Annotated in this window: 211 protein-coding genes, 3 tRNA genes and 1 riboswitch (2 of these 215 cut by a window edge); of the genes, 128 read left to right on the top strand and 86 right to left on the bottom strand. The window is 52.3% G+C overall.

The annotated features are described in order from the left end of the window. Positions 1 to 669 carry the 3' portion of a glycosyltransferase gene (locus F7231_RS04545; RefSeq protein WP_166691053.1) on the top strand. Its footprint begins 333 nt before the window's first position, so 669 of the gene's 1002 nt are visible here — the last part of the coding sequence; the start codon falls outside the window, past its left edge; the stop codon is at positions 667 to 669. Positions 670 to 720: 51 nt separating this feature from the next. Continuing rightward, the gene (locus tag F7231_RS04540; RefSeq protein ID WP_085414490.1) at positions 721 to 1071 is read left to right on the top strand and encodes a hypothetical protein; all 351 of its coding nucleotides are present in this window, start codon (positions 721 to 723) and stop codon (positions 1069 to 1071) included. A gap of 74 nt (positions 1072 to 1145) precedes the next feature. Here F7231_RS04540 and F7231_RS04535 read toward each other — a convergent pair whose 3' ends face one another. From F7231_RS04535 to F7231_RS04520, 4 genes are all read right to left on the bottom strand, one after another. Then, positions 1146 to 1301 carry a hypothetical protein gene (locus F7231_RS04535; RefSeq protein ID WP_166691052.1) on the bottom strand — a complete coding sequence of 52 codons (156 nt, stop codon included), beginning with the start codon at positions 1299 to 1301 and terminating at the stop codon, positions 1146 to 1148. Between the two features lie 105 nt (positions 1302 to 1406). After that, complete coding sequence (locus F7231_RS27570; RefSeq protein WP_166691189.1) at positions 1407 to 1706, bottom strand: zinc ribbon domain-containing protein YjdM; 300 nt, start codon at positions 1704 to 1706, stop codon at positions 1407 to 1409. Beyond that, complete coding sequence (locus F7231_RS27690) at positions 1672 to 2745, bottom strand: hypothetical protein (protein WP_166691051.1); 1074 nt, start codon at positions 2743 to 2745, stop codon at positions 1672 to 1674. Before F7231_RS27690 ends, F7231_RS27570 begins: the two co-directional genes overlap by 35 nt. Next, positions 2745 to 4187: an MBOAT family O-acyltransferase gene (locus F7231_RS04520; RefSeq protein ID WP_166691050.1), complete on the bottom strand. Its 1443-nt coding sequence runs from the start codon at positions 4185 to 4187 to the stop codon at positions 2745 to 2747. The genes F7231_RS27690 and F7231_RS04520 overlap by 1 nt, the downstream gene beginning before the upstream one ends. Before the next feature lie 181 nt (positions 4188 to 4368). On the opposite strand from F7231_RS04520, the gene hisS reads away from it, so the two are divergent. Then, entirely contained in the window at positions 4369 to 5733 is a 1365-nt protein-coding gene (gene hisS, locus F7231_RS04515; RefSeq protein WP_166691049.1) for a histidine--tRNA ligase, read from the top strand. Positions 5734 to 5774: 41 nt separating this feature from the next. Here the strand turns inward: hisS and F7231_RS04510 are convergent, their stop codons facing one another. Continuing rightward, positions 5775 to 7607 carry a sensor histidine kinase gene (locus F7231_RS04510; protein WP_166691048.1) on the bottom strand — a complete coding sequence of 611 codons (1833 nt, stop codon included), beginning with the start codon at positions 7605 to 7607 and terminating at the stop codon, positions 5775 to 5777. Positions 7608 to 7924: 317 nt separating this feature from the next. Here F7231_RS04510 and dnaE point away from each other — a divergent pair, with 317 nt between their 5' ends. The 6 genes from dnaE to F7231_RS04480 all read left to right on the top strand — a co-directional run bounded on the left by dnaE (position 7925) and on the right by F7231_RS04480 (position 17808). Continuing rightward, complete coding sequence (gene dnaE / locus F7231_RS04505; protein ID WP_166691047.1) at positions 7925 to 11545, top strand: DNA polymerase III subunit alpha; 3621 nt, start codon at positions 7925 to 7927, stop codon at positions 11543 to 11545. Positions 11546 to 11931: 386 nt separating this feature from the next. Next, positions 11932 to 13176, top strand: coding sequence for a porin (locus F7231_RS04500; RefSeq protein ID WP_085414497.1), 1245 nt, complete (start codon positions 11932 to 11934; stop codon positions 13174 to 13176). A gap of 35 nt (positions 13177 to 13211) precedes the next feature. Beyond that, positions 13212 to 14540 carry an ammonium transporter gene (locus F7231_RS04495; protein WP_085414498.1) on the top strand — a complete coding sequence of 443 codons (1329 nt, stop codon included), beginning with the start codon at positions 13212 to 13214 and terminating at the stop codon, positions 14538 to 14540. A 260-nt stretch (positions 14541 to 14800) separates the two neighbouring features. Next, positions 14801 to 15838, top strand: a complete 1038-nt coding sequence (locus F7231_RS04490) for a radical SAM protein (protein WP_085414499.1) — start codon at positions 14801 to 14803, stop codon at positions 15836 to 15838. Positions 15839 to 16026: 188 nt separating this feature from the next. After that, positions 16027 to 16812, top strand: coding sequence for a ParA family protein (locus F7231_RS04485; RefSeq protein ID WP_085414500.1), 786 nt, complete (start codon positions 16027 to 16029; stop codon positions 16810 to 16812). A 72-nt stretch (positions 16813 to 16884) separates the two neighbouring features. Next, positions 16885 to 17808, top strand: coding sequence for a ParB/RepB/Spo0J family partition protein (locus F7231_RS04480; protein ID WP_085414501.1), 924 nt, complete (start codon positions 16885 to 16887; stop codon positions 17806 to 17808). A gap of 81 nt (positions 17809 to 17889) precedes the next feature. Here the strand turns inward: F7231_RS04480 and F7231_RS04475 are convergent, their stop codons facing one another. The 9 genes from F7231_RS04475 to F7231_RS04435 form a co-directional block, all read right to left on the bottom strand. Next, complete coding sequence (locus F7231_RS04475) at positions 17890 to 18258, bottom strand: hypothetical protein (RefSeq protein ID WP_166691046.1); 369 nt, start codon at positions 18256 to 18258, stop codon at positions 17890 to 17892. A gap of 364 nt (positions 18259 to 18622) precedes the next feature. Further along, on the bottom strand, positions 18623 to 20206 hold the full coding sequence (locus F7231_RS04470; protein WP_166691045.1) for a DNA cytosine methyltransferase: 1584 nt from the start codon (positions 20204 to 20206) through the stop codon (positions 18623 to 18625). Between the two features lie 12 nt (positions 20207 to 20218). Next, a complete protein-coding gene (locus F7231_RS04465; RefSeq protein ID WP_166691044.1) occupies positions 20219 to 20884 on the bottom strand; it encodes a PD-(D/E)XK nuclease-like domain-containing protein in 666 nt (221 codons plus the stop codon). A gap of 5 nt (positions 20885 to 20889) precedes the next feature. After that, complete coding sequence (locus tag F7231_RS04460) at positions 20890 to 21951, bottom strand: hypothetical protein (protein ID WP_166691043.1); 1062 nt, start codon at positions 21949 to 21951, stop codon at positions 20890 to 20892. Continuing rightward, positions 21948 to 22397: a hypothetical protein gene (locus tag F7231_RS04455; RefSeq protein WP_166691042.1), complete on the bottom strand. Its 450-nt coding sequence runs from the start codon at positions 22395 to 22397 to the stop codon at positions 21948 to 21950. The genes F7231_RS04460 and F7231_RS04455 overlap by 4 nt, the downstream gene beginning before the upstream one ends. 3 nt (positions 22398 to 22400) lie before the next feature. Then, entirely contained in the window at positions 22401 to 23810 is a 1410-nt protein-coding gene (locus tag F7231_RS04450) for a hypothetical protein (protein WP_166691041.1), read from the bottom strand. Positions 23811 to 23843: 33 nt separating this feature from the next. Then, on the bottom strand, positions 23844 to 24203 hold the full coding sequence (locus F7231_RS04445; RefSeq protein WP_166691040.1) for a hypothetical protein: 360 nt from the start codon (positions 24201 to 24203) through the stop codon (positions 23844 to 23846). Positions 24204 to 24388: 185 nt separating this feature from the next. Continuing rightward, a complete protein-coding gene (locus F7231_RS04440) occupies positions 24389 to 24985 on the bottom strand; it encodes a hypothetical protein (RefSeq protein WP_229369635.1) in 597 nt (198 codons plus the stop codon). A gap of 130 nt (positions 24986 to 25115) precedes the next feature. Then, positions 25116 to 25394 (bottom strand): SH3 beta-barrel fold-containing protein, encoded by a 279-nt coding sequence (locus F7231_RS04435; RefSeq protein WP_166691038.1) that lies wholly within the window; start codon positions 25392 to 25394, stop codon positions 25116 to 25118. 166 nt (positions 25395 to 25560) lie between these two features. Between F7231_RS04435 and F7231_RS04430 the strand changes: the two genes are divergently transcribed. The 11 genes from F7231_RS04430 (at position 25561) to F7231_RS04380 (ending at position 32732) form a co-directional block, all read left to right on the top strand. Continuing rightward, positions 25561 to 26064: a terminase gene (locus tag F7231_RS04430; protein ID WP_166691037.1), complete on the top strand. Its 504-nt coding sequence runs from the start codon at positions 25561 to 25563 to the stop codon at positions 26062 to 26064. Next, the gene (locus F7231_RS04425) at positions 26048 to 27400 is read left to right on the top strand and encodes a phage terminase large subunit (protein WP_166691036.1); all 1353 of its coding nucleotides are present in this window, start codon (positions 26048 to 26050) and stop codon (positions 27398 to 27400) included. The genes F7231_RS04430 and F7231_RS04425 overlap by 17 nt, the downstream gene beginning before the upstream one ends. A 62-nt stretch (positions 27401 to 27462) precedes the next feature. Next, positions 27463 to 28380 (top strand): hypothetical protein, encoded by a 918-nt coding sequence (locus tag F7231_RS04420; RefSeq protein WP_166691035.1) that lies wholly within the window; start codon positions 27463 to 27465, stop codon positions 28378 to 28380. 3 nt (positions 28381 to 28383) lie between these two features. Then, positions 28384 to 29370: a hypothetical protein gene (locus F7231_RS04415; RefSeq protein WP_166691034.1), complete on the top strand. Its 987-nt coding sequence runs from the start codon at positions 28384 to 28386 to the stop codon at positions 29368 to 29370. A gap of 11 nt (positions 29371 to 29381) precedes the next feature. Continuing rightward, positions 29382 to 29807, top strand: a complete 426-nt coding sequence (locus F7231_RS04410) for a hypothetical protein (RefSeq protein WP_166691033.1) — start codon at positions 29382 to 29384, stop codon at positions 29805 to 29807. A 79-nt stretch (positions 29808 to 29886) separates the two neighbouring features. Beyond that, positions 29887 to 30111: an Acb2/Tad1 domain-containing protein gene (locus tag F7231_RS04405; RefSeq protein WP_166691032.1), complete on the top strand. Its 225-nt coding sequence runs from the start codon at positions 29887 to 29889 to the stop codon at positions 30109 to 30111. Positions 30112 to 30120: 9 nt separating this feature from the next. Further along, the gene (locus tag F7231_RS04400) at positions 30121 to 30591 is read left to right on the top strand and encodes a hypothetical protein (protein ID WP_166691031.1); all 471 of its coding nucleotides are present in this window, start codon (positions 30121 to 30123) and stop codon (positions 30589 to 30591) included. 5 nt (positions 30592 to 30596) lie between these two features. Further along, positions 30597 to 30851 (top strand): hypothetical protein, encoded by a 255-nt coding sequence (locus F7231_RS04395; protein WP_166691030.1) that lies wholly within the window; start codon positions 30597 to 30599, stop codon positions 30849 to 30851. After that, entirely contained in the window at positions 30848 to 31402 is a 555-nt protein-coding gene (locus F7231_RS04390) for a hypothetical protein (RefSeq protein WP_166691029.1), read from the top strand. Before F7231_RS04395 ends, F7231_RS04390 begins: the two co-directional genes overlap by 4 nt. Beyond that, on the top strand, positions 31386 to 32075 hold the full coding sequence (locus F7231_RS04385) for a hypothetical protein (RefSeq protein ID WP_166691028.1): 690 nt from the start codon (positions 31386 to 31388) through the stop codon (positions 32073 to 32075). Before F7231_RS04390 ends, F7231_RS04385 begins: the two co-directional genes overlap by 17 nt. Before the next feature lie 189 nt (positions 32076 to 32264). Next, positions 32265 to 32732, top strand: a complete 468-nt coding sequence (locus F7231_RS04380; protein WP_166691027.1) for a hypothetical protein — start codon at positions 32265 to 32267, stop codon at positions 32730 to 32732. Here F7231_RS04380 and F7231_RS04375 read toward each other — a convergent pair. The 11 genes from F7231_RS04375 to F7231_RS04330 form a co-directional block, all read right to left on the bottom strand. Next, on the bottom strand, positions 32729 to 33763 hold the full coding sequence (locus tag F7231_RS04375; protein ID WP_166691026.1) for a hypothetical protein: 1035 nt from the start codon (positions 33761 to 33763) through the stop codon (positions 32729 to 32731). The genes F7231_RS04380 and F7231_RS04375 overlap by 4 nt on opposite strands. A gap of 346 nt (positions 33764 to 34109) precedes the next feature. After that, entirely contained in the window at positions 34110 to 35147 is a 1038-nt protein-coding gene (locus tag F7231_RS04370) for a hypothetical protein (protein ID WP_166691025.1), read from the bottom strand. A 363-nt stretch (positions 35148 to 35510) separates the two neighbouring features. Continuing rightward, the gene (locus F7231_RS04365; RefSeq protein ID WP_166691024.1) at positions 35511 to 35693 is read right to left on the bottom strand and encodes a DUF2158 domain-containing protein; all 183 of its coding nucleotides are present in this window, start codon (positions 35691 to 35693) and stop codon (positions 35511 to 35513) included. 62 nt (positions 35694 to 35755) lie between these two features. Then, positions 35756 to 36685 (bottom strand): AbiTii domain-containing protein, encoded by a 930-nt coding sequence (locus F7231_RS04360; protein ID WP_166691023.1) that lies wholly within the window; start codon positions 36683 to 36685, stop codon positions 35756 to 35758. A gap of 138 nt (positions 36686 to 36823) precedes the next feature. After that, positions 36824 to 37153 (bottom strand): hypothetical protein, encoded by a 330-nt coding sequence (locus tag F7231_RS04355; protein WP_166691022.1) that lies wholly within the window; start codon positions 37151 to 37153, stop codon positions 36824 to 36826. A gap of 584 nt (positions 37154 to 37737) precedes the next feature. Next, a complete protein-coding gene (locus F7231_RS27220; RefSeq protein WP_208295521.1) occupies positions 37738 to 38262 on the bottom strand; it encodes an HNH endonuclease in 525 nt (174 codons plus the stop codon). Further along, positions 38255 to 39160, bottom strand: coding sequence for an HNH endonuclease (locus F7231_RS04345; protein ID WP_166691021.1), 906 nt, complete (start codon positions 39158 to 39160; stop codon positions 38255 to 38257). The genes F7231_RS27220 and F7231_RS04345 overlap by 8 nt, the downstream gene beginning before the upstream one ends. A gap of 56 nt (positions 39161 to 39216) precedes the next feature. Further along, a complete protein-coding gene (locus F7231_RS27815) occupies positions 39217 to 39573 on the bottom strand; it encodes a S24 family peptidase (RefSeq protein ID WP_374757364.1) in 357 nt (118 codons plus the stop codon). 60 nt (positions 39574 to 39633) lie between these two features. After that, positions 39634 to 40404: a hypothetical protein gene (locus tag F7231_RS04340; RefSeq protein WP_166691020.1), complete on the bottom strand. Its 771-nt coding sequence runs from the start codon at positions 40402 to 40404 to the stop codon at positions 39634 to 39636. Then, on the bottom strand, positions 40404 to 40871 hold the full coding sequence (locus F7231_RS04335; RefSeq protein ID WP_166691019.1) for a hypothetical protein: 468 nt from the start codon (positions 40869 to 40871) through the stop codon (positions 40404 to 40406). The genes F7231_RS04340 and F7231_RS04335 overlap by 1 nt, the downstream gene beginning before the upstream one ends. A 233-nt stretch (positions 40872 to 41104) precedes the next feature. Further along, positions 41105 to 41326: a helix-turn-helix domain-containing protein gene (locus F7231_RS04330; RefSeq protein WP_166691018.1), complete on the bottom strand. Its 222-nt coding sequence runs from the start codon at positions 41324 to 41326 to the stop codon at positions 41105 to 41107. A 74-nt stretch (positions 41327 to 41400) separates the two neighbouring features. On the opposite strand from F7231_RS04330, the gene F7231_RS04325 reads away from it, so the two are divergent. The 29 genes from F7231_RS04325 (at position 41401) to F7231_RS04185 (ending at position 70116) form a co-directional block, all read left to right on the top strand. Then, entirely contained in the window at positions 41401 to 42069 is a 669-nt protein-coding gene (locus tag F7231_RS04325) for a DUF4468 domain-containing protein (RefSeq protein ID WP_166691017.1), read from the top strand. 593 nt (positions 42070 to 42662) lie between these two features. Continuing rightward, on the top strand, positions 42663 to 43109 hold the full coding sequence (locus F7231_RS04320; protein WP_166691016.1) for a hypothetical protein: 447 nt from the start codon (positions 42663 to 42665) through the stop codon (positions 43107 to 43109). 38 nt (positions 43110 to 43147) lie between these two features. Beyond that, positions 43148 to 43567, top strand: coding sequence for a hypothetical protein (locus tag F7231_RS04315; protein ID WP_166691015.1), 420 nt, complete (start codon positions 43148 to 43150; stop codon positions 43565 to 43567). Between the two features lie 244 nt (positions 43568 to 43811). Next, a complete protein-coding gene (locus F7231_RS04310) occupies positions 43812 to 48491 on the top strand; it encodes a tape measure protein (RefSeq protein WP_166691014.1) in 4680 nt (1559 codons plus the stop codon). Between the two features lie 2 nt (positions 48492 to 48493). Then, positions 48494 to 48772: a hypothetical protein gene (locus tag F7231_RS04305; protein WP_166691013.1), complete on the top strand. Its 279-nt coding sequence runs from the start codon at positions 48494 to 48496 to the stop codon at positions 48770 to 48772. Then, positions 48759 to 50348: a hypothetical protein gene (locus F7231_RS04300; RefSeq protein ID WP_166691012.1), complete on the top strand. Its 1590-nt coding sequence runs from the start codon at positions 48759 to 48761 to the stop codon at positions 50346 to 50348. The genes F7231_RS04305 and F7231_RS04300 overlap by 14 nt, the downstream gene beginning before the upstream one ends. Then, positions 50345 to 52603, top strand: a complete 2259-nt coding sequence (locus tag F7231_RS04295) for a hypothetical protein (protein ID WP_166691011.1) — start codon at positions 50345 to 50347, stop codon at positions 52601 to 52603. The genes F7231_RS04300 and F7231_RS04295 overlap by 4 nt, the downstream gene beginning before the upstream one ends. Beyond that, positions 52603 to 53721, top strand: a complete 1119-nt coding sequence (locus tag F7231_RS04290; RefSeq protein WP_166691010.1) for a hypothetical protein — start codon at positions 52603 to 52605, stop codon at positions 53719 to 53721. The genes F7231_RS04295 and F7231_RS04290 overlap by 1 nt, the downstream gene beginning before the upstream one ends. A gap of 25 nt (positions 53722 to 53746) precedes the next feature. Continuing rightward, on the top strand, positions 53747 to 54202 hold the full coding sequence (locus F7231_RS04285; protein WP_166691009.1) for a hypothetical protein: 456 nt from the start codon (positions 53747 to 53749) through the stop codon (positions 54200 to 54202). Continuing rightward, entirely contained in the window at positions 54202 to 54654 is a 453-nt protein-coding gene (locus F7231_RS04280) for a DUF1353 domain-containing protein (RefSeq protein WP_166691008.1), read from the top strand. The genes F7231_RS04285 and F7231_RS04280 overlap by 1 nt, the downstream gene beginning before the upstream one ends. Continuing rightward, on the top strand, positions 54651 to 54974 hold the full coding sequence (locus F7231_RS04275) for a hypothetical protein (RefSeq protein ID WP_166691007.1): 324 nt from the start codon (positions 54651 to 54653) through the stop codon (positions 54972 to 54974). The genes F7231_RS04280 and F7231_RS04275 overlap by 4 nt, the downstream gene beginning before the upstream one ends. Beyond that, the gene (locus F7231_RS04270) at positions 54971 to 55831 is read left to right on the top strand and encodes a hypothetical protein (protein ID WP_166691006.1); all 861 of its coding nucleotides are present in this window, start codon (positions 54971 to 54973) and stop codon (positions 55829 to 55831) included. Before F7231_RS04275 ends, F7231_RS04270 begins: the two co-directional genes overlap by 4 nt. Beyond that, positions 55828 to 56781 carry a hypothetical protein gene (locus tag F7231_RS04265; RefSeq protein ID WP_166691005.1) on the top strand — a complete coding sequence of 318 codons (954 nt, stop codon included), beginning with the start codon at positions 55828 to 55830 and terminating at the stop codon, positions 56779 to 56781. The genes F7231_RS04270 and F7231_RS04265 overlap by 4 nt, the downstream gene beginning before the upstream one ends. 12 nt (positions 56782 to 56793) lie before the next feature. Then, positions 56794 to 57168, top strand: a complete 375-nt coding sequence (locus F7231_RS04260) for a hypothetical protein (RefSeq protein ID WP_166691004.1) — start codon at positions 56794 to 56796, stop codon at positions 57166 to 57168. A 161-nt stretch (positions 57169 to 57329) separates the two neighbouring features. Then, positions 57330 to 58262 carry a hypothetical protein gene (locus F7231_RS04255; protein WP_166691003.1) on the top strand — a complete coding sequence of 311 codons (933 nt, stop codon included), beginning with the start codon at positions 57330 to 57332 and terminating at the stop codon, positions 58260 to 58262. Continuing rightward, complete coding sequence (locus F7231_RS04250; protein WP_166691002.1) at positions 58262 to 58498, top strand: hypothetical protein; 237 nt, start codon at positions 58262 to 58264, stop codon at positions 58496 to 58498. The genes F7231_RS04255 and F7231_RS04250 overlap by 1 nt, the downstream gene beginning before the upstream one ends. A gap of 59 nt (positions 58499 to 58557) precedes the next feature. Then, positions 58558 to 59502, top strand: a complete 945-nt coding sequence (locus tag F7231_RS04245; protein ID WP_166691001.1) for a hypothetical protein — start codon at positions 58558 to 58560, stop codon at positions 59500 to 59502. Positions 59503 to 59518: 16 nt separating this feature from the next. After that, positions 59519 to 61480: a hypothetical protein gene (locus F7231_RS04240; protein ID WP_166691000.1), complete on the top strand. Its 1962-nt coding sequence runs from the start codon at positions 59519 to 59521 to the stop codon at positions 61478 to 61480. Further along, a complete protein-coding gene (locus F7231_RS04235) occupies positions 61477 to 62313 on the top strand; it encodes a hypothetical protein (protein WP_166690999.1) in 837 nt (278 codons plus the stop codon). The genes F7231_RS04240 and F7231_RS04235 overlap by 4 nt, the downstream gene beginning before the upstream one ends. Beyond that, positions 62306 to 62629 (top strand): hypothetical protein, encoded by a 324-nt coding sequence (locus F7231_RS04230; RefSeq protein WP_166690998.1) that lies wholly within the window; start codon positions 62306 to 62308, stop codon positions 62627 to 62629. Before F7231_RS04235 ends, F7231_RS04230 begins: the two co-directional genes overlap by 8 nt. A gap of 75 nt (positions 62630 to 62704) precedes the next feature. Further along, positions 62705 to 63538 (top strand): hypothetical protein, encoded by an 834-nt coding sequence (locus tag F7231_RS04225; RefSeq protein ID WP_166690997.1) that lies wholly within the window; start codon positions 62705 to 62707, stop codon positions 63536 to 63538. A 36-nt stretch (positions 63539 to 63574) separates the two neighbouring features. Next, on the top strand, positions 63575 to 64750 hold the full coding sequence (locus tag F7231_RS04220) for a hypothetical protein (protein ID WP_166690996.1): 1176 nt from the start codon (positions 63575 to 63577) through the stop codon (positions 64748 to 64750). An 85-nt stretch (positions 64751 to 64835) separates the two neighbouring features. After that, positions 64836 to 66440, top strand: a complete 1605-nt coding sequence (locus F7231_RS04215) for an alpha-amylase family protein (RefSeq protein ID WP_166690995.1) — start codon at positions 64836 to 64838, stop codon at positions 66438 to 66440. Positions 66441 to 66502: 62 nt separating this feature from the next. Beyond that, positions 66503 to 66928: a hypothetical protein gene (locus tag F7231_RS04210; protein WP_166690994.1), complete on the top strand. Its 426-nt coding sequence runs from the start codon at positions 66503 to 66505 to the stop codon at positions 66926 to 66928. After that, positions 66925 to 67419 (top strand): hypothetical protein, encoded by a 495-nt coding sequence (locus tag F7231_RS04205; RefSeq protein ID WP_166690993.1) that lies wholly within the window; start codon positions 66925 to 66927, stop codon positions 67417 to 67419. The genes F7231_RS04210 and F7231_RS04205 overlap by 4 nt, the downstream gene beginning before the upstream one ends. After that, positions 67420 to 67890 (top strand): hypothetical protein, encoded by a 471-nt coding sequence (locus tag F7231_RS04200; RefSeq protein ID WP_166690992.1) that lies wholly within the window; start codon positions 67420 to 67422, stop codon positions 67888 to 67890. After that, positions 67887 to 68333 carry a D-Ala-D-Ala carboxypeptidase family metallohydrolase gene (locus F7231_RS04195; RefSeq protein WP_166690991.1) on the top strand — a complete coding sequence of 149 codons (447 nt, stop codon included), beginning with the start codon at positions 67887 to 67889 and terminating at the stop codon, positions 68331 to 68333. The genes F7231_RS04200 and F7231_RS04195 overlap by 4 nt, the downstream gene beginning before the upstream one ends. A gap of 38 nt (positions 68334 to 68371) precedes the next feature. Beyond that, on the top strand, positions 68372 to 69292 hold the full coding sequence (locus F7231_RS04190) for an NUMOD1 domain-containing DNA-binding protein (protein ID WP_166690990.1): 921 nt from the start codon (positions 68372 to 68374) through the stop codon (positions 69290 to 69292). A 149-nt stretch (positions 69293 to 69441) separates the two neighbouring features. Beyond that, entirely contained in the window at positions 69442 to 70116 is a 675-nt protein-coding gene (locus F7231_RS04185) for a hypothetical protein (RefSeq protein WP_166690989.1), read from the top strand. 225 nt (positions 70117 to 70341) lie between these two features. Here F7231_RS04185 and F7231_RS04180 read toward each other — a convergent pair whose 3' ends face one another. Together F7231_RS04180 and F7231_RS04175 are read right to left on the bottom strand one after the other, a co-directional pair. Further along, positions 70342 to 71049, bottom strand: coding sequence for a hypothetical protein (locus F7231_RS04180; RefSeq protein ID WP_166690988.1), 708 nt, complete (start codon positions 71047 to 71049; stop codon positions 70342 to 70344). A 31-nt stretch (positions 71050 to 71080) separates the two neighbouring features. Then, entirely contained in the window at positions 71081 to 71266 is a 186-nt protein-coding gene (locus F7231_RS04175) for a hypothetical protein (RefSeq protein ID WP_166690987.1), read from the bottom strand. A gap of 21 nt (positions 71267 to 71287) precedes the next feature. Here F7231_RS04175 and F7231_RS04170 point away from each other — a divergent pair, with 21 nt between their 5' ends. After that, the gene (locus F7231_RS04170; protein WP_166690986.1) at positions 71288 to 71488 is read left to right on the top strand and encodes a DUF6965 family protein; all 201 of its coding nucleotides are present in this window, start codon (positions 71288 to 71290) and stop codon (positions 71486 to 71488) included. 1 nt (position 71489) lies between these two features. Here the strand turns inward: F7231_RS04170 and F7231_RS04165 are convergent, their stop codons facing one another. The 14 genes from F7231_RS04165 to F7231_RS04105 all read right to left on the bottom strand — a co-directional run bounded on the left by F7231_RS04165 (position 71490) and on the right by F7231_RS04105 (position 78186). Further along, positions 71490 to 71735 (bottom strand): hypothetical protein, encoded by a 246-nt coding sequence (locus tag F7231_RS04165; protein ID WP_166690985.1) that lies wholly within the window; start codon positions 71733 to 71735, stop codon positions 71490 to 71492. Next, positions 71732 to 71998 carry a hypothetical protein gene (locus F7231_RS04160; RefSeq protein ID WP_166690984.1) on the bottom strand — a complete coding sequence of 89 codons (267 nt, stop codon included), beginning with the start codon at positions 71996 to 71998 and terminating at the stop codon, positions 71732 to 71734. Before F7231_RS04160 ends, F7231_RS04165 begins: the two co-directional genes overlap by 4 nt. Positions 71999 to 72001: 3 nt before the next feature. Then, complete coding sequence (locus tag F7231_RS04155) at positions 72002 to 72430, bottom strand: hypothetical protein (protein WP_166690983.1); 429 nt, start codon at positions 72428 to 72430, stop codon at positions 72002 to 72004. 1 nt (position 72431) lies between these two features. Next, positions 72432 to 72752: a Rossmann-fold NAD(P)-binding domain-containing protein gene (locus F7231_RS04150; RefSeq protein ID WP_166690982.1), complete on the bottom strand. Its 321-nt coding sequence runs from the start codon at positions 72750 to 72752 to the stop codon at positions 72432 to 72434. Then, positions 72749 to 73621: a DUF5131 family protein gene (locus F7231_RS04145; RefSeq protein WP_166690981.1), complete on the bottom strand. Its 873-nt coding sequence runs from the start codon at positions 73619 to 73621 to the stop codon at positions 72749 to 72751. Before F7231_RS04145 ends, F7231_RS04150 begins: the two co-directional genes overlap by 4 nt. A gap of 58 nt (positions 73622 to 73679) precedes the next feature. After that, positions 73680 to 74333 carry a DUF4494 domain-containing protein gene (locus tag F7231_RS04140; RefSeq protein WP_166690980.1) on the bottom strand — a complete coding sequence of 218 codons (654 nt, stop codon included), beginning with the start codon at positions 74331 to 74333 and terminating at the stop codon, positions 73680 to 73682. Between the two features lie 34 nt (positions 74334 to 74367). Then, positions 74368 to 74979 carry a P-loop NTPase family protein gene (locus F7231_RS04135; protein WP_166690979.1) on the bottom strand — a complete coding sequence of 204 codons (612 nt, stop codon included), beginning with the start codon at positions 74977 to 74979 and terminating at the stop codon, positions 74368 to 74370. A 30-nt stretch (positions 74980 to 75009) separates the two neighbouring features. After that, a complete protein-coding gene (locus F7231_RS04130; RefSeq protein ID WP_166690978.1) occupies positions 75010 to 75771 on the bottom strand; it encodes an ATP-binding protein in 762 nt (253 codons plus the stop codon). Between the two features lies 1 nt (position 75772). Next, the gene (locus F7231_RS04125) at positions 75773 to 76783 is read right to left on the bottom strand and encodes a DUF4373 domain-containing protein (protein ID WP_166690977.1); all 1011 of its coding nucleotides are present in this window, start codon (positions 76781 to 76783) and stop codon (positions 75773 to 75775) included. 8 nt (positions 76784 to 76791) lie between these two features. Further along, complete coding sequence (locus F7231_RS04120) at positions 76792 to 77091, bottom strand: hypothetical protein (protein ID WP_166690976.1); 300 nt, start codon at positions 77089 to 77091, stop codon at positions 76792 to 76794. Beyond that, a complete protein-coding gene (locus F7231_RS27565; RefSeq protein WP_262889633.1) occupies positions 77078 to 77206 on the bottom strand; it encodes a hypothetical protein in 129 nt (42 codons plus the stop codon). The genes F7231_RS04120 and F7231_RS27565 overlap by 14 nt, the downstream gene beginning before the upstream one ends. A 12-nt stretch (positions 77207 to 77218) precedes the next feature. Then, positions 77219 to 77524 carry a helix-turn-helix domain-containing protein gene (locus F7231_RS04115; RefSeq protein ID WP_166690975.1) on the bottom strand — a complete coding sequence of 102 codons (306 nt, stop codon included), beginning with the start codon at positions 77522 to 77524 and terminating at the stop codon, positions 77219 to 77221. Beyond that, entirely contained in the window at positions 77521 to 77775 is a 255-nt protein-coding gene (locus F7231_RS04110) for a hypothetical protein (protein ID WP_166690974.1), read from the bottom strand. Before F7231_RS04110 ends, F7231_RS04115 begins: the two co-directional genes overlap by 4 nt. A gap of 135 nt (positions 77776 to 77910) precedes the next feature. Continuing rightward, positions 77911 to 78186 carry a helix-turn-helix domain-containing protein gene (locus F7231_RS04105; protein ID WP_166690973.1) on the bottom strand — a complete coding sequence of 92 codons (276 nt, stop codon included), beginning with the start codon at positions 78184 to 78186 and terminating at the stop codon, positions 77911 to 77913. Positions 78187 to 78294: 108 nt separating this feature from the next. Here F7231_RS04105 and F7231_RS27685 point away from each other — a divergent pair, with 108 nt between their 5' ends. The 6 genes from F7231_RS27685 to lepB all read left to right on the top strand — a co-directional run bounded on the left by F7231_RS27685 (position 78295) and on the right by lepB (position 84011). Beyond that, positions 78295 to 79359: a S24 family peptidase gene (locus F7231_RS27685; RefSeq protein WP_166690972.1), complete on the top strand. Its 1065-nt coding sequence runs from the start codon at positions 78295 to 78297 to the stop codon at positions 79357 to 79359. Further along, a complete protein-coding gene (locus F7231_RS04095) occupies positions 79356 to 79616 on the top strand; it encodes a hypothetical protein (RefSeq protein WP_166690971.1) in 261 nt (86 codons plus the stop codon). Before F7231_RS27685 ends, F7231_RS04095 begins: the two co-directional genes overlap by 4 nt. Beyond that, complete coding sequence (locus tag F7231_RS04090) at positions 79613 to 80974, top strand: tyrosine-type recombinase/integrase (protein WP_166690970.1); 1362 nt, start codon at positions 79613 to 79615, stop codon at positions 80972 to 80974. The genes F7231_RS04095 and F7231_RS04090 overlap by 4 nt, the downstream gene beginning before the upstream one ends. 91 nt (positions 80975 to 81065) lie before the next feature. Beyond that, positions 81066 to 81950 carry a DUF5683 domain-containing protein gene (locus F7231_RS04085; protein WP_166690969.1) on the top strand — a complete coding sequence of 295 codons (885 nt, stop codon included), beginning with the start codon at positions 81066 to 81068 and terminating at the stop codon, positions 81948 to 81950. Positions 81951 to 81971: 21 nt separating this feature from the next. Further along, positions 81972 to 82706, top strand: coding sequence for a 4-hydroxy-tetrahydrodipicolinate reductase (gene dapB / locus F7231_RS04080; protein ID WP_166690968.1), 735 nt, complete (start codon positions 81972 to 81974; stop codon positions 82704 to 82706). Between the two features lie 144 nt (positions 82707 to 82850). Beyond that, positions 82851 to 84011, top strand: a complete 1161-nt coding sequence (gene lepB / locus F7231_RS04075) for a signal peptidase I (protein WP_166690967.1) — start codon at positions 82851 to 82853, stop codon at positions 84009 to 84011. 118 nt (positions 84012 to 84129) lie between these two features. Here the strand turns inward: lepB and F7231_RS04070 are convergent, their stop codons facing one another. From F7231_RS04070 to F7231_RS04060, 3 genes are all read right to left on the bottom strand, one after another. Continuing rightward, positions 84130 to 84480 carry a 4Fe-4S dicluster domain-containing protein gene (locus F7231_RS04070; RefSeq protein WP_085414569.1) on the bottom strand — a complete coding sequence of 117 codons (351 nt, stop codon included), beginning with the start codon at positions 84478 to 84480 and terminating at the stop codon, positions 84130 to 84132. 156 nt (positions 84481 to 84636) lie between these two features. Next, complete coding sequence (locus tag F7231_RS04065) at positions 84637 to 86850, bottom strand: transglycosylase domain-containing protein (protein WP_166690966.1); 2214 nt, start codon at positions 86848 to 86850, stop codon at positions 84637 to 84639. A gap of 150 nt (positions 86851 to 87000) precedes the next feature. Next, on the bottom strand, positions 87001 to 87975 hold the full coding sequence (locus F7231_RS04060; RefSeq protein ID WP_085414571.1) for a porin family protein: 975 nt from the start codon (positions 87973 to 87975) through the stop codon (positions 87001 to 87003). A 177-nt stretch (positions 87976 to 88152) separates the two neighbouring features. On the opposite strand from F7231_RS04060, the gene F7231_RS04055 reads away from it, so the two are divergent. The 6 genes from F7231_RS04055 (at position 88153) to F7231_RS04030 (ending at position 93249) form a co-directional block, all read left to right on the top strand. Beyond that, positions 88153 to 88872, top strand: coding sequence for an SDR family oxidoreductase (locus tag F7231_RS04055; protein WP_085414572.1), 720 nt, complete (start codon positions 88153 to 88155; stop codon positions 88870 to 88872). Between the two features lie 32 nt (positions 88873 to 88904). Further along, positions 88905 to 89624: a sulfite exporter TauE/SafE family protein gene (locus F7231_RS04050; protein ID WP_085414573.1), complete on the top strand. Its 720-nt coding sequence runs from the start codon at positions 88905 to 88907 to the stop codon at positions 89622 to 89624. Between the two features lie 98 nt (positions 89625 to 89722). Further along, positions 89723 to 90055: a thioredoxin gene (gene trxA, locus F7231_RS04045; RefSeq protein ID WP_085414574.1), complete on the top strand. Its 333-nt coding sequence runs from the start codon at positions 89723 to 89725 to the stop codon at positions 90053 to 90055. 166 nt (positions 90056 to 90221) lie between these two features. Continuing rightward, the gene (locus F7231_RS04040) at positions 90222 to 90929 is read left to right on the top strand and encodes a hypothetical protein (protein ID WP_166690965.1); all 708 of its coding nucleotides are present in this window, start codon (positions 90222 to 90224) and stop codon (positions 90927 to 90929) included. Between the two features lie 97 nt (positions 90930 to 91026). Then, complete coding sequence (locus F7231_RS04035; RefSeq protein WP_085414576.1) at positions 91027 to 92058, top strand: hypothetical protein; 1032 nt, start codon at positions 91027 to 91029, stop codon at positions 92056 to 92058. A 120-nt stretch (positions 92059 to 92178) separates the two neighbouring features. Continuing rightward, positions 92179 to 93249: an acetate and sugar kinases/Hsc70/actin family protein gene (locus F7231_RS04030; protein ID WP_085414577.1), complete on the top strand. Its 1071-nt coding sequence runs from the start codon at positions 92179 to 92181 to the stop codon at positions 93247 to 93249. A gap of 71 nt (positions 93250 to 93320) precedes the next feature. Here the strand turns inward: F7231_RS04030 and F7231_RS04025 are convergent, their stop codons facing one another. Beyond that, positions 93321 to 94586 carry a low temperature requirement protein A gene (locus F7231_RS04025; protein WP_229364972.1) on the bottom strand — a complete coding sequence of 422 codons (1266 nt, stop codon included), beginning with the start codon at positions 94584 to 94586 and terminating at the stop codon, positions 93321 to 93323. A 374-nt stretch (positions 94587 to 94960) separates the two neighbouring features. Between F7231_RS04025 and F7231_RS04020 the strand changes: the two genes are divergently transcribed. The 4 genes from F7231_RS04020 to F7231_RS04005 all read left to right on the top strand — a co-directional run bounded on the left by F7231_RS04020 (position 94961) and on the right by F7231_RS04005 (position 100135). Then, on the top strand, positions 94961 to 96010 hold the full coding sequence (locus F7231_RS04020) for a ScyD/ScyE family protein (RefSeq protein ID WP_166690964.1): 1050 nt from the start codon (positions 94961 to 94963) through the stop codon (positions 96008 to 96010). Positions 96011 to 96223: 213 nt separating this feature from the next. Next, positions 96224 to 96718, top strand: coding sequence for an FKBP-type peptidyl-prolyl cis-trans isomerase (locus F7231_RS04015; protein ID WP_085414580.1), 495 nt, complete (start codon positions 96224 to 96226; stop codon positions 96716 to 96718). A gap of 76 nt (positions 96719 to 96794) precedes the next feature. Further along, complete coding sequence (locus tag F7231_RS04010; protein WP_166690963.1) at positions 96795 to 98654, top strand: outer membrane protein assembly factor BamB family protein; 1860 nt, start codon at positions 96795 to 96797, stop codon at positions 98652 to 98654. A 158-nt stretch (positions 98655 to 98812) separates the two neighbouring features. Continuing rightward, complete coding sequence (locus F7231_RS04005; RefSeq protein ID WP_166690962.1) at positions 98813 to 100135, top strand: Gfo/Idh/MocA family protein; 1323 nt, start codon at positions 98813 to 98815, stop codon at positions 100133 to 100135. Positions 100136 to 100291: 156 nt separating this feature from the next. On the opposite strand, the gene F7231_RS04000 is transcribed toward F7231_RS04005, so the two are convergent. Next, complete coding sequence (locus F7231_RS04000; protein WP_166690961.1) at positions 100292 to 102631, bottom strand: S9 family peptidase; 2340 nt, start codon at positions 102629 to 102631, stop codon at positions 100292 to 100294. A gap of 892 nt (positions 102632 to 103523) precedes the next feature. On the opposite strand from F7231_RS04000, the gene F7231_RS03995 reads away from it, so the two are divergent. From F7231_RS03995 to F7231_RS03980, 4 genes are read left to right on the top strand one after another with little or no spacing between them, the layout of a single operon-like run. Continuing rightward, on the top strand, positions 103524 to 106832 hold the full coding sequence (locus tag F7231_RS03995; protein ID WP_166690960.1) for a SusC/RagA family TonB-linked outer membrane protein: 3309 nt from the start codon (positions 103524 to 103526) through the stop codon (positions 106830 to 106832). Between the two features lie 13 nt (positions 106833 to 106845). Continuing rightward, positions 106846 to 108552, top strand: a complete 1707-nt coding sequence (locus F7231_RS03990; protein WP_166690959.1) for a RagB/SusD family nutrient uptake outer membrane protein — start codon at positions 106846 to 106848, stop codon at positions 108550 to 108552. Between the two features lie 23 nt (positions 108553 to 108575). After that, complete coding sequence (locus tag F7231_RS03985; protein WP_166690958.1) at positions 108576 to 111587, top strand: SusC/RagA family TonB-linked outer membrane protein; 3012 nt, start codon at positions 108576 to 108578, stop codon at positions 111585 to 111587. Positions 111588 to 111597: 10 nt separating this feature from the next. Next, complete coding sequence (locus tag F7231_RS03980; protein ID WP_166690957.1) at positions 111598 to 113238, top strand: RagB/SusD family nutrient uptake outer membrane protein; 1641 nt, start codon at positions 111598 to 111600, stop codon at positions 113236 to 113238. Positions 113239 to 113287: 49 nt separating this feature from the next. On the opposite strand, the gene F7231_RS03975 is transcribed toward F7231_RS03980, so the two are convergent. Both F7231_RS03975 and F7231_RS03970 read right to left on the bottom strand, forming a co-directional pair. Continuing rightward, the gene (locus F7231_RS03975) at positions 113288 to 114913 is read right to left on the bottom strand and encodes an amidase (RefSeq protein WP_166690956.1); all 1626 of its coding nucleotides are present in this window, start codon (positions 114911 to 114913) and stop codon (positions 113288 to 113290) included. Positions 114914 to 114954: 41 nt separating this feature from the next. Further along, positions 114955 to 115941: an aldo/keto reductase gene (locus tag F7231_RS03970; RefSeq protein ID WP_166690955.1), complete on the bottom strand. Its 987-nt coding sequence runs from the start codon at positions 115939 to 115941 to the stop codon at positions 114955 to 114957. Positions 115942 to 116101: 160 nt separating this feature from the next. On the opposite strand from F7231_RS03970, the gene F7231_RS03965 reads away from it, so the two are divergent. Further along, complete coding sequence (locus tag F7231_RS03965) at positions 116102 to 118714, top strand: M1 family aminopeptidase (RefSeq protein ID WP_374757363.1); 2613 nt, start codon at positions 116102 to 116104, stop codon at positions 118712 to 118714. Between the two features lie 133 nt (positions 118715 to 118847). Here the strand turns inward: F7231_RS03965 and F7231_RS03960 are convergent. After that, a tRNA-Glu gene (locus F7231_RS03960) sits at positions 118848 to 118919 on the bottom strand. 197 nt (positions 118920 to 119116) lie between these two features. Here F7231_RS03960 and F7231_RS03955 point away from each other — a divergent pair. From F7231_RS03955 to F7231_RS03915, 9 genes are all read left to right on the top strand, one after another. Next, complete coding sequence (locus F7231_RS03955; protein WP_166690954.1) at positions 119117 to 121738, top strand: M14 family metallopeptidase; 2622 nt, start codon at positions 119117 to 119119, stop codon at positions 121736 to 121738. Between the two features lie 235 nt (positions 121739 to 121973). Next, positions 121974 to 123725: a GMC oxidoreductase gene (locus F7231_RS03950; RefSeq protein ID WP_085414590.1), complete on the top strand. Its 1752-nt coding sequence runs from the start codon at positions 121974 to 121976 to the stop codon at positions 123723 to 123725. 94 nt (positions 123726 to 123819) lie between these two features. After that, positions 123820 to 124242 carry a four helix bundle protein gene (locus tag F7231_RS03945; RefSeq protein ID WP_166690953.1) on the top strand — a complete coding sequence of 141 codons (423 nt, stop codon included), beginning with the start codon at positions 123820 to 123822 and terminating at the stop codon, positions 124240 to 124242. A gap of 35 nt (positions 124243 to 124277) precedes the next feature. Then, positions 124278 to 124889: a gluconate 2-dehydrogenase subunit 3 family protein gene (locus tag F7231_RS03940; RefSeq protein WP_085414591.1), complete on the top strand. Its 612-nt coding sequence runs from the start codon at positions 124278 to 124280 to the stop codon at positions 124887 to 124889. 172 nt (positions 124890 to 125061) lie between these two features. Beyond that, on the top strand, positions 125062 to 127620 hold the full coding sequence (locus F7231_RS03935) for a putative glycosyltransferase family protein (protein ID WP_166690952.1): 2559 nt from the start codon (positions 125062 to 125064) through the stop codon (positions 127618 to 127620). Between the two features lie 207 nt (positions 127621 to 127827). Beyond that, entirely contained in the window at positions 127828 to 128565 is a 738-nt protein-coding gene (locus tag F7231_RS03930) for a class I SAM-dependent methyltransferase (RefSeq protein ID WP_166690951.1), read from the top strand. A 90-nt stretch (positions 128566 to 128655) separates the two neighbouring features. After that, a complete protein-coding gene (locus F7231_RS03925) occupies positions 128656 to 129243 on the top strand; it encodes a hypothetical protein (protein WP_166690950.1) in 588 nt (195 codons plus the stop codon). Between the two features lie 7 nt (positions 129244 to 129250). Then, entirely contained in the window at positions 129251 to 129586 is a 336-nt protein-coding gene (locus F7231_RS03920; protein ID WP_085414595.1) for an avidin-fold protein, read from the top strand. Positions 129587 to 129705: 119 nt separating this feature from the next. Next, on the top strand, positions 129706 to 133131 hold the full coding sequence (locus F7231_RS03915; protein ID WP_166690949.1) for an ATP-binding response regulator: 3426 nt from the start codon (positions 129706 to 129708) through the stop codon (positions 133129 to 133131). Positions 133132 to 133163: 32 nt separating this feature from the next. Here F7231_RS03915 and F7231_RS03910 read toward each other — a convergent pair whose 3' ends face one another. Together F7231_RS03910 and F7231_RS03905 are read right to left on the bottom strand one after the other, a co-directional pair. After that, positions 133164 to 134072: a S66 peptidase family protein gene (locus F7231_RS03910; RefSeq protein ID WP_166690948.1), complete on the bottom strand. Its 909-nt coding sequence runs from the start codon at positions 134070 to 134072 to the stop codon at positions 133164 to 133166. A gap of 73 nt (positions 134073 to 134145) precedes the next feature. Further along, entirely contained in the window at positions 134146 to 135207 is a 1062-nt protein-coding gene (locus F7231_RS03905; RefSeq protein WP_166690947.1) for an ion channel, read from the bottom strand. Positions 135208 to 135435: 228 nt separating this feature from the next. On the opposite strand from F7231_RS03905, the gene F7231_RS03900 reads away from it, so the two are divergent. After that, a complete protein-coding gene (locus F7231_RS03900) occupies positions 135436 to 138102 on the top strand; it encodes a DUF5686 and carboxypeptidase regulatory-like domain-containing protein (protein WP_166690946.1) in 2667 nt (888 codons plus the stop codon). A 59-nt stretch (positions 138103 to 138161) separates the two neighbouring features. Here the strand turns inward: F7231_RS03900 and F7231_RS03895 are convergent. Together F7231_RS03895 and folP are read right to left on the bottom strand one after the other, a co-directional pair. Next, positions 138162 to 138234, bottom strand: a tRNA-Lys gene (locus F7231_RS03895). Positions 138235 to 138317: 83 nt separating this feature from the next. Further along, positions 138318 to 139199: a dihydropteroate synthase gene (gene folP / locus F7231_RS03890; protein ID WP_166691186.1), complete on the bottom strand. Its 882-nt coding sequence runs from the start codon at positions 139197 to 139199 to the stop codon at positions 138318 to 138320. 97 nt (positions 139200 to 139296) lie between these two features. Between folP and F7231_RS03885 the strand changes: the two genes are divergently transcribed. From F7231_RS03885 to F7231_RS03860, 6 genes are read left to right on the top strand one after another with little or no spacing between them, the layout of a single operon-like run. After that, entirely contained in the window at positions 139297 to 139842 is a 546-nt protein-coding gene (locus tag F7231_RS03885) for a DUF1599 domain-containing protein (RefSeq protein ID WP_085414600.1), read from the top strand. Between the two features lie 31 nt (positions 139843 to 139873). Next, positions 139874 to 141016, top strand: a complete 1143-nt coding sequence (locus F7231_RS03880; RefSeq protein WP_166690945.1) for a BT_3928 family protein — start codon at positions 139874 to 139876, stop codon at positions 141014 to 141016. Continuing rightward, positions 141016 to 141540 (top strand): shikimate kinase, encoded by a 525-nt coding sequence (locus tag F7231_RS03875; protein WP_085414602.1) that lies wholly within the window; start codon positions 141016 to 141018, stop codon positions 141538 to 141540. The genes F7231_RS03880 and F7231_RS03875 overlap by 1 nt, the downstream gene beginning before the upstream one ends. A gap of 58 nt (positions 141541 to 141598) precedes the next feature. Continuing rightward, the gene (locus tag F7231_RS03870) at positions 141599 to 142597 is read left to right on the top strand and encodes a glycosyltransferase family 2 protein (RefSeq protein WP_085414603.1); all 999 of its coding nucleotides are present in this window, start codon (positions 141599 to 141601) and stop codon (positions 142595 to 142597) included. After that, on the top strand, positions 142552 to 143337 hold the full coding sequence (locus F7231_RS03865; RefSeq protein ID WP_166690944.1) for a polysaccharide deacetylase family protein: 786 nt from the start codon (positions 142552 to 142554) through the stop codon (positions 143335 to 143337). Before F7231_RS03870 ends, F7231_RS03865 begins: the two co-directional genes overlap by 46 nt. Before the next feature lie 28 nt (positions 143338 to 143365). Beyond that, a complete protein-coding gene (locus tag F7231_RS03860; RefSeq protein WP_166690943.1) occupies positions 143366 to 144562 on the top strand; it encodes a glycosyltransferase family 87 protein in 1197 nt (398 codons plus the stop codon). Here the strand turns inward: F7231_RS03860 and F7231_RS03855 are convergent. Then, complete coding sequence (locus F7231_RS03855; protein WP_085414606.1) at positions 144505 to 144825, bottom strand: DciA family protein; 321 nt, start codon at positions 144823 to 144825, stop codon at positions 144505 to 144507. The genes F7231_RS03860 and F7231_RS03855 overlap by 58 nt on opposite strands. A gap of 43 nt (positions 144826 to 144868) precedes the next feature. Beyond that, complete coding sequence (locus tag F7231_RS03850) at positions 144869 to 145726, bottom strand: hypothetical protein (protein ID WP_166690942.1); 858 nt, start codon at positions 145724 to 145726, stop codon at positions 144869 to 144871. A gap of 186 nt (positions 145727 to 145912) precedes the next feature. Between F7231_RS03850 and F7231_RS03845 the strand changes: the two genes are divergently transcribed. From F7231_RS03845 to F7231_RS03795, 11 genes are all read left to right on the top strand, one after another. After that, on the top strand, positions 145913 to 148495 hold the full coding sequence (locus F7231_RS03845; protein WP_166690941.1) for a TonB-dependent receptor: 2583 nt from the start codon (positions 145913 to 145915) through the stop codon (positions 148493 to 148495). A gap of 51 nt (positions 148496 to 148546) precedes the next feature. Continuing rightward, on the top strand, positions 148547 to 149260 hold the full coding sequence (locus tag F7231_RS03840; RefSeq protein ID WP_166690940.1) for an outer membrane lipoprotein-sorting protein: 714 nt from the start codon (positions 148547 to 148549) through the stop codon (positions 149258 to 149260). 145 nt (positions 149261 to 149405) lie between these two features. After that, positions 149406 to 150368 (top strand): NAD(P)/FAD-dependent oxidoreductase, encoded by a 963-nt coding sequence (locus tag F7231_RS03835; protein ID WP_166690939.1) that lies wholly within the window; start codon positions 149406 to 149408, stop codon positions 150366 to 150368. Positions 150369 to 150460: 92 nt separating this feature from the next. Then, a complete protein-coding gene (locus tag F7231_RS03830) occupies positions 150461 to 151294 on the top strand; it encodes a CvfB family protein (RefSeq protein ID WP_166690938.1) in 834 nt (277 codons plus the stop codon). Next, the gene (locus tag F7231_RS03825; RefSeq protein ID WP_166690937.1) at positions 151291 to 152265 is read left to right on the top strand and encodes an L-threonylcarbamoyladenylate synthase; all 975 of its coding nucleotides are present in this window, start codon (positions 151291 to 151293) and stop codon (positions 152263 to 152265) included. Before F7231_RS03830 ends, F7231_RS03825 begins: the two co-directional genes overlap by 4 nt. 74 nt (positions 152266 to 152339) lie before the next feature. Beyond that, entirely contained in the window at positions 152340 to 153614 is a 1275-nt protein-coding gene (locus F7231_RS03820; protein WP_166690936.1) for a serine hydrolase domain-containing protein, read from the top strand. A gap of 168 nt (positions 153615 to 153782) precedes the next feature. Further along, positions 153783 to 154664, top strand: coding sequence for a cell division protein FtsX (locus F7231_RS03815; protein WP_085414612.1), 882 nt, complete (start codon positions 153783 to 153785; stop codon positions 154662 to 154664). A gap of 19 nt (positions 154665 to 154683) precedes the next feature. Continuing rightward, positions 154684 to 154980, top strand: coding sequence for a DUF3098 domain-containing protein (locus F7231_RS03810; RefSeq protein ID WP_085414613.1), 297 nt, complete (start codon positions 154684 to 154686; stop codon positions 154978 to 154980). 136 nt (positions 154981 to 155116) lie between these two features. Next, the gene (locus F7231_RS03805; protein ID WP_085414614.1) at positions 155117 to 155980 is read left to right on the top strand and encodes an undecaprenyl-diphosphate phosphatase; all 864 of its coding nucleotides are present in this window, start codon (positions 155117 to 155119) and stop codon (positions 155978 to 155980) included. 8 nt (positions 155981 to 155988) lie between these two features. Continuing rightward, positions 155989 to 156702, top strand: coding sequence for a tRNA pseudouridine(55) synthase TruB (gene truB / locus F7231_RS03800; protein ID WP_166690935.1), 714 nt, complete (start codon positions 155989 to 155991; stop codon positions 156700 to 156702). A 93-nt stretch (positions 156703 to 156795) separates the two neighbouring features. Next, positions 156796 to 157725, top strand: coding sequence for a bifunctional riboflavin kinase/FAD synthetase (locus tag F7231_RS03795; protein WP_166690934.1), 930 nt, complete (start codon positions 156796 to 156798; stop codon positions 157723 to 157725). An 89-nt stretch (positions 157726 to 157814) separates the two neighbouring features. On the opposite strand, the gene glgP is transcribed toward F7231_RS03795, so the two are convergent. The 7 genes from glgP to F7231_RS03760 all read right to left on the bottom strand — a co-directional run bounded on the left by glgP (position 157815) and on the right by F7231_RS03760 (position 166093). Beyond that, the gene (gene glgP / locus F7231_RS03790) at positions 157815 to 159476 is read right to left on the bottom strand and encodes an alpha-glucan family phosphorylase (RefSeq protein WP_166690933.1); all 1662 of its coding nucleotides are present in this window, start codon (positions 159474 to 159476) and stop codon (positions 157815 to 157817) included. 138 nt (positions 159477 to 159614) lie between these two features. Then, positions 159615 to 160631, bottom strand: coding sequence for an SDR family NAD(P)-dependent oxidoreductase (locus F7231_RS03785; RefSeq protein ID WP_166690932.1), 1017 nt, complete (start codon positions 160629 to 160631; stop codon positions 159615 to 159617). Between the two features lie 32 nt (positions 160632 to 160663). After that, complete coding sequence (locus F7231_RS03780; protein WP_085414619.1) at positions 160664 to 161359, bottom strand: hypothetical protein; 696 nt, start codon at positions 161357 to 161359, stop codon at positions 160664 to 160666. Between the two features lie 177 nt (positions 161360 to 161536). Continuing rightward, positions 161537 to 162619 carry an aminotransferase class V-fold PLP-dependent enzyme gene (locus F7231_RS03775; protein ID WP_166690931.1) on the bottom strand — a complete coding sequence of 361 codons (1083 nt, stop codon included), beginning with the start codon at positions 162617 to 162619 and terminating at the stop codon, positions 161537 to 161539. 3 nt (positions 162620 to 162622) lie between these two features. Beyond that, positions 162623 to 163063, bottom strand: a complete 441-nt coding sequence (locus F7231_RS03770) for a DUF3592 domain-containing protein (RefSeq protein WP_166690930.1) — start codon at positions 163061 to 163063, stop codon at positions 162623 to 162625. A gap of 17 nt (positions 163064 to 163080) precedes the next feature. Continuing rightward, entirely contained in the window at positions 163081 to 165012 is a 1932-nt protein-coding gene (gene serA / locus F7231_RS03765; RefSeq protein WP_085414622.1) for a phosphoglycerate dehydrogenase, read from the bottom strand. 94 nt (positions 165013 to 165106) lie between these two features. Further along, positions 165107 to 166093: a YheT family hydrolase gene (locus F7231_RS03760; protein WP_166690929.1), complete on the bottom strand. Its 987-nt coding sequence runs from the start codon at positions 166091 to 166093 to the stop codon at positions 165107 to 165109. A 427-nt stretch (positions 166094 to 166520) separates the two neighbouring features. On the opposite strand from F7231_RS03760, the gene F7231_RS03755 reads away from it, so the two are divergent. The 5 genes from F7231_RS03755 to F7231_RS03735 all read left to right on the top strand — a co-directional run bounded on the left by F7231_RS03755 (position 166521) and on the right by F7231_RS03735 (position 173621). After that, a complete protein-coding gene (locus F7231_RS03755) occupies positions 166521 to 168113 on the top strand; it encodes a response regulator (RefSeq protein WP_166690928.1) in 1593 nt (530 codons plus the stop codon). Positions 168114 to 168130: 17 nt separating this feature from the next. Next, positions 168131 to 171736, top strand: a complete 3606-nt coding sequence (locus tag F7231_RS03750; RefSeq protein WP_166690927.1) for a response regulator — start codon at positions 168131 to 168133, stop codon at positions 171734 to 171736. A 96-nt stretch (positions 171737 to 171832) separates the two neighbouring features. Further along, positions 171833 to 172198, top strand: coding sequence for a response regulator (locus F7231_RS03745; RefSeq protein ID WP_085414625.1), 366 nt, complete (start codon positions 171833 to 171835; stop codon positions 172196 to 172198). Positions 172199 to 172206: 8 nt separating this feature from the next. Continuing rightward, positions 172207 to 173016 (top strand): CheR family methyltransferase, encoded by an 810-nt coding sequence (locus F7231_RS03740; RefSeq protein WP_085414626.1) that lies wholly within the window; start codon positions 172207 to 172209, stop codon positions 173014 to 173016. Then, a complete protein-coding gene (locus tag F7231_RS03735) occupies positions 172998 to 173621 on the top strand; it encodes a chemotaxis protein CheB (RefSeq protein ID WP_166690926.1) in 624 nt (207 codons plus the stop codon). Before F7231_RS03740 ends, F7231_RS03735 begins: the two co-directional genes overlap by 19 nt. A 62-nt stretch (positions 173622 to 173683) precedes the next feature. Here the strand turns inward: F7231_RS03735 and F7231_RS03730 are convergent, their stop codons facing one another. From F7231_RS03730 to F7231_RS03720, 3 genes are all read right to left on the bottom strand, one after another. After that, positions 173684 to 175102 (bottom strand): glycoside hydrolase family 30 protein, encoded by a 1419-nt coding sequence (locus F7231_RS03730; protein WP_166690925.1) that lies wholly within the window; start codon positions 175100 to 175102, stop codon positions 173684 to 173686. Positions 175103 to 175328: 226 nt separating this feature from the next. Further along, a complete protein-coding gene (locus tag F7231_RS03725; RefSeq protein ID WP_085414629.1) occupies positions 175329 to 175901 on the bottom strand; it encodes a C40 family peptidase in 573 nt (190 codons plus the stop codon). Positions 175902 to 176234: 333 nt separating this feature from the next. Then, positions 176235 to 177062: a rhomboid family intramembrane serine protease gene (locus F7231_RS03720; RefSeq protein ID WP_166690924.1), complete on the bottom strand. Its 828-nt coding sequence runs from the start codon at positions 177060 to 177062 to the stop codon at positions 176235 to 176237. Between the two features lie 192 nt (positions 177063 to 177254). Beyond that, positions 177255 to 177364: riboswitch (SAM riboswitch) on the top strand. 169 nt (positions 177365 to 177533) lie between these two features. On the opposite strand from F7231_RS03720, the gene F7231_RS03715 reads away from it, so the two are divergent. Together F7231_RS03715 and F7231_RS03710 are read left to right on the top strand one after the other, a co-directional pair. Continuing rightward, entirely contained in the window at positions 177534 to 178850 is a 1317-nt protein-coding gene (locus F7231_RS03715) for an O-acetylhomoserine aminocarboxypropyltransferase/cysteine synthase family protein (protein WP_085414631.1), read from the top strand. Positions 178851 to 178959: 109 nt separating this feature from the next. Then, positions 178960 to 179967: a homoserine O-acetyltransferase family protein gene (locus tag F7231_RS03710; RefSeq protein ID WP_085414632.1), complete on the top strand. Its 1008-nt coding sequence runs from the start codon at positions 178960 to 178962 to the stop codon at positions 179965 to 179967. A 118-nt stretch (positions 179968 to 180085) separates the two neighbouring features. Here the strand turns inward: F7231_RS03710 and F7231_RS03705 are convergent, their stop codons facing one another. After that, on the bottom strand, positions 180086 to 180790 hold the full coding sequence (locus F7231_RS03705) for a ClpP family protease (protein ID WP_085414633.1): 705 nt from the start codon (positions 180788 to 180790) through the stop codon (positions 180086 to 180088). 236 nt (positions 180791 to 181026) lie between these two features. On the opposite strand from F7231_RS03705, the gene F7231_RS03700 reads away from it, so the two are divergent. Further along, the gene (locus F7231_RS03700) at positions 181027 to 181440 is read left to right on the top strand and encodes a helix-turn-helix domain-containing protein (protein ID WP_085414634.1); all 414 of its coding nucleotides are present in this window, start codon (positions 181027 to 181029) and stop codon (positions 181438 to 181440) included. Between the two features lie 85 nt (positions 181441 to 181525). Here the strand turns inward: F7231_RS03700 and tig are convergent, their stop codons facing one another. The 3 genes from tig to F7231_RS03685 form a co-directional block, all read right to left on the bottom strand. Then, on the bottom strand, positions 181526 to 182893 hold the full coding sequence (gene tig, locus F7231_RS03695) for a trigger factor (protein ID WP_166690923.1): 1368 nt from the start codon (positions 182891 to 182893) through the stop codon (positions 181526 to 181528). Positions 182894 to 183003: 110 nt separating this feature from the next. Further along, positions 183004 to 183085 (bottom strand) — tRNA-Leu (locus F7231_RS03690). Between the two features lie 114 nt (positions 183086 to 183199). Then, positions 183200 to 184309: a glycoside hydrolase family 76 protein gene (locus tag F7231_RS03685; RefSeq protein WP_166690922.1), complete on the bottom strand. Its 1110-nt coding sequence runs from the start codon at positions 184307 to 184309 to the stop codon at positions 183200 to 183202. Between the two features lie 234 nt (positions 184310 to 184543). Here F7231_RS03685 and F7231_RS03680 point away from each other — a divergent pair, with 234 nt between their 5' ends. The 3 genes from F7231_RS03680 (at position 184544) to F7231_RS03670 (ending at position 188787) form a co-directional block, all read left to right on the top strand. Continuing rightward, positions 184544 to 186793: a RelA/SpoT family protein gene (locus tag F7231_RS03680; protein ID WP_085415269.1), complete on the top strand. Its 2250-nt coding sequence runs from the start codon at positions 184544 to 184546 to the stop codon at positions 186791 to 186793. 122 nt (positions 186794 to 186915) lie between these two features. Next, positions 186916 to 187434, top strand: a complete 519-nt coding sequence (locus tag F7231_RS03675; protein ID WP_085414637.1) for a Fur family transcriptional regulator — start codon at positions 186916 to 186918, stop codon at positions 187432 to 187434. 69 nt (positions 187435 to 187503) lie between these two features. Then, on the top strand, positions 187504 to 188787 hold the full coding sequence (locus tag F7231_RS03670; protein ID WP_166690921.1) for an adenylosuccinate synthase: 1284 nt from the start codon (positions 187504 to 187506) through the stop codon (positions 188785 to 188787). A gap of 96 nt (positions 188788 to 188883) precedes the next feature. Here F7231_RS03670 and F7231_RS03665 read toward each other — a convergent pair whose 3' ends face one another. Both F7231_RS03665 and F7231_RS03660 read right to left on the bottom strand, forming a co-directional pair. Beyond that, positions 188884 to 189738 (bottom strand): YciE/YciF ferroxidase family protein, encoded by an 855-nt coding sequence (locus F7231_RS03665; protein WP_166690920.1) that lies wholly within the window; start codon positions 189736 to 189738, stop codon positions 188884 to 188886. Positions 189739 to 190066: 328 nt separating this feature from the next. Then, positions 190067 to 191017, bottom strand: coding sequence for a glycosyltransferase family 2 protein (locus F7231_RS03660; protein ID WP_166690919.1), 951 nt, complete (start codon positions 191015 to 191017; stop codon positions 190067 to 190069). A gap of 208 nt (positions 191018 to 191225) precedes the next feature. Here F7231_RS03660 and F7231_RS03655 point away from each other — a divergent pair, with 208 nt between their 5' ends. After that, positions 191226 to 192149 carry a polysaccharide deacetylase family protein gene (locus F7231_RS03655; RefSeq protein ID WP_085414641.1) on the top strand — a complete coding sequence of 308 codons (924 nt, stop codon included), beginning with the start codon at positions 191226 to 191228 and terminating at the stop codon, positions 192147 to 192149. 98 nt (positions 192150 to 192247) lie between these two features. Here the strand turns inward: F7231_RS03655 and F7231_RS03650 are convergent, their stop codons facing one another. Then, positions 192248 to 193015, bottom strand: coding sequence for a class I SAM-dependent methyltransferase (locus F7231_RS03650; RefSeq protein WP_085414642.1), 768 nt, complete (start codon positions 193013 to 193015; stop codon positions 192248 to 192250). 161 nt (positions 193016 to 193176) lie between these two features. On the opposite strand from F7231_RS03650, the gene F7231_RS03645 reads away from it, so the two are divergent. The 3 genes from F7231_RS03645 (at position 193177) to rlmB (ending at position 197890) form a co-directional block, all read left to right on the top strand. After that, complete coding sequence (locus tag F7231_RS03645) at positions 193177 to 195084, top strand: YgiQ family radical SAM protein (RefSeq protein ID WP_208295518.1); 1908 nt, start codon at positions 193177 to 193179, stop codon at positions 195082 to 195084. A gap of 269 nt (positions 195085 to 195353) precedes the next feature. After that, positions 195354 to 196730, top strand: coding sequence for a GWxTD domain-containing protein (locus tag F7231_RS03640; RefSeq protein ID WP_085414643.1), 1377 nt, complete (start codon positions 195354 to 195356; stop codon positions 196728 to 196730). Then, complete coding sequence (gene rlmB, locus F7231_RS27300; RefSeq protein WP_229369568.1) at positions 196703 to 197890, top strand: 23S rRNA (guanosine(2251)-2'-O)-methyltransferase RlmB; 1188 nt, start codon at positions 196703 to 196705, stop codon at positions 197888 to 197890. Before F7231_RS03640 ends, rlmB begins: the two co-directional genes overlap by 28 nt. Positions 197891 to 198133: 243 nt before the next feature. Here rlmB and F7231_RS03630 read toward each other — a convergent pair whose 3' ends face one another. The 3 genes from F7231_RS03630 to F7231_RS03620 all read right to left on the bottom strand — a co-directional run bounded on the left by F7231_RS03630 (position 198134) and on the right by F7231_RS03620 (position 202419). Beyond that, on the bottom strand, positions 198134 to 198643 hold the full coding sequence (locus F7231_RS03630; protein WP_166690918.1) for a hypothetical protein: 510 nt from the start codon (positions 198641 to 198643) through the stop codon (positions 198134 to 198136). Between the two features lie 235 nt (positions 198644 to 198878). Beyond that, positions 198879 to 201530: an ATP-dependent chaperone ClpB gene (gene clpB / locus F7231_RS03625; RefSeq protein WP_166690917.1), complete on the bottom strand. Its 2652-nt coding sequence runs from the start codon at positions 201528 to 201530 to the stop codon at positions 198879 to 198881. A 262-nt stretch (positions 201531 to 201792) separates the two neighbouring features. Continuing rightward, positions 201793 to 202419 carry an LEA/WHy family protein gene (locus F7231_RS03620; protein ID WP_085414646.1) on the bottom strand — a complete coding sequence of 209 codons (627 nt, stop codon included), beginning with the start codon at positions 202417 to 202419 and terminating at the stop codon, positions 201793 to 201795. 265 nt (positions 202420 to 202684) lie between these two features. Between F7231_RS03620 and F7231_RS03615 the strand changes: the two genes are divergently transcribed. Next, on the top strand, positions 202685 to 203455 hold the full coding sequence (locus F7231_RS03615) for a YjiK family protein (RefSeq protein WP_229369566.1): 771 nt from the start codon (positions 202685 to 202687) through the stop codon (positions 203453 to 203455). Further along, a complete protein-coding gene (gene crtD / locus F7231_RS03610; RefSeq protein WP_085414648.1) occupies positions 203455 to 204939 on the top strand; it encodes a 1-hydroxycarotenoid 3,4-desaturase CrtD in 1485 nt (494 codons plus the stop codon). The genes F7231_RS03615 and crtD overlap by 1 nt, the downstream gene beginning before the upstream one ends. 7 nt (positions 204940 to 204946) lie before the next feature. Here the strand turns inward: crtD and F7231_RS03605 are convergent, their stop codons facing one another. Continuing rightward, on the bottom strand, positions 204947 to 205582 hold the full coding sequence (locus F7231_RS03605) for a response regulator transcription factor (RefSeq protein ID WP_085414649.1): 636 nt from the start codon (positions 205580 to 205582) through the stop codon (positions 204947 to 204949). Positions 205583 to 205952: 370 nt separating this feature from the next. Between F7231_RS03605 and F7231_RS03600 the strand changes: the two genes are divergently transcribed. Then, positions 205953 to 206915, top strand: a complete 963-nt coding sequence (locus F7231_RS03600) for a hypothetical protein (protein ID WP_166690915.1) — start codon at positions 205953 to 205955, stop codon at positions 206913 to 206915. 15 nt (positions 206916 to 206930) lie between these two features. Further along, the gene (locus F7231_RS03595; RefSeq protein WP_166690914.1) at positions 206931 to 207257 is read left to right on the top strand and encodes a hypothetical protein; all 327 of its coding nucleotides are present in this window, start codon (positions 206931 to 206933) and stop codon (positions 207255 to 207257) included. Positions 207258 to 207370: 113 nt separating this feature from the next. Here the strand turns inward: F7231_RS03595 and metH are convergent, their stop codons facing one another. Beyond that, the gene (metH, locus tag F7231_RS03590; protein ID WP_374757369.1) at positions 207371 to 211099 is read right to left on the bottom strand and encodes a methionine synthase; all 3729 of its coding nucleotides are present in this window, start codon (positions 211097 to 211099) and stop codon (positions 207371 to 207373) included. A gap of 279 nt (positions 211100 to 211378) precedes the next feature. On the opposite strand from metH, the gene F7231_RS03585 reads away from it, so the two are divergent. Further along, the gene (locus F7231_RS03585) at positions 211379 to 212251 is read left to right on the top strand and encodes a Ppx/GppA phosphatase family protein (RefSeq protein ID WP_085414653.1); all 873 of its coding nucleotides are present in this window, start codon (positions 211379 to 211381) and stop codon (positions 212249 to 212251) included. A gap of 16 nt (positions 212252 to 212267) precedes the next feature. Here the strand turns inward: F7231_RS03585 and F7231_RS03580 are convergent, their stop codons facing one another. After that, positions 212268 to 214661: an SdrD B-like domain-containing protein gene (locus F7231_RS03580; protein ID WP_166690912.1), complete on the bottom strand. Its 2394-nt coding sequence runs from the start codon at positions 214659 to 214661 to the stop codon at positions 212268 to 212270. A 219-nt stretch (positions 214662 to 214880) separates the two neighbouring features. Here F7231_RS03580 and F7231_RS03575 point away from each other — a divergent pair, with 219 nt between their 5' ends. Further along, the gene (locus tag F7231_RS03575; protein WP_166690911.1) at positions 214881 to 215834 is read left to right on the top strand and encodes a GNAT family N-acetyltransferase; all 954 of its coding nucleotides are present in this window, start codon (positions 214881 to 214883) and stop codon (positions 215832 to 215834) included. 7 nt (positions 215835 to 215841) lie between these two features. Here F7231_RS03575 and F7231_RS03570 read toward each other — a convergent pair whose 3' ends face one another. Both F7231_RS03570 and prmC read right to left on the bottom strand, forming a co-directional pair. Then, positions 215842 to 216798 carry an AAA family ATPase gene (locus tag F7231_RS03570; RefSeq protein ID WP_229364976.1) on the bottom strand — a complete coding sequence of 319 codons (957 nt, stop codon included), beginning with the start codon at positions 216796 to 216798 and terminating at the stop codon, positions 215842 to 215844. Between the two features lie 73 nt (positions 216799 to 216871). Next, positions 216872 to 217729, bottom strand: a complete 858-nt coding sequence (gene prmC / locus F7231_RS03565) for a peptide chain release factor N(5)-glutamine methyltransferase (protein WP_085414657.1) — start codon at positions 217727 to 217729, stop codon at positions 216872 to 216874. A 135-nt stretch (positions 217730 to 217864) separates the two neighbouring features. Here prmC and F7231_RS03560 point away from each other — a divergent pair, with 135 nt between their 5' ends. After that, positions 217865 to 218251, top strand: coding sequence for a RidA family protein (locus F7231_RS03560; RefSeq protein WP_085414658.1), 387 nt, complete (start codon positions 217865 to 217867; stop codon positions 218249 to 218251). 90 nt (positions 218252 to 218341) lie between these two features. Here F7231_RS03560 and F7231_RS03555 read toward each other — a convergent pair whose 3' ends face one another. After that, positions 218342 to 219031 carry an NUDIX hydrolase gene (locus F7231_RS03555; protein WP_085414659.1) on the bottom strand — a complete coding sequence of 230 codons (690 nt, stop codon included), beginning with the start codon at positions 219029 to 219031 and terminating at the stop codon, positions 218342 to 218344. Positions 219032 to 219145: 114 nt separating this feature from the next. Here F7231_RS03555 and F7231_RS03550 point away from each other — a divergent pair, with 114 nt between their 5' ends. Continuing rightward, positions 219146 to 220435 carry a hemolysin family protein gene (locus F7231_RS03550; RefSeq protein ID WP_166690910.1) on the top strand — a complete coding sequence of 430 codons (1290 nt, stop codon included), beginning with the start codon at positions 219146 to 219148 and terminating at the stop codon, positions 220433 to 220435. Positions 220436 to 220482: 47 nt separating this feature from the next. Here F7231_RS03550 and mobA read toward each other — a convergent pair whose 3' ends face one another. Both mobA and moaC read right to left on the bottom strand, forming a co-directional pair. After that, positions 220483 to 221079, bottom strand: coding sequence for a molybdenum cofactor guanylyltransferase (mobA, locus tag F7231_RS03545; RefSeq protein ID WP_229369564.1), 597 nt, complete (start codon positions 221077 to 221079; stop codon positions 220483 to 220485). Further along, a complete protein-coding gene (moaC, locus tag F7231_RS03540; protein ID WP_085414662.1) occupies positions 221069 to 221539 on the bottom strand; it encodes a cyclic pyranopterin monophosphate synthase MoaC in 471 nt (156 codons plus the stop codon). Before moaC ends, mobA begins: the two co-directional genes overlap by 11 nt. A 109-nt stretch (positions 221540 to 221648) precedes the next feature. Here moaC and F7231_RS03535 point away from each other — a divergent pair, with 109 nt between their 5' ends. Both F7231_RS03535 and F7231_RS03530 read left to right on the top strand, forming a co-directional pair. Then, a complete protein-coding gene (locus tag F7231_RS03535; RefSeq protein WP_166690909.1) occupies positions 221649 to 222371 on the top strand; it encodes a glucosamine-6-phosphate deaminase in 723 nt (240 codons plus the stop codon). A gap of 218 nt (positions 222372 to 222589) precedes the next feature. After that, complete coding sequence (locus F7231_RS03530) at positions 222590 to 223756, top strand: acyltransferase family protein (RefSeq protein ID WP_166690908.1); 1167 nt, start codon at positions 222590 to 222592, stop codon at positions 223754 to 223756. Between the two features lie 14 nt (positions 223757 to 223770). Here the strand turns inward: F7231_RS03530 and F7231_RS03525 are convergent, their stop codons facing one another. After that, positions 223771 to 224982, bottom strand: coding sequence for an acyl-CoA dehydrogenase family protein (locus F7231_RS03525; RefSeq protein ID WP_085414665.1), 1212 nt, complete (start codon positions 224980 to 224982; stop codon positions 223771 to 223773). Positions 224983 to 225073: 91 nt separating this feature from the next. On the opposite strand from F7231_RS03525, the gene yiaA reads away from it, so the two are divergent. From yiaA to F7231_RS03505, 4 genes are all read left to right on the top strand, one after another. Continuing rightward, the gene (gene yiaA, locus F7231_RS03520) at positions 225074 to 225466 is read left to right on the top strand and encodes an inner membrane protein YiaA (protein ID WP_085414666.1); all 393 of its coding nucleotides are present in this window, start codon (positions 225074 to 225076) and stop codon (positions 225464 to 225466) included. A 100-nt stretch (positions 225467 to 225566) separates the two neighbouring features. After that, the gene (locus tag F7231_RS03515; protein ID WP_166690907.1) at positions 225567 to 227189 is read left to right on the top strand and encodes an NAD(P)/FAD-dependent oxidoreductase; all 1623 of its coding nucleotides are present in this window, start codon (positions 225567 to 225569) and stop codon (positions 227187 to 227189) included. 26 nt (positions 227190 to 227215) lie between these two features. Beyond that, positions 227216 to 228091, top strand: coding sequence for an alpha/beta fold hydrolase (locus F7231_RS03510; protein ID WP_166690906.1), 876 nt, complete (start codon positions 227216 to 227218; stop codon positions 228089 to 228091). Positions 228092 to 228205: 114 nt separating this feature from the next. After that, the gene (locus tag F7231_RS03505; protein ID WP_166690905.1) at positions 228206 to 228874 is read left to right on the top strand and encodes a hypothetical protein; all 669 of its coding nucleotides are present in this window, start codon (positions 228206 to 228208) and stop codon (positions 228872 to 228874) included. A gap of 50 nt (positions 228875 to 228924) precedes the next feature. Here the strand turns inward: F7231_RS03505 and F7231_RS03500 are convergent, their stop codons facing one another. Together F7231_RS03500 and F7231_RS03495 are read right to left on the bottom strand one after the other, a co-directional pair. After that, complete coding sequence (locus F7231_RS03500) at positions 228925 to 229680, bottom strand: thiol-disulfide oxidoreductase DCC family protein (RefSeq protein ID WP_166690904.1); 756 nt, start codon at positions 229678 to 229680, stop codon at positions 228925 to 228927. A gap of 100 nt (positions 229681 to 229780) precedes the next feature. Continuing rightward, complete coding sequence (locus F7231_RS03495; RefSeq protein ID WP_085414671.1) at positions 229781 to 230284, bottom strand: GbsR/MarR family transcriptional regulator; 504 nt, start codon at positions 230282 to 230284, stop codon at positions 229781 to 229783. Positions 230285 to 230483: 199 nt separating this feature from the next. Here F7231_RS03495 and F7231_RS03490 point away from each other — a divergent pair, with 199 nt between their 5' ends. Continuing rightward, positions 230484 to 230686 carry the 5' end (the start) of a hypothetical protein gene (locus F7231_RS03490; protein ID WP_166690903.1) on the top strand. The gene runs 403 nt beyond the window's last position, so 203 of the gene's 606 nt are visible here — the first part of the coding sequence; the start codon lies at positions 230484 to 230486; its stop codon lies off the right edge, out of view.

Genomic DNA, 230686 nt, shown 5'->3' with positions numbered 1-230686 from the left:
TTTGGCGGCCCCGACGGGGCTAGTCCCGACTTTTCGGCCACTCAGAAAGCGATCAGTTATGCCATGACGTCGGTGTTTACAACGGGTGGCATTCGGGGAAAGAAGCAGAATGTGGGGGGGATATTTCTGCCCAGATCATTCAATATGGGTCTCTCCCGGCGGGTGTTTGCAGAAACTGGCGGCTTTGCCAAACGTGACATGGGTGAAGACATGGAACTGAGCACACGGCTTATCCGGCTTGGCTACCGGGTGGGTCTTATTCCCGAAGCGGTTGTATATCACAAACGGCGGGGTACGTTGGCTGCCTTCTTCCGGCAGATCATCAACTTCGGCCGAACACGGGTACAGCTCCAGCGGTCGTTTGGCATACCGGTAAAGCTCGTTCACACCTTTCCCGTCGTCTTCACGCTGGGCTTGCTCACTCTGCCGCTAATCGGGCTGCTATGGCCCGCACTGGGGGGAGCAGTAGCCGGGCTTTACCTGCTATTTGGGTTACTTGTCTTCGTAGACGCGAGCCGACAAGAGAAAAGCCTGTCTATTGGCTGGTTAAGTTTGCAGGCGGCCGTAACTCAGCTTTCTGCTTATGGGTTGGGCTTTTTGGGGGAATTGTTTCACCTATTTCAGCAAAAAAACACAACGGAGCCCCTTCAGACATCAACGGGTAAATGAAACGCTGTATTTTGCAGCTCTTTACGCCACAGTATCCCCCAACGACGTAGCATGGCCAATCCTCCAAAGCCGCCCGGACAGCGGTTGGTTAAACGCATGAGTGCCCGCACAAAGTGGCTGATCATGGCCCCGGCGGGGCTGTTGCTGATTGGCTTTGGTTTGTGTGTGTTTACCGGTGCCGGCTATGAAATGCAAACAGGGGCCCCGTTTATCCGCTGGTTTATGAAAGGGACCTATAGCCTGATCCTGATCAACGGCGGGTTATCTATTTTCGGCTCCGCGATCCGGTTTCGGGTGATGATCGATACCCGACAGATTATCCGGCAAGAAATTAAGCGGCGTCAGAAGGAATTCAATAAAAAACGAAAAGCTCCGTCACCTAAACGGGACGGAGCCTCTTGACCGGTAGTTTCATATGTCAAGCGGCATTGCTGTTTACCGATCTGGTGAATAGCAACGCCGCTGAAACTAATTAATTAAGCTGCCTTATTTTCAGCGAAAGAGGCTTTGATAGCTTCTACGTCAACGTTCTTGATCGTTGGCTTAAGCGTCAGTTGCTTGATAGCTTTAACTGCATTATTGGCGGTAGCACGGTTTTTACGGCCTTTCCGAAGTAGTTTGGTAACTCCCATTGTGATATATCGTTAATTGTCGGTTCAATTTTTGGAACGCAAAAGTAGGCATTTTCAGGCAAAAAAGTGGCATTGCTCCTGAATTTTGCCCGGTAATACCTACACCTACACCTTCTTCAGAAATTCGGTCCGTAAGACCATCGCTGTTCCTCCAATTCGGCAGTCTACCTCAGCAGGGTCTTCCGTCAGGCGAATTTTTTTGACCGTTGTACCCCGCTTAAGAACGGTCGATGATCCTTTGACCTTCAGGTCTTTAATCAGCGTGACCGAATCGCCATCGGTGAGCAGGGCTCCGTTACTATCTTTTACGTCCATTATGAATTTTTGTGAGGTGAAACGGTGAGTTTCCGTATAACTGCAATCAGTACAGTCACTTTTTCGATGACCAGGAAGCGGCCACCTGATTGACCTGCCTAAGCCAGAATTTTTTCCCCTTTTTATTCCAGTGACCGTCCCCCAGATGATACCAATCCGGATGTTGCCGTAGGGTATCAATCGTTGTAATAATAGGGGCTTCGAACCGGGGATTTGCTTCTATACGCTCGATTTGATGATTATACGTTCCGCGGGTTGGCTCAAGAATTGTTACTTTATTGGGCACCAGGCAAACATACACTTCATTAAATCCCATCTTCAGGTAATGCCGACGCAGGTTATTGAAATTGGTAACCACCGTATCCAGACGAGCATCTGAAATTTTGAAAAACGAGCTATAACTCGTTGTTGAATCGACCTCTACCTGATAAAACAGATGCTTCCTATCGGTCGAAACAGCTGTTCCGGTAGTTCGGCCGAAAAGATTTAGCATCAACTCGGCCTTGGCTTCTTTGAAGCGAACGAAGAGAGGACTGTTGAATATGAGGAACTCGATCCGCTGATTGATCTGCTCGCCAAAACGGGCCAATAGCCACGGGGTTGGCGTTTCGGGGCTATCATCGACTGCTACGGGCTTATTTGGCTGTCTGTTGGCCGACTTCGGAACAAACCCACCGTTAATAAACATTGCCTCATACTCCGGCGAGTACATGCGTTCCTGAAGCACCCGTTCAATGACCTGAACAACCAGGACATTCTTTTTCGTCGTATCGAGCGTTACCTCCAGCGGAATCTTGTTGCCCACCCAGCGGTGAAAATTGCGGTTTCCGGCGTAGAAGCTGGTATCAATATTCGTAAAACTATCTCCGAGTGTGTACAGATCAACATCGGGGTAATGAACAGCTGGCTTATCTGCTTCGGTGAGGTCGCCATTGGCTGCAATGTCGGTCTCTTTAAAAGCAGGTAAATTGGCCATGTTGTACAAATCACCATAGCTGTACTGATTGGGAATGAAGCCATGTGCATCCAGCCATCGCTGCATTGGCGGCGAGAGTGCAACTACCAGCAATGCCCCCGACGCAGCCATGAACCCTAGACGTACCAAACTGACAATCATTGATTTATTCATCAGAACTGGAAATAAATAAATTGGTTAGCTGTGAATACACCAAAGAAATAGCAGAGCAGCGCCAGCAGGATAATGAGCACCCAGAACTGGCTGGTCGTAACCCGTTTCGTGAACGCAATCCAGCGAGGTTCAAGCAACAGACTACCAATCAAAAAGGCACAAAAAGCCAGTTCAACCACCGACACAGTTGTTTGCACAGGCTCCGAAAAATCAACGGTAAACAGTTTGCCCAGCACAACCAGGGCATCGCTGGTGCTGGCGGCCCGGAAAAACACCCACGTCAACGTTACCAGCGCGAAGGTGAGCAGCTGATTTACGCGATGTACTGCCAGCCCTTTAATCTGCGATTTTACCGGCACTACTTCCAGCGTATCGGCTCGCCGACGTCTTGTCCATACCTGGCCAATAATCAGGTAGATACCGTGCAGAAGACCCCAGATGATGAACTTCCAGTCGGCACCGTGCCATAGCCCGCTCAGCCCAAAAACGATGAGCGTGTTTAGGTACGTTCGATTGGTAGACACGCGGTTGCCCCCCAAGGGGATATATACATAGTCGCGGAACCAGCTCGACAGCGAGATATGCCACCGCCGCCAGAAATCAGAGATCGACGAAGCCAGATAAGGGGTATCGAAGTTCTTCATCATCTTGATTCCCAGCACTTGCCCCGCACCAATCGCAATGTCGGTGTAGCCCGAAAAGTCGCAGTAGATCTGGATAGAATAAAACACGACCGCCAGCAGAAGCGTCGAACCGTTTGAGGTGTCGATATGCCGGAAAGCCGGGTCAACCACCAGGGCCATTCGGTCGGCAATGACCACTTTCTTGACAAAACCACCCGCCATCATGAGCAATCCGTAGCGTACACGCGTCCAGTCGAAAGGTTGGAAGGCGTGGAATTGGTGCAGAATATTCTGTGGCCGTTCGATCGGTCCCGCCACCAACTGCGGGTAAAACAGGACGTATAGCGCATACACACCGAGGTTACGCTCGGCTTTCTGGTTACCCCGGTACACCTCGATGGTGTAGCTGATCGACTGGAACGTGTGAAACGACAAACCGATAGGCAGCACAATGCCGGGAATCAGATCGCCCAGCATAGGCACCGAATGCGACAGCCCGAACGTGGCCAGAAAGGTCGTAATCTGTACGTGGAAAAAATCGTAGTACTTGAAAAAGGCGAGTAGCCCAACGTTGGCAATCAGGCTAATGATCAGTAGCAACCGCCTTCGTGGCCCTTCGGATCGTTCGATGTATATACCAGCCACGTAGTCAATTCCGATGACCAAGCCCAGAATGAGCAGGTAAACCGGAATGAACGCCATGTAGAAATAGCAGCTGGCTACGAGCAGCAATACCCACCGTCCGCGCAAGGGCAAACTGAAGTAAGCCAGCGTCGTAAACAGAAAGAACAGTAGGAAATGAAGGGAGTTAAAAAGCATTACTTAGGATTGACTTGGCTTTTTTCGACACGAACACCTCAGGAGTAATCTCATCTTTCTGACTCGCTACCGAAGCACAATACGAATCACAAAGCTACGCGGAATCGAATGGTTCTAAAAATGCGCTTATCTCGTTTAGGTCTTTCTGCGGCCATTCCGAACGCCGCCGTACCTTTGTGGCATGAAACCATCACTTGTTAAAGGGACGCGCGATTTTGGGCCGGAGCAGATGAGCAAACGGCTGTTTATCTTCGATACCATCCGGCAAACATTCCGCCGTTTTGGGTTCCAACCCCTCGAAACACCCAGCATGGAAAACCTCTCGACGCTGACCGGTAAGTATGGCGACGAAGGTGACCAACTCTTATTTAAAATTTTGAATTCAGGCGATTTTTCGGCGGGCCTCACCGAAGCGGATCTAGCCCAGGGCAGCAAAAAACTGACCCCCCGCCTCGCCGAAAAAGGATTGCGCTATGACCTGACCGTGCCGTTTGCCAGGTACGTAGTCATGAATCGGCACGCGTTGCCCATGCCCTTCAAGCGATATCAGATGCAACCCGTTTGGCGCGCCGATCGACCTCAAAAAGGCCGTTACCGCGAATTTTACCAATGCGACGCCGACGTAGTAGGTACTGATTCGCTTCTCTGTGAAGCCGAAATTGTCCTCATGGTTCATGAGGTGTTTCGGAATCTGGGCGTAAGAAATTTCACCCTAAAGGTAAATAACCGCAAGATTCTGGCAGGCATTGCTGAAGCTATTGGTCGGCCGGGCGAAGAGAGCACACTGGCCGTTGCTATTGACAAGCTGGATAAGATTGGGCAGGAAAAAGTAATCGACGAATTGCGCGAACGGGGCTTTACCGACGAGAATATTACGGCTCTTCAGCCCCTATTTACCATTAACGGCCTACCTGCCGATGTGCTCGCCAGTCTACGTACCTGGCTGGCTCAGTCGGCTCTGGCGCAGCAGGGAATTGCCGAGCTTGACGAGACCTTACAACTAGCTGATGGGCTGGGTTTAGCCGATTCACGGGTAGAAATTGACGTAACACTGGCTCGGGGACTGTCTTATTATACGGGCGCTATTTTTGAGGTTAAAGCCAACGGCGTTTCCATTGGCAGCGTCAGCGGAGGTGGTCGCTACGATAATCTCACCGGTACGTTCGGCATGCCAGGCCTATCGGGCGTGGGTATTTCGTTTGGCGTAGACCGCATTTATGACGTGATGGACGAACTCCAGCTGTTCCCCGCTTCGGCAGGTCAGGGTACGCAGGTATTACTCGCCTGTTTCGACGCACAGGGACGAGCACTGGCCTTACCCCTACTGAGTCAGTTGCGCGCCGCCAACGTACCTGCCGAACTGTACCCGGATCTGGCCAAAGTGAAAAAGCAACTCGATTATGCTAACCAGAAGCAGATTCCGTACGTAGTACTCATTGGCTCAGACGAAGTACAGTCGGGGCTGCTGTCGGTTAAGAACATGGTAAGTGGTGAACAACAAAAACTGTCAGCACCGGCAATTATCGATTTACTGAGTCACCGCTAAAGACCTTTTTAGGGACGTGATGGCGCACCTATCCACGCGACTCAGCGCACGGTTTTGAGCTCCGGGATATGCAGTTGAAATAGGGTTCCCTGGCTTTCGTTAGCGCCCGTCTGGTGCTGTGTAGTACTCATTGCCAGCCGGGTGGGCACCGCTTTAGCCTCGATTTCCAGCGCCAGATTTGTAACCAACAGCGTGCCCCCAATTTGTTCGCTGAGCCCCTTAATCAGGCGTTTGCCAAAGGAGGTAGTGGGTTTGTTCCAAAGGTCGATATTGATGCCGGGACCGTTATCTGCTACCTCTAGCAGCAACCCTTTCTGCTTGAGCAACGAAATCGACAAACTTGGGCTGGGTACGTTGGGCACCGCATATTTGAAACAGTTGGTTAGCAGCTCATTGATAATCAGGCTTATTGGAACAGCCATATCAATATCCAGCACATCTACGTCACTATTGATGGCCAGATTAACCGACTGCGTTGAGTATCCATACGCCTGCATGATGCCCGTTGTCAACTCTTCCAGAAACTGACCCATATGAATGGCGGTTAATTCATTGGACTGGTATAAACGCTGATGAATCAGCGATATAGCCTCAATACGGCGCTGCCCTTCCTGAAACGCCTTGATTGCCTGCTCGTCTTCAAGCCGATTCAATTGTAGACTTAACAAGCCCGACACGATAGCCAGGTTATTCTTCACGCGGTGATGCAATTCGCGCATAACTGTCTGCAACTGTTCCGACTGTTCTTCAATGCGGGCTTTGTCGGCCAGGAGTTCGGCCGTGCGGTCGGCTACCTGGTCTTCCAAAGTCTGGGCATAATGAGTCAGTTCGGTGCGAGCTTCATAGAGTGAGCGGGTCATCTGATTGAAATGTTGCGTGAGCACTCCCACCTCATCCTGCGTTGTCTGCACGACCTGTACCGTTAAATCACCAGCATTAATATGCTGTACCCCATCGAGTAAACGTAGGACAGGCTGGGTCAGGGTAGCGTTGATCAGCCGGGGCAACAGCAGGAAATTGATGGCCGCCGTGCCAATTATTAGCAACGCGATTTTCAGCAGGCTATCCTGCTGAGCCAGACGTGCAGGTAAATTAAGAATGTCGACCGGCGGGCAGAACACCAGCATAACTGTCAGTAAAATCGACGCAACAATGATCTGCGCAAAGCCTATCTGTTTGACTTTCAGGGTAGTGGGTATGGCGGAGAAGACCAGATACACAATAATCTCGGCTAAGTTGCCAAACCAAAGCAACGTAGAGTAGGTCCAGTAGCCAATCTTGGAATAAAAACCAACAGAGATGACAACGAGGCACATCACAACAAAGATGACGTTGACTGCCGTCATCCACCGAATGCCTATGGCAATTTGCGGGTGGTGATTTCTTAGCGCAATGGCTTTTCGAATACACACAATGAGGGCCCACACGTTGGTGAGTGAGCCGTATAGAAACCCGGCGAAGTTGAGGTGGTTCAGGTTGCTGTCATTATAGAACTCGTTCCAGACCGTAAACAGGCATAGTAAGGTACCGAGGCCAAACGACAGGAATCGAACAATCCGTCGTTCGTTGGGGAACGTATCATTCAGGAATACGTAGTTGAATTGAATAAACGCTATTTCGACCAGCGCGAGGGCCGGGAATGTCCAACACGTGAGTAGAAGTTTATAGGGTAGACTGCCAATGTAGTCTGGGTGAACTGCGTAATGAAAGATTTCGCTGATCTGCCAAGTTAACTGACATAGATAAAACATCATCAACCAGTTACGCGTCAGTGTCTTTGTGGGCGACCGTAACACAAAGATCCACATACTACCCATCACCAACGCCAGGCTGAGTGCCATCAGCGAATTAGTATGAAGTATAAAATAAGGCATGAATTGATGAAGGGGTTGTACGTATCTGACCGTGGCTAGTAAAAGCGAAGAGGCAATATCTACATTTTACAGCAATCGACGTGTGCCAAGAACCTTACTTCAATAAAAGTCCGTTTAACCTTGACCAGAACAGCAATGCTTTACTAAAGGCGATCAGATAGGGATGTCTATAGATAAAACACGGTAACCGCATGTGCAGGCATTGAGTCTACCGTTGTTTTTCAATCTGTTACACTACTACCAGACAAATATCCACGCAACTGCTGCCTTTCTCGGTGTAGAAAGGGCTATTTTTAGACCACTATTTTGTTCATCTTATGCAGTTCTCTCACCTCCATTGCCACACTCAGTACTCGCTGCTCGACGGACAGGCTGACATTAAGAAGCTGATTAAGAAGGCTAAAGCAGATAATATGCCTGCGGTAGCCATCACCGATCACGGCAATATGTTCGGCGTCTTCGAGTTTGTGGCCGAGGCCGCCAAGCAGGGCATCAAACCCATTGTAGGTTGTGAATTCTACGTGGTTGAGGATCACCACATCAAGCAGTTTACCAAAGAGAAAAAAGACGTCCGATACCATCAGTTGTTGCTGGCAAAAAACGCTACCGGTTACAAAAACCTGGTAAAGCTCTGCTCGCTGGGCTATATGGAGGGGCTCTATGGCAAATACCCTCGCATCACGAAGGCGCTGATTGAGCAGTATAAAGAAGGCCTTATCGCATCGACCTGCTGCATTGGGGCCATGGTTCCCAAAACAATTCTAAAAAAGGGGGAAGAAGCAGGCGAAATCGAATTCAAATGGTGGCTCGATCGGTTTGGCGAAGACTATTACGTCGAACTACAGCGCCATGAGATTCCCGATCAGATCAAGGCTAACGAGGTGCTGGTCAAGTTTGCCAAAAAGTACAACGTTAAAATTATCGCCTCCAACGATTCGCACTACGTAGATCAGGACGACTGGGTGGCCCATGATATTCTGCTTTGCGTAAACACCGGCGAAAAGCAGAGCACGCCATCGATGAAGGAGTTCAGCGACGACGAGGCCATGCCCAAAAACACGCGCTTTGCTTTTTTCAGCGATCAGTTCTACTTCAAGAACACGCAGGAGATGAGCACGCTGTTTAAAGACATGCCCGAGGCTATCGACAATACCAACGAGATTGTGGGTAAGGTCGACACGCTGAAGCTCAAACGCGACATTATGCTGCCCAACTTCCCGATCCCAAAGGAATTTCAGCAGCATGCCGACGACGTGATGAATCAGTGGGAATACCTGAAACACCTGACCTACGAGGGAGCCAAAGCCAGGTACGTCGACATTTCGCAGGAGGTACAGGAACGCCTCGATTTTGAGTTGTTTACCATCCGCACAATGGGTTTTGCGGGTTACTTCCTCATCGTAGCCGACTTTATTAAAGCCGGACGTGATCTGGGCGTAATGGTAGGCCCCGGGCGTGGTTCGGCGGCGGGATCGGCGGTGGCCTATTGCATTGGAATCACCAACATCGACCCAATCAAGTACAATCTCCTGTTCGAGCGTTTCCTGAACCCCGATCGGAAGTCGATGCCCGATATCGATACTGACTTCGACGATGAAGGGCGTCAGAAGGTGATCGATTACGTGGTTGACAAGTACGGCAAGCAACAGGTAGCGGCGATTGTTACTTACGGCACCATGGCGGCAAAATCGGCCATCAAGGATGTGTCGCGGGTAATGGATTTGCCCCTCAACGATGCTAACGCACTGGCTAAACTGGTGCCCGACAAGCCAACGTACAACATGACCCTGAGGCGGATTTTCGAAGATCCGATTGATGGGCCCGGTGGCTTATCGAACATCATATCACCCGATGAAGTAGAAAACGTTCGGAAGATGCGCGCCCTTGAATCGGGTGATCAGGGAACCGGGCGGACCATGAAGCTGATTGACACCGAGAAGGTGCAAAACGTGCTGCAACAGGCCCGTCGACTCGAAGGGACGGTACGAAATACCGGTGTTCACGCGGCAGGCATCATCATTGCTCCCAGCGACCTGTCAGACATCGTTCCGGTGTCGACATCGAAAGATACCAACCTGATCATTACCCAGTATGAGGGCAAGGTAATTGAAGATGCGGGGGTTATTAAGATGGACTTTCTGGGGCTGCGAAACCTCACCATCATTAAAGAATGCCTGCGGCTAATTAAGCAGAACTACGGGCTGATTATCGACATCGACGCCATTCCGCTCGATGACCCGAAGCCGTACGAACTGTTTCAGCGGGGGGAAACAAACGCCATTTTTCAGTTTGAATCCGACGGGATGAAGAAGTACATGAAGGACTTGAAGCCTGACCGCTTCGAGGATCTCATTGCCATGAACGCCCTCTACCGCCCCGGTCCAATTCAGTACATTCCGAACTTCATTAACCGGAAGCATGGCCGCGAAGTGGTGACGTACGATATGCCGGAGATGGAGGAATTCCTGGCCGACACGTATGGTATCACGGTGTATCAGGAACAGCTAATGCTCCTGTCGCAGAAGCTCGGCAACTTCACCAAAGGTGATGCCGACGTGCTGCGAAAGGCGATGGGGAAGAAAGACCGCGCCACGCTCGACAAAATGAAGGGTAAGTTTATGGACGGCTGCGAAGCCAATAAACTGCCGCTGAAAGCCTGCGCCAAGGTATGGACCGACTGGGAAGCCTTCGCTTCCTACGCCTTCAACAAGTCGCACTCAACCTGCTACGCCTTTGTGGCTTACCAGACCGCCTGGCTAAAGGCACATTACCGCTCGGAGTACATGGCGGCGGTATTGACCTCCTGCCTGGGCAACATTGAAAAGATCACCTTCTTCCTGGAGGAATGTAAGAACATTAACATTCCGGTACTGGGCCCCGACGTGAACGAGTCGGAGAGGGTATTTGGCGTGAATACGAAAGGCGAAATCCGGTTTGGCCTCGGGGCCATCAAAGGGTCGGGCGATGCTGCAGTGGAAAATATCATTGCCGAACGTACCCAGAACGGGCCGTATAAAGATATTTTCGACTTTATCATTCGGGTGAACCTGCGCACGGTAAACAAGAAAACTATTGAATCGCTGGCCTACGCCGGTGCATTTGATACCCTCGACGAAACGGTTCACCGGGCGCAGTACTTTGAACTGGTTGCAGGCGAGAGTGCAACGTTTATCGAGAAGATCATTCGGTTTGCCAACACCCACCATGCCGAGAAAGCCGCTTCGCAAGTCTCGCTCTTCGGGGGCGGCGCCGGGAACGACGTAGCTATGCCCCGGCCCAAACCGCCGTTTGTTCCCATCTGGAACCAGATTCAAAAACTGAAATACGAGAAAGACGTAGTTGGCTTTTACATCACCGGTCACCCGCTCGACGAATTTCAGGTTGAACTGGACGGTTTCTGCAACTGTACGCTGGATAAAGTGTACGAGACCAATGCCCCCGACATAAAGATTGGCGGTATCGTGTCGGCGGTGCAGACGCGCATTGCCAAAAACGGGAACCCCTTCATGATCTTTAAGCTGGAGGATTACCAAGGCTCGATGGAGATGACCCTTTTCGGGGATGACTATGCCCGTATGGCGCAGTATGTTGAAGTAGGGCTTTTCCTGCACGTTAGCGGAAAAACACAAAACCGCTGGAACTCAGACCAACTGGAGTTCAAGCCTACGAACATCCGCTACCTGAGCGAGATTCGGGAGAAGATGTGCAAAGAATTAGCCATCACCATCAATCTGGCCCACCTGAGTGAAGAACTCATCAACACCATCAACGAGTTGGTGAAGGCTCACCCAGGCACGTGTACGCTGTCGATGAAAGTGCAAGACCCGGAAGAACCAGTAGAAGTTAACCTGCTGTCGCGAACGATTCGCGTTTTCCCGGCCAATACATTGCTGAACGCCCTGCGTACAATGGACGGTGTGCGCTGTAAAGTAGCCTAGTACTGACTGCACTACATCGCCAACCACTTACTCGCCTTAGTGGCGAATTAGGCTAAGAACAGGAAAGCCCCGGCAAGTTGTCGGGGCTTTCCTGTTCTTAGGCAACGGCACTAGGCATTGACTCAATTCCAGAAGAATTTAGCTTATTTTTATATCAGTATAATATTTTGTTATTTGACTCAAATGCAGAATATATTATAAATACCTGATCAGCCAACCAAACTTAGACATTTGGCTTTATTTTATATTATTATTTAATGAATCTTTCAGTTTCATGCCCGTTTTGCCAACAAACGGATGGTTAAACCTTGCATTGGCCAAATTGTTAGATAAAATTTGCACAGAATCTAACCGCTACCATTAACGAGTCTAACAAAACAAACAGCATGAAAAAATCACTTTTACTTACATTTTTAGCAAGTTCAGCTTTTGCGGCAAACGCTACCGACACAACCAGTGTGGCGAAGTCGTCGGCAGATCAGCCTAAAGTGGCTTTACCTGCTGCTGTAAAACCTAAAGCGGATGGTGAAGACACCGGCAAATTCACGTTTTCAGGTTACTTAGACACCTATTACTTCGGTAACTTCAATAATCCACGGAGCCAGTCTAACCTCGGCTTGAACGGAGAAAATGCAGGCACTGCCCGGGCCTTTGACCAGAAAGCCGGTCAATTTGCGCTCGGCCTCGTGCAGGCAAAAGCCGTCTATACAGCAGATAAAGTCGATGCGGTTATGGACCTGACGTTTGGTCCCAATGCCGATTTGGGCAACTATGGTAACCTGGTTGGTCCACTTGGTCAGGGATCAACGGCTCTGGCTATCAAACAAGCCTACATTACTTACAAAGCCACACCCAAATTATCATTCACAGCCGGTCAGTTCGGTACGCACATCGGCTACGAAGTGATCGACGCGCCAGTTAACTACAACTATTCGCTGTCTAACCTCTTCAACAACGGTCCATTCTACCACATCGGTGTGAAAGCGCAATACGCGTTCAGCGACAAAGCGTACCTGATGCTGGGTCTGGTCAACAACGTTGATAACCTGATTGATAACAACAAAAAGAAAGGTCTGATCGGCCAGCTGTTTGTATCACCTGCGGCAAACTGGAACGTCTACCTGAATGCCATTGTCTCAAACGAAGCATCGAAAGATATTCCGACTACTACAGGCACAGGTATCGCCGTATCAGCCGACAACGCCAGCTACTCGCTCTTCGATTTAACCACGACCTACCAGGTTACGTCTAAATTCTTCCTGGGCCTCAATGCAGCAGCTGGTTCACAAAAAGGTGATTACCAAGGCTATGGCGGACCAGAAACCTCGAAGAACTGGGGCGGCGCAGCCATTTATTCGAATTACGCCTTTACCGACACGTTCGGGTTGGGTATCCGGTACGAATCATTCGATAATAAGAGCGGTGTGCGTGGCCTGACAGATGCGTCGGGTGCCGGCGCCAGCGTAAACTCAATCACGGTTACGGGCAACATCACAGCTGCAAGTGGTCACCTGTTGCTGAAGCCTGAATTCCGGGTCGATACCTATTCTGCTAATAAATTCGAACTGAACGACGGCACGCTGAGCCCAAGCCAGGCTACTCTGGGTATGGCGGCCATCTTCAAGTTCTAAATTGACTCTTTCTACAACAAAACCAGTTCTCTGTCATGCAAAAACCCGCAATTGCTCCCCTGCTTATTCTGCTGGCTATCAGCCTCTGGGCTGTCCTCAGTCCATCGGTGCCTACCTCGATCGTAACTGAGGGCATCAACTCCGGCGATACCGCCTGGATGCTTATGGCTGCTGCCCTTGTGCTGCTGATGACGCCCGGTCTGGCGTACTTCTATGGTGGTATGGTGAGTAACAAGAACGTGATTTCTACCATGCTGCAAAGTTTTGTGGCAATGGGTGTTATCAGCATTATCTGGGTTGTCTGTGGTTTCAGCCTTGCCTTCGGTGACTCAATCGGCGGTTTTGTGGGCGACCCACGTACCTTCTTGATGTTCAAAGGTGTACTCGATGGTAAGCCGTGGTCATTGGCAGCAACCATTCCACTGGTTGTGTTTGCCTTCTTCCAGTTGAAGTTCGCAGTGATTACACCTGCTCTCATCACAGGCTCAATGGCCGAGCGGATTAACTTCCGGTCTTACGTGCTGTTTATGATCCTGTTTAGCCTGTTCGTATACGCCCCATTGGCACACTGGACATGGCACCCAGACGGTTTCCTCTTTAAACTCGGCGTGCTTGATTTCGCCGGTGGTACAGTTGTACACATGTCAGCTGGTTGGGCTGCCCTTGCCGGTGCCCTGTACCTGAAGCGTCGTAAGAACCACGTTAACGCAAACTTCCTGCCACCCGCCAACATTCCGTATGTTCTGCTCGGTACAGGTCTGCTGTGGTTCGGCTGGTTTGGTTTCAACGCCGGTTCGGCTGTAGGTGCTTCACCGTTGGCTGCCATTGCATTCGCAACGACAAATACGGCTGCCGCCTCTGCTGGCTTAGGCTGGGTATTGTTCGATGCCGCCAAAGGCAAAAAAGTATCGGCTCTGGGCTTCTCAATCGGTGCCGTTGTTGGTCTGGTTGCCATCACCCCTGCTGCCGGCTTCGTAACTATTCCACAGGCTATCTTCATTGGAACAATTGCCTCAATGGTGTCGAACTTCGTAGCTCACCTGCGCTCTAAGTCAACGCTCGACGATACGCTCGACGTGTTCCCTTGCCACGGTGTTGGCGGTATGGTTGGTATGCTGATGACAGGCATCTTCGCCAGCAAAGGCGTTAACTCGGCTGTTGTCGATGAAGGATTGGCCTATGGTTTCACTAAACTATTCACCAACCACGTAATTGCACTGGTTGTCGTATCAGCCTTCGCTTTTGGTATGTCATTGCTGCTGCTGAAAGTAACCGACCTCATCCTACCCCTGCGTGTATCGGAAGCCGACGAAAAAGAAGGCCTCGATATCAGCCAGCACGATGAGTTCCTGATCGACGCTTAGTAAACAAGCTTTTCTGGCACGCTGGCTGAACGGCGATTGACGCCCCCGGCCACAGCGATTTACTTAACACTTCAGCTCTGAACTAAAATATAACGACAAACCCACAGACTAAGGTGGTGTTCGTAGCCCCGGTTATGGCTCATCGGACTGTGGTTTTGTTGTACTCGTTGAAGGTATCTGCTCCTGGCGGATACCTTCTTTGTTTTCCCTTTAGCTCTGGTTTATGACACCGATAGAGGTCGGGTCGTATCTTTACGTATATGACTCGTTCATCTCTTTGGGGACGTACCCGCGACGGCCTGAACTTTGCCAGTAAACTTACACCCCGGCGTATAGCCAACGCCGTACGCGTGCTGACCAGTTTCTATGCGTCGCGGCAGTCGGGGTTGCCCAACCAGCGGGGCCTACCAGTATCGCTGTCTGTTGAACCAACGACCTCCTGTAACCTCCGTTGCCCGGAGTGTCCCAGCGGCCTGCGCTCATTCACACGGCCCACCGGCATGCTGGGCGTCGACCTGTTTAAACGGACGATCGATGAGCTGCACGATACCTTATTGTACCTGATTTTTTATTTCCAAGGGGAGCCCTATCTCCACCCCAATTTCCTGGAATTGGTGCGTTACGCTGCCGACCGGAAAATTTACACGGCCACGAGCACCAACGCTCACTACCTGACCGACGATAATGCACGTAAAACCATCGAGTCGGGCCTTGATCGGCTAATTATTTCGATTGATGGTACGTCGCAGGAAGTGTACGAGCAGTATCGTGTGGGTGGCAACCTGAACAAAGTGCTTGAAGGAACCCGTAACCTGATTCGGTGGAAAAAAGAACTGAAGTCCGCGACGCCGCACGTGATCTTCCAGTTTCTGGTGGTAAAACCCAACGAGCATCAGATCGCTGAAGTGCATCAGTTAGCCCGCGAGTTGGGGGTCGACGAGGTTAAACTAAAAACGGCGCAGATTTACGACTATGAACACGGGTCTGATCTGATGCCGACCATCGAGAAATACAGCCGCTACGCTCCCAGACCCGACGGTACGTTTGGCATCAAAAACGCCCTGCTCGACCACTGTTGGCGCATGTGGCACTCCTGCGTGATGACCTGGGATGGCCGTGTCGTGCCCTGCTGCTTCGATAAAGACGCCGACCACCAGCTAGGTACGTTACAGGACCACAGCTTTACCGAGGTGTGGTTTAGCGATGCCTACCGCCGCTTCCGGCAAACCCTTATTCAGAACAGGGCCGAGATCGAGATGTGCCGCAACTGCACCGAAGGAGCCAAGGTGTGGGCCTGATTTAGTTTGACGTTTTTGGTTTGAGCTTTGAGGTTGCGTTGCTTGTTTACCAGTCGATTAGCGGGTAGCGCAACCTGAAACACCAGTCCCAAAACGTCAAACCGGTTTCTTTGTGAAACATTTTCGTGAAACGTTTCTTGGAAAGCTAGCTTGGTTCCGGCATCTTTGGGACTGCAACGCACAAACCCATGGGTAAAGTAATTGCCATTGCCAACCAAAAGGGTGGCGTCGGTAAAACCACAACAACGATTAACCTGGCTGCCAGTCTGGCCGCTTTAGAATTCAGAACGCTGATTGTCGATGCTGACCCACAGGCGAACTCCACTTCCGGGCTGGGCTACAACCCCAAGGAAATCGAAAACAGCATTTACGAGTGCATGATCGAAGATGTGCAGACGCGGGACGCCATCATTCAGACCGACTTTCCGAATCTCGATCTACTCCCCTCGCACATTGATCTGGTTGGGGCCGAAATTGAGATGATCAACCTGCAAAGTCGGGAAGACAAGATGAAGGACGCGTTGAACCAGATTCGGGATGACTACGATTTCATCATCGTCGACTGTTCGCCTTCACTTGGTCTGATCACAATTAACAGCCTGACCGCTGCTGACTCTGTTATCATTCCGGTACAATGTGAATATTTTGCGCTGGAAGGTCTCGGCAAGCTGCTAAACACGATCAAAATCATTCAGTCGAGGCTGAATACGGATCTGGCCATTGAAGGCATTCTGCTGACAATGTATGATCTACGGGTGCGTCTCTCGAATCAGGTAGTGGGTGAGGTAACTTCGCACTTCCAGCAAATGGTATTTCACACCATTATTCCCCGGAACATCCGTCTGAGCGAATCGCCAAGTTTTGGCGTACCCGTGCTGGCGCAGGATGCTGATAGCAAAGGAGCCATTAGCTACTTGAATTTAGCCCGCGAGATTCTGGCCAAAAATGGCCTCATGCCACAAGAGACCGTTTAGTCGTTGTCGTTCGACGTTGCGCACTTGAAGGAGCCTCGAACGACAACCACCAAACATCAAACTCATTGCTTGATGAACACGACCAATACAAAGGCGGGTGCGCCTAAAAACAATAAAATGATGGGCCTTGGCCGGGGGCTTGGCGCGTTGCTGCAAGACAGCGACGGGCGGCAGCAAACCAAGCCATCGCCGTATGAATCGATCAGTACCATGACCGAGATTAGTCTCGATCAGATCGAAACGAACCCTTTTCAGCCACGTACCCGGTTTGATGAGGAAGCCCTTAACGAACTGGCCGATTCGATCCGCGTTCAGGGCATTATTCAGCCCATCACCGTTCGGCAGCTCGGTAAAGACCATTACCAGCTTATTTCGGGCGAACGCCGTCTGCAGGCCTCCAAGTTGATTGGCATGCTGCATATTCCGGCCTACGTACGCACAGCCAACGACCAGCAGATGCTGGAAATGGCCCTGATTGAGAACATTCAGCGTGAAAACCTGAACTCGATCGAAATTGCCCTCTCTTATCAGCGGCTAATCACCGAGTGCAGTCTGAAACAGGAGGAGTTGGGCGAGCGCGTGGGTAAGAACCGCACCACAGTAAACAATTACATTCGGCTGCTGAAGCTTCCTCCTGCTATTCAGGCTTCGTTGCGCGATACCCGCATTTCGATGGGGCACGCCCGGGCAATTATCAACATTGAAAACCCGGAAACGCAGATCAAACTCTTCAACAAGATCATTGAAGAAGATTGGTCGGTGCGCAAAGTAGAAGAAGCCGTACGGAATCTCTCGATGGCCGACGACAATGGCCCTGCCCGGAAAACAACGCTTCCCAAACAAGAGATGCGGAGCCTGCAATTCAAGCTTTCATCAATGTTTGGCAGCAAAGTGGTTATCAAGGCCGATGAGAAGCACACGGGTGAAATCAAGATACCGTTTACCTCGCAGGAAGACCTGGATCGCATTCTAAACGTCCTGAATTATTCGGCTTAAGATTCATTAATAGAATACCCCGTTTCTGGCCTAGAAACGGGGTATTTGTTTTTTAGGGGCGTACGTAGAGGCGACAGCCTGCTAAATCGGGTTGCTGTAAGCAATGTTGACCTGGTTGTCATCGAGCGGCGTCATGAAGGCAAACAGGTCGAGCGGAGCCAGAAAAACGGTCAATTCGATCGTCTTTACGCCGGGCCTGGCTTCGTGATCAATGCGGCGCAGGTGTGGCAGCATTGCTGAGATGTACGTACCTGACTGTTCCTCCCCTCTTGGAAACTCGATGGTGTGTTTGGTACCGTAGCCATAGGATGAACTGAGGGCCGTCATCTGATCGACCCAAACCGGCTCCCCGAATTCCCTGGACTGGCTCCGGTCTACCGATTCGTAAAGCCTGAATTTTAGCAGCGCTTCAGGCTTTAACATCGTTACTTCATCTTGCAATTCAGTCATTGTATCTGTGTACTGTTGAGTTATAAAAATACTCAATTGCGGGCAGTCAAAACATACTTTACAGTTATTTAATCTGGGCTTAACGGGGCACAAAAAGCCCGCTACAATTAATTGTAGCGGGCTTTTTCTTATGGTCTAAAGAACTGCTGATATCGTGAGATGAATTCAACAAAGTCCATTAGACTTAATACTAGCTCAAGCCTGTCGGGCAATTTGTACCAGAATACAGGGGTGAGTTTTGAAAGCAGATAGATGGCGGCTGCCTTCGTTGGGCTCGTGAGCCAGTCGGGTATTCGTCTCCTTTAGAGTTCGCGGGAATTGGTTATAATGTTCCCTGCATAAATATAGCGCAAAATCTGAATTACTATACCAGCGATTCCACGCAACGCCGTACCAGCAGTTCCATCGTGGGCGGTGGGTTGGCGTTACCGATCTGGATCTGCTGTTTGTCTTTCGACCCTAGAATTATATAGTCAGTAGGAAAGCCCTGAGCCGCTGCAGTTTCATGTGGTTGGAACATGCGCCAGTAACAGTCCTCAACATTGGGCTGATTGTACGACTCGACAAGCGTTACACTGTCACGGGTCGGAATGGTCGAAACCGGGTCGGTAGCCAGTGCCGCCTGATGCGACTTATGGTACGCCTGCAAAAACGGCGCGGTACCCATTAGCCAATTCTGTATAGATGTGGTCTGCGTGGGCATCGGGTCCGTTTGTCCGCCAAAGTGGCGAGTCCCTCGACTCGTTAAGATTGCCGACGGCGGTATCACTAAGCTACTATGTATGCCTCCCGCCGAAACAGTCAATAATGGGTCCGTTGCGTGAGCCGCCCAGCTATTGTTCCGATGAATGGGAATAAATGTCCGGTCGATGTCTATCAGCATTTCATGATTGCCCGTCGTGATCGTATGGGTAGCGTCGGCCATCGTTCGGGGCGTCGAACCTTCCCGGTTAGCCAGCAAAAAAGGCGAAAACAGGTAAGAGGCTTTCTGCGTGGTCTGAGTATGCAGCGGGTCGGCAGGCGTGGCAATGCGGTTGCCCGATGGGTTGCGCTGATCGAGGATGGTCGGCCGGAGTCCAAATTTCTTTAGCCCGTATTCGATTCTGGCCAGAGTGTTCGCTGATAGTTTTGACATGCCATTAGCGGCCCGGTCGCCGATCTTAATCATCGGCAAACTAAAATCAATGCAGTTCACGGCCGCATAGTAATAGGGCAATACCTCTGCGTGACAGTTCGGACAGCGGTAGAAGTAACCACCATTCTTACCGTAGTCCTTCGAGATACAGCCACGCTTCCAGGTCTGTATGGCCTCTACCTCGCCACAACGCAAACAGGGTGCCTTTGGGCGAATGTCGAGGTTAGGTTTCCGGTTGCCCTTTTTCCAGAATACGACGTAGATGCGGTTTCGGCTCTGAGGGGCGAAATGCAGCATTTCCTCCGAGTGAGCAAACATAGCATTCAGGTATACGCATTCGTGCAGGTAACCAAGATTGTGCATTGACTGAATCCAAGGGCCGTAACATTCCCAGTCCCGTATTTCGGCCACATTCTCAACGATAACGACCTCATGCCGGTGGTATTCGGCAAACGTTACCACGTCCCACATCGTAGCCCGGCTTTTGATAGCGGCCGGATCCAGTGAGCCCTTTTTAAATAAGTCGGTTTGTCCCAGATTCTTCCGCTTACGGCCGCCGGCGCGTGAGTGTTTGGTACACTCCGGAGAGGCAATGTAGATAGTCGTCCGTTCGTAGCGGCCAGGATGCGTCTCACTTAGATTAACGCAGTCGTGTTCGGTGTCAGGATGGTTGGTATTGTGACTCTCGATCGCCAACGGCCAGTGATTACGGGCGTATTTTACTTTGACGCCAGGTACGTGTTTTGCGCCCTGGGTCGACCCGCCGCAACCACAAAAGTCGTCGGTCAGAGTTATGTCTGATGGATGTAACATAGATTGGTGTGATTAGGCTTGTTGTTCAATTCGGCTCCAGCTGCTCGGGCGCCATCCGTTCGGTTTGTCTGCCTCTTCCTTGGCTAGCGCCAGCAGGTAGCGCATTTTCTTCATGCCAGTTTGAATGAAGTCACTGTCGATGTGGTAGCGGTGGTGCCATACCTGATACGGCGGCTGCTTCTGCACACCGACGATCGAGAAGTACGCTGCCCGCTGATCGCTCGACAGGTAGAATGCGCCCTGCCGGTCGTAGTTGTAATCCTGGCACGTCTTTATGAATTCGTCTTCAGATCGACATGAGGTGGTCTTCAAGTCGATTACATGTACATATCGCCCACGATCCAGCCAGCCGTCGATCTTTGCCTTGAGCGGTAGGCCAGTAATCGGGTCGTCCCAGCAACGTACCTGTTCGTGTTCTGATTTGGCCAGTAGTGGTGCAATACTTTCATCATTCATCACCTGACCCCACATACTGCATAGTTGCCACTGCTGTGGAGCGGTCAGCAAATCCCAGCCCTCAACAGGTTTGTCAGGCTCGAGAGTCATCGTGTGAAAGGCCGTGCCGAATGCCATCGTTTCAGGCTTGACGTTGAATCGTGGCTTGCCTGATAATTCGCTCAGGTCGCTGTTGGCGTAGCGTTTGAGTTCGGTCCTGTATTGGTGTTCGGTGTAGGTCATGCTGTTTAGTCGGTGCAACCTCCACTATCGCAGGAGGTCCATGATGAGTTGAAATCAATTGCTTGCTGAACGGGCATCTTTGATATTTCCCGATAGCTGTGATTTTTGCCAAATAGCTTACCAGTTCGCTCTTCCTCCCTGGCGTACCATTCCATTTTGCCCCAATTCTCAGGGTTTGTCCACTGCTTTTGTAATTGCTCAACCCGGTGGTGAAAGCAGCCAACGCAATTACTGATTTCAGGGAACGGGAACCGATCGTATCGGCCACGCCAATAGCGTACAACTTCGCTTTGCGTTATGCCGTGTTCAATGAAGGGAAACTCGGGCGTTCGGTAATCTATGCCGCAAACCACGTTGAAGGGCGTCGGCTTCTCAATCAGTATGCCCTGTCGAACCATGTCCTCAACGTCGAATATTTCCCACCAACGGACTAGGTACGTCGGCAATCGCCACCGCTTAAATGAGGTTGTCAAGTCATAGTCAGGGTTCGGCTTTCTGTGCTTAATCGGCACCTGCTTAAAATAGAGTCTAATCGTTCGCTCAATTTCATCAGCCCGAAAGCCTATCCGCATCTGTATATGTTCGCTGGGATAATTCCAGGCGCACCAATGGTAGATGTTTTCTACCTTCAGGAACTGCGTACATAGCCGCTTTCTGGCATTAGGCAGGTAGTTGCGCTGAGAAATTAAGGTATCGAAGTCATCGAATAGACTGGCTTTTTTGCCGTGTGGGTTAGTAAGGCCCGAGAAGTTACCGGCCGCTGTAATCACAAGCCCACAACTGTCGCCGCCATAGTTAATATGTGTACTGCGAGAGTGCAGCAGCTTGCTTACCTCGTGAAGGCAAATCAGCGTATTGTCATCTTCAGCCGTGCACCAAAATCCTGACCTGAATTGCCGTACCCAGGCAAATGCTTGCTGCTGGGCCTCCGATTTCCACCACCTTGATTCGGGCTTGTAGATGCTAGATTGCTGCTCAACGAGTGCGAACAAATCAACGTTGGCGGGAAATTCAAGAGACATCATGCACGAAGTTTTGCCACCCGATATGCTGTTAATGGTGGTCATATCGGTAGTGCGTCTTTTGTGGTCAGTATCTTAACAGGGTCAGGTGTATCGGCACCCCAGAAGTTGAGCAGCCAGAACCGGCAGCGTTCAACGTACTCGCAGAATTCAGAATGCGGCATGTCGTGGGTATCGCGCACGACCATGACCATGCGGCCGGATTGGGTATCATGTTCGACGGTGTTGCACTCAGCCTTGAGCATCTCGTGGATCTTGTCGCGGCTGTAGTATTCGCCCAGTTCCAGGTTGATGACCTGACGGGCAATCTTGACGACAACGCCCCAGTAGTAGCGGTTGGCGGGATTCGAGCGGTGCGGCTCGATCTTCTTGACAATCAGCTCTACTTCGCAGTCCTGCCAATTGCCAAGCGAGTCCAGAAACTGAGCCCGCTCGACAATTGACAGTTTGCCTTTTGTGACGTTGCCATAGGTAATTACCTCTCTGGCCATAGTCTACAGGGCTTCGACTTCTTCGATGAATTCCTGAGCCAGTGCCGCCAGTCGAACGATGAATTGATTTTGCAACTCCGTCGTTTCGGGTTGATTCGTGACAGCAAGGGTATAGCTGGCCAGATTGGCCGACCATTTGCTCAAGCGGTCTTTATCAGGCTTCAACCGCTTTGCCCGTTCCTTATCGGCTTTCTGCTTTGCTTTGGCATCAGCTTCGGCCTGTTTGGCGGCTTCGGCCTGATTGAGTACCCACTGACGGAAACCGGCCAGCAGGTTGTTAAAACCTTCGTCATCAATGTCGCGCAGGTCTTCCAGTGTGATGCTCCAAGCCTGACCATTGCTGCACACGTCGCCTTCTTCATCCCACTGCCAACCTTCAGCAACCAGCAACGCCGACCGCTCACGGAATCGGGTCGATAGTTGCCGTTCGCGTTCGGCGATTTCTTCCTGTTCGCGTTGGGCGGCGGCGGCTTTGCCAATCCGTTCGTTTTCCCACGCCCAGAATTGGTCAACCATCTCAGAGAAGGCAGTTGCCGACCAATTAACTATGTCGGTGTGTGGGTAAGATGCATATTCGCTATACCAAACCCGTTTTCCGTTAGTCTCCCAGCCCAGCCCTGTCAGCTTCTCGAGCCGCATATCCAGCACCTGTTGACGTAGTTCAGCCTGTTGCTTTTCCATCGCTACACGTTGCGCCTCTGCCTCTTCCCGCTGCTTCTTGGCCTGCGCATCAAGTAGCTGTTGCTGCCTTTCCTGCTCCTGACGTTGCTTTTCCAGCGCCTCGGCTTCAGCCTGTTTCTTTGCTTCGGCTTCGCGCTGAGCTACGGCAATCTTCTCAGCCTCGACAACGACTGACGTGAATAGGGTTTGCCATACCTCATCGGTCGCGGCCTGCACTTCGATGTTATCGATTACCACGTCGCCAAGCAGGTAGCTGCCTGCTTCGTAGGTAGCGCCCTGCCGAATCAGCGACGAAATGCGGCTTTGAATCTTATCGGCTTCGGCTTTGGCCTCGGCTATTTTGCGCCGTTTCTCCGATTCTTCGTAGTCTTCTTTGATCGGCCGCAGCAGGTCTTCCGCTTTCTTGGCTTCGGCTCCGATTCGCTCACCTTCGCCGATAATCTTGTCATACTCGTCCTTATGGGGAGCGGCCAGTTCCTTGGCCAGCTTTTTGGCCCCAGTCCGCACCTTAACGGCTACCATTGTGACGGCATGGATATGATCGTAACTGGCTTTGTCGGGCGCACCGATGGCGGCCAGTTCCTCGGCCTTGGCCAGCAATACAGCCAGCCCGGCATCAGTGGCGTTGACGGTCGCCAGTTCGTCGGTATCTGGCTGGATTTCGGCCAGTTTAGCGGTGGGGATAATCTCGACAACAACGGCGTCGATCGGGGCTTCTACTTCGGTAGTCATTGGGGTATGTTGGGGGTAAGTGTGGGGGTATGATTAATATTTTAAGTCAGTCCAGTGAATGAGCCGGTAGGTTTTGGAACCTCCTGCTTCGATGGCATCATTAGCAAACCAGCTTTCAAAATCGCTGAACTGGTCAAACCCATCGTCAAGAGACAGTTTCATACATTCGATATTGCTCAGTACGCGGCCGTCGACCTGGATCATGAAAATGCCCATCGGGTTAGCGTGAATCACAATCTTCTGTACCGATTTGCAGATGCCGACTCCAAACTGACAATACTGCTTTGTGCGTATGCCAGTAGCGAAGTGAACCGTCATGCCGGGCTTCCATCGCTTGTGCTGATCTTCGCGTATAGTGTGAACTTTGGGACGAGGGGTGTCAATTGGCGGCATAGGCATAGCGTGTGTGATGCCACGCGCAACTTCTGAACAGGCTAAAATCTTGTTGACAAATCCCGTTGGTCTGCCCTTGATTTGGGTCTTGAATCCTAGTAGCATATTGGGGCTTGATTACGTGGACTGAGAAGAAAGGGCCGAACCAAGTAGCTCGGCCCTTTACTGCTTATCCACACCAAATTTTACTGAGTAAGAGCTTCGCCGGTTGGCAGTTGAGCGGGCTGTTGCGGCTCATCAATCGCGTGGGCGAACGGATTGTAGTAGTTGAAAGCCGTTTTGATGTTGGCGATGTCAGTCAACGTTTCCTGACGAAAGACCTTGTAATCCTGAGCGAACAGCTTCAACTCCTTCGACTTTTCAGGTTCGGCCATCTTGTACGAAAAGTCGGCGATGTAGTAAATCCCTTTAGGCTGGATTTTATTGTTCTCCTTCTTCTCAGCCACAGCCGTAATCACGACATCGGCAAGGGTCAGATCGTCGTAGTACAGCGGCTCGATCAACCGAAAGATATTATCGACAGAAAAGCCATGAAACAGAACGGCAGAGACACAGCCTTTTTCGTCGATGAAGAAGACCTCAGCCCAGTTCTTGACACCCATGTTCAGGATATTGTCGGTGAAGATTCGCCACGCGATCGGCTGAAACGTAAGCGTCCGGCCCAGCTTTTCCAGACCGTTGATATTGAATACGCCCTCTTTGGCATCAAACCGATATTGGCGGGGGTGGCCTTCGAGGTATTTGTATTTGCTGATAACCTCACCTGTACCCTCGTGAATCATTTGGTACGGTTTTACGAATGGGGCGGCATCGGTAGGGATGGCGGCAATTGGGGTGTCTGTCTTAGACATAGTAAGGGAGAAAGTAAGAGAGTGAAAAAAGGGCCGGGCAACCTACCCGGCCGGGTAAAGACTAATCGACAATCAGGCGGTCGGCGCGGAATGAACGGTAGTCACGCGCCAGCATATCGTAGTAGCGGACTACGGCACCGGGGGCATCCGTAGCGGGGAATTCGAGCGAACCCACGGCCCAGCGCATTGTACCGTCGCCTTTCGTGTAGAAGAATGTGGTCGGCTTAACGGCCATTGAGGCGCGGAGCTTAACGGTAGCCCATGCCTTACGCAGTGACTCGGAGAGGGAAAGACCTTTGCGGCGAAGGGCGGCGGCGAGGGTGAAAACGTGTGATTTCATAGTGTGTATGTGTTGCTGTTATTCGATGAACAAATATAGCATTAATATAAATATCTGTCAAGTATAAAGATTGACAAATAATGTAAATGGTCGCTAAACGGTGTATAAACGGCTTGAATCATATTGACAGATAATTATATTTGTCAACCATTCAACTACATACGTTATGCCTGCACCTGCGGGGAATAGTTATTCGCCTGGCCGTTCGTCAGACTATCAGCCTGCCTTTGATGAGCAGGCTCGAAAGCTGTGTTTACTGGGGGCTACCGATGAAGAGTTAGCCGACTTTTTCCAGATAGCGGAGTCAACCCTGTATAAGTGGAAAAATGAGCATCCAAGTTTTTCGGACTCCATTCAACGCGGGAAGATTATAGCTGACGCCGAGATCGCTGAATCGCTGTACAACCGGGCAAAAGGCTACTCGCATCCCGACACGCATTTCAGCACCTACGAGGGGGAAGTCACGGCGACCGACACGGTCAAGCATTACCCACCTGACACGCAGGCGGCGTCGCTGTGGCTGCGCAACCGGCAACCCAAGAAGTGGCGCGACTCCAAAGAGATCGTAGTCGACGATAAAGGCGGCGCTAAACTCAAAGCCTGGACGGCTGAAGAGATCGACGCCTTCGAAGCATTCCAGAAACAGGGCGGCGATGGGTCAGGTAATTAACTTCCTGCCAGCGTCGCGTTTCATTGGTCGCCCGGTACCGGATGGCTGTTTTGTGGTGCCTGACGTCTTCATACCGCATCTCTTTGACGAGGCACCCGTTCAAATCTGGTACGGGTCGCGCTTCTCGGCTAAATCAGCTACCAAAGCCAGGGAGCTACTGGCCCGGTCTGCTGAGGCTAAATATTGCCGGGTGATTTATGCCCGTCAGAATCAGACGGACGTCAAGAACAGCCAGTACCAGCTATTCAAGGATATTATCAACGGGCAGAAGTGGCTATCTGATCAGTTCGTGTGCCGGGATTCGGATTACACGATTCTCAACACCCGCACCGGTAATATCATGCTGGCCGGTTCCTTCGACAATCCGCAGAAGATTATGTCGATTGCTGACCCGACTGACATCTGGGTTGAGGAACCGATTACCGATAAAGGCGAGATCGGCCAGAAGGACTTTTTGAGCATGTTCGGTTCGCTGCGGAATAGCCAGGGCATTCCTCCCCGGTTTCACTTCACGTTTAACCCGATTTCGATTGATAGCTGGATCTACAAAGACATCTTCGATAAGAAGACGATACCTAGTAATCGGGTGCTGGCCAATTATGGCGACAACCCCTTTTGTCCGCAGTCAGCCTACGAGTTCTTTGCCTGGCTCGAAACCGTTGACCCCGACAAGTTCGAGATTGACGCGCTCGGCAAATGGGGGGTGCCACGGCCCGAAAACCCCTACTTCCACCGGTTGCTGGTCAAAGGCGCCAACTACTTCGGTACCTGCACCTACGATCCAAAGGTGCCCATCTACCTCAGCTTTGACTTTAACGTCACCAACTCGGTCCTGGTCATGCAAAAGCAGGGCGGCGGGTTGCAGTTTATCGAAGAGCTACACATCGAGGGGCTGGACCTGGAAGGTGTTTGTAAGGAACTGGCCCAGCGCTACGGCCGCAACTTCCTGCACTTTACGGGTGATGCGTCGGGTAACAATGCATCGGCTTACACGAAGGGCAATAAGTCGGCGTGGCAACTGATTCGCGGCTACATGAGCCAGTACGGGGCCAGGTTCTGCAACTACGACCAGGTACCAACCAGTAACATCGGCACCGACTCCAGCTGCTTCGTATCGAATGCGCTGATTTCCCACTATAACAGCAAGCTGACCATCGACAGCACCAAATGCCCGGTACTGGCCTCTGACGTCAAGCGCATGCGTCGCCTGTCTGACGGTAGCCTGGATAAGAAAGACTGTGACAAGAAGAACTACGGCCACATGGGCGATACGTTCCGCTACGCACTCTGCAACTTCGAATACAGCACCTTTCAGCGCATCCAGAAAACGGGCTAACTGCTTTTTGTCCTACGATTCTTTATCAAACCCGCCATAATCCGGCACATAATCCCTGAATAATGAAAACGACTACACAGGAAGAACGCTACACCAAAGCCCTATTCGAGCTAGTAGGTACGCTGAAAGAAGCAAAACAGGTGCCGATTGACGTGGTTGCCTTCACCAATTCCTACAAAGTCAATGCTGGCTTCTTCGATGCATTGCGCGATCTGGAATGCATTGAGAAGAATCTACTGGCCGATGGTGATCAGTTTACCCGTACGGCCAAGCTGTTGACCATTACGCCAATCGAGGTGTTGCAGCAGGAAAAGCGGGCCAAGAATAAGAAGCCAGGCATTCAGTTCTTCACGCCAAAGGATGAGCAGCCAGCCACTAAGGAAGTAGCGCCCGAACCTATCAAGTCGGTACCAGAATCTAGCAAGCCAATACCGAAACCTATCAAGGTGACGGAACAGACGTTTGGCGAGGAAATGGCCGAGATGGACGCTGACGGTACGTTGGCTAAAGAGTTGGCTAAACCTATGCCAGTGGCGAGTGATCAGGCGATCGACAGCCCGAATCCCTTTGCCAATCTCTTTGCAAAACAGCCAGAAACTGCAAAGGAAGTGCAAAGCGAATGCAAAGGCGATTGCGGCCATGTGGCTTGCACCGAGTTCGGCTGTGTCGATAAAATAGCCGATGCCTGGAAAGAGCCTGCTATGCCAACATTCGCCAATGACGAAGATGCAGTTAGCTACTGCGTTGATCTGCTCACTGGCCATTATGGCGAGGATCTGATGGTAGGCATCAGTATAGCCTCTGAGGTTAAACGACAAATACAGGTACGTGCCCTTGATCTATCGGATCATGTAGCGGCCCAGGCTGCTGAGTGGGTCAAAGAGGCTGATGACTATAAAGCCAAAGCAGACGAAGCGCACAGCAAAGCGGTAGCACTGCTCAACAAAGCTCAAGAATACCAAGCAGCCGCTAAGGCCTAATCAATGACTAATCCCTTTGCTTCCTACGTCGGTCTGCGTGGCATCGCCACCGACGTCCCTGTCTGGGTCAACGACCTGCCCGGCATGAGTACCCAACTGGTCAACGCGGTGCGCAAAGACGATCAGTCAGCAGCCGAAACGTGGGAACGCATCAACCGGCTGGCCCTGACTAAGCTGCGGTCGATGCTGGAAAACGAGTTTAACAAAACCGGTGAGTTTCAGCACACCGTCGCGCAAACATCGGTCTGGAAACTCAAAGACACGATGATTGCAACCTTACTAGAGCCCTTTGATTGGTACGGTTGCCGGTTTACGGTACCGTATTCGCCCTATCGTCAGTTGGTGATTCAGTCGCTGATTGTCGAGATCGCCGAAGTGGGTGCCTTCAACCTGCCCGTCAAGATCGTTGACCTCAACCAAAAGACGGTCACTGAGAAAACCATTGCGCGCAGTGGTGGGCGCGGGCCTTACTCGTCACTGGGCAACATCAAGCTACCTGTCGATATGTACGGGCTTGACGTGTTTGTCGGCATTGACGCCTCGGCGTTATCGCTCAAGGAACTTGGTGCATCAGCGAACGCCATGACGGGCGACTCGGGTGTCACGATGACAACGGGCGCGTTGGTGCCAAATACGTTGGATGCGTCAGGGTTTGCGGCCAGAAGCGCCTTTGTCTGGATTGCGGCGACCGTCAGCCATTCGCTCGACAGCGTCATCGAAGGCTTTGCCGCTGATCTGGCTGACTGCTACAATCACATACTCGGCAGTTTGCTGATGGCTGATAAGCGGGGGTCGAATCGAATCAACCTGTACACCAACACCAATCTGGAATTCGCCAGGGAGAAGGAGGTCGAATTTATCGACGAGGCAACCGTGCTGCTCAAACCGCTGGCCCGTCGCATCGTGACCGAGATCAACGCAGCGCCTGCCTCTATCGTGGTGCCTGATCCAGACGATCAACCGGGGTACTACCCGATTTCATTAGTGTAACAATTACCCGTATGACAGAGCAACAGACAAACGAATTAATTGAACTGGCTAAGATCAACCCAGCAATGGCCAACACGGCGCAGGAGTTGGAGCGTTTAGCCAGCTTGGCCAACGATGAAGCAGCCAAAAACCTGTTGATCGGAATCATGCGCGGCTACCTGTCCTGTGCCGCTGATGACTGTCACCCGTTTCTGGAACCTATGCCGTTGGTTCAGCCGCACACCGTTTGGCGGGGCGAGGGCGATGTTGGCAATGTGGAAACCTACGACGCTAACGGTAGCCCTGTAGCGGTGTGGCGTACGACCAGCTTCATGCATCGGCTCCAATTCCTGTATGATGGCATGCTGGCAGTGGTGTACGGCAGCGCTCCTATTCAAGCCCTGCAACTACGGCTCGATCTGAAAGAGCTAAATATCCACCTGGAAGAGATCGGATAATATTCATACCTGACTATGAATAGTCAGCAAACCCCTTACAATTCAATCTAACCGCGGTTTTCGCCGCACATAATCAGACATGGAACAGACGTTCGGACAAAAGGCAGTAGGCCTCTCATTCAACCCTTCAAATTCAGATGCTGTCGGCCAGTGTAAGCAGGGCTTTGCTGACCGGATTGACGAGATGAACAATCTCCGCAACTCATCAACGAGCGGTGAGCAAAAGCGACTCTGTAGTGTGGCAATTACTGAATTGCAGACCGCGCAGATGTGGGCTGTAAAGGCGCTTACCTGGAAGGACTAAAACTGCCCCATGTACAAGATCGAAACCAACGCGGAACGTGTGCTGCAACGGCTGATGGCTACTATCTCAGGCGCTGAAAACGACTTGCAGGAGAACCTGGCTGAAGCAGCACACGACGCGTTGGCGTTGATCGCACACCGGATTCAGCAGAACGGCAAAGGACAGAACGGCCAGGCATTGCGCACCAAATCAGCCAAGCGGCTCGGTGCCTATTCGCGGGGCTACGGTAAGAAGCGCACTGAACGGGGTCGGCAGACTGATCGGGTCGACTTTACCAATAGCGGCGACATGTTCAACGAGTGGAAGGTATTGTCGTCGGAGCCACGGCAGGCAACGGGCGGCTTTGCCACGCAGGAGGCAGCCGACCGAGCCGAATACCTCGAAGCCTATTTCGGGCCTTCGTTTGGGCCGTCAAACGACGAGCGGGAGGCCGTGACGGATGGGTTTAAAGATCGATTACACGTAAAACTAAAGCAGTAAAACCAATGGAAATAGGTAATCAGGCGGGGACGCGGGAGAACGGATACTGGGCCTTTGCGCCATACATAGGCGCGTTTCGCCTCTTCTCTATCTGGAAAAGCAGGCGCGACCGGGTAAAGCCTAAGCATAAACGCCACTATGGATTTTCTCTTCTCGAATGTGGCCGATTCTATCGATCGCTGATTGCTTTTGAGGTGCGTCGTCAGACGATCATGATTGTCTTATTTGGCTTCTATAAACAGTTTAAGCTCAAATCATGATTACCGAAACCATCACCGCTATCAACGCAGCCCTCGACAACTATCCCGGTCCGCTGCACAATCTGGACGGCAGACCGTCGCGCCTGCTCGGTCTGTGTCGCCCTGTCTTCAGTCAGGAGGAAAACCGCACGACGCTGATCACCAGTGAGGGCGAAACCGTAACCGATGACGATTCGCTCGGCTGGCTGTCGTGCCACACCACGCAGGGGGCCAACGTGACCAGCTACGAGCAGTTCGGTTCCTTTCAGCGCCCCTACTACGATTACATCATGCGCATCATTCTGCTATCGCGTGATCCTAGCGTGATGGGTCGGCTCATGCTGGTACTGCCGACGGTGCGCGACGTGCGGGTCGTTGGTCGCATCGATGACAATGCATCCGACGTCATGCGCCGGTTTCTGGGCTGGCCTGCTGATAAGGCCAAGTCGCTTGATCCGGGTTTGTACGCCTATTCGATGCAGTACGCCATTGAAGGCGTGTCGCACGAAGATTTGACGGCCTTTTATCAGGAATTGAAACCACAAGATCGCCGGTATGCACCCCAACTTTGAAGAAGCGCTTGACGCTGGCCTGCTCGAAGAAGCCTTTACCCACGAAGACGTAACGTACTACTGTGCGACCAACTCAGGGGCAAACCTCGGCATCAAACGGTACGCAGCCATCGGCGATCTGATGCGGCGCCACGACGAGCTGCGGCTAACTGATGACGTGCTGACCTCATCGTTTAAGCTGATGGCCGATCTCAACCAGCAACAAATCAAGCTGATTGCAACGGGCTCGGACGATATCGCCCCGTCGCTGGAAGTCAACGCCATCATTCGCCGGTTGCAGAGTCGTCAGTCGCTGGGTATCGATGTGCAGATGGTGTATGAACTGGCGTCACTCTGGTACATGAGTGAAGATGAAGACCCACTCGACTACGACCCCGACATCAACCGAAAGAAAGTAGCCAGTTGGGTACGTGATGCCTCGCTGTATGGGCGGTTTGCGTCTGATCCGCTGGGAAAGTTCGTGCCCTTACAGCAGCTATACGAGGGCGCTACCCAGTCTGCTTTGAGGGCCATGAATCAGGAGGAAATCTGGGATTTGACGCGCATCCTCTTACTGAAGGAATCGCTTGGGCTGATGCCCGCTACGACGACCACTATCGAATCGCGCAGGGAGACCCTGTACGGTTACGATGGCTTACTGAGTGTACCGTTGAGCCCTACTTCGAATACGTAGCGGGCTACATACGCCACACCAGGGCAGAGATTGACCGGCTGGAATCCCAGCAAAGCAAGTAACCGGGCAGTAGATCAGGAACGTACCTGACGGGCCAAACCCCACTCTCACACATATGCACTAGACGTGTCCGAACCTATTCGCGTTGTTGTCCAGGCGGTCAGTGACCTGCCAACACTTAACGATCAAGTGGCTGAGCTCATCAAGCTCACTAAACAAGCCCAACAGCAGGCGGCGACTTTTGCCGATGAGCAGCAACGCGGCATGATCCGTGTCGTGGCGGCTTCTCGTCAGGTAACCGATGCCATCGATGAGCAGACCGCCTCGCTCAAAAAGTCAGCAGCCACCGCTTCGCAGACCACCCAGCAGACGGGCAACGATTTTAAGGATCTCGAAAGCAGAGTCAGCAACTTTCAAAAGCTGCTGATTGCGGCCTTCACGCTGTCAGAATTCAAGTCGTTTGCGACCGACGTACTCGACGCAAAGACCAAGCTCGACAGTCTGAAAATTTCGCTCGACGTGATGCTGGGCAGTAAGCGCCAGTCAATGGAGCTCATGGCCGACATGGTCAAGCTGGCTAAGACATTATATAGTCGAGTAGTCCTTGTCACACGAGACTGGCGCAGCAGAGTTAATCAGCTACATTGCATTAATTAATCTACACCTTTTGGCCACCTACATGAATTATACCCCTCCGAATTATAATCCAGAGGTTTTCTATGACTAAACATTTTCTCAGGAACGAAGACTATTTGAGGTTGTAAAATGAAATTAATCAAAGTACTTGATATTTTTAAATTTAGTACTTTTCTGATCTCAATATGAATCATGCCAATATCTACAATGTAATTAAGCACATCTGCAATCTCTTCTATAGCTATGCAAAACACTGGTGGATCAAAATGATTTAAATGGTTTCTCAGTTCTTTTACAAATAGTAACGAATTCTTATAACTTTCAATGCCAAGATGTTTTCCAGAGATTTGATAGATCCATTTTAACTTATCCGTTAATCTTCTCCCGTGACTCGATCCAAGTATATCTTTGTCAAATACCCAGCCATTAAGCGGATCGAACTGAGCTTTATTATAAATCAAATGCAAAAAAATTTCTAATGTTGATATTACGTCATTAATCAAGTCCTTAAACGAAAAAAGCCAATCAATTGAGAATACATCATTCGAATTCAATACAATTAATTCTCTATTTTTAGCTACTCTGTGTAATAATTGATCTAAAAAACAACTAATTATTATACCCTCTCGACCCAAATTAGGCGTAATAGGGAAGTTCTCTCCTAAATAATTAGAAGAATTCCACAATTCTATACTTGTCCGTTTATCTTTAGTGTGTAAAGCTACTCCTACTTCAGTCTTTAAGTCTAAAAAATCTTCCCTTATAGAGTATAAATCAAATTGTTTCGGATTAAAATATCCGTACTTCTTAATGTGATTTAAGATAATTACGTAATTAATTCCTTTCGAGGTTACAGTACGTTTTTCAATTTTATTTTCCCAGTTCACTACTGCTGGAACCTTATCTTCTTTCCATTGCTTAATAGTTTTGTTTTTTTTGGACAGGTATTGCTCCGCAAGTAATAAACTCGCAAAAGGTATTCTGCCTTCTAGGGGCTTATTGCTGTTTTGAAGATACTTATGTAGCTTATTTCTATCTGGAGATTCAAGCATGACGAAGCTCATAATGTCTACTTTTATTAAATTTGTGATTATTAACTAATTTACGAAAGCTACCCTAAGATACGACGTAAGAACGGCTATTAGGAGCTATAATGGTACGTTTATCACTGGATTGCACAGGGGGAAATGAGTAAAAAATGGGGTTTGGGGGTGTTTGACTTAGCGAATTGCAAGTAATTATATACATTAAGAGGGAATTTGAGAGACTGTTACGGGACGAACTGCGTGTAAATCGTTTAGGCGAAATCTCAATATCTTATAAGAATAACCTCTCGAACTCCTTCGCCTCACAAAGCTCTCTCAGACTGACAGTGAAGCCCTACGCCAACATGCAAGCTTATCCCCCTATAGGGAAATTCTTACTCGGGGAATACACATCTTTTGCCCATTTATAATCCATATTAGACTCAATCTTGTAAAGAGCCTTTTCAGCGAAAGAAAAATACTTGTCAATATCTAATTTATCAGATACCCTCCCTGAGTGAGCAATTATATTCCTTTGAGATGTTAATTTTCTCAACAAATCTAATTCTTCACTTGTCAATGGGTCTTCAATAATAGCGGGCAAATATTCTTTATGTATTTTAACAATATCAGGTGTAGACGTATGTTCAACGAGCCATGTAGCGTCTGGATTTTTATAAGTTAATAAACTTTTGGTACCTACCTCTAACGCAGTGTAAATCATTAACAAGGCACTTCTAAATCTACTCTTGTTCTTTAAGAACTCTGCTTCAACTAATATTTCCCTATGCAGTGGAATTCCATTCCCACTTCTTTTATATGATACAGTAAAGTCTGAAAAATCATCTGTTTTAAGCTCTATCTCTGGTATGTTTACAGTAAAAGTAACTTCACCTAACATATATATATTCGTAAGTGGGTTACTCCCTTCTTTTGAATCGATACTCCATTTACAAGAGTTTCCCATATTCTTCCATATGTTATCACCCTCAATCAACCCGTATCTCCATATAAGATATTGTATTAGGTGCCAGCGCAAATGGTGGAACTTGGCTACATAAGGCTGAAAATACTTCAGATAGAAATCACCATTGTGGCCAAAATTTATTTGGTCGATAGCTGCTTTATTGATTTCTTCATATTTAGTTTTGTTTTTTCTGATGAATTCTTCAAAACTAACGTTCAGTATTAAATATTTATCTGTTCGTGGGCGTCCAATTTCATCTTCAGCTGTTTGTTCTTGATATAGTATCTGTGCAGAGGTTAAGTTTTCGATACCTAAATCAGATGGGTTAAAGTCTGTATTTTCAAAATAGCTAACGATTGTCTTCTTGCTTAGGGGAATAGTCGAGCTAAAGCGAAGTTCAAAGAGTGCTTTTTCTGGTGAATTGTTATCTGGCAACTGGTTCATGACGTCTCTTGTTTAATTGAGCATATTTTTTGTTGAAAATTTGTATAGCTATTAATAGCTTACCGCAAATTATCTGTCTTTATAAAAAAAACAGAAAAATGGCTTGTGTCAGGAATTGATTTTATTTGAAACTTGCCGAAGTAGCGAGCTTGGCGTACATATCTTTGGATTGTTAAAGCCTAAATTAGCTTACCTGTATGTTCTCCTTTAGATTTTTAGATTAACAATAGGTCGGTATTATCCCCGATAATTAACTACTAAAATATTCGAGCCCAGTCACAGTGACCGGGCTCTTTTTGTAGCTTGCAGTTAGACTAAATTGCAATCATCATGAATGCAAGAACGGCCGTCTATTCCATGATCTTAATCTCGACCCACCTCAATAAGCATTACTTCTTTAAATTCGTGCCACTGAAATTCTGCCTTTGTCTCGCTGTACCATTCGCAGATTAAGCCATCGCCATTATACCTTAAGACGGTCATTTTGGGACTACCTGACATGAGTTCTACGACCATGCCAGGTGTAAATTTTTTCTTTTCATCCATTGTTGCAAAGGTTTGAAGGAAATAAAGTTAGTTGTCAATATTAAGTTCATCTAGAAAGTTGTTCACTTGCCTATTCCGTAGTAAGCCTTCACAAGTTCAGTTAACACGCCTCCTGCGGCTCCTGCTCCAATTTGCCAACTTCCGTTTAACGCCTTGCCAAGCATTCGAGTTATCCATTCATTAACCCTAGGCCCAAATAAGTTAGTATCGGGATCGGTTGTTTCTATCGCAAGGGCTGAAATCAGTTCTGCCTGGTCTGGCTCGCTAACCTTTAACTCCGTCAACTTATTAACAAGGCCCTGAATGTCACCTCGATTAATAGATATACTTGCGTTCACCTGAGCCTGATCGCCTGAGTTAATAACGTTTCCATCGCCGGTATTGGTGATTGTATTATACATGATCGTGGTAATTTGTCTATTTGCAGCACGTAATGATTCGATAGTTGTTTCGCTGCCCAGTTCCTCTTCAATCTCAAGCATAAAATCAAGAAGGCGACTCCTTATAACAGCTAAGGTTTGCACCGCTGCACTAAAGGAAGCTTCTTTTCGAATGCTTACAATATTGAAATAGGGATTATGGCCCAGCTCCTTAATATGAATCTCTACGTACCTCACCAATTCGGCAGGTATGTTAAATGCTAACCTATCATCTGCATCATTTGAGGAAAAGGTAGAAAGCGTAGCAACTGACTCCAAAAAGTAGCCTTCACTTAATAAGCGTTTGGCTGCATCTGACATCCCTGCCGTTGGAATTGGTTGACCACTCCATTTAATGTCTCCAACAACAAAACTCATCGTAGTGGTGACTCGAACGTTTCTATAATCCGGTAAATCATCCGCATTTTTATAGCCATTTAGCTCTTTGTTGACCCATTCCAGTAGCTCACTGTTACCTATTTTGTGGGCTAAGAATTTAGTTTTCAACATAGGTCCAGTCAGATCTCGACTGGAATCCATAAGTTCGTTTATGATTTGGCTCAATAACTGCATAAATAACTAGGTACTGTATTAAAGGTATGTTGGAGTAAGTCACATCAAAGTTTACCATGTGCGGTAAATTGAGCGAGTCGTAACGAAGTATAAACCGGACTTAAAAAAAGGGAGGGGGCTCACCTTTGATTCACATAGTCAATACGTCGGCTTTGCCGCAAACTGGGTCCAACGATCGACCTCAACGACACATACAAGCAGTGTTATTAATATCTTACCCTCTTTCGTTGGATGTGGCACTCTGCGAATATATGGCGGCGCAGCTACTATGTATTCTTCTTCGGTGTTGGATTGCCCTTTATCGACTAATCGGTGCCTGGTTCCATATTCATATTTACCACCAAATCCATCTTGCGAATCAATCCATTGATCGAGACCTAGCTGTATAACCTCTGTAGCGGGTGAGGAGGGATAAAGCATAAAGCGCAGCAATACATCTTGGCTAGGTGCCAGGTTTATAGTTTCCATTTTGTTACGGGAATAGTGACTTATTACGTTTAAGACGCAATGGTACGTTTATTACCGGACTGCACAGAGGAAAACTGGTTAAAAATGGGGTATAGGGGTGTTCTCGCTACGTATTGGAGGTAATCTATAATTCTATTGCATTACCTTTTAAGGTCGTTGAGTAATATGCGCTTATGTCAATTATTCTTGCGTTGCCGCACCAATCAGTTTAATTTGATTGTAAGTCAGAGAACTCGCTCTGATTACAGAAATCTAAACACCTTTAATGTAATGGCAAGATTCTTAGAATTGATGGGCCGCGGACAGACCAAATATCTGGTTAATGTTAGCCAGATTATAAACGTCAAGGCACTTACAGCAGGCTGTATCATAAGGTGCACAGGGGGTGGAGAAAATAGTCATATCACTACGGATACGCCTTACAAGGAGATCCGAAAAGCAATTCAAGATACAACTCAAGCCACAACAGAGGTATTTTCTATTATAGATGATACTCAGCCCGATGCGAGACCTACAAACGTTAGAGTTCTTTAATGCTATGGAGATTAAAACAAACAGCCCCTCTTAACGAGGGGCTGTTTGTTTTAATCAACCTCATCGGGCCTCATCCATAGCCGCTTTGCCTTAGCTCCGTGTGTATCGGTGCGCTGGTGACAGGTAACGCAAAGCGTTCGCCCGTTACTGACTCGCCAGATTAATTCGCACTCTGCCGCATCCTCAAGGCTGTAGAGTCGGTAGTTGTGAATAATGGCACTTAAGGGGTAGATATGGTCTACCTGCACTTTCTTCGTATTACCACACTCGCAACATCGGTACTTGTCGCGCCGTAACACAGCCTTACGCCAGTCGCCATAAAGGGGCGTTGTTCGTATCTTTTGTAATAGTGCTTTTTGCAAGTCGGGGTCGTAGGTAACAAGCGTTACACGAAGTACTGAACCCGGATCATGTGTAGCCCCTTTTTGTGGCTTGACAGGCTTTCTTTTGACCGCTACGGCACTACGTACCAATTCTTCTGAGATAGCCAGCCTAGCCGCTATTTCCTGCACAGATTCGCCGCTTTGATAGGAGTCGGCAACGTGCCATTTGGTGGTAGCTGGTAGCTTATTCATGCGATGAATGGCGTTTATGGTAGCGGGTAGCCTTGAATCCGTAAGTAGGTGTTTGCTTATGGCAGGGTATGCAAAGCGTGCGGCCATTGTCGGTATTCCAAAGCTGTTTACATTCCTCAGCTTGCTCAATGGTTTCAATCTTGTGTTCCTTGATTATCGCAGAAAACGGGTAGATATGGTCAGCTTGTAGTGAGCCGCTTTTTAGTTCTGACGAACTACGCCCGCACGATTGACAGGTATAATTGTCACGCGCAAAAATGGCATTGCGCCATTGTTTAGATTTTTCGGATCCCCTGATTACCTTGACCAGTGGGGTTATGCCTCCCTTCCAACTTGCATTAGCATTGCCTTTTTGGCGGGAGTTAAGGAGCCTTAATTTGGCGCGTCGATTAACATTAACATGAGACTTGTTCCACGTTAGTTTATTGACAGTGGCAGGATTTCTAGTTATACCCTTACCCCGTAAGAAGTAGTACACATTATGAGCGTTAACCCCTAGTTGGTCAGCCACTTCATTGATCGTCAATCCAGACTCGTATAATTCAACAGCCTTATCCTTGTGTTCTTGTATTTGGTTTTTAGCTCCACGTATCGGCGTGTTGGATTCCTTGAGCAATCGAAGAAGTAGCTTTTCGCTTATTCTGAACTCTTTTCTTATTACGGCCATAGACTTCCCCTCAGCATAAGCCCTGACAGCATTTGTTTTTTCCTGATCGGAGGTTATTTTTTGATACCTAATTGGGGCGTAGGCCCGTTTAACGGCGTGGCATATACACCTGTCGCTTACTGCGTATTGCTTACTTAGAACGGCAGAAGATACCCCACTACCGTAAGCCTCAACAATCAATTCCCTTTCCTGAATAGTAAGGCATCGCCTTTTGGGTTTATTGGTCTGCATTGTGGTGCTGTGAAAGTCCGGCCCAATTGCTCAGGCCGGATTGATAGACAGGTAGTTTAGGCTGCTTTGTTAATCTTCCATTCTACCGAATAGATACCCGTTACGTCAGCTATAGGTATTGTCTCAACAGGGCTACAAGTCGGGTTCATTGACCGCAAACAGATTGCATTATCAGCAAAGCCCTCAAACACTTTGACGAAATACCCTTGCCGGGAATGGTAGACGTAAGAACTCCCCCGTTTCATTTGCTGCTTACCAGTTAGAGGTATGCACAAGGCGTAAGAATTGGCCGGAAACTTAGGGGCCATTGAGCCGTTTATTAGCCGAATCATAAGGCTTGGGCCTTTGTCGAGTGGAATAGGCAAAGCAGGTTCAACCGCTACCAATTCGCTATTTGCTTCGGTGTTGTTCATTTGCTGGCTATGACTAAGGCCCGACCTAATTGCTTAGGTCGGGTAGTTGATGAATCAGAATTAAGAATTGGGAATAGCTAACTCAGCCGAAATCAAGGCAAGCACCCTATCCAGGTAGCCGTAACGCTCTACGGCATCAATTACACTTTCGCCAGGGTGTCGGGTCAACTGCCACACGTTAAGCCCGTAGACAGACTGCATACGTTGATACAGGTAGTGATATACCTCACGTTGTTGGCAGTTCCGTAGGCCGCAATACTCCGCAATTCGGCGGCTGATAACTTGCCGGGTTTGCCGGTTATCGACAAGGGGAATAGGCAATTGGCGAGGCAGTTGCTTTTTGACCCGATTGCCCGAACGGATTGAATCAATCTCGCTTCGTAGCTGGTCGATCTGGGATTGCTGGCCGGACATTAGTTGAGACTGTTGCTGTAAAATCTGGAGCAATGCCGGATCTATTGCAGGTGCTTGAATGGCGGTTGTCGCCTGATGAAAAACAGCCCGGTATACGTCAAAGACTTCGCGCACCTTACGGGCTATAAAGTATTCCAGACAACTAGTCGAAAGTCGGTAGGACTGTTCAGGTCTGCCGCCTTTTGGGTTTTCGCCATTTCGGGTTAAAACCTCAAAATCCTGCCCCTCGAAAAAGGTCTTACGCAGGGCGCGAACAGCCTTCTCTTTCTGGGAATAGACCAACGGCCAAACCTCATCTAAATCAACTGGGAATTGCTCACCTGTTGCGGCAAGTTGCTGAATCTTCTGGAAGTAATCTTTCAGGCCAGCCACTACCGGCGCGCCTTGCGCGCCGGTAGTCAGTTGTAGCCTTTCCATTACTTGTTGAGAACAATGCCTCTGATTGTCGCTTCGTACTGGTCGCGTTGCCGATTGTCGTAATCCGCCTCTGTCTCGTAATTGTCGGGATTATTGAACGCCTCATTTTCGAGGTACTTACTCAGTGCGACCGATGCCAGATTGTCGGCAATTTCGGTCAGTTGGTCGCTGATACGCTCGATTTCTGACAGTAAACCCCCTGCCATAACCAGCATATCTTCGTCACCCTCAATCATGCACTTAATCAGTTGGCGTACTTGCTTGCCCTGATACTCGGACAATGCCCGGTAGGTAATCATTGATAAGGGGTCGCTATACCCATCGTTCCCAATACCTAAGCCCAACTGATTAAATAGACTTTCTGCCGTTGATTGGTCAGAATTGACCGTTGGCGCGTTTTGTTGAGCCGATTGCTCAAGAGGGGTTGCAGACGCATCCTGTGCGCTGTAGTTTTGTGCTGTGTTCATGAGAACCGCAAGGTTTGAGTGAAACAAACGGCCCCTAATTGCTGAGTAACTTCCCGGTCTCGCAGCGTTAGGGGTTTTCTTTTTATACCAGTTGGCTAGTAGACTACTTTGCGAGGCAACCCGTAGGTACTGTGTCGCTTTTGCCGTTGGCTAATTGGTATGTACAAATATAGCTAATAGTTTATTATAATCAATATTTAGACGCAAAAAAGATTGATTAAAACTAATTATTTTTATTCAACTGGCTTTTTAAGGCTAAATGACACCTGTAGTTCATACCCTAATACCTCAGCTATCTTGTTCAGAGTTGATAGCGTCATATTAGTTCGACCTGTTTCAAAATGCGTGTAAGTGGTTGTTTTTACGCCTAATTGAAGCGCAACCTCAGCTTGCGTCATTTTTTTCAACTTTCGCAACTGCTTGATGTAGTCGCCTATTTCCTTTGGAGTATTCATGTTTTGTGATTTGCCTACGCAAGTTACCATTAACTGTTTAATATAATAAACATTACTATTTTAAAGTATAACCAATGAAAAGACTGTCTATCGCCTCAGCAACCACAAATGCCATTGCAATAAGATTGCTTGTCGCTGCTCTTCCCTTTCTTCTGCTTACGGGTGCCTGTGCGCTTGGTCAATCAGTGGGCCTACCTATCGACTCAACTACTGGGCGTGTATCATACCAGCAAGTCATACAAGTCAAAAACAACAAGGCTAGCCTTTTCAAAAACGCACAAACCTGGGTCACAAAGTCCTTCGGTGACTATAAGAGCGTTATACAATTTGAAGATAAAGAGGCTGGGCGACTTGTTATCAAAGGTTTTTCAGACATCAACGATGCTGCTAGTATCTTCTCAAAGTTGAAATATGTCATAACGATAGACTGTAAAGATGACCGCTATAGGGTTATTATGACAGATATAGAACAAGGCATGAAGGGGGCGGTCGAGACTTATTACATTATGGTAGATGACAAAACACTGTCTGCCGAAAACAGGATAATGGCTAATATCAAGAATCAAGAAGAGAAGCTGGAACAAACAACCAAGAAGTCCGAAAAGAAGGAACTTGAACAGGGTATAGCGACCAATAAGCGTATACTTGAATCAAGTCGCTCTGTTGTTGTGGCTATCAACTCAACGGCTCAGTCGCTTTTCAATTCGCTCAAGTCGGCAATGGCTATCAATAACGATTTTTAGGCTGTCTACTTAATCTAAAGCAACCCCCTCCCCCAAACCCCCATTTTTTTAAACCTGTCTTCCTCTGTGCAGCCCGGTGATAAGCCTGCTGAACTGTAGCCTTTCCGAAACTATCAGTTCTAGAATAACCGTATTTACCTCTGGCAGCATTAGAGTTAGCAGTGTTAGGATTAGTGGCACTGGAATTGGTAGTACTAGAACTAGCAGTACGAATATTAGTAGTTCTAAAATTAGTAGCACCAGAATTAGCAGTATGAACATTAGTGGTACTAATTTTGTACTATTGTACGGGAAGCGTACAGAAAGTCATGAAGTAGGTCATACAGTTATTCATTCTGTAAACCGTTCAGTAAGCCATTCTGTAGCCCACACAACAAGTCGCACAACTACGGACACAGCTATGAAAACCACTAAGCGCACAATAGCGACCTCGGCTTTGAATAGTCCTATTTATAAGCAAATACAGGTCGATAAGCAAGCGTTACGTGAACGTTGCGCTAGCCTAGTCAAGTAGAGCGACAACAAACGACAATTACCTATTCAGGTATTCGTTATCGTATTACTATTATTTAAAAAATATAGGCACCCCTATCATGCTCGCAGTTTCTGATGCTAAAATCAATGAGGTGGCCGTGTATACACAATCTACCTCTGAGGATGTTGTTACACTTGAGCGGTGGTCTGATGACCACCTCGATCGCGCTCTTGCCTTTAAGGCCGTTTTGGATATAATCATCAATGGGATCAATACCATTGTTGAGGATATTATTGATATTTCTAACGGTATCGCCCTTGGCACATCTAAGGCTGCCGTTGAAGAATTATTAGCCCTTCTGCCCAGGCTAAAAGAATTTCATAATGATTGCGATAAAAGCGTTGCTAAATTCCAGCGTACCTCATTTGCTGAGGCTATTCAAAGCGCAATCAATACCTATAAGATGGAGATTGACCATTTGAAGGAGGCAATACAGGATATTGAGACAGCCCATGTTGCCGCCAAGAGCAACGAAAAACTACGTTCAATCCTTAGCCGTTTGTAAGGTTGCGCGCCTTTTCCACCTCCAGATTTCGGGCATCTTTGAAGCGCCTTTGCAAACGCCCCAAAGATGGATATAGCTCTTGCCCTTCTGATATATGTGGTGAACTTGTGGGGAAGAACATTGAAGACTTGATTGTATCCAATAATTCTATTTTGGAAACCTTTGGAAGTAACAGTTTGGTAATCAAGGTGAGGTTTCCCTGTAAGAGTAACGGTAAGAATAAGAGTGGTGGTTTCCGGGTGATTTCGTTTATCAATAAAGAACGGCAGGAAATTACATTTTTAGATGTTTATCCGAAAGCGGGGTCGCAGCGAAGTGACAACTTAGTCGAAGGTGGTAAGGAGATGTTACTCGAAGAGTACGTAGAGGAGCATGAGAGTGGGGCGTTGATTGAGCATGATCTGGATAAGAAGCTAGCTAAAATCGACCCTTCGGAAGAGTTAGAGATTACAGTATAACATTTAGACATTAACGGAAAAGCCGCCTGAGCAATCGGGCGGCTTTTTTATGGCCTAGACATTGACAGATATTTACTATAATTATCGATTATTTAGCATTACAATAAATACTTGTCAATGTATTTTTACAGCTAATCACCATTCACTTACTGGCCGTTGCTCCCCGCACTGGCAAATCGTGTACCGGGTTAGCGTTGCCACATAGGTAACAGACCAAACCTAAAGCGTGGAACTATAGAAAAACGTGTCAGAACCTATCAGGGTAGTTGTCCAGGCGGTGAGTAACCTCAGCACTATCAGCGAGCAACTAGAAGAAATAATTCGGCTTACCAAGTTAAGTCAACAACAGGCGGCAGCAGCATCCGACGCTAACCTTCGCGGGCATCTACTCCAAGCCACGGCGATTAAAAACGTCAATTCAGCCATTGACGAACAAACGACCTCCCTCAAAAAAGCAGGGTCAGAAACAACGAAGAATACACAGCAAGCTACTAATGAATTTAAGGGGCTAGAAGATCGGGTCAATTCCTTTCAGAAAATGCTGGTTGCGGCCTTTACGCTCAACGAAATAAATTCGTTTGCATCTGACATTATTGACGCTAAAACCAAGATAGATAGCCTAAAGATCAGTCTTGATGTGATGCTGGGCAGTAAGCGGCAGTCAATGGAGTTGATGGATGATGTAATTCGCCTCGCCAAATCGACCCCATTCACCATAGACGAGGTTGCCGAAGGTGTTGTAAAGCTAAAAGCCTACAACATTGCTACTGCCGACCTAATACCGACCATGACCGCTTTGGGCAATATGGCGGCGGCGGTTGGCAAGGAAAAGTTACCTCAGCTAACATTGGCATATGGTCAGGTAGCGACCAACGGGCGGCTTATGCTCACTGAATTAAGGCAATTCAATGAGGCAGGAATTCCGCTTATATCGCTTATTGCTGATGCCTACGGCAAAACGCGTGATGAGGTTCAGAAAATGGCCGATGCACACCAAATCAGTTTCGATATGGTACGAAAGGCGTTGCTTGATTCGTCCGAGGCTGGGGGTAAATATTACCAATTAATGGCCCTACAGAGCAAAACTCTAGGCGGGCAAATATCGAACCTCTCTGATACCTTTTTTCTAGCTAAGGCGCGAATTGGCGACTATCTGGAAAATGGAATAGCAAAGGGGATCGGGCTAACGGCTGACTTTATCGAGGTTGTAGCGGGGTCCAATTCGGCAATCTCACGGACTATCTCAACCATTACCTCAGCTACCGCAGCTTGGGTAGCGGGTAGATTAGCCTTATCCCTCTACAATGCTCAAGCATTGATTGCGGCAGGTCGGGCTAATGACATGACCTTATCGCAACGCATACTTACACTGACCAATGTAGAAGCTACCGCGGCGGCGGGGGCTAGTACCGTTACACTTCGCGGGCTATGGGCAGTAATGGCGGCTAACCCGATTGGGGCTTTACTTACCGGGGTATCGCTACTGGTTGCAGCGTGGCAAGGCTATGACGCTATAACTACCCAGGTCAACGACAATATGGACGATACGGGCGAAAAGCTTCAAATCGAACAGGCCAACGTTAACCTACTGGCAAACCAAGTTCTCAATCTCAACGATGGTAACGAACGGCGTAAAGACCTTTTGTCACTATTGATTAGTAGGTACCCTGATTACTTCGCCGGACTGGATGCCGAAACAACCAACAACGCCACACTAAAAGGAATTCTGGATAAGGTCAATGTCAGCTACGAACGTCGTATTGAATTAGCACGTCTGGCGTACCAAACTGACAAGGCAAATAATCAACTTCAGGACCTTTTTGCTCAGGAAGATAAGCTGATGAGTTTGGCGCAAAGTACACTGTCGGCTGATGTGTACGCCAAAGTAAAAGGCGATTCGGCTAAACTGTTAGAACTGCTCAAGTCTAATAAAGAGGCGGCAGATCAAATGTGGGATGCAGCGCCGGGTGAGTTCTTTAAAAACCTTGTAAGCTTCAAGGGAACCGGCGGCTTTACGACTACACTGGAAGAAGTTGTAACTGGTATCAAGGAGGTAGGTACGGTAATGCAGTCAACAAATCTGGCTATGGTTGCGTCAACCAAAGACCGGAATACGACCCTTACCGAAGTTGAAGAGGCTCGCCATAAAGGGGCCGTAGAAGCCGCAAAAGGAAATAAAGCGGAGTTACTAGCGGAAGAGAAACGACACGCCGATAACGTCAAATCAATTGAGGAAAAGCAAGCCGTTGAAATACCTAAGATCGTAAAGGCTAAAGCGGAAAGCGTCAAAACAGTTACGTTGTTATCGGCGGCTGAAATTGACTTGATTCTAAAAAAGGGCTATGAGGATACGCTTAAGCAACAGATAGCAGCAATCGACGCTCAGGAAAAAGTTGATATTGAAGCAGTCAATAAGCGGGTTGTCAGTAAGAAAATTACTAGTGCGCAACTTGTTGCACTGGAAAAAGATGCGGCTGAAAAAATTCAAGCAATTGAAGTAGCGGCACAGGCTAAACGCGACCAAGCGGCATTTGACGCTTACAAGGTACGTTCGGCGGCATTGGGCGAATTTGTCAATACCGAACTAACGGCAATTTCTACAATATCGGCCCAGTCAAGTGTTGAGGTTGACCTCTGGAAGCAGAACGCCAAAGACCGGATAGATGCCGAGAAGGATGCCATACAGTCGCGTAAAGAGTCGGCTCAGGTATTTAAGCAAGCGACAGCCGATGAACACGCATCTTACAAGCAATCGCTATCAATGCTGCTGGAGATTGGCACGCAAGCGTCTGGCATAGGTGGGATGTTTGCGAGGGGCGTGAAGATGGTTTGGGAAAACATAGACCTGCTTTCCGGAAAGTCGCTCGAATCGGCACAAAACGCACTTAGTCAGGCACAGACAAACCTAAGCGTATTTGAGGCAATAGGCGACAAAACATCAGCAAAAGGTATTCGTCAGTTAGCTGACCTGCAAGCCAATGTCAGCAACGCAGGGGCCGAAGTGTCAAAGGTTAGTGCTATGTCATTCGAGTCTGTTGTAGGCTTTGCGGGAATGGCTTATCAGGTACTATCTGCTATTGCTGATGCCTATAACGCATCGGTAAAAGCCCAGTATGAAGCCATAGCAAATGGCATGGGCAGGATAAGGGAGTCGTACAAAAACTTCTTTGACTGGTATAAGCAGGCTGCTCAAGATTCCTATGAATCTGATATGTCTTCGTTTACGGGCACCATTAACGAGAAGCTGGCCAAAATCCGAGAATACTACAGAGAGCAAACCGAAATGCAAAAAATGCGTGATGGTATCGATGCTCAGTTGGGCTATTATCAGGATATGAGCGCGGCGGCGGCGGCAATGACCGACGATGTTAAGAAAGGCATTGAGGCAATTATTCAAGCCCAGGCTAACCAAGCACTTCGTCAGCAACAACAAGAGTTAGCGGCTATTGAGGTACGTAAACGGCAGTTAAAAGACGAGTTCGATGCCAAGATTGCCTCATTAGACGCTATTCTCGACAAGGCCAAACAGACACTATCTGACGAAACAGACGCGGCCAAAGATGCTTATGACGCTAAAAAATCGCTGATCGAAAAGGAACGTGATGCCCGTAGGGATGCACTCAACGCTGAGATGGATGAAATCAAAGCGTGGTTTGCTGATGAACTAAAGCTTAATCAGGAGTTATTCGACGCTGAAACAGAAGCCTCAAACGCTCGATATGAGGCACAACGTGAACAGATTCAATCAACTTATGACCTATCGGCGAAACTCAATGCACAAAGTATTGCTGATGCCATAGAAGAGGTTGCCATTCTTGATCGTGTGCGTAACGAAGCGTTAGCCCGCTATGAAGTATCGGAAACGCAACGCATCACAGCAACGCGTGACCGGATATTAGCCACGTTGACCGATGAGAAAGAACGGGCATTGGTTACGGCAGAATACGAACGGCAATTATTAGCCCTACATGAAGAGGTTGAGGCGGCTAAACTCGATAAGACCAAAGGTGTATCGCTGGCAACGAAGCAACTTCAAAAGGAAGAGAAGGACAACGCCGAGTTGCTTAAGGAGCAGGAAACCCGCCAACTTGAGAAACTGGAAGCCGACCACAAAGCCGAGTTGAGGAAATCGCAAGATGAATTTGATGCTTGGAAGGAAACGCAACGGGCTATTCAAGCGCAACGGGAACAAGAGGTAAAAGACGCATTGGTCACACTCCAAAAGATTACTGACCAAAAGCTCGAAGATGCCCAAAAGGAGCTTAACCGAAAAATCACCGATCTGCAAAACCAGTTAGCTAACACACAACGGGAAATCCTTGAGCAGAAAAAGGCGGCTGAAATCGGCTACAATGATTCTGTTCGTGAGTTAAAGCGGCGCGAATTCGATGCCGAACGACAATTGCTTATTGTGCAGATGTTGACGGAAACAGCAAAGATGAGGGCTTCGCGTGGCCTATTCAAAAACAACGATTTAGAAAACGCCATTATCGCGATTGAAGATCAGGTCAGAGCATTACAAGGCATGGCTAACCCATTCGCCACCGGTACCGAATACGTCGATGATCCCAATCGGCCGGACGGTGTCGATACGGTGCCCGCTATGCTCAGCAAAGGGGAACGTGTGTTGACCGTTGAGCAAAACCGGATGATCGGGCCAATGTCAAACAGCGAACTGGTGAGCCGTCTGATGCTGCCACGTGTATCAACACCGACGTTGATGCCAGTCCGTATGAATTTGCCTGTTGCGTCTGGCTCAGCTATGGCGGGCGGTGACGTGATCAGCGAGTTGCAGGCGCTGCGGCAGGCAATTGAAACAAAGAGCCTTCTAAGTCTCACACTAGACAGTGCAGGATTTTCAACGGCATTGATAGATCAACAGTCAAAATCAACCATTCACGCAAACCGCCTCCAGTTTTCGTAGCCATGCCCAGACCACAAAAATGCAAACTGCCCAAACAGCGCACTCAGTATTTCGTCGGCGAACCCGTCGTGGTGATGTCGCTGGCTAAGGTAGAGATGACCTATGAGCTACTCATGCGCTGGGCGCAGCGGGATAAGATGGGCAGCAATGAGCGCAATCAACTCGATGTCGATATGAAAGCCCTGATGCTCGAGCACCGGCAGGAAGTCAAACACGCCCGGCAGTATTACAAAATCAACTCGTCACGTCCTGTAAAGCCTGCGCCTGATGATTCGCTATGAACTGAATGGGGTGGGCATCGACCCGCCAGTCGGCGTTGACTCGCTCACGTTGACCAAATCCCGCCACCGGCAATATTGGGGCTTCTTTCACCGGAATCTGGGCATTGTCGCCGGACTAGGTTCGCTGCGGTTCACTGACCCGACGGCCGTGCGCATCCTGGCGGCTGGGTTCGGCCAGATCAACCCGACGACCACGTTTGCGATTCGGGGCGATGGGCTGGATTACGAAGCGGCCATCGACTACGACAGCTACAGCCGTATTGGGGAAGGCATTGCCGTCGGTCTGATTGATAACAGCGTTGCCGACCTCATTGCGGCCCGATCAGCCACTAAGTACGAGTTGCCACTTGACCAAAGCAGTTCATTGTCGGGCCGCTCGATTGGCGATCCGCTCACGCTGGAACTGACGCCTACGGTTTCGCTTCGTACGGTTGTTCAGCGCAGCACAGGCAGTGGGCTACCGTTTGCGGGCTTGGCAGACCCCTCAATGCCGGTTACTGTCTGGGCCAACGCCACGGCCGAACCGGTGACGGTGCTGATGCAGGGTCGCATTCAGGCCAGTGTTACGGTGGGCAGTGTCAGCAGCTACACCCTTGCGACCAATGGCACGACACTCCTGCAGGTGACACCCTCGGCCGGAGTAATTACCGGGCTGATCAACAAAGCGGTGACCGTTGCGGCCAATAGTTCGCTGGTCTTAACCGTCACGACGGGCGGCACACAGACGATTGCCTACGACGGAGCAACGTACCTGACACTTACCCAGCTACCGCCAACGACATCGAGCCAAGTGTATGGCATACGGCTTGATACAGCCGTTCGGGTATTACTTGACGCGATGGGTTTGACTGATCTGGCTCTTTCGTCGGACTGGCTCGATACGTATGGTTCTGGAATGCTGTCGACGGCTACCGGACTGGCGGGCAAATCAGCAACGATCTCGCTGAGCCTGGCTGACCTGCTGGGCAACCTGACCACGCTGCATTACCTGAAAACGGGACTGACGGCAGGCGGGGCATTGTCGATCGAATCACGTGCTGGCTCGGAGTTACCGCAGGTGCCATTCGCCTACGATCAGATTGCCTCGCTGGCGATTAAACGCGCCACTGACTTCGTATTCGGAGCCGTTACGGCAGGCTATGACGTACCTGGCGATACGGCGCAGCGGCTGACCGACTCTTTCCGGAAACGGACCTACCCGACAGTGGCCACGCTGTCCAAAAACGAATTGGTCTTAAAGCCCACGTGGGTAACCGATCCCGATCGGATTGAACAGGCACGAAGGGGGCAGTTATCGGCCAACGCCGACAAAACGGGGGAAGTCTTTTACCTGACCGTTGACAATGATTTTCTGGATGCCGAATGCCTGTACTATCAGTGGGCTGAATGGTGGGATTACGACACGTTGCCCGAGTTGCACACGCTTCAGATTCGTACCGACCAGCCAACGTACCTGAATCTGGGTGAAGAGATCGGCTACGACGGCCCGGACAGCCTGACGACCTACGGGCTACTGCTCGATGCGCAATACAATCTGCTTGATTCCATGCTAACCGTTTCACTACTCGTTCGATGACTGATAACGAATTTGTCTTTATTCCTTTTTGCGGTGACGCCACCGTGACCGATACGCTCCTGATCGCGCCCGGTGATCGGCTGCGCTGGCTGGTTGCTCCCTGCCCAGGCATTAAACCCGGTGACTCGCTCAAGCTGATCAGTTCGGCCGGCGTTGAAACGAGTGTCGGTACCCTGCGGCGACCACGTGGTGAATCCTACACCGATCTGGTGTTAGCGGTGGGCAGTGTGCCAACCAATTACCGACAGTTTGCCCTCGAAGTAGACGGCCAACCCATCACGACCACGTTTTATCCTGATGTCAGCGGCTACGCCGATCGGCTGGCCTACACGCGGGCCATTACCCGGCACCTGGCTAATCAGCCCTTTATTGCCGTTGATGTGTATCGCAGTGGGTACGTAATCTACCTGCGTATCTACGACGGGGAGCGCATCAACCTGACGGGGCAAACTGTAACCGTCGGGCTGGGTAAAGTCATTACGCCCAACAGCAACGTACCTGTTTTGCGGGTGACTAAGTCCACACCCATCAGCTACGCAGCATCGTGGCCTTATCGGGTCAGTATTGGCGCATCGATCGAGGCGGGCAATGTGTTTCGCCTCGATGGCGTCAGTTATACGGCGCAGGCAGGCGATACCGTTGCCAACGTGCGGACGGGACTTGGCTTGTCTCTCGACGAGTCCGTACCGATTTCCCGCTCAACGGCAACGTACCCAACGGCAACGGCTGAGGCGGGAACGGGCCGGATCGTGGGCAGCAACAACCCGACTTTGGCCCTGCAATATTCGGGTACGTCGGGTGGAAATGATACGTACCTGGTTGTTGTGGGCAGCGACATCGTAGCGGGCAACGTCTACCAGATTCAGGTACCGGGTTCAGCCGATCGCATCACAGTTGCTACCAGCAGTTCGACCGTGTCGAGCATCGCGACGGCCCTGGTATCGGGTGGGGTGCTGTCGGTAACGGCTGGCCTGACGCCGGTCGCCCTGACGGACGTGGGCTACCAGACGGCGACCAACACCAACCAGCCGAGTCTCACCCTTACGGCCCTGACACCACTGCCAGCCCGGACGCTGGACCGCTACACCGGGTTTGTAGGCAGCGACATAGTGACGGGCAACCGCTACGAGCTCAGCATTGCCGGAGTAGTCAGTAGCTACACAGCGCAGGCCGGCGACACCGCAACGATCGTGGCCAAGGCGCTGGGCCGTTCGGGTAGCAGCTTCACCGTTGAGGTGGCGACGGGCGGCGTTGTCTTTGCCCGCTCGTTTCGGGGCAATGCCTACCGGGGCCCCGACCACGTAGCACCCATTGCTCTTACCCAGAAAGAGCGGCCCCTCGGCGGGCCCTGGATTGCGGAACTGGTTATTCCAATGGGGACAACAGGCACCTACAAACTGGCCTGCGGGTCGGTGCGCTCATCGGTGCGGCTGTCGGTGGGCAATGCGTACGTGCTTCAATCAGACACTTCCCTGGTGCGCTGGTCGACATCCGAAGCCGAAGACAACCTGACGTGTCAGCTTCGACTGCCCGTTTGTCTGTCGGTCGATCGGCTGCAACAGAGTGAAACGAGCTACGTGGATCTCTCGGGCCTTCAGCGGCGCAACCGGGCAACGGGCAGGAAAAGCAGCGTACTGACCACGGCCTCGCAGTCGGCTCAGTTTCACCGGGCCATGTGGGCGCTCTTGAAATCCGACACCATCACCATCGACGGCGCCGACTGGCAACAGCAAGGCGAGTACAGCACTACGGACGGGACGCCACCCAACTACCGGGGGCAGGGGCGTTGCACGCTACTGGCTACCCGGCAGGCTGAAACGCGCGCGTTGTGGGCAGGGACTTCTATCTCAGCATCAACCAATTACGCTAGTATATCATGGCTAATCGGCGCGAATGGTCTGTCGCTGTGGGTCAAGGGGTATTCCTTTGAGGGAGAACTACGGGAAGGCTTGCAGTTTCCGGCCGGAGAGTATCAACTGCGCATCGTAACAGGTGCCGATCCGCTAACGCTGCGTATTGATCGGGCTAGTGGCGAAACGGCGCTGTATACGCTCTGGCCACAGACGACCAACCGGCTGCGCAATGTGCGGTTTGAGCCGGGGGTTAATCGCGTTGCCATTGCCACGATCGCCAGTGCGCTGCTGACGACCTCGGCAACGACAGCCTACAGCGAACCGGAAGCCGTACTACTAGACGTACCCGAGACAGTGATCATATCTGATTTTAACGACGACTTTAACAGCGATTTCCAATAATGAGAGCATTAAACGTATTCCGAACGTGGGTAGCCGCCACCTTCACCACGGCGGGTAACATTACCGGGCCGGAGATCAACGAGGCGCTGATTGATCTGGCCGATAACATCGAAGCCAGGGGGGCACTGGCACCTGACGTCAACGGCAATGTGGGAATTGGCACCACGACACCGACTGAAAAACTGGACGTGGTAGGCAACGTGCGCGTTACGGACCGGGTACGGTTTCCGGCTACGGTGCAACAGAGGCGTGTCGAGTTGTATCCCGGCACCGATGATCACCAGTGGTATGGCTTCGGCGTCAACACCAATGTGTTGCGGCATCAGGTACCCTCAACGACCGGCAGCCACGTTTTTTATGCTGGACTGAACGCGGCAACCAGTGTTGAACTGATGCGCATCCGGGGGAACGGCGACGTAGAAATACCCGGTACGGCGGTGCTGGGTGGGCGACGGGTTCAGAATACGCACCTGATCTCGGACAGTGCCCCGTACACGGCCTCGCTCTCGACGCTCAACTTCAACACCCTGACCTACCCCTGTGAACTCTGGGTCGAAGGCAACGCGGGCAGTGGGTCGCTGGCACTGGGTTCCCCCGGTGCTACCATTACCGGCTTGGCTATTTATGGCCACGTCCGGGTCACGACCTCACGCGATGGGTTTGTGTTGCAGGAATACTTCGCCACGGACGGGCAGTACGCCTACCGTCAGCAGTTCCCGGGTGTAGCTACGACGGGCCAGTTTTCAAGCTGGTTCAGCTACCGGGGCACCTTCACGGTAGGTGGCACCCCATCCGCGACTATTGGCGCTGGGCTGGGGTCCGCTGGTACCCGAACGGCGGGCTTTGTGGCAGGCAGTATCAACACGGCGGGTCGCATTCAGTTGGTAGTGGGCACCTCACCCACGGCAGGGGCAATACTGGCCACTGTTGCCTTTTCATCGGTTCAGGGAGCCGCCCCCAAGTCCATCCAGTTGCAGCCGATGAATTCGCTATCTGCCGCGCAGGTAGCCAGGGTGTTCGTAGATAACCTGACCACGACTGGTTTTGAAATCCGCTCATCAGATGTGGCCCTAACGGCTTCCTCAACGTACCTGTACGCCTATACCGTCATTTTCTAGCCACCTACTTCGCCTACCTACCTCCATGCACAACACAGACAGAATTCAGGTACCTATTTCGCCCGCTCCCTACACCGGGCACGGCCGGGCAGCCAAGCACCGGTTTTTCGGGGTAACGGCCGACCTCAACATGCTGCAACAGGTCGACGTGATTCATGTCAACCCGCAGGGCGTACCCATACATGAACTCATCGATGCCGATGCGTCGCTGACCGATGAGCAAAAAGAACTCGCCAAGGCGCAGTACCCAACGCGGGCGGTCAGTAAAACCACCGACGGCGCATTCTGTGACCCACAAACCGGGGCCATCGTAGCAGAGAAGACACCTGGTGCGGTTCCGCAGCGTGAGTTTTTCCAGAACATTACGGTAGCCCAGATGATGGCTATGACGGGTACGACGACTGCCAGCAGCTTCGCACAAGTGCTGTATACGATGCTGGCGGGTGAGATTCAAAAGATTGACGCAAGGGGGGGATTGTAATGCTGGCCATCACACGCACGGCAAGCGAGTACGCGATCGCTGTTCAAATCGAGAGCAAAGCCGAAAAGCGCGACCAGTTTCGGGTTGCTCAGACGCTGCGTGTCGAATTGTTCGACGGCCGGATCGTAGCCATACCAGCGGGGTTTGTGACGGATTGCCACTCAACGCCACCCTGGACACAATCGTTACTGCCTGCCTACGATACTCGCACGGCACTGGCGGCGATTGTACACGATTACCTGTACATGCACTGGGAGCGTTACGAGTCCGAGGCAGGAATACTTGAACTTCATCGTGACCTAATGGGCAGAGAACGTAGATACGCCGACCGCTGCTACCTCGATCTGATGGAGCGGTTTGCTCCGGGCTACTGGCGTAACCAGATCTATTACACGGCAGTCCGGTTATTCGGCGGCTGGAATTGGAGCGCGTACCGAAAACAAGCGAAATGAAGACACTACAAATAACGCCGGGGCAGATCGCCAATTATGCATTTACCTCAAAAGGGTGGAACGGCTTACTGGCGACCTACACGCTGACGGCGGCCCTGATTTCATTGGCTGATGCAACACTAGCCACCGTACAGGTTGGCTCGGGCATTCTCCGAACTGTCGACGACCAGGGAGAAGCGGGCTTTCTGGTCACCTTTACCGGTGAGCAGACACAGCACGTATCAACCGGCACCCGGCTGGTTGTCAAACTGGAAAAGGCAGGCGAAACGCCGATCGAAGTCATTGTTCAACTACAGATCCAAACCCTGCTACTGGTATGAGCAACCTACTACAATTATTCGTTGAGGGTGGGTTGGTGCTGCAACTGGTCGCTACCGACCGGGTTGTCAGTATCGATGCCAGCCAGGTACAACAGGCAGCCAGTGAGGCAATCGAGGCGACGGCGACGGCCGCAGAGTCAGCCGATGCGGCCAGCGGGGCAGCGGTGGCAGCGATGGGCTACGCCGATAGTGCGAACGCCTCGGCCGGAATAGCAGTTAATGCGGCGACCTCGGCCAGTGGATCGGCGAGCAGTGCCACAACGGCCAAAAACAACGCGGTAGACTCAGCGACCAGCGCAACCAATTCAGCGACCTCGGCCAATGCCAGCAAAAACGCTGCGGCTCAGTCAGCGACCAATGCGGCTACGTCGGAAACCAACGCAGGCAGCTCAGCCACGGCAGCAGGCACGTCGGCTACCAATGCAGCCAACTCGGCCACGGCCGCTAATGCCAGCAAGGTAGCAGCCGCTACCAGTGAAACCAACGCGACTAACAGTGCAACAGCGGCCCAAAACAGCGCCAACATAGCAGCGAACGCAGCGTTGAACCGAACCGTTGTGGCGGGCAATATCAGTACATCATACGCGATCGATTTGTCGCTGGCTGACAATACACTCCTGATCGCTACGCTGACGGCCAACACGACGCTGACCATTTCGGGCGCAGCGGCAGGCAAAACACTAACGATCATTCTGACGCAGGGCGGTGCTGGCGGGTTTACGATGACCCTGCCCACGGCCTGTAAAACGCCCGGATCCGCAGCAATCGACTGGAATACGGCAGCCGGCACAGTCAATCTGTTGAGCATGATCTGCGCTTCTGCTACCTACATCGTCACAACAAGCGTAAAAATATGATACGGGGGATACAGGGTGTGGTTGGTCAGTTTACGCCAAGTCTGAATCTGGATTTTACAAAAGGGGTTATGCCGTCCGGTATGACCTACACCCGTTCGGGCGTGGCTACGCGGGTGAACGCATCGGGCATACTGGAAACGGTTTTAGCCAACGTACCCCGATTCGATTACGACCCGGTTACGCTCCAGCTGAAGGGGCTGCTGATCGAAGAAGCCAGAACCAACGTCCTGTTGCAATCAGCTACACTGGCCAGCCAAAACGTTACTGTTACGGCGCAGGTGTATACGCTCAGCTTCTACGGAACGGGCAGCATCACCCGGTCAGGTACCAGTACAGGTACGTTGTTGGGTAGCGGCACAAACGCTAGGGTGACGGTAAGTTTCACGCCCACGGCCGGTACATTAACGCTGACGGTATCGGGCAGTGTAACCAGTGCGCAACTGGAAGCGGGCAGCTTCGCCACCTCCTACATTCCGACCACAACGGCGGCGGCAGTACGCGGGGCCGATGTGCTGACGATGCCAACCGCTGGCTGGTACAACGTCAGTGAAGGTACGTTTCTGTGCCGCTTCACCGTCGATGCCGCAGGTGTCGACATACGACCATTAACGGTCAACGACGGGACCAATAACAACCGAATGGTCATTCAGCGAAACAGCAGTAACCAGTTAGTAGCGTTTGGGGTAAGCGCGGGCGTCAATATTGCCTTCTCGTCGGTTGGGGTCAGTGGCCTGACAACCGGCGCGATGGCTGGCGCTATCGCCTACAAGGTAAACGATTATCGATTAGCCGTCAATGGTACCGTGCTATCTCCATCGGCCAATACGGCACCGCCTCCTGTCGTCACTACACTCACCCTTAATACGTCGGGTGGTCGTTTTTGGCATACACGTATCGCCTACTGGCCTACCCGTCGCCCCAACGCGTACCTGCAATCAATCACCGTTTAATTCGATCAGACAATGGCATTCACCCCAACTACAGTAGACCAGTTCAAGGCCATTTGGCCGTATCTAAGCCAGGAACAACTAGCGGGCTATCTGGCCGATGGTACCCTGCGTTCGGTAGTCCACGCGACGAACGTGCAGCAGGTACTCGGCTCAAGCTACAGCGGTCAGGCAGCCGTCAGGCGGGTGTACGTGTTTGGCCCAGATGACATTGAGGCCAATATCGTAGGCGAACACTACGGCTGGGCACATATCGAAAATATTGCCCCCGTCCACGTGTACCGGACCATCGGGCTGGGTGTGCAGATCGATTCGCGCATTCAGGCGGCACTCGTAGCTACCAATGACGGCGTATTTCCCCCGATTCTGCCACCGACAGCAGGGGCGTAGTTCTTTTAGTACTGGTGGGTATCAAAAGCCTGTCTGCACCTGCGGGCAGGCTTTTTTGTGGGTAATGCGTTTACTCTGATTGTCAGCCAATTGCCTGTATTATACAACTGGTTTCGGCGCGATGACTACCCGCCCCCCTGTTCAGTCTGCCAAATTCGGGCATGCTCAGAGCGATCATACTAGCAGGCTTCTACAACAATTCGACGTCAGTGACCGTCGATGTGGCTGGCGTTGCACCCGGTACGACGATTCTGATCTGTCGCGGTGAGTTTATCATAGGCTCGGCGGTAGTCGTGACGCTCAACGCAGCGCTGGTCATTCCGGTGCTGGCACTGGGTACGGGCGACATTATCCAGGCATCGATTGGTGTGCGGGGTTCAGGCTCAGGCATCCCGGTTCGGGTACTCAGCTCGAGTACATTACCGACAGGGTGGCTGACACCTACGACCATTCGCGTAACCAACGCGGGCGGTACCACCACGGATTACACGGCAGCGCAGTACCTGGCGGCATTCGGTCAGCTACCCGCTGATGTGTATGACCCGATCGAGGCAGGTTTAGCCCGGGTGCCTGCCAACTACGAGCAAGACCCAACGCTCGACACAGTTGATTTCGATCTGCAAATCAGCCAGCAGCCCGGTCAGACGACCATCACCGTACTACCACGCAGCAGCGACGTGCTACTGGTTGGCTGGAATGGAGCAACGCCCTCAACGGCTGCACCACTCACCATTACAACGGGTGCCACGGTATCGGTAACGGTGCGTCGGGATACCGATAACCTGACGGCATCGCGCACCCTGTCGGTGTCGGTGCTGCCGTCAGGCGTTTCGGGTTCGGGTGCCATCAAGGCACTTGCTTACCGGTGGTATGCCAATGGCCTGCTTCGCCTGTTTGTCAACTCGGCCAGTCCGGTCGAGGTCGCTATTCCCGGACTCGCAGGCGGTGCCTATCAGGCCGGTACCAGCTACGACACCAATTATTGGGAAGTAACGTGGTCCGGCACGACAGCAGCGGGTACCTACACGGCTACGGCTCGGGTGATTGGCGAAACCAACCCGGCCAATTACTACACACTCGTATTCACAATCTGATGAAAAAGCAAGCTGAAGAACAGGCTACTGAGCCCGTCTACGTAGACACGCTGATTTCAAGCAACGCTGACAGCGGTGTTGTGGTGATCAAAACCGACCGGCCCGACGGTAGCCAGGTGCGCGTTAGCCTACCCGGTCAAACGATCAAGGCCACCGTAAACGGCGGGCAAATCTGGGTAACCGGAACCAGCGGCCACACGGTACACATCGTCGGCGTCGAGGCTATTGCCGACTAACGAATCCGTATCCGGCGGGGTAACGGGCCGCTGTAACACTTTCAATTCAACCAGTAAAAATGTCTAAGATTCAAGACGTGATTGCCGATCCCCTCGGCCTGGTACCCGGCCCTAACCGGATGCCACAACCCGGCGTTAAGCGCCCAAAATCCAATTTTCTCGCTGTTGCACTGGTTGCGGCTGGTGTAATCCCTGCTTTTGGCACGTCCTGGACGCCACCCGGTGGAACAGCTGGCGCGTTAACGGCGGGCAACTTGGTATCGGGCATCAAAGCCTTATGCTACAACGGGCAAGCCACATTCCTGGGTGACGGTCAGGTCAACGGCAAGCGGGGTGCGTTCTCTGAGTTCCAAGAGGCCTATAACTACGGCTCACGGACGAAGGCACGACCAACAGGCTTTGGCGATACGACGTACTCGTTTGACAACCGCGACCAGTACCTCAACGTCGAGTTCTTCAACCAGTTGCGGAGCGCACAGACGCCGTACGACATCTTCGTTTTCACTGATTTCAGTGTCGAAGTAATTCGCTGGGCCGATCATACGCCCGTTTACGGTGAGATCAAAAACACGGTCGAAGGTGATGTTAAAAAGGATATCCCCGGCTCGTTCAGCATCATGATCACCAGCGAAGGCGAGATCCCACCTGTGTTCGGTATCAGCAAAGCCACGCTGCTCAATGACCTGAAATTCACGATGACAGCAGCCGTAACGGGTCTGGTCGCCGTAGCCGGTGCCACCAACACGTACACGCTGGCTGCTACGACGCTGGGCGTACTGACGCCAACGCTGGGACAGGCCTTGCAGGCGGGCGGGTTGAAGTACAGCATCTTCTCGAACATCTCGGACGATGTGCCAACCGCGCAGGTAACGACCGTCAACGCAGCGACTGGCGTGGTCAACATCGGTACCACGCTGCCAACAGGTACGTATCGGTACACGCTCGTTGTCGAAAACACGACAGGCGTCACCGGTTCATTCACTTTCACTGTACAGAAAGCCTAGTAAGGCCGATTGATTTATGCTTGACTATACCCGCGACATTCTGCCGTATCTGGAAGGGACTGGACCCCGACACGCCTATTATGAGGCGTCGAAGGCTCACCGTGACCGGATACGGCAGGTGTTTCGGCGTAGCTACCCGGTATACCTCGACCTGAACCGGCCGAAGGAGTCGACGGCCAGTAAGAACTACCGGAAGGTCGTTTACAAAAACCCGTTTCGTTCACTCCGGAGCCGGTACATTGACACGCTCGGCTACATTCCCCAGGCTGACGATTTTGCGGTTGTGTTTCCCGCTCAGGAAGAAACGCAGACCGACACACTTGAGAATTACTGTTCATCCGGTTTCTCGGCAGACGGAACACTCGATGAGTGGTTCTGGCGCCGGGTACGTCCCTTGTACGTGCATGATCCTAACGCAGTATTGTTGGTACTGCCGTTGCAACAGCCAGGCTCCGATATGGAGCGGGTTGCACCAACGGCGGTACTAATTCCCTGCGACGGAGTATGGCAGCACAAAAAAGGCCGCTTTGCCGTGCTTGAATTGCCACAGCGAAAAGACGAGCCAAAACGGTTGGCATTCGTTGATCACGACAGCTATGCGATTGCCACGCTGGTAGCAAAAGAAATAAACCCAGCGACCAGCCTGCCAACCTACAGTTGGGCGGTGACGGGCATTGGCATCAACGAGGAAGGTCAGCCGATCTGGCGACCAGCCCTACATGGTTGCCCGAAAATGCCTGCGATGAAATTAGGCAAGCTCCAAGAAGAGGAAGCCGAAAAGATCAACGCGAAAGGTGCTTACGAATCCGTTTCTGCCAGCAACACGGCGGGCATTGATCCGGATGAGGAATATTATGAGTCGTCGTTGTCGCCTGCCCTGGCGCATATTGAAACGGCGCAACAGATCGAGTCTGACCTGGCCGTTGAGCGCAACCTGCACGTATCGTCGCAGGAATGGCGCTATACGACTAAGGGATGCCCGGATGAGAAAAAGGGGGGCGACGATCAGTGTATCGGCGGGACCAAAGTTATTCGCGATGCCAATGGCGACCTGAAAGACGTTATTGTCTGCCCAACCTGCAAAGGCCACAGCAACAACCTGTCGATGTCGGGCACCGAGATAATCGGCGTGACACCGCCATCTGCCACCTCATTTGCCGACGAAAGCAGGCCATCAAATTTGCCGATTCCCCCAGGCGGGTTCATACCGCGCAATATTGATGCGCTGAATGCTTTCGTCAAGGAATACGAGCGGGTAAAAGCTGAAGCGTACGCGGTGATTGATATGCAGTTTCTGGAAACCACGCCAACGACGGCAAGTGGTACCAGCAAACGCTACGATCGCGAAGAGCTATATAGAAAGCTCAATACTGAAGCAGCGCACCTATGCACGATTGAGCGGTTCGCTTTTTCGTGGGTCGGTTATCAGCGGTTTGGGGCCAGTGTTACCCTGCCCGTTGTCATTGAGCCGATCCGGTTTTCGCTGGAAAACGCCGAACTAACCCGCGAAGAGCTGGTCGAAGCCGTTGATAAGTCGTTTGACTCCAACCTGCGTAAGCCACTGGAGAAAAAGCTGATCAGCTACCAGTCGGGCGAAGACTCGAACTACTACCGGCGCTATGAACTCCGTGAGCAGCTTGACCCCTACCCAGGCGTCAACAACGAAGAGAAGCTATTCATCTTATCGGCGCAGCGCATTACGCTCGAAGCGGGTTCTGAGGCGTTGCAGCTGACGACTGAAGAGGTTTGGTTGAGCATCCTGTTCGATGGCCTGCTCAACGAGCAGTTGCGTACGATGGGCGAAGCATTCTGGTCGCTGAAGCTGGACGTGCAGTACACGAAATTGCTGGAAGCAGCCCGGAAGCGGGTAGGCAAAATAGCCGGCCCGGTGCTAGACCCGGTAACGGGTAAGCCTATGGTTGGCGGCATGACACTTACGCCACTGGTTGACGTGAAAAACGCAGATCAGCTATCATGAACGAGGTAGACAAACTGCTGGCCGAAATGGACGAACTGGACACGTGGATCACCGTGACGCTGGCTGACCTATTTGACCGTACGCGGAACTGGCTGGATTTGCTGGGTGCCGATCTGCTGGGCTGGCTCGATAGTCTGGCCGCTGACATTACACCATCGGGCAAGCTACGCAGTCTGATGAACTGGCTAAGTGGGCTGGGCGACTTTGGCATCGAGGGCATTGCGCGCTGGGTGACTGATACGCTGGCCGGGGCAACCCAGAAGCTGGTGAAGTATTTCTCACTGCTGATCGGCAAACCCTATGTGGCCGGAGCCAACCTGACGCGGCTCGAACGGCAACTAGAGCTACAGGCTACAGGCGTCGTTGGGGCGCAGATTGGCTTGCACGTCCGGGAGTCGCTGACAACGCAGCTAGGTAATGCCGTACTGGCCCGGTTGGACGTAACGGGCCTACGCGGTATCGGTACCGACATTCTGGGCAGAGAAAGTACGGCGTTTCGTCAGGTGACCAATACGATCGAAGAGGTCGTACTGACCTACGTACGGGCCTGGACGGATACGGCAGCGACTGGCCTGAAGCTCACTCACTGGTACTACATGGGTACGCAGATCGCCACGACACGCGACTTCTGCCGGCAGCGGTTAGGGCGAACGTACCTAAAAACCGAAGTCGAAGCATGGGCTGACTTGACCTGGTCGGGCAAGATGATCGGCACAACGAAAGAAACCATTTTCTGGTACGCAGGCGGCTATCGGTGCAGACACCGACTGTTGCCCGTCACCAAACGGGTATACGACTTTCTATTAACTAAACAAGTACAAACCAATGGCTAACAAGAAGCTGAGTGAAATGAAACCCTCTGACGAGGTAACGGTAGAGTTGGGCGCGATTTCGAGCACCCAAAACGGCAAGGTGGTCACCAACGAAAAGGCCCGCAAAGCTTTCATGACGAAGGCGGCTTACGACGAACTCGCCAAGGAACTTGACGGAGAAGGCTATAGCCCACTTCTCAGCCGCACAGTGTCGCTATTAGGCACGGTGAAATACAGCAAAGAGAAGGATGACCTCGGTAACGCAATTCAGGTGCCTGGCCTCGGTGACGCGATTGTAGCTGACAACATCAAAGAGGAAGAAGAGCCAGCGGCCTAGTCTTTCCGACGACCACCACAGTACCACATTACCACTACATACGAATAACTGGCAGGCATTGCCTGCAAACACACAATGAAACTCAAGGACTTTCTTGAAAAACAGGCGGGTAAAGTTGGCAATGCCATCGATGCCGCAAAACTCACTGCCGAACTGGCAAAAGTCGCTGACATCGACATTGACGATGATGTGGCCAACGCCATCGACAACAATCTGATTACCGAATCGGAAGCCGAGAACCGGCCAACAATTAAGGGAACGCTAACGGCTCGGGCCTTAAACGGCATCGATTCGCTACTGAATCCCGTACTGGCTGACTTTCTGGAACCGGACGAAATCGAATCCCTGAAGGGTGACAAGATGACGACCAAGAAACTGGTCAAGCTGATTGAAAAAGTAAAAGGGCTTAAGACGCAGGGTGCTACACCAGGCGAAGCGGCCAAAACCATCAGTGATCTGAATGCGGAAATTCTTCGCATTAAGCAGGAATCGGAAACGAAGGAAACGACGCTGAAAGGCCAGTTTGCCCGCGACCGCTTTTACGACAAATTAACGGCAACCATTACCGGACGCGCCGACGTGATCGATACCGTGAAAGAAGAAGATGGCCTGCTGGCGATCAAAGCTTTTGAGCGTAAGATCGATTCAGTGGGCGGTGTTCTCGACGTAACAACAGGCAAGATCATGCGCAAGGATGATACAACGGCTGAGTTGTTTGTCGCCAACAAACCAGCATCGGTCGCCGACTTACTGGAGCAGTCGCTCAAAGAAAAAAACTACCTGAAAGTCTCCAATGCGGCACCGACTACCATAGTCGAGATACCGGGCAAAAAGGCTGAGCAGGGCGAAGAAACACCAGCCCAAAAGAACGCCCGGGAGCGGGCTGAACGGCGGGCTGAGAATCAATAACACAACCGGCAGCAATGCCTTAAACACGCAACACACGTGGCAAACGGAATTAACTTGAATTTGGCGCGCATTGCTGAAACGGCTATCGCCCGCACGATTAATAACGGTCGTCGGTTCTCGACCAATGGTTTTTTGCAGGCAGCGCGTAGCCCCCAAAATGCCGAATTGATTACGGACATGAATCCCCGTAATGCCAACAATGACGGTCGGTTGTCGGTCGATCAGACAGGGTCTACGCCAACGGCGCAGGTTCGCCTGAGCTACCGGCCAATGGTCGACATGACCGTTGACACGACCCGCGCCGTTGCTGGATCGAGTGGCACCACGCCCACGGCAGCTACCTCGCTGCTTGTGAACTATGCCCTGCACCGGGAGCAAAAGCACAAGTACGGTGTGATGGATATGCTGGGACTGGAAAAGGCGGCTGAGACGTACCTGACGAACCCGTCTGAGTTTACGCCCAAAGTGAAAGGCTTCTCACTGCTCAGCAATATGGGTGATGAAATCTGCCGCAAGATTGACCCGCTGCTTCAGTCAGTCAATACGGCTGTCGGTACGGCACTGCTGGCCGCTGCCGGTGGTAATCTCATGATTGGGGCGGCGTCGCCCGCCAACCTGGCAGTACCTAACGTGAACGGTTTCAAGGCTGACGGTTCGTTGCATACCGACTTTTACGACTGGCTGAAAAACCTGCGGGTGATTCACAACATCGCCGGCCGTCTGATCGTAGTAGGTGGCTTGAAGCCGCAAACGTGGTTCAATCGTAAGGGTATTGCTTCGGCTGCCTCGCTCGGCTACGATTACGAGAAAATGATGGAAGACCTCGACGTAGAATTCTACTACGAGCCTCGCGTCGACGTGTTGTTTGGTACCGATCAGGTCTGCGTGATCGAAGCGGGTGCATTCTGCTTTGAGTCGTGGCTGGAACACGCTCCGCTTAACGAGGGCGGCGTCATTCCAATGGAAGAACACAACAACACGTACTTCGGCAACTGTGACGTGAACATCGCGCAGAGCATGGCGCCTACGTTCGGTCTGGAAATGGATTTGCGCGTTGAGCAGCTTCTGAGCACGGCGGCATACCCAATTGTGAACATCATTCCATCGATCAAGTTCGGCGTGTTTGCCCGTCCTGCGGGCCTCATCAAGAACTATGGCGGCTGGGAAACGCACACCGGCATTTTCCGGGCGAAGCTGGTAACGGCGGCGTAGGCATCAAACTGACTGATTCACCTAAAAAGAGCCAGCCGCAGGCGCAACCGTCGGTGGCTGGCTCTTTTTTTCTCCTTACATCTACATGAACCCATTTCGCCACGTCCGATTACTGGCCCTGCTGCTGATCAGCAGCATCAGTTTTGCCCAGCAAACTGTCAGCAGCAAAGCCGACGGCAATGCCACGGTTATTACCATTACCGCACCCACGCAGACCATTACTGTACGCGTTGAAAACGCAGCTGCAGCCGTCGTTGCGCCCGTCGATGCCGTCAGCGTCGAGGCTACTAAACCCGTAACCAAACCGGTCGTTATCGTGCCGGAGCTAAACGTTCAGCCGGTAACTACGGGCTTTACTGATCACAAGGTACCAACCCGGCGCTGGCTGGGTTTGGGTCTGATGCTGTTCAACCAGCAGGCCGACGGCAGCATGACAGCTGACGATCAGGAGCTATTAACCTACTCGGCGCAAAAGGGGGCCAACTACGTGCATGCCTCGCTGGACTGGAACCGGGCCGAACCGGCAACGCTGGCCGATGGACAGTACGACTTTCGGCTCTACGATGATCTGCTGGCCAAGGCAGCCGCCAACGGGCTAAAGGTGTGGTTTAGAATCGCGATGGCACGCTCGGACAATAGCAACAAGCAGCGATCGGGCAAAGCCTTCATCGACGAGAGCGAAATGATTCGCGACCTGCAAGGGCGGGTCTGCAACGATGCCGGCGCCTACATGGGGTCATTCGATTCTGAAGGCTTTCTGTCCAAAGTTGACGGCTTCGTGACCGCAGCGGTTCGCCACGTGCAGGCCAGCCCGTACGCGAACGTCGTGCTGGGCTTCTCGCTGGTAACCAATGTTAGGCAGGAAGGCTGCTTCCCGATGGACAACCAGATCAACGGGGCAGGCTACCAGACAACGTACGATTTCTCGGATGCTTCGCTAGCCGTGTTCCGGGAGCGGTTACGGGCCAAATACAACTCTGTCGGTTCGCTCAACAAGTCATGGGGAGCCAGCTACGCCAATTTCGACCAGGTGCAGTTTCCAGCCGTATCGGGTGAGGGGCATTTGATCTCCTTCTTCAGCAACGCGCAAAAAGATTTGTATAGCCACAGAGAGCAGTCAATCGCTAATCTGGCTAACCGGTTTGATAAAACAGTCAAGGCCGTATCAGGCAAGCTCTACACGGCGACCGAGTACGGCAGCCTGTTTGATCCGCTGTCAATTGCCCGGGGCACTATGACCATTGCGCCACTCATCGATGCGGATGGCATCAAACAAAACGATCAGCCCAACTACGACCTGCGGCGGTCGGTCGCGCTGTCACTACGGGACTACAGCCCGCGCCGGTTTGCGGCTACAGAGGTTGACGGCAACTGGCACGACCTGAGCGAGCAAATCTACCAGATCGAAGAGTTCTACCGGGCCGGCGGTTCAATGGCCTGTATCCATCAGATATACCCACCCGGCAAAGGGGCCGCTGAGGCAAAGCCACGGATCACCAATATCCTGACGCCTGCGATCGTGGCATCGCTGAGTCTGCCCGTCAGTAATAGCTACCAGGCAACGTATACAGTGGATTGGGCACGACTGGTCAACGATACGTGGATGAATGGCCAGAAACAGGCCTTTCCTGAGTTCAACGCAGCCACCGAAAACGGCAGCAAGCGGGTTCGGATCGTCATTAAAAAGTAACGCGTACCGGTGTTGGTCAGCCTCCCAATGCCGGATATCTAACCATATGAGATCTTCACTTCATGCCTCCGACTCTGTCAGCCCTCGGGCAACTGTGGGCCACCATTCTAAAGTTAGAGGTGATCTACCTCTACGGATTTCTATCCCTACTGGGCGCAGCGTATGCGCTGGGTAACGACGAGGTAGGCCTGTGGCGCAAATGCCGGGCCATTGTCGGGGGGTGGGTGTTTGGCTTCCTGATCGCTTCGTCGGTCATCAAATGGCAAACGCTCGACATCTGGTCAGCCTTACTCTATGCGGTGGGCGGTTTGATTGGCCACTTGCTGGCTGACACCTTCCTCGATCTACTACGATATGCCCGGGCGAACAGGCTCACGGTCGGGTTCTGGATCTGGAGCCAATTTAGAGACATACTGATTGAACAACTCAACGTAATCCTGAAACGAATTGGAACAAAGACTACGAAACCAACCGACAACGAATCATGAATTACCTCGTGTATGCAGCGGGTGCCTTTTTATTGGCTGCCACGCTATCCGCAGGCATTGAGCTACAGGCCGTGCGCGTCCTGCTGGTCATTTTTGCCGTTACGCTTGCCCTGTTGCATCATTTCGTCAGGGGCCGCTCACGCGCCTATCGGACTACTGAGTTTCTGTTACTCATGGTCACTGTCCTAATACTGGGTACGTCCTACGCCCTGCCAAATGACTATAAAAACCTGTGGATTCTGTTTCTGCTGGCGCTAGTCATTCACGGCGTTAGTGCGCTGGTCTTCTACTGGAAAAGCCTGTCAGGCACCGTCGGCGAACGGGCGCAGGGAGAAATCAAAAAGACGCTGCCCTGGGTGCTGCTCGGCTGTGCAGCCCTGCTCATCGGCCTGCACTTTATGTTTCCCCCGAAACCAGCGCCACCCGCACAGAAATCGCAACCAACCCGGGCGGAATCAAGACTTGATTCGCTCAATAGACTCAATCCGTAAATGAGACTTCGCCTCAATCCTTTCGCCTTCGCCCGGTTTCTGCTGGGCCTGTTTGTAGTGGGCACCTTGCTGCTGGCCTTTTCCGCTAAAGCGCAGATTCCACCCTACGTACCTGACCCCATCAATCAGGTCATTCAGCTTCAGAAAGACCTCAACTTCTGCCGGTGGACACTCGAAGAAACCCGAAAGGAGAGCAAAACCGTGATTGCCGAAAAGAAGCACGAAATCGATAGCCTGACTACCGTTTCGGCCCGGCTCGATAACGACCTGACGGTAACGATGCAGGCCAACGTACTACTGGCTAACGGCGAGGTGCAGCAGCGCAACCGGGCCGATAGTTTGCAGGCACGACTCTACAAAATCGAGGGCCGTACCATCGTTGGAAAGGGGCTACGCAAAGTAGCCAAAACGGCGGCATGGGTTGGCTGGGCTGACATTATCCTGCGCACCATTCAATTCATACCGCGATGAGCAAACAATCATTCCCTGATTTCGGCCCCTGGTTGACCTACGCCGAGGCAATCCGGTCAGATACAGCCCGACGCAAAGGCATTGCCAACGTGCCCACTGCTGCTCAATACGCAAGAATGAAGGCCGTGTATGACAACATATATGCGCCCTTGTGCAAGCGATTCGGCAAACTGCCTGTTAGTTCGTTTTTCCGTTGTGCTGAACTAAACAAGGCTGTTGGCGGCTCCAAGACCTCGCAGCATATGGTAGGCGCTGCGATAGATATTGACTGCGATGGCATTAAGGTTATTGGCAACAAGGCGCTGCATGCCTACATCAAAGCCAATATGTCATTCGATCAACTTGGCTTGGAATATCCGGATGCAAACGGCAATCCGGGATGGGTGCATGTTTCTTTTGTGAGCTTAGTAGAAAACAGAAAAGCCCTGTTTACGGCAACTTAATAATAGCTTTATTCTGTATCATTGGTTATATTGGAGGTATGGAAACGACCTTTATTTATACCCTTACAGATCCCCTAAACGGACAGATTCGCTACGTAGGGAAGGCTAATAATTTAACGCACAGGCGTAACCTGCACTTGCGAAAATTTGAAGGCACACGTAAGTGCAATTGGGTACGGTCGCTTATTCAAAAGGGCGAAACTCCAATTATGGAGGTGCTCGATATTGTACCAGTCGATGAGTGGCAGTTTTGGGAATGTTACTGGATAGCCCAAATAAAGGCGTGGGGCTATCAGCTTTACAATGGTGATAATGGGGGGCTTGGTAGTGATCGCTTGTCAGTCGCAACGAAGGCGCAAATATCAAGGGTGTTGGCGGGGAGGCCTAACAAGGCACTACAAAAGCAGGTTGCACAATATGACTTACAAGGCAACTACATACAGACCTTTGCCTCATACCAAGAAGCGGCCAAATCTTTCGGAGGGAGTCATAGCAATATTTGCAGAGTTCAGGGTAAGGGGCTTTCTACTGGGGGCTTTTTGTGGTTAAAATTTAATCAAGAGAAGCCTCCTATGATAATTGAAACCCAGTACGATTCGCGAGGGATTTACATTCAGACTCCCGAACGGCGTAAATCGGTTGGCGAAAAAACGAAGCAGCGATTGCTCGGCAGCAAGGCTTCGGAGTCGGCGAAGCTAAAGATGAGTTTAGCTAGAATGGGTAAGTCTCCCGCCAATAAAGGAGTAAAGCCGACGCCTGAACAGATTGCAAAAAGCAGGGCAACTTGTACAACAAAAGTCATCATTGATCAATATACCATAACAGGCGAGTTCGTTCGCCAATGGGATAGCATAAAGGAAGCATCGGTGAATACCGGAATTGCACGAGCCTCAATTAACAAAAACATTAAAGGGAGTAGCAGACATGCAGGGGGCTTCCTATGGAAACATGCCAAGTAATCGGTCGCGCCTATTGATAATTAGTAAAAGGTTAAGGGTTTGAACAGCAAAAGCCGGGTCGTGATGAATCCGGCTTTTGTATTATAAGGTAGACTGATATTTCTCAGCGCACACGTAGATTTACCGAACAACCTTTAACACCTATCTGTATGGCCAAAATAGAAGCCTTCGTTCAACGAGTACACGATATTATTGTTTCAGCACCTTGGGATGCTCTACCATTTAATTCAATTGATGGAGACGAGGGTCGATATAATTACGCCGACTTCGCGAGATTTAAAGTGTCAGGGTTGTCTGCGATAAAATCAATTTATGGCGTAAACGATCAGTATTATATAGCTTTTACAGAGGGCTGTAAAGAAAATCGAGAGAGAGACTTGAGTACCGGATTAGGAATATTGAGAGCCATTCTCACTGAACTTCAGAGGGGTTATATCGACACTATGAAGGGGCTGGTCTCTGCTGAACTTTTTTCTGATTTTATGGAAATGGCTTCGCATTTACTAGTAGAAAATTACAAAGATCCTGCTGCAGTAATTATTGGGAGTGTCCTTGAAGAGCACCTTCGCCAGTTGTGCCTAAAAAATGGCATCGAATTAGAGCAGGCTTACCCAAATGGGAAGTCAAACCCAAAAAAAGCTGACACGCTCAACAATGAGCTAGGATCAAAAGAAGTCTATAATTTGAGTGACAAGAAACAGGTGACAGCTTGGCTTGGCATTCGAAACGATGCAGCACATGGTCACTATGATCAATACAACTTGCCTACTATAAAGAATATGCACGAAGGGGTACAGTTGTTTATGACCCGAAATCCTGTTTAAACCAGTACTGATTCTCGTTGTAAGTCAAGTAATCGGTAGATCATTCCTGACACTACAATCGCCACAACCAACCACGGCAATACCCGGTCTACCCACTTGGGCACAAACGCCAACTATAATGCCCGGTATGGATTGTAGCCATTATCGAACAGGTAATCGTCAGCTTATCAGGTCGGGTGCAGTTTCATAGGGCAACAACCAATATATGACCAATATGAATTAAGGCTATTCGTCTAATTTGGGCCTAATTCTCTTGCCTAGATAATCAGATCCAGTGTGGCGAAAAGATTTGGGGATTGATTTAACCCTCATCTCATATACTTGCTGCCATTGAGCTTGAACCCCTAAAGAGGCTTTATCCGGATACCCCCCCATTGTAGTTAGCATTTCTGGCGAGGCTATAAATATAAAACTGGGAGTAATAAACACGCCGTTAACCTTGACGAGATTGGGATTTACTAGCTCAACATAAAGTACTACGTGGCCGTATTGATCAATCACCTCAACAGAATTATCGTCGTAATTTCTCTTATAATAGTTGTTAGGATTCACGGACCATTCATTATCCTCTATTTCTGCTACTATCTTTTTGTCCAAACCAATGATAGTGGTTGAAACATAAATTTTATCATCTCTAACCCTAAGCTTCACAGGCTCTATCCCATCGGCAGATATCAGTGTAGATACGTCTACACCGTCAGTAAAAGCCTTTTTCGAGTTTGTCATAGACACGCCTCCTACAACAACAGTAACCCAATCCTCGGAAGACATTTTTTTGCCAGTAGTAAGTTGGCCGTTCGTCGCCTTTTCTCTATCATTCTGAAGGGTGACTAAATTGCCAAAATAAATATTCCCGATAGCTAGTAGGGCTGTTAGTACACCTGCGATATATTGACCATAATTGCAGATAGACTGCCACGTCTCGTTAGACATTGTTATGTGGTTATAGTGTGGAGGAACAAAGCTAAGCAGGAATCTTCCGAAATAGTCGTCCGATGACATTGGCCACGCGGCCGGAGTCAAACACGACCAGCATAGAGCCATTACGACCCCGAGTGCATTTACCTGCACCGTTGCGAATAGCGGTGCAGGTAACTCCTTTTAACTCCTGATCGGTGTATCGATCGCCGAGATAGCGGTAATGGTTCATTGGGGCGGTTAACTTTGCAGTATGAATACAGATGAACTAATCGCTTATTTCGAGGGCAGACAGTTGCCCACTGGCAAAATCCGCTTTTCGAGTTTTGAATCGACCGACGATGCGGCCAATATGGTCAGGCTCAATATTGCGCGCATCAAAGCGAAAGGACAGGGAGCCGACACGGCAGCGGCAGTACTGACCCGGCTTAGAACGTACCTGGATTCGCTGTAGGCTAAGTAGATCCCGTACAGGCTGGCCGCTCACTGACTTCGCCAGCGCCCGGCATCTGATACGTTTCGGTATAATCGGGCTGGGTACGTTTGCGCCGCTTGATGCACCCACATTTAACGCAGGTAGCTGATTCGCCCCAGCCCGGTTTGCCATCCCATTTGTGGCGTTCATTGCCAGGTACTACCCTTGGCGGCTTGGCTTCGTTGAGATGGAACGTACCCAGCTCAGGTGTGTAGTAGAAGCTCATAGCGATTGCAGGTACGTTCGTTTAACCGGTGTTCCCTTCGCTTTCAGCGTCTTTTCCATTGCTGACAGAAAGTCATTTCTGTCTTTGCTGCATGTAAAGTTGAAGAACAACCGGCGACCAACGCAGGTCACATAGTTTCCGAATGAGATTTTGGCCCACAGGCGATACTCCTTCATTTGCGCCGTATTCGTGCCAACTGGCAATTCGTAGTAGCAGCCCGTTTCGATGGGTACGGGTAGCGGCTTGGCGGGTTTGACTGGCATGATCTAGGTTTCGACAACTTTGGTTTTCAATCCAATCCATTCGCCCGAAAACTGTATCAACAGAAACAGGTCGTATATGCTGAGCTCAGCCGTCGGTCGCTTGAAGACGGCACACTCAAAGCCCGCTGTACTATTGAACACATCATAGAGTAGCAGGTATTTGCCTAGTGTCAGGCTATCGCCGCCATAGTCGTCAATGGTGAACGGCTCGGGTGCAATACCGCGCATCTGGCCGCCAACCTCAAAGAGTGGGTGAATGGGCCGACCGTCAACCGTTTCCTTTTCCCATTTGCTGACGGTGTAACGATCAAACGCAACGGTGTGCAGTGGGTAATCGCTTTCAGATGTCCAGAGCAGTGGCACACCGCCAAAGCATAGAATCTGAGACAGGTAGCTGATGGCCATGTTTGGGCCTCGTAGTGCTTTGTGCATATTAACTCTTACGATTACAGGGTAGAATCTTTCGGCTCAGGTACTGGCTTTTGCCTTTGGCGCTGGTTGGTTTTCCCATCTTTCGGGGAGCGGTGGGCGGCGGTTCGCGGAAGTAGTCAGCTACGTCGTAGCACTCTTTTTCAAGGCGGGTTAACTGAGCGAACTTGATTTCTATCTGCTCAATCTGTTCGTAGTAACGCTGGCGCTCGATCGCCGCAATCTCTTCGCTCAGCATCTCGAAAACCGTTAAGCCAGCCAGCGAACAGGCAAAGCGAATCTCACTACCGATATTGCCAGCGCCGATAACGATAACGTCGCTCATTTCGGAAACTGCTGAAAGCGGATAGTTGGCGGCCACATATTCGGGTTGGTACCGTGCCGATCCTGCCCGTCATTGATGCCGATCGCTTTAGCCAGGTACGTACCCGTTTGCTTCACCCAGCAGGCCACGTCAGCGACGTAGCACTCATCGACCAGATTCTCGATCCACTTCAATTCGCAGGGCCGGTACTTGTAGAATCCGGTTTCATTGCCTGATTCGCCACCAACGATTACCCAATCCAGATTAGGCAGGTAGGGTGCCAGTGACACCGATTCCAGTAACGGCTCAGCCGATACGAAGTATTTGGCGGCTGGCACCGACAGTAGATGCGGAATGCGCTTATCGGCCGTATGTTGATAGCCTGCCGACGTACCCAGCCACACGTTGACGGGCGGCTTGCCTTCCAGCCACAGCCCTAGCCAGTAGGCCAGATTAAGCATACCGCTGTCGTTGCTCGATAAGTTACAAGCCTGCGTGTGTGCCAACTCTAACGCCTTACGGATATTCTGCGGGCGTTTGGTCAGAATCTGGTACGTCAGATATGGGGTGCGCATAATGATCGCCAATGCCTCAAGCCGAAAGCTATCAATGTCTTTGTGCCAGAAATCCGTCAGTGACGAGGTGAATATTTTGGCCTGTACTTTAGGCAGCCGTAACGGCATCTTAAACGCGCCACCTGATTTAGTCGACGTCTGCGCGACGGTCTGCGCATCAAAGGCAAACAGGCCATCGGCGCCACGGTACATGTAGCAGAATTCACATTCCGACACTTTCTGCTTTGTGGTCGGGTGCGTGTCATAGACTTTATGGCAACCTCTGGCGATGTTCCAGGTATGGTCAGTCCACGATATATTACTGTTAAGGGCCATTGGCTTGAGAGAATTGCACCTACCGACAGTGGTGCCGGTAGGTGGGTGAGGGAGTGGGTTACGCTGAGGCAGGTGTCTGCCAACCACCCTGTGGCGCTGGCTTGCGGTGCGATACCGGCGTTTCTTTCGCCTTGCCTCTTCTGGGCTTTTCGGTAGCGTCGATGTCGCTATCGTTGGCGTCGGCTTTGCGATCAGGGAATTCAATCGACGTTTGATTGCTGGTTGCCGACTTCTTACCCTGGGCTTCCAGATCATCCATCCGGTTCAGCCAGTCGCCTTCCCAAATCTGGTTGCTGGGCATGTACACGGCCAGAATGGTCGTTACGTCGATGTTGACGATTTCGCGCTCAGTCAGTGAGCCTTTCAAGTGACCCTTAACCCGGTCTGATGCTTCGCGGTCGTTGAGCGCTGGCACGATAAAGGTTTCGTATTCAGTCTTGGCCTTACCGGTAAAGGTTTCGGTCTGGTACTTGGTCTTCACTTTCCAGAATGAGTCGCCTTCCTGAAAGGCAAAAAACAGCACGTCGGTCTGACCGATGGGTACACGCTTGAGCGCCTTTACTTCCAGTTCAGTAATCCGCTTTTTTAGGTGTTCGTACAACTGCCCTTCGGCATCAGCAAACGAGACAGCCTGATTCAGATACGATTCAGTAACAGGCTTTGGCTCGCCTTCAACGAGCATGGTGTAAGCGATTTTTGATTCAATCCACATGGCATTAGTAGGGGTTAAACTGGTTGAAAACTGATTATTTGAATGGGTACATGGTGCGGCAGGCGTCGCGCACTTCTGGATTATAGCCGTAGGTAAGGCCAGTCTTTTGCATGAATTCGTCGGCATCCCATTTGCCGGACTGTGGCTTAACGGTGTGGACCCGGTAGCCCATCGCCTGAAGCATATGCACGATGGTTTTGCCGATGCCAAAGTTTTCGCCGACCCGACTGCCCACTTTGGCGATGTAGGCAAACTGGCTTTTCTGTCCCCATTTATCGAAGCCAGGCGGGAAACCGCCAAAGTGAAAAAAGCCCTTATTGTCCCAGCCAGCCTCAACGATGAAATCAATGGAGTCGGGTACAAAGTCCTGCGTTATGCCTTGTATCAGCATGTGCAGCGTTGCCGTTGTGCATAGCCAGGCGTTTTCCTGCCGGTCGTAGATCACAAGCCCCGACTTGTCAATGTCAGGATCAATGCCTGCGATATAGCGGGCATGGCGGCTGATCGTAGGCACGACGTAGCCAGCCTCGGCCAGCAGCACGGAATCGCTTTTAGGCTGGCGAACAGGCGTGTTTCGCTTTGGCTTGGCGACGACGGCCGGCAACGTACCTGCTTCTGCCTTCTGCTTGGGGGTCTGGTAGGCCATGTCTACTTTCTTCGTGATGGGGTGATGAGATTAGATGCGCATTGATTCCATATCTTCCGGAAACTCAACCATGTTGAACATCTGGTACAGCCGATCCATTGTCCGCTCGGAATACCGTTTTTCGAGTTCATCGAGCGACAGGTTGGTCGTGATGTGCGTCTTAGGGCCACGGCAGTTGTTGTAGCGGGCTTCCAGAATGGTGATCATGATCTCTTCCTTTCCGAAGTTGCTGGCTACCTTTTCAGCGCCCAGGTCATCGAAGCAAAAGCCGCGGTGGGTCTGGTTGTAATAGTTAGCCAGGTGCGCATTGAGCACCATTTCAGAGTACTTCTCAATGGTCGCCTCGGCGTTATCCTTTTTGCCGTACTCGTTGACGATATCAGCCGTCGGTTTCCATTCGAAGCCCTGGAATGGATTGCGGGCAAACAGGCGCATGATCACCGACTTACCGGTTCCTTTGCCACCGTGCAGCAGCAGCCCTTTCCTGAGCGACAGGCCGGCGTTCATCGCTCCCCGTTCGTCACCCATGAAGTAGAAGACCAGCGCTTCGTAGATGTGGGCCGTGTGGGCCGGAATGACGAAGGGGTTTTCCCACTGTTCGCGCTGAGCCAGTTCCTGACCGCGCTGCATGATCAGTTGATGCAGGTCGAACGGGGTTTGTGGTCCACGGATTGACATGTCAAGCTGAGCAATCTTTTCCAGCGTCCGTTGCCGTTCGTAGCCGATCCGTTGGCGCTTTGCCTGCAACGCTGCTTTGAGGGCTGCTTTCTCTTCGTCAGGCGTCAGGAACACGTTAGATAGACTCAGGTGTGCTTCCTGGTCTAATGAGCTTGTTTCCTCGCCACTTGGCCGTTGCTCCACTTGTGGACTTGGCATCAATGCGGCCAGGCGTTGGGGTTCTCTTGTCCGGTTGGTTTCCATTGCTGAATTTTTCTTGATTCTGTTTCCAGGTTGACAGCCTTCCGGCCAAATCGAATGTTTCGCGGGTACGCCATAGCTCTTTGCCGTTGTCGGCCTTCTTCTTGGCGTTCTGAGTAATGGCTGTCCAGTGGGCTAGAAATTCGTTGTAGAGGTCAGCCGGATACTTGTCGAGGTTGGCTTTGTAGTAGTCACGGCATTGCTCCTGTAGCATCCCGTCGCCGTAGGTGCGTTTATCCACAGTGGCCGACTTTTTCGCGGCCGGTGCCTCATTTGGGACTACCGGTGTCGTGGGCTTGGCAAAGCTGGGCGTTTGCCGTAAGGCAGAAGGATAAGAAGAGGGAACAACCTGAGTTGGCGCATCGGTCGCGTCAGCGACACCAGATCTATCCTTACCTAGATCGTTACTTGATCCATTTTTTTTACTTTCCTCTTCTTTACTTTCCTTTACTTTACTCTGTGTAGTTTCTGTCACAGAAACCCCCGTTTCTGTAGTTTCTGCGACAGAAACTACAGCAGAATCGGGTTTCGGTGAGTTTCTGGCCCGGTTACGCTTTTCGAAGACGGGCTCAAGCACCCTGTTCAAGTCAGGACAGATCAGCAGTCCGGCGTCATTCCGTGAGAAAAACCCTATTTTTTCGGCAAGCTGTAGCAGGCTGTGGATTTCTGTGACAGAAACCCCCAGGTCGCCCGATAGTAATTCGAGTTCTAAGTCATCAGTGCAGAGCTGCGTATGATCTGAATCAGTCAGAATCTCAAGAAGCATCAGCGTTAAGCCATACCCAGCCGCACCGAAGTTGGAGCGAATAGCTTTCACGCGCCGATCGTTGCGGAAGTCGGCATTATGCGTGAAGTATTCGGCGTTGTATCGTGCGGGCCTTGCCATAGCTGATCTCAGTTAGTGGCGAAGTCAATGCTCAGTAGATTAGCTTGGCAGACGTACTCGCTGAACGTATCCAGAAACTCAGCCAGTGACCCGCTCATCAGGCGATACACCTGCTCAATGCTGGCAGCGATGTCATTGCTGGCTACCTGCCAGCTATTGGCCACGTACGTCCATTTGGTGAGCAGATATACGTAGGTGCATTCGAGCACGGCCAGTTCCTGCACAGTTGCCTGGTCGCCAATAACAGCCGGTCCGGTCAGCATGCTCAGGTCGTGAGCCAGCGTATTGATTGATTCAGTGTGAGGCATGGTAAATGCGGGAAAACAGCGTGATGATTGTGAGAGCAAATGAGCCGACGGCGACTAATACAATGACTGTGCAGAGAATGGCTTCGCGAAAACGCAGAGAACGGGGCTTAGTCATGATATAGATGGTTTAGAATTGCGCGATAAATGCATCGAGATCGGCGGGCGTAATCCGGTAGTCGCCAGCCGTGATTTCGCGGGCTTTGAGTCGGGCGGTCTTACCACCCTTGGCCCGGCGGCCTTCTTTGATGAAGGTGCGCACCGTGTCGACCGAGTAGCCGATTTTCTCCGCTACTTCCTTGATGGTGTAGGCGTGTTTGACGTGCGCAGTACGTGCCTGCAACTCACGCAGGTCAGCGGCAAAGCCTTCGTTGGCTTTGGTCAGCATGGCCTGAAGGTCATCAGGCGACATAGTGAATACGATTTGCTGATTCATAAAGGGCAGGTACGTAGGTAGTTGCGTGTTTCAAGCCAATCACTCTGATCGTCAGCCTGCTCAGGCTTAGGCTCTGTGGCCCATATCCAGCCCATTGGCGTCAGGAGCAGGTAGGCATCACCCGGACCGCCAACCGCCTGAGCCCGGTCAGAACCGGCCGCTACGGCCCGCAGACCCTCGCAGAAGTCGGCACCGGTCAGCAGGGCGTATTGCTGGGCGAAGGGGAAAAGCTGGGTGGCAGAACAGATCATCGGCGTTGTTGCTAATTCGATGACCAAAGGTATACATTAATATAAATATCTGTCAAGTATCGAGATAAAAAAATATTGACAAATATTTACAGACACCTTTTCCTGTCATACGCCCTTCCCTGCCGACGAGCTGGCTTAGGCTGGTGTTGCTACTGGCGCAACTGGTTTTTTTTCGGGCTTTGAGCCACCGGTCTTTATCTCTTCTAGCTCGCTAATTGCCGTTCGTATCTTTTTAAGCGTAGCGATGCTTGCGTTGTTCTTGCCGTTGATAATCAACGACATGCCGTTAATACTAATGCCTGCCTGACGGGCAATGACGTTGTTTCCCAGCCTACGTACGTCAGCAGCCAATTCGTTCAATTCTTTTCGTGTGAGCACTACAGCGGGCCCACTACCCTTGTGTCTTCCCATAATTCGCTATCATTAATTGATGGTTATTTATATCACTATTTGACCGTTCAAGGAAAACATTGACACTTAATCGAAGCAAATATAAATACTTGTCAAGTAATTAACAACGTGAAAAAGAAGGAGCAGATGGTTTTAGTGGGGAAGGGGGTGCCTTTAGCACCCGAGAGTAGTAAGCGGGCGGGTCGGCCCGCTGGCCAGGGTGAAACTCCTGACGCCTTACGTATCCAGTCTGGTAGGCGTACGCGGCTTAAACTGGTTATTGATGAGCACTTCGAGGGCAACCAGACGGCCTTCGCCTCAGCCGTCAGTATGCAGCCAACCGGCGTTTCGCATCTTCTAAAAAAACGGACGATTACCGACGAGGTTTGTTTGAAAATAGCAACATACGTAGGTATATCTGCGCAATGGCTGCTTTCGGGTGAGGGGCAGATGGGTGACCCGCCACCGCCACCTGCTCCGGACCGGATGATAAGTGAGGGGCAACGACTGGCAGGGTATCGGCAAAAGAGGGGAATGTCGAAGCGGGCATTGGGGATATTGATGGGACTGGCTCCGGGGTCGGCTAGTGTAAGTGTGAGTAAGTATGAGGAAACCGAGCAGCTGGAGCCCAAAACAAAACAGGCGCTGGCTAGGGCGTTTCAGGTGGACGAGGCGGAGATGCGAGCGATTCTTGGTGGTTATACGCACTTGGTAAAACCCGTTGCGCTACAGGAAGAAAAAATCCCTATCCCATTCATACCCGTCCGGGCGCGCGCAGGCTTTGCCCGGTCGAGTATTGTAGAAGAGTCGCACGTGATGTATGGTAGTGAGTTAGACGTTGTCTACGTCAGCCGGGACGTATTGAAAGCCGGGTATGAGACAGAGCGAAGCCGCAAAGACAAAGTATACGTCATTGAGGTGGACGGCGATAGCATGGAGCCCCTATTGCATCCAGGGTATGAAGTGACCGCTTACGTAGTCGATCCAGGGGACTGGCCGTATACCACTGGTGTGGTAGCCGTGCAGTACCGGGATGAATTTGTCATCAAGCGCATTCGCGACAACAGGCTCGAAGAAGATGGGCGATTGACGCTGCATTCAGACAATCCGCTGGGCGGCTCGATTACCGTGCCACGCAGCGAGATACGGCAGATTTTCGAGATCGATGAAATCGTGAAAGGCAAAGTGAAATGAAATACTTGATACCTGTTCTTCTTATACTGTTGCTGGGCTGCTCGAAAAAGGAGCCCGAAATCTGCTATACCTGTACAACCGTGACTAGTTACCAGGCCATAGGAGCCAACCCAACCGGTTACGTCCCTGCCACTCAGACGGCAGTAGCGGACGTATGCGGCGACGGGGCCCGCGATGCCAAACTGAACGGCGCCAACATGGTCGTTAATCTGGGGAGTTATTACGCTAAACTGGTAACCACCTGCCCGGCCAAATGAGCGCAACGGTTGATCGGTATCTACGCAACGACCAGCCCGATAAAGCTGGTCGTTTTGCAATCATGCTGGCCGTGTACTGGTCAGGGAACCGGGTGCGGTTGTCGAGTGGTGAGAAAGCGCTGCCGGCCGAATGGGATGACGAAAAAAAGCAGGTACGTACCCGGGTGAAATTCTCATCCGACATCAACCAGCGGTTGAGCACCTACGCCAGTGGCCTGAACAGCTTTGTCTACCAACAGGAAAATGCGGGCGTCGTGGTCACCGAGGATATGGTTCGCGCCGAAAAGGAGCGCATTCGGGTCGAGTTGCTGGGTAAGGCAAAACCCACCGCAGCGCCCTCTCCTATCGTTTCGCCCTACCCGTCGATCGATGCGTTTGGGTTGCAGTTTCGCGCCGAGATGAAAGCTCAGAAGTCGAAAGCCTGGGACACGACCACCGAAACGGTACTCAAGCACCTGAAAGCCTACCGGCCGGATCTGGACTGGCCCGATTTGGATATCGGCGTTCTGAATTTATTCAAGGTGTATTTGCAGGATGAACTGTCGCTGGCTGATACGACGATGAAAGCCTACGTGGCCATGCTGCGGGGGCTGCTCAAGTATGCGGCCCAGAAGCGAATGCCGGTACCGCCTGACTTTACCTGGCTGGAATCCCGCTCGGCATCTGATCCGATTCTGCCGGAGCTAAACTGGCACGACCTCAACCAGCTGCGCGACGTGACGATCCGCGATAAGCAACTGACGCATTCGTCAGCGGTGCCCCTTCGCGTCTACGAAGACACGCGCTGGTATTTCGCGATGGCAGCCAGTACAGGCCTTCGCCATTCTGATCTGTGGCAGCTACAGACCCCGAAGCTCATGCAGATTGACGGAATCGACTGCCTGGATGCGGTGCAGCAGAAAACCGGCAAACGGGTACCTATACCCCTCAATGATTACGCGCTCGGGTTTCTCGAATCGCGGCCCAGTGGTCCACCGCCTGACCTCTACAACTATAACTACTGTCTGAAAGACGTGGGTAAACAGGCTGGCTGGTTACGGCCGGTTGTGCTGGGCAGCTTTTACAAGGGCCGCATGGTTGCCGAGACAATGGAGCTCTACAAAGCGGCGAATAGCCACATGGCCCGCAGGACGTTTGCTACGCTGATGTCAAACGGGGGCATGCCCACCCGGACGCTACAGGAAATCATGGGACACGTGGCAATTTCCTCAACCGGTAAGTACGTCAAAGTGTCGAGCTCGACGGTCGTGTCGCAAACGATGGACGCCTGGAAACGGGGCACCAACGCCTCTACTTCCGAAACTAGGGGCGTAGATAGTGCCAGCAGTCCAGGGGAAACCCCAACAATACCCAACTGACGTACATTGGTAACGCGCAATTGCGTAGTTTTGTAGGGTGTTTGGCCGGGTTTAGCAGGGACCAAACTTAAGATTCATTAACAAGAGTACAGTGTCATTTCGACCGGCGTTTACGTTACGAGCATGGCTACAAACGTTCGCGCCGGTCGCGTTATTACCGGGTAATGAAGTGAAAAACAAGTTTCTGTTTTCTGGGATAATCTATCAATTCGTCGGGCCGGTTCGGCAAGTGGCTGGGTACATGCTGTTGGTCTTGACTTGCTTACTCGGCCTGTCAGGTACGTTGCTAGCTCAAACACCCGATACTACGCGACAGCGGCCCGTTATTCGCCCCGGCGTACCAGCCCGAACGGATACACTCACGCCAAAGATGGCCACAGAAAATGCTGCGTTGCTGGTTGATTCCTTATTGGTCGATAGCGACACCGATAGCGTTTCGACCGACACCGTTCAGCTATCTGACAAGGTGAATGCCGAGATTCGGAAGATCGTTCCTAAACGCGCGGCCCTGCTCTCATTAGCCTTACCGGGACTGGGACAGATCTATAACGGGCAGAAATGGAAGGCCCCTGTGATTTATGCCGGTTTCGGCACATTCGGCTATTTCATTGTAACCTACACAGGAAATTACCAGACGTACCTGACCGCTTACAGAACAGCGTCCGCAATGACGGTAAATCCTGTTACGCAAGCCCCCATCACGGACCCACGCGAGAAAACAGCCGTAGTGAACGGTCGGCCGCTCGACCTTAATCAACTAAAGCAGGGCACAGACTTCTGGCGGCGGTGGCGCGACTATAACATTATTTTCACGGCGCTGTTCTGGGGCCTGAACGTGGTCGATGCCAATGTGACGGCTCACCTAAAAACGTTCGACCTCTCGGATAGCCTCACTCTGAAGTACTCCCCTACCGTCATTCCGTCACCCTCAGGCTTTGTGCCCGGTGTCAAGCTGACCATGAATTTTAAAAAGTAGCGTTTAACAAGTGACGTACGAATGAATATTCTCTTACTCGGGTATGGCAAAATGGGCAAAGCCATCGAACAGATTGCCCTCGACCGTGGTCACCAGATCGTGGGGCGCATCGACTTGAGCAACCGCGCTGACCTCGACGCCCTCGCCGATGATGCCGTTGATGCCGTTATTGAATTCAGTTCGCCCGAAGCAGTTGTCGAGAACCTTCGGTATTGTATCCGTCGGGGCTGGGCTGTGGTCTGCGGTACAACTGGCTGGCTGGCACAGCGGGCCGGGATCGAGGCTGCCGTGCAAGAACGGGGCAGTGCGTTTTTCTACGCTTCCAACTACAGCATTGGCGTTAATCTGTTTTTCCGATTGAATAAAACGCTGGCCAAGTTCATGCATGATTACCCAAGCTACCATGTGTCGATGACGGAGGTACACCATACCGAGAAAAAAGACGCGCCATCGGGCACGGCCATTACCCTGGCCGAAGGATTACTCGATCACCTGCCCCGCAAAAATCGCTGGGCCGTGTCGGAAGCCGACAAACCAGCCGAAGGCGACACTGCTGATGCCATCGTCATCGATTCAGTGCGTGAAGGCACCGTACCGGGTACGCACATTGTCCGGTTCGAATCGGACGTAGATCGGATCGAGATTTCACATGTAGCCCACAGTCGGCAGGGGTTTGCGGTTGGCGCGGTCGTTGCGGCTGAGTGGCTGGCCACACGTCATGGTATCTTCGGAATGGACGATTTGCTCGGAGAATGACGAGCAGGCCTAATGACCGGACGGGCGGTTAGGCGATAGCAGCCAAATCATTGTATTTTTGTCAACCAAATAAGGTTCATCGGCCGGATTTCTGGAGGCATAGCGATCCATTTTTCAGGCCATGAGTCATGAACATCTTTTCCTGTGTCTGAAGTCAACACAAAAACGAAGACCGGTACCCCGGTTCGGAAAAAATCAGCCATTCGCGAGTGGTTCGATTCCGTTTTGTTTGCGGTCGTAGCCGCTACATTAATCCGCTGGCTCTTTATGGAAGCCTTCACCATTCCGACCCCTTCAATGGAGCGGAGCCTAATGGTGGGTGACTTTCTGTTCGTCAGTAAGTTTCATTATGGTACCCGCACACCTAAAACGCCATTGCAGGTACCACTGACACACCAGAAGATATGGGGTACCGAAATTCCATCGTATCTCGACTGGATCCAGTTGCCGCAGTTCCGGCTACCAGGTTTCACGAGCGTGAAAAACGGGGATGTTGTGGTCTTTAATTTCCCACCCGAAGATCAGTATCCAACCGACCTGAAGACGAACTACATCAAGCGGTGTATGGGTATCGCAGGCGATGTGCTCGAGGTACGTCACCGGCAAGTGTACGTAAACGGGAAAGCAGCCGAAATTCCGCCGAAATCACAGATGTCGTATTTCATTGAAACGACGAAAGGAGACCTCGACGATGCCTTCTTCCGGGAATACGACATAATCAATGACTACCCAAGCAGCACATTTAACTGGCAACCAATTGAGCAGGTCGATTCAGTGTCGAAGGCAAACAAGGTTGTGGGCTACAAACTGAACACGACGGCTGAGACAATCGAAAAGCTGAAAACGCTTGATTGGGTGAAGAAGGTGACACCCTACGATGAAGAGCCTGGTCAGACGCTGCCCGTCTATTCACAGATCTATGGTGGCAGTAAATTCAACTGGACAGTCGACAATTTTGGACCAGTGACGGTGCCGAAAGAAGGGGTTACCGTTCAACTCGACGAAAAAGCGATCGCTATTTACGGTACGGTGATCAAGAAGTACGAAGGCAACGAGAATGTTGAGGTTACCGACAAGGCGATCACTATTGGTGGTAAAGCCATTACGTCATATACCTTCAAGCAAAACTATTACTTCATGATGGGTGATAACCGGCACAACTCCCTCGATTCGCGCTTCTGGGGCTTCGTTCCAGCCGACCACATCGTAGGTAAAGCCGTATTTATCTGGATGTCGATTGATCCGAACCCAGCCAACGCCGCCAACAAAATCCGCTGGAACCGGCTGTTTAGTGTCGTGCACTAATCTATAGCCTAGTAAGTCGTTTAACGAATAAGTCCTGAGTCTGGAAAGTTGCAACTAAGCAATGACTTTCCAAACTCAGGACTTATTCGTTAAACGACTTACTAGACCGTAGTGCAGACTACTCTTCTGCGTGCAGCCAAGCTTTCTTGGCTAACAGCGTTTCTTCGTCTTCTTCGTGTTCAGGATCGGGCACGCAGCAATCTACCGGGCAAACGGCAGCACACTGCGGCTCTTCGTGGAATCCCTTGCACTCAGTACATTTATCAGTAACGATGTAATAAAACTCGCTGGAAACGGGCGTCTGGGGTGACTTACCGCTAACAACGGTACCGTCACCAAAATCGACAACATCGAGGGCCGTACCGCCACCCCATGTCCACTCGACACCACCTTCATAGATGGCCGTGTTGGGGCACTCTGGTTCGCAGGCACCACAATTGATGCACTCCTCAGTAATCATGATGGCCATAATCGAATCAATTTAGCTGGCTAATAGTCGGGGACTGATAATGAGACAACAAATATAATTATTTAAAGTTGACCGAAGGAAGAAAAAAGTAGCATTTCGTTGCTTCCACATACCTGTTTATGTAGTGAGTGCGTACCTATAACTACCACTCATTCGCTATTGATCCACCTCAGCCTCGGCTCGTTTCTTCTCTTCTTTCTCGCGTCGCTTCTGCTCGCGTCGCTCCTGCCGAAGTTGCTTTCGGGTCTTCACTGTATCGGTGGCAGCGGGCTCATCCGTTGGGCGGGCGGGCCGTACAACCGCTGGTTCATCGGCTGACTGTTGGGGCGATTTCTGATCGTCGTCGGGATTTCCATTCAGCAACCGGTTGAACAGGTCGTCCATGCCACCGCCTTCATCGGCGGGGTCTGTACCCAAGCTATCCGATTCGTAGTAATCCTGCGGGAGTACCTGCTGCCGGAGCCCTTCGCGCAACCGAACATCATAAAAGCCATAGGCACCGCTATCGGGTTGTGTAAGCCCCCGTTTAGCCATAATCCGGCCAATGATCTTGAAATAGCCCCGCACATTACGTACCTGAAGCGAGCCATCGGGCTGGAAATAGTTCAGCGCTTTCTTAGGACTCGGAATCACGAACGCCAGGAAGATACTTTCTCCCAGGTTCAATTCGGCGGGCGACTTGTCAAAGTAATACCGGGCGGCTTCGCCAATTCCATAGATGTTTTTGCCCCACTCAATAATGTTCAGATAGACCTCGAACATCCGCTCTTTCGATACCAGGCGCTGGTTCTCCATAAGCCAGACAATCAGGATCTCTTCAACCTTCCGCGACAGTGTTTTATTTCGATTCAGAAACACGTTCTTCACCAATTGCATCGACACGGTGCTGGCTCCCCGTTTAAATGACCCCGCCTTGTAGTTAGTAGCAATAGACACCCGAAATGCTTTTTCATTAAAGCCTTTATGGGTGAAAAAATTGTAATCTTCCGAGGTAAGCACCGCATTTCGCAGATCTGGTGCGATGTAATTGAGCGGCGTAAAATCAACGTTACCCGGCCCAACGGCAATGTCACGAACGGGTTTATCTTTTTCGTAAGGGGTATAGATAAACGGCTGGTTGATCCGCCGAAAATCCGTTCGTCCCATACCGAGAATCCTGAAATTATCCGACGTTAACCCCGAATCAAACTTTACGGAATCAGGCATGGCGGTGTCGAAATTGAACACCAGATCGTAGCGCAGTTTACCGGCTACTTTCATGCCGTCGAGTGAGGCGAACAAACCACGTGGGAATGAATTGAAGAGCGCCTGCGCATCGAGGTCATCGGTGTGAAGTTGCACATCGAACACCTTGCCCGTTCCCGCTTCGGCGTCAGGAAGCGTGTACTTTACAAACGGGTGAGCCTCTACCTCACCAAGATGCAGTGTTGAACTGCTATCGACGCCCACATAGTTCTCGCCCACAAACAGGTTGGCATCTACGGCGGCGCGCTGCACTAGCACGTCGTTGGGCGAGAGCGCCGGATGGTTCAGGCGCAGATTTCGCACCGAGCCTACACCCTCGAGCCTGAACTCGCCGCCAGACCGGTCTACGTCGCGCAGCTCGGCGTGAAGCGTGTCGGCTTGTGCTTTTAATTTAAACCGCTGTTCCAGGTAGTTAATCTCCAGCGGCTTCCCAACGGCATACAGATCTACGTTATACTCTTTATCAGATGGCGACGCCTCGCCTGTAATGTGCCAGATCGCTTCATTCTGATTCAGCAGAAACGTCGACGTAACATCACCATTATCGATTCGAATCTCGGAAGCCAGCAAGTTCTGCTGTTTACCATCATCGATTACCCGAAGATCGAAATTGCGGACGTTCAGGTCGTCGGGAATCTTGGTCAGGATGTTCTCAATCAGGTTCTCGGCGACATCGGCCAGATCAGTGCGGTTGCGTTTACGCGTATCGGTTGAGTCTTTCTTGCGTTTTAGGATCGAATCCAGGTTAGTTAGCGAATCGCGCTTAACGACCTGAAAAAAACCATTTTCGACCGACAGTTCTGACAAGGCAACCGTACCGACCATCAGCGGCCATAATCTGACACGTACCTGAACCCGATCTATGCGGGCCAGACTATCCCGATTTTCGGGCACTACCGACACATCAGTTACCGACAGCGACGTGAGTCCGGTAAACGTAGCTGAGCCAACCCGTAAGGTCAGGTCGTAATCGCGCTTGGCTTTTTTGACGGCCCGTTCAATGGCGATGTTGAGCAGGCGCTCGCGTTGTGTGTAAGCGTAAACGGCTCCAGCGATACTCAGCACCAGCAGCGTTAGGGCTGTCCAGGCAGCATAGCGTAGGGCCTTGCGTTTGTTAATTGGCATTTCGTTGCGAATAGTGCCGCAAAAGTACGGATTTCAGCAAGTGAACGCTACCCAACCCGTCGGCATTGTTATCTGAACTGTGTATAAAGCAAAACGGGTAGCAATGCCACCCGTTTTATATGTCGTTAAATTCAACTTGAGTGAGCGGTTTTACCGGCTTCCCAATGGGAACAGATAACCCAGTGATAGTTGACCCAAAATTGGTTTACCGGGTACATTGCCAAATTCGCTGCCTGTGGCTGTCGATCCCAGCGAGTAATAGCCACGGGCTTCGACCGTAATTTTGCCAGACCCTGCCGGAATACCAACACCTAATCCAAGGGCACCGCCATACCCAATAACAGTCTCTGAATTAGATGGACGCGATTCGAGTGAGTAGGCACCATAAGGACCAACATTGACAAAGAAACGGGTATTGCCTTGCTGCCCAAACTGAAACTTGGCTAGCAACGGCACTACCAGACTATTCAGCGATTCCGTCGTTGTGATACGGCTTGTGCTGGTCAACGTAACCACTTTGTAGTAGTCCTGTTGGAAATTGATTTCGGGTTGAAATGCAACAGCACCATTACCAAACTGGAAGACCACGCCGGCGTGGAAACCAAACATAGGATCAGGTGTCAGGTCAATGAACCCACCGGTTCCGTTCGCCACCCGGAGTTTTTCAAGGTAGGTGCTGTAGTTTCCGCCAGCCCGTACGCCGATGTAGGTACGTGCCTCCGTACCTGTCGATTCAACAGCACGTCTGTCAGCGCGGGTAGCCATTTCATCGGGCGACCGGCGACCTTTTCTACCTGTATCCGGCGTGTTAGGCCTGTTTTTCACGCCGTGAAGTTCATCGTACATCTGCTGCTTTTGTGCTGCGTCCATCGCCGCCGCATTTTCAGGTTCTGTACTTGGGAAAGTCAGCGTAGAGGCCGACGGGCCTGTAGTTACGGCTACGGGTTTGGTAGTTGCCGTTTTTTTCGCTGCTGTAGTTGTCGAAGTAGGGGTTTTTGCAGGAGTTGCCGTACTCTTAGTGGTTACGGATTTTTTAGCCGTAGTTGTTTTCTTCTTAGTCGTTGTCTGGGCTGTAGCAACCGATAAGCAGAAGCAGAGAAAAAAGAAGGCTAAGAATGACTTCATATAGCGATGTAGTTAAACGATGGTTTTGATAGTAAACAAAGGTGACTGCTTATTAAGTGACTTGCTATTTCATTTGAGGTAACGGCTTTCGTAGTTGACCAAGCGGCCCGATAATCCCTTTCTTTTGAAACAAAGGTGGAGGTTTCTGATTTTACCTGTAACGAATTCAGGTACACAATGACAACGCAACATCCTAAAACAGCCCTGATCACAGGCGCAAATAAAGGCATTGGTTTTGAAACGGCCCGTCAATTGGCTAAACGCGGTTTCGCCGTATTTGTTGGCTCACGCGATATCGCGAAAGGTCGTGCTGCCGCACAAAGCCTCTGCGATGAAGGCTATGAAGCTACGTTTATTCAACTAGATGTTACTGATCCGGTAAGCATTAAACAAGCGGCAGGTACTTTTTCGCAGAAGGCGAACCACCTGGATGTACTCATCAACAATGCTGCTATTCTGGAAGATCATGGCGAAACAATTGTAAAACTCAACCCCGAACTACTGGATCGCACCCTGACAACAAACGTGACAGGCACCATCATGGTCATTCAGGACTTTCTACCCTATCTTCAGAAGAGCCCCAATAAAGAACAGATCGGCACCCGGATCATCAATATATCGAGCGATGTAGCGGCACTCGGCACCATGCAAACGTATGCGCCAGCTTACAGCATCTCAAAAACAGCCCTCAATGCGGTGACCCGGCAGTTTGCGGCTGCCTTACCCGGTATAGCTGTTAACTCGGTCAGTCCCGGTTGGGTACGTACCGATATGGGTGGGGCTGGTGCATCACGTTCTGTCGACAAAGGTGCCGAAACGATTGTGTGGCTGGCCACCGACGCGTCAGCCTCCGAAACAGGTAAGTTCTGGCGCGACAAAAAAGAGATTGAGTGGTAGTTTTGCCATTGCAAGCATCTCTTACTAGATCCATGATTCTTCTCTTAGTCGCTCTCTTCATCGTTGGGCTCATTTATGCATCGGTGGGGCATGGCGGGGCTAGTGGCTACATCGTAACCATGACGTTGCTTGGGGTGGCCCCCGCCGTGATTAAGCCTACGGCGTTGCTACTCAATTTATTCGTATCGTCGGTCGCCTTCATCCAGTTTTACCGGGCCGGGCACTTTCGGTGGGCAACATTCTGGCCATTCGCCCTCACGAGCATTCCACTGGCTTTTCTGGGTGCGCGACTCCCCTTGTCTGATCAGCTCTACAAGCAATTGCTAGCCGTTTGCTTGCTCTTGCTGGTGGCGCGATTGATCTGGGCCGCCCGCACAGATGATACCGATACCAAACCGATTCCGCTGGGTGCCGGGCTGCTCACCGGGGGGGTTATTGGTTTGCTTTCGGGCATGCTGGGTATTGGCGGTGGTATCATTCTAAGTCCACTTATGCTATTTTTTCGCTGGGCCAATACCCGGCAAACGGCGGCCACATCGGCCCTGTTCATCTTTGTCAACTCTGTTTCGGGGCTGGTGAGTCTACTGGCAAAAGGCTATACGCCCGATCCACAGCAGTACGCCTGGATCGCGGCTGCATTTGCCGGTGGGCTGGTGGGCGGTTATCTGGGTAGCCAGCGGTACAGCATTCCTACCCTGAGGTACGTACTTGCAGCGGGTGTGGCTGTGGCTTGTTTGAAGCTTTTGTTGTAGCTGGTTCAGGGCCGCTCAATGGGTCGGGGGAACTAAAGCCTACAGGCGGGGTTTATGCCATTGAAAGAAATTTGAACGCTATAAAATCAAGTATAATCATGGCAGCAGGATCACGGGCTATCGAAGCCACTGACGCTAATTTCAACGATCTCATCAATTCAGACATCCCCGTTCTGGTCGATTTTTGGGCCGAATGGTGCGGCCCCTGTAAAATGATCGGACCCGTTGTGGAGCAGCTCGCCGATGAGTACGATGGCAAAGCGGTTATCGCCAAAATGGACGTTGACCAAAATGCACAGGTACCCATGCAGTTCGGCATTCGCAGTATTCCAACGCTGATGGTATTCAAAAACGGCCAGATGGTCGATAAAGTGATTGGTGCGGTACCCAAGTCGGTACTGGAACAAAAACTGAAAGCACAGATGGCTTAACCGCCTCAGCTCATCAACAACACTAAAAGCCAGCCTTTCGGGTTGGCTTTTTTGTTGGTCAAGTCTGGCGATCATTGGGCCAGTCCCATAACCGTTTATCCGTATTGCCCGTTGTAGGTTCCAGACAACATTGTAGTATTGTTCCGTCAATCACGACTAACTAAACATGGCCGATTCTGCAAAGAATTCTGACAAAAGTTTTGGTGATAAGCTGCTAGGCTTCTTCATCAAAGAAGACCCAAACGCTGCCAACGTACCCAGCGATCGCCCGGCTCCTGCTCAGCCAGCGCCACCAGGGGCAGCTCTCCCAATACCTGCACCTGCGCCCACGCAGGCGGGCACTGTTTCGGGAACGGTTGATACCAAGTTCATCGACCATTTCGCGTCGGTGCTCAGTAAGGCCAATCTGCAGGGACCAGATTATTTTGAGTTTCGGGATATCCTGATCAACCTCAGCAATCTAGGTTTGCCGGAAGAGAAGCAGTATCAGGCCGCCTGGGCCAGCTTCAAAGCGATGGCCGCTACCGGCGATCCGAATTTTCTGGCAAAAGCCGCTAACCAATATTTAGCAGCGCTGAGCGCCGACCGCGACGCGTTTCTAAAAAGTGTTGAGGCCGCTACCCAGGAACGCGTTGGTGGTTTACAAGCCGAGCAGACAAAACTTCAGGCCGACAACGAAGCTATTGCAAAACAGATTGCCGACTTGCAACAGCGGGCCAACGCCAACACTGAACGGCTGACTAAAATCAGCGGTGAAGTAATTGAGCAAAGCGCGAAGATCAACCAGAACCGGGCCAACTTTGAAACGACCTACGCCACCTTTACCGATCAGATAAAAGGCGATATCTCGAAAATTGCCACCTACTTGAAATAGGTTTACGAATTAGCTGTTGCGTCGTTGAAGACTTGACATCAGCGCAACGGCGACATGCAAACGCGACAAAAATCCTTCTCTAAACTTTTTTATAACTATGGCTTCTCCTGATTTTTCACAATTGGCGGGCGGTAATGCCAGCGACAGCACGAAAGGGTCGTTCTGGAGCCGTCCGGAAGGCATCACCGGTATGCTCATCTTGGGCGCGCTCGGAGCAGTTGGCCTCGTGTACTTCAACCGGATCATGGAATTTCTGATCCGCGCTACTGAGAACACGCTGTACCTGGCCTTCCTGTTGGGCGCGCTGGCGCTGCTGGTTTTCCTGTTTACCAGCCGCGATGTACGGACCGCAGCCTTCTTTTTGTACAAGACCCTGATGCGCAAAATCACCGGCACGGTTATTCAACTGGACCCAATTGCCATCATGAAGATTTACGTGCAGGACCTACGCGAGAAACGCGAGAAAATGCAGGGGCAGATCGATACGCTGGCTGGTCAGTTGGTGAAACTGAATAAGAAAATAAACGAGAACAACGACTCCATTAAGCAGAAATTCGCGGAAGCCAACAAAGCCAATGAACTGGCCGCAACGAGACCAGGTATGAGAGAAGCGGCCAACCTGGCCACGATGGAAGGCGCCGGATTACAGGAAATGAACGAAAAGCTGCTTCCACTTCAGCGGAACATGAAACTCGTGCTTGAGTTTATGGAGAAGGTCAATAAATCGGCCGACTACCTGATCAAAGAGACCGATATCAAAGTAAAGCTGAAAGAGACCGAGTACCGCATTGTTAAAGAAAGCTCCAACGCCCTGAAAACGGCCGTAAGTATCTTCAAGGGTAACCCGGACAAGAAGTTTTATTTCGATGAATCGATGGAGTATATCCAGGATGACATGAGCAAAAAGCTCGGCGAAATGAAACGGGCCATGGATCTCTCGATGGACTTCATCAATGGGGTCGACATTCAGAACGGTATGCTGTCTGATAAAGGGCAAAACCTGCTTGAGGCGTATAACAAAGGTGAATTCTCGTTCGTCCAACTTAATGCGCCTGCCGCCGACCGCCCAGCCGAAGCCCGGGTGATCAATCCTCCGAAAGACGAAGGCTACCGGAGCCTGCTCGACTAGTACCACTAAGCGAGCGATTGGCAATAGGCTGTCTCCTGACCCGGTCTACGGTGGCAACGCTCGCTTTTCCAATTTCCGGATCTATCTGGTCAATATTTTTCCACTCTTTACATAGTCTCCATGAACCGATTAACCACTGCGGGCCGCCTGATGATCACGGCTCTAGTTTTAGCCCTCATTTATTTTGGTCTCAAGTATGTAGCCGGCGTTGACCTGATCCAGAAGTTCAAGGCTGGTAATAAAACCGAACAAACCGACACCTCGTCGCCAACCCTGCCTTCGGGCGAACAATCGGTTGCGGTTGAAGAAGGTACTGGCGGTAGCGAGGCATCGACAGACGAAGCGTCAAGCGGATCGCCACAGGCCGGTAGGCAGAGCGGCACACGGGCAGCGTTTAATTTCCAGGCACCGGAGCCACAGGGCGGCAAGCTCAAGGGCGTGGTCGAACTGGGCGCCAGCGGCTTCAATTCGTTCATTGTTCGGGTTGACGATCAAAAACGCTGGAAGCTCGAAAAAGCCGATTTTGGCAACAGCCTCGTGCTGGAGAATATGGCAACTGATCTCGACATTCGGGCCGGTCTGAAACAATACATTGCCAACATGCTCAACTTCGGAGTCAACGGTCGCGAGATTCAGTTTGTGGTGAGTTCGGGTGCTTTGAAAGCCGAAACAACCCAGAAGATCATTAAGAACCTGAAGGCCCTGAATTATGTGGTGAACACAGTTACGCCCGAACAGGAAGGTCGACTGGCACTGCGCGCTGCCCTGCCTGCCGAGTTCGACGACAATTCATTTGTGGTTGACATTGGCTCGGGTAACACCAAGATCTCGTGGAAAAATGCCGGGAATGTAACGGCCGTTGAAACCTATGGTGCCAAGTACTTCCAGAATGGTGACGACGACGCCAAGGTGTATGACGAGGTGAAAAGTAAAGCCAAGCAGGTGCCCGCCGATCATCGGAAAACCTGTTTCATCATCGGCGGTATCCCGTTTGAATTAGCCAAGCAGGTACGTGTCGGTAAAGAGCGTTATACCGTGCTCAAGCTGCCTGCCGACTATGCTGGCGAAAATGCCAAGCAAAAGGCCGGGATAAACATCTACAAAGGCGTTGCCGATGCCACGGGTACCCAACAGTTCGTGTTCGACTGGGATGCCAACTTCACCATCGGTTATCTGCTGTCGCTGAAATAACCGCGTAGCTTACGATTTACCTAGCTATGGCTGGTTAACGTGCAATTGGGTACGTTAACCAGCCATTTTTGTTATCCGTTCCCCACTCCCTCGTCAACGCGCTCTGTACTTTCGGGGGCCTGCGGCGATAGCTGATCACTGAAAATTAAAGCGGTAATGACCGCTGACATCACAAACAGAAGCGCCAGTGTGCTTAACTGAGTAAAGACGCCAACTAACAGCAAAACCGCCCCTGCTCCGATGCGGGCAATCAGGCCCCGGCGAAAACTCGTGTGGGTCGGACCAGAGTTGAGCGTTGTCATGCTAATTACGGCATCGGCAAACAGGTACGTTACCACAGTGCCGATGAGCAGCCAGTGCTTATCAAATGTCAGTGCGGGGTCATCTACCGCCCTGATTGCATGCGACAAAGCAACACCACAGAGCGTTAGCGCAACGGTTAAAGGCAAGTGAATGTACAGCCAGAGCGTGTATTGCCGCACCGACGATTTGGCCTCCTCTCCGTCTGCGTCACGATTTTTGGCCAGCTTTCGAACTGCATCGTCATCCAGCCGGTCGAAATAAGCCCACCAAAGGCCGATGATAATTACCCCGCCTAGTATTGTAACGAAAAGCGCCGTTGGTGTGAATCGAGCTTCCATCAAGCCCATCACCAGACCCGATACCGACTGCCCCAGCACCAGGAGAGTAAACAGCCCGTACCGCTCGGGCAGATGGCGAACATCGGGCGGAAATTTGGTGTGCAGTTGGCTACCCGACGTCAGGGGTGTAGCCAACTCAATAAGTAAGGCCACCGCCCACAGTGCATACCGATATGGCGGATCTACAAAGACAGAACCGATCCAGACGGCAACGGAGATCGAAAAGCCGATCAATATTACCCGGGTATAGGGACGGGCCTCCGGAACAAACACCCAGGCTCGTCCGTAATCAATCAGTAAGATGCCCCGTACAACAGCGTACGACAGGGCATACACCAACGATAAGTCAGCGGTTGCCCGCTGAATGGAGGCGGCCAGAATAACCAGGCCAATTAGTTGCGCGCTCCCCAGAAGCCGATGAACGGTATCTTCTGCCGTATCGAACCGGGTGGCGTAGTGAGTCTGCCCGTTCCAGAGCCACCATACGGGTACATATAGTAGCAGAAATTCCAGCAGATCATCACTTGATATCGACGTCGTACTGAGCCGCATTGCCAACTGCATAATGATGGTTGTGTAGGCCAGATCATTTAGTAGCTCAGCCCAGGTAGTTCGCCGTTCGCCGTGGGTTTCTTTTGTTCGCAAACGCGGAATACTCCGCTTTTCTTTATCCTGGTCGGCCATCTGGTTGAGCATGTTCTAGCTACTTAACGGGATTTAGAGACCAGCGTCCCGAAAACTGAGTAGCCCGCCCTGCTACACCTCGGCATCATTCGGGGGCCAACGAAAATAGCGCAACAGCCTAACTAACTATGTGCTATGTCTGGCGGGTTCAACCAACCTAACCCACTCCCTAAGCCCAAGACAGGTGGTCATTTTTAACAAAATGACCACTCAATAAATCCATGATGAGCCCGAGGCTGATTTTCTTCAACTTTATAAATAGAAGCCGACAGGGCAATTGAATCGAGTTCTGTTATACCTGCCAGTAGCTGCTGACAGATAGCACGTTATGATTTAGCAAGTATCAAATTTTCCATACCTAGTTGCATCACTTATCCATGTCAATCATGATCAAAAATCACTACATTTCTGGTCTGAGTCAGCCGCTCGTGCTGGTTTGCCTGTTCCTGCTTGGTGTAGCAGGCTGTACTGTATTCGATCACCGGTTTCCGGCACCTACTGCGCTGGTACCGGTACCGGGTCCACCCATAGCTACCGGGCTCAAAGCGCCGATTGGTATTACCGAAGACCCGAAAGGCAATATTTGGGTAACCGAAGCCGGTAGTGGCACGGTAAATAATGGGCAGGTTTCCGTTATTACCCCTTCGGGTGCTGTTTATCCGGTCATCAAAAATTTCCCGTCGGCCCTGAGTCCCGAAAATTCACCGGAAGGGTTAAATCATCTGCTGTTCGACAATGGAAAATTATATATTCTGCACGCTACGGAAGATAAACTGTACATCGCCGACGTTTCAGGCTTTGTGCCTGGGACAACGCCAGCCGTTGACGCCAGTACGCTGCCGTACCAGGATCTAGGTACGTTTGTGAAAGCGGCACGCCCTAATGCGCCCGATGCCCCCGACTCGAATCCATACAACCTGACGTTCGGTCCTGATGGCGATCTGTTCATCGTTGATGCTGGCGCCAATGCGATTATTCGTCGGAAGAAAACGGACGGCACACTGAGTGTATTTGCCACCTTCCCCGACGTACCCAATCCAACGATCCCTATGGTAGGACCGCCAACGATTGATGCGGTACCGACCGGAATTGTGTTTGACGGGACCAATTTTATTGTCAGCACCCTGACGGGCTATCCGTTCCCGCCAAATCTGTCGAAAATTTACAAGGTGAGCACTACCGGAACAGTAACCCTCTATAAAGACGGATTTTCGGGATTGACAGATATTGTGCTGACGTCTAGTGGTAAAACACTAGTAACTGAGTTTGGCTTCTCGGGCCCTGGCCGGGTGGCAAGTGGCGATGATCCGGCCGCCAGCTTGTTCTCGCCAGCTATTACTCCGGTTGATATTCTGTTGAGCAATAAGACTGCCGACACGTATTACCTCCTGTATTACGGGCCTGGTTTGCTTGTAAAACTCACGGCGACCAATTAGCCGGAACTCTATCAGGCTACTGCCGGGTTCGGGTCGCATGCCTGAGCCTGATGGTACGAAAAAGGAACTCTCCATCGATCTGTACGGCCTCGTATTGCTCGGTGGGGAGTTCCTTTTTCGTACCATCAGGCTCGGCGGCCGTTGATGATATTCTTATGTTTTACGACGGTCGCTCCAGAAACGACACTCCCCAAAAAGGAGTAACTTGCCTCCATGATACAGATCCAACGCCTCAAAACGTACAAAATGGCCGTTCTGGCCCTTTCCTGCCTGATCGGCAGTTGCCAGACAAACGACCAGACGCCCTGCAATCCTACACCCGTCAGCATCACTGCGCCACAGGACGAACAGGCGAAGCTCAAGCAGTACATTGACTCCAATGGCATTACAGCAACCGCCGATCCACGCGGATTTTACTATACCATTCAGGCACCGGGTAGCGGAGCAAAGCCAACGGTATGCTCAAACGTGACCGTGAATTATAAAGGCCAGCTAACAGATGGTAGCGTGTTCGATAGCAGCAACGGAATCAGCTTTGGGCTAAGCCAGTTGATCGTGGGGTGGCAGGAAGGCATTCCACTGGTGGCTCCCGGCGGTAGCATCACGCTGTATTTACCGCCCAGCCTGGCCTACGGCGCTCAGGCCCAGTCTGGCATTCCGGCAAATTCGATCTTAGTTTTCAAGATCGACCTGATCAAAATTAATTAACTTATTGGACCCAGTAGCGTGCGGTACTCTGACTGGGGTACCGTGCGCTACTTGTAAACTAGTCACTCAACGTTACATGACCAGGCTCTTTTCGATTCTTTTTCTTAACCTGATCGCTACACTTTGTCTGGCACAACCCATTCGGTTTGCCTTTGTCACCGATACACACGTGGGTGCACCGGAAACGGCGCTGGAAGACCTGCAACGTACGGTCAACGACATAAATACCCAGGCTAATATCGACTTTGTTGTTCTCACTGGCGATGTGACTGATTTTGGAACAGAAGCCGAATTCACCGCCGCTAAACGGGTGCTGGATGGCCTGACCAAAAAATGGCACATATTCCCCGGCAATCACGATACGAAATGGTCTGAGAACGGCTGTAACAGCTTTCGGAAGGTCTTCGGTACAGAGCGTTTTTCGTTCGACTTTGGCAAATACCGATTCATCGGTTGTGGCAGCGGTCCCAACATGCGGATGTCGCCGGGGCTGGCCTCCCGCGAAGACGTCCTCTGGCTCCGCGACGAAACGGCTAAACTGGCCAAGACTGGTCAGCCCGTCATTTTCATGAACCATTACCCGCTCGACGACGCACTGGCCAACTGGTACCTGCTGATCGACGAGTTAAAGAAGACCAATATCCAGGCGGCGTTGTGCGGACATGGGCACGCCAACAAGGCCATGGATTTTGAAGGAATTCCGGCTACGATGGGCCGGTCGAACCTGCGGGCTAAAGACCCCGTTGGCGGCTACAACCTCGTTACGATTCAAAACGATACGATGGCGTTTGCCGTGCGGACGCCCGCTGTTGGTGAAGTAGCCGGACGGCTTGCTGCTCCCTGGCGAACGATTGTCTTAACCGCCCACCATTTTGAGCAGTCCTCAAAGCCCTACCTCCGCCCTTCCTACCAACTGAATGACCACTACAAAAACGTGCAGGTACGTTGGCAGAAACAGGATAGCAGTGATATTGGCGCAGGGATCATTGCCGATAAGCGGCTGGCCATTTACCCCAACGCCCGCGGTGAGCTGGTAGCCCTGGCGCTAGCTGATGGCGCGACAAACTGGCGCTTTTCAACTGGCGGCAAGGTGTATTCTACGCCAGCCATGCACAAGAACCGGATCGTTGTTGCCTCAACAGATGGCACTATTTACTGCGTGGATAAACGCTCCGGCAAACGCATCTGGGCGGTAGAGACCGGCAAACCAATTGTTGCCTCCCCGCTTATTCTCGACAACACAGTGTATATCGGCAGTAGTGAGGGTAAATTTCGGGCTTTATCGCTTAAAAACGGGGCCGAACGGTGGACCTTCACCGGCGTAAAGGAATTTGTAGAGTCGATACCGATTGCCGATAACGACAGAGTCTATTTTGGCTCCTGGGGCTCTACTCTATACGCATTGGACCGAAAGACGGGCCAACCCGCCTGGACCTGGACTAACAACAAGGGGCGCAACTTCTCACCGGCGGCGGGCACGCCACTCCTTACCAACGGTCGTATTTTTCTGCAAACGCCCGACCGGACTGTAACGGCGCTGGACGCGAAGACAGGTCAAAAAATATGGGATTCAAACCAGCACAAAGGGTTCGAATCCAGTGGTTTGTCAGCAGATGGCTCGTTGCTCTATGTAAAATGCATGAACGATACACTCTGGGCGCTGTCAACTCGGTCTGCTACGCTCCAACCCGAGTGGTTTGTCAATTGTAAGTACGGGTATGAGATCAGTCCGTCGCCAGTTACCGAGCGGGACGGGCTCATTTTCGTACCTACCGACGATGGCGTTATCTATGCCGTTGACCGCCAGAAGCGGCAAGTAGCCTGGGCGCACAAGCTCTCTAACGCTATGGTGAACCGGGTTTTCCCCCTGCCAGGCAACGAAGTACTTATCACCACCATGGATGGTAAAGTGGCCCGCCTGCGCAACGGGCAGTAACGCCAGAGCAGCAAAACACGGCTATCTGCCCCGCTTCCTGTCTGATCAGGTACGTTCTGGTGAGGAGATAACGGGGCTTTACCTGTTTTGTACTGTATTCATGGATTCGGCGGAGGCTAGAAGCGGGCCGAGACCTGACCAACTCATTTACTTACACCATGCAAAACCGTCGCGAGTTTATTAAGCAGGCATCCGTTGCCGGAGCCGGTCTCTTCGTCGCCCCACAGATTCCCGTTTTCAAAGGTTCGCCCAACGAGAAAGTCGTCATTGGCACCATGGGCTCTAACAGCCGCGGCTTTTTTGTCGCAAAAATGTTTGCCCAGTTACCGAACGTAGAAATTGGGTACGTCTGCGATGTCGATGCCAATGTAGTGGCCAAGACAATCGCCGAAATCGAGAAGATGACGGGCAAGAAGCCTAAAGGCTTCACGGATGTGCGGAAAATGCTCGAGGTAAAAGACTTCGATGCCATGATGATCGCTACCCCCGACCACTGGCACGCCCCCGGCGCCATGCTGGGAATGAAGGCAGGTAAGCACGTGTATGTTGAGAAGCCCTGTTCACATAATCCGGCAGAAGGCGAGATGCTGGTGGCGGGTGCCAAAAAATACAACAAGCTCGTGCAGATGGGCAGTCAGCGCCGGTCCTTTCCCAAAGTGATGGAAGCCGTACAGTCACTGCACGAAGGTATTATCGGTGATGTTTATTTTGCCAAAGGCTGGTACGCTAACGCCCGTAAGCCAATCGGAAAAGGGAAGCTTGTTGCTGTGCCCGACACCCTCAACTTCGACCTATGGCAAGGTCCAGCCCCACGCCGCCCCTATCAGGACAACCTGGTGCCTTACAATTGGCACTGGTTCTGGCATTGGGGTACGGGCGAAGCGCTCAATAACGGCACGCACGAACTAGACGTAATTCGCTGGGGGCTGGGAGTCGATTACCCAACGAAAGTGACGTCAATGGGTGGCCGGTTTGCATACAAGGATGATTGGGAGACCCCCGATACCCAGACAATTTCGTTTGAGTTTCCCGGCAACAAAATGGTGGAGTGGGAAGGCCGCAGCTGCAACGGATTCAACAACGAGGGCGTGGGCAGGGGCGTCATTTTCTACGGTTCAAAAGGAACGATGATCATTCCGGGCGGCGATGATTACAAGGTGTACGACCTGAATAACAAGCTGCTGAAAGACGTGAAAACCGGGTTGCAGGAAGCCACGCGTACCAACACAATGGGCATGGGCGAAAAGCTGGATAGCCTGGTGCTGGAAAACTTCGTAGAATCGATTCGGGGTACCTCGAAGCTGACCGCTCCAATCGCGGAGGGCCACAAATCTACATTGCTTCCTCAACTTGGCAACATCGCCTACCGCACCGGCCGAATCCTGACTTGCAACCCAGCAAATGGCCATATCCTGAACGACAAAGAAGCCATGAAACTCTGGTCGAGGGAATACCAGAAAGGCTGGGAAATGACGTTGTAGCGTCAACGTACCTGTTTTGTTCACACAGAAAAAGCCGCCTCATTCTGAATGAGGCGGCTTTTTCTGTGTGAACAAAACAGTGTAAAAGACTGGAGTCGGGCTTCGCGCTTGTGGCCCTTCGCCAGGCTCACCAAGCAGTAACGTGTCAACAATATACTACCGCATAGCCTGCCGAGGATCGGGCTTCAAGTCGATCACGAACTCTTTGGGTGGCTCTGCGCCCAGCAGATGTTTCACAAAGTAATCCCAGCGACGACGTGCCATGTACGACGAGTAGCTGCCAAAGCCATGCCCGCTGTTCGGAAATAGCACCAGGTCGTAGTCTTTATTGGCTTTTTCCAGTGCCTCAACTACCAGCAACGTGTTCGACGGGGGAACGTTGTTGTCCATCATGCCGTGAGCCAGCATCAGCTTGCCCTTCAGGTTTTTAGCGTAGTTCTGGTTGGCCTGCGCTTCGTAATTCGACGCTGACGTTAGGCCGTTGTAACGCTCGCCCCAATCGTCTTCGTAGTTGCGGTTATCGTGGTTGCCCGACTCAGAAATGCCTACCTTGAAGAAGTCAGGGAAACGGAACATAGCCGTTGCTGTAGCGAAACCGCCACCCGAATGCCCCCAGATACCAACCCGGTCAAGGTCGATGTAGGGATACTGTTTAGCCAGTTGCTGGATGCCGGTAATCTGATCGGTCAGCGTGTTATCGGCCATATTGCCGTAGCTCATGTCGTGGAAGCTTTTTGAGCGCAGCGGATTACTGGTGCCTTCAATTTCTACCACGATGAAGCCTAACTCAGCCAGTGCCTGGTTGTCTTTTCGGGCGGCCGAAAACGACCAGTTTCCCACGCTGCCGCCCTGCGGACCGGGATAGATGTAGTCGACAACCGGGTATTTCTTGGCTGGGTCGAGGTTGGTTGGCGTATACATCAGGCCATACAAATCGGTTTTGCTGTCATGCGCTTTCACCCGAATAGGTGTAGGTGGCCGCCAGCCGGTTGCGGTCAGGCGCGATATGTCGGTCTTCTCCAGATCGACCAGCCGTTTGCCAGCCAGCGAACGAACAACACTCACCGGAGGTACGTCGGGCGACGAATAGGTATCAACGAAATAGGCCCCCGACGGCGAGAAGCTCACCTGGTGGTTTCCCGGCTCGGGCGTCAGCACCGCAAACTGTTTTCCGTCGAATCCAACCTGGCAAAGCTGCGCAAAATATGGGTTAGCTGCCTGCTGACCAACGGCCATGAAGTACAACATCCGCCTGGCTTCGTCGACCTTCAGCAGCCGGGTTACCACCCATTCACCTTTGGTAATCTGGTTTTTCAGCTTGCCCGTAGCGCCATCATACAAGTACAGATGGCCCCAGTTGTCGCGCTCCGAGAACCAGATGAATTCGTTGGTTTTGGCCAGGTAGCGCCAGTTGATCGCGCCCCATCCCGATTCGTACTGCGTTGGCACAGTTTCCTCAAACACCTCACGAACAGCCCCCGTTGCCGCATCGGCCAGCCGGACTTTTTCCTGTTTGTGATCACGTGAGGTAGACACAAAGGCGAGCTTTGTCCCGTCGGCGGTCCAGTTCACGTCGTCAAATGTGCCACTGCTGGAAATATCATCGCTGAGTGTGGCCCGGTGCGGATCGGGAGCCACCTGCAGCCGAACTACCCTGGGTACGTCGACTTCGATGATCACCCGCTCAATCATAGGAATCGCTTTATCGCCCGGCAGAGGGTATTTCCACTGTTTCAATGTAGGCTTGCCCACATTCGTGGTTACCAGATACATATCGCTCACCTCGCGCTGATCCTGCCTGAACGTGGCGATTTTCTTGGAATCGGGTGACCAGGCTAGAATGGCGCGGTCGCTCGATTTCCAACCCGCGTTGTCGGTGGCATAACCGAAGTCTTTTGCGCCGTCTGTCGTTAGCTGCGTTTGGGCGCCCGTCTGGGTGTTACGTACCCAGAGATTATAGTCCTTGATATAAGCGGCCAGTTTACGATCGGGCGATAGTACTTCATTTCCATCACCTTCCCGCGAAAAGCGGCCCCCACCCCCACTTGCTGCGCGGACGGAGGTAGTATCGGCAGTCAGTTGGTCGGTTTGGGGATCGTACTGCCATGACTTACCCGCCACCTGAAGGCCAACTGATTGGGTAGTGGGCGATAGCGTAATGCTTTGAAAAGGCAGCTTCGTGGCCTCGTAGGTCTTACCCGTTACTCTCGTAAGCGTAGCGGCCAGCTTTTGCGCATCGAACGGTGCCGAGCGCGAGCCCTTCATGGGGTCGACCAGCACGTAATTACTACCTGTAGCGGTTAGGTTCCGGTACCAGAACCGGTCGCCGGGTAGCCAGTTGGGGCGCAGACTGCCGTTGTCAATGAGTTGTTCGGCATTGGACCCCATAAACCGTTGTGCCCGTTCATAGTCGCTGGTGGTCAGCGCAGGACGCTGCTGAGCATTGGCGGAAAGAAACAGCAAAACAGGGAGACCTGCCAGTAGGGGTTTTATCATAATTAATGGAGTTACTAAACGGACTGACTGTTGATGATATGACTTGCCTTTTCGAGTGCGGCAAACAGCTACAATACTACCTAAAAATACCTGATAGGCGACCTATAACCAGCTATTTACCCGCGATTCATAGCTAAACCCAACAGCCCGCCAGTTTTGCCCCGCAACCGCCACACAATCAGGTCCACCAGCCAGGGTCTGTCAAGGTATCTGATTAGCCAACTTTCACCAGCTATAAGCGATAGCGTAGGCACATCAGTGAACGAGTCGTTAAACAATAGATGACCGGTTGCCAGATCAACGAATAGTAGCAATTTTTAACCTAATAGGTCAATAACTGTAAACTAAAAGCGACCCGTAAAAAGTAACGAAAACGATGTAGTAAGGCAAAAGAGCACTTTTCACTTACAGGGCAACCAATCTATTTACAGACGTAAGTATATTCTTATGAAAGTTAAATTTGTATTAATTATAGTTTGAAAAATACACAACGTCTATATGAAAACAAGTAGCTACTCGACTTGCCTTCGTCTTGTAACGTCCTTTTTTGAGCGGGCATCGGCCAGCCTTCATGCGTCGATCAGTTTGTTCACACCCATCCTTCCGGTTTAGGGCCGACGCCACCGCCCCCCTGGCTGATGCGCGGTAAAGCGGCATGATTCTGTCCACTTTCCGAGCGCTTTTTAGCTGCATTCGGCCTCCTTATATCTGGTAGCCTACTAATCAGGTGCCAGCCTAGTGCCTTACGTCAAGGCATAGCCTATCTCCAGTCAAGACAGCTCTGTCTGTCTCGTCCCTTCGTAGCTCTTCTCCCGCTTCATTTCTATTCCGACTAGTAGCCTATTTACCCTACTTATTCCTATCCCTTTACTCTAAAGTTTACCTCACACTCATGACCAACATCTTTACCCAGGTGGGCCACAGCTTGCTGGCAAACTGGCTATTGCTTATTCCCCTAACCAGCCAGGCACAGCTATTAGCCCGGTCAGGCGAACCGACCCCCGACCGTTACACACCCATCGCTATGGCGAGTAACCAGAACAGTAGCGGTAACGTACCCAACTCAGGGTTCAGCGAACCAACCGACCGGGCAATAACTGGCCGGGTTACCGACGAAAAAGGCGAAGAGCTACCGGGTGTCAGCGTTGTGCTGAAAGGCAGTCAGCGCGGAACAGTCACCGATGCGAAAGGTCAGTTTAAACTTACCATACCCGACGGCGGCGAGGCCACGCTCGTGTACAGCTTTGTGGGCTACCTCTCGCAGGAAATCGTGGTGGGCAACCGCAAAACCATCGACGTCATTCTGCAAACCGATGAAAAATCGCTCGACGAGGTGGTGGTAGTAGGGTACGGTACGCAGAAAAAGAGTGAACAAACGGCAGCAATCAGCACCGTTACCGGCGAGGACATTGTGAAGTCGCCCGTTACCGATGCCAGCAACTCCCTGATTGGGCGTGTTCCGGGGTTATTCGCGCAACAGACCAGCGGTCGGCCGGGCATCAACGGGGCAACGATCACCATTCGCGGTCGAGCCTCCGAAAACTCAGCCGCGCTAATCATCGTAGACGGAGTAGAACGGCAAAGTTTCGGTGAGATCGACCCCAACGAAATTGCTTCGATTTCGGTCCTGAAAGACGCCTCGTCGACGGCCCTGTTCGGTATCAAGGGGGCAAATGGCGTTATCATCGTCACCACTAAATCGGGCAGAACGGGTAAAGCCAAAGTGTCGTATTCAGGCAACGTAGGCACCGTCAGCTTCACGCAGGTCCCCGAATTTCTGGATGCCTACAGCAGCGCCATGCTGCATAATGAGGGCGAAGAAAACCTGATCAAATACGGGTTAGTACCGTCGAGCTTCCAAAAACTGTTTACAGCCCAGGACCTGCAAACTTACAAAGACGGCACCGGCGACCGGCTGCTGTACCCCAACACCAACTGGTTCAAGGCCGTGACCCGGCCCAGCTGGATGCGTACCCAGCATAACCTGAACTTCAGTGGTGGGTCAAAAGCCATAAAATACTTTGTATCATTGGCTTACCTCTGGGAAGATGGCGGTTTCAAAGACTTCAGCACCCCGTCAGGCTACAGTACCACACCCGACTATTCACGCTATAACTTCCGCTCTAACCTGGATTTCAATCTGACGCCAACCACAACCCTTAGCCTGCGGCTGGGCGGCCGGTTGGAGCAGCGGTATTCATTCATCGCCAACGCCAACGACGGCGACCTGCGGCGGCGATTCGAAAGCGGCCCCGAGTACCTAATGACCCGCATGTACAGCATTCCGGCCTGGGCCATTCCTTTTTATCCGGAATACACCAACCCAGCCACGCCTGAGTTGCAGCAACTCGACGATACCTATAACCAGATTGAAGACTTCGGCCGGGTGGGGATTAACTCGTTCAACCCCTACGCCGTTATCAAGCGGAACGGGTACGTTGATTTCGACAATAATGCCATCGAGAGTGTGTTTGTCCTCGACCAGAAACTCGACCGAGTTACCAAGGGGCTGGGCGCCAAAGTCACGGTTGGCTACGATGCTTACCTGCAGGCCGTTCGGGCGCAACTGGGGGCTTACGCCGCCTACAACGTAGACCGCACCAACAGCTCGCTGCTGCTGGCCCGCAATTCGTTTGAAGATCCGCTGGGTGGGGTAAGTTCACAGAACTACGGGTACGTTAAAACCAACGTGCAGGTATCGCTCAACTATGCCCGGTCATTTGGCAAACACAATGTATCGGCAGTGGCCGTTGGTCAACGCGAACTACGCGGGGCCGATGGTGGTCAGGCGGTTGCTCCCTTCGCCAACGAAGGCCTGATTATGCGGGCTACCTACAACTACGCCAGCCGCTATTTCTTCGAGGTCAACGGTGCGTATAACGGCTCGGAGAACTACCCTAAAGGCGAGCGGTATGGCCTGTTCCCGGCCGTTTCAGCAGGCTGGACCATCAGCCAGGAGTCGTTCATGAAGCGGTTCACCTGGCTCAATCACCTTAAAATTCGCGGTTCATACGGGCTTATCGGCTACGGAAACGTGGGCAACAGCCGGTTTCTGTACCTCGACGAGTACGCCAACGGTGGCGGTACGCCGGGCACGGGCGGCGGCAACTCGTCGATTAACAACCGCGTGATCTTCGGTAGCCCCAGCAGCAACGTGTCATACCCGGTGGTGTGGCACAGCCGTGCGGGTAACCCCGGCGTAACCTGGGAAAAATCGGTGAAACGGAATTTCGGTATCGAAACCGCCTTCTTTAAAGACCGCCTGTCGATCACCGCCGATATATTCGACGAACGCCGCTACGATATTCTGCTGGCCCGGAACAACTCGGCACCAGTCATCTATGGCGAGTCGCTGCCCGCCAGCAACTACGGCGAAAACTATAACAGCGGCTATGAGGTAGAGTTCAGCTTCAAAGACAGTAAAGGCGATTTTCGGTACGGTGTAACGGCGCAGTATACCCATGCCAAAAACAAGATTGTGGTCACCGACGAACCCGTTAACCTGCCCAGTTACCAGAAAGCAGCCGGGCAATCAATCGGGCAGTTCCGGGGCTACAAGGTGCTGGGTTTCTACCAAAGTCTGGAAGACATTGCCCGCAGCCCACAAAGCAAAGTGAACGGCGCGGTGATTCCCGGCGACCTGAAATACGAAGACATCAACAATGATGGCGTCATCGACGATCAGGACCGCGTGCCCATCGGCTTCTCTAACGTACCCCAGAATGTATTCGGCATCGAACCCAGTTTTGGTTGGAAAGGCTTCACGCTCTCCGCGCTGTTTCAGGGGGTAAACAAGGTGAACTCGAACGTCTTTTTCAGTGGCGGCAATTACTACAGCAGCATGCTCGGCCGGTGGACACCCGAAACCGCCGAAACCGCCACCTGGCCATCCATTCGCCCGCGAAACACGGCAGCTCCCAGCTATTCGTTCAACGACTTCATCATGCAGGACGCCAGCTATGTGAAGCTCCGGAACGTGGAAATCGGCTACGCCCTGCCGTCGTCGATCACCAAACGGCTGAAGGTGGAAACCCTGCGCCTGTACGTGAACGGGCAGAACCTGGCCACCTGGACCAAATTCGTTGGCCTCGACCCCGAAAACAACCAGAACAGCGCCGTAGCCAGCTCCTTCTTCGCCGGTGCCGGTAACAGTATTCCGGTTTCCCGGACCATCAACTTCGGGGTAAACGTTCAATTCTAATCGTAGCAACGTCATGAAATTAGTACGCAATACGCTCCTGCTTCTGCTGGTGGCAGGTACGTTCGCCTGCAGCAACAAAGACTTTTTACAACGTGACCCCGGCGTAGCCATCACCGACGAAGCCGCCTTCAGCGATCCTGTGCTGGCTACCCGGTTCGCCGACAATACCTACAACTACCTGCTCGACGATTATGGGCGGCTCAGCACGGCGCAGGTCTACAAAGGCACTACCGGGCAGTTTACCGACGAGGCCGTTTTTGCCGAGATTCTGACGGTGCACGGGGTAGTGACCATGAATCAGGGCAACTTTCAGGATGGTGCCTCTACGGATGTAAACGCCGTGTATACCCGCATGTATCAGGGCATTCGCAATGCCAATGTGATGCTGTCGCGGGTAGATGGTATCACCTGGACGGCCGCCCAGAATGGCAAGCTCATTCGGGCGCAGCAGTTGTACCTCCGGGCGTTTTTCTACTTCGAACTGGTGAAACGCTACGGCGGCGTCATTCTGCTCGACAAGCCCCTGGACCAGACCGATAACCTCGATTTGCCCCGCAATACGTATGAGGAAACGGTAGCCTTTATCCTGAAAGATTTGCAGGAAGCTGAGTCGATTCTGACTACCGAAACGTGGGGCACCACCTACTCGCCTACCACTGACTGGGACGCGGGCAACACCGGACGGGCAACCATTGGCTCGGTGCGGGCACTGCGAACCCGTCTATTGATGCTCGACGCCAGCCCGCTACGCAACCCAACCGGCGATGCGGCCAAGTGGCAGAAGGCCGCTGCGGCTGCGAAAACGATCATCGACATGGGCAAGTATAGCCTACACTCGCAGTACGGCACCTTGCTGAACCAGTCGTCGTCGCCCGAATACATCCAGATCAAAGTGCGTGGCCCCCGGAGTGGCAACGGTGGTTTCCTGGGCGATTTCATTATTCCGCCGAGTGCCGGTGGCGCGCAGGGGCAACTGAACCCCACACAAAACCACGTCGACCTCTACGAGATGAGCAATGGCAAGCCCATCACCGACCCGACCTCGGGCTACAACCCGCAGGAGCCTTACAAAGACCGCGACCCGCGTTTCTACGCCAACATCATCTACAACGACATGACGTGGCAGGGTCGAAAAATTGCCATGTGGGTCAATAACGCAACAACGCCGGTGTCGTATGGCGCTGACTACCAGCCGGGATCAACGAGCTACACCCGGACCCGCTATTACCTGCGGAAGGTGTGGCCCGAAGCCGTGCGGGGTGGTACGGGAGGTGCCTCGGCCATTGTCAACTTTATCTTTTTCCGCTACGGCGAAGTCTTGCTCAACTATGCCGAGGCGCTCAACGAAAGCGATGGCCCCACAGCGGCGGTGTACACGGCCGTCAATCAGATACGTACCCGGGCAGGTATGCCGGGCTTACCTGCCGGCCTCACTAAAGACCAGATGCGGGCCCGGATTCATAACGAACGGGCGGTGGAACTGGCCTTTGAGGAATTCCGGTGGTGGGATATTCTGCGCTGGAAGAAAGGCGTCGAGATTATCCCGAAAACGATCACCGGTATGGATGTAGAGCGTACGGCTACCGGCTTCAAATACACGGTGGTACCGCTGGCGGGCGCCTATCAGCGTGTTTTCGCCGATCACATGCACGTCTACCCGATTCCGCGTAACGAAATCTTCAAAAGTAACGGTGTCTTAAAGCAAAATCCGGGCTGGTAAGTCAACCACACAACTCATTGATTATGAAACAATCCGTTTATATAAAAACAATTCTCGGCCTACTGTTGCTGTTAGTGGCAGGCCAACTGGCGGCCCAGAATAAAGCCACATTTAAGGGCACCGTCATCGATGCGCAGCGTAAACCGCTGGCCAACGTGTCGGTAGGGGTGCAGGAAACCAATACCTCGGTGATGACCGGGGCCGACGGCAGTTTTTCGGTGCGGGCCGCCATGAACGATGTGCTGGTCATTAAACAGAACGGCTACCTGTCGCAAACAGTCGGCATCAACAGCGACGAACCGATCACGGTTACGCTGCTACCCGCGCTGACCGATGCGGGCGAAGATGACGATGTCATTATTCCGTTTGGCATTCGGAAAAAGCGCCAAGTTAACTCGGCCACTGTCACCTTCAATGCCGACAACTTACCGCTCGTGCCCATCAGCTCGATCAACTCGCTGCTGGCGGGGCGCATTGCGGGTCTGGGTGTGCAGCAAACAGGTTCGGCACCCGGTAACGATGGCGCCAGCTTTCAGATCCGGGGCCGGTCTACCTTCGGGCCCAGCGGGGTACGTGTGCTGGTCGACGGTATTCCGCGCGACATTGGCGACCTAGACCTCAACGAAGTAGCCAGCATCACGGTGCTGAAAGATGCTGCTTCCCTTGCCTGGTACGGGCTGCGCGCGGGCAATGGCGTTGTGCTGGTAACGACGAAAAAAGGCAGTTCAACGCGCTCAAAAATCCAGTTCGATGTGCAGGGCGGCGTGCAGATTGCCGACAACCTGATCAAACCGCTGAACGCCTACGACTACGCCACGCTGTATAACGAGGCCCTGGTCAACGACGGTTCGCAGCCGATTTACAATGCCGCGGCCCTCGATGCCTACAAGAACAACAGCGATCCGTACCGCTTTCCAAGCAACAACTACCTCGATTACTTCCTGAACAAGTCATCGACAGCGCAACGCTACACGCTCTCGGCCGATGGCGGCAATAACTCGGTGCGTTACTTTGTGTTGCTGGGCTACTTCACCCAAAATGGACTGTTCAAATACGCAGACGGACCCGATTACAATTCAAACCAGTCGTATGACCGGTTCAACTTCCGGGGCAACGTTGATTTCGACGTGAACAAGAACCTGACGGTGGGTCTCAACGTGGGCGGGCGGTCTGAAAATCGTCAGCAACCGGGTGGCAATGAAGCGGGTACGTTGTTGAACCAGCTGTACACCACGCCCCCCAACGCGTTTCCGATTCTGAACGAAAATGGCAGCTATGGCGGCAGTTCACAGTTTCAGAACAACCCGCTCGGGCTGTTGCAGGAGCGCGGCTACACCAGCACCAACAACCGGGTGCTGATGGCTACGCTCGATATCCGGCAAAAGCTGGACTACATCACGCAGGGACTCTCGGCCAACATCAATTTCAGCTACGACGCCCAGGGCGACTACTCGCAGGGCCTGAACCGCGATTATGAAGTGATCGATGTTACCGGCGCGTCGCCCATCACGTACCGGAACAAAACGCCCCTCAGCTATCGCACGGCCGGCTTTGGCCTCACCAACCGCCGCAACGAAACCTGGGCAGGACTGGACTACGACCGCCTGTTTGGCAACCATAGCGTGCGGGCTTCGGTGCGGGCGCAGCGCTTTGTCAGTGTGTTCCCCACCCAGCTCGATTTCCGGGGGCAGGGTGTTTCGTCGCGGATCGATTACTCGTTCAAAGACCGGTACTACCTCGGTTTCGTCGGTACGTATTCGGGCTCAGAGAACTTCGCGCCCGGTCGGCGATACGGTTATTTTCCGGCCGTTTCGGCGGGTTGGGTCGTGTCTGACGAAGCCTTTATCAAGCCGAATCCGGTGCTGACGTACCTGAAACTGCGGGCCTCATATGGTCAGACGGGCAGCAGCGATGTAGGTGGGGCGCGGTTTCCCTTCGAAAACTTCTACGCCCGCAATACCGGCGGAGGCGGCTATACGTTCGGCACGGGGTTTTCGGCCACCACCAACGCCAACGAGGTCTCGATTGCCAACCCGCTGATCACCTGGGAAACCCTGACGACGCTGAATCTGGGCACCGATCTGAAGTTTTTCAACAACGTCCTGTCGCTCTCTGTCGACGTGTTCAGTGCCCACCGCACGGGTATTCTCACTCAATCGGCCATTCCGAGCGTGCTGGGGCAGACTTTGACGGTCAACGCCGGTGAGGTAGAGAGCAAGGGAGTCGACTTGGCCCTGTCGTACACCAAACAACTGGGCAAGCTTACGATGTCGTTCTACGGAAACGCCACCACCACCCGCGACATTCTGGTGTATGAAAACGGGCAGGCAGGCTTGCCCGAGTATCAGCAAACGCTGGGTAAGCTGGTCGGTAGCCGCCTCGTCTTCTTATCGGACGGGATTTTCCAGAGCCAAGCCGAAATTGCCGCCAGTCCCAAGCAGGTGTTGTCGGGGAAAGTGGTGCCGGGCGACATTAAGTACAAAGACGTGGGGGGCATTGATGGAAAACCCGACGGCATCATCGATAACTACGACCGGGTACGTCTCGACGAGCGCGACCAGCCCAAAGCGTATTACGGCTTCGGAACCGTGCTGAAATATGGTATTCTCGACCTGAGCGCCCATTTGCAGGGGACTACGGGCCGCACCCTCGACGTGCAGGGAATCGTGAATGCCGGGCCAACCGCGTTCAACAACGAGAGCCTCTCGCGCTGGACACCGGCTACCAGTGCCACGGCCAAATACCCCCGCCTCGGCATTGCCGACCGTGCTAATAACACCTCAGCGTCGGATTTCTGGCTCGTCTCGGGCGATTACCTGCGGGTGAAAAACGTGGAGGTGGGCGTAACGCTGCCTGTCGCCGTGCTCAACCGGCTTCGGGTTAAATCGGCCCGGCTCTATGTGGGTGGCTACAACCTGCTGTCGTTCAGCAACACGGGTCTGGGTATCGATCCTGAGATTCCGTTTGCCGGACAGGGTAACAGCACTTATCCCTACCTAAAGACATTCTATGCCGGTTTACGCACCTCTTTCTAGATCAACTGACATGAAAACACTTACGCTAACAACGGCAGCGGTACTACTGTGCATCAGTTTTATCTCCTGCGAAAAAGATTACCTGAGCTTCGATTTTACCGACGGCAACATCCGCAATTCAGCCGAAATCTGGAGTTCAGACCGGAACACGCGGGGCTTTCTGAGTAACGCTTACTTCGGCTTGCTGAACCGCTACAACCTCGACGGTAACGGCTCCATGTATTCGCAGGGCAGCGACGAGGCCGTGAACTCGAACCTGGGGTCGAGCATCAATATTTTCAATAACGACACCTGGGGTTCGCTACGCACCGTCGACGATCAGTACGCCAACATGTATAACTACCTGCGGCGGGTGAACCTGTTTCTGGAAAACTCGCGGGGCAGCGGCGTCATTCCGGCCACCGACATTCCAAAGCTGCGGGGCGAGGCCTTTTTTCTGCGGGCGCTCTACCACTTCGAGCTGATGAAACGGTACGGCTCCATCATTCTGGCTACCCGTTCCTACACCATCGAAGACAACTTGGACGTACCCAGAGACCCGTTTGACAAGGTGGTGAGCCAGATTGTGGCCGACTGCGACTCAGCCGCCGCCGTACTGACAACGGCCATCGTCGATCAGTCGACGGGTGATAAAGGGCGGGCCTCGAAAACGGCAGCGCTGGCCCTGAAATCGCGCACATTACTGTATGCTGCCAGTCCGCTGAACAACGCAACGAACGACCTCTCGAAATGGCAGCGCGCAGCCGACGCGTCTAAAGAGTTGATCAGTCTGGGCAAGCACTCGCTGCTGACGCAGGCGCAATTACCCAACCTCTGGAATTATGGTAGTCTGGCCTATAATGCCGAAACGATTTTTGCCACGCAGGCCGACAACAACAATACGCTGGAACTGAACAACGCGCCCATCAGCTACGACGGAGGCCGGGGCCGCACCAACCCCACACAGGAGCTGGTCGACGCGTTCGACATGCGCACGAGCGGCAAGCCCATTACCGACCCAACCTCGGGCTATAACCCCGCCGCGCCCTATACCGACCGCGACCCACGCCTGAGCCTGTTCATCGTGCTCAACAACGTAAATTTCAAGGGCCGGGCGGTTGAAACGTTTGAGGGCGGCAAAGACAACGTACCCATCAACGTAAACAACACTAAGACCGGCTACTACATGCGTAAGTTCCTGGTCGAAAGTGCGTTTTGGGGCGTTGGTACGGCCATCAACGTGCGCCGCCCCTGGGTGCTATTCCGCTACGCCGAAGTGTTGCTGAACAATGCCGAAGCCCTCAACGAAGCGCAGGGGCCAGTAGCTGAAGTATACACCTCCGTGAATGCCATCCGAACTCGGGTGGGTATGCCTGCCTTGCCCGCCGGCCTCACCAAAGACCAGATGCGCGAGCGAATTCAGAAAGAACGGCAGGTGGAACTTTGCTTTGAAGACCACCGCTTTTTCGATGTGCGCCGCTGGAAAAAAGGCGAACAGTTGTTCAACCGGCCTGTAACGGGCATGCGTATCACCAAAACGGGAACCACGTTTGCCTACGAACGCTTCCAGGTCGAAAACCGCATTTTCACCGCCAAGCACTACTACTTCCCCATCCCGCAAACAGAACTGAACCGGGCGCCGCTCAACCTGAAGCAGAACCCGGGTTGGTAGTCTGAGCCCGCCGCAACGTACCCAGACTACCCCCAGAAGCCCATGTTTGTCAGCTCGGAATCAGCGAGTTGGTGAACGTGGGCTTTATGCGTTTTTTAGAGGCCTGCTCATACCCATAGGCAATGCCGAGCAGCGATCCTTCCTGATATGCACCGGCCATAAGCGAGAACCCAACCGGCAAGCCGTGGACAGTTCCCATCGGCACCGTGATGTGGGGGTAACCCGCCATGGCCGCCGGTGGACAGAAGTAGAAACCTGTGTCGTAATCGCCGTTGACGAGGTCAATACAACCAGCGTACCCGATGCTGACGCCGCAAATGGCATCCAGCTTGTTCGCCGCCATCAGCTGATCGATGCGTTGGCGGGAGCCACGCGTTTTGGCCAAGGCATCGGTGTATTCTTTGCTCGTCAGCCCGCCTTTTGCCTCGCTGCTTTCCAGCGTTTCCTGCTTGAAAAATGGCATGGCCTGCGCTTCGTTCTTTTTGTTGAACGCAATCACATCGGCCAGCGACGAAACCCGCGCGTTGGCCGTGGCTAAGTACTTGTTCAGACCATCTTTAAACTCGTATTGCAGGATCGTAAATTCAGCACCGCCTATATCACTCAGGCTCTTCAGCAAGTCTACCTCCACCACGGTTGCGCCCTGTTTTTTCAGAACCTCGACCGCTTGTTTGTATAGCCCAACTACACCTTCATGACCGGTAAGAAACGATTTTTCGACACCGATACGCTTACCGGTGAGACCGTCTGCTTTCAGAAATGGCGTGTAGTCGGTCAACGCCTTCCCTTTGCTTTCGGCAGTGACGGCATCGGCGGGGTCGTAGCCCGTCATGGCGCCCAGCAGAATAGCCGCGTCGGTAACGGTTCGGGTCATTGGCCCGGCCGTATCCTGCGTGCTGGAAATGGGAATAATCCCGCTCCGGCTCACGAGGCCAACGGTGGGTTTGATGCCGACAACCCCACAAAAAGAGGCAGGCGCAATCACCGATCCGTCTGTTTCGGTCCCCACCGCCACCGCACACAAATTGGCCGACACCGCCGAACCTGAGCCCGAACTGGACCCACACGGACTCCTGTCGAGCACGTACGGATTGCGGGTTTGCCCACCCCGGCTGCTCCACCCGCTACTCGATCGGGTTGAGCGGAAGTTGGCCCACTCGCTCAGGTTTGTTTTGCCCAGAATCACCGCGCCAGCTTCTCGCAACTTAGCGGTAACGAAGGCATCCTTAGCCGCCTTATGTCCGTTTAAGGCCAGCGATCCGGCAGTGGTCATGAGCTTGTCGCCGGTGTCGATGTTGTCTTTCAACAGCACCGGAATGCCGTGCAGAGGTCCGCGAACTTTACCCGCTTTTCGTTCCTCGTCCAGCGCCGCCGCAATGGTCAGCGCATCGGGATTGACTTCGATGACCGACTTCAGGCGCGGGCCATTTTTGTCAACCGCTTCGATCCGATCGAGGTATAGTTTGGTGATGTCGGCCGACGAATACTGACCGGCTTTCATCTTCTCCTGCAACTCACCAATCGTTACCTCATTGAGCACAAAATCGTCGGTGAACGTACCTGGGGCGGCGTCCGTTGCCTTCGTCTGCTTGTCGGTCGAGCAGGCGGCAACCGCCAGCGTAGTGGCCGAAAACCCTGCGGCCGAGGTGTTTTTAATGAAATTACGTCTGTTCATGTGAAGTGTGAGGTGGGGTATGAAAAGCTTAAACAAACCAACTACCAGAGATAATGCACCGGGTTTTTGATGTGCTCGTCGTAAATGCGTTTCACGGCAGCCATCTGGTCGGCCGTCGGGGCAGGCTGCTCAATTGCCTGTACATTCGAGTGCAGATGCGCTGGTTTTGACGCGCCGGGAATAATACAGCTTACCGCATCGAAGCTCAAAATCCAGCGGAGGGCATTCGGGGCCAGGTTATCAATGCCGGGGAACACGGCTTTCAACTCACTGACAGCGGCTAGTCCGGTAGCATAATCGACCCCCGAGAACGTTTCGCCTTTATCGAAGGCCGCGCCTTCGCGGTTAAAATTCCGATGGTCATCTGTTGAGAAAGCCGTGTTGGCATCGAACGTACCTGTGAGCAGGCCACTCGCCAGCGGTACCCGCACAATGATGCCCACATTACGCCGACTGGCTTCCGTGAACAGCAATTCGGCGGGCCGTTGCCGGAACATGTTGAAGATCACCTGCACCGTAATCACGTTCGGGTATTCGATCGCCTTCAGGCCTTCTTCCACCTTTTCCACGCTGACGCCTAGGTGTTGAATCTTGCCTTCTTCTTTTAGCCGATCGAACAGTTCGAAAATTTCCGGCCGGTAATATACCTCGGTGGGTGGGCAATGTAGTTGAATGAGGTCGAGCGTTTCGAGGCCCATATTCTGCAGGCTATCCTCCACAAACTGGCGAAGCACCGTCGGCTGATACGCTTCGTTCACGTGCGGTTGCAGGCGACGGCCACATTTGGTGGCTACATAGATACGCTCCGAACGCGACCGCACCAGCCGCCCCACCGCCTTTTCGCTTTCTCCATCGCCATACACATCGGCCGTATCGATGAAATTGACGCCTGCATCAACGGCTTCGTTCAGAATTGCATCGGCCGTTTTGTGGCTGAACGGGTCGCCCCATTTGCCGCCAACCTGCCACGTACCCAGGCTTATTTCCGAAATAGTAAATTGCGTTTTGCCAAGTTGCCTAACGTTCATGCGAATCGATTTACAAGGTTTACTGCTGTCAGGATCGCAAGTTATGGAAGCCAACGGTAGTACACCTAACGTACCTGACTGCCCAGGCTACTTATGACGCTGTATTTTTCATAGTTTTGATAACTGCTCCCCAAACGCGTCCAACTCAGTACCCATTTCTATGTTGTTACCTATTGACTCGATTCGTTGCCTGGCAATTTGCGCGGGCTCTGTGGCTTTTCTGTTTCTGGCAATGGCCAGCGTTGGTCAGTCCCGATCGGCGGCGGCCGCAGATCAACCAGTTGTTGAAACGGGCGTCTCGAAAACGCTGGCCATACATCGCAAACAAACCATCAGTCAGCTGGCCTACACCCTTAAGTTCGACGTACCTGAGCAAAAAAACCAGCCGATTCCTGCCACAGAAACGATTTCCTTTCGCTGGAAACCCAACGGGCAGCCGGTGCAAATTGACTTCAAAGAACAACGCGATCACCTGCAGCGGATTCTGGTGAATGAGGTCGAGATTCCGATCGTTTTCGACAAAGAACATATCCTGATTGCCCCGAATCGGCTCACGGCCGGTGTCAACCGGGTAACCATTCAGTTTACGGCGGGCAACCTGTCGCTCAACCGCAACGACGATTTCCTGTACACCCTGCTGGTACCCGACCGCGCCCGAACCGTTTTTCCCTGCTTCGACCAGCCCGATCTGAAAGCCCCGTTTCAACTCACGCTGACCTTGCCAGACACCTGGCGGGCCATGACCAATGCCCCCCTGCAGGAGTCGACCCGGGCCGATGCTCGCCAGACCCTGCGCTTCGGCGTTACCGAGCCGATCAGCACGTATCTGTTTTCGTTTGCGGCGGGTCGGTTTGTTCCCCTCACCCAGCAGTGGAATAATCAGGCCATGAATTTTCTCCATCGCGAAACGGACACCACCAAAATTCGACTCAGTCTGGCCCCTATTTTCAAGACGCACAGCGATGCGATCACCTTTCTGGAAGACTACACGCAGATTCCGTACCCATTTAAGAAGTTCGATTTCGTGGCCATTCCCGATTTCCAGTACGGCGGCATGGAGCATGTCGGGGCTATTCAATACCGAGCGTCGAGCCTGTTTTTAGATAACGGAGCTACCCGCGACCAGAAACTGGCCCGTGCATCGTTGATCGCCCACGAAACGGCGCATATGTGGTTTGGCGATCTGGTGACGATGCGCTGGTTCGACGATGTCTGGATGAAAGAGGTATTTGCCAATTTCATGGCCGACAAGATCACCCAGGTTAGTATGGCCGATGGTAACTATGACCTTGAGTTCCTGATCGCCCATTTTCCGGCGGCCTACGACGTTGACCGCACGCAGGGGGCCAATCCCATTGGTCAGCCACTGGCGAATCTGCAGGAAGCGGGTACGTTATATGGCGGTATCATCTACCACAAAGCACCCATCATGATGCGGCAGCTCGAACGGCTGATGGGCAAAGAAGCCCTGCGGAACGGCCTGCGGGATTACCTCAAAAAATACGCGTACGGCAACGCCTCCTGGCCCGATCTGATCGCCATTCTAGACTCCTACACACCCGCCGACTTGCAGCGCTGGAACCGGGTATGGGTCAACGAAACGGGGCGGCCGCGCTTTACGTATGAGCTAAAAACCGATCAGGCTAAGATCAGTCAACTGACTGTTGCACAGACCAGTGAAGACGGCTCGACCCGGCAATGGCCCCAGTTTTTTGAGGTAGCCCTGGTTTATCCCGACCGTGTAGAGGAACTAACGGTAAACATGAACCAGCCCACGGTGGCGCTAACCCAGGCCATTGGTAAAGCAGAGCCCCTGTTTATGGTGTTCAATTCGTCGGGGCAGGGCTACGGGATTTTTCCTGTCGATGAGCGAATGCTGTCGGGGCTCGATCAGCTCAAGAACCCGGTAATGCGGGCGTCGGCCTATATCAGTTTATACGAGAATATGCTGGCTGGCAAATCGGTCACGCCCGCCCAACTGGCAACGCTCTATCAGCGGCAGCTCAGCCGCGAGCCTGAAGAGTTGAACCTCCGGTTGCTGACCAATCAGCTGAGCAGCCTTGTCTGGGATTTCACACGGCCCGACGACCGCCCGACCCTAGCCGCATCGGCTGAACAGGCCCTCTGGCAGGCGCTGGAGCAGGAAACACAGGCAGGTAAAAAGAAACTGCTGTTTCGCTGCTACCAAAGCATTGCGCTGAGCACCGAAGCCCGGGACAGGCTCTATGCCATCTGGAAAGACCAAAAAGCCCCCGCTGGCGTAACGCTGACCGAAGATGACTACACCAGTTTGGCGCTGGCCCTGGCCGTGCGCGATTATCCGGCAGATAGACTCCTTCAGCAACAGTTGAGCCGTATCAAAAACCCGGACCGGCGCAAACGGCTGCAATTCCTGATGCCCGCATTATCGCCCAATGTGGTGGAACGCAACGCATTTTTTGAGTCGCTCAACGATGTTTCCAATCGCGAGCGGGAAAGTTACGTTACCACGGCGCTGGGGTATCTGCATCATCCGCTGCGCGCGGCTACATCGGTCAGCTATGTAAAACCGAGCCTCGAGTTGCTCGAGGACATTCAGCGGACGGGCGATATCTTCTTCCCCGAATCGTGGTTGCGTTCAACGCTTGGCAGTTACCAGACACCGGAGGTAGCCAACCTGGTCAGAACGTTTCTAGCCGAGCGCCCCACCTATAACCCACGCCTGAAAGCCAAGCTACTGCAGGCCGCCGATGGACCCTTCCGGGCGGCTAAGCTGCTGTATCCGGATCGGTAACGAACATTCGTTGGCCACCTGGCAACGCCTGGGTACGTTGCGTTTATGTTGACCAGCGCGTTGGATTGCTTCGCGCTGATCAACATAAACGCATAAAAAAAGCCCCAACGCTTTCGGCGTTGGGGCTGAACTGTGATCGATACGGGACTTGAACCCGTGTCGCTGCCGTGAAAGGGCAGTGTCCTAACCGCTAGACGAATCGACCGTCTTGTGACAGACCTGACGTGTTTTTGATTGCTCAATTGCGCCGTCAGCGAATCGTGATACAAAAGTACTGCTATGGGCGTAAAATGCAATACCTACCCCCAAAAAAAATCTTTAAAAATGGGTTCAACCCCTTTTACTACTATTTTTGACGGGCAATAATTCGCTCAATCTCAACCTGTTTTCCCAGCCACCGGCATGAAAAAAAAGTTTATCAATTACTTCATCTGCTGCACCTACTTCCTTTGCACCTCCCTGTTCGCTCAGGGAACGCTCCCTTCTCCAGCCCAATACCTGGGGTATGCCGTTGGCGAGCGATACACCCCCCACCACCGCGTACTGGCCTATGCCGAGCAAATTGCCCGCCAGGCTCCCACCCGAATCAAAGTGATTCCTTATGGTACTACCTATGAAGGTCGGCAACTGGCTGTTGTGGCGATCGGAAGTGAGGCCAACATAGCCCGGCTCGAAGAAATCAGGACAGACAACCTGCGTCGCATTGGTATGCTGGCTGGCAAGCCCTCCGGCAAGCCAATGCCAGCCATTCAGTGGCTGAGCTACAACGTGCACGGAAACGAGGCGGTGAGTTCAGAAGCGTTTATGGAAGTGATGTACGGGCTACTAGACCCAACCAAGGCGGGTTCGCAGTATACGGTATCGCCAAAGATTCTGGAGACCAGTGTGGTCATCCTCGATCCGGGCCTCAACCCCGACGGGCACGACCGGTACGTGAATTGGTACAACCAGATGCAGGGCCGTGTGGCTGACCCCACACCGTTCTCGCGCGAACACAGCGAACCCTGGCCCGGTGGGCGTTACACGCACTATTACTTCGACCCAAACCGCGACTGGGCCTGGCAAACCCAGGAGATCACCCAGCAGCGGATGGCACTTTACCAGCAATGGATGCCCCATCTGCACGGCGATTTCCACGAAATGGGTTATAACAGCCCGTATTACTTTGCGCCGTCGGCCAAACCCTATCACGAAGACATCACGCCGTTTCAGCGTCAGTTTCAAACGGTGGTTGGGCAGTATTGCAGCCGCTATTTCGACCGCAACAACTGGCTCTACTACACCCGCGAGCGGTTCGATCTGTTCTACCCCAGCTACGGCGACACGTACCCGACCTACAACGGAGCGATTGGTATGACCTACGAACAGGGCGGCAACAGCCGGGCCGGATTAGCCGTTCGGAAAGACGACGGGGATACGCTCACCCTGCGCGAACGGATCGACCACCACGTGGCGGCTTCGTTTGCTACGCTCGAGTCAGTGGCTGACCGCTCGGCCGAGGTGGTGAAAGAGTTTGGTGCGTTTTTCGACAAAGCCCAAAATTCGCCAGTGGGGATCTATAAGACTTACGTGGTGAAGAGCAACGGTGACGAGGGCAAACTGAACGCCCTTCGCCAATTGCTCGACAAGAACCGGATCGTGTACGGCACTACCGGTAAGGCCCAGACAATCTCGGCGGGTGGAACTACCAAAGGCAAATCAGGTACGTCACGGGCCGAGTCGGCGGGAGTGTACAACTACCTCACCCAGCGTAACGACAAGAGCGTGTCGATCGGGGAGCATGATTTGATCATCAGCGCCTACCAGCCAAAATCGACCTTGCTAAAAATCCTGTTCGAGCCAAAATCGATGCTGGAAGATTCAGTGACCTACGACATCACGGCCTGGTCGCTCCCCTATGCGTACGGGCTGCAAACCTACGGTCTGACTACCCGCCTCGATCCTACCGCACCAACGGCAAAACCAGCCGCCGCCCCCGCGGCAGCAGTCGATCGTCCGTATGCCTATCTGGCTCGCTGGCAGTCGTTACCATCGGTTCAGTTGCTGGCAAGCCTAATGAACAAAAAGATTCGGGTACGTACCGCCGAAAAGCCGTTTGAACTGAACGGTCAGCAATACGCCGCAGGTACGTTGCTGATTACCCGCGCGGGCAATGAGCGCCTCGGCAATCGGTTCGATGCCCTTGTTCAGCAGGAAGCAGCCACACTGGGGATGACCCTGACCCCCGTTGCCACTGGTTTCGTGACCAAAGGCTCCGATTTCGGGTCTGATTTCGTAACGGCTCTGAAAGCGCCTCGGGTGGCGGTTGTATCCGGCGAAGGTACCGTGGCTACGTCGGTGGGCGAGGTATGGCACTACTTCGATCAGGAATTAAAATACCCTGTCAGCATGATCAACGGAGCCGATCTGGGCAGCGTAGACTGGAAACAGGTCGATGTACTGGTGCTGGCGAACGGGTATGCTTATAGCCGGTTACTGACCGACCGCACCCTGTCGACCATTCGCGAGTGGATTCGGGGTGGTGGCAAATTGATTGCCATGGAACGGGCCGCGGCGGCGTTTATTGGCAAAGAAGGATTCGATCTAAAAGAAAAGGAAGAAAAAGGTGACCAGGAAAAAGGTAAAGGCAAAAAAGCCCTGACCGACTCACTGAAGATTTACGCAGAACGTGAGCGATCGGCCGTGTCAGACGAAACGCCGGGCAGCATCTATCGCCTCGATCTCGATACAACCCATCCGCTGGGTTTTGGCCTGTCGGGCGGCTACTACACGCTGGTGCAGGATGCCCATACGTACGACATGCTGAAAGATGGCTGGAACGTAGGCTACCTCAAAGACACCAACTTAATTGCTGGTTTTGCCGGAAAGAATGCGAAGGAAAAACTGAAGCAGACACTGGCTATCGGCGTACAAGAGTTGGGTCGTGGTCAGGTGATTTATCTGGCCGACAACCCACTCTTCCGTGGTTTCTGGTACAACGGCAAGCTGCTTTTCGGCAACGCTGTCTTCATGAGCGGGAATTAACGGTCTGACAAGCCGCAACTAGTTGAAAAGACCTTAGTCGGAATCCACCGGCGTAACACCACTACCTGTGGTCGCTGCGCTGCTCTGCGTTCCTGACTGAGGTCTTTTTGCGTAAACGTGACTTTAACAGCCATCAGATAGGGATATTCTGCACCAATTTGCCTTTACCTAAGGTGTAAGCATGCGGCTGTTGACATAGCCCTTACGCATTCATCAAATCAAAACCGGGTACTAGATGGATTCTTTCCAGATTAAAGAAACTCCCACCGTATACGACGTTGTCATTGTCGGCTCCGGGGCTGGCGGTGGTATGGCCGCTAATATGCTGGCCAAAGCGGGCGCCAAAGTAATGCTCCTCGAAGCAGGTGGCTATTTTGACCCTGCCGACCCCAAGTACATTACTCAACTCAAGTGGCCCTATGAATCGCCCCGGCGTGGAGCGGGCACAACCCGTGCGTTTGGTGACTTCGACGCCGCCTGGGGTGGCTGGGACATTGCGGGCGAACCCTATTCGGCCAATCCGGGCACTGAGTTCCACTGGTTTCGGTCGCGTATGCTGGGTGGACGAACCAACCACTGGGGTCGTATCTCGCTGCGGTTTGGTCCCGACGATTTCCGGCGCGGTTCGATGACCGGCGTTGGTGACGACTGGCCAATTACGTACGACGATCTGGCCCCGTATTACGACAAAGTCGATAAGATGATTGGGGTGTTTGGCTCTAAGGAAGGCCTGCGCAACGAACCCGACGGCCATTTTCTACCAGCACCCAAGCCCCGTTTGCACGAGCGGCTCATTCAGAAAGCGGGCAAAGGCATTGGTATTCCGGTTATCCCGTCGCGTCTGTCTATTCTGACGAAAGCCATCAACAATGAGCGCGGTCAGTGTTTCTACTGTAACCAGTGTAACCGGGGCTGTCAGGCTTATGCCGACTTCTCATCGTCGTCGGTTTTGTGTATTCCAGCCGTCAAAACGGGCAATGTTACGCTGATCAACGGGGCCATGTGCCGCGAAGTGTTGACCGATCCGCAAACGGGCCTGGCTACGGGCGTGAGCTTCGTGCATACAGGTACGTTACAGGAACACACGGTACGGGCCAAAGCAGTGATGCTGGGCGCCAGTGCCTGCGAATCGGCTCGTATCCTGCTCAACTCCAAGTCGGCACGGCACCCAAACGGGCTGGCAAACGGCAGCGGTGTGGTTGGCAAGTACCTTAACGACTCAACGGGCGCCTCGCGGGCAGCCTTTGTGCCGGCGCTGATGGACCGGGTGCGGTACAACGAAGATGGCGTTGGCGGTATGCACGTATTTACGCCCTGGTGGCTCGACAACAAGAAGCTTGATTTCCCCCGTGGCTATCATATCGAATATGGCGGCGGCATGGGTATGCCTTCCTACGGTTTCGGTATGGGCCTCGACGGCATGAATGGCAAGTACCCATATGCCAATGGGAAAACCTTGCCAGCCGGTGGCTATGGATCGCGCCTGAAAGAAGACGCCCGCCGTTTTTACGGTGCCTATGTCAGCATGGCCGGCCGGGGCGAACCGGTGCCGCTCGAAAGCAACTACTGCGAGATTGACCCCAACAAGGTCGACAAATACGGCATTCCAACGCTCCGTTTCAACTACAAGTGGTCCGATTATGAGGTGAAGCAGGCAAAGCACATGCAGGATACGTTCGAGGAGATTTTCCACGCGATGGGTGCTATCCCACTCGGTGAAAAGCCCGGCCCGAAAACCAATCACGGCTACGGTCTGGAAGCGCCCGGTAAGATCATCCATGAAATCGGCACTGTTCGGATGGGTAACGATCCGAAAAAGTCGGCCCTGAATGCCTTCCAGCAAGCACACGAGGTAAAAAACCTGTTCGTTGTCGACGCCGCCCCGTTCGTCACCCAGGGCGACAAGAACGTTACCTGGACCATTCTGGCCTCGTCGATGCGCACGTCTGATTACCTGATCGATCAGGTGAAGAAGAAGAATATTTAAGTTAGTTTGATGTTTGTGGTTTGACGTTGCGCTGCCGGGCAACAAAACGATAGTTAAGCAGGGCAACGTCAAACCACAAACATTCAAACAAGAAATGGCTACCATCCAGCGGTTCGAAGAGTTAAAATCCTGGCAAAAAGCCCGCGAGCTGGCTCAGGAAGTGTATAGGCTTTCAAAGCAGGGCGCTTTTGCCCGAGACCTCGATTTGAGAAGTCAAATTCGCCGGGCAAGTGGTTCGGTGATGGACAAGATTGCTGAGGGTTTCGAACGAGGAGGAAAGGGTGAGCTTATTCAGTTTTTGAGTATTGCCAAAGGGTCGGCTGGTGAAGTTCGCTCTCCATTGTATCGTGCACTTGATCAGACATACATCGACCAAAGCACGTTTGATCTCCTCTACAAGATGGCAGAAGACATCAGCAAGTTGATCACCAATTTCATCAGTTACTTAAATAAGGCCGGTATCAAAGGCAACAAATATCAGGTGTCGGAAGATGAGGTAAGCTACGCTCCTCTCTAACGTCAAACATCAAACCTTAAACGTCAAACGTATTCATGAAGCGCAGAGATTCCCTTAAAGCCTTATCGCTCAGTAGTCTTGGCCTGGCTGTCGGGCCGGTAGAAGCGGCTGTTCCAGCGCCACCCGATAAGAAGGTTCCATTGAAAGTGCCCGGTGGCCGGCAACCGTTTGAAGCAGAACGGGACGTGAAGCTGAACGCCGAGAAATTTTTCACCCCCGCCGAGCTGAAAACAGTTACTCTCCTGGCCGACATTATTTTGCCCGCTGACGCCAAATCGGGCAGCGCGTCGCAGGCGGGTGTGCCGGCGTTTATCGAATTTATGATGAAAGATCAGCCGGTCAATCAGACACCCATGCGCGGTGGGTTGGCGTGGCTCGACAATCAGTGCCGCAAACGTTTTGGTAAGCCGTTTGCCGAAGCAACCCGGGCGCAACAAATCGAGATGGTTGACCTGATTGCCTACCCGCAACAGACCAAACCGGAATTTTCGCAGGGAGCCGCCTTTTTTACGCTGATGCGCAACTTCACACTCACCGGTTTTTACACCAGTAAAATGGGGATCGAAGACCTGGGTTACAAAGGCAATACGCCCAACAACTGGGACGGGCCACCCGAAGCGGTGCTGAAACAGTACGGGTTAGTCTAACTGTCAAGTTTCACGTTTCAAGCGGTCCACCGCTGCGGGTTAAGTTTCAAGGGCTCCGCTGACCTACCGTTTAGGTGGTTGGCGGAGCCTTTAAAATTTCAGGCCTCGGCAGCGTACCGTGTGACGCTTGAAACTGCGCGGCGGACCGCTTGAAACTATATCTTTGCGTCGTATGGAACAACGCACCCTATTTCAACGGCTACGGCCGCATTTGCTGTTTATTCTCGGGCTATTCATTATCACGTCCATCTATTTCCTTCCTGCCTGGCAGGGAAAAGAACTACCGCTTCAGGACGTTCGGCAGGGTAATGCTGCCACCATGGAACTACGGCAGTACAAAAAAGAAACCGGCCAATTTCCCAACTGGACCAATGCGCTATTTAGCGGTATGCCCGGCTACCTCATTGCCCACGATTACCCCAACACCTACGTTGGCCTGACGGCCGCCGCCGTACTGAGGCTCTTCCCCCGCCCGATCGATGTGGTGTTCATGCAGATGCTCGGCATGTATATCCTGCTGGTTGTGCTACTGAGCCGGAATTCCACCGATACAAATGAACCGGGACTGTCAGGTACGTCGCGGGGCTGGCTGGCCGCAATGGCAGCCGTTGCATACGGATTAGCTTCCTGGAACCTGATTACCATAGAAGCGGGGCATATTTCTAAGATTCTGGCGCTGGGTTATGCCCCTGGTATGCTGGCGGGTCTGGTACTCTGCCTGCGGGGCCGGTACTGGTCGGGGGCAGCAGTTACGGCGCTTTTTACCTGCCTGAATATCAGCGCCAACCACGTACAGATCACCTATTACGTGTTCCTGTGCATCGGCCTGTATGTGGTCATTGAAGGCATTCGAATGGTTAAACAGAGTCAGGTACGTCAGCTACTGGTTGGGTTGGCTATTTTCGGTGTTACCACCGGGATCGGTATGGCTTCATTCAGCAAGCGGTTGCTGCTGCTGAACCAATACTCAAAAGAAACAACGCGGGGCAAGTCGGAACTGACGGCAAAGTCAACTGCCGTGACCGAACCGGGTCAGGCTGCACAGTCAGCCAAACCCGCCGATGGCCTCGATGAAGAATACGCCTTCCAGTATAGCTATGGCGTAAGTGAAGCCCTCACCATGCTCGTTCCGAATCTGTATGGTGGTCTGGCTGGCTCGGGCGAACTCGACAGCAAGTCGGACACTTACAAAGTGCTGGTCAATAGAGGGCTATCTGCCGACGAAATGATTGGCCAGATTCCAACGTATTGGGGGACCACAAACGGCCCGGCTTATGCGGGGGCTATTTTATTCTTTCTATTTGTGCTCAGTCTGTTTATCAGCCGGTCATCGCTGCGGTGGTTTATGCTGGGTGGTGTACTGCTAACCCTCTTGCTGGCTATGGGCAAAAACATGCTATGGTTCAACGGGTTCTTGTTCAACTTCCTGCCCTACTTCAACAAATTCAGGGCCGTAACCATGACGCTCACCATGACCCCGATCTTCCTGGGTGGGGGTGCGGTGTTGGCCCTGCAAGCCCTGCTAACCGATAAGCCAACGTTCAACGCCATTCGTCGTCCTTTCTTGATCGCCTTTGGCCTGACGGGCGGTCTGGCGTTGCTACTGGCATTGCTGGGCGGTAGCCTGCTTGGGTTCCAGGGGCCGAACGATACCGCCATGTTTGGTGCTGATGCTACCGACCTATTGCGCGCTCTGCAAAGCGACCGGGCCAGCCTGTTGCGCACCGATGCACTCCGGGCGTTTTTCTATATCGCCCTGGCTGCTGGTCTGATCTGGCTCTACCTGACCGAAAAAATCAAAGCCAGCCTATTGCTGCCGCTGCTGTTCCTACTCAACACCGTCGACGTGTACAGCCTGGGCCGTCGGTTTATCAACAGCCAGAGCTTCATCCCCCACTCTACCGTCGATTCGGCTTTCGAAGAAACGCCCGCAGACGCTCAAATTCTGCAGGATAAGTCGTTGAGCTACCGGGTGTTCGACAACGCCGAGGGTAACTTCAATTTCATGAATACCAACCGGGCCTCGTTTTTCCACAAGTCGATTGGTGGGTACAGCGCCGCCAAGTTGCAGCGGTATCAGGAGATGATCAGCTACGCGTTTAACAGCAATGCCGAGAATATCCTGAACATGCTGAACGTGAAGTACGTTATTTCGCCCCCGGTCGACAGTACGGGCCGTCCTGTTGGGCAGCCAGCGGCGCAGGTGAACCCCAACGCCCTGGGCAATGCCTGGTTTGTGCAGAACGTACAGCAGGTGGCCGACGCCGACGCGGAAATGGCCGCGCTCAAAACCCTGAACGCTCAACAGACCGCCGTTGTTGACAAACGGTACGCCGACCAGTTGACCGGCCTTCCGGGTACGTTGTCGCCTGCCGGAACGATCCAGCTCACCGCCTACTCGCCCGATAAGATGACCTACCAGAGCGACAGCCCGACCGAGCAGATAGCAGTGTTCTCGGAGATCTTCTACCGGGGTAACGACGACTGGAAAGCGTTTGTCGATGGCAAAGAAACAGCCCACTTCCGGACCGATTACATCCTGCGGGGTATGCGCGTACCAGCCGGTAAACACACGATCGAGTTTAGATTCGACCCGCCTATCGTTGCTCTTGGCAACACGCTCGACCTGGTCGCTAACCTGCTCCTGATTGCGCTGGTGGCTGCCGGGCTATGGTTCTCGCTACGGGGTCAGCAACCCGTTACCCCAGCCGATCGGCCAATAAACGTGTAAGGAAATTGCCCGGTAACCGGGTACGTACCTGAGTTTAGTTGAGTAACCGATGCCACTGCCCATCCGCAGTGGCATCGGTCGTTTAGGGGCTACTGCGCTACAGACTGACCCTGTTCGACTACTTACACCACCACCTACTAACTATTCGGCTACATGAATGGACACGTACCTACTTTCTTGCCTCTATTCACCAGAATCTAGCGCATCATGGCTACCAACTACAACGCGATTGCCAAAGAGTATCAGGCATCTAAAATGCTGCCCTGGCGAAAACACGTTGAGTCGCACACGTTCTTCGGGTTGGCCGGCGACCTCACCGGGCTGACTGTGCTGGATTTAGCCTGTGGCGAGGGGTTCTATACTCGGCAGCTCAAGCTGAGGGGGGCTGCCGAGGTTGTTGGTGTCGACATATCAGACGGTATGATCCAACTGGCGCAGGAAGCCGAAGCACAAAACCCGCTTGGCCTGGTTTATCATTGTCAGGATGCGCTAGTATTAAACCTAGACCGCCAATTCGACCTTATCTGCGCGTCGTATCTGCTCAATTACGCCCGAACTGCTGCTGAACTGCTTCAGATGGGCCGGGTGATTGCTAATCACTTGAAGCCCGGTGGCCGGTTTGTCACGATCAATAGTAATCCTGATTATCAGGCCACCGTAGAGGCTATGTTTCTCTACGGATTCACCCGCGAAAACGAAAGCTATGCCGAGGGTGCCGAAATAATATGGCGATTTTATCAGCCCGATCAGTCGCATATTGCCGTTACAAACTACCACCTGGCAAAGGCTACGCATGAACGCGTTCTAGAGGAGGCAGGCCTCACCCACATTACGTGGCATGCTGTTGAGGCATCTCCCGAGAGCCTGGCGGACTATGGCCCCGAACACTGGACAGCGATAGTAAACGCGCAACCAATCATTGGCCTATCGGCGATCAGATCGTAACTTTATAAGAGTCCAATTCTGTCCGTTGGCTCATGAGTCAGTTAACCAATGCGTGATAAAGTGGTTAACCAACACACGAACTGACCAACGATGAAGCACCGTTTACGACTACTGGTTATCTGGGTATTTACACTGTATGGTACGCTGGCATTCGGTCAGGTAGTTCCTGAACAGGCAACTCAGGTAACGCCGGCTATTGTAACATCTGCTTCGAGCGGAACCAGTGTTCAATCTGAATTAGATGATTTTGCCCCCGGACTGCTTGCTGCCGCGCTCGTCTTCCTGGTTTTCTTTTTAGTCTGCATCGGTATTGGCATTGGCATTGCGCTAGTAGGTATCAGTATTCTTGCCGGCCTCATTTCGTTTGGGGTCCTGTCGACTTCTTCATTGTTCGGCCTTCGGATTGGTCCTAAAACGACCTATTTCTCCGTTTTCTGGATTAGCTGTTTGGGGCTGTTCGGCGCAGCGGCGGGCCTCATCGGCCTGTTTATCCTGAATGAATTTCACCACTGGTTTACTACCCAGACGGCTCTCTACACCGGCACATTGGCTGGACTGGCAGGCGGTGCGCTCACCGGATGGCTATCACATCGACTTGTATATCAGTTCATTACGCATTTCAAAATCCATCTGAGCCTACTCTGGGCAGCTCATAAACACCGATTCGGACGGACGTAGATAACCTATGAATTACAATAACAAAATATTCCGTGCTGTCAGAAATACGGCGAACGGTGAAACCTCGACAGCAACGATTTTTTACTACGAACAAACCGGCAACATTCTGACAGGCAAATATTGTGGTGGCCGTATCGTGACGGGGCAACTATTAGGGTTAGTCGGTGAAGACGGTCAGCTCGACTTTCGGTATCAACAGATCAACACCGACGGGCAACTAATGACGGGCTGTTGCCAGTCGACACCGGAAGTATTGCCGACCGGGAAAATACGTCTGCACGAAACCTGGCGCTGGACATCCGGCGACGAATCGTCAGGTACGTCGACGGTCGACGAAATTTAGTTGGCGCGTACAGCCCTGAGACTAGATTTAACACCTAACCATCGCCCAAATATGGCTGTACTTTTTTATAAGTAAGCTATTTTTACTGCGTTACTCTACTTTATTGCACTTCTACACGAATGACTGATTCTGAATCATCGGAGCAATTTCTAGCCGGTGGTGGCGAAATGGGACAATTGATCCGCTCAATGGATTGGTCAACTACCCCACTTGGCCCCATCGCCTCCTGGCCACAAAGTTTACGTACTTCCGTTAGCTTGTGCCTCTCCTCGACGTTCCCCATTCTGATTGCGTGGGGCCCCGAAACGATTCAACTTTATAATGATAGCTACAGGCCAATCTGCGGAGCGAAGCATCCCGAATCGATGGGACAGAATTTCCGGATTTGCTGGGAGACCGCCTTGCCAGTAGTCGGCGATGCCTTTACCAGAGGACAGCAGGGAGAAGGCACCTACATCAAAGATCAGCGGATGTTTCTGGATCGGTATGGGTATCTGGAAGAATCCTTCATGACGTTCTCCTTTGCCCCCATTCGCGATGAGTCGGGCGAGGTAGGCGGCATTTTCCATCCCATCACCGAGACTACCGACAAGATGCTCAGCGCCCGCCGTACGCAGGTGCTGCGGATAGCGGCGGCCCTGACCGGACAAGCCAAGACCAATCAGGATATTTATAACGGCCTGACCAAAATGCAGGATGATGTAGCGCTGGACCTGCCTTTTCTGTTGCTCTACGAACTGGACGACGATGGCAAACAGGCTACACTCGTTAACACGATGGGCCTCACAGCGACGAACGCCTTACCGACCGGACTTACCGATCTGCTGGTAGACGAGACCTCCTGGCTGTCTGATTTAACGGAGCCCTTTGTTATCGACAACCTTAGCAAGCAACTAGGTACGTTGGCTGCCGGGCCTTACCCGGAGCCGCCGCATACGGCTGTTCGTTTGCCTATTCTGCTCTCGACCCGCGATAAACCTATTGGCTTCATGGTGGCGGGGGTTAGCCCACGGCGGGCGCTGGATCAGGATTATCGCAGCTTTTACGACCTGCTGGCCAATACCATCAACACGGCTTATTCGAACGTGTACGCCTATCAGCAGGAACAAAAAAGAGCCGAGACCCTGGCGGCCATCGACCGCACCAAAACGGCTTTTTTTAGTAACGTCAGTCACGAGTTCCGCACCCCCCTAACCCTAATGTTGGGGCCGTTGGAAGAGCTCATGCAGGCTACTGAGTTGAACGTATACAGAGAACCGGTTGAAGCCACGCATCGAAACGCCCTCCGGCTTCTAAAGCTCGTTAATAACCTGCTCGACTTTAGCCGTCTCGAAGCGGGCAGGACCAAAGCCAGCTTTCGCCCCGTTGACCTGACTAGCCTGACCACCGATCTGGCCAGTACTTTCCGTTCCCTGATCGAACGTGCCGGTCTAGCATTCAGAGTTGACTGCCAACCCTTGTCTGCGGTGGTGTACGCCGACGCGGAAATGTGGGAAAAAATTGTACTTAACCTCCTGTCCAACGCCTTTAAGTATACGTTACAGGGTAGTATCGAGGTTGACCTGGCCGCTGAATCGGGGCAGGCAGTGCTCCGTGTCACTGACACCGGCGTTGGTATTCCAGCGGAGGAAATCCCTCATATGTTCGAACGTTTCCACCGGATCGAGAACGCGGGGGGACGTACTTACGAAGGCAGCGGTATCGGTCTCTCACTAGTGCATGAATTAGTGAGTCTACATGGCGGAACAGTCAATGTAAGTAGTGTTGAAGGCCAGGGTAGTACCTTCACCGTGCGTATTCCGCTTGGCAAGGCCCATTTGCCAGTAGGGCAACTTATCGAGGGCAGTTACAAAAATCAGGTCAGTGGTCTGGCTGACTCTTTCCTTCAGGAAGCTATCGCTATGCTTTCTGAACAGAACCCGGCAGTTCCCCAGGTAGCTACTATTCCCGACGACCGAGTAACGGATCCAGCCATGAGTATCCTGGTCGTTGATGACAACGCCGATATGCGGGCTTATCTGACCCGATTACTAAACCCCCATTTCAAGGTATATACGGCCCGGAATGGCGCTGAAGCGATTGAGCAACTTTCGGATACAATTCCCCAGCTGATCCTGAGCGACATTATGATGCCGGTCATGGACGGAAAGGAATTATTACGGCTGGTGAAGCAAAACCCGGCTACGGCGCACGTTCCACTCATCTTCCTCTCGGCCAGAGCTGGTCAGGAGGCGCGAATCGACGGATTGGAAGCGGGAGCTGATGATTACCTGGTCAAGCCCTTTTCGGGGCCTGAACTACTGAGTAAAGTTCGCGCTCAAATTACTCTGGACCAATCGAGGCGGCAGGCCGGTATCCGGCTGCAAAACATGGTGCAAAATGCCCCGGTGGCTATGATGCTCATGAAAGGGGACGAACTAACCATCGACCTGGTCAATCAGGCTATGCTGGAGCTAGTTCAACGCGATGGCAGCATATTGGGGAAATCCTTATTGACGGCATTTCCTGAACTAACCGGCCAATCCTTCGTTGACCGTTGCCAGCAGGTATACCAGAGTGGCACTCCCGATCGGGGATGGAAAGTGGAGATTCCCCTGCAGCGCAATGGCGAGCTCTCAATCGGCTATTTCAACATCTTGCTGACCCCATATTACGAGGGCGCCAAATTAACCGGCGTGCTGGAAGTGTGCACCGAAGTTACCGACCTGGTGCTGGCCAATAAGGCACTGTCGGCCAGCGAAGCGGCTTACCGTCAATTATCTACCGAACTGGATGGCCAGGTACAACAACGTACCGCCGAACTACAGGCATCGGTGCACGAGTTGCAGCGGTCAAATGATAACTTGCAACAGTTCGCGTACATTGCCAGCCATGATTTGCAGGAGCCTCTCCGTAAAATACAGTCGTTCGGCACCATTTTAAAAGAGCAGTACGCCGATCAGTTAGGGGAAGGAACCAGTCATTTAACGCGGATGCAGACGGCTGCAGCCCGCATGTCGACGCTTATTCGGGACTTATTGAGTTTCTCCCGAATTGCTACTCATCGGGAACTGATCGAGGTGGTGCCCCTGTCTGCACTCGTCACCGCTGTACTGGCCGATCTTGAGATTACCATCAGCGAAACCAACGCTCACGTGCAGGTAGATCAACTGCCTAATGTGCAGGGTGATGCGTCGCAGTTGGGTCAGTTGTTTCAGAACCTGCTAAGTAATGCCATCAAATTTCGGCAGGCCAATACAGAGCCGGTAATTCACATTAGCAGCCGATCGGTTAACGCTGCTGAACTGCCAGCCTCAATCCGGCCCGCGCGACCAGCCCTGACGTACCACGAGATAAACGTGACTGACAATGGCATTGGCTTCGACGAGAAATACCTCGACCGCATTTTCCAGATCTTCCAGCGGCTGCACAGTAAGAGTGAATTTGCTGGTACAGGCATTGGACTGGCTATTTGTACTAAGGTGGTCGTGAATCATGGCGGGGCCATCACAGCCAGCAGCAAACCCGGCATAGGCAGCACGTTCAGCGTGTATTTACCTAAATAACCCGCTAAATAAGGCGGCTAACCAGTAGTTGCCTAGCCAAATGACAGAGCACTACCTTCAGACCCCACGGTCAACGTACCCGGAAGCCCAACCGGAAGTGCCAGGTTACGCCCTTCGTGACCGACAGGCATTCCAAAGGCCACCGGGTACGTATAGGCGGCTACCGCTTCAGCGATGAGTTCATTGGCGTTTTTGCCATAAGGCATTGTTGTGTTGTCGCGCATATCGGAGAACGTACCCACAAGCAACCCTGCCAAGTCGGCCAGCTTACCCGCCCGCCGGAGTTGAATCATTGATCGATCAAGGGAAAATACGGTTTCGTCCAGGTCTTCGATAAACAGCAATTTGCCCGCCCAGTCGACCTCTGATGACGTACCCAGGGTGTGCATAACCAGCGACAGGTTTCCGCCTGTCAGCACCCCCTGCCCTATTCCGACCCGGTTAAGCTTATCGGCCGCTACGGTGTAAGGAGACACGGTCTCCCCAAACAGCCACTGGCGTAGCGTTTCAATATCCTCCGCCACTGCATCGAGCCGGAACTGACGGGGCATGATGGCATGAAGACTGGCCACACCCAACCGCTGTACATGACTCAGCAGTATGGTGATATCGCTAAACCCGACCAGCCATTTGGGCTGCGTAACCAGCGGCGAAAAGTCAAGCTGCTCAATGAGGCGGTACGATCCGTAGCCACCCCGCGCGGCAAAAATGGCTCGCACTGATGGGTCATTGATCGCCTTTTGGAGATCGTCCAGCCGCTGCTCATCGGTACCGGCAAACGCACCTGCGCTAGACTGTAAATGCGCGCCTTCGCGCACAAGTAGCTGCCAGTCGTGGCGCAGGGTATGAAACGCATTGGCTAGATCGTCGTACGGAAACGGGCTGGCGGGTGCCAGAATGACAACAGTATCGCCGGGTTTAAGAAAGGGAGGGATCAGCATTTTTTCAATCGTCAGGTAACTAGTACTCCTCGTCGGTTTGTCCGGGAAAGCCCGAACCGGCCACGGATCACTGTCAGTTGAGCGGAGCGGGCATGGTCTCGTCCAGTTGGTCGAGATCAATCAATGTAGCGCGGCCATTCACTTGATTGCCCGAAAACATGGGTATGAATTTTTGCCCCCAGCGAATTTCATCGAAGCGATACGAATACCGGCTATGCACAGCCTGATTAAAGGTATCTTCCACGCCCCGGAGCAGAATCAGAAATTCAGTATCTGACTCGGCCAGTTGTTCAGCCGTGCAACCATACAGTGGACTGTCGTCGGTAATGGGATGTACGAGCGTCCAGTTGGCGGGAAAAAAGCTGACCTTACTACGCTCTAGCTTCAGCGGATAATACCGGCGGTAGAGCGACCCGTCTGGCTTTCGATCGAGGCGGGAGAGGGACACTTCTACCTGTACGTCAATGAGCTGGTTGGTGCGCTGGTTGATGATGCGGAACATCCAGCCATTGATATCAAGGTAGGGCGCAAAAACCGACGTCGCCGAGTAGCGGATGCTGGCAACCGGTCGCGAAAAACGGCCATACATGAGACCCGTGGCCATAGCGAACAACAATAACCCAAACATCGACTCGATAGCGGCAAGCGTGCTGGTCCAGTACCCCATTGGGCTGATGTGGCCATAGCCTACAGTTGTCAGCGTTTGCGAGCTGAAAAAGAATGCCCCCATGAACCGACCAAAGGTTGTGTGAGGGGTTACATTACCCAGACCTATGAGGTTTTCGTACCCCAGCAATCCGTACAACGAAGCGAAAAGCGTATTTGAGGAGATGTAGAATGTGAACACCAGGGCCACAAATTTCGGCCAGGGCATAGTGATCAGCGTGTGGTAGAGGTTGATCTGATTCCAGAAGCCCTGATGCGCCCGAACGACATTGAAACTGCCGTCTTTATTAACCAGTCTCGACGAGGCATCGTTAATTTTAGTACCAAAACCAATATCCTCGCGTTTTTCCTCCTGTTCAACCAGGGTACTGTTTCCCTGATGGCGGTCGGCCAACCGTTGTTCAATTGACCAGCCATCGCGCCCATCAGAGGCGTTGGCAGGGCCGCTGTCAGTTGTTTTCGGCTTCATAATCTGGAGTGGTTCGCTTGTAGTACAATTCTACTCCTTGTTTGATTCACGACATTCTTTAGACAGCATACAACGTTTTTGTCCCGGATAGCATCTTCATTAAGATCACTTATCCGGCCAACGAGGACGTTTACACTCGATTGGATGACTTTTGTCTAAAAAGCGGCCGCCCGCATGCTATTGCGCGTTTCTTTTGCTTAACCTTATTCATCTACGTACCCGAACTTTATGTCTTTCCATTTACGAACCCCCATTTTACTTATTGGATTTCTTGTGCTGTTTATCACCGGAGCAGCGGCACAGGGCATACGCGGTACGATTACATCAGCGACAGGCGAGGCTATGTCGTTTGCCACCATTGCGGCCCGGGGAACCACACTGGGTACCATTGCCAACGAAGAGGGTCGCTACGAACTGGCGCTGAAACCGGGGCAGTACGAAATCGTTTTTCAGTTTCTGGGCTTCAAGGCCGAGTCGAGGGCGATCACAATTACCGATGGGTTCAAAGAGATCAACATCACCATGACCCAGCAGTCGATTACGCTGCAGGACGTGAAGATTGGCAAGAATACTGAAGACCCGGCAGTGAGCATCATGCGGCGGGCCATTGCCAAAGCCCGCTTCCACCAGTTGCAGGTGCAGCAGTTTACCGCTCGTGTGTACACCAAGTCGTCGATAACAGTACATAAGCTGCCGATGACGTTTCTGTACCAGAAGCAATTGAAGGAAGCCGAAAAAGAAGCCAATTTCAAAGTTGGGCGGCCCGTACTGAACGAAACGGTTGCGGAGGTCGACTTTAAGTTGCCCAATACGGTAAAGCAACGCATCATTGCCAATCGAAACTCAGCGGGCGATTTCATCCAGGTATCCAACTACTACAGTGCCAATCTCTACACACCCAAATTGCTGGGTGCGGTGTCGCCGCTGGCTCCCAATGCGTTCGGCTATTACAAGTTTGAGTATGAAGGTACGTTCCGCGAGCAGGGCGTCGACGTGTCGAAGATCAAGGTTATTCCGAAGCAATTCGGCGATGGCGTCATGCGGGGTACCATCTACATCATTGAAGACACCTGGGCGGTCTACAGCGCGCAACTGGAAACTCGCAACGAACTAGGTTTCAGTGTACTAACCAAAGTGGTTTGCAGCCCCGTCAAAAACGTCTGGATGCCTGTGAACCAACAGTTTGAAATCAATGGCGCATTCATGGGTGCGACGTTTACGGCCCAGTTTGTGCGCAACCAGACCTTCAACAGTTTCACTGTCAACCCGGGCTTCGTCGAAGATGTGAAGGTGGTCGACGAGCGCTTCAACCCACCGGCAAAAACACTCAACAAGAGTGACGTGAAGAATCAGTCGTTTGCCGATGCCGTGGCGAAGCAGAAAGAGTTTTCGACCAAGAACATGAAGCAGCTCGTGAAGGAATATGAGAAGCAGGAATACAAGGCCCGCAAAGCGCGGAAAGAAGATGTCGCAGTTGTCCGAAATGACTCAACGGTAATTGATACGCTGGCCAAGAAACGCAGTAACGCCTTCTGGGATTCGCTCCGTACTGTGCCGCTGACAAAGGCCGAAGTGGTCAGTTACCAGAAAGGCGACAGCATTGTGGCCATTCGCAAAGGCGTGCCGAAAACAGACAGCACTAAACGGGTACAGGCCAGCAAAAAGAAGTCACAAACGGCCGTGAATATGCTGACGGGTACGCAGGTATGGCGCGTTTCACGAGCAACCTCACTCACCTGGGTTAGCCCGCTGGCGGGTGCCAACTTCAACACGGTCGAAGGTATTACACTTGACGCCTCGCTCCGTTACCGACACCGGCTCGACAGTGTGCAGCAAAACTACTGGTCATGGTCAGGGCTGGGGCGCTACCAAACGGGCCGTAAGCAATTCATTGGATACGGTACGCTTGGCTATCAACACAAAAAAACTTCCCTGGAGCTATCGGGCGGGCGTTTTGTGGCACAGCTAAACCCTGATAACCCAATCAGCCCCAGCCTGAACGGCTTGACAACGGTACTGTTTGAGCGCAATTTCATGAAGCTTTTTCAGAAAGATTACCTGAAAGCTACCGTGTCGGCGCGGCCCGTCGAAGGTCGATTGCAGGTGAGCGGTAGCGTCGAATATGCCGAACGGACGGAGTTGGCGAATTACAAAGAAGGCATCAAACCGCTGATCAACTGGAATCAGTTCAGCTACACGCCAAACCGTCCCATTACCAGTGAGGTCGAGAGCGCGGCTTTTCCGGTGCATCAGGCGCTGACACTTGATCTGAACGCTTCGCTACGGCTCGGTGAACTTCGATACCGAATCCGGAATGGCCAGCGAATTCAACTCCGGAACAGTGAGGCCCCGCTCCTGTCGCTCAACTACCGCAAAGGTATTTCCGGGGTGGGTGGCTCTGATGTTAACTACGATTTTGCGCAGGCAACCTGGCGGCATTCAGTGGAGACGGGCATTCGCAGCCGACTGGCGTATCAGCTCACGGCGGGTGGATTTCTGACCAATTCGTCGGTGTTTTTCCCGGACTTTAAACACTTTCAGGGCAACGAATTCTTCTTCCAGCTTGGCGACCCGGTCAGCTCATTCCGGATGTTGCCCTACTACCAGTACAGTACCCGCAGCAAATTCGCTGAAGTGCACGTACTGGGTGAATTTCGTCAGCTCCTGATCACGCAACTGACGCTGGTACGGTTGGCGGGCCTGAAAGAAAACCTGTTCGTCCATCACCTTGCTACGCCCGCCAGCAAGGGCTATACCGAAATCGGCTATGGGCTGGACGGCTTAATTCCCGGCTTCCCCTTCTTCCGGGTCGAAGTGGTGGGGCAGGTGCAGGGCGGCAGGTACGTTGGTACCGGTTTCCTGGTAGGTACGTCGTTGAAATTTGGACGGGACTAGAAACCTAAGGCTTGAAATGAAAAAGGGTTGGTAGCAAATGCTACCAACCCTTTTTCTTGTGATCCGGCTGGGATTCGAACCCAGGACCCATACATTAAAAGTGTATTGCTCTACCAGCTGAGCTACCAGATCGTTCCCTAAGTAGTAACCGCATATCGATTACTGATTTGGGACTGCAAAAGTAGGCGTTTGCCTGTATGAACGCAAGAATATCGTCAAACTTTTTTTAATCTCTGCGTAAGTACCACAGCTTCAACGGCTTCGCGAACATCATGAACACGAAGAATTGACGCCCCATGTAGCAACGCCACCGTATTTAGCACCGTTGTTCCGTTCAGGGCTTCCTCGGCGGTTATGTTCAGCGTTTTCCAGATCGTGGTTTTGCGGGAAATGCCAACCAGTAGTGGTTCACTGAATACTGCCCCGAGCATGGGCAGCTCAGTCAGAAGCTGAAAGTTATGATCAGGCGTTTTGGCAAACCCAAATCCCGGATCGATAATCACATCGACGGGTAACCCTGCTGAAGCGAACTGAGCTCCGGCTGAAGCAGTGCAGGTACGTAGTCGGGTGAGCTGACTGGCCAGTTCGTCTATGACATCACGCGTTACATGCTGGTACGTAGCCAGCGACTGCATGGTTTGGGGCGTACCGCGCAGGTGCATGAGCACATAAGGCACGCCCAAGGCAGCCACAGTAGCAAACATCGCCGGGTCAAGCGTACCACCCGCAACATCGTTGATCAGAACAGCGCCCTGCTCAACGGCCTGCCGCGCAACGTCGGCCCGAAAGGTGTCGACCGAAATCAGGGCATCAGGAAAGCTATCGAGAATGCCTTCGATAACGGGCAGCACCCGGTCGGCCTCTTCGGCCGGGCTGATATCGACTGCGCCGGGACGTGTAGAGTAGCCGCCAACATCCAGAAACGTAGCGCCTTCCTCGAGCATGCGCGCAGCCACGGCCACCTCGTGCCCCACGTCGAGCCGACTACCGGCATAAAATGAATCGGGCGTCACATTTAAAATTCCCATCACTTTCGGCACGGTCAGATCGACTAGCCGCCCCCGACAGTTCAGCGTTTTTTGCGTAATTTTGAGCATCAAATGAAGCGTTTGGAGTTTGTCGTTTGTGGCGATCCGCCGCTGATCGGCATAGTAGGCGTCAACCGACAAACCCCAACCGACAAACATCTAGCTAATTTTGTCAACAGAAGCCCAATATCGGCAGGTCGTGCTGCGCTGCAAGGAGTTGTTCCTGAAAAAAAACCTCGATTATGGTACTGCCTGGCGCATTTTACGGCTGTCGAGCATTACCGATCAGATCTATATCAAAGCCCAGCGTATCCGCACATTACAGGAAACCGGCATCAGCAAGGTAGGTGAGGGAATTGAGCCTGAGTTCGTTGGCATCATCAATTACTGCGTCATGGCGTTGATTCAGATGCAGCTATCGGCTAGTAACGATAGCCGCACAGACATTCCAACCGACGAACTGGAAGTGCTGTATGATGCCCAGATGAACCGGGTAATCGAGTTGCTCTTTGCCAAAAACCACGACTACGGTGAGGCCTGGCGACAAATGCGGGTTTCGTCGATGACCGACCTGATTTTAATGAAATTACTGCGCACCAAACAGATTGAAGATAACCAGGGCGCTACACTCGTTTCAGAAGGCGTTGATGCCAATTACATGGATATGATCAACTACGCCGTCTTCTGCCTCATAAAAATGACATTGGACTGAAGTTTGCAACAATACTCTTTTTACCCTACTCATGAACGCAACCACACCACAGCCCCCTGTTAGAACGGGGACGCCCACGATGCTGACCATCGCCCGCATAGCCCGCGTGCTGGTCGGTCTGCTCTTTATCATCTCCGGTCTGATTAAGATGAACGACCCCGTGGGCACGCAGATCAAGATGACCGAGTACTTCGAGGTATTCGCCGAAGATCTGCCTGCGCTGGCGTTTTTCTTTCACGCGTTCATTCCCTACATGCTGTACCTGTCGGTGTTCATGTGCGCCGCTGAAGTGGTACTGGGCGTGGCGTTGCTGGTGTCGTACCGCCCCAAACTGACCACCTGGCTCTTGTTGCTGCTGGTTGGCTTTTTCACGTTCCTGACGTTCTATTCGGCTTATTTTAACAAAGTAACCGATTGCGGTTGCTTTGGAGAAGCGCTGAAACTGAAACCCTGGACATCGTTTACTAAGGACGTAGTGCTGATGGTGCTGATCCTGTTTATCATCGGCCACCGCAACCGAATGAAAGCCCGCAAAACGGGCTGGGCTGTCTTTTTATCGTTTGTGCTTTCGGTTGGGCTGGGCGTTTGGGCCATCCAGTACCTGTCTCCGATCGACATGCTGCCTTATGCCGTAGGCAAGAGCATTCCAACTCAGATGAAGCCGTCGGAGCCGTTGCGCTTTAGCTACATCATGACCAAAAACGGGCAGGAGTACGAGATGGAAAAGTACCCTACCGACACGACTTTCAAGTTTAAGGAAATGATTACGCTGAACGAATCGGCGAAACCCAAGATCACGGACTATCGGATCTGGAGCGACACAGACGGCGATTTCACGGAGCAGAGTTTCCAGGGCAACAAACTGTTTGTAATCGTTAAGGACCCCGCCACCATCGATGCGGGATCGGTACCGGCCATTCGGACGTTAATCAACGAGTTGAAAGGTACGAACGTCACGCCCCTGTTGCTCACCTCAGCTTCAGACGAAGCGATCAATGCCTTTAAGAAGGAGTTTTTGCTCGACCTGCCTGCTTACAAAGGCGATGCCACGGTCTTGAAAACCATTATGCGTGCCGACCCGGGTACGTGGTTGCTCAGCAATGGGTTTGTTCGGGGCAAGTGGCATAACAACCGCACCCCCGACAAGGCAGAGGTGCTGGAACTGGTGAAGTAATGAAGAACATCTTTCTGATTGGCATGCCTTCGTCGGGTAAGAGCACGTTGGGTAAGCGGCTTGCCCGGGAGTTACATTACCACTTTATCGATACCGACCGGCTTATTATTCGGGAAGAAGGCCGCAGCGTAGCCGATATTTTTGCGCAGGAAGGCGAGCCGTATTTTCGGGAGGCCGAGGCTCGGGTACTACGCACTATTAAACCGGGAGGAAGCCTTGTGGTAGCTACGGGCGGCGGCATGCCCTGCTTCCACGAGAATATGGCTTATATCAAAACGGCGGGGGTGTCGGTGTTTCTGGATGTGCCCCCCCACACGCTGGCCCAACGCATGATTGCCCATGCGCAGCAGTTCCCGAGCGATGCCCCCGAACGGCCGCTTTTTAATGCCGGAGATCAAGCGCTTCTCGATAACTTACGTCAGAAACATGAGCATCGCTTACCCATTTACCAGCAGGCAGATATCACCATAACCGGCAATGCATCGGAGCATGACGTACTTAACCGGCTAGGCGACTGGTTATAAGTACGGCGGCTTCCTGTTTGTACCTTTGTCCGTAATTTTCCTGAGTAGCCCTTTCCCCATGAACGCCCCGCTTATTCCAAATCTAATCAGTCTTGTTGTACCAGCCTTTAATGAGGAGGAGAACCTCCCTTTTTTGGTTGAGCGACTGCGGGCAGTTATGGAGCCGCTGGGTGTTTATGAAATTCTGATCGTCGACGATGGCAGTACCGACCAGACAAAAGCCGTCCTGCGGCAGTTGAGCCAAACCTATGATGAAGTACGCTTCCTCTCTTTTTCGCGCAACTTCGGGCATCAGGTAGCGCTGCGGGCTGGTTATGATCACGCCCGGGGCGATTGCGCCGTTAGCCTCGACGCCGATCTGCAACACCCACCCGAACTGATTCCAACGCTCATCAAGAAATGGCGTGAGGGCTTCGACGTGGTGTATACGGTACGTACCCCCGACCCAAACCTACCCTGGAGTAAGCGGATCACGTCGCGTAATTTTTATAAGTTTCTCCGCGCCGCTTCCGACCTGAATCTTGAAGATGGTGCCGCCGATTTTCGCCTACTCGACCGGAAAGTACTTAATGTGCTGAAGCAGTTTAAAGAGAATGATCTTTTTCTGCGGGGCATGATTTCCTGGATGGGTTTCCGCCAATGCCGGATCGAGTATGAACCCGCTGCCCGCTTTGCTGGCACCACCAAATACTCGTTCAAGAAGATGCTGCAACTGGCCATGATGGGCATCACTTCATTCAGTTCCAAGCCGTTGTACGTGTCGGTAGCCATGGGCTTTGCCATGTCGCTGTTTGCTACGCTTACCGGGCTGGAAGTGTTGTACGAGTACTTTTTCACCAACGCTACGGTCTCAGGCTGGACTACGCTTGTGGTACTGACGGTATTCATTGGTGGCGTTCAATTTATCGTCATCGGCATTATGGGCGTATATTTGGGGAAAACGTTTGTGGAGGTGAAGCGGCGCCCGCCCTATATCATCGGTGATACAAGCGAGATTGAGGAAGTCATTACATGGCAAGCACCAACCCCCGACATATACTCTTCACCGTTGACGTAGAGGAGTTTGATACGGCCCTCGAATATGGGCACGAGCTCTCCCTGATCGATCAGATCGCTGTTTCGACTAAAGGACTACGCCTGCTGGCCGAGCGCTTCAATGCGTTGAACGCACGGACTACGCTGTTCACAACGGCCAATTACGCCCTGCACGAGCCTGAGTTGATGCAGCAACTGGCTAAAACGCACGAAGTGGCGTCGCACGGGTATTACCATACCACGTTTGAACCGGCCGACCTGGCTACATCGAAAGCGGCGCTGGAAAATCTGCTTGGCAAACCAGTTCGTGGATTCAGGCGGGCCCGTATGGGCGAAACCAACCCCGACGATCTGGTGGCCGCCGGGTACGTATACAATTCGTCGCTGCACCCCACATTTATTCCCGGCCGGTACAATCACCTAAGCGAACCCCGACTTCCCTTTCGCGAAAAAACGATCTGGCAAATTCCGGCTTCGGTAACGCCCCGGCTGCGGTTGCCTCTCTTCTGGCTGAGCCTGAAAAATTTTCCGTTCGGACTGTATAAACAACTGTGTCTGCAAACGCTCCGCGCCGATGGCTTCGTAAACCTGTATGTTCATCCCTGGGAGTTTACCGATCTGGCGGAGTTCGACAAGATTCCGACCTATGTAAAACGGCACTCCCGCGATCAGCTGCTCGACCGGGTAGAGTCACTGCTGCGGTTTCTGCGCCAACACGGCGAGTACACAACCATGGGTGAATTTGCCGATACGCTGCTATAGGCATTCAAGCTACTACAACATTTTTCTAGTGACAGACTCTACATTTAGCGGTTCGTTCCGCTGGCTTACCCCGTATCGGCTGGCGGCCCTAACGCTGGTTATCTTCACCGCCGTGGCGGGTCAGAAATATGCGCTTGGGCAGTTGAATAACTACCTGATGTTTGCCAAGCCATTCCATAACCTCTTGATCGACAAGACGATCTACGGCCTGCATCCCAACCTGTTCGAAGACAATTACAAGTACAGTCCTACTTTTGCCTGGCTGATGGGGCCCTTTTATTACCTGCCCAACTGGCTGGGAGTCCTATTGTGGAATCTGTTGAATGCCGCCATGCTGGTAGCGGGCATCTGGTATTACCTCAGCGATCATGCCGATGCCAACCGGAAACGGGTTATCGTGTTGCTGATCGTTTTTGCCGAAGGATTGATCACAGCGCAAAATATGCAGAGCAACAACTTCATTGTGGGAGCTATGTTGCTGGGCGTCTATTTTCTGCGCAATCAGCGGGTCTGGCTGGCGGCCCTACTGTTCACCCTGTGCCTCTACATTAAATTCTACGGCGTTGGGGCGGCCATTTTCTTTCTTTTCTTCCCTAAAAAAGCCGAATTTCTGCTTGCCATGGTAGTCTGGACCGTCTTACTTGGGCTGGCTCCCTGGACCATGATTCCGTGGAATAGCGTCGTAAGCGAATACATTGAATGGGGCCGGGTGGTCGTCGACAGTAAGCTGGGCGTACTTATTTCGGTACCGGGCATTCTGGTCGCCTGGTTCGGCATGGCTAAGACAGACGCAAACCTCCGCATTCTGGAACTGATTGGTATTACGCTGTTTCTGGCTCCCTTTGCCCGGTTCAGTCTCTGGCAGGATCGCACGTACCAGCGGCGTATGCTGGCTTACTTCCTGCTGTTTGTGATCATTTTTAATAAAATGGCCGAATCGCCTACCTATGTGCTGGCGGTAGTTGGCGTAGCGCTTTGGTGGGTAACCCTCGATTCGCCCGTGTCGACGCTCGATAAGGTATTGCTGGCGCTGGTGATCCTGTTCACCTCATTGTCACCGACGGATCTGTTCCCGAAAGTGTGGCAGAACAATTTCTTCGTGCCCTACAGCATTAAGGCGGTGCCGTGCGTACTGGTCTGGCTACGGGTGCAGTACCAGCTCTGGACTCAGATAAAGACCACATCGGAGATGACTTCCGACCCAACCTCTTTGTTCACCAACTGAATCACTTTCTGCTTGGCATTGACCAGCTCACTGCGTAGCGGGGCCGACGATAGTTCGATGTAAAGCGTGCTCTCGCGCACGTAGAGGCGGGTAGTGCGCGACGCAATGGCCTGCCCCATCATCTTCCCCCAATAGGCTTCCAGGTACGTTTCGTTGAATCGCCCCCGTAGCTTATACACTTGCAACAGCTTGTCAAACGCTTCTTTGACGGTAGTAGTGCCGGGGTTACGAGACGTGGCGGTTACGTACTTGTTGCTGGTCATGTTGGCGAAGAGCGTTAGGGGATGGCACAAAGATACGACTAGCTCAACGCGCCGAACGGTTTACCGGCTGAACATTTTTTGGCGACGTACTCACCTTCCTGTTTCGGGCAAATTGGTATACATCGGCAAACTTATTACCCGCCAACAGGTCAGTAATAAGTCGGGGCAGGGCCGACGTACCCACCGTAGCCAACCAGCGCGATACCTCACGGCCGGCGGTCAGGTAGGCCAGCATAACCCGGCTGTAATCACCATAAAAAAAGTCGCGGGTAGTCTCTAGTGACGATAAACCCGGCACAACCTGCGGACTTAGCCCCTGCGGACCATAGGCACGGTATTTCCATTCGGCATCGTAACTCAGAAAGCGCTCACGGGCGTCACTGGGGCCGTTGGAAAACCGATAATCGACCATTAATGCCAGCCCCTCATTGAACCATTGCGGTACTTGCCGCTTGATCGTGAGCCAGCCCAGCCGCGCAAATAATTCGTCGTGGCAAAGTTCATGGGCCATCACATCGGGGTTGTTCCCTTCCGGGCCCAACACCAGAAACGAATCGCCCCAGGGCATACCCAGACTACAACCTGCCCCTTCGCCACCCGAGCAATACTGGGCGTACTGCTCCTGGGTTGGGCAATAAATGATAACCGCCTGCCCGCGTTGGTTACCCCAAAACCGCCGGATCCGGTCTGAAGCAATTTGTAAGTGATTCGTAAAGACTTCGCGTTGCCGGGAGGTAGCCTCTGTGCTGATGTAGAGCGTCTTTTTACCGGCAGTCAGCGGTTCGAATTCGCTGGCGTGGGCGATTGTCAGGCAGCGCCAGAGAGATGGAAACAGGATGATTGTCCCAATGGGTAGGGCAATAACTAATGCAACAAACCAACGGACAATAGACCAACGCATGATTCAATCAACGAGCAGAACGAATATACAGTTTTGGGAACTCACAATTTCATTGTGTCACCAGGTTATTACCAGCCGTTCGTCGGGGCGAAAACGCTGTCTATCCTGGCAAACGGGGCCTCTATCCCCTTTCCATTTCAGGAATGCAGGCCGGGGCAGACATTTGTAGCGTACAACCATCAGTTTATGAAAGCGAATTCTTTACTTATCACCGCCACACTGCTTACAGTTGGTCTTTCTGCCCCTTCGTTTGCCCAGTTTCCGGGCATGGGTGGCGCAACACAGCCCAACCGGGGCACCGCTTTGCCCGGCACCGCGGGTGACCAGAGCCCGAAGGGTACTGCTAAAATTACGGGGTACGTCATCGACTCAGCTCAGACCAAGGCTGTTGAGTTTGCCAGCGTTGCACTTTACAATAAAACGACGGGGAAAGCCGTAGATGGGACCGTTGCCGACGAAAAAGGAAAATTCACGCTTAGCAAATTAGTTGCCGGTCAGTACAGAGCGCTGATCACCTTTGTTGGCTACAAAACAAAAACCGTTGACAGCCTGACGGTGACCAACGGCCAAACGCTGGACATTGGAGTTGTCAGACTAAACTCGAGCGTAAAGTTGCTGAACGAGGTAACTGTTGTTGGGCAAAGCGCGCTAATCGAAGAGAAAGTGGACCGGCTGGTCTACAACGCCGAAAAAGACATTCTGGCCAAGGGAGGCGACGCGTCTGATGTGCTGCGAAAAGTACCGCTACTGACAGTCGATCTGGACGGTAATGTCTCGCTTCGGGGTAGCAGCAACATCCGCGTACTGATCAACAACAAGCCAAGTACAATCATCGCGAGCAGCGTTGCCGATGCGCTGAAACAGATTCCAGCCGACCAGATTAAAACGGTTGAGGTGATCACCAGCCCTTCGGCCAAGTACGACGCAGAGGGATCGGGCGGTATCATCAACATCATTACCAAAAAGAACAGCCTGCAAGGCCTCAACCTGAACATCGATTCGGGCGTTGGCAACCGGGGCGCAACCCTGTCGCTCAACGGCAGCTACCGCAAAGGCAAAGCGGGTTTCACCCTCGGTGGTTTTGGTCGTGGTATATATAACACGAAATCAGAAACCAACCTCGACCAGACCAGCGTGTCGAACGGTGTAACAACGCTGACGCGCCAAACCGGTGTAGGCAACAACCAGGGCCTGTTTGGGCAGTATAACCTGGGCTTCGATTATGATCTGGCCAAGAACCAGAGCCTGACAGCCGGGGTACGTTACGGCGTTCGTAATTTTACGAACCGACAAGACCTGATCACTCGTCTGTTCACCAACGGTGTGGCCGGATCGGGCATTAACCGGAACGTCGACGCTAAGAACCTGTCTGGCACCGTCGACATGAACGTCGATTACCTGCACACGTTTAAACCCCAGCAGGAATGGAGCGTGTCGACCCTCTATAGTCGCACCGATTTGACTAATAATTTTGATGCGAACCTGTTCAATGGCAGTAATGAGCTGATTAGCCGGCAACGTAACCTGAACGCCAACCTGAACCAGGAATTCACCATTCAGTCTGACTACCAGACTCCTATAAGCAAAAACCAGTTACTCGAAATTGGCGGCAAAGCCATTTTGCGGCAGGTGAACAGCGATTATCGCTATTTGAATGCGGGGGCAACCGGCGAGTTTGTCACTCAAAACAACAACACGCTGGGGGCTCTGCTGTACAATCAGAACATTGCGGCGGGCTATACCTCGTACACGTACACAACCAAAAAACGGTACACGTTTAAAGGAGGATTGCGCTATGAGCACACATTCATCGATGCCAGCACCAGAGAGGGCGGCCCCATTGGCATTGGCGACTACGGTGTGCTGGTTCCGAGCGTCAACGCATCGAAAACGTATAGCGGTACCACGGTAAAACTGGGCTATAACCGCCGTATCCAACGTCCGGGTCTTCAGCAGTTGAACCCCAACTTCAACGCAGCAAACCCACAGGTGATTACGGTTGGTAACCCATCGCTCCGCCCCGAACTGACCGACAACTTCGAGTTGGGCTTGAGCCGGACCATCAAGAAGACGTTTGTAAACGCCACCTTCTTCGGACGGATTACCGACAACGCCATTACCCTCATCAGCCAGCCGTCTGATACGCTGAAAGGTGCCATTGTCAGTACCTACCAGAACATTGGTCGGCAACGCGCTTTCGGGACCAACGTCTTCGCCAACGTGGCTGCCACGTCGAAAATTAACATTGGTATCTTCTTCAACGCCTTTTACACGAGCCTCACTGGTCAGGCTGTTGGCGAGCGGGGTGTCTCTCAGGAGTTGACCAACAGTGGTTTCCAGGTAAGTGGTGGTTCAATGGCATCAGCTCAGTTTGGCAATGGCTGGGGCGCGCAGGCCTTCGGCTTCATGCAGGGCAATACCATTCAGTTGCAGGGTACGCAGGGGGGCTTTGGTTTCTACACGATCGGCGTCAAGAAAGACATTGCCAACAAGAAAGGTAGCATTGGCCTGGCTGCCGAGAACTTTCTGTCAAGTCGGTTCAATATTCACACCGTTCTTAACGCCGCTCAGTTTACACAGGTGAATGATGTGTATCTTTATAACCGCGGTGTCCGGCTGACGTTCACGTACAAGATCGGAAAGATGACCATGGATGCCCCGCGTAAGAAGGCAAAATCGGTCAATAATGACGATGTAAAAACGGATGGCAGCGGTGGTGGTCAGGCCCCTGCTGGCGGTGCCCCCGCCGGTGGCGCAAGCCGACAGTAGACAATACATTCCTCGTTGAATTCAGCACAAAACTTAACTCAAACTTGATTAATGAAAACGAACAAATTCCTGGCCGCTACCCTGGCTGTATTCGTGAGCTTTGGCGCCTATGCCCAAACCGTTGATGAAATTGTTGACAAACACGTGGCCGCTCTCGGTGGGATGGACAAGCTGAACGCGGTAAAAACCGTTGTAATTGACCGGTCGCTGTCGGTGCAGGGCATGGAAATTCCCTCTGTAACGACCATCGTCGTTGGCAAATCAATGCGCTCGGAGTCGACTGTGATGGGAAATTCAATGATCCAGGTTATTGACGGCACCACTGGCTGGATGGTTCGTCCCGCGATGATGGGTGGTTCTGGCGATCCGGAGGACATGTCGGCCGACGTGGTCAAGCAGTCTATGAGCCAGTTGTACCCATTCGGCTCGCTGGTTGGCTATAAAACCAATGGCAGCAAAGTAGAACTGGTCGGAAAAGAGAAAGTAGACAAAAAGGACGTGTATCACCTGAAAGTAACGACCAAGGACAACCAGGTTACGGACCAGTACCTGGATGCTACAACGTACCTGGTGAGCAAGATTAAAACAAAAATGAACGACCAGGACGGAGAAATCCTCTTTTCGGATTACAAAGATGTCAGCGGCATAAAATTCCCTAACTCGATGGAGATTGCCGGGCAGATGGGCAACCTCGCCTTCTCGACAAACAAAGTGACCGTTAATGGTCCGGTCGACGAGAAGGTTTTTAAGAAGCCGACCAAATAAGTACCAACCCTTATTTACCTCTTTTGAAAAGCCGCTCAACGTTGAGCGGCTTTTTGTTTTAAACTCATACTTTTCATTTCCCGGACACTTTCCGTGCGCCAACTAGTTTATGTACTAGCTATTAATCGATAACCGATACTTGTACATGCCCACGACGCTTATACTTGGTGCGGGTCTGGCTGGTCTGACCGCCGCCCGCGAATTGACTCAACAAGGACACGAAGTACTTATTTTTGACAAGGGTCGGGGTGTAGGCGGACGGCTGGCCACCCGCCGTATCGCAACGGGTCGTGCCGACCACGGGGCGCAATACTTCTCGGCCCGATCAGCCGATTTTCAGGCGCTGACACAGGAAATGAGGGCGGCGGGCGTAGTGCACGACTGGCATATCGAACAGTCAGACCCGGCTTCATTTCAGCATCCGCGCTACGTGGGTACCAATGGAATGAGCAGTATCGCCAAGTTTCTGGCCCAAAACCTCGACGTGCAAACCGGCAAACGTGCGGTGACCGTTCAGCAAGACGCCCAAAGCTGGAGCGTTACGTTCGACGATGGCCAGACCATAACCGGCGATTCGTTGATCGTGACCCTACCTGCCCCGCAAGCGCTGGCACTCTGGCAGGAATCGGGTCTTACACTGTCGGCCGGCGAAAAGTCTGCCCTGGAGGCTATTCATTACGAACCCTGCATAGCGCTCATGCTCCAGCTCAGTCAGCCCGGCAACGTCCCCAAACCGGGTGGCCTGAAACTACCGCCCGATAGTCCGGTTGCCTGGATCGCCGATAACCAGCAAAAAGGCATTTCGCCAGACGTACCTACGCTGACCCTGCACGCCTCAAATACGTTCAGCCAGCAGCATGTCGACGACACGAACCTCAACGCGTTGATTCCCGAACTGATTGCGGCCGTGTCGGATTACATAGGGCCAGCAACCATCGTTGACCAGCAAATTCACCGCTGGCGGTACAGCAATGCCACCGAACGATATTCGGAACCGTTTTTGGCAGCCTCGACCCCTGCCCCTCTCCTTTTCGGTGGCGACGGGTTTGGCCAGGGTAACGTGGAAGGTGCCTTTCTGTCTGGTCTGGCTATGGCCAGGTTTGTTTGATGTTCGTGGTTTGAGGTTGCGCTGCCGGTTAGTTGATAAGCAACGCAACATCAAACCACAAACGGCACACCTGCTTTACCTACCTTTGCCCTATGATTAACATTGGCCAGTATAACCGGCTCACGGCCCTTCGGATGACGAGCGTGGGCATGTATTTGGGTGACGATGACGACAACGATGTGCTGTTGCCCAACAAGTACGTACCTGACGAACTTAAAGAAGGCGACAACATTGAGGTATTTATTTACACCGATTCAGAAGATCGTCCCATTGCCACGACGCTGCGCCCCGCCGTCATTCGCGACTCATTTGCTGCGCTGAAATGCGTTGCGCTTTCTTCATTCGGTGCTTTTATGGACTGGGGCCTCGAAAAAGACCTTCTGGTGCCAACCAAAGCTCAGGAAGTACCCATGTCGGAAGGCCGCTGGTACGTGGTGTACTGCGGCTACGATGCTGACACCGACCGGCTCATTGGCTCGTCGAAGATCAACGCACTCGTTGTCGACGAAGCACCGGAAGACCTGAAAGAAGGCGATGAAGTAACGGCACTCATTTACGAGCGAACCGACCTGGGGCTGATTGCCGTGGTAAACGACCAGTTTCGGGGCCTTTTTTACGCCAACGAACTGTTTAAATCGCTGCGTATCGGCGACAAAGTGAAGGCGTACGTGAAGCGTATTCGGGAAGACCTGCGCGTGGATCTGAGCCTGCAACCGGTTGGTTACGCGAAAGTAGAGCCAAACGCACAGGCCATTCTTGATAAGCTCAAAGCAAAAAACGGCTTCCTCCCCCTCACCGACTCGTCCGACCCGCAAGCCATTTACCAGTTGCTGGAGATGAGCAAGAAGACGTTTAAAAAAGCGGTTGGTGCGCTCTACAAAGAGCGTAAAATTGTGCTGAAAGAAGACGGTATTTATCTGGCATGATCGGCACAGACCTCAATGCTGCCCGGCACTGGCTGGAAGCGGGCAACGTAGTCGGTATTCCTACCGAAACGGTGTACGGGCTGGCAGGTAATGCACTCAACGAAGAGTCCGTGCTGACCATCTTCCGAGTGAAAAACCGCCCCGCCTTCGACCCATTGATTGTGCATACCGATTCGCTCGACAAAGTGCGGGAGCTGGTGCGCTACTTTCCTCCGGTGGCTGAGCAACTGGCACATACCTGCTGGCCGGGGCCGCTAACTCTCTTGTTGCCGAAGCGCGACCACGTACCTGACCTGACCACGTCGGGCCTCGATACAGTCGCAATTCGCATTCCAAACCACCCGTTGACGCTGGCGTTGCTGCAATCGCTCGACTTTCCGCTGGCCGCGCCAAGTGCCAACCCATTCGGCTACATCAGCCCCACTACGGCACAACATGTAGCCGATCAGTTAGGCGATCAGGTGCCTTATATTCTCGATGGTGGCCCCTGCCCTGTTGGCGTCGAATCAACGATTATTGGCTTCGATACCGACGGACAGGCGATGGTGTACCGGCTGGGTGGCATGGCTCTGGAACAGCTGGAGGCCATCACGGGCCCACTTCGGGTGCAAATGTCCACCTCGAACCCGCATGCGCAAAACGCGCCGCAAGCACCGGGTATGTTAACCTCCCACTACGCACCGCGCAAGCCGTTGACGCTATTAGCCTATGGTGAAACGCCCTCAATATCGGGTACGTTGTCGGCCGAATCGGTGGGGGCGCTGGTCTTTTCGGGTACGTTGCCGGGTATTCCAGCCGCGAATCAACTGGTGCTGGCCCCTACCGGCGATGTGCTCGACGCGGCACGCAACCTATTTGCCTACCTGCGCCAGCTCGACAACCTGCCCGTTACGCAACTATACGCTCAACTCGTTCCCGATGAAGGCCTTGGCCGCGCGGTGAACGACCGGTTACGCCGGGCAGCCGCGTAAATTTCAGCGGCAAAATACCGTACTTCGCCTTGCGTATACTATCCTTAAACCACCTAATCCCACCCCCTCCATCTATGCGTTTTTTTTGCTCCTTACTCCTGCTGGCAACGTCGCTCACAGCTGCTTTTTCACAACCCTATAAACTGACCGAGTCTAAATCGCCTGCCGCTGTGGGCGTAAGCACTGAGCGTCTGCAACGGCTCGACCGCGTTTTAAACGAATACGTCGATCAGAGGAAACAGGCGGGCATTGTGGCGCTCGTGGTTCGCAATGGGCAGGTTGTGTACCATAAAGCCTTCGGTGAAAACGGGGCCACAACAAAAGCCCCGCTTCAGCGCGATGCGATCATGCGCATTGCCTCACAAACCAAGGCAATTACCAGTGTGGCGGTGATGATGCTGTTTGAAGAAGGCCGTTTTCTACTCGACGAACCCGTTTCAAGATACATCCCGGCGTTTAAAAACCCGACGGTGATCGACACCTACAATGAGAAAGACACAACCTACACCACTAAACCAGCCAAAAGCGAGATCACCATTCGGCAGTTGCTAACCCACACGTCGGGCATCAGCTACCCTACCATCGGGACTAAAGAAGCCGTGGCGATCTATGCCAAAGCAGGCATTCCGAGTGGTATTGGCACACCCATGTACAGTTTGTCGGCTACGATTCCAACGCTGGCGAAGCTACCGCTGGTGCATAATCCCGGCGAAAAATGGACGTATAGCCTTAGCACCGATGTATTGGGTTACCTTGTTGAAGTGGTGTCGGGCCAATCACTCGACCAGTTTTTCCGTACGCGCATCTTTGAGCCACTGGGCATGAACGACACGTACTTTTATTTACCTGCCAGCAAGCATAACCGCCTGGCTACGCTCTACACCGAAACTCCCGGCACGCGGGAGATTGTGCCAATGCCGGTGCGGGGCAGCCTTTCACCTGACTACCCTACCAAGTCGGGCACCTACTATTCGGGAGGCGCTGGTTTGTCCTCAACAGCCTATGATTATGCCATTTTCCTCCAGATGATCCTGAATGGCGGCGAATATGGCGGAAAACGATTACTGGCCCCCGCTACGGTTGGCCTGATGACGCAAAACCAGATTGGTGCGCTGAACATAGGAGATAATAAATTTGGTCTTGGCCTTGAGATCACGACCGAAAAATCGGCCGCTAAACTGCCCGTGTCAGTTGGGCTGCTGGGCTGGGGGGGCTACTTCGGCACCAACTACTGGGCCGATCCCAAGACAGGGACAATCGGCTTAATCATGACCCAAAAATCGCCCAACTCCTACGGCGACCTCAACGACAAGTTCCGGGTGCTGGTCTATCAGGCGCTGGAAAAGTGAGCTTGCTGTTTGTGGTTTGATGTTGCGCTGCTATATCACAGTCAGGTACGTTAGCAACGCAACGTCAAACCACAAACCAACTTCCCTTCCCGTTAATTTTTCCTAATTCACAAGTCACACACGATTGCCAGCTGGCGGTCGTTGCTTGAAAAAGGCTATTTTTGTTCAATGGCGCGTAAGAAAAAGAATGTGGGTGCCTACCCAACCGGTCGAATTCTGTTCAGTCTGACGCTGGCTCTACTGCTTATTGGTGCCTGTGGTCTGCTGGCTATCCAGTCGAAACGGCTGGTTACCAACGTACGGGAAGGCAATGAAGTACGGGCTTTTCTGGATAACGACCTCGATTCGGCAGGGCGGCTGAAGCTGGCGAAAACACTGGCCGATCAGCCCTTTGTAGTCACCACCAACGGCGAACCACAGATCAGGTACGTGTCGAAAGATGATGCGGCGAAGGAATTTATCGCCGAAACGAAAGAAGATTTCACCCAATTTCTGTCCGACAATCCGTTACATGCCAGCTACCGGATTCGTTTGCGCGAGGACTATTTCGCCGAGGCGAAGCTGAAAGAAGTACAGGGAGCGATTGAAAAAATGGATGGTGTTTTTGAGGTCGTTTACCCCGAGAACATGGTCGATAATATCAACCGAAACATTACCAAGATTTACGCCGTTATGGCGGGCTTTGCCCTGGTATTGCTCATTATCATTGTCGTGTTGATGAACAACACCATCCGGCTGGCGTTGTATTCGCAACGGCTTCTCATCCGAAGCATGCAGTTAGTGGGTGCGACCAACGGCTTTATTACCAAGCCTTTCCTGACACGGGGCCTCAGCCAGGGCTTCATGGCGGGACTTATCGCCGCCGTAATTTTGTTTATTGGCTGGTATGCTGCCGTGTTGAGCATGCCTGAACTGAATACGTTGACCGATCCGCTTCAACTGCTTATGCTGGCTGGCGGTCTGGTTGTGCTGGGTATGATTATCGGCTTGCTAAGCACGTTGCAGGCTGTCCACCGCTATCTAGACTTGTCGCTCGACGAATTATACTAACATCAAATCAAGATTTTATATGGAATCTGTTCGCCCTAAAACAACGAAGACTACACCCGTAACGGGGTTCTCAGTGCCAGAGGCAACCAAATCGAACCCGTCGTATGTACCAGCCATGCCATTTGGAAAGGCAAATTTCCAACTGATGATCGCCGGTATCGTCACCATTCTGGTTGGCTTTTTTGTCATGACCATTGATACGGAGCCGTTTGGGTTTGGTTTCTTCGGCTTAACGCTGGGCCCAATCATCGTTACGGCTGGCTTTATCATTGAATTTTTCGCTATTCTGAAAAAGCCCACCGAGTCGGCCAGTTGATCGGGTTTCGGCTTTACGCAGGGGAACACAAAGTGGATTGGCTTTTGGGGCCGCTCGCTTTGTGTTCCCTTTTTTTGTAGGTAGCCGTTTTTGTTCATCGTAGCTTTGCGCCCATTCTTCACTGCTACTCCGTATTATGAGTCTGTTTCATGCGATTATGCTGGCCATCATTGAGGGCCTGACCGAATTTTTGCCCGTTTCGTCTACTGGCCACATGATTATCTATTCCTCCCTGGCAGGCATCAGTGGCGATGAATTCACGAAACTATACACCGTCGACATTCAATTTGGCTGTATTCTCTCCGTACTGGTTCTGTATTATCGCCGTTTTCTACGCGACACCCGTACCCGCGCCGATATGGTTTGGTACAAAGCCCTCCCCGATTCTGTCCGGAAGTTGATCGGCCCCGTATCTGGCCAACTTGATTTTTACCTTAAACTGTTCGTAGCATTCCTGCCCGCAGCAGTCATCGGCTTCCTGCTCAACGATTTTATCGATAGCCTGCTGGAAAACGTGGTGGTGGTTGCCATATCACTGGTTGTAGGCGGCGTTATTCTGGTTTTCATTGACCGGATCATCGAAAAACACTCTACCCGCGACTACGACATTACCTTCCCTGAAGCCTTAAGAGTCGGCTTCTTCCAGTGTATCGCCATGATTCCCGGCGTATCACGGTCGGCATCAACCATCATCGGTGGGATGACGCAGGGCCTAACCCGCCAGCAAGCCGCCGAATTTTCGTTCTTTCTCGCCGTGCCCACGATGGCTGCTGCTACGGGTTACAAGCTCCTGAAAACGTACGAGATGCTACAGCCGTCTGACTACCAGACCCTGCTCATTGGCAACGGTATTGCGTTTCTGGTTGGCCTGCTGGCCATTCGGGGATTTGTTGGCTTCCTGAACAAATACGGTTTCAAAGTCTTTGGCTATTACCGCATCGTTGTGGGCCTGATTCTGCTGGGCTTGATCGCCGCTGGCGTAAAAATCGATATTCTTTGATTGCCAGTATGGATCCAAATCAACCAGCTCCCGACCCGGGCCAATTAATCCTGATCGATAAACCACGCGAATGGACGTCCTTCGACGTGGTGAACAAAATACGCCGGGCCTGCAAAATCAAAAAGATCGGTCACGCCGGCACGCTCGATCCATTGGCGACAGGCCTGCTCATTCTCTGCACAGGCAAAATGACCAAGCAAATCGATAGTTATCAGGCGCAGGAAAAAGAGTACACAGGTACGTTGGTACTGGGTAAAACCACACCTTCTGTCGATCTGGAAACCGAGTTCGACGGCGAATTCGACACATCGGAGATCACCCATGAGCAGGTACGTGCCGCAGCGGCGCAGCTGACGGGCGACATTCAGCAGATACCGCCCATCTACTCGGCCATTCGGGTGAACGGCGAACGGCTGTATGAACGGGCACGACGCGGCGAAACGGCCGACCAGGTAGAAGGCGGTATCAAAAGCCGCACCGTCACGGTTTCGACGTTCAATGTCATGACCAACGATTTTCCGACCATCGATTTCCGGATTGTGTGCTCAAAAGGCACTTATGTTCGTAGTCTGGTGCGCGATTTAGGTCTTCTGCTCAACAACGGAGCTTACATGTCCGTGTTGCGCCGTACCCGCATCGGTGAGTTCGACGTGAAGGATGCCCACACCGTAGAAGAATTTATAGAAACCTATTTAAAGAGTCACGATAGTCAGTCTCAATAAGTGGCGCTGCGGATGGAAAGTACGTCGACAAAACTAACTTTCCATGCTTAGTACTCTTTTCCAATTGACTTTCCAGACTATAGTATACTGATTATGATCGTCCATCGCGGCATCGACAGCTTATCGCCTCTCCCCTACGCCGTTGTGACCAGCGGCACATTCGATGGCGTTCATTTGGGGCACCAAACTATTTTGAAGCGCCTTAATGAAGTGGCACGGTCTCATCCTGATGGGCAGTCGGTTGTGATGACGTACTGGCCGCATCCGCGCACGGTGGTGTCAAACGATAGCCAGGATTTACGTCTGTTAAGCACCCTGGAAGAAAAGATTGAGTTGCTCGAACAGGCGGGAGTAGATCACCTGGTAGTTATTCCGTTCACGCGCGCGTTTTCGCAACTCACGTCGGGCGAGTTTATTCAGCATGTACTGGTTGATGGGCTGGGGACGAAGAAACTGGTGATTGGCTACGATCATCGCTTTGGCCGAGACCGTGAAGGCGGCTTCGACTACATTCAGGCGCACCAGGCCGATTATGGCTTCGAGGTAGAGGAGATTCCCCGGCAGGACATTGAAGCAGTGGGCATCAGTTCATCGAAGATCCGCGCTGCCCTGAACGAAGGCAACGTAGATGCGGCCAACCGTTTTCTGGGTCGACCCTACTCTCTGACGGGCACCATTGTAAAAGGCCGGCAACTGGGCCGCACGATCGGCTTTCCAACCGCCAACCTACAGGTCGACGATGCCGTGAAGTTGATTCCGGCCAACGGCGTTTACGCGGTCGATGTGATGCAGGGCGGTGAACTGCACGGTGGTATGCTGAACATCGGTTTCCGCCCAACGGTCGCTGGTGAACACCAGACCATCGAAACGTACATTTTCGATTTTAGTAAAGACATCTACGGCGAGCATATGACGCTGCAGTTTCGGGCCTTCCTCCGTCCCGAACAAAAATTCACTGGCCTCCCCGCCCTGGTCGAGCAACTCCAGAAAGATGAGCAGGCAGCCAGGGAAATATTAGTTTGACGTTTGCTGTTTGTGGTTTGACGTTGCGCTGCTTGATTAACCGTTTGGTGGATAAGCAGCGCAACGTCAAACCACAAACAGCAAACTATCTAAACGTACACCCGCTCGTAATACTCCTGCGCCATTCGGTCGGCACTGAAGTAGGCCAAGACGTCAGTCATGCTTTGTGTTACTAGTTTCTGCCACTCGCCGGGCCGGTCATAGTAGGTTGGCAGAATGTGCTGCTCCAGCAAATCGAAGATACCGTTCCGGTCGTGCGCATCCCGCACATCGGCGGTAGCCTGCAGGTCGGCTTCGGGTACGATAAAGCTGTTCATACCCGGCTTTGCAAATTCACAGATCCAGCCATCGTTTGTCGACAGGTTAATCGCGCCATTCATAGCGGCTGTCATCCCCGACGTACCTGAGGCTTCGCGGGGTACCACAGGCGTATTCAGCCACACGTCGGCCCCATCTTTCAGCGCTTTTGACAACGCCAGTTCATAGCCCGTCAGCACGGCCATGTTTGGATGCAGATGACTCAGGTAATGCAGTTTGTTGAAATTCTGTTTCGCTCCTTCGTCGAATGGATACGGTTTTCCCGCCCAGATGATCTGTATTGGGTACCGGGAATTGTTCAGTAGCCGACGGAACCGTTCTTCATCGTGTAGCAGCAGGTCAGGGCGTTTATAAGCCGCGAACCGGCGAGCCCAGACAATCGTCAACACGGTGGGGTCAAACAGTTTTCCTACCTGGTCGGCAACGATATTGAGTAGCGGCTGTTTCATGGCCCGCTTACGGCTGGTCATGGCCTCGGCGTCTGTATGCTGGTACGCTTCGGCTAGCCGGGTATCGGCCCAATAGCGGTAGTTTTGGGCGTTGGTAACGTGGGTAATTTCGCAGATACCAGGGTAGTGTCCCCACATCTTACGCGCTACTTCTCCATGTAGTTTCGACACGCCATTGGCCCGACGGGCCATGCGCAGCGCTGCCAGCGAGTGGTTAAACACATCCTCTTCGATGCCAGTCAACGCACGAACCTCATCGAGCGGTAAACCGCCAAAAAAGCCCAGATTGTCCAGAAAGTGAATATTATGTTTTTCGTTTCCGGCTTCTTCAGGGGTGTGCGTCGTAAAAATCAGCCGTTCCCGAAGTGTTTCCTTCGATTTACCAACCTGCTGATAGAGATGGAAAGCCGCTGACAAAGCGTGTGCTTCGTTGAAATGATAAGTGGCCGGGCTGTACTTGATTTCGTCCAGAAACTTGGCTCCCCCCAGACCCAGCACCATGCACTGCGCCACTTTCAGCGTAGGGTCATTGTCGTAAAGCCGGTACGAGATGGACCGCGCCTGTTCGTCGTTACCCTCCACGTCCGTCGTCAGGAAAAACATCGGCACGGTGTTGAAGTGCGACGGGTCGAGGTAATAGGCACGTACCCAGATGGGCCGACCAAATACGTTGATCGTAAAGTGCGCCCCTGTATCCTGCAAAAACGAATATATTTTCTCACGAAAAAGTACACCCATCGAATTATCGGGTGTACGAACCTGATCATAATAGCCTAGTTTCCAGAGCATACCAATGCCTATCAGGTTCTGCTTCAGGTCAAACGCGCTTTTCATGTGCGACCCGGCGAGAAAGCCCAGCCCGCCCGAATACGTTTTCAGCGCCTGATCAATGGCAAATTCCATGGAAAAGTAAGCTACCGATTGAGAGAACCGGGAATCGACGGTATACGGATGTTGAAAAGGGGCAGGTAACGTGGTTTCCATCGGGTACAGTTGGTTGTGAATTAAGCAAAGGTACTTAACCTAAAATCCCCTGAAAGGGACTTCTCTGCGTATTGAACTGACCGTTCTCTACGCAAAGTCCGCTTCAGGGGATATAGGATTCTATTCAGAAAATGGGCGTTATACCTCAGCCAGCAGATCGCTGACAGTGTTTTTGGCATTCGTAACGGCCCGTCCGGCTTTATACCGAGCCTTTCCGTACTGATATTGATAGTTCAACCGGTCGGCCAACGGTGCACTCCGGTACAGGGCTGCCAGCGCAATGCCCGTTACGGCAATAGCGGCAAGGCTCAATCCGATTGTCCAGGCCGACTCTTTGCTTTCTTCGGCTACCTGACCTTTAGGCGTATTCAGCGTGCGCATCTGACCTGCCAGCATTTGCTGCGGGGCCACATAGGCCATTACCTCAGTCATTTTGTTTTTCACGCCGCCCGGCACCACTTTGGCTTTACCAGCCATCAGGCCCTCGTATCCGTCTTTAGCCACCATTGCGGCGTCATCGAGAATATCCGTTGCCAGAATGTCCGATGCCCCCGCTTTGTTGAAAAAGTCGGTGTCTGTAGCATTGGGCATTAGTGCGGTAATGGTCACGTTGGTATCTTTCAGTTCGTTTACCAGTGACTGAGTCAGGTTCCAGATATACGATTTTGTGGCCGCATACACTGCTTGAAGCGGGAACGGCGTGATTGACACCAGCGAGGCCAGATTCAGGACTTTGCCTTCATTACGCGTCACCATATCCTTCAAAAACAGCTTGGTCATCAGCGTCGTCGTCAGCACGTTCAGGTGGATCAGCGACTTTTCAGTTTCCCAATCGGTTTCATTAGCAAACTTGCCGTATGTCGACACACCCGCATCGTTGACGAGTACATCAACGGTGATGCCTTTCGCTTTTACCTGATCGTATACATCCTGTGCGGCGTTTTCTTCCGAGAGGTCTTTGCCAATTACGGTGACGTTTTCGGTCCCGTAATTCATTTCAAACACTTCGCTGAGCCGGTGCAAGGTGTCTTCGCTACGAGCCACCAAAACGAGGTTGTAGCCATCCTGGGCAAATAACTTGGCCAGTTCCTGACCTATTCCACTCGACGCACCTGTGATGAGGGCAGTCTTGCCGGTTCCTTTTTTCTGATTCATAACGTGTTGATACGTAGCCCTAAAGCTACAGGTTAGAGTTTATTTGGACGGCCGAAGAAATAATTTACGCCAAAGCGGAAACGACCACCTTTGTTACGACCCGCCAGGGCGTCGGTCTGACTAAAATAATTGCTTTCAAGGGCCAGCTCAGCACCAAGGTTTGGTCGAACCCATAACATGGTACCAATCTCCAGGTTGACACTCTGGTAGCGTGCCTTTTCGTCGGCACCGATATTGCTCGATTTTTCACTGCCGAAGTTGTAACCAAACCCACCGAAACCACTGATTCGAGTACGGAATGGGTAGTAGCGCAGGAAAACGCCCGTTTGACTGGCACGGTAGCTTGTATTGATCCGACTGTCGAAACTAAACTGAAGGCCGGCCATCAGGCCTGTGTTCAGGAAATAACCCGCCCGGGGCGAAAACGCCAGGTACGTGCCACTACCTGATCCCGTACCAACGCCCAGCGACGCACCACCCATGATGCTTCCTTTCTGAAACCAGGTAAGCTGATTGCGCTCCTGATACGAGCGACTTTCTTCATATTCTTCCCGCACCTTTACCTTGGCCCGGTCAGCAGCCTGGTTCACATCCTCTTTTACATCGTCGACCTTTTGGTTGACACGTTGGCGCGTTTCTGAGCTGTCAGATCGCGATCGGTTATCCTGCGCATACCCGGTGGCTGCGCAGACCGCTACAAGGGCGGCAGTGTAGATCAGTTTTTTCATCGTTGAGTTGGACTTACGTACTATTCTCTACTAACCAAGTAGATTCTGTTTGGTTTGCCGTAAAATAGTTTCAGGTCTCGAGTGCCGTTACTAATCAACCGCCTGATTGATCAGTAATGGCACTCGAGACCTGAAACTTAACGCCGCACTACGGCCACCCAAAACCAGGGTTGGGGCTTAGCCCACTTCTTTCAACCGGGCCAACAACTTGCTAACCTGCTCGGCTGAGGTAGCAGGGAAATTGGCGATGCGTATCTGACTGTCTTTGAACTTACCGTAACCACTACCCAGCACCATACCGGCTTCTTTCACGGCAGCAATCACCTCGGCCGCAGGGCGGGTGGTTTCGGCCACAATGACCGTCTGCGACCGGTGGCGGTCCTCTTTTACGAAAGGGGTAAAGCCGTCGTTAGTATCCAGAAACTTATAGATCTGTTTGGCGCGCTCTTCGGTCTGCCGCCGAATGGCAGAAATGCCAATCTTGTTGAGGTCGGCGGCGATCTTGCCTAACAGGTAAATAAACAGCACATTCGGTGTGGCCGGCGTTTCGAAGGTCTGGTAATGCTTATGCAACATAGGCAGCGTGTTGTGCGCCCCTACGGTCATCGACTCATACTGTTGCAAACGTTCGGCTTTTTCCAGACAGGCATCATTGGCAATCCAGACACCCAGACCGGCAGGCATTCCAAACGCCTTTTGGACGGAGAAAAAGGCCGAATCAACCAGCGTAAAATCCAGATCGGGGTAGGGAGCCGATGAGACCATATCCACGCAGAACAACTTCTTGTTGTATTTCCGCTTCAGCTTATGAATTTCCGTTGGCCGGAACTGCACACCCGACGACGTTTCGTTATGCGTAATCGCCACCAGCTCGGCATAATCAGGTACGTCGATTTCGGCAGCATCGAAGCCTTCGCCAAAGCGTTTTTCGGCAATGTGCGCGAACTTATGCAGGCTCAGGGCATAGTCGTAAAATTTGCGCGAAAACGACCCGTTCACCATATGAAAACTCTCATGCTCGACACAGTTAAGCAGCATTCGCTCCCATACTTCCGACGCTGACCCGGTAAAATAAATGCCGTGGGTCGCCGGAATGTTCAGCAAGGTACGCAGCTGTTCATCCGTGTACTTGTAGATGTCCCGGAAGCGCTGGCTCCGGTGCGATATCGACCCAATTTGTTCGTCCATCGCCGTTTTCAGGTGGTGGGCAAAGGTCGGATACAGTTCCGCCGGTCCGGGAGTGAAGTAAACTTGGCTCATAAGTTAGTTGGTGAAATACGACGTTGTCCAGCTGAGGCTATCGGGCAAGTCAAGGTTAAATCTATTGAACGCCCGCACTCCACTCAGTAAGTGAGCGTTTTTGGGATTGTCTTTTTCGTAAATCACCGGCAGACGTACCCCAATCAGTGAATCTCTCTGGTGTTTGGTCAACGAGATCGTTGCATGCCCAACGCAGCTATACACACGATCCTGTGCCCGGTAATCAGCGTAGGAGTTATACCAGCGCCGCTTGCCATTGCTACCACGCTCGAATCGGGTCACGGTACCCGTTGTCAGAGCCGGATTCTGCCTGATTGCCTTACGCTCCTTGTTGCGCAGAAACCCGGCAACCAACGTCGGGATCAGGGCAATCAGAAGAGAGAAAGAGATCAGGGCCATCTTCCAGGTAAACACTATTTTTTGGGGATCGTCTTTCGTTTCCATCGACGTCCGGCCGTTTGCTAGTACAGTAAGCGGAATCGAATCGTATTGTCAATGTCTTTAAGCTCCTGAACAACTTCGTCGGCGTAATCTTTCGAGATGTCGGAGATAACGTACCCGATAGTTTCGTTGGTCTTCAGGTACTGCCCCTGGATGTTAATATGATATTTCGCAAATATGTTATTGATCTTGGCCAGAATGCCAGGTACGTTCGCGTGAATGTGCAACAATCGGTGCGAATCGTGTAGCAATGGTAATTGCAGCTCAGGGAAGTTTACGCTGCCATACGTACTGCCGTTGTTCATGTAGCTGACTAATTTTGCCGGCACAAACTGACCAATGTTAAATTGGGCCTCTTCGGTGCTTCCGCCAACGTGTGGTGTCAGAATGACATTGGGCAATCCACGCAGCTCGTTGACGAACTCTTCGTTGTTCGTTTTCGGCTCGTAGGGGAACACGTCGATTCCAGCCCCCGCTACTTTACCCGACTTGATGGCATCGACCAGCGCCGGAATATCCACGACGTGGCCGCGCGACAGGTTCATGAAAATCACGCCCTGCTTCATCAGTCCGAATTCACGAGCACCAATCAGGTTCTTGTTTTCTTTCCGGCCATCGGTGTGCAGGCTTACCACATCAGAAACGGCCAGCAGGTCGTCGAGGGTCTGGCATTTGCGGGCGTTACCCAGCGCCAGCTTGTCAACACCGTCGTAGAAATACACTTCCATGCCCAGCGCCTCAGCTACCACCGACAGTTGGGTACCGATGTTGCCGTAGCCAACCAAACCAAGTTTTTTACCACGTACCTCGAAGCTGTTTACCGCCGATTTGTCCCAGACACCCGCGTGCATCTTATTGCTCTTCGGCACGATGCCCCGAATCAGCATAATCATCTCGCCAACGGCCAGTTCCACTACTGACCGGGTATTGCTGTAGGGTGCGTTGAACACAGCAACGCCTTTCTCGGTGGCCGCTTCCAGATCGATCTGGTTAGTACCAATACAGAAAGCGCCAATAGTCATCAGCTTGGGTGAATTCTCCAGAACCCGACGGGTCACGTTCGTCTTCGAGCGAATGCCGAGGATATGAACGCCTTGCAACGCTTCGATCAGTTCGTCTTCGTCGAGCGCGCCTTTCCGGATATCGAGGCTGAACCCTTCTTTTTCGAGCAGGCTAACGGCAACGGGGTGCACGTTTTCGAGCAGCAGTACTTTAATGCGGCTCTTGGGGTACGATTGGCTACGACTCAATTTATTATCGAATAAAAATTCGTCCAACGAGGCGGCAATGTGGTCGGCTTTGGCTACCACTTTAGGCCGCGACACGTTTTCGGTGAAGGCATAAAAGCGGTTGGCCAGCCCCGATTCCCGAATCTCGTAGTCGGTATAGCCATCGCCAATGACGTAGACATCACCGTCGAAATTCAGTTCTTTAATCAGCTTCACTTTACCCCGATCCTGCGAGAGTGGATTGTTATCATCACAGCCAACGATCCGGCCGTCCTGGTCAAACTCGAAGGTGTTGGCGTACACGTTCTCCGCCTTGATGCCGAGTGCCGTTACAATGGGTACGATGAACTCTTTGAAGCCGCTCGACACGATAAAGATCTGATCGGCATGGCTGGTCAAAAACGCCTGGTTACGCTGGAACGAGTCAGACACCATCGTCGACAGGCGCTCAACAAGGGCTGGAAGCTGATCGCGGTGCGCATTCAGCAGTTTCAGCCGCATCTGAATCGACTGCGCCAGCGACAGTTCGCCCGACATACCCCGGTCGGTGATCGTTTTAATCTGATCGAGCACATCGTCACGGTCGGGACGGCCAGCCAGTGAGATTTCGCCGAGAATATCCAGCGCCTCTACTTTCGTGAAGGTACTGTCGAAATCGATGACGTAGTACGTCTGATCAGTAGGTGATGTCGTCGATTCGAGCGTTGGCGTTTGAGTAGTCATCTGCAAGAGGAATTAATAAATCAGGTTGTGTACAGCAATCAGTTGTGAATTGGTTGTCAGCGTAAACTGACTCTTGCGATGAAGTGTAACTACGCTAGCTGAGTGGCTGAGTAAGGAACTGAACCACTCGTTCTTCGGCGTAGGTAGGTGCCTGCAGGCCGCTGGCCGACGGGAAGCCACAATGGCCGCCCTGCTCTGGAAACTCCATCCAAACGTGGGTGAGTTCCTTTGCCAACGCCTTCGGAAAGCATTCGGGGGACAAAAATGGGTCATTCTGCGCATTCAGGACCAATGTGGGCACCGTTATTTTCGATAAAAAACGCAGCGAGCTGTTCCGGGTATAGTAATCGGTAACCCCGTCGAAACCGTGTAGAGGGGCCGTAATGAGGTCATCGAACTCCCGCAGCGACCGAATCCGGCGTAGATCGGTGGCCCGAATAGCGGCGGGCAACGTACCTGCTTTCAGCTTCACTTTTTCTTTCAGCGTTTTCTGAAATCGGCGGTTATACACCATACTGTCCCACTGTTCCAGCCGGTCGGCGGTGGTCAATAGGTCCAGCGGCACCGAGATACCCACCGCCCGTTTTATGGCCGGATGAACGGTCGGCCCCTGTTCGCCGAGGTACTTCAGCGTAATGTTACCGCCCGCACTGTAGCCAACCAGATAAATGGTCTGGTAACCCGCTTTAAGTACCTCCTGAACCACCGTGTGCAGATCGCCCGTTTCGCCGATGTGGTAAAACCGCGCCTGCCGGTTCATCTCGCCCGAACACGACCGGTAGTGCCAAGCCAGACAGTCGAACCCGTGCTGATTCAGCAACCGAACTGTGCCCGCCACATACTGCCGGGTGCTGTCGCCCTCCAGACCATGTGAGACAATCACCAGCGGATTTTTCGCCGAACCGGCGGCCTGATCAGCCCTGCTCCAGTCCAAATCCAGAAAATCATCGTCGGCCGTTTCCACCCGCTGCCGAACGTACCTGACGGGTATTTTCCGAAACAGCGACGGTACAACAGTCTGCAAATGCCCACTCCACAGGTAAGCGGGCGGGCGGTACGAAGAAGCTCCAATCAACGGCATACCAACAAAAAAGGCCGCCACGGTTTGCGTAGCGACCTGACAAAGGTACGGCGTTACCAACGTCGACAAACGTATTTGTACCGTTCTGCCAGGTGGGCCACACACTAAATTGACCCACCAAAACCCCGATGCCGGCTCAGGGAACCTGAGTAGTGACCTGCCCTGACCGTAGCTGTACACGGGCGGCACCAGTTGGCCGACTTTAATAAACTGATCGCCAAAGCAATCCTGTCGTGCCGAACGTATCTGTTTCCACAAACAAGGCCTTCCGTATGTAACAGCAACGTACCCAATTCAGAGCTACCTTGCCTGTTCCGGTAGCTATCAGGGATGGCCCGTGTAGTAAACCAGACTGGTAGAGGTTTCTCCCCCACCTTATCTTTACCGTATAATTGCCCACTTTTACGCACTAATCATTAGCCCCTCCATGATTCTTATTGTTGATGACAGGCGAGAAAATATCCTTCCCTTACAGAAGATTCTCGAACTGCATCGCTTCCAGGTCGACACGGCCGAGTCGGGTGAAGAAGCCCTGCGGAAAGTGCTCAATACGGCTTACTCGGTGATTATCCTGGATGTGCAAATGCCCGACATGGACGGCTTTGAAGTAGCCAGTGCCATATCCGGTTTCGGTAAAGCCCGCGACACATCCATTATTTTCCTCTCGGCCGTTAACACTGAAAAGCGATTTATTACCAGGGGTTACACCGCCGGGGGCATCGATTACCTGATCAAACCCGTTGATCCAGATATTCTGGTGCTGAAAGTAAAGACGCTGCAGAAACTCTATGAGCAGCAGCAGGAACTTCGGGCGGCGCAGCAATTACTCCGTGAAGAGGTCGAAGTGCGCAAACAGGCGCAGGCCGCCTTGGCTACCCAGGTCGAAGACCTGCAAAAAGTACTGGCTTCTATTCCACTGATGGCCTTTACGGTCAGACCCGACGGGCAACTCGAGTATGTGAATGCGCACTGGCTGAGTTACGCCACCTCCGACACCACATTTCCTGAGGCGCATCCGCACGATCAGTTCCATGAGCAATGGCAGGCGGCGTTGGCAAGCGGCCACGAGTGTACATGCGAAGTGCGACTACGGGAACGGGCCACCGGCCAGTACCGCTACCACCTGTTGCGGGCGCTGCCCATTCGAAAGCAAGACACGATTGTACGATGGATCGGTACCTTCACCGACATTCATGCCCAGAAACAGGCCACCGAGCGGCTGGAACAGGAAGTTGCGCAACGTACCCACGAACTGGTACTGAACAATGCTGAACTGGAACGGGCCAACCATGAACTCCAGCAGTTTACCTGGGTGGTATCGCACGACCTGAAAGAACCGCTCCGGAAAATTCAGTTTCTAAACGATCTCATCAAGGAGCAGTGCCTGCCCGAAAGCACAGATGTGATTACGTACCTCGATCGGTCGATCCGGGCGTCGGCACGGATGACCAACCTCATCAACGACCTGCTGGCCTATGCCCAGTTGTCGGCACCTGAGCCGTTCCAGCCAACCGACCTGAACGTTCTGGTCAATGACCTGCTGCTCGACTTCGACGAAACCATCAGCCGGAGGCACGCAACGGTGACGATAGAGCCATTGCCGGTTATCGATGCCATCCCCCCTCGCATTCGGCAGGTATTTCAGAACCTGATCGGCAATGCGCTGAAGTTTACCCGGCCAGCTACCCCGCCGGTAGTTAGAATTTACGCCGAACGCGTTACCGACAAAACAATGGATGCCGTTCCAGACCCCACCGGCCCCTACTGCCGGATTGTGGTGGAAGACAATGGCATTGGATTCGACGAGAAATTCTCGAACCGCATTTTTGTACTCTTCCAGCGATTACACGATAAAACCAGCTTCGAGGGGACCGGGATTGGGTTGGCTATTGCCAAAAAGAATATAGACAAACACCACGGGCTAATTGCTGCCAGAAGCCGCGAAGGCGAAGGTGCCCGCTTCATCCTGTTGCTGCCGGTTAGTCAGTCAATCCAGGTTCCTGCCACGCTCACGCTGTAAGTTTTACCCCGCATCCTATGCCGCAACTTTCCAACTCGGTTATACGACAGCTTCAGGTTGTCTTTTCGCTGTCGACGCTCTTGCTGCTGGTCAGCCTGGTGGCGTCGTTCTACAGTATTCAGAAGCTCATCAGCAATTCGAACCTGGTGAACCATACCAATCAGGTACTCATTGAGGCGGAGAATATTATTTCGTACATGAAAGATGCCGAAACCGGGCAGCGGGGCTATTTGCTGACTTTCGACCGGCGCTTCCTGCAACCCTATACGGACAGCTACGGAAAGGTAACGACAAGTTACGACCGGCTTCAGGAGTTAACGGCAGACAGTCCGGATCAGCAAAAAAACCTGACGCAGGTCAAATACTTGTACGAACGGAAGTTCACCTTCATGCGACGGGGCATAGCCCTCTATCAACAGACCCGTATTCGGCAGGATTCGGCAAGCCGGTATGCCGCCATGTCGGCCGGGAAGCAGACGATGGATTCCCTACGGACCGTGATCAGCCGGATTCAGCGATCGGAGAGCACGTTACTACAATCACGGCTTCAACAACAGCAGTTCTACATCACGTACACGCCCATTCTGCTGGTGCTAGCGGCGGTTATTTCCATGCTGATTACCGCCTTCACTTATCGTCGCATCAAAACCGATATGGACACCCGGCTGATTCAGCAACGGGCCGCCGAGCGGGAGTACGCTGAAACTGCCCGGCGCATCAACGTGATGGAAGGCATAACCCGACAGATTGCCGACGGGCAATACGCTGTCAGAAGCAACGACGATAAGGACGATGAACTGGGCCGCATTGCCAAAGCCCTTAATAGCATGGCCCACTCGCTGGAGCAAACGTTCACCGATCTGAAAGACCGAAACTGGCTTCAGACGGGCGTTGTGAAACTGAACGATGCCATCCGGGGCGAAAAAGGGCTCACCAATCTCGGCTCCCGCCTGATCGATGCTATTGTCGGTTACCTGAACGCACCGCTGGGTACCGTTTATTTGTCAGATACCGACGGCGCGTATAAACTAGCCGGCAGCTACGCCGCTACCGATGCGCCCCAAACCGTTACGGCAGGCGTAGGGCTGGTGGGCCAGGCCATTGCCAGCAAAAAAGTACTGACCATCACCGACCTCCCAACCGATTATAGCCGCATCAGCTCCTCTCTGGGGGAAAGCCGCCCTTCGTCAGTTGTGGTCCTGCCACTTTTGTATGACGGCACCTGCGTTGGGGCCGTGGAGGTGGGGATGCTTCGGCAGCCGACGCCCCTGGAAATTAAGTTTCTGGAGCAGAACGGCGAAGCCATGGCGATGGGTGTGAACGCCGCACTCGACTTTGTTCGGTTGCAGAATTTCCTGGAAGAGACCCAGGTTCAGGCCGAAGAGCTCCAGGCACAGCATAGCGAGTTGGAAAACCTGAATTCGGAACTTGAAATACAGGCGCAGAAACTACAGGCTTCGGAGGAAGAACTGCGGGTACAGCAGGAAGAACTCCAGCAAACCAACACAGAATTGGAAGAGCGAGGCCTGCTGCTGGAAGAACGAAACAGCGAGATCCAGAAAAAGGCGGATGAACTCGAATTGGCCACCCGCTACAAATCGGAATTTCTGGCCAATATGTCGCATGAGCTACGAACACCGCTCAACTCCATCCTGTTGCTGAGCCGACTGCTGGCCGAAAATAACGAGACCAACCTCAACGATGATCAGGTCGAATACGCCAAAGTCATTCAGTCGTCGGGGAATGGACTGCTGGGGCTCATCGACGAAATTCTGGATCTATCAAAAATAGAGGCCGGTCAGATGACCCTCGATTACCAGACTGTTAACCTAACCGACATCAGCGATGAGCTGCAGGCCCTGTTTGGGTTGATGGCCAAAGAGAAGGGATTAGATTTTTCGATCATCATTGAGCCAGACGTACCTGCCGCCATCGAGACCGACCGGATGCGCCTGGGACAGATTCTGAAAAACCTGCTCTCAAACGCGCTTAAGTTTACAGCTAAGGGACGTGTACGCCTCACCATCCAGCGCCAGTCGCCCGGAGCCAATACGCTCTCGTTTGCCGTATCCGATACGGGCATTGGGATTCCTGTGGAGAAACAGCCCCTGGTTTTTGAAGCGTTTCAACAGGCCGACGGCTCCACCAAACGCAAATATGGCGGTACCGGGCTCGGCTTATCCATCAGTCGTGAGCTGGCCAAACTGCTGGGCGGCGAGATTACGCTGACCAGTAAAGTGGACGAAGGCAGCACATTTACGGTCAGTCTGCCCCTGGCAGGATCAGCGCAAACAGCACCAATCGCCGAAAAACCCGCTCCTACGCCGGTGACGCAGCCGTTGGCCCCGGTCATGGCAGCGCAAGTTCAGGAAAACGGTAAACGGTACATCAGCCCACGAATTCCCGACAACGTACCCGACGACCGGGAGGCCATCACCGACACCGACAAGGTTATCCTGATCGTAGAAGACGACGTTCATTTCGCCAAATCCCTGCTCGACTACGCCCGTCAGAAGGGCTATAAAGGGGTAGTAGCCGTACGCGGCGACGAAGGGCTGATACTGGCCGCCCGTTTCCGGCCGATCGGTATTCTGCTGGATATTCAACTCCCGGTCATGAGCGGCTGGGAGGTGATGGATGCCCTGAAAGCCAATCCGCAAACCCGGCCGATCCCGGTGCATATCATGTCGTCGCACAAGCTGAAGAATGAGAGCCGGCTGAAGGGCGCGATTGATTTTGTCGATAAGCCGATGGCTTTCGAACAGATGCAGACCATTTTCAAAAAGCTGGAAGACGTACTTGCCCGCGACCCTAAAAAGGTGCTGATCATTGAGGATAACCCCCGGCATGCCAAGGCACTGGCGTATTTCCTGGAAACATACAGTATCAGCTCGGAACTAAAGAGTAACATTAACGAGGGAATCGACGCGTTACAAGGCAATACGGTCGACTGCGTAATTCTTGACATGGGCATTCCTGATCAGAAAGCCTATGAAACGCTGGAGGAAGCCCGGAAAAATCCCGGCCTCGAAAACCTGCCGATCATCATTTTCACAGGCAAGAGCCTCTCGATGGCCGAAGAACTCAAGATCAAGAAATATGCGGATTCAATCATTGTCAAAACGGCCCACTCTTACCAGCGTATGCTCGATGAGGTGTCGCTGTTCCTGCACTTGGTAGAAAGCAACACTTCGGGATCAGGCAATGGAACCACCAAAAAGCTGGGTGCCCTCAATCAGGTGCTGACCGGGAAAACGGTGCTGGTTGCCGACGACGATGTGCGGAACATCTTCTCGCTCTCGAAAGCGCTTGAACAGTACAACATGACCGTGATACCCGCGCTGGACGGTAAAGAGGCTCTGCAAAAGCTGAGTGAAAATCCGGCGATCGATCTGGTTTTGCTGGATATGATGATGCCCCAGCTCGACGGCTACGAAACGGCCCGCCACATTCGGGAACAGTACCAGTGGAAAAACCTGCCCATCATTGCTGTAACGGCCAAAGCCATGACCGGCGATCGGGAAAAGTGCCTTCAGGCCGGCGCGTCGGACTACATCACCAAACCCGTCGACATTGACCAACTGGTGTCGTTGCTGCGCGTCTGGTTATACGACCGGGGGTAGGTACGTTCTGTCGCCGAAGCTCCAGCTTCGGTAGGGTAAGGTTGCCAATTACCACCGAAGCTGGAGCTCCGGTACTACAGCTCAGCCTTAAACAGTATGTCAAAAAAACGAGTCTTAGTGATCGACGATGATCCCCGCAACATTTTTGCGCTGAAAGCCACGCTGAAAGCAAAGGGATTTGATTGCCTGTCGTGCCTGAGTGCGCAGGAGGCACTCGCTATTCTTCAAACAGACGAGGTCATCGACGCTATTCTGATTGATATGATGATGCCCGATATGGATGGCTACGAAGCTATTCCACACATCAAGAAGATTCCCGGTCGGCAGGGTACGCCCATCTTTGCCGTGACGGCTCAGGCTATGGTTGGTGACCGGGAGAAATGCCTCCTGGCCGGAGCGACAGAGTACGTTGCCAAACCCATTGACGTAGACCGGCTGATGGGCTTATTGGCCAGTAGTTAACAGAGTGTATGATTGAGGAAGAAGAGGTTACGTTGCTGCTGAATGATATTGTGGAACTGTACGGCTATGATTTCACCAATTATAGCCGGGCGTCGCTCAAACGCCGCATTAACCGGCTGTGGCTGGTCGATAAGTTTCCAAGCTTCGCCGAACTGCGATATCGGGTCCGTTCAGACGCGGCCTACCTAAAGCGGTTTGTGGAAGAGCTGACGGTAAACGTAACCGAGATGTTCCGCGACCCTTCATTTTACCATGTTCTGCGCAACGACGTACTCCCCACGCTGGCCGCCAAACCCTTTATCCGCATCTGGCACGCGGGCTGCTCAACCGGCGAAGAAGTGTATTCGATGGCTATCTTGCTGCGGGAAGTAGGGCTACTGGCTAAATCGCTACTGTATGCCACCGACTTGAACCCGGACGTACTCGATGTAGCCCGCCGGGGTATTTTCCCCCTGGCTCCCATGAAGCAGTACTCCGGGAATTACCAGCTTTCGGGCGGCACCCGGGATTTCTCGCAGTACTACACCGCGCAGTACGACCACGTCAAGTTCATCGATGAGTTGGGTACCCGCATGGTTTTCTCGACCCATAATCTGGTGTCGGATCATTCGTTCAATGAATTCGATTTGATCGTGTGTCGCAACGTGCTGATTTACTTCAATAAGGACCTTCAGGAACGGGTGCTGCGGTTGTTCGACGACAGCCTGGGGCCACTTAGCTACCTTGCCCTGGGTTCTCGGGAAACGTTGAAACTCTCTGGCATTCAGACGAATTACAAACAGGTGACGACCGAAAAAATATGGCGCAAAATCGGCTGATGGACACGATGCCCAGATCAGACTATGCAGTTGTTGTTATTGGCGGGTCAACCGGAAGCCTCGATGTATTACTTCCCGTTTTAGCCGCCATCCAGCCGCCGTTGACGGTCGCCCTGATCGTGGTGGTTCACCGGAAAAACACGTCAAGCTCCGGACTAGCCGATCTGCTGAGTTTGAAAACCAGTGTACCTGTTCATGAAGTTGACGATAAAGACGAGTTGAAACCCGGTAACATCTACCTGGCCCCCGCCGACTATCACCTCCTTGTTGAACGCAACGGCACGTTTTCGCTCGATGATTCCGAAAAGGTGCACTACAGCCGACCAGCGATCGATGTTACCTTCGAATCAGCAGCCGATGTGTATGGGGCTGCGGCTGTCGGTATTCTCCTATCAGGAGCCAACGCCGACGGAACCCGGGGTCTAAATGCAATTAAACAGGCGGGGGGGCTCACCGCTGCCCAACTGCCAGAGACAGCCCTGGCAGCCTTCATGCCACAGCAGGCTATAGCCAACGTTGCTGTTGACCGAGTTTTAGACGTACCTGGATTAGTGCAGTTTTTGAACGAGCTCAATGCGGGTCGACGTATTGAGAGGCCACTCTAGCGCCTTTATCAAGCTCATCTCATACCAGTAGAGGAAGACATAATGGAGCAGTACACCTCTTCCTACCAGACATACGTCCCCACGCCCCCTTCCGGCAGCGTAGTGCTAATGACCTTCCCGTTGTAGCGAATGTTGACAGATTGTTGTGCTTTGCTGCTGTTCAGCACAATGAGCACAACACCACCAGTCGGCGTTTTAAATGCCACGTTCGGCAACGTCTCGTGCGTGTTTGTCGCAATGCGGACAGAGCCCGGGCGCACGAACTTAGAGGCCGATGCAATGACGTAATAAGCAGGGTTGCGCGTCACCGTGTTCCCATCCAGCGTAATCGCCCCAAGGCACTGCGTACAGCCGCCCTCCGTATGGGGCTCCTGTTTCGGGTTGGCGGCCAGGTTCCATTCCAGCACCGTTCGGCTCCAATTGCGGGTAGCACCAACAATCAGATTAGCTACGTGCCAGCCCAGATCACCTTTCAGATTACCAGGCGCACCGATCCATTGCTCGGTGAAATACAGGTTTTTGTCGGGATGGGCATCATGCACGGTACTCAACGCCGAAACAGGCCCTCCGTACAAGTGAAATGCCGACCCATCGACGTAAGGCTTAACCGCCGGGTCATCGAGAATGGAAATTGGGTAGTCGGGGCGATCGGCATTGTGGTCATAGAGGATAATTTTCGTGGTTATACCCGCCCGCTTAAAAGCAGGACCCAAGCTTTTTTTGATAAAGGTGGCCTGTTCCTGCGGCAACATCAACAAGCTGGGGTTATTGCCCGGATGCAACGGTTCGTTCTGAATGGTAATGGCATCGATTGGAATGCCTTCCGTTTTCATCGCCTGAATGTACCTGACAAAATACTGCGCGTACACATCGTAATACTCGGGCTTTAAACTCCCCCCTTTCGACGCCTGGTTGGTCTTCATCCAGACCGGCGGTGACCAGGGCGAACCCAGTAGCTTGATAGCCGGGTTAATGGCCAGAATTTGCTTTAGAACGGGAATCAAATGCACCCGATCGGGTGCCAATGAAAACTTCGCCAGCGTGGGGTCCGTCTCTCCGGCGGGCAAGTCATCATATGAAAAGACACGATCATCCAGATCAGACGCGCCGATACTGACGCGGAGATAGTTTACGCCAATGCTGTTTCCTGTGGTTGCAACTAATTCCTGAAGCAATGCAGCACGGGCCGACGCGCTCATTCGGTTGATGAGCATGGCACTACCACCCGTGAGCGTATACCCAAATCCATCGATGGACTGAAACTTCTGCCTTTCGTTAACCTCAATCACCGGCCCCTCCCCTGCTTTACTGCCAAACGGTAACGTACCTGGCTGTTTGGCAAAGAGCGCCGACCCGTCGGGATTGGTTAACCACAACTGCGCTTTCCGGACAGACCGCTGGCCAAACACCTGGCTATTGCCGGCAATAGCCAGAAAGAGAACAACAAACGCAATACGAATAACTGGCTGGCAACGGAACATCGGGTATAACAAGGGAAGTGACCTACAGGCAGGAAAGTAGCTTATGGGAGGTGTCTACCGGGATGAGGCCGCGTTTCACATCGGCGACTCTACCCCTTTAAGCCCATTCCGCCCACAAGTTATTCGAGACAAGCCATTATGGATCAGACAGCGAACACAATTGGTAAGCCACAAAAAAAGGTCGTTACCGCTATGGCAACGACCCAACAAGAATACGGTAGGCAAGCTACTTTTCGGCTACTAACCGGGCCACCCGTCGAATACCCATGAAGCGATTACGGTAGTAATCGGCATTCAGATAATCGAAGCGGATACCGCCGCCCCAGGCCGAATGGATGAATTTTATCTGATTTCCTACTACTTCAGTGATCATGCCGACGTGACCAATGTGGCTTCCGCCTGATGAGTGGCCTTTGAAAAAGATCAAATCGCCGGGCTTTGCAAATTCACGCTCTACTTTCAGGCCAACATTTCCCTGGGCGGCACTTGAGTGGGGTAGATCGATACCGAATTTACTGAAACAAAACCGGGTGAAACCCGAACAATCAAATCCCTTTGGAGTGGTGCCACCCGAGCGGTAGCGAATAGATAGATGCTTTTTAGCAAACCCGATTACATCATTGACAATAGGTATGTCGCTGTAAAATGAAGCAGATTCAGAGGAGGTTGACGACGCTTTGTCAGCGGAAACAACCGGCTTCATGTCAACCGTTACCATTGCCAGGTCGGCGTTGGTCTGGGCTTGAGTGATGCCAAACGAGACAGCGAAACACGCTGTCAGGAGCACTTTCTTCAGCATAAACGGACGGGTTAAGTCGTAGTTACAGAAGCTAAACTAGGGTCATCGGGCCATACGACCAAACAAATGACTGTTTTTTATGCTGATTACCTTCCACACTTCTGTGGAATTATTACCACAACTACACTTAACCTACTGGCTACTAGACTATCGCCTCCCGTATTAAAATTCAGTGTAATGACTACTCAATGTGCTCACTTATACACACCAGCAGGACAGTTGTAGCCTGTCATGTAAGCAATACGAAATAGCTACTGACACGTGAGGTACGCCAATTAGCGCTTCACCGCAGAAACTAACTGAGCCTTGTCAGGCGAAGCCGTTGTAACGTACCTAGCGCCCTTCCAGCACGTTCCGCTCCTGCTCCGTGAGACTACCCACGCCCCGTTCGTTGATCTTATCGAGGATGCGGTCAATTTCCTGCTGCCGCTGAAACTTCGCGGCATTATAGCGCTCGTCTTTCGTTTCGTGCTGGGAAATTGTCAACGAGAGCCCACTGAGGTAGAGCCATTCAGGGCGGTTGATCAGGAAGAGCAAAAACACGATGGTTGGCAATGTCAGTAGTAGAGCAATCGGCCAGTTAAACTGAAGCACCAGCGGCTCCAGCGCACACATCGCCAATACGCCCGTTACAGCGCCCCCCAAATGGGCTTCATGACCGATATTATCGTTTCGCGATTTGATGCCGTAAATCGAGTACAGGGTATAAACCAGTCCGAACAGCCAGGCCGGTACCCGAAACGGCAAAAACAACGGGCTGATCGAGATGCCCGGAAACAGGAGAATGACCGCGAAAATTACCCCTGCAATGGCACCTGACGCCCCCACCGCCCGGTATGCCAGGTTATTCCGGTTAATGAACAGGGCCAGCAAATTACCGCCGAGCAAACTGGCAAAATAGATCAGCAACACATGCCACGGCCCCGTTACCTGTTCCAGCGTACCGGCAAACGACATGAGCGCGTACATATTGAAAAGCAGGTGTATCCAGTCAGCATGCACAAACCCCGACATAATCAGGCGGCTGTACTCTTTATGGATCAGAATGCCCTCAACGGAGAAGGTGTACCGGGCCTGCAACGATTCTCGCCGAAAGGCGTAGAAAGTGATCAGGCTGGTTAAAACAACAAGCAGAAGGCCAATGCTGCCGGAAGAAGCCATAAGTAAGATAGATGGTCAGTTAAACGATATATACTATAAAAACAGCGCAACCAGCAAGTAAATTCATTACCACAGGCATATCAGATCCAGCCGGTTGTACACCAGAAACGTTGCGCAACCGGCCGTTAGGCCGTATACTTGCACCATCAAGTCAATACGGTGCTGCCCGCCAGGGATAACCAGACACCCGTTGATTTATACAGATGAGGGGAGAGACCAGGCTCTGCGAACCTCAGGCAACCTACCAAATGGCAAGGTGCTACGTCCTGCCCGCAACAAGGTGTTCGTGGGGCATATAAACCAAACTGACTAAATGCGCTATCCAAGCTTTCGACGCTATATGCCCTAACGGGCAGTAATGGGCTCCCTACCAGGCTAATTCGGCGCTGGCCCGTCTCCTTTTTATTCCTTACTCAAAGCCTCTGGCACCTTAGCACTCAGCCCTTACCAGGCTGCCACTACTCATTATCTATGGCTAATCAACCCCAATTCGAGACCCTCCAACTCCATGCCGGGCAGGAGATCGACGCAGTGACCCACTCGCGGGCAGTACCCCTGTACCAAACTACAGCCTACCAGTTTACCGACTCGGCACAAGGCGCGCGGCTGTTTGCACTTCAGGAATTTGGCAACATCTACACCCGCCTGATGAACCCAACCACCGACGTGTTCGAGAAGCGCGTGGCGGCACTGGAAGGTGGTGTAGCCGCACTGGCTACGGCGTCGGGTCACTCGGCGCAGTTCCTGGCGATCAACAACATTACTACCGTTGGCGATAACTTTGTCACTACATCATTCCTCTACGGTGGCTCCTACAACCAGTTTAAGAATTCGTTCCGCAACATTGGCGTAGAGGCCCGCTTCGCCGACGGCGACAACCCGGCTAGTTTTGAACCACTGATCGACGACAGAACGAAAGCGATCTACCTTGAAACCATCGGAAATCCCAGCTTCAGCATTCCCGATTTCGAGGCGTTCGTAGCGCTGGCCAACAAGTACGACTTACCCCTGATCGTCGATAACACGTTTGGTGCGGGCGGCGCAATCTGTGCGCCCTTGAAGCATGGCGCCCACGTGCTGGTTGAATCAGCTACGAAATGGATTGGCGGTCACGGCACCACCATGGGCGGCGTCATCGTCGACGCAGGTACGTTCAATTGGGGGAACGGCAAGTACCCACAGTTTACTGAGCCTTCGCCAAGTTACCACGGTTTGGTAATGAACGACGTATTTGGCATCGGCGGCCCATTCGGCAACATTCAGTTCATCATCCGTGCCCGCGTGGAAGGCCTTCGTGATTGGGGACCATCGCAAAGCCCATTCAATAGCTGGATGCTGCTGCAGGGCCTCGAAACGCTATCGCTCCGGGTTGAACGTACCTGCGAAAATGCGCTGGCGCTAGCTCAATGGCTGGAGCAGCACCCGCTGGTCGAGTACGTGAACTACCCCGGTCTGGCCAGCAGCAAGTACAACACACTGGCCAAGAAATACCTGACACGCGGTGCGGGCGGGGTGTTGGCGTTTAAACTGAAAGCAGGCCGCGAAGCGGGTGATACGGTTGTGAACTCCCTTCAACTGGTGAGCCACCTGGCTAACGTAGGCGACGCCAAAACGCTGATCATTCACCCGGCCAGCACTACCCACTCGCAACTTTCGACCGACGACCAGACTGCTGCCGGCGTTGCACCGGGTGTACTGCGGGTATCGCTGGGTATTGAACATATTGACGACATCAAAGCTGACTTCGAACAGGCATTCGCCAAGATTGAACAGGCCGTTCTTAATTAGTTTGCTGTTTGTGGTTTGCCGTTGCGCTGCCTGCGTAATAAGCTCCTTTAGGGGTTTGGGGTAGCGGCGCAACGGCAAACTACAAACAGCAAACCTTTTCTTTTTCCCCTTGCATTACTTCGACTATAAGTTTTCCTACTCCCTTGAATTGGGGGAAGAATTGCCGGGTTTCAAACTGGCTTACACCACGCGCGGTACAATCAATGAAGACGGCAGCAACGTCATCTGGATCTGCCATGCCCTTACCGGCAACGCCGATCCGGGCGAGTGGTGGAGCGGTATTGTGGGGCCTGGTAAATACTACGATCCTGCTCAGTATTTTATCATCTGCGCCAATGTGCTGGGTGGTTGTTATGGCTCTACCGGCCCACTCTCGATTAATCCGGCAACAGGTGAACCCTATTGCCATAGTTTTCCCATCGTCACAATTCGTGATATGGTGGGCGCGCTGGACTTGCTCCGACAGGAACTGGGAATTGAGCAGATTCACACCTGTGTGGGTGGGTCTGTGGGTGGGCAGCAAGCCGTCGAATGGGCTATCATGCAGCCCAAACTGATCAAAAACCTGATTCTGATCGCGACCAATGCGGTTTTCTCGCCCTGGGGTATTGCTTTTAACGAATCGCAGCGGATGGCCCTCGAAGCCGACCCAACCTGGGCCGACAACGTACCTGAGGCCGGGCAGCGCGGCCTGAAAGCGGCCCGCTCCATTGCACTTCTCTCCTACCGAAACTACGAAACCTATGCTTTTACGCAGGCACTCGACAACAACGAACAAACGGATCAGTACAAGGCCGCCGGGTATCAGCAGTACCAGGGCGAAAAGCTGGTGAATCGATTTAATGCGTTCACTTACTGGCTCTTTACCAAGGCCATGGATTCGCACAACGTTGGCCGGAACCGGGGCAGTATACCCAACGCACTGGGGCTCATTGAAGCCAAAACGCTGGTGGTGGGCATCCACTCCGACGTGTTGTTTCCGCCTTCAGAGCAGCAGTTTCTGGCCCGCCACATACCAAACGCAGTTTACGAAGAGATCAACTCTCTTTACGGTCACGACGGTTTCCTGATCGAATTCAAACCCCTGGCTCAGATCATCCGGAAGTGGCAGGAGTAAGTTCAAAAGCTTTAAGGTTCATGTTTTAAGTGCCAAGGGCTTCGCCAACATACCGATTTGGTAGCTAGCGAAGCCCTTGACACTTAAAACCTGAACCTCGAGACTTCAGACTTTAACCCTATTTCTCGCCGATTGTCCGCTCGCGACGGAGCACTTCGTCGATCAGGCCATATTCTTTAGCTTCTTCAGCACGCAACCACTTGTCACGGTCAGAGTCACGTTCGATTTCTTCAAACGTTTTGCCTGAGTGCTCGGCCAGAATCTGGTACAGTTCTTCACGTAGTTTCACGATCTCACGAGCGGTGATCTCGATATCAACCGACTGCCCTTGTGCACCACCCGACGGCTGGTGAATCATAACGCGGGCGTGTGGAAGCGCAGACCGCTTACCAGCAGCTCCACCAGCCAGCAATACCGCACCCATTGAGGCAGCAAGGCTGGTGCAGACTGTAGCTACGTCAGGCCGAACGTACTGCATCGTATCATAAATACCCAAACCGGCATACACCGAGCCACCTGGGCTGTTGATGTACATCAGAATGTCCTTCTTTGGGTCGGCAGACTCTAGGAAAAGCAACTGGGCCACAATGATGTTGGCGATATTATCATCAACCCCCATTCCCATAAAAATAATCCGGTCGGCCATCAGGCGCGAAAACACGTCTACCTCCCGGAAATTCATTGGCCGCTCTTCAATAACCGACCGCGTCATGTTCTCAACGTGGTGGTTGTTAACGGTGTGTCTAACATACCCGTCGACCGTCAGGCCATTGAGGCCCATATGGTGGACGGCAAACTTGCGAAATTCGTCTCCGTAATGCATGTGTGTGATTTAGAAAGTTCGTGGTTTGTGGTGCGTGGGTTGCTGTTGCTCCGCTACTTCACAGAATCGTCAATTTAGCAGCGCAACGACAACCTACAGACCATAAACCACAAACCAATTTTAATTTTAACGAACGAGTCAGACGGTAAGTTTCAAAACTTATCCGACACAAAGTTGCGTTGTAGAGACAAGAATCCCTGTCGTTTTTTCTTGAGATTTCCTCGCTATTCCTTGTTATGAAGCTTTTGAACGCCTCTCAGCCCACATCTGAACGCATTCGGTTGATCCGTTTACAGCGGGGCCTTTCGCAGGAAAATATGGCCGACCTGCTGGGTCTGTCAACAACGGCCTACGGCGATATCGAACGGGGTAAGACCGAACTGACGCTGAGTCGATTGACTCAGATCGCTGATGTCCTGCACACCTCGGTTGTTGACCTGATTACCGATGAACCCGCTGCGATTGAACCAACGATTATTGCGCCCAATGAGTTGGAAAGACTGCGCAACACCGTTGAAAAACAGCAGCTTGAAGTAGAAAAGCTCCGGCTCGAAGTAGACTTTCATAAGCGCCGCTACGACGAACGAATAGCCCTTGAACTAGCCTGGGCCATCGGTCAAAAGCAGGAACGCGCCAAGATCGGATTTTAGGGAATGGCCCTAACTCGCTAACTAAATACCTAAAAAAAGGCGCTGCGAATGATCGCAGCGCCTTTTTACTATAAGTCACACCAGACTACGCTTGCTGGCGCTGAGCGCGCTCACGGAACTCGTCAAGTGATACCGTCTGATCAACAACTGTCAGTTGCGATTTAATGAACTCAATTACTTTGTCATCAAATACCCGGTTGAACGTCTGGGTATAGTTCTGACCGTTGTTTTTTTCGTCCATCAGATAATTTTTAGCGATTTTCTCGATGGTCTCGTCCATTTCGCCGCCATCACTACCTGCAAAACCGAACTGGTCACGCACCATCTGACGCGTAGCACCCATCACTTCTTCGAATGATACGTTGATATCATTCTTCTCAGCAACCCGGTTTTTGATCAACTGCAATTTGGCCGACTTCGTGAAGTCAGGATACTGCTCTTCGATTTGCTCAGCTGTGAATTTGCCTTCGTTCATCTCCAGCAACCACTTTTTCAGGAACTCATCGGGCAGGCTGATCAGGATATTGTCAAGCAGTGCCTGCTCAATATCATTACGCAGCAGGTTTTCTGACTCACGGCCATAATTCTGGCCAATGATTTCTTTTACCTTGGCGCGGAACGTCTCTTCGTCTGACACAGCACCAACACCCAACACCTTGTCAAAGAACTCCTGGTTCAGTTCGGCCGGGGCGTGGCGGGTTACATCCTCAATTGTGAATGAGAATTCGCCGGTCAGGTTTCCTGCGTCTTCTTTCTTGGCACCAGTTGCCAATGCGCGCTCCTTTTCATCGGGGAAAGCCGCTTCCATCACAAACGTGACGGTTTCGCCTTTCTTTTTGCCAAGGAACGTACCTAGCGCATCGGGAGCTACTTTAGCCAGGGGAAGCGCCGTTTTCGTTACAAATGCCTCAGCACCTTCAGGGGCGTTGAGCTGCTTCAGTTCGCCAAAGATCGTATCACCCTCAGCCGCCTCTTCAGCGTGCTGATGCGAGTTGAACTGCGTGCGCAGGTTTTCGATGGTCTCGTTAACCTCTTTCTCACCCGCTTCGATCTCGTACCGGTTAACCGAACCAAGCGCGCTCATGTCTACGTCAAAATCGGAAGCCAGACCCAGTTCGTAGCTAAACTTGAACTCGTTCTGCGAATCCCAGTCGATAGCATCGGCTTCTTCGCGGTTCGGCATTGGGTCGCCAACAACCTGAAGTTTGTTTTCGCGGATGTAGTTGGTTACGCTTTTGCTCAACAGGCCATTTACCTCTTCAACCAGAATGCCTTTGCCGTACATTTTCTGCACCACCGCTGCAGGTACGTGACCAGGGCGGAAGCCTTTCAGTGATACCTGCTTGCCATACTGCTTCAGCTTCTTATCAACTTCAGCTTTATAATCTTCGGGTTTGAGGGTAATTATCAGCGACGCATTGGTGTCACTGGCTTTTTCAAGGGCTATATCCACGAGTTCGATTCGGTTTAAAATGATAAAGAGCGAAAGAGGTAAAAAGGCAAAGAGAGATCATAACTGGCTCGCTCTTTCACTCTTTGTCTCTTTCACTCTTTCTTTACTTGTACGGGCGGAGGGACTCGAACCCCCATGCCTTGCGGCACCAGATCCTAAGTCTGGCACGTCTACCAATTTCGCCACGCCCGCAGGTAGACCAATCGACCCTGTTACTATAATCGATTTGGGACTGCAAAAGTACGAAGAACTTTGAGCGGGTCAAATTTATCAGCACATTTTTATTAGTGTTCTTTTCAATGGGACTCATTTTGTTGGTTCGAGCAGTTGCATAAACAGCACGATACTACTCGCTTCGTAAGACTGAATATCCCCGGTTGGGCAGTCTACAGCGTAATTCCGGTAAGTCAAGTCTCGCCGTTTATCCCGATTTTGCCACCCGAGTGACACGTTCTTTTTCAACCAGGGAAGGTATTGGGTTTGCTTAAACTCATAAACCAACGGCACCATATACTGGGCAAAAATCGCTTTCAGGATGCCCTGTTCATTAAAATCACCCTCGGCTGGCAGTACACCGTTTTTGCTCATGGTTTCCATTGTGTAGGTCGCGGCAAGATTGGCATCACGCAGGTACGTTGGATCATTGGTGGCTTTGTAGAGCAGCGATGCCGCCCCAATGCACGTCCCCTGATTATAGGTATAGTCTTCGTAGCCGGGTCGGTTGTTTCCTATTTTATGGTCGGCAACCCGGCCATTTTCTGCATTGAAAAGGTTGTTCTTCGCCCAGGCGTATACCTGTTTCGCCTTCGAGAAATAGGTGGTGTCGCCCGTGCTTTTGTACAGGCGCATGGCTGCAATCACGGTTGGGTAGTTGATACAGGCATTCTTGCCGCTATGCTTAAAATCCCAGAACATTCCCCCGTTGACCGGATCGTAGGAGCCTTCCCAAACGTGCTTAAAGCCGTCGATCGATTTCTGTAGGTACGTTGGATTACCGGTCAGTTCGTGAGCGCGGGCAAACGCCATGACCCACCACATCATATCGTCGTAGATGAACCAAACCTTGTGATTTGTCCAGTCATATTGGGCATACTGATGTCCATTACCGACGTATAGGTCGGTGATGAACTGGAGTTGCGCCGGCTTTTTTGTTCGCTTGTATACGTCCATTGCCATGTCCCAATAAATGGCCTGCACCCAAATAGCCGCTACGTGGTCGCGCTTTGTAGTGCTATGGTACAGTTTGGCCTCAGGGCTGTAGAAATGGGCGTTAAACGCGCTATAGGCTGTAGCCGCTTCTTTTTTGGTAAATCCCGTTTGAGCAATTGCCGACGTAGAAGCGAGACTACTGACAACAAAAAATACGGCTACAGACCAGGTCCGGTTGAGTGCGAAGGAGAAATTGAGTGATTTCATAAAAGCAGGGCGCTGACTGTCATAATAATACAACCAGACCAACCTACTCTACTTGGGCTTCAACGGGCCAACGAATCGTGTCCCCCCCCACGGCGATGCAGCGAACGTACCTGGCGAAAATCAGCTCCACATTATGTTTTTATGACCTAAGCTGCCGGATATTTTGTTTTTAACGTGTACATTGAGGTTGAGTACAACCGACAAAACCACTCACGGCGTAACGACACCAACGATATGACTGTAGCACCAGATCCTGTCATCGATCTAAACCTGGAACGGCAGGAAATTTTGAAGCGATATCGCCGACTGCTTCGATCAGCCAAACCGTATTTGAAAGAAAACGATGCCAAGCTGATTAAGAAAGCGTTTAATACGTCGGCCGAGGCGCATAAAGACATGCGGCGTCGGTCGGGCGAACCCTATATATACCACCCCATCGCCGTAGCCCAGATTGCCGTTGAGGAAATCGGATTGGGTACTACATCGATTGTGGCGGCTCTACTGCACGACGTAGTTGAAGATACCGATACTACCATTGCCGATATTGAGCGAAGCTTTGGCAAGAAAGTAGCCCGGATCATTGACGGACTGACCAAGATCTCGGGTATTTTCGAGTACGGTACCTCGCAGCAGGCCGAGAATTTTCGGAAAATGCTGCTGACGCTGTCAGACGATGTACGGGTGATTCTGATCAAGCTGGCCGATCGCCTGCACAACATGCGGACGCTGGATTCAATGCCCCGCGACAAGCAGCTAAAAATTGCGTCGGAAACGATCTATATCTACGCTCCTCTCGCCCACCGACTGGGTCTGAACGCCATTAAGTCGGAGTTGGAAGACCTGTATTTGAAGTACGTTGAACCGGAGGCGTATAAAGACACCGCCAAGAAACTGCGCGAGACGAAGACCTCGCGGGACCGGTTCATCAACATGTTTATTAAGCCCATCGAAGACGACCTAATCGCATCGGGCTATCCGTATGTGATCAAGGGGCGGCCGAAATCGATCTATTCGATCTGGAACAAGCTGAACAAATCGAAAAAGCCGTTCGAGGAAATTTATGATTTGTTCGCCGTCAGGATCATTCTGGATGTCCCCCTTGATCAGGAGAAAGCTGCTTGCTGGCGGGCATATTCAATTGTAACGGATCATTACAAACCCAATCCCGACCGGCTGAAAGACTGGATCAGTACGCCCCGCGCCAATGGTTACGAATCATTGCATACTACGGTAATGAGTAAGCTCGGCCAATGGGTAGAGGTACAGATCCGGACTGAGCGGATGAACGAGATTGCCGAGAAAGGGTACGCCGCTCACTGGAAATACAAAGGCAACGACACCCGCACCGGTGCCGGTATCGACTCGTGGATTGGTCAGGTACGTGAAATGCTGGAAACCTCCGAAAAAGGGGACCGAACCGGAGCCATTGAGTTCCTCGACGATTTCAGGAGCAACCTCTACAGCGAAGAGGTATTCGTGTTTACCCCCAAAGGCGAACTGAAAGTCCTGCAACGGGGAGCCACCGCGCTCGACTTTGCGTTTGATATCCACACGCAGATTGGGGCTAAGTGCATGGCCGCTAAGGTCAACAACGTACTGGTGCCGCTGAGTCATGTGCTGCAAAACGGCGATCAGGTCGAGGTGATCACGTCGAACAAGCAGAAGCCCAATGAAGACTGGCTTCGGTTTGTGGTGACGTCGAAGGCCAAGACCAAGATAAAAGACCTGATTAAGGAGGAAAACAAGCGGTACGTCACGGATGGCAAAGAGCTGGTCACCAAGCGCCTGAAAATTATGCGCATGGAGATGACCAACGAACTGGTGAATCAGATTCGGGCTTATTTTGGCTCAAAAACGACCAGCGATTTCTATTACCGGGTTGGCAAGGGGCACATTGAAGTCAAAGAGTTAACCAAATTCAAGGCCGATAAAGAAGCCAAAGAGAACCGCGCCAACAAGGTAAACACCGATGGCGCGCAGGATGGCAAAGCGGTAACCAAAGAGCTTAAGAAGATTCATGGCGAGCGCACCGACAGTGACACTCTGCTGATCGGCGAAGACATGGACAAAATTGATTACACACTCTCGAAGTGCTGTAATCCAATTGCCGGCGACGATGTATTTGGCTTCGTGACCGTGATGGATGGCATCAAGATTCACCGGGTAAGTTGCCCTAACGCCGTTGAGTTGATGTCGAACCACGGCAACCGAATTATCAAAGCCAAATGGACATCGCAGAAAGAACTGGCGTTTTTGGCGGGATTACGGATCACCGGCACCGACCGGATGGGCCTGGTCAACGATGTTACCCGGGTTATCAGCAACGAATTGAATATCAACATGCGCTCGGTCACCATCGATTCACAGGATGGTATTTTCGAAGGTAATATCCGGCTCTATGTGCACGACACCAGCCACCTGGATACGCTGATGCGCAAACTTGAGCGCGTCGACGGCGTGTTCGATGTAGTACGATTTGACTAAAAAACGTTTATGGTTTGTAGTGAGTCGTTTGTCGTCATGTTGCACCCCTACTAACCGGTTCATTAGCGGCGCAACCTTAAACGACTAACTACAAACCACAAACCATTTAGTACTTTTGCCCCATGCCTGCTCCCAATCAAGCGAATATCGACTCGGCGAAGACCATTCTGAGGGCGTACCTGGAAAATAAAGGACTCCGGAAAACCCCCGAACGGTTTGCCATACTGGAAGAGATTTACAACCGCGCTGACCATTTCGACGTGGATGAGCTGTATATCTCGATGAAGAACAAGAACTACCGCGTCAGCCGGGCTACTGTGTACAACACGCTCGATGTGCTGGTAGACTGCGACCTTGTCACGAAGCATCAGTTTGGCCGTAACCTGGCGCAATACGAGAAATCGTATGGCTACCGGCAACACGATCACCTGATTTGCACTGACTGCCATAAAGTGATGGAATTCTGCGACCCTCGCGTTCAGAATATTCAAAACATGGTGGGCGATATGCTAAAGTTTAATGTCATGCACCATTCGCTGATTTTCTACGGATCATGTCAGCGTGACCCCTGCGAAAATCGCCGGGAAGGTGAAGCAGAGAAAGACCGGCAGGGCGAACCAGCCAGCCCGGCCGAGGTATAGAACGAATTTCATTTTCGCTTAACTGACGATGAACGCCTAGCGAAACGTTCCGAATTATTCTTAATTGAAATGGTAGATGTATTATTAGGCCTCCAGTGGGGCGACGAGGGAAAAGGTAAGATTGTGGACGTACTCGCGCCACAATATCAGGTTGTTGCGCGTTTTCAGGGTGGTCCCAATGCGGGGCATACGCTTGAATTCGACGGATTTAAACACGTCCTCCACCAGATTCCATCCGGCATTTTCCGGCCCGATGCCCTCAATATTATCGGCAACGGGGTAGTGCTCGATCCGATTGTTTTCCGCCGCGAAATAGATGGATTGGCTAAGTTTAACCTGGACCTGCACGCTAATTTGCTCATTTCGAAGAAAGCAGCGCTCATCGTGCCTACCCATAGCCTGCTCGATGCGGCCTATGAGCAGGCAAAAGGTGCCGCTAAAATCGGCTCAACCCTGCGTGGCATCGGACCAACTTATCAGGACAAAGTAGGCCGGCAAGGCCTGCGGGTTGGGGATGTGCTCTCGCCCAATTTCCGGCAGAAATACGACACACTCGTGAATGCCCATAAGCTGACGCTGGATCGGCTCAATTTTGATTATACCGTACTGGGTGAATCAGAAGAGAAATTTTTCGCGGCGGTCGAGTTTTTGAAAACGTTTAAGCTGACGGATAGCGAGTACGACGTTAACAACGCCCTTCAGGCTGGACAGCGGGTACTGGCCGAAGGTGCACAGGGGTCACTCCTCGACCTGGACTTCGGCTCATACCCATTCGTCACTAGTTCGACCACCATGGCTGCCGGTGCCTGCACGGGACTTGGCATTGCTCCCCAGCAAATAGGCGAAGTATACGGAATCTTCAAAGCCTACTGCACACGGGTAGGTAGCGGTCCATTTCCAACCGAACTGCTGGAAGAAACTGGCGAGCGGATGCGGCAGGAAGGCCGTGAATTTGGCTCGACTACGGGCCGACCCCGCCGGTGTGGCTGGCTCGATCTTCCTTCCTTGAAGTATGCCGTGATGCTCAATGGCGTTACGCAACTGGTGATGATGAAAGCTGACGTCCTGACTATTTTTGAGACCATTCAGGTGTGCACGCATTACCAGCTACCCGATGGCAGCATTACCGAGCAACTTCCCTACGACCTTTGCGATACTGACGTTGTGCCGGTTTACAAGGAATTCGCAGGCTGGCAGACTTCCCTTGATGGTATTCGTACCTTCGATAATATGCCTGCTGAGCTAGCTGCTTATGTCAGCTACCTTGAAGCTGAGTTGGGTATCCCAATCGCCTTTGTCTCAACTGGTCCTGATCGGGAATCCTTGGTGCATCGTGAGACCGTAGGTGTATAGCGCAGAATAAAGTCCCCAGTAAGGCGCAAAGCAAAGTGGCCCCACCTACTAGAGGTGAGGCCACTTTTTTATAGAGGAAGGCTCAGAAAAGCCAGTTTAAATGCCCATCGCTCCGCCTGATGTAGCGTTACCTGATGAACCTTCACGGCCTGGTGTGTAACCCGAGTTACCTACAGTACCGCTGCCGCCCATCGTGCTACTCCCTAGTGTACCAGTGCCTGGTTCTGTGCCATATGTGGTCGAGTCGCCTACCGCTGAGCCACTTTGATAATTGGCCCCACTGGCATAGCCCGACCGGCTGCCGCTTGTGCTACCTGAGTTTGTAGACAACAGGTCATTGTCGTCATCGTCGTCATAATAATTCCGGCGATTTGGGCTTGAATAGTTCGAGTCGTTGTTTCCTTCTGACTTCGCCCGTTCGTTTACGAAGGTTTCGGCCAATTGGGTCAGCTTCTTATCGGTGTTTTTCTCCTCCTGCAGCGACTGCTCAATCAATTGGGCTGCTTCTGTGTAGCCAAGTAGTTGAGCCAATGCATGTAGTGACCCGTAGGCGGCAATTTCGTGGTGCTCTACCTTCTGGCCAGCAATGATAAGCGCAGCATCGCGGGTCAGTGAACCTGACTCTGTCGTGCTAATCACGTTATCCGAATCATCAGCCAAGCCATCGATTGCATTACAGGTCATTGTGTCGGGCGTTTCGTCAATGCTTTGGAAAATTCGCTCTAAACGGGTTACCTGATTGCGCGTTTCCTCTAAGTGCATTTGAAACGCCTGACGTACCTGATCGGTGGTGGCTGCATCAGCCATGTTTGGCATATTGTCTACCAATGCTTTCTCAGCATAGTATATTCCTTTCAGTTCATTGATGAATAAGCCACGGAGCCCCTCGTCGTTGTCAGTTGATGAGCCACCTGAGAAAAAATCTGCGATCTGTTTGCCAATAGTTGCCATAACATGAGTTGAGTTTAACTGTGTAAGGTTGTTGATTACAATAGCCTTATGAGCAACTACTATACCACCTGTTGATCCTGTGATAGTTAGCTTATTTAAGGAAAGAGTTGTGAGTAATTTATTCTACAGAAATAGTAGAATAAATGGCAACCAGTTTACCCTTCCCACATCGTTACGCACTGACAGCACGCCTAATAACCTGATTAATGGGCTTTTGTAACTATCAATCACTACTTGCATAGTCCTAAAAGATATGATAGGTTGCTGTATTCCGCGAAGCCATTTAGGTGGCCCTCACAAACAGGGTAAGGTATCTTGTACCCCTTTTCTACCAGTATAATGCCCGGTATTTGACCGCACCGTACAAGCGCCAGTACACCGACAAAAAAGGAGTAGCTGTACCAACAACCAGCGTTTGTCCCAACGACCGCCAACTGAATGTCTGTCCTGATGATCGCTCCACCACAAGTAACATCGTTAGCAGTAGCCAAGAGCCAAGTCCCGCATAAACCATTGTCCACTGCCCTGCCATAAGGGCTATGCCACTGAGAAAAACAGCACTCACGGTGAGATAATAGCGCCGAACGAGCGACGAATAAGCCGGTATACGCTGTCGAAACAGGTCGGGGTGTTTTCTGTAGAGAAGTGCATCGTACCGGTTTTTGCGCTCGTCGCGGAGCGGAGCGTACCAGGGGGCAGGGGACAAGGAATGAACGACCCGTGCATCGGGGCAGGGGGTAATCGATACGCCCATCCGCAGGAGCTTAAATTGCAATTCACTGTCTTCGCGCCAAGCACTGTCAAACGCTTCATCAAACCCACCTACCGCATCCAGCACTGAGCGATGGCAAAAGAGATTAGCCGTGGTGAACTCAGCAACTTTCGGCAGTGATCTGGTGCCGATATACCCTGTTGACTGCCCGGTAAGTACACACGCCCCTTGTTCAAAGCCAGTCAGCGCAGCCTTCAGCCAGTTTGAATCGGGAATACAATCATCGTCAGTAAAAGCAATCAACGCGCTTAACGCTACCCGCCAGCCCCGATTTCGGGCGGCTGCCAGGCCCCGTCGCTCGGGCTGTGCTATGTATCGGATTGATAGGCCCGTTTCCTGAGCAGCATTACGGACAGCAAGAGCTGTTTGGGGCTGGTCGCCATCGTCTACCACTACAATTTCAATTAATTCGGTCGATAAAGTCTGCTTCGCGAGAGCCTCGAGGCACTGCCGCAATAGCTCAGGCCGCTGGTATGTGGGAATAATAACCGAAAGCTGAGGAGTCATAGTAAGGCTGTTTGCTGTACTCTACACTACTGAAACGAGCCTGCTTCTTCACAAACTAAGCTATCTACCGGCTCGGCCCGACGGGGTGTTAGCCGATGCCTGGACACGAGTAATTATGCAGAAGAGCGTCAAACTATTTAAACTTCATAGACTATGTGCGCCGGAAGTAGATTTCGCTAATTTTGGAAAAACGTATCAATCCCAATTCATGTACAAACCTTTTCTAACAACAGCTCTCCTTGTCTCTTTAGTGATGGGCTGCGGCGTAAAAAGTAAAAGCGTCGACGAGACAACCAGCACTGCAACACCACCCACCGAAACCGCTGCAAGTGCTACCTCAGCTACTACCGACTCTGTAACGGCCGACGGCACGGCCACCAACGTACCTGCGGCTGTACCAACGGGCAAGATCGCCGATGCCACCACTATTCTGGCTCGCAAACAAGTGCCCATTCTGTGTTACCACCAGATTCGCGACTGGCGTGGTTCTGATTCGAAAAGCGCGAAAGATTACATTTGCCCAACCGGTGTATTTACCCAGCAGATGAAGATGCTCGCCGACAGTGGCTACCACGCCATCACCGCCGATCAGCTCTACGCTTACCTGACCACGGGAGCTGCCCTGCCCGACAAGCCAGTGTTTCTTACCTTCGACGATGGCGATCTGGATCAGTATGAGAATGCCCTGCCAGTGCTCGACAAGTACAAGTTCAAAGCCATGTTTGGCATAATGACCGTGGCCATTGGCCGCCGGGGCAAGCAGCCCTATATGGATAAAACGCAGATTAAGGACCTGGCAGACCGGGGCCATGAGGTTAGCTGCCACACCTGGGATCACCACAATACGAAGAAGTATACAGCCTCCGATTGGGTAACGCAAGCGGTAGAGCCCAAGAAAAAACTCGAAGATATTACGGGCAAACCAGTGAAGTATTTCGTGTATCCGTTTGGTCTCTGGAACCACGAAGCCGCCGCCGAATTGCAAAAAATTGGCTATTTAGCCTCCTTCCAGTTATCAGAGAAAAAGCGCGACGAGCAGTACCCACTTCAAAGCGTACGCCGCATCATCGCCAGCGGTTACTGGTCGCCAAAGACCTTGCACAATGCCATGACGGGAAGCTTCAAAGGCTAGATCTCAACAATTGGAGATTACCAATACAAATGGCTCGGCCTGCAAGCAATTTATGCTGTGGGCCGAGCCATTTGTATTGGTAATCTCCAGGCAATCATTTACTTCTTCCCTGTATAGAAGAAATCCAGGCTGCCAGCAGGGTCTTGACTAACCATGTAGTCGGTGAAGTCGATTTCTGCGGCCAACCCATCCTGTTGCAACAGGCGGTTGCGATTCAGGCGATTCATCAGGTCGTACGGAATCTGAAGCAGGCGGCGGGGCAAGCGGTGTTGCAGGTCGAGCAGATCCCAACGCGTTAGTTTTTCCACCGACGCCTTGTTCTGGGCGTAATAAGTCATCACCTTTTCGTTGCCATGCACACCGCGTGTTTCTACCGTTGGGAAGTACTTGCGCATGAGGATCTTTAACTCATCGGCCACGTATTCACGCACGTGCCAGGGGTTGCGGGTGAGCGAGAATGTTTTGTTGACCGTAGTCAGCAACAACTGTCCGCCCGGTTTCAGCACCCGGTAGCATTCCTTCACAAACAGATCGTCGTTCTCAATATGCTCGATCACCTGAAAGGTCACGATGTAATCGAAGGTGTTGTCGGGCAGTGTAGATAGAGGCGGTATATTAGCCTGAATGAACGTCGATTTTGGGTATGCTTTCCCGAGGGCCTCAATCAATTCGGCGTTTTTATCGATACCCGTATAGTGGTCAGCCGCCTCGGTAAGCAGGTGCAGGCCACGCCCCCAGCCGCAGCCAATTTCGAGTACGTTACCGCTGACGATTTTGGCCGCTTCAGTGTAAGGAAACAGCAGCCGTTGATGAACGGGGTTGTCCGACGCAATGTCGGCGGAGGTTATTTCCGTGGTCTTGTACATGGTCCTACAAAATTACGACGAATTAAGCCACAGAGTTACACCGAGGTGGCACGGAGTTGTACAGAGTTTTGTTACACCTCCATCGTTAACTCCTTCATCTGTGTGCACCTCCCTGCTTTCTCCGCATAGCGCGGTGGGCCACAAACCGTTATTTTTGTACCATGATCACAATCCGCGAGCGACCAATCACCCACTGGTTACCCATTACGAAGAAAGAGGTTGAGCAACGAGGCTGGGACGAAGTCGACGTTATTCTGGTTTCCGGCGACGCCTACGTCGATCACCCTTCGTTTGGCACCGCTGTTATTGGGCGAATCATTGAGAGTGAAGGCTTTAGGGTCGCCATCATCCCGCAGCCCAACTGGCGCGATGACCTGCGTGATTTTAAGAAACTGGGAAAACCCAAATACTTCTTTGGGGTCACGGCCGGCTGTATGGATTCGATGGTGAACCACTATACGGCCAACAAGCGGCTTCGCTCTAACGATAGCTATACCCCCGGTGGCGAGGCTGGTTTCCGGCCCGATTACGCTACGACGGTATACACTAAAATTCTTAAAGAAATTTACCCCGACGTACCTGTGCTCATCGGCGGCATTGAAGCGTCGCTCCGTCGGGTAACGCATTACGACTACTGGCAGGACCGGCTGATGCCGACAATCCTTGAGGATTCAGGGGCCGATCTGCTGGTGTATGGCATGGGCGAGCAACCCCTGCGCGAGATTTTGCGACTGGTAAAAAGCGGTGTACCGCTTAATCAGGTACGTGCCGTGAACCAGATCGCCTACATGGACAACACAACCAACGTACCCGAACACGAAAGCTGGTCGACAGTTTCGCTGGCGAGTCACGAGGTCTGTTTGCAGGATAAGCTGAAGTATGCCGCTAATTTCAAAATCGTTGAAGTAGAGTCGAATAAATGGCAGGCAAACCGGATTTTGCAGAAAGTAGGTAGCCGGACACTGGTAATTAACCCGCCGTTCAAAACGATGGACGAGGTAGAAATGGACAAATCGTTCGATCTGCCTTACACCCGGTTGCCGCACCCCAAGTACAAAAACCGCGGGCCTATTCCGGCCTACGACATGATCAAGTTTTCGGTCAACATGCACCGGGGCTGTTTTGGTGGCTGTAGCTTCTGCACGATCTCGGCGCATCAGGGCAAATTCGTTGCGTCGCGCTCAGAAGAGTCGATCATGAAGGAGGTCGATGAGATTACCAAGCACCCCGAGTTCAAAGGCTACATTTCTGATCTGGGTGGCCCCTCAGCCAATATGTACCGCATGAAGGGGAAAGATGAGTCGATCTGCGCACGGTGCCAGGCGCCGAGCTGCATCAACCCCGTTATTTGCTCGAACCTGGATACGTCGCACAAACCGCTAACCAACATCTACCAGAAAGTAGACGCTCACCCCGAGATCAAAAAAGCGTTTGTTGGTTCGGGGGTACGTTATGACCTGCTTGTCGACGATTTCAATAAGAATAACGCCGACGGCAACCATGACGAATACATGGAGCAGTTGGTGACCCGCCACGTGTCGGGCCGCCTGAAAGTGGCTCCTGAACATACGTCTGATGCCACTCTGAAGGTGATGCGGAAGCCTTCGTTTAAATACTTCCGAAAATTCAAGGAGAAATACGACCAGATTCAGGACAAGCACAACCTGAACCAACCGCTGATTCCATACTTCATCAGCTCGCACCCCGGCTGTGAAGAGCAGGATATGGCGAACCTGGCGGCCGAAACTAAAGATCTGGGCTTCCGGCTGGAGCAGGTGCAGGACTTCACTCCTACCCCGATGACTGTAGCCGAGGTAATTTATTATACAGGTGTACACCCCTACACGCTGCAACCCGTACATACGGCCAAAACAAGGGAAGAAAAGCAGAACCAGAACAACTATTTCTTCTGGTATAAAAACGAATTCAGAGGCTGGATCAAGAATCGGCTCGCTAAGCTGGGCCGCCCTGACCTGGCTAAAAAGCTATTGAGCGACACCCGCGCTGATTTTATTGAGGAAGCACCGGTGAAAAAGCAAAAAAGCAAATTCCGGAAGTTCAGGAATTAGCGTAATCAGTGCGTTTGCTGACGAACCTTCGATGGGCTTAGAATAATATCCTGAGTTCGTCGAAGGTTCGTCAGCAAACGCACTAACCGCGTGAGCGATAACCTCTGCTCCCCCTACGCTTTGATCGTCTAACCAAACGAAACTGATTAAGTTATTCGTTTAGCTAACAGTCTCCAGTTGACAGCAGGTTAGCTAGTTAATCGTAATTCATTTACATTACCCGCCTGTCGTCTAACGAGCTATGCCCAACACTGACAAGAACTTAATTCATGCGTAGTTTTTTCCTCTTCCCGATACTCGCCCTGATGGCGGCCTGTGCTCCTCAAAAACCACAGTTCCCCATGCCCGACCGGTCGTCTACGGCACAGCAGCCGGCACGTACCCGCCCCATCTCGTCGGACCCAGGCTCTTCACGCCCCAATACAAGTGCACGACCAGCCCCGTCGAATCCGGTTGGAGCTGCCCCAACGGCACCTGAGCAACCACGCAGCGAATGGGTCGTTACGGCGGTAAAAGGAAAGTTTCTGACCATCGATACCACCGCAATCCGGGTATTTCTGAATATCTCGACCAACCAGCCCAACGGACAGCCCATGTCGGCCGAAACGTTTCAGGAGCGATTCATTGCCAATTACGTAATCTACCCTGATTACAATAACCGCGAACGGCTGGCGTACGGCAACATCCCACTCAATCCAGAGTCGATCATGAAAATCGACAACCGGTTAATGCTCTCTTTTACAATAAACCGGCCTAAAGGAGCTACCAATGCCGTTTTGTTGACTGAAATTTCGGAGACAGCAACCGGTAAAAAAGCCCTGAACGACTTACCTATCCGTTTCAAACCGACGAAGTTGTCGGACCAGTTTGCGGTATATGATGCCGCGGGGCGCCTGCCACAATTGCGTAACTTTGTGCGGGCGCAGGATACCGTCGTCATTCGCGATGTGTCGGGCACGAAGAAAAATCTGTTTGTGTACCGCTACAAGCACGAGTTCGACCCAGCCCTGCCACCCATGACCTCGACACAGCGGCCGGCCCCCCGGATGCTCAATATTGATACCACAATGACTGTCTCGACCAACGAACCGATCCGGTTACCTGGCGAGGGACTTTACTATTTCGTGGCCGATACCAGCGATCAGTTTGGGATTGGTCTGGTAGCCACAGATACGCGGTTTCCCAAAATGACCCGCCCTGAGCGCCTGGTTAAACCGTTGCTCTATATGAGCACGGGAACGGAAATTGCGGAGTTGAACAATACGAAAGAGGCCAAGAAAGCGCTGGACCGATATTGGTTGTCGCTGATGGCGGGCAATGAAGAGGTGGCAAAACAGGCCATAAGGGCTTATTACAACCGTGTAGAAGATGCCAACCAGTTGTTTACCACTTACAAAGAAGGATGGAAAACAGACAAAGGCATGATCTACATTATATTGGGGTCGCCCGACCGGGTGCAGCGTAGCCGCGACCGGGAAGTGTGGGTCTACAACCGCCGGAATAACCTGTCGGAAGTGAATTTTACGTTTAATAGAAAGCAAAATCAATTTGTCGAGGACCATTATGAACTGGTGCGCTACAGCGAATATCAGCCCATTTGGTACCCAATAGTGGAAGCATGGAGAACCGGCGCAATTCGCGAGTAAATACAGATACCAATCGTTCCGACGAGTCGTTTGATGACGATCGTCCCCGCGATTTTACCCGGTCAGACGAACCTGAACGTACCCGTCCAGAGGCAGACCAGTCACCCGTAGGCCGTTCGCGCCCAGCCTCGTCTCAGGACGTACCTGAACGGGGTACACCCAGTCGCAAACCGTTTAACCGTCCAGCGTCTGATCGGCCTTCTGGCCGGTCGTTCGACCGCCGTCGTGAAGAGGGTCGTGGCCCGTACAGTAAGCCGCAGCGCGACGACTCTGACGATCACACAACCTCGGAGCGCCCTACTTCTGATCGGCCGGAACGGTCAACGTCAGAAAGCCCTCGTCCAGCAAGTCCACGCCCGTCGGGTGGTCGTCCTCCCCGTTCGGGTAGCTACGATAAGCCACGCCCTGAGTTTCGTCCCGAATCGGACGAGATGGTATACGGTATTCAATCGGTGATCGAGACGTTACGCTCGGGTCAGCAGATTGATAAGCTGTACATGGAGAAAGAGCTGAGCAACCCTGATATTCAGACGCTCGCTTTCCAGAACCGTGTCACTATTCAGCGCGTGCCCGTTGAGAAACTGGACCGCCTGACCCGTAAAAACCACCAGGGTGTAGTGTGTCTGGTAGCCGCCGTTCAGTACGTGAAGCTATCCAACGTAATGGCCGATGTGCACGAGCGTGGCGAGGTACCGTTTCTGCTCCTGCTCGACCGCATCACCGACGTGCGTAATTTTGGTGCCATTGCCCGTACGGCAGAGTGCGCCGGTGTGCAGTGCATTGTCATTCCTGGGAAAGGCTCGGCCGCGATCAACTCCGATGCCATGAAAACATCGTCGGGGGCGCTCAACCATATTTCGGTATGCCGCGAATTTGACCTGGTCGATACCATCAGGTTCCTGCAGAAATCGGGCGTTCAGGTAGTAGCCTGTACTGAGAAATCGCACCGCGATCTGTACGCCAAAACAACAGACATGAGAGGTCCCCTCGCCATTGTGATGGGTTCAGAAGACGACGGTATCACCCCGGAGATTCTACGGACGGTCGACAACCACGTCAAGATTCCTCTGCTTGGCGAAGTAGGCTCTCTAAACGTGTCGGTTGCTACGGGTGTAGTGCTTTACGAAATCGTTCGTCAGCGGGCGTTGGACGAGGAATAGGCAACGTCTTTGCCTTTAACTGCCTTATTGAAAAGTCAGCCGTCAACTAGTGTCTATTCTATATACATTGCCTACTAAAAGCGCGACCATTGGGCAATGGTCGCGCTTTTAGTAGGTAGTTCAGAGAGGCAAGGTAGTAGGAACGTCGTTATTCGTGGCCACACCCTATTTGACAACGTACCCAATGGTGCCTCAACTCAGGACGGCAATGTAGGAGTACGTTTAAAAGTTTTTTTCGTAGACTCAGGCGGCTTTCCAAGTCATTACAATGCCGAACTGACTTCCTTCTTCAACTAATACCGTTTTCACTTTTAGGTATCGGGTCGAGGCTTCGATTACAGACCACTCCATTACTTCTGCCGGGTTGTCGCCATCAATAATTCGTAACTTCTTGGTGGTGCTGTCATACGTCCAGGTGCTGGGTTTCACTGGCACTGGCTCATCGTCATCGCAGGTTAGCTTACCATTATCGCTACCCAATTTGCCACCGTGTTCAAACACAAGCGTGTTGTCTAAATCGCAGGGGCGAAACAACAGATTTGTAATGTCAGAATCCAGTCTGCCATCGCCATCAAGATCAATGGCCGGATCAAGCGCGATATTGGTAATTTGCCAGCGTATCCCTTCAAACGAAGGCACAAAGCTGCCGGGCGTTTCAGGCTGAACAGGTTCAGTTGCTTGTTTACAGGCAATAGCCGACAGCAGGAGGCCAATGAGCAGTGGCCAAATCAGGATGCGAAGTAAAAGGTTCATTAGCAGTCGTTGTTCTGGTTTAAGTGGCAGAACGATTATCGTTCCGTTTCCGAAACAAAGTTGACCTGCTACTCACTCGTAGCCATTCCGTATTTGGCTCAATTACCAGATATGAAGCCTGAACCGTCATTCAACACAGATGAAACATACCTGTCGGATTTGACTGTAATGGGGCAGCATAAATGAAAAAGGCGGGCTATCGGGCCCGCCTTTTTCATTTATGCGATTAGGTACGTTAGTCTAAGACTGGCACTACCTTGTCGAGGTTGTAAAAGATGATATCTTCCTGCCCGTTTTCGTCTTCGTTCAGCATCATGCCGACTATGGCATTTTTCTGAATACGGCCCGACAAAATCTCTTTGGAGAGGGCATTCAGAATGCGGCGCTGCATAACCCGCTTCAACGGACGAGCACCAAACACCGGGTCATAACCTTCGCGGGCAATAAAGTCAAGCACTTCGTTATCTGCTTCCAGCACCATGCCCTGCTCAGCCAAACGGTGCTGAATCTGCTTGAACTGGATCTCCATAATCTTACGAATTTCGCGCTTCGTCAGCGGCTGGAACATCACCAGTTCATCGATGCGGTTCAAAAACTCAGGACGAACAGTCTGTTTTAGCAGCTCAAATACTTCTTCTTTCGTCTGGTCGATCACCTGCTCCCGGTTGCTTGTATCTATATCGCTAAACCGCTCACGAATGACCTGCGAACCGATGTTCGAAGTCATGATGATGATCGTGTTCTTGAAGTTGGCTACCCGTCCTTTGTTGTCAGTCAGGCGACCATCGTCGAGTACTTGCAGCAGGATGTTGAACACATCGGGGTGCGCCTTCTCGATCTCATCAAGCAGAATAACGCTGTAGGGCTTCCGACGAACGGCTTCGGTCAACTGACCACCCTCATCGTAACCGACGTACCCGGGAGGTGCCCCAATCAAACGGCTGACGGCGTGGCGTTCCTGGTATTCGCTCATGTCGATGCGAACGAGCGCGTTCTCGTCATTGAATAGAAAGTCGGCCAGGGCGCGGGCCAGCTCGGTCTTCCCTACACCGGTGGTACCCAGGAAAATAAACGAACCGATAGGCCGTTTGGGGTCCTGCATACCGGCGCGGCTCCGGCGAACAGCGTCAGCCACCACTTCAATGGCTTCCTCCTGCCCGGCAACACGCTTGCCCAGTTCAGCTTCCAGGAACAGCAGCTTATCGCGCTCCGATTGTACCATGCGGCTCATGGGAATACCTGTCCATTTGGCTACTACCTCGGCAATGTCTTCGGCGTTCACCTCTTCCTGCATCATGCGGTCGGCACCGTCAGCGTTATTGGCTGTTTGGGTAGCAGCAGTCAATTTTGCTTCCAGCTCAGGAATACGGCCGTACCGAATTTCGGCTACTTTACCGTAGTCACCGGCCCGCTCGGCCTGCTCAGCTTCAAAGCGCAATTGATCCAGTTGCTCTTTGGCGGTACGACTCTCATTCACCGACGCTTTCTCAGTTTCCCATTTGGCGCGCAGTTCGTTCCGTTCGTCGCTGAGGTCGGCAATCTGCTTATTCAGCACGGTTTCTTTGTCACGGTCGTTTTCGCGGCGAATGGCCTCACGCTCAATCTCCAGTTGCATGATCCGGCGGTTCAGCTCGTCAAGTTCTTCGGGGACCGAATCCATTTCCAGGCGCAGTTTGGCAGCGGCTTCGTCCATTAGGTCAATGGCTTTATCAGGCAGGAACCGGTCGCTGATGTACCGGTTCGATAGCTCAACGGCGGCAATGACGGCGTCGTCTTTGATCCGTACCCCGTGGTGGAGTTCGTATTTATCTTTGATACCACGCAGAATTGAAATTGCATCGGGTACGTCTGGTTCGTCGACAATAACAGCCTGAAAACGACGTTCGAGCGCCTTATCCTTCTCAATGTACTTTTGGTACTCTTTAAGCGTCGTGGCTCCAATGGCGTGCAGTTCACCACGAGCCAGCGCCGGTTTCAGCAGGTTAGCTGCGTCCATCGCCCCTTCGCCACCACCGCCAGCACCAACCAGCGTATGGATTTCATCGATGAACAGAATGATCTCCCCTTCCGAGTCGGTCACTTCTTTGATTACCGATTTGAGACGTTCTTCAAACTCACCTTTGTATTTGGCACCGGCCACCAGTAACCCCATATCGAGCGATACGATCTGCTTCGACTTCAGGTTTTCAGGTACGTCGCCCTGCACAATGCGCTGGGCCAGGCCCTCTACAATAGCGGTTTTACCCACGCCCGGCTCGCCCAGCAGAATTGGGTTGTTTTTGGTACGGCGGCTCAGAATCTGGAGTACCCGCCGAATTTCTTCATCACGACCAATCACCGGGTCAATTTTACCCGCGTTCGCCCGGTCGTTCAGGTTAATGCTATAGCGTTCCAGCGATTGATAAGTCGCCTCTGCGTTTTGATTTTTCACAGGATTATTTTTACCCCGAAGGGCCTTAATAGCTTCTTTTAGCGTCTTCTCAGAAAATCCAACGTCTTTCAGTAACGTTGCGACGGCATCCCTTCCGCCCACCAGCCCTAATAGCATTAACTCGACACTGACGTACTCGTCGCCGAATTCTTTCAAAAAGGACGTCGACCGTTGTAAGGCTGCGTTTAAGTCCCCCCCCAGGTAAATGCCTTGTTGCGCGTCGCCGCTCACAACCACTTTAGGATAGCCGGACACGATAGCATTCAGGGCCAGATCCAACCGACTTACATCGGTTCCTACGGTTTTGGCCAGGTAACCAACCGTATTCGGGTCTTCGTCGAGAATGGCTTTCAGTATGTGCCCCGTTTCTACGGCTTGTTGCTGATTGCCCTGCGCAATTTGGGCCGCTTGCTGTACGACCTCCTGCGCTTTTATGGTGTAATTCTTAAAGTCCATGGTTTAGTACGATGTTGCTATATCCTACTAAACAAATCCCGCGCCGAGCTGTTTTGTCCGTCATTTTGACCGAAAAAGTGAGGATACAGGCAAAAATCGTGTCATATTGACGTATTATTACCTATCCAATACATACCATACTCAACTTCAGTGGACGTATTTACTAGCTCATACGAAAAGCAAAGTAAGAGTGAGCCATAAGCAAAAAACGCCGTCTGACAATTGTCAGACGGCGTTTTAAAGACGGTTATCCTACTGATGATCAACCGCCAACCAGCATTTTTCCGGTCAAGTCCTGTTCGATAGTAATGTATCCGGGGTAGTTCACGGCCTTGTTGAACATATCAATCGTTGGCTTGATCTTGATGGTCACTTTCGTTGGCGTACTTCCCTGGTCACCGCTGAGGTTGCGCAGCACATTTGTGAATGCATCGCGGGTAGTTGGATCGGTCAACAGGTCATAGGCGTTTGTTTTCAGATGCACTGGCACTACAGTTTTGCCACCAGCAGAAGGTACCTCGATCCGCTGATTAATAAACCCTTGGGCCAGTTCTTTCCCTGCCAGCAAAACGCGGTACTCCAGTTGGTTCAGCGCCGCCGATTTGGTGGTTGGGTTGGTTATCTCCAGGTTAATTTTTGCACCAAACGGAATATTACGAGTGAGCAGCCCCGCCGCTAAACGTGGATATTTTATCGGGTTGAAGTCTTCCAGCTTGCGGATATTGCGAAACTCACGGACGTCATAACCCGCCACGAGCATGCTATCGGCCGAAAGAATATTGTATTTACAGTCACCAAGTGCCTTTGCTTCACCGATTTGACGGCTAACACCACACTGATAAAAAATGGCTGGCAGGGCCAGCAACGTAATAAGCACGATTTTCTTCATAATTAATTCCGTGTCAACGGTAGAGATTCTGTAACAATTAGAGCCAAAAGAGGCGTTTAAGGTTTAACAAGGACGTGAATATCTCTTCCACCGCCTACATTCCATAACTAAGCAGCCACGATTGTGGTTGAAAGTACCGTCTTTTGCAGTTAAACCGCCATTCATATTCATGCACCGCCTTCTCAGCACTCTTTTTCTTTTCGTTTTACTTATCGCCTGTCAGGACGAATCTGTCAAACCGGTTCAGTTTAGCACCGAGCCAACTATGACAAAGATTACTACCGACCAGATTGCCGAAGCTTCGGGCATCGCCGATAGCCGCAGTATGCCCGGTGCGTTATGGGTAGAACAGGATGGCGGCAATACGGCTGAACTCTTTTTGCTGGGCCACGACGGGCAACTCCGTGGCCGTATGGCGGTCCCCAACACAACCAACCGCGATTGGGAAGACATGACCAACGGACCCGGACCGCAGGCAAACGTCAATTATCTCTACATTGGCGATATCGGCGATAATGATGGGCAGTATGGCCAATATAGCATTTACCGCCTGCCTGAGCCACAAAGCCTGACTAGCCCTATTACAGGTGTCGAACGTATTACGTTCCGGTATCCAGACGGTGCCCGGGACGCCGAAACACTGATGCTCGATCCCCAAACCAAAGATCTGTACATAGTTTCGAAACGGGAGGCTAAAGTACACCTGTATCGCCTTGCCTACCCACAAATCACGACTACACTCATAACAGCTGAGTTGCTCGGCGAACTTCCGTATACTTATGTTACCGGGGGGGCCTTTTCGCCCGACGGTTCAGAAATCGTGCTACGTACCTACACTAATGTATTCTACTGGAGCCGAAAAAGCGGGCAAACGGTTGCCGATGCCATGCAGTTGACGGCTTCCCGCGACCTCCCCTATCGCCTTGAACCACAGGGCGAAGCCATCTGTTTTGATCGGGAGAACAAAGGTTATTTTACACTCAGCGAAAAAGCAAACGGGATCAGTCCAACCCTTAATTACTACCTGAGAAAATAGTGAAAGCTGCTGTAATTGGTGCTGGCATCGCTGGCATCGCGTCATCGGTTCGCCTAGCCGTAGCCGGCTACGAGGTCGATGTTTTCGAAGCAAATTCCTATCCGGGTGGTAAGCTATCCACGTTCACCGATCGGGCAGCCGATGGGGGGCTGTATCGGTTCGATGCCGGGCCATCACTGTTTACCATGCCCGAACTAGTCGAAGACCTGTTTCGACTGGCTGGACGAAACCCAACCGATTACTTCGAGTATATCCGACTTAACGAAACCTGCCGCTATTTCTGGGACGACGGCACCCGCCTCACTGCCTGGGCCAATCACGATCGATTTGCGCAGGAGGTAGAATCAGTGCTGGGCGAACCGGGGCAGCATTTGCTGGATCAGCTAGCCGATAGTGCCTTAAAGTACAACGTCACCGAGAAATTATTCCTGCAAAAATCACTGCATAAACTCAGCACCTGGATTGGCCGTGACGCCCTGCATGGGTACCTGAATCTACCTAAACTGGGGGTTTTCGGCACGATGAATGCCGCCAACGAGCGACGGTTCCGGCACCCTAAGCTGGTGCAGCTGTTCAACCGGTACGCGACTTACAATGGCTCTGATCCTTACCAAACTCCAGCTACACTGAACATTATTCCGCATTTGGAATACAACATCGGCGCGTTCTTCCCAACGAAAGGTATGGTGAGCATAACCAACAGTCTGGTACAACTAGCTACCGAACTGGGGGTCCGTTTTCACTACGCTACGCGGGTTGACGAGGTAGTAACGGCAGGCAAACAGGTTGTCGGCATTCGCGCCACTCAACTAGGCACCGAGCTGATTCCGTATGATCTGGTTGTATCGAACATGGATGTGGTCAACGCCTTCCGGAAGTTATTACCGAAAGCTAAACAGCCGGAACGCATTCTGCGCCAGCCAAAATCCAGCTCAGGACTAATTTTTTACTGGGGAATCAAGCGGGAGTTTCCTGAGCTGGACTTGCACAACATCTTTTTTAGTAACGATTACAAAGCCGAATTCGAGCAGTTATTTCAACAGCACAGGCTGTACGACGACCCAACGATTTACCTGAACATCACTTCGAAGCACAAATCCGATGACGCTCCTCCGGGGCGTGAAAACTGGTTTATCCTGCTTAACGCGCCGAACAACACTGGTCAGGACTGGGATGCAGTAATTGAACAGGCTCGCCAGCACGTCATTCGTAAGCTAAGCCACGTGCTTGGCGTTGAGGTAGGGCCGCTGATCGAGACGGAGAGCATCCTGGACCCTCGCAGCATCGAAACTCGCACATCTAGTTCACAGGGCGCCCTATACGGCAACAGCAGCAACAACCGCTTTGCCGCGTTCCTGCGTCACGCCAACTTTTCGAGCGAATTCGACAATCTGTATTTTGTAGGTGGCAGCGTACATCCGGGCGGTGGCATTCCATTATGCCTGCTATCGGCCAAGATCGCTACTGACCTAATCAGCGAATAGAGCTAACCTACACCAGCTTACGGCGGATTGCCTCCATAACCAGTCCCTGACGGCTTTTTACGCCTAGTTTCTCAAATACAGCTTCGCGGTACCCGTCTACAGTACGCGGGCTGACGCACATTTTATCGGCTACTTCCACGTACGTCAACTCGCTACAGGCCCAGCGAATAAACTCTGATTCGCGCTTTTTTAACTGGCTCTTGGCGTTAGCGGGGGCAGGCTGTTTGAGCTGTGTAATCAGGCTTTTCGTTAGAAAATCGGAATAGTGATACCCTTTACTTCGGATATCGTCCAGGGCCAGGCGAAGGTCCGACGAACGGTAGCATTTTGGCAGGTAGCCATGCACCCCGTATTGGATCATTTGGGCGATGGTTTGTTCATCTTCGCTCTTTGATAGAGCCAGCATCTTAGTATCGGGATGATGGTCGCGCACATAACGGGCTGTTTCGTGGCTGTCTATACTTGCCATGTGTACATCAACAATCAGAATGTCGGGTCGGGAATGCTGACTGAGCTGGTAGATGAAGTCACGACCGTTTTGCGCGCAAAAAATCACTTCGTAAGACTCAAACCGATCAATCAATCCGGCTAAAGCCTGGGCCATCAGGTAGTGATCATCGACAATGGCGATAGAGGTTTTCATAACTAGTGTGGATTAACGTGAGAAGTCGACAGTCAATTTTGGGTCAACTGACAGTCAACCCCTTGCTCTCAACCAAGCCGTAAATACAAGGCTTTTTGGCCTGTAAACACAGTTTTTTTTTCGCTTTATAGTTAACGGTAACAATTGCTTTAAACTTCTCTTACCAGCACTGCGCTATACCCGCAAACGACACGTTGCGGCACCCGACAGTAGCCGGTTTCTTCAGTACCGAAAAGTAGTCTTACCCAAACAGCAGCGTTGCAGGTCGCCACTTCGGCGACCTCTTAACAGCAATTGTTTAGGTGGATCACACAACCTGATTTTTAGCGAGTGGCTACGCTCGACCCAGCGCAATCCGGTATCTTGTCGTATGTCCCGTTCACATCCACTCCGTCCGCTTCGCGCGGTTTTCGTTGGGTTCCTTCTTGTGGCTTCGGCAGCCTGTCAGCGCGCCTACAAAGCGCCGATCGATACCCTGCAAAAGAGCACGACCGAGGCAACCAAAGCTATTTCTACGTATTATACAGCCCTGAATCAGCAAGAGCGTGACCTGTATTTTCTGACGTTACTGCTTAACCCGGCGGAGCGAGTCGAAGAGGTAAATGCGAGAGGAAAGGAGACGCCTTTGCTGGCTGACTCTTTTGATCCGGTTGCGGTTCAGGCACGTATCTCGTTGATGAGCCAGCTTTCGGCCTACGCAGATCAACTGTCGGCGCTGGCGGGAAATGAAGCACCCAAAGAGCTCAGAACAAGCATCATTGCGTTGGGAAGTAACCTGGAAAATGTACAGACAACGTTTGCCGAGCTAGCCAATAACCGGGCCGATGACCAAGCGAAGGCCTACCTGTCGCCGCTCTCAACGTTGATTGGCGTCGTGGGCGAAGCCGCGTTAATCAAACGCCGCGAGAGAGCCATCAAACAGGCCATTATTCAGGGCGAGGGGCCCATCAACCAGATACTCGACTTTCTGACCAAAGACCTGGACAGGTACGTCTTTCTGGCGCAGAAAACTGGCGATGACCAAAAACTCACGCAATTGCTAGTCGCTTATAACGCACTGGCCAATCGGAAGGCCCTGCCCCGCGACGAACTAAAAAAACGACTCGACGAGATCCAGCGAGCCGCCGAGCAGTTGCGCCTCACCCGAACCAATCGCCCCTCCGACGTGCTACGTTCCCTTAAGAAGGCACACCTGGCTTTAGTGGGAGTAGCCAAACGAACCACTACGTTTCAGCAATTTCAAGCCTCGGTGCTGGCCTACGAAACGCAGGTCGACCTGTTTTTGAAAGCAGCCCAGCGCATCAACGAACTCCGGAAGATCGATCATCCGTAACCAACGTACCCAGCCATGAAAACAATTGATACCGAACAACTGGCGGGAGCAGCCCAAAAGAGTTTCGCCCTGGCACGCGACGGTCGGCTATCGGTCCGTCAGCAGGCGGCTATGCTAGCGGAGGGAATGCGGTTACGCGCCTCGCTTATCAGCGCCCTCTCGGTCGAGTTTGCAGATAGCGTGAAACAGGTAGATACCGCCAACCAACAAGTGGCTGCTCTGAACCTGACATTAGCCGATACAGCTACCGCCATCACAAACATCGCCGATACTATTAAACAGGCTGCGTCGGCGGCAGCGTTGCTGGAAAAGCTGCTGAAGAAGGCCCTATCGATACTGTAGAGCAACGTACCTGGTACAGCATCCAGGCGCTCTAAAACGCCTTGGCTCTATTAAAAATGGCCACCCCAAAACGGAGTGGCCATTTTTAATAGAGTTAGGTATCTGACTACCAATCAATAAGCCAGAACGGGGGCAAGCCAGCGTTCTACGTCGTCGATAGACATGTCTTTGCGGTGGGCGTAGTCGATGATCTGGTCTTTGTTGAGCTTACCCGTAGCGAAATACTTTGATTCGGGATGGCTGAAATAAAAACCGCTGACCGACGACGCCGGGTACATTGCGAAGCTCTCGGTGAGCACAATACCTGCCCGACCAGCATCAAGTAGATCGAACAACGTTGCCTTCTCAGTATGGTCGGGGCAAGCCGGGTAGCCAGGGGCCGGACGAATTCCCTGATACTTTTCTTTGATCAGTTCTTCGTTGCTCAGTTGTTCCGTGGCAGCATATGGCCAAAACTCTTTGCGAACCCGGGCATGCATCAGCTCCGTGAAGGCTTCAGCCAGCCTATCGGCAAGTGCTTTCACCATGATGCTATTATAGTCATCATACTCACGATCGTATTTCTCGATCAGCTTTTCAATGCCAATTCCCGCCGTTACGGCAAATGCACCAATGTAGTCTTCGCGACCACAATCGAGCGGGGCTACGAAATCAGCCAGGCAGAGGTTCGGCAAGCCAGCTGCTTTCTGATTCTGCTGCCGTAGGAAGTGCAGCACCGTTTTGGTGTCGAAGAGTAACTCACCCGCCGGTGTCACCGACGCCTGAGGCTGCCCGGCTGCCGCCCGGCTGATTTTGTACTCGACGTGCTGGTGAGACCCGTGGCGTTCGCAGGGAATTTCGCGGGTTATTTCTTCGTATTCATGAATCAGCACATCATCCTCTGTGGCGTTAGCGGGGTAAAAACCAACCACCGCTTTTGCGCCCAGTGACTTATCACGGATGATTTGCTGCAACAGCGCATTGGCATCGTCGAAGAGTTTTTTCGCCTCACTGCCTACCACGGCGTCCTCGAAAATAGCGGGGTACTTGCCGCTGAGCTGCCATGTTTGGAAGAATGGCGTCCAGTCGATGTACTTCGCAATCTCGTCGAGCGGATAGTCATCGAAATACCGATTACCCAGGAACGTTGGCTTCGTGGCCTCAAAGTGCGACCAGTCGATGGGCACACGGTTCTGGCGGGCCTTGTCGATCGTGAGCAGGTTTTTCTCTTTCTGACGCTTGGCGTGATCGTCACGCAGCCTGGCGTACTCCGTCTTTATTTCGTTGAAAATAAGGTCGCGGGTTTCGGCTTCGTTGCTGGCCAATCGGCCCGCTACAGGTACACTCCGGCTGGCATCGAGCACGTGGATAACCGGACCTGAGTAGTGCGGATCAATTTTTACGGCCGTATGAATGCGCGAGGTCGTAGCGCCACCGATGAGCAGTGGGATGGTAAAGCCCTGCCGCTCCATCTCTTTGGCTACACCAACCATCTCATCAAGCGATGGTGTGATGAGACCGCTGAGACCGATAATATCGACATTATGTTCGCGGGCGGCATCCAGAATTTTCTGGGTAGGCACCATCACGCCCAGGTCAATGATTTCGTAGTTATTACAGCCGAGTACCACGCCCACGATATTTTTACCAATGTCGTGCACGTCGCCTTTTACCGTAGCCAGCAAAATCTTGCCCGCGCCCGCCGACTCACCAACCTGTTTTTCTGCCTCGATATACGGTGTCAGGTGGGCCACGGCTTTCTTCATCACACGAGCCGATTTCACCACTTGCGGCAGGAACATCTTGCCTTCGCCAAAGAGATCACCCACCACGTTCATGCCGTCCATGAGAGGACCTTCGATTACATGCAGCGGTCGTTCGGCCTGCTGACGGGCTTCTTCTACATCGGCATCGATAAACTCGGTAATGCCTTTAACCAAGGCATGTTTCAGGCGTTCACCTACTGTTCCGCTACGCCAGGCGTCATCCTGCACCACCTCTTTACCCTTGGCTTTCACCGTTTCAGCAAATGTGACCATCCGCTCCGTCGCATCATCACGGCGGTTTAGCAACACGTCTTCAACATGCTCGAGCAAGTCTTTCGGAATATCGTCGTAGATGGCCAGTTGCCCGGCGTTAACGATACCCATGTCCATGCCAGCGCGGATGGCGTGGTAGAGGAATGCCGAATGAAATGCTTCCCGTACGGGATCATTCCCCCGAAAACTAAACGAGATGTTCGACACACCGCCGCTTACTTTCGCCAGTGGCAGGTTTTCCTTGATCCAGCGCGTGGCGTTGATAAAGTCAACGGCGTAGTTGTTATGTTCCTCAATGCCAGTAGCAACGGTCAGAATATTCGGGTCAAAAATGATGTCCTGCGGGGCGAAGTCAACTTTATCGACCAGTATCCGGTAGGCTCGTTCGCAAATCTCGATCCGCCGCTCATAGCTATCGGCCTGTCCATCTTCATCAAATGCCATCACGACGGCCGCCGCGCCGTAGCGCTTTACCAGTTGTGCCCGCTCAATGAAGGCTTCCTCGCCTTCTTTCAGCGAGATCGAGTTGACAATGGCTTTGCCTTGCACGCACTTCAACCCGGCTTCAATCACCTCCCACTTCGAGGAGTCGATCATAACGGGAACGCGGGCGATATCGGGTTCAGCAGCAATCAGGTTCAGGTACGTTGTCATCACCTCGGCCGAATCGAGCATGCCTTCGTCCATGTTCACGTCGATCACCTGCGCGCCGTTCTCTACCTGCTGGCGGGCTACGGCCAGGGCGGCTTCGTAATCACCCGATTTGATCAACCGGGCAAATGCCTTCGAGCCGGTCACGTTGGTTCGCTCACCGATGTTGACAAAATTGGTCATCTCGGTGATCTTCAACGGCTCCAATCCGCTCAGTTTCTGGTAGGGCTCGGGCGTTGGTTTCTGCCGGGGCTGGAAACGGGCGGCCGCCGTCGCAATCGCCCGAATGTGGTCGGGGGTAGAGCCGCAGCAGCCCCCAATAATATTAATAAAGCCGTCGCGCATGAAGCCTTCCACCTGGGCGGCCATCATCTCCGGCGTTTCGTCGTATTCGCCAAACTCGTTCGGTAAACCCGCGTTGGGATAGGCCGACACAAAGAAGGGTGCTTCTTTCGCCAGCGTCTGAATGTAGGGGCGCATGGGTTCGGCACCCAGCGCACAGTTCAGGCCTACGCTCAGCAGCGGCAGGTGCGATATCGAGTACAGAAAAGCCTCCGTTGTTTGCCCCGACAGGGTACGTCCCGACGCGTCGGTGATCGTGCCCGAAATCATAATCGGCAGCATCACATTGTGGTCGGCAAAGTATTTATCAATGGCGAATAGCGCGGCTTTGGCGTTGAGCGTATCGAAAATTGTCTCGACCAGCAGAATATGCGAACCACCCTCTACCAGGCCGTGTACCTGCTCGTAGTAGGCATCAACCAGTTCATCGAACGTCACCGCCCGATAGCCGGGGTTATTCACGTCGGGCGACAGGCTGGCGGTACGGTTGGTCGGCCCCATAGCCCCAGCCACAAAGCGCGGTTTATCGGGGTTCTGACGCGTGAATTCGTCGGCTACTTCGCGGGCTAGTCTTGCCGATTCATAGTTCAATTCATACACCAGTTCCTCCATGTGGTAATCGGCCATAGCGATCCGTGTACCACTGAAGGTGTTCGTCTCCACAATATCGGAGCCCGCTTCAAAATATTGGCGATGTATTTCCTGAATGACGTCGGGCCGGGTAAGCGACAGAAGATCGTTATTGCCCTTAACATCATGCGGAAAATCGCGGAAACGTTCGCCCCGGTAATCGGCCTCAGTGAGGTCGTACCGTTGAATCATCGTGCCCATGGCACCATCAAGAACGAGGATACGCTGCTGAAGGAGGTCAGAAAGGTGTTGCAAGGGAAGCCAACTTTTTCGTGAAATAAGTCAATAGCAAAAGGCTGTGACTCGGAAAAATACAAAAATACGCTTTATTGGGTATTGTCCGAACAATGGCAAAATCACTGTAGTTTTGCCGCCTGTCACAACAGAGCAGGGCATCAATCCCCTTACTCTATTTTTTAGCCGTGTTGCCTGGCCAATGTGTTTACATTGCTCGGTTGACCCTCAAACTCATACACTATAGTGAAACTGGCTGCTATTGACATCGGTTCCAACGCCGCCCGCATGCAAATCTCGACTGTTCTGACCAACGATGAGGTAATTAGTTTTAAAAAGGTCGAGTATGTCCGCTTTCCACTTCGGTTGGGCCACGACGTCTTTACGCACGGTGCCCTGACGCCCGAGAGTGTTCAGCGCACCGTGAAGTTGATGCAGGCCTACAAATTACTAATGGAACTACATGAAGTTGAGGCTTTTATGGCCTGTGCCACCTCTGCTATGCGTGAAGCTACTAACGGGCGCGACGTAGTTGATCTGGTGAATCTCCGCTCCGGTATTCCAATTCAAATCATCGATGGGCAGAAAGAGGCCGAACTGATCAACAATGTGGTGGTGCTGGCCCTCGACGAGCGGCAAACCTTACACATTGATGTTGGTGGGGGCAGCACCGAATTAAATATTTACAGGAACCGGAAAAAGTTGGCATCCCGGTCATTCAAAATTGGCTCTGTCCGATTGCTCGAAGGAAAAGACATGCGCAGCACGTGGGCAAAAATGGAAGCCTGGATTGCCGAGAATATCGACCGCACCGAGCCTGTTGTCGCTGTTGGTACCGGGGGAAACATCAGCAAACTGTTTAACCTGGTTTCTAAAACGAGCGATACCACTACCACGCTAACCGAAATAATCCGGATGCGGGATTTTATCGCCGGATTTAGTCTGGAAGAACGAATTCACAAACTCCGCCTCAACGCCGACCGGGCCGACGTGATCGTACCTGCCGCCCAGATCTACATATCAGCCATGCAATGGGCCGGGGCTACCGACATTGCCGTGCCCGATCTGGGGTTGAAAGATGGCATTTTGCAGGTCGTGCACCAGCAGTTGACCAAGTAGCCGGGTACGTACCCAGCTACTTGATTCGCTGCGAAATGATGTTAACGCAGGTTTGTACACACGGGGCCGCTTCTGTAAGGCCCACGTCGAGCGTGTTCATGCTCTCACCTGGCATGCGCAATTGAAACTGCATAACGGGTAACCCGTTCAGATTAGGGGCGTTTGTAGAGCCGGTGAGCAGGAATGCATCGGAATCATTCAGGTCTGAATTGAGTCCTTCGCCCTGGTCCCAGCCGGTTATATTGTAACCCTTTCCATTCACTGTCAACACCTTAGTACCTGCGTTATACTGCTGGCCTGTCTGGTCTGAACCAACGACCACAAAATAAGGTACGTTATAGTTTAACTTCAGAGCCGATCCAGACTGGAAACTAAACAGCCCCTGCGCGTCGCTCGTGGTAGCTGCCAGACGTACCCCGGCTTCTGTGTAAAGTGATAGTTTAACACCCGGCAACGGTGGTTCGCCAGGTCCCTGTACGCCGTCACCATTGGTATCGACCCACACCCGGTTCCCCACCGTAACGGCGGCAGCTTCACAGAGCGCGTTCAGCTGACCAAGTCCGTTGGATGAGCCAAATGTTGACCGGGGCGACGTAACGACCTCACTAATGGCGTCGCGGTATACTTCGTAGCGGCGGATCAAATCACCGTTATGTTTATCGAAGTAGGCCGTACCTGCCGACCAGGTTGTCAGCGGGTTGAAGAGATTTACCAGGAGATTATCTAGCCGGGGGTTACTGAGTAAGGACCCTGCGAAGGTTTCCTGGTTGAAAGTTGCGTAGAAGTCATTGCAGTAGAATTCACCTGCCGTCGTTAGATTGCCCGGAGCGGTGTAGATTGGCCCCTGTCCATTGCCGACGCCACACCCGGAGTTCGCCCCGGCAGACCCATTCGCTTCCAGTACATATGAATCGTTCACGACGGCAGCCCGTAGCAAATCACCACCCGTGTAGCCACTATAAACCGTAGTGGGTGTCGGTGAGGTTTCGGTTGGAGCAAGCTGGTTACGCGACGTTTGGTGACCGGTACGATCCATCAGGCCAAGAATCATGGCACCCTCTGCATCAAAGCCAATCGAAGACAGGATAGGCTGTGGTCGAACAACGCGTAACTGCTGAGGCGATGAACCGGCATTTTGTATGTTCGTTGAATAGTCTGACCAATTGTCGCTCCAGGGCTCCCAGTACTCGCCCAATGACGAAGCGGCATCAGCACCGACAACGGCCCATCCTTTCCGGTAATTAAGAGAAACAACGATTACGGGTGTGGTTTTGAACGCGTTGGTGGCTAAATCAAATTCGTACACACACGCTTTCAAATCGGCTCGCTGACGACTTATCGACGCATCATTTACAACGCCTACGTACAGTTTACCGAGGTGATACGATACCGCCCAGGGTCGGTTAACACCGGTTGTGAACGACTGAGGAATGGCATAACTCACAAAGGCATCGGGTGTAAGTGAGCTGGCGGCCCGGAGCGGAGCCCCCGTGCTAACACTCACCAACGTTTTTTCATGCAGGTTTACAACCCATAATTTGTCTTCGGTCGGTGTAAATGTAGCGCCGCCCAAGCCGACCTTACCTACCAACCGAAACGCCTCAGCATCGACGCTTGCCGTTGTGTAGGACTGCGGTAATGTACGGGCCGACAGCGCCGACAAATCGGTAGGTGAAGCGAGCGTCAGGTACTGGCTGGCGTCGAAATAGGCGGTCGAAGTAGCGGTAGTTGGATCTGTAACATAAATACCGCCAATACCCAGAGGCCCAAGGGCAGCATGCCGCTTTAACAGACTTACGCTGATCAACTTGTTACTTTGACGTTGCCAGGCTGTTGCCCACACCGTGCCGATATCTGCACCCAGTCCGATCTGGTTGGGCATGTCCTGAATGGTAGTGGGTTGACCCTCCGCCGTAAGCGGGTAGGTTACCAGTGTGCCGGCGGAAGCCTGTAGAGCCCCTGTCTGATACATTGGTGTTACCAGCAGTGGAATTGCCTGGCAATAATCAGACGGATCATTAATACCGTGTGTAATAATAGCCGGAGCTTGAACAAACTGCACTTCACTGCCGGTCGGCTGACCGGCCGAACCAAACGAATACAACGGTGATCCGGAGAACTCAACACGTACCTGTTTACCCGGTACAATTACCACAGCAGGGAATGCAAAGGAACCGTCGGCCACAGTGGTTGCCGTATAGGGTTGACTAAGCCCCTCAACGTAGGCGGTTACCCGGATACCGGCTACCCCTAGTTCAACAGGATTGGCAGTAGATTGCAGACCATTGCGATCGTAATCACGGAATACGGTACCACTTACCTGCGCTGAGGCTGCTTGAAAATAAAAGATTAAACCAGTGATTATCAATGAACTACGTACTTCACAGGTTACCGATGAGCGTGCAACCATACCAAGAAAGGCACAAGCGTACCTGACTGGAGTATCAAGTCCAATTCGCATAGAGAACAACATTTACAGGATCTGTAACTGAAATTAACTAAAACCGTGCCAGAGTCATAACTGCATTTTATTTCCCATAAAGTAGATTTATTGTTAGTAATTATACCTTATTTATACGCGCTAAAAAGTTAGTAGTAAACGACTTATATTTGCTGGCATTCCTAAGTCATGTATCAGATTCATACGTATCATCCTGACCCATCAACGCCAGTCCCGATCTTTAGTGAACCGGGCTTTTTCTTCAACGAAGAGGCTCAACTACGCCAGCAGGATAGCGGTGTCTATCAGTTACTGACGGCACTAAATATGCAGACACGGCAGGTAGATGCGCGCTGTGCCCTTTTTTTCGATAAGCAGCTGGCTGTCAGCCCCAAACTTGCCCCATTCGGGTCAATTGAATTCATCAGTTCACTACCCAGCCACGCTCTGGCTGACCTGCTGGATGCACTGGAAGAAGGGGTTCGACGCATGGGGTTACCCAGTATACGCCTGATCAATTATCCTGGCTGTTATGCCCCCCAGCAGGCACGGCGGTTAGCAGGTGAACTGCACCGGAGGGGATACCGGCTTATTAACCAGTTTGCCAATTACCACCTCACCATAAGCCCGACACCACTTATTGAACAGCTGCATGCATCAGAGCGGCGGCGACTGCTCAAATGCCAGCGTGCCAATTTCGACGTTACCACCTGGATTAACCCACCAATTGATTCAGTGGTCCGGTTTATCCGGCATAGCCGCCAGCAGCAGGGTTATCCGCTCAGCATTGATCCAGCGCGACTCGCTCACCTGATGCGGCATTTTCCCGATCAATATCCCGTGTTGGTGGTGCGCGATAAAACGACCGTGGTGTCTTTGACCGTAGCTGTTCGGGTACGTCAGGATATCCTCTATAATTTTCTCCCTGCCGACAATCTGGCCTACCGGGCTTATAGCCCAACCGTATTGCTAACAGACGGTTTATATGCCTATTGCCAGCAAGAAAGGATTACGCTACTTGATCTGGGAATTGCAGTCGATGAGCATCAACAACCTAAACCAGGCCTGATGCGTTTCAAACGCAACCTTGGCGCGCAGGAGTCAGCTAAGAGCGTATGGGAAAAGCAGGTTAATTGCCAGTAACGACAGATTACCCAATCGCCACTTTTCTGAGAATAGAGTCGATTACCTGTAGCGAGGTGATGCCATCTGCTTCGGCCTCATAATTGAGGAGCACCCGATGGTTGAACACATCAGGGCAAACTTCTTTTATGTCTTCGGGCAAGACGTAATCGCGCTGATCGAAGTAAGCCACTGCCTTGGCAGCAAGGTTCAGGTGGATACTGGCACGGGGCGATACACCATATTGGATGTAACGAGCTTCGTCGCGCAAGCCGTATTCGAGCGGGCGGCGAGTAGCAAACACCAGTTCAATGATGTACCGCTCCAGCGATTCGGAGATATTTACCCGGTTAATCTCGTCTCGAATGGCGAACACATCCTCCTTATCCAGAATGGGCTGCACTTCGTAATCGAAATTCATATTTGACATGCGCCGCATCACTTCCAGCTCATCGTCTTTGCTCAAGTAGTCGACAAAGACTTTCATCATAAACCGATCGACCTGAGCTTCGGGTAGTGGGTACGTTCCCTCCTGCTCTACCGGGTTCTGGGTGGCCAGTACCAGAAAAGGGCGGTCGAGAATGAAGGTCTCCTCACCGATGGTCACCTGCTTTTCCTGCATCGCCTCCAGCAACGCCGATTGCACCTTGGCAGGTGACCGGTTGATCTCGTCGGCCAGAATCAGGTTGGCAAATACAGGGCCCTGCTTCACTTCGAAATCAGACGTGCGCTGATTAAAGATCATGGTGCCGATCAGGTCAGCGGGCAGCAGGTCGGGCGTGAACTGAATACGCTGAAAATCAAGCTGAAGCACTTTGGCCAGAGTGTTGATCGTCAACGTTTTAGCCAGACCCGGTACACCTTCCAGCAGAATGTGCCCGCCCGTAAATAGCCCAATCAGCAGCCGATTTACGAGGCCATCCTGCCCCACAACGACTTTACCAATTTCGGTACGCGCCAGACTGATTTGAGAATGGTAGTTCACTTGAGAGATGTTTCAGGTTTCAAGTTTCAGGTGCCACCAAAGTCTAACTCAGTGGAGCACTTGACACCTGAAACTATTTCTTAGCCGCCCGTACGCTGCGGTCTTTGCCGTGAATGTCCTTATACACCTGCACGCTGGTGAACCCTCGCTCGTCGAAAACCGCCTTGGTTGCCTCGCCGAATCGCTCGTTGATTTCTACGTAGCAGATACCGGTTTCCGACAAATGCGTAGCAGCAAAATCAGCGACCGCCTTATAGAAAATAAGCGGATCAGCATCATCGACAAATAAGGCCACATCTGGCTCATAGTCGAGCACATTACGATCCATTAGCGCGGCTTCGGACCGGGTCACGTAGGGTGGGTTGCTCACCACACAATCGAACAGGTCGACCACGCTATCAGGTACGTTCAGGATGTCCTGAATTTCAAAATTAACCTCGGCCTGCAACGTCTCCGCATTACGGCGGGCTGTCGACAAGGCATCTTCCGATACATCCCAGCCCGTTACGTCAGACTGAGGCAGGAAGCGGGCCAGCGTTACCGCCAGACAGCCACTGCCCGTTCCGATGTCAATCACTCGCACCGGGCGCTCAGTCATATCGGCAAAGTCATGCATGATGAGGCGGATAAGGTCTTCGGTTTCAGGTCGGGGAATGAGCACGTCCGACGACACTTCGAACTCAAGGCCGCAGAAGATCGTAGTACCGATCACGTGCTGAATAGGCTCCTGCCGGTTCAGCCGTTCGATGATTCTGAACCAATCAGGTTCGGTACGATTGGTGGGCAGCGCACGGTCGGCCAGCACATCGGCTTTACGGAGACCGAAATAATGATCGAGGAGCATAAACGCCATCTCCCGCGCTTCTTCGGGCGGGTAGGCGGTGATGTTACGGCTGAGTTGCTGGTAAAGGGGTCGGGCAGTACTGGCCATACGACAAGCAGGTGTTTGGCTCAAAAATAGGGAAGTTTTCCCGGTTGCCGGTAAGGAAACAACGTACCCAAACGAACTGACGACTTTTAGCACCCAACTGACGACCCTATCTTTGGCGCTTTCGTATTGTAAATCATGACAAAACAAACTATTTTATCGGGTTCGCCCTGGGAAGACAAAGTTGGGTATTGCCGGGCAATTCGCGTGGGCAACCTAATCGAAGTATCTGGAACGGTAGCCATTGTAGACGGCGAAACCGTGAAAGCCGACGATGCCTACGCGCAGACCGTAAATATCATTGAACGCATTGGCAAGGTACTTGAGGAAGCCGGCGCCAGTCTGGAGCATGTAGTACGTACCCGCATCTTCACCACCGACATTAGCCGATTTGAGGATATTGCGCGAGGACACGGGCAGTTCTTCAGCCAGATAAAACCCACTACCGGCATGTACGGTATTAGCCAGCTGGTAGCGCCCGAATACCTGGTTGAGATTGAGTTTACGGCCCTGCTGGGCGAGTAAACGTCAAAACCACTCCCCACAAAGCCTCCATCATGGAGGCTTTGTGGGGAATACTAATAGCTATTCGAGGTAAAATCCCCTGGTGGCAACTTACGCCTTGGGCTGTTTGGCTAGCAGCGCCTGCTCAACAACATGTCGGATGGAGCTGAATGAACCGGCCAGCGCGACTTGCGCCTGTTTAGGCTCCATGAAAGCTACCTTCTCAATATTTTCTTCAGCTTGCGGAGCTAATTTAGCATCATCGACCAGGGTCATGTGGTACCACTTGGTGCGCTTCAGAATCCGACTCCCGTTCATGGTATAGGTATGATACGTGGTGCAGATTTTCTCGCCCAACGACACAACAGCGCCGGTTTCTTCTTCTACTTCACGCACCGCCCCAGCCTTCGATGACTCACCGTCGTCGAGTTTCCCTTTGGGCAGATCCCATACGCCACGTCGGAAAATCAGCAGCATGCGCCCTGCGTGCGTGACCACGCCACCACCTGCTTTTACAACTTTGTATAAGCTCTTGATCCGCGTTTCCACGGCGTCTTTGTCCAAACATTGCAGCGTAACCGAGAGCAGATCACTGATATCTGCTTCTTCTAAGAGGCCAATCAGCCGTTCTGATGTTGCCGGAGTTGCATTCAGCAGCAGGAGATGCCCATAGAGCGATTCGGCCTTGAGCGACTCCAGTCGGGCGTCGACAACCCGGTCAAAATCTGCTATCTGGGCGAGTTTGTCCCCTTTTTTTGAACCCGTGAGCCGCACTGGGCGGTCGTCGATAAATACGATCATGGAAAACGAAAGAGGGGTCTTTTAGCCCGAAAATCATGCAAAAATAGCGAACCCTTTACCTTTTGCGGCCTCAATAGTTCTGCTATTTTTGCAAACAGGACAATTGTCTACTACGTGGAGCTACTCATAATTCTGGTGCTGACGATTTTAAACGGCATCTTTTCAATGTCGGAAATCGCATTGGTATCGTCGCGCCGGTCTAAGTTGGAGACCGCAGCCAAAAATGGTGATCGTCGAGCCCAAACGGCGCTCGATCTGGCCAATTCCCCCAACCGCTTTCTTTCGACCGTTCAGATTGGCATTACGCTGATCGGCATTTTGCTCGGTATTTTTTCGGGCGACAAGATCACGACCGATTTTCAGGCCTGGGTGGCCAAGGTCGATGTACTCGCCCCTTATTCACATAGTATCGCCGTAGTGGGTGTGCTACTGGCGCTGACCTATACGTCGCTGGTTTTGGGCGAACTTGTTCCCAAACGCATTGGTCTATCGAATCCGGAAGGAATTGCCAAGACGATGGCCGCTCCTATGGAACTGCTTTCAAAAGCCACGTCGCCATTCATTGCGTTGCTTACCATTTCCAGCGATTTATTGATTAAGTTGCTGGGAATCAAGCCCAATGAGAGCGCTGTCACCGAAGAGGAAATCAAAAGTCTGGTTCAGGAAGGCAGCACGGCCGGTGCCATTGAAGAGATTGAGCACGAAATTGTGCAAAACGTTTTTCAGCTAGGCGACCGAAAAATAACGTCGCTGATGACTAACCGACAAAGCATTGTCTACCTCGATCTGGAAGCCGATCCCGCCGAGAACAAGGAGCAAATCTTAACGTACCGACATGCCGTTTACCCGCTCGTAAACGGCAGCGTTGACGAAGTGGTTGGCCTGATTTATTCGAAAGACTTTCTGGGCACCGACCTGGATCTGGAGTTGACCCGCCTCAATGACCTGAAGCGCGACGTGCTGTTTCTGCCCGAAAATAACCGCGCCTATCAGGTGCTCGAACGTTTCCGGGAACGCCGCCAGTACGTTGGCATCATCGTAGACGAGTATGGTGGCGTGCTGGGTATTGTTACGCTCAACGATATTCTGGACGCGCTAGTGGGCGACATTTCCGATACCAGCGAGCTGAGCGACGACATCCACCAACGGGAAGATGGCAGTTACCTGATCGATGCATCGCTGCCATTCGACGATTTTCTATCGCATTTCGACATCACGCTGTCGGTGCAAGCCCGACGCGACTTCACCGATTTCGACACACTTGGCGGGTTTGCACTCCATATTTTGAAGGATATTCCGAAAGTAGGCGAAACCTTCCGCTGGCAATCGTTCATCTTCGAAATCATCGATATGGACAAGAACCGCATCGACAAAATTCTCGTCCGCAAGGCCGAAGAAGAATAACGCCTGACTTCACCGCTTTTTAGCAGCACTTAGCTGGCGCATCCGGATTACCTAGCCTGTAAATAGCCCGTCCAGTCATTTACATTCTCAAATACGCGGGTATCGGGTGCGTCGAGGAGGGTGGCTGTATGCGTTGACAGGAAACGGCGGGGGCTACGGTTTCCGGCCTGAAACCAGGCATGCAGCACAGGCCCGGCCTGAGGCTCCCAAAGACTCACCAATGGTTCAGGACCGCTATGGTCAGCATCCCAGAAAGCAGTAGCCATAGCGGCGGGGTTCCTATGCTGTAGCAGGATTTCTAATGTACCCGCGTCCAGTCGGGGCAGGTCGCAGGGCACAATAAGCCAGGCCACGTCCGGGTACGTCTCAAACGCTGTCAGCAAGCCCCCCAGCGGGCCCGTCTGCGGATAGGCGTCGACCAGCCTGTTTGTATAGGACAGCGCAGTGGCCTGTACTTCATTCACAGACCAATAGACCGCAGTGCACAAGGGAATCAGCAGGTCGGTGAGGTATTCGCGCTGGGGTTTACCGTGGTAGTCGAGCGCCGACTTATCCTGCCCCATCCGTGTACTTTGCCCGCCCATCAGCACCAGCCCATATACCACGGGTATGGTTGTGTTGGGCACGTGGTGGCTAGTCTTCATGCCGGAAATCGCGCTTACCGCCGGTTTTCTCCAGCAACCGGGTTTCGCGAATCACAATATCGTGCGAGAGGGCCTTGCACATGTCGTACACGGTAAGGGCTGCCACTGAGGCACCAACCAGGGCTTCCATCTCCACACCCGTTTTACCTTCCACTGATACCGTGCACTCAATGATTACGTCGGCTCCCTGAGTACGAATGTCGAACGAACAGCCATCGAGCCCCAGCGAATGACAGAGCGGAATCAGATCGTCGGTTCGTTTAGCGGCCATGGTGCCGGCAATGCGCGCTGTCTGGAACACGGGGCCTTTTCGCGTTTGAATATCCCCCCCTTCCAGATGCTGCAAAATGACCTCGCCCAGCGTAACAATGCTACGGGCTTTTGCCATACGTTTCGAAACGGATTTAGTTCCGACGTCAACCATCGATGGATTGCCCTCGGGCGTAAGGTGTGTAAGCATGGTCTGTATCCCGTTTAATAGGGGGTTAGTCAGACAAAAATACGGACGTCCCCGGCGAATTAGTGCGTTCGGAACAGGATACCAGCCTATGGTTTGTTCTTTTGCGGGTATGAATCTTCGCACCTTCCCCGATTACGCGGCACTTTCAGCCCATGCCGCCCAGCATATTACCAACATCGTTCGGCAAAAACCCACCGCCGTACTTTGTCTGGCTTCTGGAGACACCCCAGCCGGTACCTACCGTCTGTTGGCCGAACAGGTACATAACGGCGAACTTGATCTGAGCCAGTGCCACTTCATTGGCCTGGACGAATGGGTTGGCTTCGGGCCCGGTGATGTAGGCAGCTGCGCCTACTTTCTGTACCGCGACCTGTTTACCCCCGCCCAAATCCGCCCCGACCAGATCACGTATTTCAACGCCAAAGCAGCCGACCTGCAAGCCGAATGCCAACGGGTAGACGCGGTCATTCGTGAATTCGGGGGGCTCGATCTCTTGCTGGTGGGCGTGGGCGAAAACGGCCATATCGCCCTGAACGAGCCGGGTACGTCGTTTCAGCTTGGTTGCCATGTAGTTGAACTAGCCGAGTCAACGAAGACCGTTGGGCAAAAATACTTCACGCAGGAAACGCCACTGTCCAAAGGTATTACGCTTGGTCTACGACACCTTACCGAAGCCAGTGAGGCTATTCTGATAGCCAGTGGACCGCGCAAGACAGCCATCATGCAGCAGGCCCTGATCGGTCCCGTCACCGAACAATGTCCGGCCAGTATTTTCCAGACGCAACCCGATGCCCATGTATGGCTCGATGAGGTAGCGGCAAACAGGCTGTAAAAAACTAATCGTCGACCTGCGTTGTAGTAGTACCTTTGCCAGCCTTTTCTCCCCTGGCTATGGGACAACTTCGCCCGTCAGCCAGATGCAAGGCATTCTGCTCCATTCAGAAAGATTCTATTCAGTTTTGACCCGTAGTTAATAGCTTTGATCAGGCAACTATCATCGAGGTGCGTGCCTTTACCGGTCCAACTGGCAAGTGGGACCAATCAATTACTATGAAAGTTCAGAGGCTTAGAGAGATCGACTTTTTGCGGGGAATTGCCATTTCTCTGGTTCTTTTCAGACACTGCCATTTATTCGATTTTACTGACCGCATCGGGTGGATAGGCGTCGATTTGTTTTTTGTGCTGAGTGGTTTTCTGGTATCGGGCCTCCTATTTAGGGAATACAAGAAGTACGGCAATATCAAGCCGCAGACCTTTCTAATTCGGCGGGGGTTCAAAATTTACCCGATCTACTACCTGATGTATTCGTTTTACCTGGTTCCGCTGCTGCTAACCAGAGACATTTCGATAAGCGGGCTAATCGGCGACCTCACCTTCATGCAGAATTATGTGTCGGGTTGGGGATATGCCTTTGAGGCGAGCTGGTCGCTGGCCGTTGAAGAGCACTTTTATTTCAGTCTGGCTCTGGCGCTCTGGATCAGTCTGAAACATCAGAGACTCACCCTGTACACCGACGATGCAACAACGGGGCTTAGCCAGCTGGAGACAATCATTTTGTCGCTGATGGTGTTTTGCCTGTTTCTTCGTGTGATCAGTAACCTGGACTTACTAGATGGTTCATCCACAGATTCCAGGGTAGCCCAGTTACGAATTGCCAGGAATTTCACGATGACGCATCTGCGCATCGATTCGCTGCTAATGGGTGTGCTGATCTCGTATCTATACCAGTTCAGAAAGGAAAGATTGTTGACTATCACCAAAGTCAACAAGGGGGTGTTACTGCTGCTGATGCTCGTGGGGCTGTGTTGGACGCCGTTTACCAATCCCGTTTTCTCGTTCTTCGTAAAAACGGTCGGCTTCACCCTGCTTTACCTCACCTTCGGCCTATTGCTGATTGTGTTTATTACCTATGAGCGTATCAACCAGCAGCTCGACCGGTTTTTCACACCATTCATCGTCAATTCAATCAGCCGAATTGGATATTGTTCGTACTCCATTTACATCGTTCATCCGTTCATCAATATGCTGTTCATCGACCACCTGACCAGGTACGTGCCGATGAACCAGTACGTGCTCTTTTTGGTGACGTCGACCATTAGCATTTCGCTCGGTTTCTGGATGACGAATACGATTGAAAGCTATTTCCTTGGTATTCGCGACAAGTACTATCCCAACCGATCAGCTAAACCCGTGTTTGAGTCAACGCTGGCGCAGTAATCTCCAACTGGCGCTTACTTAAACGCAGAAACGCCTGTGATTTCAGCCCCCATGATAAGCAGGTGGATGTCGTGCGTGCCTTCGTAGGTCACCACCGACTCCAGATTCATCATGTGCCGCATAATGGGGTAATCACCTACGATGCCCATACCGCCCAGTATTTGTCGGCATTCGCGGGCTACCCGGAGCGCCATGGCCACATTGTCGCGCTTAGCCATCGAGATTTGCGCCGTAGTAGCCGAGCCACCATTTTTCAACGTACCCAGCCGCCAGCAGACGAGTTGAGCCTTAGTAATATCGGTCAGCATTTCGGCCAGTTTCTTCTGTACCAGCTGAAACCCGGCAATAGGCTTATCAAACTGAATGCGCTCCCCGGCATAGCGGCGGGCGGTTTCGTAGCAGTCCATCGCCGCGCCGACAGCCCCCCAGGCAATGCCGTAGCGGGCCTGATCGAGGCAGTCGAGTGGAGCGCGAAGACCACTGGCATCGGGCAGCATCTGGCTTTTGGGCACCTTCACATCATTGAACACCAGTTCTCCGGTACGGCTGGCGCGCAACGACCATTTCCGCTCGATTTCATTGGTCGTGAAGCCTTCCATGCCCTTCTCAAGCAGCAAACCTTTAATTTTCCCCTGCTCATTTTTAGCCCAAACCACGGCCAGATCGGCAATGGGGCCGTTGGTGATCCAGAGCTTCGAGCCATTGAGCAGGTAATAATCACTGCGCTCGATAAAGTTGGTTTGCATACCACCGGGGTTCGATCCGTAGTTAGCTTCCGTAAGACCGAAACAGCCAATCAGTTCGCCCTTCGCCAACCGGGGCAGGTACTTTTGCTTCTGCTCGTCGGACCCAAAGGTGAGGATGGGGTACATCGTCAGTGAGTTATGTACCGACACCGTTGAGCGCATACCCGAATCGCCCCGTTCAATTTCCTGGAGCATTAACCCTGAACTGATATGATCCAGACCGCCCCCGCCATATTCGCCCGGGATGGTAGCGCCAAACGCGCCAATCTGGGCAAACTTCTGAATCATATGTGCCGGAAACTCACCCCGCTGCGCATAATCGTCGATAATAGGCGTGATTTCGCGTTTTACAAAGTCGCGCATGGCCGCACGGACCAGCTTTTGTTCAGCCGTGAGCAGATCATCGATCAGGTAAAAATCAGGCGACTCGAACGAGTCAGCTTTTTGTCGGGTCGAGGTCGGGACGGTTTGTGCTTGCATATCGGGGTAACGCCTAAAAGGTAGCGCTTGTTGGCCTAAAGCTAGTAATTTTGGTATCTTCCCCGCCCAAACAGCCACTCTGCCTACGACTATGAACCCACAGCCATCTGCCGCTTTCATTGCCGCTTCCTGGGCTGCCCTCCTTATTGGTGCCGTTGCGTACAACATTGGCCTTTGGAATGCTACAATGGCCCTGAATGAGAAAGGGTACTATTTCACCATTCTGATGTACGGTTTGTTTTCAGCCATCTCGGTGCAGAAGAGCGTGCGCGACCGCCAGGAGGGAATTCCTGTGACGAACCTCTATTACAGCCTTAGCTGGGTCTCGACATTGCTGGCCATTCTACTGCTTACCGTGGGCCTGTGGAATGCCGGATTGACGCTGAGCGAAAAGGGTTTCTACGCCATGTCATTTATGCTTAGCCTGTTCGCTGCTATTGCCGTACAGAAGAACACCCGCGACAGCCAGAATACCAATAAATAAGGTCATAACCAGCGTAATGCCCTCCGTTAGAAGCACTTGTTTGTTGCCTTTTCAGTAAATTTGCCCATACGTTGCCGGATAAACACCGGCCAGCTTTCCCATGATTAATTCCCTTGCGCTCACCCTGTCGCCTGAACAGGGTCTCGACGAGGCTGCATTCCGCCGCCTTGTTCTCAATCAGTTACACCTGCCCGACGCACCCGATGTGGTGGTGCGCAAACGCCGCCAATCTATCGACTCGCGGGGGCGGCAAACCAAAGTGCATGTTGAAGCCGATGTGTATGCGGGCGAAATACCGCCACCGCTGATCCGGCACGGTCTAACGTACCCGGATGTGAGCCGGGCCAAATCGGTCGTGATCGTTGGGGCGGGGCCAGCGGGCCTATTCGCGGCCCTTCGGCTGATTGAACTGGGGCTGAAACCTATTGTGATCGAACGCGGATCGGATGTACGGGCCAGACGGCGCGACCTGGCGGCGATCAACAAAGATCACGTCGTTAATCCTGAATCGAATTACTGCTTCGGCGAAGGCGGGGCCGGTACCTATTCCGATGGGAAACTATATACCCGGTCGAGCAAGCGCGGCGATATACGGCGTATTCTGGAGATTTTCGTGGCTCACGGCGCAACCGATCAGATTCTGGTCGATGCCCATCCGCACATCGGTACCAACAAGTTACCCGGCGTGGTCACCGCTCTGCGCGACAGCATTCTGAACGCCGGTGGTGAAGTGCATTTCGATACTAGAGTGGCTGATCTGATTCTCGACAACCGAGGCGTCGGTGATGCGGCAACCCGAACGGACCAAATGCGCGGGGTCGTGACAGCCGATGGTCGCGAGTTTACCGGTATAGGGGTCATACTGGCAACCGGCCATTCGGCCCGCGACATGTTCCAGTTGCTTCACGAACGCGACGTGCTGATCGAGGCTAAAGCCTTTGCCATGGGGGTACGTATCGAACACCAGCAAGCGCTGATCGATAACCTGCAATACCACCTGGGCAATACGCCCAGCCGCGGCGACTACCTGCCTGCCGCCTCGTATAGTCTGGTTACGCAAACCAAATTTGGCGGTGTTGAGCGGGGCGTTTTTTCGTTCTGCATGTGTCCCGGCGGCTTTATTGTGCCTTCGGCAACAGCCCCCGGCGAATTAGTGGTCAACGGCATGTCACCTTCACGTCGCGACTCAAAATTTGCCAACTCGGGTTTGGTTGTCGCCATCACTGATGCCGACCTGAAACCATACGCCAAACACGGGCCACTGGCTGGGTTGGTGCTGCAACAGGTGGTAGAGCAACGCGCCTGCACCATGGCCAGTGCGCCAGACGGGTCGCTTTCGCAACGCGCCCCGGCCCAGCGCGTGGCCGATTTTGTCGACGGTCGGGTATCTGCTTCGCTGCTGCCTACCTCTTACCAGCCCGGTCTTGTTTCTGTGGATATGCGCGACGTACTGCCCGCCCATATTGCGCAGCCGCTTCGGCAGGGCCTGCGCGATTTTGGCCAGAAAATGCGCGGGTACGTTAGCAATGAGGCCCAACTGATTGGCATCGAAAGCCGGACTTCCTCCCCCGTCCGTATTCCCCGTGACCGGACCACGTGCGAACACGTTCAGGTACGTGGGTTGTTTCCGTGCGGTGAAGGGGCAGGCTACGCCGGAGGCATTGTGTCGGCGGCAATGGATGGCGAACGTTGCGCCAACGAACTGGCCGCCCTATACGCCTAGCGGTTTGCCATTATCCTTTTTTGCCTATGCCAACTCCCCGATTCATCGACACCAATGGTGTTCGGTTGCACGTTATGGAACAAGGCCCGGCTGATGGGCCGCTGGTGATTTTACTGCACGGCTTTCCGGAGTTCTGGTACGGCTGGCGAGCGCAGATCGAGGTGCTGGCCGGGGCGGGGTTCCGGGTATGGGCACCCGATCAGCGCGGCTATAACCTGAGCAGCAAACCCGTTGGCATTGCCAATTATACCATCGACAAGCTGACCGCCGATGTAATTGGCCTGATCGATGCCGCGGGGCGGGAGAAAGCCACCGTAATCGGGCACGACTGGGGGGCGGTGGTAGCCTGGTGGCTGGGGGCAACGTACCCCCACCGCCTGCACCGGCTCGTGTGCCTGAACGTGCCGCATTACGCCGTGATGCTCCGCTTTCTACGCCTCAGTCCACGGCAGTTGCTCCATAGCTGGTATGCGGGATTTTTCCAGATTCCCTGGCTACCTGAGTGGCTTACCAAACGGGGCAACTGGTGGCTGATGACCCGCGCCCTGCAACGTACCAGCCGTCCGGGTACATTTACTGACGCAGATCTGACCGCTTACCGGGAAGCCTGGGCGCAAACCGGCCCCACGGGCGACACCGCGTTTAAAACGATGGTGAACTGGTACCGCGCCTTTGCCCGGCGCCGCCCTCCCCTACCAGCATCCGATCAGATACCCGTGCCAACCCTATTGATCTGGGGTGCCAAAGACGCTTTTCTCATTCGGGACATGGCGCAACCCAGCATCGACCTTTGCCCACAGGGGAAACTTGTTTTTGTGGAAGAAGCCACGCATTGGGTGCAACATGAAGAGGCCGATCTGGTGAACCGGTTGCTGATTGGCTTTCTGGTTGCCCCGCGATAAATTAGAAAAGAGACGAATGACCACCGGTTGCTCAATAGCCTGCCGCAAACACAACGGGTAGTAACGTACTGTTTGAACGCTTGTTAGCTTGCAGCATAACTAAACCGTACGGCTATGCGTATTCGTTATTCTCTCATATTTATCCTGCTGGTTAACACTACTCTATTCGCCCAAACCAGTCAGTTTACGGCGACAATCAACGGTAAAGAATTTAAGGCCGGTGGTCAGCGACTGAAGCTCCCATTACCCGGATCGATGCGTTACCTGGCCATTGCGGGCATGAACGTGAAACCCGACGTACAACTGTGGCTTCGCTTTTTTTACCTCAACGACCTCAAGCCAGGTACATACCCCATTCTGGGCGAGAATGACAAATCGGTGAAGGCGACCTTCGATAAAAATAATCCGAATACCAACGCCGTATACGCCCTACTCGACTATACCGAAGAGACCAAAGGCATGGGCCACGCTTTTCAGGATGGCGAATCGTATGAAGGAACCGTAACGATCTCGAAGGTGACGGACACTAGCATTGAAGGCACATTTTCAGGTACCTTGAAAGGGCAGACGTATAAGAAACGGGTCATGGCAACGCTGTCGGGTTTTGGCCTGCGCCAGAATCTGGAAGACAAGGCCATTACGGCCGCCGGAGGTGGTATGTTCGTTAAAGGTGACCCGCACGATCATGATAACACCCGCAAAGGCGACAAAACCGACGACATCAAAGTCGAGAACGGTACGTTTAAAGTCTATTGGGGTAAAGACGACAAAGCCAAACAATAGTCGTCAGCTAGCTTCGAATTGCTGGTTGCGTCCACCGCTAGTCTGACAGGCTACGTAAGCAGTACAAACAAAACGAACGGAATAGTTAGGTAATCAGGCAATTGCATGACGCGCAGGCGTTTGAGGTGTTGCCAGATCATGACGGCATTGCCTAACAACAGGAGAGCAGGTATGTCGAGCGCCGTGCCAAGTGCGTTGATGCAGACACCCAGCAGGATACTTACCCCTAAATGCCCAATATAGTCCAGGATGTTAGCGAAGGCGGCTTGTGATGAGTGCCGGGTAATAACGGTCGACGTTAGCCCAATTTGTCCAGCCAATGCAGCAAGTACTAGTGGATCAAACTGGTTGGCGGTTGTCAGGTATCCGAGGGTTATTGCTGCATAAACGAGCAGGAGAAACAATACTCGATAGGCCACATTAAAATCGGGCGTGAGATCCATGATATGCCAGCGTTCGGCCGGTACGGGAAACAGGATGCGCCGGTTATAGGAGATGAACGCGTATAATCGTCGGGCCAGTTCGAAAAGTACCGTTTTGCGGACAAACCGCGTAAAACGGGGCCACGCCTCACCCATTACCGTCAGAATGGCATCGACACCATACTGGGCCTCGCCTGTTTCCAGATCGAGCAGCGGAATTTCGTGCCTCCGGCGTACGGGGTCCAGTTGATCAATTTGTGCTTTTTTGGTCAGGTACGTACTCGGTTTACGGGCGTCGGCGGGCAACGTACCTGCAATCACCAACCCCTTGGTATAAGCCCGGCATAGCGGACAATCGGTGTCGTAAAGCAAAACCTTGTTCATGGCAATGACGATTAACTATCTAAACTTTCAGAAATATTTGAAAATTACTACTTTTAAAAAAGCCACCTGTCTGTGGCCTGCACTAACTAGTTCGACCCGTTTACCGGGAAAACAACTTCACAAAATTCGTTAGTAACCAAGTCTCCTCCGCTTTGAGGGCAGCACCGGCCGTGGCATCTGCAAACGTGGCCACCCGACTGATATTGCTGATCACTTTTGTGAACTCAACAGCTTCTGGTGAGTCGACCTGAATAGATTTTAACTCGTCCAGTACCTCCAGCACTGGAGCTATCTCGCGGCGGCGGCGTTCCTTCACTACCTGCCTTGCGACTTTCCAAATGTCTTTTTCGGCGTAAAAAAACTCCCGTCGCTCTCCATTCTTCAATTTTTTAAACACCAGCCCCCAGTCCATTAGATCGCGGATATTCATGTTGGCATTCCCGCGCGAGATCTGCAATTCGGCCATGATCGTATCGGTATCCAGCGATTCCGGCGAAATCATCAGCAAGGCGTGAATCTGCGCCATCGTGCGGTTAATACCCCACTGCGTCGCCAACGTACCCCAAGTTTGAATGAATTTATCTTTTGCCTCCGCGAATTCCATACGCCAAATGTACACGTAGTTTTTATATTTTCAATAATTATTGAAAATATAAAAATAATCACCTCCCGGGCCGGTAGCTATCTATTTTAAGTCCTTATCATCGCCATTATAGCATACTACTAATTCAGCCCTTAGACTATAAGTATGATATACTACTATTTATCTTAGCCGAAATTGTAACGACCATTTCAACCGTACTATGAAAATATTTTTTACCGCATGCACCCTTCTACTTTCCCTCACAACCTATAGTCAGTCCATTAAAAACTTTCACCTGAACTTTGCCTTAGGCGCAGGAATTCCTCCAGGTGTAGCGAGCGAATCGGGCTTTCTGGTTGCGGTTGAACCTAAATTCGGTTTGGGGAAAAACCTCGATATTGGGTTGCGGTACGAATCGGCTAC

Origin of the sequence: Fibrivirga algicola, from assembly GCF_011742925.1 — a bacterium.
GTDB classification, from domain to species: Bacteria; Bacteroidota; Bacteroidia; order Cytophagales; family Spirosomataceae; genus Fibrella; species Fibrella algicola.
This window is presented reverse-complemented; position numbering and strand designations above follow the sequence as displayed.

Coding starts and splice junctions, on each gene's coding strand:
- F7231_RS04540 (WP_085414490.1), top strand. CDS start 721: ATGGCCAATCCTCCAAAGCCGCCCGGACAGCGGTTGGTTAAACGCATG.
- F7231_RS04535 (WP_166691052.1), bottom strand. CDS start 1,301: ATGGGAGTTACCAAACTACTTCGGAAAGGCCGTAAAAACCGTGCTACC.
- F7231_RS27690 (WP_166691051.1), bottom strand. CDS start 2,745: ATGAATAAATCAATGATTGTCAGTTTGGTACGTCTAGGGTTCATGGCT.
- F7231_RS04520 (WP_166691050.1), bottom strand. CDS start 4,187: ATGCTTTTTAACTCCCTTCATTTCCTACTGTTCTTTCTGTTTACGACG.
- hisS (WP_166691049.1), top strand. CDS start 4,369: ATGAAACCATCACTTGTTAAAGGGACGCGCGATTTTGGGCCGGAGCAG.
- F7231_RS04510 (WP_166691048.1), bottom strand. CDS start 7,607: ATGCCTTATTTTATACTTCATACTAATTCGCTGATGGCACTCAGCCTG.
- dnaE (WP_166691047.1), top strand. CDS start 7,925: ATGCAGTTCTCTCACCTCCATTGCCACACTCAGTACTCGCTGCTCGAC.
- F7231_RS04500 (WP_085414497.1), top strand. CDS start 11,932: ATGAAAAAATCACTTTTACTTACATTTTTAGCAAGTTCAGCTTTTGCG.
- F7231_RS04495 (WP_085414498.1), top strand. CDS start 13,212: ATGCAAAAACCCGCAATTGCTCCCCTGCTTATTCTGCTGGCTATCAGC.
- F7231_RS04490 (WP_085414499.1), top strand. CDS start 14,801: ATGACTCGTTCATCTCTTTGGGGACGTACCCGCGACGGCCTGAACTTT.
- F7231_RS04485 (WP_085414500.1), top strand. CDS start 16,027: ATGGGTAAAGTAATTGCCATTGCCAACCAAAAGGGTGGCGTCGGTAAA.
- F7231_RS04480 (WP_085414501.1), top strand. CDS start 16,885: ATGAACACGACCAATACAAAGGCGGGTGCGCCTAAAAACAATAAAATG.
- F7231_RS04475 (WP_166691046.1), bottom strand. CDS start 18,258: ATGACTGAATTGCAAGATGAAGTAACGATGTTAAAGCCTGAAGCGCTG.
- F7231_RS04470 (WP_166691045.1), bottom strand. CDS start 20,206: ATGTTACATCCATCAGACATAACTCTGACCGACGACTTTTGTGGTTGC.
- F7231_RS04465 (WP_166691044.1), bottom strand. CDS start 20,884: ATGACCTACACCGAACACCAATACAGGACCGAACTCAAACGCTACGCC.
- F7231_RS04460 (WP_166691043.1), bottom strand. CDS start 21,951: ATGACCACCATTAACAGCATATCGGGTGGCAAAACTTCGTGCATGATG.
- F7231_RS04455 (WP_166691042.1), bottom strand. CDS start 22,397: ATGGCCAGAGAGGTAATTACCTATGGCAACGTCACAAAAGGCAAACTG.
- F7231_RS04450 (WP_166691041.1), bottom strand. CDS start 23,810: ATGACTACCGAAGTAGAAGCCCCGATCGACGCCGTTGTTGTCGAGATT.
- F7231_RS04445 (WP_166691040.1), bottom strand. CDS start 24,203: ATGCCGCCAATTGACACCCCTCGTCCCAAAGTTCACACTATACGCGAA.
- F7231_RS04440 (WP_229369635.1), bottom strand. CDS start 24,985: ATGATTCACGAGGGTACAGGTGAGGTTATCAGCAAATACAAATACCTC.
- F7231_RS04435 (WP_166691038.1), bottom strand. CDS start 25,394: ATGAAATCACACGTTTTCACCCTCGCCGCCGCCCTTCGCCGCAAAGGT.
- F7231_RS04430 (WP_166691037.1), top strand. CDS start 25,561: ATGCCTGCACCTGCGGGGAATAGTTATTCGCCTGGCCGTTCGTCAGAC.
- F7231_RS04425 (WP_166691036.1), top strand. CDS start 26,048: ATGGGTCAGGTAATTAACTTCCTGCCAGCGTCGCGTTTCATTGGTCGC.
- F7231_RS04420 (WP_166691035.1), top strand. CDS start 27,463: ATGAAAACGACTACACAGGAAGAACGCTACACCAAAGCCCTATTCGAG.
- F7231_RS04415 (WP_166691034.1), top strand. CDS start 28,384: ATGACTAATCCCTTTGCTTCCTACGTCGGTCTGCGTGGCATCGCCACC.
- F7231_RS04410 (WP_166691033.1), top strand. CDS start 29,382: ATGACAGAGCAACAGACAAACGAATTAATTGAACTGGCTAAGATCAAC.
- F7231_RS04405 (WP_166691032.1), top strand. CDS start 29,887: ATGGAACAGACGTTCGGACAAAAGGCAGTAGGCCTCTCATTCAACCCT.
- F7231_RS04400 (WP_166691031.1), top strand. CDS start 30,121: ATGTACAAGATCGAAACCAACGCGGAACGTGTGCTGCAACGGCTGATG.
- F7231_RS04395 (WP_166691030.1), top strand. CDS start 30,597: ATGGAAATAGGTAATCAGGCGGGGACGCGGGAGAACGGATACTGGGCC.
- F7231_RS04390 (WP_166691029.1), top strand. CDS start 30,848: ATGATTACCGAAACCATCACCGCTATCAACGCAGCCCTCGACAACTAT.
- F7231_RS04385 (WP_166691028.1), top strand. CDS start 31,386: ATGCACCCCAACTTTGAAGAAGCGCTTGACGCTGGCCTGCTCGAAGAA.
- F7231_RS04375 (WP_166691026.1), bottom strand. CDS start 33,763: ATGCTTGAATCTCCAGATAGAAATAAGCTACATAAGTATCTTCAAAAC.
- F7231_RS04370 (WP_166691025.1), bottom strand. CDS start 35,147: ATGAACCAGTTGCCAGATAACAATTCACCAGAAAAAGCACTCTTTGAA.
- F7231_RS04365 (WP_166691024.1), bottom strand. CDS start 35,693: ATGGATGAAAAGAAAAAATTTACACCTGGCATGGTCGTAGAACTCATG.
- F7231_RS04360 (WP_166691023.1), bottom strand. CDS start 36,685: ATGCAGTTATTGAGCCAAATCATAAACGAACTTATGGATTCCAGTCGA.
- F7231_RS04355 (WP_166691022.1), bottom strand. CDS start 37,153: ATGGAAACTATAAACCTGGCACCTAGCCAAGATGTATTGCTGCGCTTT.
- F7231_RS27220 (WP_208295521.1), bottom strand. CDS start 38,262: ATGAATAAGCTACCAGCTACCACCAAATGGCACGTTGCCGACTCCTAT.
- F7231_RS04345 (WP_166691021.1), bottom strand. CDS start 39,160: ATGCAGACCAATAAACCCAAAAGGCGATGCCTTACTATTCAGGAAAGG.
- F7231_RS27815 (WP_374757364.1), bottom strand. CDS start 39,573: ATGAACAACACCGAAGCAAATAGCGAATTGGTAGCGGTTGAACCTGCT.
- F7231_RS04340 (WP_166691020.1), bottom strand. CDS start 40,404: ATGGAAAGGCTACAACTGACTACCGGCGCGCAAGGCGCGCCGGTAGTG.
- F7231_RS04335 (WP_166691019.1), bottom strand. CDS start 40,871: ATGAACACAGCACAAAACTACAGCGCACAGGATGCGTCTGCAACCCCT.
- F7231_RS04330 (WP_166691018.1), bottom strand. CDS start 41,326: ATGAATACTCCAAAGGAAATAGGCGACTACATCAAGCAGTTGCGAAAG.
- F7231_RS04325 (WP_166691017.1), top strand. CDS start 41,401: ATGAAAAGACTGTCTATCGCCTCAGCAACCACAAATGCCATTGCAATA.
- F7231_RS04320 (WP_166691016.1), top strand. CDS start 42,663: ATGCTCGCAGTTTCTGATGCTAAAATCAATGAGGTGGCCGTGTATACA.
- F7231_RS04305 (WP_166691013.1), top strand. CDS start 48,494: ATGCCCAGACCACAAAAATGCAAACTGCCCAAACAGCGCACTCAGTAT.
- F7231_RS04300 (WP_166691012.1), top strand. CDS start 48,759: ATGATTCGCTATGAACTGAATGGGGTGGGCATCGACCCGCCAGTCGGC.
- F7231_RS04295 (WP_166691011.1), top strand. CDS start 50,345: ATGACTGATAACGAATTTGTCTTTATTCCTTTTTGCGGTGACGCCACC.
- F7231_RS04290 (WP_166691010.1), top strand. CDS start 52,603: ATGAGAGCATTAAACGTATTCCGAACGTGGGTAGCCGCCACCTTCACC.
- F7231_RS04285 (WP_166691009.1), top strand. CDS start 53,747: ATGCACAACACAGACAGAATTCAGGTACCTATTTCGCCCGCTCCCTAC.
- F7231_RS04280 (WP_166691008.1), top strand. CDS start 54,202: ATGCTGGCCATCACACGCACGGCAAGCGAGTACGCGATCGCTGTTCAA.
- F7231_RS04275 (WP_166691007.1), top strand. CDS start 54,651: ATGAAGACACTACAAATAACGCCGGGGCAGATCGCCAATTATGCATTT.
- F7231_RS04270 (WP_166691006.1), top strand. CDS start 54,971: ATGAGCAACCTACTACAATTATTCGTTGAGGGTGGGTTGGTGCTGCAA.
- F7231_RS04265 (WP_166691005.1), top strand. CDS start 55,828: ATGATACGGGGGATACAGGGTGTGGTTGGTCAGTTTACGCCAAGTCTG.
- F7231_RS04260 (WP_166691004.1), top strand. CDS start 56,794: ATGGCATTCACCCCAACTACAGTAGACCAGTTCAAGGCCATTTGGCCG.
- F7231_RS04255 (WP_166691003.1), top strand. CDS start 57,330: ATGCTCAGAGCGATCATACTAGCAGGCTTCTACAACAATTCGACGTCA.
- F7231_RS04250 (WP_166691002.1), top strand. CDS start 58,262: ATGAAAAAGCAAGCTGAAGAACAGGCTACTGAGCCCGTCTACGTAGAC.
- F7231_RS04245 (WP_166691001.1), top strand. CDS start 58,558: ATGTCTAAGATTCAAGACGTGATTGCCGATCCCCTCGGCCTGGTACCC.
- F7231_RS04240 (WP_166691000.1), top strand. CDS start 59,519: ATGCTTGACTATACCCGCGACATTCTGCCGTATCTGGAAGGGACTGGA.
- F7231_RS04235 (WP_166690999.1), top strand. CDS start 61,477: ATGAACGAGGTAGACAAACTGCTGGCCGAAATGGACGAACTGGACACG.
- F7231_RS04230 (WP_166690998.1), top strand. CDS start 62,306: ATGGCTAACAAGAAGCTGAGTGAAATGAAACCCTCTGACGAGGTAACG.
- F7231_RS04225 (WP_166690997.1), top strand. CDS start 62,705: ATGAAACTCAAGGACTTTCTTGAAAAACAGGCGGGTAAAGTTGGCAAT.
- F7231_RS04215 (WP_166690995.1), top strand. CDS start 64,836: ATGAACCCATTTCGCCACGTCCGATTACTGGCCCTGCTGCTGATCAGC.
- F7231_RS04210 (WP_166690994.1), top strand. CDS start 66,503: ATGCCTCCGACTCTGTCAGCCCTCGGGCAACTGTGGGCCACCATTCTA.
- F7231_RS04205 (WP_166690993.1), top strand. CDS start 66,925: ATGAATTACCTCGTGTATGCAGCGGGTGCCTTTTTATTGGCTGCCACG.
- F7231_RS04200 (WP_166690992.1), top strand. CDS start 67,420: ATGAGACTTCGCCTCAATCCTTTCGCCTTCGCCCGGTTTCTGCTGGGC.
- F7231_RS04195 (WP_166690991.1), top strand. CDS start 67,887: ATGAGCAAACAATCATTCCCTGATTTCGGCCCCTGGTTGACCTACGCC.
- F7231_RS04190 (WP_166690990.1), top strand. CDS start 68,372: ATGGAAACGACCTTTATTTATACCCTTACAGATCCCCTAAACGGACAG.
- F7231_RS04185 (WP_166690989.1), top strand. CDS start 69,442: ATGGCCAAAATAGAAGCCTTCGTTCAACGAGTACACGATATTATTGTT.
- F7231_RS04180 (WP_166690988.1), bottom strand. CDS start 71,049: ATGTCTAACGAGACGTGGCAGTCTATCTGCAATTATGGTCAATATATC.
- F7231_RS04175 (WP_166690987.1), bottom strand. CDS start 71,266: ATGAACCATTACCGCTATCTCGGCGATCGATACACCGATCAGGAGTTA.
- F7231_RS04170 (WP_166690986.1), top strand. CDS start 71,288: ATGAATACAGATGAACTAATCGCTTATTTCGAGGGCAGACAGTTGCCC.
- F7231_RS04165 (WP_166690985.1), bottom strand. CDS start 71,735: ATGAGCTTCTACTACACACCTGAGCTGGGTACGTTCCATCTCAACGAA.
- F7231_RS04160 (WP_166690984.1), bottom strand. CDS start 71,998: ATGCCAGTCAAACCCGCCAAGCCGCTACCCGTACCCATCGAAACGGGC.
- F7231_RS04155 (WP_166690983.1), bottom strand. CDS start 72,430: ATGCACAAAGCACTACGAGGCCCAAACATGGCCATCAGCTACCTGTCT.
- F7231_RS04150 (WP_166690982.1), bottom strand. CDS start 72,752: ATGAGCGACGTTATCGTTATCGGCGCTGGCAATATCGGTAGTGAGATT.
- F7231_RS04145 (WP_166690981.1), bottom strand. CDS start 73,621: ATGGCCCTTAACAGTAATATATCGTGGACTGACCATACCTGGAACATC.
- F7231_RS04140 (WP_166690980.1), bottom strand. CDS start 74,333: ATGTGGATTGAATCAAAAATCGCTTACACCATGCTCGTTGAAGGCGAG.
- F7231_RS04135 (WP_166690979.1), bottom strand. CDS start 74,979: ATGGCCTACCAGACCCCCAAGCAGAAGGCAGAAGCAGGTACGTTGCCG.
- F7231_RS04125 (WP_166690977.1), bottom strand. CDS start 76,783: ATGGCAAGGCCCGCACGATACAACGCCGAATACTTCACGCATAATGCC.
- F7231_RS04120 (WP_166690976.1), bottom strand. CDS start 77,091: ATGCCTCACACTGAATCAATCAATACGCTGGCTCACGACCTGAGCATG.
- F7231_RS27565 (WP_262889633.1), bottom strand. CDS start 77,206: ATGACTAAGCCCCGTTCTCTGCGTTTTCGCGAAGCCATTCTCTGCACA.
- F7231_RS04115 (WP_166690975.1), bottom strand. CDS start 77,524: ATGAATCAGCAAATCGTATTCACTATGTCGCCTGATGACCTTCAGGCC.
- F7231_RS04110 (WP_166690974.1), bottom strand. CDS start 77,775: ATGATCTGTTCTGCCACCCAGCTTTTCCCCTTCGCCCAGCAATACGCC.
- F7231_RS04105 (WP_166690973.1), bottom strand. CDS start 78,186: ATGGGAAGACACAAGGGTAGTGGGCCCGCTGTAGTGCTCACACGAAAA.
- F7231_RS04095 (WP_166690971.1), top strand. CDS start 79,356: ATGAAATACTTGATACCTGTTCTTCTTATACTGTTGCTGGGCTGCTCG.
- F7231_RS04090 (WP_166690970.1), top strand. CDS start 79,613: ATGAGCGCAACGGTTGATCGGTATCTACGCAACGACCAGCCCGATAAA.
- dapB (WP_166690968.1), top strand. CDS start 81,972: ATGAATATTCTCTTACTCGGGTATGGCAAAATGGGCAAAGCCATCGAA.
- F7231_RS04070 (WP_085414569.1), bottom strand. CDS start 84,480: ATGGCCATCATGATTACTGAGGAGTGCATCAATTGTGGTGCCTGCGAA.
- F7231_RS04065 (WP_166690966.1), bottom strand. CDS start 86,850: ATGCCAATTAACAAACGCAAGGCCCTACGCTATGCTGCCTGGACAGCC.
- F7231_RS04060 (WP_085414571.1), bottom strand. CDS start 87,975: ATGAAGTCATTCTTAGCCTTCTTTTTTCTCTGCTTCTGCTTATCGGTT.
- F7231_RS04055 (WP_085414572.1), top strand. CDS start 88,153: ATGACAACGCAACATCCTAAAACAGCCCTGATCACAGGCGCAAATAAA.
- F7231_RS04050 (WP_085414573.1), top strand. CDS start 88,905: ATGATTCTTCTCTTAGTCGCTCTCTTCATCGTTGGGCTCATTTATGCA.
- trxA (WP_085414574.1), top strand. CDS start 89,723: ATGGCAGCAGGATCACGGGCTATCGAAGCCACTGACGCTAATTTCAAC.
- F7231_RS04040 (WP_166690965.1), top strand. CDS start 90,222: ATGGCCGATTCTGCAAAGAATTCTGACAAAAGTTTTGGTGATAAGCTG.
- F7231_RS04035 (WP_085414576.1), top strand. CDS start 91,027: ATGGCTTCTCCTGATTTTTCACAATTGGCGGGCGGTAATGCCAGCGAC.
- F7231_RS04030 (WP_085414577.1), top strand. CDS start 92,179: ATGAACCGATTAACCACTGCGGGCCGCCTGATGATCACGGCTCTAGTT.
- F7231_RS04025 (WP_229364972.1), bottom strand. CDS start 94,586: ATGCTCAACCAGATGGCCGACCAGGATAAAGAAAAGCGGAGTATTCCG.
- F7231_RS04020 (WP_166690964.1), top strand. CDS start 94,961: ATGATCAAAAATCACTACATTTCTGGTCTGAGTCAGCCGCTCGTGCTG.
- F7231_RS04015 (WP_085414580.1), top strand. CDS start 96,224: ATGATACAGATCCAACGCCTCAAAACGTACAAAATGGCCGTTCTGGCC.
- F7231_RS04010 (WP_166690963.1), top strand. CDS start 96,795: ATGACCAGGCTCTTTTCGATTCTTTTTCTTAACCTGATCGCTACACTT.
- F7231_RS04005 (WP_166690962.1), top strand. CDS start 98,813: ATGCAAAACCGTCGCGAGTTTATTAAGCAGGCATCCGTTGCCGGAGCC.
- F7231_RS04000 (WP_166690961.1), bottom strand. CDS start 102,631: ATGATAAAACCCCTACTGGCAGGTCTCCCTGTTTTGCTGTTTCTTTCC.
- F7231_RS03995 (WP_166690960.1), top strand. CDS start 103,524: ATGACCAACATCTTTACCCAGGTGGGCCACAGCTTGCTGGCAAACTGG.
- F7231_RS03990 (WP_166690959.1), top strand. CDS start 106,846: ATGAAATTAGTACGCAATACGCTCCTGCTTCTGCTGGTGGCAGGTACG.
- F7231_RS03985 (WP_166690958.1), top strand. CDS start 108,576: ATGAAACAATCCGTTTATATAAAAACAATTCTCGGCCTACTGTTGCTG.
- F7231_RS03980 (WP_166690957.1), top strand. CDS start 111,598: ATGAAAACACTTACGCTAACAACGGCAGCGGTACTACTGTGCATCAGT.
- F7231_RS03975 (WP_166690956.1), bottom strand. CDS start 114,913: ATGAACAGACGTAATTTCATTAAAAACACCTCGGCCGCAGGGTTTTCG.
- F7231_RS03970 (WP_166690955.1), bottom strand. CDS start 115,941: ATGAACGTTAGGCAACTTGGCAAAACGCAATTTACTATTTCGGAAATA.
- F7231_RS03965 (WP_374757363.1), top strand. CDS start 116,102: ATGTTGTTACCTATTGACTCGATTCGTTGCCTGGCAATTTGCGCGGGC.
- F7231_RS03955 (WP_166690954.1), top strand. CDS start 119,117: ATGAAAAAAAAGTTTATCAATTACTTCATCTGCTGCACCTACTTCCTT.
- F7231_RS03950 (WP_085414590.1), top strand. CDS start 121,974: ATGGATTCTTTCCAGATTAAAGAAACTCCCACCGTATACGACGTTGTC.
- F7231_RS03945 (WP_166690953.1), top strand. CDS start 123,820: ATGGCTACCATCCAGCGGTTCGAAGAGTTAAAATCCTGGCAAAAAGCC.
- F7231_RS03940 (WP_085414591.1), top strand. CDS start 124,278: ATGAAGCGCAGAGATTCCCTTAAAGCCTTATCGCTCAGTAGTCTTGGC.
- F7231_RS03935 (WP_166690952.1), top strand. CDS start 125,062: ATGGAACAACGCACCCTATTTCAACGGCTACGGCCGCATTTGCTGTTT.
- F7231_RS03930 (WP_166690951.1), top strand. CDS start 127,828: ATGGCTACCAACTACAACGCGATTGCCAAAGAGTATCAGGCATCTAAA.
- F7231_RS03925 (WP_166690950.1), top strand. CDS start 128,656: ATGAAGCACCGTTTACGACTACTGGTTATCTGGGTATTTACACTGTAT.
- F7231_RS03920 (WP_085414595.1), top strand. CDS start 129,251: ATGAATTACAATAACAAAATATTCCGTGCTGTCAGAAATACGGCGAAC.
- F7231_RS03915 (WP_166690949.1), top strand. CDS start 129,706: ATGACTGATTCTGAATCATCGGAGCAATTTCTAGCCGGTGGTGGCGAA.
- F7231_RS03910 (WP_166690948.1), bottom strand. CDS start 134,072: ATGCTGATCCCTCCCTTTCTTAAACCCGGCGATACTGTTGTCATTCTG.
- F7231_RS03905 (WP_166690947.1), bottom strand. CDS start 135,207: ATGAAGCCGAAAACAACTGACAGCGGCCCTGCCAACGCCTCTGATGGG.
- F7231_RS03900 (WP_166690946.1), top strand. CDS start 135,436: ATGTCTTTCCATTTACGAACCCCCATTTTACTTATTGGATTTCTTGTG.
- folP (WP_166691186.1), bottom strand. CDS start 139,199: ATGCTCAAAATTACGCAAAAAACGCTGAACTGTCGGGGGCGGCTAGTC.
- F7231_RS03880 (WP_166690945.1), top strand. CDS start 139,874: ATGAACGCAACCACACCACAGCCCCCTGTTAGAACGGGGACGCCCACG.
- F7231_RS03875 (WP_085414602.1), top strand. CDS start 141,016: ATGAAGAACATCTTTCTGATTGGCATGCCTTCGTCGGGTAAGAGCACG.
- F7231_RS03870 (WP_085414603.1), top strand. CDS start 141,599: ATGAACGCCCCGCTTATTCCAAATCTAATCAGTCTTGTTGTACCAGCC.
- F7231_RS03865 (WP_166690944.1), top strand. CDS start 142,552: ATGGCAAGCACCAACCCCCGACATATACTCTTCACCGTTGACGTAGAG.
- F7231_RS03855 (WP_085414606.1), bottom strand. CDS start 144,825: ATGACCAGCAACAAGTACGTAACCGCCACGTCTCGTAACCCCGGCACT.
- F7231_RS03850 (WP_166690942.1), bottom strand. CDS start 145,726: ATGCGTTGGTCTATTGTCCGTTGGTTTGTTGCATTAGTTATTGCCCTA.
- F7231_RS03845 (WP_166690941.1), top strand. CDS start 145,913: ATGAAAGCGAATTCTTTACTTATCACCGCCACACTGCTTACAGTTGGT.
- F7231_RS03840 (WP_166690940.1), top strand. CDS start 148,547: ATGAAAACGAACAAATTCCTGGCCGCTACCCTGGCTGTATTCGTGAGC.
- F7231_RS03835 (WP_166690939.1), top strand. CDS start 149,406: ATGCCCACGACGCTTATACTTGGTGCGGGTCTGGCTGGTCTGACCGCC.
- F7231_RS03830 (WP_166690938.1), top strand. CDS start 150,461: ATGATTAACATTGGCCAGTATAACCGGCTCACGGCCCTTCGGATGACG.
- F7231_RS03825 (WP_166690937.1), top strand. CDS start 151,291: ATGATCGGCACAGACCTCAATGCTGCCCGGCACTGGCTGGAAGCGGGC.
- F7231_RS03820 (WP_166690936.1), top strand. CDS start 152,340: ATGCGTTTTTTTTGCTCCTTACTCCTGCTGGCAACGTCGCTCACAGCT.
- F7231_RS03815 (WP_085414612.1), top strand. CDS start 153,783: ATGGCGCGTAAGAAAAAGAATGTGGGTGCCTACCCAACCGGTCGAATT.
- F7231_RS03810 (WP_085414613.1), top strand. CDS start 154,684: ATGGAATCTGTTCGCCCTAAAACAACGAAGACTACACCCGTAACGGGG.
- F7231_RS03805 (WP_085414614.1), top strand. CDS start 155,117: ATGAGTCTGTTTCATGCGATTATGCTGGCCATCATTGAGGGCCTGACC.
- truB (WP_166690935.1), top strand. CDS start 155,989: ATGGATCCAAATCAACCAGCTCCCGACCCGGGCCAATTAATCCTGATC.
- F7231_RS03795 (WP_166690934.1), top strand. CDS start 156,796: ATGATCGTCCATCGCGGCATCGACAGCTTATCGCCTCTCCCCTACGCC.
- glgP (WP_166690933.1), bottom strand. CDS start 159,476: ATGGAAACCACGTTACCTGCCCCTTTTCAACATCCGTATACCGTCGAT.
- F7231_RS03785 (WP_166690932.1), bottom strand. CDS start 160,631: ATGAATCAGAAAAAAGGAACCGGCAAGACTGCCCTCATCACAGGTGCG.
- F7231_RS03780 (WP_085414619.1), bottom strand. CDS start 161,359: ATGAAAAAACTGATCTACACTGCCGCCCTTGTAGCGGTCTGCGCAGCC.
- F7231_RS03775 (WP_166690931.1), bottom strand. CDS start 162,619: ATGAGCCAAGTTTACTTCACTCCCGGACCGGCGGAACTGTATCCGACC.
- F7231_RS03770 (WP_166690930.1), bottom strand. CDS start 163,063: ATGGAAACGAAAGACGATCCCCAAAAAATAGTGTTTACCTGGAAGATG.
- serA (WP_085414622.1), bottom strand. CDS start 165,012: ATGACTACTCAAACGCCAACGCTCGAATCGACGACATCACCTACTGAT.
- F7231_RS03760 (WP_166690929.1), bottom strand. CDS start 166,093: ATGCCGTTGATTGGAGCTTCTTCGTACCGCCCGCCCGCTTACCTGTGG.
- F7231_RS03755 (WP_166690928.1), top strand. CDS start 166,521: ATGATTCTTATTGTTGATGACAGGCGAGAAAATATCCTTCCCTTACAG.
- F7231_RS03750 (WP_166690927.1), top strand. CDS start 168,131: ATGCCGCAACTTTCCAACTCGGTTATACGACAGCTTCAGGTTGTCTTT.
- F7231_RS03745 (WP_085414625.1), top strand. CDS start 171,833: ATGTCAAAAAAACGAGTCTTAGTGATCGACGATGATCCCCGCAACATT.
- F7231_RS03740 (WP_085414626.1), top strand. CDS start 172,207: ATGATTGAGGAAGAAGAGGTTACGTTGCTGCTGAATGATATTGTGGAA.
- F7231_RS03735 (WP_166690926.1), top strand. CDS start 172,998: ATGGCGCAAAATCGGCTGATGGACACGATGCCCAGATCAGACTATGCA.
- F7231_RS03730 (WP_166690925.1), bottom strand. CDS start 175,102: ATGTTCCGTTGCCAGCCAGTTATTCGTATTGCGTTTGTTGTTCTCTTT.
- F7231_RS03725 (WP_085414629.1), bottom strand. CDS start 175,901: ATGCTGAAGAAAGTGCTCCTGACAGCGTGTTTCGCTGTCTCGTTTGGC.
- F7231_RS03720 (WP_166690924.1), bottom strand. CDS start 177,062: ATGGCTTCTTCCGGCAGCATTGGCCTTCTGCTTGTTGTTTTAACCAGC.
- F7231_RS03715 (WP_085414631.1), top strand. CDS start 177,534: ATGGCTAATCAACCCCAATTCGAGACCCTCCAACTCCATGCCGGGCAG.
- F7231_RS03705 (WP_085414633.1), bottom strand. CDS start 180,790: ATGCATTACGGAGACGAATTTCGCAAGTTTGCCGTCCACCATATGGGC.
- F7231_RS03700 (WP_085414634.1), top strand. CDS start 181,027: ATGAAGCTTTTGAACGCCTCTCAGCCCACATCTGAACGCATTCGGTTG.
- F7231_RS03685 (WP_166690922.1), bottom strand. CDS start 184,309: ATGAAATCACTCAATTTCTCCTTCGCACTCAACCGGACCTGGTCTGTA.
- F7231_RS03680 (WP_085415269.1), top strand. CDS start 184,544: ATGACTGTAGCACCAGATCCTGTCATCGATCTAAACCTGGAACGGCAG.
- F7231_RS03675 (WP_085414637.1), top strand. CDS start 186,916: ATGCCTGCTCCCAATCAAGCGAATATCGACTCGGCGAAGACCATTCTG.
- F7231_RS03670 (WP_166690921.1), top strand. CDS start 187,504: ATGGTAGATGTATTATTAGGCCTCCAGTGGGGCGACGAGGGAAAAGGT.
- F7231_RS03665 (WP_166690920.1), bottom strand. CDS start 189,738: ATGGCAACTATTGGCAAACAGATCGCAGATTTTTTCTCAGGTGGCTCA.
- F7231_RS03660 (WP_166690919.1), bottom strand. CDS start 191,017: ATGACTCCTCAGCTTTCGGTTATTATTCCCACATACCAGCGGCCTGAG.
- F7231_RS03655 (WP_085414641.1), top strand. CDS start 191,226: ATGTACAAACCTTTTCTAACAACAGCTCTCCTTGTCTCTTTAGTGATG.
- F7231_RS03650 (WP_085414642.1), bottom strand. CDS start 193,015: ATGTACAAGACCACGGAAATAACCTCCGCCGACATTGCGTCGGACAAC.
- F7231_RS03645 (WP_208295518.1), top strand. CDS start 193,177: ATGATCACAATCCGCGAGCGACCAATCACCCACTGGTTACCCATTACG.
- F7231_RS03640 (WP_085414643.1), top strand. CDS start 195,354: ATGCGTAGTTTTTTCCTCTTCCCGATACTCGCCCTGATGGCGGCCTGT.
- rlmB (WP_229369568.1), top strand. CDS start 196,703: ATGGAGAACCGGCGCAATTCGCGAGTAAATACAGATACCAATCGTTCC.
- F7231_RS03630 (WP_166690918.1), bottom strand. CDS start 198,643: ATGAACCTTTTACTTCGCATCCTGATTTGGCCACTGCTCATTGGCCTC.
- clpB (WP_166690917.1), bottom strand. CDS start 201,530: ATGGACTTTAAGAATTACACCATAAAAGCGCAGGAGGTCGTACAGCAA.
- F7231_RS03620 (WP_085414646.1), bottom strand. CDS start 202,419: ATGAAGAAAATCGTGCTTATTACGTTGCTGGCCCTGCCAGCCATTTTT.
- F7231_RS03615 (WP_229369566.1), top strand. CDS start 202,685: ATGACAAAGATTACTACCGACCAGATTGCCGAAGCTTCGGGCATCGCC.
- F7231_RS03605 (WP_085414649.1), bottom strand. CDS start 205,582: ATGAAAACCTCTATCGCCATTGTCGATGATCACTACCTGATGGCCCAG.
- F7231_RS03600 (WP_166690915.1), top strand. CDS start 205,953: ATGTCCCGTTCACATCCACTCCGTCCGCTTCGCGCGGTTTTCGTTGGG.
- F7231_RS03595 (WP_166690914.1), top strand. CDS start 206,931: ATGAAAACAATTGATACCGAACAACTGGCGGGAGCAGCCCAAAAGAGT.
- metH (WP_374757369.1), bottom strand. CDS start 211,099: ATGGGCACGATGATTCAACGGTACGACCTCACTGAGGCCGATTACCGG.
- F7231_RS03580 (WP_166690912.1), bottom strand. CDS start 214,661: ATGGTTGCACGCTCATCGGTAACCTGTGAAGTACGTAGTTCATTGATA.
- F7231_RS03575 (WP_166690911.1), top strand. CDS start 214,881: ATGTATCAGATTCATACGTATCATCCTGACCCATCAACGCCAGTCCCG.
- prmC (WP_085414657.1), bottom strand. CDS start 217,729: ATGGCCAGTACTGCCCGACCCCTTTACCAGCAACTCAGCCGTAACATC.
- F7231_RS03560 (WP_085414658.1), top strand. CDS start 217,865: ATGACAAAACAAACTATTTTATCGGGTTCGCCCTGGGAAGACAAAGTT.
- F7231_RS03555 (WP_085414659.1), bottom strand. CDS start 219,031: ATGATCGTATTTATCGACGACCGCCCAGTGCGGCTCACGGGTTCAAAA.
- mobA (WP_229369564.1), bottom strand. CDS start 221,079: ATGAAGACTAGCCACCACGTGCCCAACACAACCATACCCGTGGTATAT.
- moaC (WP_085414662.1), bottom strand. CDS start 221,539: ATGCTTACACACCTTACGCCCGAGGGCAATCCATCGATGGTTGACGTC.
- F7231_RS03535 (WP_166690909.1), top strand. CDS start 221,649: ATGAATCTTCGCACCTTCCCCGATTACGCGGCACTTTCAGCCCATGCC.
- F7231_RS03530 (WP_166690908.1), top strand. CDS start 222,590: ATGAAAGTTCAGAGGCTTAGAGAGATCGACTTTTTGCGGGGAATTGCC.
- F7231_RS03525 (WP_085414665.1), bottom strand. CDS start 224,982: ATGCAAGCACAAACCGTCCCGACCTCGACCCGACAAAAAGCTGACTCG.
- yiaA (WP_085414666.1), top strand. CDS start 225,074: ATGAACCCACAGCCATCTGCCGCTTTCATTGCCGCTTCCTGGGCTGCC.
- F7231_RS03515 (WP_166690907.1), top strand. CDS start 225,567: ATGATTAATTCCCTTGCGCTCACCCTGTCGCCTGAACAGGGTCTCGAC.
- F7231_RS03510 (WP_166690906.1), top strand. CDS start 227,216: ATGCCAACTCCCCGATTCATCGACACCAATGGTGTTCGGTTGCACGTT.
- F7231_RS03505 (WP_166690905.1), top strand. CDS start 228,206: ATGCGTATTCGTTATTCTCTCATATTTATCCTGCTGGTTAACACTACT.
- F7231_RS03500 (WP_166690904.1), bottom strand. CDS start 229,680: ATGAACAAGGTTTTGCTTTACGACACCGATTGTCCGCTATGCCGGGCT.
- F7231_RS03495 (WP_085414671.1), bottom strand. CDS start 230,284: ATGGAATTCGCGGAGGCAAAAGATAAATTCATTCAAACTTGGGGTACG.